Raw genomic sequence first — 225,208 nt, 5'->3', positions numbered from 1 at the left:
GCAGCCGCGCCGCCTCCTCGTCCCGCCACGCCCCCGACGCCAGCAGCCACGCCAGCTCCCGGTAGGAGCGGGAGACGTGTCCGGGTGCCTCCTCGGTGATGTCGAAGTACGTGCCGCGGGCCGCCGCGTACGGGCCCCAGTCCTCGGCGTGGATCACGATCGGGCGGTCCAGGAGGGCGTAGTCGAACATCAGGGCGGAGTAGTCGGTGATCAGCAGGTCCGAGGCGAGCATCAGGTCCTCCACGTGCGGTTCGTCCGTCGCGTCGACCACCACGCCCCGCCGGTGCAGCTCCGCGAGGCCCAGGCCGCGCGCCGGACCGGTGGCGAGGGACGGGTGCAGGCGGACGAGCAGGGTGTGGCCCTCACCCAGGTCGGCGGCGAGCCGGGCCACGTCGAGGCACTCGACGAGCCCCCCGCGCCGGTACTCGCGGCGGGTCGGCGCGTACAGCACGACGGTGTGGCCGTCGGGGACACCGAGCCGCTCGCGGACCCGACGCCCGTCCTCGGGACCGGCGTTGACCAGGGCGTCGTTGCGCGGGCTGCCGGTACGCGCGGACGCGAAGTGGCAGGGGTAGGCCCGCTCCCAGACCCGCTCCGCGTACCGGCTCGCCACCAGGCTGTGGTCCCAGCGGTCCGCCCGGCGCAGCATCTGCGGCACGTCCAGACCGTGCCGGGCGCCGGGCCGGTCGAGCAGGTCGACGCCCATGTGCTTGAGCGGCGTCCCCTGGTGGGTGTGGAGGTGGACGCTGCCCGCCCGCTTGGCGACCGTGCCGGGCCAGTTGACGTTGTTGACGAGGAACGCCGCCCGCTCGGTCACCCGGCGGTAGGCGGCACTGCCCAGGACCACGTGCTCGGTGCCCGGCGGCAGCAGCGCGGGGTCCGCCGCGCACTCCTCGTCCCGCACCACCCACACCCCGCGCAGGTGCGGGGCGAGTTCGCGGGCCGCGCGGTGGATCGCGGCGGGGTCGCCGAGCACGCCCCGGTGGGAGAACGCCGAGTACACGACGAGGTCCGGGTCGAGGGGGCGGCGCACGTGCACGGCGCTCGCCGTCCGGCGCAGCCGCCCGGCGGCCGTGCCACGCGCCTGCCCTGCCCGGCGCTCCAGCTCCCGCGCCGCCCGCCCGGCCTGCCGGCGCACCCGGTAGGCGGTGTACGACCCCTCCAGCACCCGGAGTTCGGCCGGGACCGCCGTGCCCTCGGGCCGGTGGGCGCGGAACATCTCGGCGGTGCGGTGGAAGAACTCGGCCCGGTCGGAGGGCGGCAGCCGGTCCGGCTTGGACAGGATGTCCAGACAGTGCTCGCCCATCTTGGCGTGCAGGAACGGCCGCCACCTGGCCCCCAGTTCCGGACGGCCGTCGAGGAAGGCGAAGACCCGCTCGTACTGCGCGTGGACGTCGAAGTGCTTGCGGCTGGTGGTGGACAGGATGTTGCCCTGGCGGCGCTGGCGGTAGTTCAGGCAGATGCGGTCCAGCGCGGCGATCCGCTCCGCGCTGAACATGACCGGGAAGGTCCAGGGCGTGTCCTCGTAGTAGCCGGGCGGGAAGGTGAAGCCCTCCCGCTCGACGAAGTCGCGCCGGTAGACCTTGTTCCACACCACCATCAGCAGGTCGAGGATCTCCGGGTGCCCGGCCGCCGTGAACGTGCCGTCGCCCGCCTGAGCGAGCACCCGGGCCAGGACGTTGCGCCGGGTGCCGCCCCACCAGTAGGTGCGCGCGTAGTCGAAGACCAGCACGTCCGGATCGTCCGTCTCCGCGAGCCGGTCGGCCATGGCACGCAGGGCGCCCGGGGTGAGGGTGTCGTCGCTGTCGAGGAAGAACAGGTAGTCGCCGCTGGCGTGCGGCAGCCCGGCGTTGCGGGCCCGGCCGAGGCCGGCGTTCTCCTCCAGGTGCAGCACGCGCACCCGGTCGTCGCGGGCCGCGTACTCGTCCAGGATCGCCCCCGAGCCGTCCGGGGAGCAGTCGTCGACGGCGATCACCTCGATGTCCCGGAAGGACTGGTCCAGGACCGAGTCGAGGCACTCGCGCAGGAAGCCCTGCACCTTGAAGCAGGGAACGATGACGCTGAAGCGGGGCACGGCGGGTCAGCTCCTCACGAGGGTGGCGGCGGCGGGGGCCGGGACGCGCTCCGCGAGCGGGATCACCGGCGGCAGCGCCTCGGGCGGCTCGCCGAGCAGCACCCGGCGCACGACGCGCTCGGCGGCCCGGCCGTCGTCGAACTCGCAGAACCGCTCCCGGAAGGCCGCCCGCAGCGCCGTCGACTCCGGGCCCGCCCAGGTGCCGTCGGCGAAGACGCGGGCCAGCTCCTCCGGCGTGCGCGCCACCGGTCCCGGGGGCGCCGCCATCAGGTCGAAGTAGACGCCGCGGGTCTCCCGGTACACGTCCCAGTCGTCGGCGTACACGACGATCGGGCGGTCCAGGTTGGCGTAGTCGAACATGATGGAGGAGTAGTCGGTGACCAGCGCGTCGGCGGCCAGGCACACGTCCTCCGAGGAACGGTGCCCGGTCACGTCGACGACCCGGCCGGTGCGTGCCCGGCTCCCGCCCCGGTCGTAGAAGTAGTGGGCGCGCAGCAGCACCACCACGTCCTCGCCGGCCGCCTCGCAGAACGCCTCCAGGTCCAGGCCGCCCGCGCCGTACCCGCTCTCCCAGTCCCGGTGCGTGGGCGCGTACAGCACCGCCGTCTTCCCCTCCGGAACGCCCAGTTCGCGCCGCACCCGGGCGACGTCCTCGGCGGTGGCCGTGCAGTAGACGTCGTTGCGCGGGTAGCCGTACTCCAGGTGCTCGTACGAGCCCGGGAAGGCGCGCTCCCACATCTGGGTGGAGTGCCGGTTGGCGGAGAGGTTGTAGTCCCAGCGGTCGACGCGGCCGAGGAGCTTGGTGAAGCTGCCGGTGGCCGCCGCCACCACCGGGTACGTCGACTGGTCCACGCCCATCGTCTTCAGCGGCGTGCCGTGCTGGGTCTGCACGTGCACGCTGCCGGGGCGCTTGACCACGCCCTCGGCGAAGTTGGCGTTGTTCACCAGGTAGGTGGCGCGGGCCAGCACCTCCCAGTACCGGTGGCTGCCGATGACGGCGTGGTCGACGCCCTCCGGCAGGGTGTGCGCCTGGTCCGGCTCGACCAGGAACACCGACCTGAGGTGCGGGGCGAGTTCGCGGGCCTTGGCGTGGATCGCGGCCGGGTTGCAGGCGTAGCCGCGGCCCCAGTAGGCGCAGTACACGACGAGGTTCGGGTCCAGCGGGCGGCGCAGGTGGCGGCGGTAGCGCAGGCGGGTGCGCAGCCCGCGCGGCCACGGCAGGCGGCGCAGGACGCCGGTCGCGGTCCGGTTGGCGGCGCGCAGCGCGCGGAAGCCGGTGTACGACCCCGACGCCAGCAGCCGGTGCTGGACGCCGAGCCGTCCGCCCGGCGGCCGGAAGCCCGCGGGGCGGTGGCGCCGGTACAGGCGGCCGGCCCGGCGGTAGAAGGCGCGGCGTCCCCGCCGGGTCAGGCGCCGGGGGTGGGTGGCCGTCTTCAGGATCGCCGCGAAGAGCTGCTCGAAGAGCGGGCCGCGCCGCTCGGGCGACAGGCCCCGCTCGACGGCGTGCGTGAGGGCGAGTTCGGCCTGGTCGAGCAGGTCCGCGTGATGCTCGCCCGGCAGGTTCAGCCGGTTGCCCTGGCGCCGCACCCGGTGCCGTACGACCACCTCGCGCAGCACGGCCACGCGCTCGGCGCGCGCCGCGACCCGGGCGCCGAAGCCGACGTCCGTGAAGTGCCCCTCGGGGAAGTCCAGCCGGCGCTCGGTGAGGAAGGTGCGGCGGTGGGCCGCGCTCCACGCGGGCAGGTGCACGCCGGTCAGGTGCGGGGCGCGGTCGGGGGCGAAGGCGCCGTCCGGGGTCTTCGCCAGCAGCGGCGCGGCCGGGTTGGTGGTCTCGCCCTCCCACCAGGGCACCCGCTCGTGCTCGAAGTACAGGACGTCGACGCCGCCGGTGTCCGCAAGGCGTGCGTCCAGGGCCGCCAGCGCCCCCGGCACGAGGGCGTCGTCGCCGTCGAGGAACAGCAGGTACGCGCCGGTCGCCGCCCGCATCCCGGCATTGCGCGCCCCGGCCAGACCGGCCGACGGCGGCGAGTGCACGGGCGTCACCCGGGAGTCCCGCTCGGCGTGCTCCCCGGCGACGTCCGCCGCGGCGCAGTCCGGGCCGTCGCAGACCGGGATCAGCTCGAAGTCGCCGAAGGACTGGCCGAGGACCGAGTCCAGTGCCTGGGAGAGCCGCCCCGCGACCCCATGGGACGGGACGATGATGCTGAAGCGGGGCATACTGCTCTTTCTCTCGGGTTCAGAGGCTGTCGGTGACGGTGCGCGGACCCGCCGGTTGCGGCACCGTGGTCAGCGGTGCCCGCGCGAGAGACGCGGCAACTGAGGGCGCCGGGCTGCGCCCGGCGAGCGGGACGACCGGCGGCAGGTCCGTCTCGCCCAGGACCACCCGGCGCACGACGCGTTCGGCGGCGCGGCCGTCGTCGTAGGGGCAGAACCGTTCGCGGAAGGCGGCCCGCAGCCGTGTCGACCGGGTGCCGTGCCAGTCGCCGCTCGCGAACACGCCGATCAGCTCGTCCTCGTCCCGCGCGACCGCGCCCGGCGGGAAGGAACGCAGGTCGACGTAGGTGCCGCGGGCCGCCTCGTACGCCTCCGGCTCGGCGGCGTGGATCACGATCGGGCGGTCGAGGCCCGCGTAGTCGAACATCAGCGACGAGTAGTCGGTGACCAGGGCGTCCGAGGCCAGGCACAGCGCCTCCACGTGCGGGTGGTCGCTGACGTCCAGCACCCGGCCCGCGGACGCGGCGAGCGGGCCGCCGTGCCGGGGGTGGGCGCGGGCCAGCACCACGAAGCGCGGGCCGAGGCGGCGCACGACGCGCTCCAGGTCCAGGGCGGAGCGCTGGGTGCGCCGGTAGTCGCGGTGGGTGGGCGCGTACAGGATCGCGACCGTGCCCTCGGGGATGCCGAGGGTCTCGCGCAGCCGGGCCACGTCCGCGGCCGTCGCCCGCTGGAGGACGTCGGTGCGCGGCTGGCCGTACTCCAGGGCGGTCCAGTCGCCGGGGTGGACGCGTTCCCAGGTCAGGGTGGAGTGGCGGTTGGCGGAGACCACGTAGTCCCAGGAGTCGACCTCGCGCAGCAGCCCGGCGAAGTCGGTGTCCCGGGCGGCGGCCGGGCGCTCCTGGAGGTCCAGGCCCATGTGCTTGAGGGGAGTCCCGGCCTGCGTCTGCACCAGGACCTGGCCCCGGCGCCTGGACAGGCCCGGGTCGAAGGCCGCGTCGCACACCAGGTAGCGGGATCGGGCCAGGGCCGTCCGGTGGGCGGCCGTGCCCGGGGCCAGACGGCGGGTGCCGGGCGGCACGGTGTGGTGGTGCACCCGGTCGGCCACCCACGCCGTGCGCACGTGCGGCGCGAGACGGCGGAACGCCTCCTCCAACGCGCCCGGGTCGCGGCCGTACCCCCGGTGGCCCTCCACGGCGAAGACGGCGCGGTCGGCGCGGAGCGGGAGGCAGCGCTGGACGCGGTAGTGCAGGCGCAGGGCGCCGGCCCGGGCGGCGCGCAGCAGCCCCCGGGTGAGCTTCGCCGTACGGCGGCGCAGCGCGGACGCGAGGCGCAGGGCGCCGTAGGTGCGGCGCAGGCCCAGGCGGAGCAGGGCGTGGCGGAGACGGACGGGCAGCGGGGCGGGGGCGCCGGGGACCCGGTAGCGGCGGCAGTGGACACGGGCCCGGCGCAGGAACTCGGCGCGCAGGGAGCGCGGGAGGCGGCCGGGGCGGGTGTACACGGTCGTGAGGTGGTCGGCCATGCGGCGGTACAGGACCGGCCGCCAGCGGGCCAGTTCCCGGGCCGACTCGGGATGCGTCCGCATGCGCGTCTCCAGGAAGGCGAAGACGCGGTCGTACTGCGTGAAGACGTCCAGGTGCCGCTCGCTCGGCGTGCCCAGGATGCTGCCCCGCCGGCGCTGCCGGTAGTGCACGCAGACCCGGTCCAGGGTGGCGACGGATCCCGCCGTCATCAGGACCGGGTACGTCCACGGCGTGTCCTCGTAGTAGCCCGGCGGGAAGGCGAAGCCCTCGCGCACGGCGAACTCCCGCCGCACCGCCTTGTTCCAGGCCACCATCAGCAGCTTCAGCAGCCCCGGCCGGTCGGCGAGCCGGAACGGCGCCGGGCCCTGCTCGGTGAGGTGCGCGGCGGCCTGGTTGCGGACCGTCTCGCCGGTCCAGTACGTGCGCGCGTAGTCGTAGACCAGGACGTCCGGCTCGCCGGTCTCCTTGATCCGGTCGGCGATGCCCCGCAGCGCGTGCGGGGTGAGGGTGTCGTCGCCGTCGAGGAAGACCAGGTAGTCGCCGCCCGCCCGTTCCATGCCGGCGTTGCGCGCGGGACCCAGCCCCTCGTTGCGCGGCAGGGCGAGGACGCGGACGCGCGGGTCGAGGGCCGCGAACTCGTCCGCGATCGCGCCGCAGGCGTCCGGCGAGCAGTCGTCGACCACGATCACCTCGAAGTCCGGGTACGACTGGGCCAGCACCGACTCCAGGCACGCGTGCAGATACGCCTGCACCTGGTACGCGGGAACGATGACACTGAACCTGGGCACGGGGACATCCATCGGTCGGCGGGATCGGTGCGGGCGTTCTGCCCGGCAACGGCCGGTGGAGCCGCTTGGTTACGGTCCCCGGGGCATTCGGGGGACGTTGTGCCCGTACGGATGAGGGGGCGGGCCGGTGAACGGCCCGCCCCCTCAAGGGTGTTGTCGCGGCGGTTACTTGACGGCGCCCGCCATCACGCCGGAGACGAACTGCCGCTGGAACGCGAAGAACACGGCCAGCGGGATCACCATGGAGATGAACGCGCCCGGCGCCAGCACGTCGATGTTGTTGCCGAACTGCCGCACCTGTGTCTGCAGGGCGACCGTGATCGGCTGGCTCCCGGAGTCCGAGAAGATCAGCGCGACCAGCATGTCGTTCCACACCCACAGGAACTGGAAGATGCCGAGACTCGCGATCGCGGGACCGCCGAGCGGCATCACCACCCGCACGAACAGCCGCAGTTCACCCGCGCCGTCCAGGCGGGCCGCCTCCAGCAGCTCCCGCGGGATCTCCGCGAAGAAGTTCCGCAGCAGGAACACCGCGAACGGCAGGCCGAAGCCGACGTGGAAGAGGATCACGCCGAGCATCGACCCGAACAGCCCGATCTTCCCGAAGAGTTCGGCGATCGGGATCAGGGCCACCTGCACGGGCACGACGAGCAGCCCGACCACGGCCAGGAACCACCAGTCGCGGCCCGGGAAGTCCATCCACGCGAAGGCGTATCCGGCCAGCGCCCCGATGACCACCACCAGGACGGTCGCGGGGACGGTGATCAGCGCGGTGTTGAGGAGCGAGGAGGTGATGTCGCCGTTCTTCAGCAGCTCCTCGTAGCTCTGGAAGGTCAGCTGGGACGGCTCGGTGAAGACCTTCCACCAGCCGCTCGCCGCCATGTCCTCGGGCGTGCGCAGCGAGGACAGCAGCAGGCCGATCGTCGGGACCAGCCAGAACAGGCCCACCACGATCAGGAACACCCGCAGCACGCCACCGCTGACGGCTTCGGCGAGACGGGAGCCGAGGGACTGCTTCGCCCTGACGACCGTCCCGGGCGGCGGTGCGGCCGCCGTGGTGAGGGAACCCGCGTCCGCGGTCATCGCCGCACCTCCCGCCGAAGTCGCCGTACGTTGAACCACATCACCGGGATGACCAGGAGCAGCAGGAACACCGCGATGGCGCTGGCGACGCCCGGCTGGTCCGAGGCGAAGCCCTTGCGGTACAGCTCCAGGGCGAGCACGTTCGCGTCGTCCTGGGAGGAGCCGGGGGCGATGATGAAGACCAGGTCGAAGACCTTCAGCACGTTGATCATCAGGGTGACGACCACGACCGCCAGGACCGGTGCCAGGAGCGGGACCGTGACCCGTCTGAAGACCTGCCACTCGTTGGCGCCGTCGACCCGGGCGGCCTCCAGGAGTTCCCTGGGCATGCCCGCGAGGCCCGCCGCGATCAGCACCATCGCGAAGCCCGCCCACATCCATACGTACGATCCGATGATCGCCGGGGTGACGAGGGAGGGACCGAGCCAGTTCAGGCCGTTGTACGGCTCCTTGAAGTTGTCGGCGGGCAGTCTGAGCAGTGCCCCGTCGGCCGCCGCGGGCAGCGTGAAGGTGCCGTCCCCGGACGCCGTGGTCGACGCCACGACCTCGCCGTCCTTGACCGCCTCGATCTTCATCCCGGCGTAGCCGAGCTCGGCCGCGTCGACGCCGCCGAGCTTGCCGACGCCCTTGCCGCGGGTGAAGTCCTGCCAGGTGGTGCCAGTGACCTTGCCGTCCTCGGGCTCGGCGGACACGGCCTTCTTCGCGCCGTCGGGCATCAGGTCGGGGGCCACGCCCACCAGGGGCAGGGCGACCGGGGTGCCCGCGCCGACCGGCTGCTTCGTGATGAACGCGCCGCCGCCGGCGGGCTTCAGCGGCGAGTCGCGGCCCGGGTGCGCCTTCGGGAACGCGGAGGACTCGGCGAACGTGTCGTGCACCCCGACCCACACCGCGTTGGCGACGCCCTTGTCCGGGTCCTGGTCGTACACCAGGCGGAAGATGATGCCGGCCGCCAGCATCGAGATCGCCATCGGCATGAAGACGACCAGCTTGAACGCCGTGCCCCAGCGGATGCGTTCGGTCAGCACCGCGAAGATCAGGCCCAGCGCGGTGGCGACCGTCGGCGCGAACACCACCCAGATGACGTTGTTCTTCAGGGCGGTGCGGATGCCGTCGTCGGTGAAGAGCGTCTCGTAGTTGTCGAACCCGGCGAAGGAGTCGCCGGACTGGTCGTAGAAGCTGCGGACCAGCGAGTACCCGATCGGGTAGACCACGAGCGCGCCGAGCAGCACCAGGGCGGGCAGCAGGAACAGTGCCGCCACGGACCTGCGGGTGCCGGTCACGCTCCCGCGCGACTTGGGTGCCTTGGGAGCGGCGGAGACCGGCGGGCCCTCGGGGGCCTGGCCGGTTCCCGCCGCTGTGGCCGACGTCATCGCCTCAGCCGCCGTAGGCGGCGGCCGCGTCCGCCTCCAGCTTCGCCTGGGCACCCGCGACGTCCTTCGGGTTCTTCAGGAAGTCCTGGAGCGCCTTCCACTCGCCCTTGCCGGGGGTGCCGCCGAAGGCCTGCGGGGCCTGGTCCGACATGTCGAAGCGGAAGTCGTCACCGGCCGCGACCAGCGCCTCGGCGATCTTCTTCTGCACCTCGTTCGGATACACCGAGGAGTCGATGCTCTTGTTGGGCGAGAGGAACCCGCCGAGCTTCGCCTGGATCCCCGCCGCGTCCGGCGAGGCCAGCCAGGTGGCCAGCGCCTGCGCCGCTCTGGAGTCCTTGAAGACCACGGCCGCGTCGCCGCCGGACACCACCGGTGCGGTGTCGCCCACGGCCGGGAACGGGAACACCTTCGCGTCCGTGCCGACCTTCGCCTTCGTCTCACCGATGTTGACCTGGACGAAGTCGCCCTCGTAGACCATGCCCGCCTTGGGCTGGTCGCCACCGGTGAAGGTCTGCGTCACCGAGGCCGGGAACTCCGTCTGGAGCGCGCCGGACGCGCCGCCCGCGACGAAGTCCTTCTTGCCCCAGATCTCCGCGAGCGTGGTGAGGGCCTCCTTCACGGACGGATCCGTCCACTTGATCTCGTGCTTGGCGAGCTGGTCGTACTTCTCCGGACCCGCCTGCGAGAGGTAGACGTTCTCGAACCAGTCGGTGAGCGTCCAGCCGTCCGCGCCGCCCACCGAGAACGGGGTGACGCCCGAGTCGTAGACCATCTGGGCCGTGTTGAGCAGCTCGTCCCAGGTCTTGGGCTCGGCGGCGCCCGCGTTCTCGAAGACCTGCGCGTTGTACCAGATCAGCGACTTGTTGGCGGCCTTGTAGTACACGCCGTACTGCTTGCCGCCGACCTTGCCGATGTCCTGCCAGCCCTGCGAGTAGTTCTCGCCCAGCTCCTTGGTCGCCTCGGCGCCCAGCGGCTTGGCCCAGCCCTTGTCCACGGCCTGCTTGATGGCGCCGGGCTGCGGAAGCAGCGCCACGTCTGGCGGGGCGCCGCCCGCGATCTTCGAGCCGAGGAAGTTGATGATCGGGTCCTGGGCCGGCACGAAGGTCACCTTGGCGCCGGTGCGCTTCTCGAACTCGGCGAGGACCTTCTTGAAGTTCTCCTGCTCGGTGCCGGTCCAGACGGCGGCGACCTCCAGGCTCTCGCCGTCCAGCTTCGGCAGGACGACGGAGGCGCCCGGCTGCTTGTTGCCGCCGCCCTTGTCGTCGTTGTCACCGCTGCCGTCGTCCTCGTCGGCGCCGCATGCGGTGAGCGAGAGCGCGAGCGCTCCCGCGGCCAGGGCGGCTGCGGCCCGGGTGGTCCTCTTGACGGTTCCGCGTGTCCGGATGGTGCTGCTCGTGCGCATCACTGCCCCGTTCTTCGTTCCTCGTCGAACGCTCGGCGCTGTTCCGTGCGCTCTGGTGTACGCCAGGGGGGTGAGGGCGGCAAGGGCGCCTCCGCTGTCAACAGGGGGATCGTGACCGCGTCGTGACCGTGATCAGCAACCGGGCGCGGGTACGGGCGTCGTCGGCCGGGCTCCACCGCCGCGCCGCGCCCCGTACTCAGCCGGTGCCTTCGGGCGGGGCACCGCCGAGACGCTCCAGGTACGCGCGGCAGCGGGACTTCCAGTCGGACGGAGCCGAACCGGACAGGCAGGCGCGCAACAACTCGGCCACGGGGTCCCCGAGGCCCAGCTCGGCGACGGCGTCCTCGTGTGCCTCCAAGCAGGCGGCGAGCCTGCGCTTGCAGCCCGCGTCGTCCAGGTCGAGCAGAGCCAGCGCCGCCACGGCACCGGCCAGGTCGATGGCCATGACGATGGGGATCATCCGGCGGGGGACTCCCACGTCGTCGGACGCGTTGGCGATGACGACGAGGTGCTCCAGGAACGCGGGGTCGGCGGGCCGCGGCGTGTACAGCTGCTCCAACAACTCGAAGGAGAGCCGCTGGATCCCCTGCTCGGGGCTGCTCAGCAGCGCGTACAGGGGCTCCTCGTCCAGGGCTTTGCGCGCCGCGAGTGCGCGGAGGGCCTGTTTGCGCTTGTGCTTCTCCTCGAACTCGTCCAGCGCGATCCGCCTCGCGATCGCCAGATCGGTCATGGACAACCTGGCGGGCTGGGCGAAGAGGGGCACGGCGGACCCGCGGCGGTTGCGCTCGCTCAGGTGACCGACGGCGATTCTGAAGAGCTGGGAAAGCTCACGCCGCAGGACGTCCCTGAACGAATCGTCGGTGAAGGGGGCGACCGTGATCTGGCGTTCGTGGTAAAGCTCGCGCAGCGTCATCACGAGATTTCTGTCCTGCTCCGTCGGAATGACCGACAGCTCTATGGGGGGAGGGAAGGTCGAATGCAGGAAAAGGTACCTCTGATGTGTTTTGTCGAGGCAGAGGACCAGGAACGGTTTACCGGACATCAGTGCCTCGCTCACCTCGGTCTCCCAGGTGATCCGGCCGATTTCCTCGACTATGACGAACACGCAGATGTCTGCGTCCTGGACGGATTCACGAGAATTCTCGGTCCAGCTGGAAGTGGCGGAATTGATGTAGTTCACCGTACCCGACAGGAAGTGCCGGGGGATTCCGCCGAAATCTTCCACGACCTTGACGAAGGTGTCCCGCACCCTCTCCGTGTCGGCGGCGCCGCACAGCATGATTCTCAGCATGAGGCAGTGTGGCATGCGGCCGGGCACCCGGGACCCGCTTGTGGAGGGCCCACATCCCCCTGTCATTGCTTTGCAGTACCACCGACTCGACGGAGGCGTATGGCTTCTCACCCCCGACCGTCGGGAAAACACGTGCCACGGGGTCGATCGCATCGCACAATGAAACAATGCCCGACGGCGGGAGGGGGAGTGCGGTGGGATCGAATGAGGAAGGGTACGAGAAGTCGGTACTGGACGTCCCGAAACTGCAACGGTACGCGCGTAGGGTGGCGAAGGCGGCGCACTCGAAAGTGCCCATGGCCACCCATCAGGAATACGTGGTGAGGCAGCGCCGGGAAGTGCGGCGCAAAGGATGGTTCTCCAAGGAGTCCGTGACGGTGTCGGAACGCTGTGCGCAAGGTCCCGCTCTCCGCTACTGGGAGCTGGGGAGAGTCGCCGACGAGACCTTCCGCAGGAAGGACGGCACGGACCTCTACGGGCACGTGCACATCAACTGGACCGGCGTGGACGACGGCAGCATGATCATCCTCCTGGAGGACGGGGAGCTGCGCCATGTCGCGTACTCGGTCCGGGACGGGGGACCGCACTATCCGGTCCTGGAGATGGAGACGTCCCACACCGAGTGGAAGGTCGCCGCCATGCGGCCGCACGACTACCTGCTGCTGGACCGGCCCAACCTCGGGCGCATGCGGGAGAAGACGTACTCCCGCAAGTCCGGCCTCCTGTACATGGAGGAGCTGCGGCGGAACTACCGCGTGACCGTGCGCCAGAAGGGCCTCGGTCTGTCCTTGGCCCTCAACCGCCTCATGAAGCGCGCCGAATGACCGCCGGCTCGCAGCCGCTGACCGGCCGCGGTCGCTAGAGCAGTGAGGGGACCTCCGCCGCCGAGACCTCGCGTGCCGCCCTTTCCAGCGCGCTGGCGAGCAGTGCCAAGTCGGTGGGGCCGTTGCCCAGTTCGCGGACGGGGCGGCGGGTGGGCGGGTCGCCCATGCGGTGCCACTCCAGGGGGACCACCGTGGGGCGCAGCGTCGCCGTGCGGGGGATGCGGCCCGTGACGCGGCCGCCCTGGAAGGCGGTGGTGCGTCCGTCGGGGCGGGCCAACCACCCGCGTCCGGGAGCCGGTTCGTCCGGGCCCGGCACCGGCGTGTCCAGGGTGACGCGCAGGGTCGCGCGCAGGGCGGGCTCCGTCCGGTCCGTACGGCCGTCGGGCGCGGTGGCGGCCACCAGGTGGACGCCGAGCCGCTCGCCCTCCCGCGCGACGGCCTCCAGCGCCCGCATCACCGACCCCGCCGCGGGCCGCCCGGGGGAACCGAGCGGGGGAGTGACCAGGGCGTCGAGGTCGTCGACGACCACGACCAGGCGGGGCAGGGGCGGGACGGGGCCGGTGCGGCGCCTGGCGGCGGCCGGGCGCAGCCGCAGGGTGGAGCTGGGCGGGGACTCGACGTCCCCGGAGTCGGAGAGCGGCGCGGGCCCCGCGGGCGCCGGGCCGCGCTGGGCGACGAGCCGGCCCGACACCTCGCGCCCGGTGTGCCACTCGGCGAAGTCCGACCGCCCGAGCAGCTCGGCGCGCCGCTTCAGCTCGGCGCTCAGGGACTGGGCGAACTCCCGCATCCGCACGGGGTCGTTGGCGGTGAGGTGCGTGGTGACGTGCGGTACGTCCGTGCACACGTGCAGGCCCTCGCCGCGGGCGCCCCCCGAACTCACGCTGTCGCGGCCGTCGATGAGGACGACACCGAGCCGGTCGGGGCGTTCGGCCGAGGCGAGCGAGGCGACGAACGCCCGCAGCAGCTCGGTGCGGCCGCTCCCGGAGGGCCCCTCGATCAGCAGGTGCGGGCCCTCGGCGGCCAGGTCGGCCAGGACGGGGCCGCGCGGACCGGCGCCCAGCACGGCCTGCGCGCGTCCCCCGAGGGACTCCGTGTCATCGGCCGCGGCGGCCCAGCGGGCCATCAGGGAGGCGGGGGTGGCGCGGGCCAGGCCCAGCTCGTCGAGGAGCCGGGCCGTCCGGGGGAGCGGTGCGGACACGCGCGCGTGGTGCTCGCCGCCACCCGCGGCGCCGTCCGTGCGCAGCGGGGCCAGGGCACGCGCGAACCGCTCGGCCCAGGGCAGGGACACGGCGTCCACCGTGCCGAGGGTGCCGTGACCGACCGGACCGGCGGGAGCGGCCGGGGCGCCCGTGCCGGGGTTCGTGCCCGTACGGGCGACGCGCAGCAGACGCAGGGTCGTCGCCACGTCGCCGCTGAGCAGCGCCACGGCGCCGCACTCCCGGAACACCGGCGACACCGCGCAGGCCGCCTCGTACGTCCGCGTCACCGGGGAGGTGGGGGAGGCGGCGGCGGTCTCGGCGAGGCACACGACGTGGACACCGGCCCGCGGTCCCTCCAGCGCCAGCCGCGCCACCGCGTCGCGCACGTCCGCACCGCCGGGATCCCCGTCCACGACGACCACGGTGTACGGCCCGGCGAAGCCGCCTGCCGGGCCGGTGCCGTCGTCGGGGCGCGCCCAGGTGGGCTGCGGCCGGACGGCCGCCGTGGCCGCGGTGTCCTCGGGCGTGATGGCGTCCTTGACCGTGCCCTGGGGGCGGCCGCCGGACCGGGCTTCGTCCCCGAGGTGGTCGTCCAGGCGGCGGAGCAGCTCGGCGGCGCGGGCCGTGGCCTGTTCGCGGTCGTGGGCCAGCAGCAGGCGGCAGTCCTGTCCGTGCCCCGGGCGCACCTGGGGCAGCCAGCCCAGCCAGGACCACTCGGCCGTCCGCTCGGCGAGCGGGCGGGAGCGGTCCGCGCTGATCAGGACGATCTCCAGGGTGTCGGCGGAGTGCAGCGCGGCGAGCTGGGCCAGCACCGAGCGGGCCAGCCCGGTGAGCCGCTCGCGCGGACCCGCGAGGCCGAGCGCGCCGACCTCGCGCAGGCCGGCGGTCACCGGCACCGCGGGCAGCGGGGCGGCACCGCCCGGCGCCACCCGGTCGGCCGTACCGAGCCGCACGGTGAGCGCCTCCGGGTGGCCCGGGCCGCGCTCCCACAGCCGTGGCCCCGGTCCCAGCGCGGTCAGCAGCAGCGACGCGGGGTCCGGCCAGGTCTCCGGAGCGCCCGAGGTGCCGGGCGGGGACGCCGGGGCCGGCCCGGTCGCCGCCCCGTCGGACGCGTACGCGCCGGGTGCGGGGGCCTCCGGGGCGCCTCCGCGCCCGCCGGTCAGCCGCCGTGCCCACGCCCCTATCCCCCCGCGCCTGCGCACCTCCTGCGGCACGTCGGTACCCCGCAGGGGAGTCCCCTTGCGTCCGGTGCGGGTGTCCGCAGCGCCGTCATGCCCGGCGCGGGGGTCCGGGCCGACGCCGTCCGCACCACCGGGGGCGGCGGCGGGGCGGTGAGCCGCCGCACCCGTCGCGCCCGTGCGGGAAGCCCCGGCGCCGGCCGTGTCCGCGCGGGGAGCACCCGCGTCGGCCGGGTCCAGCCCAGTCCAGTCCGGCCCGGAGGGGCTCTGGCCGTACGCGTCCCTGCCGTGCGTGTCCCCGCCGTACGGGTCCCGGCCGGGCGCGCCCCGGCCGGGCGTCCGCGGGGCCGGAGCGCCGTGTCCGCCCGCGCCGGAGCCGCCGGTCGCGTACGCCCCCGCGCCCCGCGCGCCGCCGTGCGTCTCGCCCCCGGTGGGGGACTGGCGGGGCAGGCCCGCCGAGGGGCCGGTGCCGTGACTCTCGATGCGGGGTGCGCCGCCCTGACCGGGGACCTGCGGCGGCTCGACGGGCGCCCCGCCCCTGTCGTACCCCGACGTGCCGTACGCGTGGTGGGTGCGCCCGCGGGGCCGGACCGTCCCGTCCGGGCCGGTGCCGCGCGGTGCGGGGTCCGGCGCGGCGCCGTCCGCCGCCACGAACCCGCGACCGTCTGCACGCCCGCCCGGATCCGCCATCCGGCTGAATCCGTCCGGTACATCTGATACATCTGATACGTCCGGTACATCCGGTCCGGCCTGGCCGCCCGGGCCGTTCGCGGGGCCGTGGGCCGGGCCCGTCGCGCGGGAGCGGCCGCCCGCGTCGCGTACCTGTCCCTCCGCCCCGTCGGCCACGCGCGCGTGGACCACCGCGTCGCCGTCCCCGGCGCCCGACGAGGGTGTCCTCGGCCCGGACAGCCGTACGTGTCCCTCCCCGTCCGGCGTCGTCGCCACCCGCACCTCCGCCGCCGGCGGCACCGGCACGAGCCGCAGGGCGGACTCGCCGATCCGCAGCAGCGCGCCCGGCGGGAAGCGCACCGGGCGGTCGCCCACGCGGGTGCCGTCCAGGGTGGTGCCGTTGGTGGAGCCGAGGTCGGCCACGAAGACGCGGGCGTCGGGACCGACGGTCACGGCGCAGTGCATGCGGGAGACGTCCGGGTCGTCGAGCGCGACGTCGGCGTCGGCGGAGCGGCCGAGCCGGATCTGGCCGCCGTGCAGAAGGTGGACGCCGCCCGCGTCGGGGCCCGCGACCACGTGGAGCTGGGCGGGGACGTCCGCCGGCTCGGTGTGCGGGTCGGGCTCGCCCGGGGCGCCCAGGCGGAGCACGGCGCCGTCGATCAGCGGGGGCTCGCCCAGGGTGCTGCGCTGGGCGTCGAGCCGCTGCGCACCGGCGTACAGCACCACCTGGCCGGAGCCCGGTCCCTCGCCGGGGAGCGCCGCGGCCAGCGCGGAGGCGACCGCGGCCAGGGCCGTGCCGGCCGGGGCGGTCACGAGTACGTCACACCGCGCGGTGCGGTCCCCCGCCGGGACAGCCGAGGCAGCCGAAGCATGCGGGCCCAGCGGGTCTACGACGGTCAGCCGGATCTGCATCGCCGTAAGCGGTCCCTTCGCGCGGGCGCCCGCACGCCGGGACAGAAGCCGTCACCACGGTCCCCCCACCGCGGACTTCCCCCACCGTCACACGAGCACGTCGGCCAGTACTGCACGCATCCTCGCACCTGCCACTGACAACGCGCCCGCCGCCCGCCGTCAAATGATCTTGATTGGTCGGCTCTGCCCCCAAAAATGCCTGACAGGTGCCCTGCGGATGATCGAACGCCGTCCGCTTGAGATCGGTCACGTGCGGGCAGCGGCAACCATGGGACCGGGTCGAGCGTCTTTCCTTCGAACCTGGCCCGGAGGCGGCACTACAGTTGGGTCCGACTGGGACCCACCGTCGACCGACCGCTTCTGCGACAGTGGGTCCGAACAGCCAGCAAGCAACTAGGAGCGCATGACGTGCGGCCCGTCGGCAGCAAGTACCTCCTCGAGGAGCCCCTCGGCCGCGGCGCCACGGGCACCGTCTGGCGTGCCCGCCAGCGCGAGACCGCGGGCGCCGAGGCGGCCGTGGCCGGACAGCCCGGCGAGACCGTCGCGATCAAGGTCCTCAAGGAAGAGCTCGCGAGCGACGCCGACATCGTGATGCGCTTCCTGCGTGAGCGCTCCGTGCTGCTCCGGCTCACCCACCCCAACATCGTCCGGGTCCGCGACCTGGTCGTCGAGGGCGAGCTGCTCGCCCTGGTCATGGACCTCGTCGACGGACCGGACCTGCACCGGTACCTGCGCGAAAACGGGCCGCTCACCCCGGTTGCCGCGGCCCTGCTCACCGCGCAGATCGCCGACGCCCTCGCCGCCAGCCACGCCGACGGCGTGGTCCACCGCGACCTGAAGCCGGCCAACGTCCTGCTGAAGCAGACCGGCGGCGAGATGCACCCGATGCTGACCGACTTCGGCATCGCCCGCCTCGCCGACTCGCCCGGCCTCACCCGCACCCACGAGTTCGTGGGCACGCCCGCGTACGTGGCGCCGGAGTCCGCCGAGGGCCGCCCGCAGACCTCCGCCGTCGACGTCTACGGCGCCGGCATCCTGCTCTACGAGCTGGTCACCGGCCGCCCCCCGTTCGGCGGCGGCTCCGCCCTGGAGGTGCTGCACCAGCACCTGAGCGCCGAACCGCGCCGCCCCTCCACCGTCCCCGACCCGCTGTGGACGGTCATCGAGCGCTGCCTGCGCAAGAACCCCGACGACCGTCCCAGCGCCGAGAACCTCGCCCGCGGCCTGCGCGTCGTCGCCGAGGGCATCGGCGTGCACGCGAACAGCGCGCAGATCGGCGCCGCCGAGAACGTGGGCGCGCTCCTCGCCCCCGACCCGGCGCCCGCGCAGGTCCCGGGCGCCCCCGACGCCGCCTACGACCCGAACGGCGCGACCAGCGTCCTGCCGCACACCTCGGGCCCGGCGGGCGCCGCCGACCCGACCGCCGTACTCCCGAGCACCGGGGCCCCCGACCCGACCGCCGTCATGCCGCCGGTGCCGCCGGGACAGCCCGGCGCCCCGGGACAGGGCGGACCCGAGGACCCGCACCCCTGGCAGAACCAGCTGCGCGCCGCCCGCGACCGCAACGAGCAGACGCAGGTCCAGTACCTCGACCCGAACCAGGACCCGCTGCGCCGCCGCCCCCAGCGGCAGGTCTCCCGCCCGCCGCAGCAGCCGCGCCAGGCCCCGCAGGGCCCGCCGCCCCAGCAGCCCGGCTACGGCTACCCGCAGCAGCAACAGCCGCAGCGGTACGCCACCCCCCAGCCCCAGCCCCAGCCCCAGCAGCCGCAGCGCCCCCAGCCGCAGCGGTACGCCCCGCCGCCCACGCCCGAGCCGCAGCAGCCGCGGCGCGAGCCCAGGCCGCCGCGGCAGCGCAGCGCCAACCCCATGCGCATCCCGGGCCTGGGCTGCCTCAAGGGGTGCCTGGTCACCGTCGTCATCCTGTTCGTGGCCGGCTGGCTCGTCTGGGAGCTGAGCCCGCTGCAGGACTGGATCGGCACCGGCAAGGGCTACTGGGACCAGCTCACCGACTGGTTCACCACCGTGACCGACTGGATCGGGGACCTGGGCGGCTCCGGCGGAGGCTGAGTCCGGCGACTTGTCGACAATCGGAGGGTGATTTCCGCCTCCGCGGTGAAGGCCGGCTCCTCGGACGCGTACTTTTAGGCGCAACACGCGTCGGTAGGAGCAGTCTTGGCACGGAAGATCGGCAGCCGGTACACCGCCCACCAGATCCTCGGGCGGGGCAGCGCCGGCACGGTGTGGCTGGGCGAGGGACCCGACGGGCCCGTCGCGATCAAGCTGCTGCGCGAGGACCTGGCGTCCGACCAGGAACTCGTCTCGCGCTTCGTGCAGGAGCGCACCGCCCTGCTCGGCCTGGACCACCCGCACGTCGTCTCCGTGCGCGACCTGGTGGTCGACGGCAACGACCTCGCGCTGGTCATGGACCTGGTCCGCGGCACGGACCTGCGCACCCGCCTCGACCGGGAGCGGCGCCTGGCGCCCGAGGCCGCGGTGGCCGTCGTCGCCGACGTCGCCGACGGGCTGGCCGCCGCGCACGCCGCCGGGGTCGTGCACCGCGACGTCAAGCCGGAGAACGTGCTGCTCGACATGCAGGGCCCGCTCGGCCCCGGCGGCTCGCACCCGGCGCTGCTGACGGACTTCGGGGTGGCCAAGCTCATCGACACCCCGCGCCGCACCCGCGCCACGAAGATCATCGGCACGCCCGACTACCTGGCCCCGGAGATCGTCGAGGGCCTGCCCCCGCGCGCGGCGGTCGACATCTACGCCCTCGCCACGGTCCTGTACGAGCTGCTGGCCGGCTTCACGCCGTTCGGCGGCGGCCACCCCGGCGCGGTGCTGCGCCGCCACGTGACCGAGACCGTCGTCCCGCTCCCGGGCATCCCGGACGAGCTGTGGCAGCTCCTCGTCCAGTGCCTCGCCAAGGGCCCGGCCTCCCGGCTGCGCGCCTCCGAGCTGAGCGCCCGGCTGCGTGAGCTGCTGCCGATGCTCGCCGGAATGGCCCCGCTGGACGTGGACGAGCCCGACGCCGAGCAGCCGGAGGACGACCCCGACGCGTCCGGGGAGTCCCCGGCCGACCCCGCGTCCACCGCCGAACCCGTACGGCGGCGGGGAGCGGTGCCCCTGGTGCCGGGGGCCAAGCCGGCCGACTCCAACCGCGACACCCACACGTCGATGCGCGTACCCGCCCCCGACGAGCTGGCCGGCGGCGCCCGCGGCACCGCCCGCGCCCCGCGCGCGTCGGGCGCCCCGCGCCCCGGCTCGGCCCGCAACCGCGCCGCCACGCGGCGCCGCCGGATCGCGGTGGGCGCGGGCGCCGTCGCCCTGGTGGCGGCGATCGGCGTCGGTACGTGGGTGGCCACGGGCGGTGACGAGGACGGCGGCGGACCCCAGGACACGCGGAACTCGGCACCGGCCGCTCCCTGAGACCCGGCCCCCCGCCGGAGTCCGCGCCCGCACCCGCCGGGCGTGGACCGGTGGCCGGAGCCGTTACGCTGGATGCGTGGCAGTCGTCGATGTATCCGAAGAGCTGAAGTCCCTCTCCTCGACCATGGAGTCGATCGAGGCCGTCCTGGACCTCGACAGGCTGAGGGCAGACATCGCCGTGCTCGAGGAGCAGGCGGCCGCACCCTCCCTGTGGGACGACCCGGAGGCGGCGCAGAAGATCACCAGCAAGCTCTCGCACCTCCAGGCCGAGGTGCGGAAGGCCGAGGCCCTGCGCGGCCGGATCGACGATCTCGGCGTGCTCTTCGAGATGGCCGAGGAGGAGGACGACCCGGACACCCGCGCCGAGGCCGAGTCCGAGCTCGCGGCCGTCCGCAAGGCGCTGGACGAGATGGAGGTCCGCACCCTGCTCTCCGGCGAGTACGACGCGCGCGAGGCGCTCGTCAACATCCGCGCCGAGGCGGGTGGCGTGGACGCCGCCGACTTCGCCGAGAAGCTCCAGCGCATGTACCTGCGCTGGGCCGAGCAGCACGGCTACAAGACCGAGGTCTACGAGACGTCGTACGCGGAAGAGGCCGGCATCAAGTCGACCACCTTCGCCGTGCAGTCGCCGTACGCCTACGGCACCCTCTCCGTCGAGCAGGGCACGCACCGGCTGGTGCGCATCTCGCCCTTCGACAACCAGGGGCGCCGCCAGACCTCCTTCGCGGGCGTCGAGATCCTCCCCGTGGTCGAGCAGACCGACCACATCGAGATCGACGAGTCCGAGCTGCGGGTGGACGTCTACCGCTCCTCCGGCCCCGGCGGCCAGGGCGTGAACACCACCGACTCGGCGGTGCGCCTGACCCACATCCCCACCGGCATCGTCGTCTCCTGCCAGAACGAGCGCTCCCAGATCCAGAACAAGGCCACCGCCATGAACGTCCTCCAGGCCAAGCTCCTGGAGCGGCGCCGCCAGGAGGAGCAGGCCAAGATGGACGCCCTCAAGGGCGACGGGGGCAACTCCTGGGGCAACCAGATGCGTTCGTACGTGCTGCACCCGTACCAGATGGTCAAGGACCTGCGCACGGAGCACGAAGTGGGCAACCCGGAGGCCGTGTTCAACGGCGAGATCGACGGTTTCCTCGAAGCCGGCATTCGCTGGCGCAAGCAGCGGGAGAAGTAACGCGAGGCGGAACCACCGCTTTGTCGACAAGGCAACTGCCGCCCCTCCGGCGGCGGTTGCCTTTTCTCTGCCCCCCGTTCGCCGGTGATGTCTGGGTTTTGCGTCACAGTCACACCCATTGTGTCCGGCATACGTCCCGTACCCGGACATCGCGTACGCAATGGCCTTGACGTTGCTTTGAACATTCGGAATGGTGAGGCGCGGCATGCGTATTTCTGGGGCGCATGTGAACCGGGGGGCTTGAGCACACATGCAGCCACCCCCGTCGATCACGGCCCCCGAGTGCGGCCTCGACGACTGAAACGGCTACTGGGGGTAGCAACTACATGACGAAGAAGACGCGCATCCGTGTCGCGCGCATAGCGGCCGGCGCCGTGATCGCGGCCGGCGCCTCCCTGACCGCGGCGGGTGCCGCCTCGGCGCTCGACATCGGCGTGAGCGCCAGCGCCGACGACCAGGGTCTCGGCCTCGGCGTAAGCGTCCAGGGCGGCGAGGAGGACGGCGGCCTGACCGAGGGCTCCAGTGTCGGCGTGACCGAGGGCACCTCGCAGGGCACCTCCGAGGGGACGTCGGAAGGCACCTCCGAAGGCACTTCGGTCGGCACCTCCGAGGGCACCTCGGAAGGGACGTCCGAGGGCACCTCCGAGGGGACGTCGGAAGGCACCTCCGAGGGCACTTCGGTGGGCACTTCTGAGGGCACCTCCGAGGGCACTTCGGTGGGTACGTCCGAGGGCACCTCCGAGGGCACCTCCACCGGCACGTCCGAGGGCGGTGACAACGGCGGCAACGGCAACAACGGTGGCAACGGCAACAACGGTGGCGCCGGCGACAACGGCGGCAACGGTGACAACGGCGGTTCCGGCGACAACGGCGGGAACGGCAACGGCAACGGTGGCAACGGTGGCAACGGCGGCAACGGCGGCAACGCCGGCGGCACCGGTGGCGGCGACAACACCACCCCCGACGGCGGCGGCAACGACAACGTCGCTCAGGAGGAGGGTTCCTCCGCGCTGACCGACACCGGCGAGGAGGCCCCGGCCTCCTCCGACACCGCCGCCCAGGGCAACGGTGAGGAGCTCGCCGAGACCGGCGCCGCGGAGACCACGTTCCTGCTGGTCGGCGCCGCGACGATGATCGCCGGCGGCATCGGCTTCCGCTTCCTGCCGCGCCTGATGAACGGCCGCGGGGCGGCTGCCTGACGGTAGTCGTCCGCGTACGCACCGCGCACGTGGAACAGGCAGAAGGAGGGGCCCGGAGCGACATCGCTCCGGGCCCCTCCCGTGTCTTCCGCCACTTTCCGTGCCCGCGTCCACGCCCGTACGTGCCCTGGCGGCCCTCAGGGCCGCTCCAGGGCCGTCAGACGGTCTGGTGGGCCAGCAGGGCCACCGCGGCGATCAGCACCGCCAGCAGCGCGATCAGCGTCGTCGGATTCAGCCCCGCGAAGAAGTTGTTCTCCTGCTGCAGCCGCTCGCGGTTGGCCCGGCAGACCGGGCACCTGCCCTCACTCACGGGCGCCGCGCAGTTCGCGCACACCAACCGGTCGTACGTCATGCGCTCACCCTCCTTGCCGCCGGCTCCGTCTGGACAACGCCCGCGACGACACGAACGTTCCCCTTCCACTGTGCCAGGTTCCGAGGGGCCCCGCGCGCCCTCCCGTGGGGACAAAACGCGCAACTGATACGCAACCCCGACCGGTGACTGCGGTCCGCTCCCCGGTTCGCGTATGGTCACGCACATCTACCCCCGGCGACCCGTGGTGCATCCGTGATCCGATTCGACAACGTCTCCAAGGTCTACCCCAAACAGAGCCACCCAGCCCTCAGGGACGTCTCCCTGGAGGTCGAGAAGGGCGAGTTCGTCTTCCTCGTCGGGTCCTCCGGCTCCGGAAAGTCCACCTTCCTGCGACTGATCCTCCGCGAGGAGCGGTGCAGCCACGGACAGGTGCACGTCCTCGGGAAGGACCTCGCCCGCCTGTCCAACTGGAAGGTGCCGCAGATGCGGCGCCAGCTGGGGACGGTGTTCCAGGACTTCCGCCTGCTGCCGAACAAGACGGTCGGCGAGAACGTCGCCTTCGCCCAGGAGGTCATCGGCAAGTCCCGCGGCGAGATCCGCAAGTCCGTGCCGCAGGTCCTCGACCTCGTCGGACTCGGCGGCAAGGAGGACCGCAGGCCCGGCGAGCTGTCCGGCGGTGAGCAGCAGCGCGTCGCCATTGCGCGCGCCTTCGTCAACCGGCCCAAGCTGCTGATCGCCGACGAGCCCACGGGCAACCTCGACCCGCAGACCTCGGTCGGCATCATGAAGCTGCTCGACCGGATCAACCGGACGGGCACCACCGTGGTGATGGCCACGCACGACCAGAACATCGTGGACCAGATGCGCAAGCGCGTCATCGAGCTGGAGAAGGGCCGCCTCGTCCGGGACCAGGCACGCGGTGTCTACGGCTACCAGCACTGACGAGCCACAGACGACGAGGAACGGAAAGGCTTAACGAGACGCCATGCGCGCCCAGTTCGTAGTCTCGGAGATCGGAGTCGGTCTTCGCCGCAATCTGACGATGACCTTCGCGGTCATCGTCTCGGTCGCCCTGTCCCTGGCCCTGTTCGGCGGTTCGCTGCTGATGAGCGACCAGGTCAACAACATGAAGGGCTACTGGTACGACAAGGTCAACGTCTCGGTCTTCCTCTGCAACAAGAGCGACGCCGAGTCCGACCCCAACTGCGCCAAGGGCGCGGTGACCGAGGACCAGAAGAAGCAGATCATGTCCGACCTCGACGAGATGGCCGTCGTCGAGAAGGTGACGTACGAGTCGCAGGACGAGGCGTACAAGCACTACAAGGAGCAGTTCGGCGACTCTCCGCTGGCCAGCTCCCTCACGCCGGACCAGATGCAGGAGTCGTACCGGATCAAGCTGAAGGATCCGGAGAAGTACCAGGTCATCGCGACCGCCTTCGACGGCCGGGACGGCGTGCAGTCCGTGCAGGACCAGAAGGGCATCCTGGACAACCTCTTCGGCCTGCTCAACGGCATGAACTGGGCCGCCCGCGCGGTGATGGCCCTGATGCTCGTGGTCGCCCTGATGCTGATCGTCAACACCGTGCGCGTCTCGGCGTTCAGCCGGCGCCGCGAGACCGGCATCATGCGCCTCGTGGGCGCGTCGGGCTTCTACATCCAGGCGCCGTTCATCATGGAGGCGGCGGTCGCCGGTCTGATCGGCGGTGGTGTCGCCTGCGGATTCCTGGTGATCGCCAGGTACTTCATCATCGATCACGGACTCGCGCTGTCCGAGAAGTTGAACCTGATCAACTTCATCGGCTGGGACGCCGTCCTGACGAAGCTGCCGCTCATCCTGGCCACGAGCCTGCTGATGCCCGCGTTGGCCGCGTTCTTCGCGTTGCGCAAGTACCTGAAGGTGTGACACATACCAAGGGGGCCGCGCGGTCAAGGGACCGTGCGGCCCTTACTCGTTGTCCTAGACTCACCGGCATGTCAGGTCGTGACCTGTTCTGTCAGCCCCGCCGCGTACGCCACGGGGCCGCCCTGACCTTGGTGTTCGCGAGCGTGCTCGTCGCGGGCGCGGCCTCGGGCTCGCTGCCCGGGACGGACCGGAAGTCCGAGCCCGGCACCGCCCGTTCGGCCGCTCCGGCCGGTCAACAGGCCCGCCACGACGACGTCGCCCGCGCGGCGGCCGAGGCCATGGCAGACGGCAAGTCCCCCGTGGAGGCCGCCGAACGCGCGGTCAGCCGCAGCGGGGACCGCTGGGGCGCCGTCTACTCCCAGGGCGAGTACGAGGAGTTGGAGGACGCCCTCGACGGCCGGTACACCGGCGTCGGGCTCTCCGCGCGCCGTGAGCGCGACGGCCGCATCGAGGTGACCCGGGTGCGCTCCGGATCGCCCGCCGCCGACGCCGGGATCCGGGAGGGCGACCGGCTGCGCAGTGTCGACGGCGAGCGGGTCGACGGACGGCCCGTCACCGAGGTCGTCTCCATACTGCGCGGCGACGGCGAGCAGGAACCGGCCGGAACCGCCGTCCGGCTCGGCCTGGAGCGCGGCACGCGCGCGTGGACCGAGACCGTACGCCGCGCCCGGCTGTCCACGGACCCCGTGACCGTCCGCACGCTCGCCGACGGCCTCACCGTCGTCAAGGTCGCCTCCTTCACCAAGGGCGTGGGCGAGCAGGTGCGCGAGTCCGTGGCGCGGCTGCCGTCCGGGGGCGGGGTCGTCCTCGACCTGCGGGGCAACTCCGGCGGCCTGGTCACCGAGGCCGTCACCGCCGCCTCCGCCTTCCTCGACGGCGGCCTGGTCGCCACGTACGACGTCGACGGCGACCAGCGGGCCCTGCACGCCGAAGCCGGCGGCGACACCACCAGACCCCTGGTCGCGCTCGTCGACGGCGGCACGATGAGCGCGGCCGAACTTCTCACCGGGGCCCTCCAGGACCGCGGCCGGGCGGTCGTCCTGGGCTCCCGCACCTTCGGCAAGGGCTCGGTGCAGATGCCGAGCCGGCTGCCCGGCGGCTCGGTGGCCGAGCTGACCGTCGGGCACTACCGCACCCCCTCCGGGCGCGGCGTCGACGGCACGGGCATCACGCCCGACCTGGAGGTCGACCCGGCGGACCCGGCCGCCCTCGCGCGGGCCCGGACGGTGCTGAGCGGGCTCGGGCCGACCGCGTAAACGGCTTTCCGCCAGGCCCCTCCGTAGTGCCAAAATGGACCGCACTATGGCTAAGGAAAAAGGGCGCAAGCTGATCGCGCAGAACAAGAAGGCGCGGCACGACTACCAGATCCTCGACACCTACGAGGCCGGCCTCGTGCTGTCCGGTACCGAGGTGAAGTCGCTGCGCCAGGGGCGGGCCTCGCTGGCCGACGGCTTCGTGCAGCTGGACGGTCACGAAGCGTGGCTGCACAACGTGCACGTGCCGGAGTACAGCCAGGGCACCTGGACCAACCACAGTGCGCGGCGCAAGCGGAAGCTGCTGCTGCACCGGGTGGAGATCGACAAGCTGGAGTCGAAGTCCCAGGAGACCGGTCACACGATCGTGCCCCTGGCGCTCTACTTCAAGGACGGGCGGGCCAAGGTCGAGATCGCGCTGGCGCGCGGCAAGAAGGAGTACGACAAGCGCCAGACCCTCCGGGAGAAGCAGGACCGGCGCGAGGCGGAGCGGACGATCTCCGCGATCCGGCGCAAGCAGCGGGCCTGAGGCCCGCCGGAATAGGCTGGCACGCGTGCGTGTTGTTCACGTACGATGGCACCTGCACCTCAGAGCGGGTGCGCGCCCTCTCCGGAGGGGTTTGAAAAATCAACATGGGGATGATCGGTTTCGACAGCGGCTGTCGAAGCAGGGGAAGCGTGTCGAGGAAGCGGCCATGATCTCGTAAACCACAGGCCGAAAAAATAATCGCCAACACCAAGCGCGATTCCTCCCAGCAGGCCTTCGCCCTCGCTGCCTGATCTCAGGTAGCGAAGCGAGCCTCCTACTAAGGGAGTGTCAGCCCGGGGCTGTTCCCGACCCGGATCCTGGCATCAGCTAGGGGACTAAACCTTGATCCCGGTCACGGGGTGAAGAGGGAAACCAAACAGTGACTGAGCCCGTCGGAGACTTGTCCGCGTGATCTCCGGGGCTGAGAAAATCGAAGCGGACTGCACACGGAGAAGCCCTGATTCCGCACCGTTGGACGCGGGTTCGATTCCCGCCATCTCCACATTCCCAGGGGACCCCCTGGGTCACCGGCCACGTGTCGGAGACCCAGGGGGTTTCTGCGTTCACAGCGACCGTCTGGTCGGCAGCAGGGTCAGGAGGAGGGCCGTCGCGGCCGCCGTGACCGGGATGCCGTAGGCGGCGGTCGGGGAGACGTGTTCCACCGTCCAGCCGCCCGCCGCGCTGCCGCAGGCGATGCCGCCGAGGAGGCCGGTCACCGCGAGGGTCATGCCCTCGTTCAGGCGGCCCTCGGGGGTGCGGTGCTGGACCAGCGTCATCGTGGTGACCATCGTCGGAGCCGTCGCCATCCCGCCGATCAGCAGGGTGAGCGCCAGCAGGGGCAGAGAGCCGCTGAGGGAGGCCGCGAGCAGCGGCAGGGTCAGCAGGGCCGTCATCGCGGCCACGCACCACGGCAGCCGGTGCTCCGGCGGCCCGGCGGGCTTGACCGCGCCGTAGAGCAGACCCGCCGCGCAGGAGCCGGCCGCCTGCAACGCGAGGACCAGGCCGGCCGCCGCACGGTGTCCCTGTGCGTCCGCGAACGCGATGGTGACGACCTCCATGGCGCCGAACACCCCGCCCATCGCCAGGCACACCACCAGCAGGGACGGGATGCCCGGGGCCCGGAAGGGAGCCTTCGCCGTCGGGCGCGGGCGGGCCGGCGGCTCGGTCGCGCGCTGGGCGGTGAACAGCAGCATGCCGGTCACCAGCAGCACCACGCCCACCAGCGTGCCCGCCTCCGGGAACAGCGCGGTGCACAGGAACGCCGCGAGGACCGGCCCGAACATGTAGCACAGTTCGTCCGTGGCCTGTTCGAAGGAGTTGGCGGTGTGCAGCGCGTCGGCGTCCCCGTCGAGCAGGTGGGCCCAGCGGGCGCGGGCCATGCCGCCGGTGTTGGGCGTCGTCGCGGTGGCGGCGTACGCGACGAACAGGGTCCAGGCGGGTGCCCCGTACCGCACGCACAGCAGCAGGGCGACCGAGCCCAGCGCGGCGAACAGGGTGGCGGGCACGGCGACCCGGGCCTGGCCGTACCGGTCCACGAGCCGCGCGGTCCACGGGGCGACCAGTGCCGTCGCCGCCAGCCCGGTCGCGGTGACGGCGCCGGCGAGGGCGTACGAGCCACGGGTGCCGGCGATCATCACGACGGCGCTGACGCTGAACATGCCCATGGGCAGCCGGGCGGTGAGATTCCCGACCGTGAACGCCCGGGCGCCGGGAGTGGACAGGAGCCGCCGGTACGGGCCGGGTGGCCGGCGTCGGGTGCGGGGGCGGAAGTCGGCCGCGACCAGGGTGTCGGCGGTGACGGCCAGGACGGGGGAGGCCGGAGTGGGGCGGGAGGGGTGCGCTGGGGTCGGCTGCGGCATGGGTCCACCGTCGCCCCGCGACGATCAGAGGGTCCAACACCTTCTCCGTGGCCATTCACGCACCGGCGTTGTAAGTTCGCCGGATGCCCGCACCCGCCCACCTCGACCCGCGACTCCTGCGCGCCTTCGTCGCCGTCGCCGAGGAACTGCACTTCACCCGCGCCGCCGCCCGCCTCTACGTCGCCCAGCAGGCGCTCAGCCGGGACGTGCGGCGCCTGGAGCGGGAGTTGGGCGCCGAACTGTTCGTCCGCACCACCCGGCAGGTGACGCCGACGGCCGACGGCGAGCGGCTGCTGCCGTACGCCCGCCGGGTCCTCCAGGCGCAGGACGACCTGCTGGCCGCCTTCGGGCAGGCCCGCCCGCTGCTGGTCGACCTCAACTCCCCGGGCCTGGTCACCGGCCGCCTGGTCCTGGAGCGGGCCCGGTCGCTCGCGCCCGAGCAGGAACTGATGGCGCGTTACGAGAGCGGACTGACCCACGCCGCCGGTGAACTGGTCGCCGGCCGCCTCGACGCCTCTTTCGGCCGGTTCGCGGGGCTGCCCGCGGCGCTGCGGGCGGGGCTCGGCCACCAGCCGGTGCGCTACGAGCCCATGGCGGTCGTCCTGCCCGAGGACCACCCGCTGGCCCGGCTGGAGCGGGTGCCGCTGGCCGCCCTCGCCGGAGAGACCGTGTACGCCGGGGCGGGCAACCCGCGCACGCCGGAGTGGACCGACCTCGCGCACCGCCTGTTCGAGGGACGCGGCATCCACGTGGCGTCCCCTGTGCCGCTGGCGGTCGGCGAGGAGGAGTTCCGGCGCATCATGGACAAGACGCGCAATCCCATCCTCGCCGTGGAGAGCTTTCCGGCCATGCCCTCGACCGTGGTGCGCCCGCTCGTCGACCCCGTGCCGCTGTCGCCCGTGTCGCTCGTCTGGCGAAAGGGACTGGTGCATCCCGCGCTCGACGCGCTGCGCCGGGCAACTGCGCAGGTCGCGACCGAAAACGGTTGGCTGGAGGCTCCCGGTGAGGGATGGATTCCGGCCGCCGACGCCGCTGTGATGTCCGTCCACAAGTGACACGCGGCAACCACACATCCTCCGCGTGCGCTACATTCTTTGCCTGAGCACGGTGTGATACAGGGGGCGCTCGAACCTGGTGGGGGCCGGTTCGGCCGACGAGTGCTCGGAGTCGTATGCGCACCCGGAAGTGTTCCGTGGGGGGAAGTGCGCACGCGTGAAGAATTGGCAAAAAGACGCCCAACCGGAGTGGCCCGAGGTCGAGTCCGGGGCTCGTGATCTCTCGGAGGCTGGACGAGATGCTGACGCCACCGAGGTGCTGCCCCCTACCCGGGCCGTCCCGCCGGCCGGGGGACCCCCGATGACCGCGTCGGGTCCGGGATGGTTCGGCGATTCCGGTGAGAGCCCGCGTGGCCGCGGGAGTTCCGACGCCGACCGGACGCAGATCCTGGGTTCCCGAATAGGCGGCCGCGCTCCGCGCGAGCAGCGCCCGGACCCGATGGCCCAGGGGCGGATAACCTGGGGCAGAACCGATCAGGCCGGGGCGAACCACGACAACGCCGCCCCGGCGCCCGGAACCGGCCACCCTCGCGGCACCGGCACCGGCACCGGCACCGGCACCGGCCCGGACCCCGACCGGACGGATGTCCTCCCGTCGGCGGCCGGTCCCGCCGCCCCGGTCACGCCGACCCGCGCCTTCCCCGCACCGGCACCCGCACCCGCACCTCTTCCCGTGCCCCCGCCTCCCCCCGGCCCCGCCACCGCCGCACTCCGCGACCCCTGGCAGGAGACGCCGGAGACGGACGGCGACGCGGGTACCGGCGCCGCCGGGCACACCCACGATCCGCACGAGGTCACCGTCCAGCTCGACGCCGTCCGCCTCGGCGACGGCGTGCTCCTGCGGGCCGACAGCGGGCACCGCAAGCGGGGCCCGGAGGCCTCCGACGGGCCCGTCTTCGTCGACGCGTCCGGCCGCCGCAGCCGTCTCTACCGCCGCCTCGGCATCCTGGTCGGCATCGCCTGCGCGGTCTACGCCGTCGTCATCGTCTCCACACTGCTCTCCGGCAACTCCGACGCGCCCTGGATGCCCGTACCGGGTCAGGAGGAGGGCGCACCGGCCGGCCAGGTCGACACCACCCCGGCGCCCTCGCAGCCGGCGCAGCCCTCCGGCACCGGCAACGCCACCACCCCGCAGGCCACCCCCTCGGCCGACGCCGGCGTGACGACCGGACCGGGCGTCGAGGCACCCGCGTCCGGTACGTCCCGCGTGCCGGGCGGCGGCACGGGGCAGCCCGGTACGAGCGCCGACCCCGAGTCCCCGGCGACCGGCAGCGGCCAGAACCCGGGCGGATCCGGCGCGACCGTCCCCGACCCGACGCAGTCCACCGAGGTGCCGCCGTCCACCGGCACGGACCCGTCGGCGCCGACCGGCGGCGGCGACCCCTCCGGCGCCCCGACCCAGCCCACCGGCGGCTCCACCACGGACACCGACCCGGGCGCGGGTGGCACCAACGCCAACGGCGCGGGCGACCCGGACCCCGTCGCGGGTCCGGCCGGCTCCTCCGTCGTGGTCGCCGAGTCGGCCGCCGGCACCTCCACGTCCCCCTCCCTTTCCCTGTCCCCGGAGAACACCCTCTGATGGCATCCAGCACCCGCCGTCACGGGGCCGCGCGCAGCGCCCGTGAGGGCTCCCGCCGTCGCCTGCCCTTGCGCCTGCTGCTTCCGCTGCTCGTCCTGGTCGCCCTGGTGGCGATGCTCATGCTGCGCGGATACGTGCACAGCGAGATCCTCGCCGACCACCGCGTCCAGCCGCCCGCCGCCACCGACAAGGTGCCGCAGAAGATCCTCGAGGGCGGCCCGGTCATCGACGTGCGCGGCGGCCGCACCGAGAGCCTGAGCGTGCCCGACCACCGGCTCGTCCTCACCTTCGACGACGGCCCGGACCCGACCTGGACGCCGCGCGTGCTCGACGTGCTCAAGAAGCACGACGCGCACGCGGTCTTCTTCGTCACCGGCACCATGGCCTCCCGCTACCCGGACCTCGTCGAGCGGATGGTCGACGAGGGCCACGAGGTGGGCCTGCACACCTTCAACCACCCCGACCTCTCCTTCCAGTCGAAGAAGCGCATCGACTGGGAGCTGTCGCAGAACCAGCTGGCGATCACCGGCGCGGCCGGGGTGCGCACCTCGCTGTTCCGGCCGCCGTACTCCTCCTTCGCCGACGCCATGGACGACAAGTCCTGGCCGGTCACCGAGTACATCGGCAGCCGCGGCTACATCACCGTCGTCAACAACACCGACAGCGAGGACTGGAAGAAGCCCGGCGTCGGCGAGATCATCCGCCGGGCCACCCCGCACGGCGGCAAGGGTGCCATCGTCCTGATGCACGACTCCGGCGGCGACCGCCACCAGACCGTGCAGGCCCTGGACAGGTTCCTTCCCGACCTGAAGAAGAAGGGCTACGAGTTCGACAACCTCACCGAGGCCCTGGACGTGCCCAGCGCCATGAGCCCGGTGACCGGCGCCGAACTCTGGAAGGGCCGGGCGTGGGTCTTCCTGGTCCAGGCCTCGGAGAAGCTCACCGACGTCCTGGTGGTCGGCCTGGCGGTCATCGGCACGCTGGTGATCGGACGCTTCGTGCTGATGCTGCTCCTGTCCGGCGTCCACGCCCGCCGGGTGCGCCGCCGGCGCTTCCGCTGGGGACCGGCGGTCACCGAACCCGTCACGGTGCTGGTCCCGGCGTACAACGAGGCCAAGTGCATCGAGAACACGGTGCGTTCCCTGGTGGCCAGCGACCACCCGGTCGAGGTCATCGTCATCGACGACGGTTCCAGCGACGGCACCGCCCGGATCGTGGAGGGGCTCGGCCTGCCGGGCGTCCGGGTGATCCGGCAGCTCAACGCGGGCAAGCCCGCCGCGCTCAACCGGGGCCTGGCCAACGCCCGTCACGACATCGTCGTGATGATGGACGGCGACACCGTCTTCGAGCCCTCCACCGTCCGCGAACTCGTCCAGCCCTTCGGCGACCCCCGGGTGGGCGCCGTGGCGGGCAACGCGAAGGTCGGCAACAAGGACAGCCTCATCGGCGCCTGGCAGCACATCGAGTACGTGATGGGCTTCAACCTGGACCGCCGGATGTACGACGTCCTCGGCTGCATGCCGACCATCCCCGGTGCGGTCGGCGCCTTCCGCCGTTCCGCCCTGGAGCCCATCGGCGGCATGAGCGACGACACGCTCGCCGAGGACACCGACGTCACCATGGCGCTGCACCGCGCCGGCTGGCGGGTCGTCTACGCCGAGAACGCCCGCGCCTGGACCGAGGCCCCGGAGTCCGTCGGCCAGCTGTGGTCCCAGCGCTACCGCTGGTCGTACGGCACCATGCAGGCCATCTGGAAGCACCGCCGCGCGGTGATCGAGAAGGGCCCCTCGGGCCGCTTCGGCCGGGTCGGCCTGCCCTTCGTCTCCCTGTTCATGGTCCTGGCCCCGCTGCTCGCCCCGCTGATCGACGTCTTCCTTCTCTACGGCCTGGTCTTCGGCCCGACCGAGAAGACGATCGTGGCGTGGCTGGGCGTCCTGGCCATCCAGGCGGTGTGTGCGGCGTACGCCTTCCGGCTCGACCGGGAGAAGCTGACCCCGCTCATCTCCCTGCCTCTCCAGCAGATCCTGTACCGCCAGATCATGTACGTGGTGCTGCTCCAGTCCTGGATCACGGCGCTCACCGGCGGCCGGCTGCGCTGGCAGAAGCTGCGGCGCAGCGGCGGTGTGTCCGCGCCGCCGCCCGGCGCCGACGGTGTGCCGCCCCAGCGGCGGTCCGGCGCCATGGACGGGAGGCCGGTCGGATGACCACCCCGCCGTACGACCCGACGCGACCGACCCCCGCACCCGGCCCGACCGGCCCCTTCCCGTCCAACACCTTCCCGACCACGCCCTTCCCGGCCACCACGCCTGCCCCGCCCCGGAGCGCCCCGCACATGACCGCACCACCCCTCCAGCCGCCCGTGGGCACGGACACCGACGTGCCGCAGGCGCCCCGGCAGAAGCAGGCCCGGCGCGCTCCCGTGCGCGACCGGTACTTCGACCTGCTGCGGGCGGTGGCGCTCTTCCGGGTGGTCCTCTACCACCTGATGGGCTGGGCCTGGCTGCCGGTGGTGTTCCCGTCCATGGGCGTCATGTTCGCCCTGGCGGGCAACCTGATGGCCCGCAGCCTCAAGCGGCCGGCCGTCCAGGTCGTCCGCAGCCGCATGCGCCGACTGCTGCCGCCGCTGTGGCTGCTGGGCGCCGTGGGCGTGACCGGCATGGTGCTGCAGGGCTGGGGGCCGAACGAGGACGGGCACCCGGGCTGGTGGTGGTTCCACCTGCTCTACTGGATCCTGCCGCTGAGCGACCCGCCCTTCGCCGAGAGCGTGCCGGGCCTCCACGGCATCCTGGGCGAGGACTGGGCCGCGGAACTCGGCGGGCCGCTGTGGTACATCCGCGCCTACCTCTGGTACGTCCTGCTCTCCCCGGTCCTGCTGCGCGCGCTGCGCGCCCTGCCGTGGCTGACGATCCTCGCGCCCCTCGCCCTGTCGGCCGCCTTCCAGTTCGGCTACCTGAACCTGCCGGGCGAGCGCTTCCCGTCCGCGCTCACGGACTTCAGCACCTTCGGGGCCTGCTGGATCCTCGGCATGGCCCACCAGGAAGGCGTCCTGAAACGGCTGCCGCGCTACGTCGTGCCCTCGGTGGCCCCGGTGATCGCCGCACTGGGCCTGTGGTACGCCTTCCGGGAGGGCTTCAAGACCGGGTACGACCTGGACTCCATCCCCTTCGCGCAGGCGGTCTGGTCCTTCGCCACGGTGCTGCTGCTCCTGCACGTCAGCCCGTCGTGGACCGAGTGGCCGCGCCGGCTGCGCCGCTGGGACCGGCTGATCACCCTGCTCAACTCCCGCGCGGTGACGATCTACCTGTGGCACAACGTCTGCATCCTGATCGCGGCCACGCTGTGGGACCAGCTGTGGGGCTTCGAGGTCATGTACGAGAACGTCCCGTGGCTGCTGGAGAGCCCCTGGCCGGTCCTGGCCATCGCCTGGCTGCTCATCGGGAGCTGCATCGTCTGGTTCGGCTGGATGGAGGACGTGGCCGCCAAGCGCAGTCCCCAGCTGTGGCCGGACGGGGGGAAGCGCACGGCGCCGAAGCGGCCCAGGGCCCGCGCCGCGCACCGGGGCTGACGCACACCGGGCTGACGCGTGTCGGCCTCCCGTGCGAGACTGCCCCGGTTGCGCGAGTGAACAGGGTGGCGTGAGCCGGTCAGGGGGAGCAGCGGGATGAGCAAGCGGCAGACGCAGAAGATGCTGGAGTTGATGGCGAGCGGGGAGCCGGTCCAGCTCACCAGCCGGATGTCCTCGGTGAAGAAACTCGCCAAGCTCGCCTTCGTCGCCCAGCAGTTCGGGTACGAATACGCCGACGTGCGCCAGAGCGGGGGGAACAACGCCGCGCTCACCATGCTGCTCGTCCCCGACCCGAGCCCGCAGGCCCGCACCAGGGCCGCGCAGAACTGGGCGCAGTACCCGAACGCCGGTGACGGCGTGTCGCTGCCGCCGCTCGTGCCGGACGCCTTCGAACTCCTCAAGGCGCGGATCAACTTCGACCTCACCGGCAAGAACGCCCAGAAGAACATGGGCTACGGCGCGCTCGGCGGCACCGTCGCCTGTGTGGTCATCGCCTTCCGCGAGGGCGGTTCGTCCGACGACTTCGTCCTCTCCGGGATCATCTGGCTGGTCCTCATGGCGGCCCTCGGCATCGGCTTCCTCGTCACCCGCAAACGCAACGCCAAGTTCGCGGCCCGGCTGCAGGCCGCCGGGTTCGTGCCGATGGCCGACGAGACGGGACGGGTGCGGTACCTGCCGCCCGGCGGGCAGCTGCCGGGGCACGGGAACCCGTTCGGTGGCGTGCCCGGGGGCTACGGACAGCCGGCCCCCGGCCAGTACGCCGCCCAGCCGCCGCAGCAGCAGCCGTACGGCGGGCCGCAGCAGGTCCAGCAGCCCTACGCCCCGCAGCCGGTTCCGCAGGCTCAGCAGCCCTACGCGGCTCCGCAGGCCCAGCAGCCGTACCCGCCGCAGCAGCCCCCGCAGCCGTACGCCCAGCCTCAGCAGCAGCCGTACGCGCAGCCTCAGCAGCAGCCGTACGCCCAGCCGCAGCCGCAGCAGCCGTACCCGCCGCAGGACCACCCGCAGCAGAATCCGCACTGGCAGCCCCGGCCCCCGCAGGGCTGACCGCGATCTCTCACCCCGCGCCCGTGCCGGGTGAGAGCGACGTTCCCTCCCGGTCATCCACAGCCCCACCGGCCCGAAACGCGTCCTGCCTAGCGTCGGTGCCACCGAGCTGTGGAGCACCGTGGAGGCGCGATGAAAGCCCGTGGCGGACGCTGGATCGAGTACTGGGATCCCGAGAACGAGACCTTCTGGAAGGAGACGGGACGGCGTACGGCCCGACGGAACCTGTTCTTCTCCGTGCTCTCCGAGCACATCGGGTTCTCCGTCTGGACCCTGTGGTCCGTGCTGGTGCTCTTCATGGGCCCGGAGTACGGGCTGAGCCCGGCCGACAAGTTCCTGCTCACGTCCGTGGTGACGCTCGTCGGGGCCGTGGTGCGGGTGCCGTACACCTTCGCCGTGGCCGTCTTCGGCGGACGGAACTGGACGGTCGTCTCGGCGAGCATGCTGCTCGTCCCGACGCTCGCGGCCTTCGTCGTGATGGAGCCCGGGACGTCCTTCTCGACGTTCCTGCTGGTCGGGCTGCTGGCCGGGATCGGAGGCGGCAACTTCGCCTCCTCCATGACCAACATCAACGCCTTCTTCCCGCTCAGGGAGAAGGGCTGGGCGCTGGGCCTCAACGCCGGCGGCGGGAATGTCGGTGTGCCCGTCATCCAGCTCGTCGCGCTCGCGATCATCGGGGCGAGCGGCGGGCCCCGGCTGCTGCTCGGCATCTACATCCCGCTGATCCTCGTGGCCGCCGTCCTCGCCGCGCGCTTCATGGACAACCTGACCACGGTGAAGAACGACACCGGAGCGGCCAAGGACGCGGCCAGGGAAGCCCACACCTGGATCATGTCGGTGCTGTACGTCGGCACCTTCGGTTCCTTCATCGGCTACAGCTTCGCCTTCGGGCAGGTGCTGACGACCCAGTTCGGGCGGACACCGCTCCAGGCGGCCTCTCTCACGTTCATCGGACCGCTGCTCGGTTCGCTCGTCCGCCCGCTGGGCGGCAGGCTCGCCGACCGGTACGGCGGTTCGAGGATCACCCTGTGGAACTTCGTCGCCATGGCCGCGGCCACCGCGGTCCTCGTCGTGGCCGGCATGGAGAAGTCGCTGGCACTGTTCGTGACCGTGTTCGTGGCGCTGTTCGTGCTCAGTGGGCTCGGCAACGGCTCGACGTTCAAGATGATCCCGCACATCTTCCACTCCAAGGCGCTGGCCCGGGGACTGACGGGAGAGGAGGCGGTGCTGCACGGGCGGCGGCTGTCGGGTGCGTCGATGGGGCTGATCGGCGCGGTGGGCGGCCTGGGAGGCGTCGGGATCAACCTCGCCTTCCGTCAGTCCTTCCTCTCCTCGGGCTCGGGCACCGGTGCCTTCGTCGCCTTCCTGGCCTTCTACGCCGTGTGCATCCTGGTGACCTGGTCGGTATACCTCCGACGTCCCACCGTGCGCGGCGGGACGAGGGTCGGACCGGCGGAGGCGGAGACGCGGCGCAGCTACGCCGAGGTGTGACGTAACACTGGTGACATGAGGCGGAACCGAGCCCGTCACGCACGGTTGACAGGCTCGGTCGCCACGTGACTGTGCACGTGGGTGTGAACGGATCGGAGCGCGGCGAGGATGGACGACGTAAGCGACGTGAGTGGCGCGGGTGGCGTGGGCGACGGACCGCGGCGGCCCGGCCACGGCCCGCTGGCCGGGTTCACCGTGGGCGTGACCGCCGCCCGCCGGGCCGACGAACTGGGCGCGCTGCTCGGGCGGCGCGGGGCCACCGTCCTGCACGCACCGGCGCTGCGGATCGTGCCGCTGGCCGACGACGGCGAGCTGATGGCCGCGACCAAGCGGATCGTCGACCGGGCGCCGGACGTCGTCGTCGCCACCACCGCCATCGGGTTCCGGGGCTGGGTCGAGGCCGCCGACGGCTGGGGGCTCGGCGACGCCCTGCTGGAGCGGCTGCGCACGGTGGAACTGCTGGCCCGCGGGCCCAAGGTCAAGGGCGCGGTACGGGCCGCGGGACTGACCGAGGAGTGGTCGCCCGCCTCGGAGTCCATGGCCGAGGTCCTGGACCGGCTCCTGGAGCAGGGCGTGGCGGGCCGCCGGATCGCCGTACAACTGCACGGCGAGCCGCTGCCGGGGTTCGTGGAGGCGCTGCGGGAGGGCGGCGCCGAGGTGGTGGGCGTGCCCGTGTACCGGTGGCTGCCCCCGGAGGACCTCGGTCCGGTGGACCGGCTGCTGGACGCCGCGGTGTCGCGGGGCGTGGACGCCGTGACCTTCACCAGCGCGCCCGCCGCGGTGTCCCTGCTGGGCCGGGCCGAGGAACGGGGCCTGCTGCCGGAGCTGCTCGCCGCGTTCGGCCACGGCGTGCTGCCCGCCTGCGTCGGGCCGGTCACCGCGGTGCCGCTCCAGGCGCACGGCGTGGACACGGTCCAGCCCGAGCGCTTCCGGCTCGGGCCCCTCGTCCAGCTGCTGTGCCAGGAACTCCCGGCCCGCGCCCGTGCCCTGCCCGTCGCCGGGCACCGGCTGGAGATCCGCGGACACGCGGCGCTCGTCGACGGGGAGCTGCGGACCGTGCCGCCCGCCGGCATGTCCCTGCTGCGCGCCCTCGCCCGGCGGCCCGGCTGGGTCGTGCCCCGCGCGGAGCTGCTGCGGGCCCTGCCGGGCACCGGCCGCGACGAACACGCCGTCGAGACGGCCATGGCCCGCCTGCGCACGTCCCTCGGCACCCCGAAGCTCATCCAGACGGTGGTCAAACGCGGCTACCGCCTCGCCCTGGACCCGGCCACGGACGCCAAGTACACGACCGACTGAGCCCCGAGCGGCACGGTCGTCCCAGGCCGGATGCGGTGCGGCGGCACGTGCGCCGGTCCCGGTGGCGTGGACGTGGGCGCGGGCGGCGACGCACGGCGCCGGGCCACGGCCGACGCGGCCGACCGTCCGCGGACCGGCCGCCCAACGGCGAGGCACCCGTGGTGCCCGGTGCTCAGTGGCCGGTCGCGTGGGGTGTCCCCTGGGTCGCCGTGGGCTGCCGCGGCGTCCGGGGCGCGGACCGCGCCGGTCGGCGTCCGCGTGTCGCCAGGCCCGTGGCCAGGCAGGCCGTCGCCAGCGTCGAGAGCACGGCGCGTACGACGTTCCAGATCACCCACGGGTCCTCGAACCGCTCGCGCAGTGCCGCCGGGTCGCCCGGGCGGGCCAGGGCGTCGTTGAGGGGGACGTTGCCGACCACGGTGACCAGGAACGCGAGCGCGTACGCCGCGGCGCCCGCCCGGATCCACCAGTTGCCCGGCGTCCCGCGCGACTGCCACCCCGCGAGGCCCGCGAGGGCGAGTGCGCCCATGAAGACCAGCAGGAACACCGGGTTCTGGATCACGTCGTTGATGTCGCGCATCACGTCGACGTACACCCGGTCCTCGCTGCGCGCCAGCGCCGGCATCACGGCGCAGGCGAAGACGTAGAAGGTCCCGGCCATCAGTCCCGCGGCGACCGTGGCCGCGACCAGTACCCCACCGGCGGCACGGGTCCGCCGTTCCCCGTTGATGTCTGTCATGCGTCCAGTCAACGGGCACCGCGGCGCGCCGGACATGGCCCGGGCGCGCGGGCGCATACGCGAGCGTCCACGAGGGGGCGGTACGAGGGGTTCCGGGCGCGGGTGCGGGCAGGCACTGTAGAGGGGAGCGCTCCGCATGCGGTCCGCGCGCGGTCTCCCTGCTCCCCTTTCCGGGCCCGTGCCTTGGCGGGCAAGCCCTAGGCGGTGACAGGAACATGGCACTGGGTACGGCCACCGACCCGTACGAGCTGCGGTTCGACACCGGGCGGATCAGTCTGGACCTCATCGCCACCACCCACCCCGCGGAACGCCTCGACTCCGTCGACGCCCTGCGCGCCTGGATCACCGGCTCCGGACTCGTCCCGCCCGGCACCCCGCTGGCCCACGCCGATCCCTCCTGGCTGACCGGCTTCCGCGAACTGCGCGGCGAGACCGCCCGCTTGGTGCGAGGCCGCCCGGTACCCCGCGACCGCCGCTACGAACTCGCCCTCGCCCGCGTCAACGAACTCGCCCTCGCCGCACCCCCCGCACCCCGTGCGGTGCCCGGCGAGGACGGCACACTGGTGCGGGAGCTGACCGGGCCGCCGCGGTGCGCCGCGCTGCTCGGGGCCCTGGCCCGGGACGTCGTGGAGCTGCTCACCGACCCCGTCGCGCGGGCGAGCCTCAGGCAGTGCGCGGGAGACAACTGCCCCATCGTGTACGTGGACACCTCCCGCGGCCGCCGCCGGCGCTGGTGCTCCAGTGAGATCTGCGGCAACCGCGAGCGCGTCGCCCGGCACCGCCGCCGCGTCGCGCTGTCCCGGTAAGTCCGCCCGCGTCCCCTTCGTACGGCGCCTTCGAGAAATCCCTCATCTCGTTTTGAACACGCCGCACTTGGCGTCCGTACCGAATGGGCGAGCGACCGACTGGGGGAACCCCCGGACATCGGAGGTGGGCGTGCGCAAGGATTCCGTCGTGGCCAATGAACGTGGTGCGAGGGCCCGACATCGCATGTCGCAGTCGTCCTCGGAACCCGACGAGGAGCTGATGCGCGCGCTGTACCGCGAGCACGCCGGCCCCTTGCTGGCCTACGTGCTGCGGCTGGTCGCGGGGGACCGCCAGCGCGCCGAGGACGTCGTCCAGGAGACGCTCATCCGTGCCTGGAAGAACGCCGGTCAGCTCAACCGTGCGACCGGATCGGTACGCCCCTGGCTGGTGACGGTCGCACGTCGCATCGTCATCGACGGCCACCGCAGCCGGCAGGCCCGGCCGCAGGAGGTCGATCCGTCGCCGCTGGAGGTCATCCCCGCGGAGGACGAGATCGACAAGGCGCTGTGGCTGATGACGCTGTCGGACGCGCTCGACGACCTGACCCCGGCCCACCGGGAGGTCCTCGTCGAGACGTACTTCAAGGGGCGTACCGTCAATGAGGCGGCGCAGACACTGGGCATACCCAGCGGCACCGTTCGCTCCCGGGTGTTCTACGCCCTGCGTTCGATGAAGCTGGCTCTGGAGGAGCGGGGGGTGACGGCGTGATGAGCGGGTACGGGGGCGTTCAGGGATTCGGCCCGGGGGACACGGGTAACTCTGTCCCCATGCAGGGAACACCGGCGCCGAACGAGCACGAGACCGTCGGCGCCTATGCCCTCGGGATCCTCGACGACGCCGAGGCGACGGCCTTTGAGGCCCACCTCGCCACCTGCGAGTGGTGCGCCCAGCAGCTCGACGAGCTGGCCGGCATGGAGCCGATGATGGCGGCGCTCGCGGACCTGCCGGGCACGGGCACGCCCGCGGTCGCCGAGTCGCTCACCGTCAAGCCCAGCGCGCGGCTCTCGGAGAGGCTCGTCGACGAGGTCGCCGAACGCCGCGCGAGCAAACGCCGCCGCAACTTCTACCTGGTGGGCACCGCCGCCGCGCTGATCATCGGCGGTCCGTTCGCCGCCGTGGCGACCACGGGCGGCGCAGGAGGGGGCGGTGACGACGGCGGCGGCCGCAGGGCCGAGGCGACGCAGCAGGCCGCGAGCCCCGCCGAGTCCGCCTTCGCCGCCATGCCGGACCGGGTCACCGCCACCGACCCGGGCACGCAGGTCAGCGCGACCGTCGCCCTGGAGAAGAAGGCCTGGGGCACCGAGACGGTCCTGGAGCTGAAGAACCTCAAGGGCCCCCAGAAGTGCTCCCTGATCGCCGTCGGCAAGAACGGCGAGCGGGAGACGCTCACCTCCTGGACGGTCCCCGACTGGGGCTACGGCATCCCGGGCGCCACCACCGAGAAGGGCAAGAAGCCGCTCTACGTGCACGGCGGCGCCGCCTTCGAACCCAACCAGATCTCCCACTTCGAGGTCATGACCTTCGACGGGAAGCGGCTCGTGGAGGTCGACGCGTAGCGCGGGCCGCAGGCGCGCCGTAGCTTCCCGGGCCCCCTTCGCGTATTTTTGACGGCTGCCCAGCACGTCAGAAGGGGGCCCGGTGGCCGCACAGGCTCAACAGGATTCAGCGGTCGACTCGGAGCACGAGCCCGTACGACCTGTACGAGGGGACTCCGCGCGGGAGGATTCCGTGCGGGACCGAGAGATCGACGTGGAACAGGCGCACCTCGACCGGGTGTACCGGCGCCTCGAGGAGAAGATCCACGAGGCGGAGTTCCTCATGCACGACGCCGCGCAGCGCGGCCACGTCGGCACGCCCGGCGCCCTCGCCGAGCGGGACGCGCAGGTCTTCCGGGCCGGCATCCACCTCAACCGCCTGAACAACGAGTTCGAGGACTTCCTGTTCGGCCGCATCGACCTGCTCCTCGGCAAGGACGGCAAGAAGGGCCCGGACGGCGCGTACACGGCCGTGGAGCCCGCCGAGGGCGCCCTCGGTCCCGACGGCACCGCCGACATCGCCGAGACCCTGCACATCGGCCGCATCGGCGTCCTGGACGAGGACTACGCGCCGCTGGTCATCGACTGGCGGGCGCCCGCCGCCGCCCCCTTCTACCGGTCCACGCCGGTCGACCCGGGCCGGGTCGTGCGCCGCCGGGTGATCCGCTCCAAGGGACGGCGCGTCCTCGGCGTCGAGGACGACCTGATGCGGCCCGAGATCACCGCCCGGCTGGACGGCGAGGAGCTGGCCGTCGTCGGCGACGGCGCCCTGATGGCCGCCCTCGGCCAGGCCCGCACCCACTCCATGCGGGACATCGTGGCCTCCATCCAGGCCGAGCAGGACCGGGTGATCCGCGCCCCCGCCGCCTCCGTGACCTACGTCGAGGGCGGCCCCGGCACCGGCAAGACCGCCGTCGCCCTGCACCGGGCCGCCTACCTGCTCTACCAGGACCGGCGCCGGTACGCGGGCGGCATCCTCATCGTCTCGCCGACGCCGCTGCTCGTGGCGTACACCGAGGGCGTGCTGCCCTCCCTGGGCGAGGAGGGGCAGGTCGCCATCCGTGCGATCGGTTCACTGGCCGACGACGCGGCGGGCGGCGCGGAGGCCACCCTCTACGACTCCCCGGCCACCGCCCGCGCCAAGGGCTCCGCCCGCATGCTCAGGGTGCTGCGCAGGGCCGCGCGCGGAGCGCTGGAGCCGGCCGACTCGCCGACGCTGCTCAGGGTCGTCGCCTTCGGCCGCCGCCTCGAGCTGGAGGGCGAGGAGCTGGCCGGCATCCGCCGCACCGTCCTCGGCGGCACCGCGCCCGTCAACCTGCTGCGTCCGCGCGCCCGCCGGCTGCTCCTGGACGCCCTGTGGCAGAAGTCGGGCGCCGGGGCCCGGCACACCGACCCCGAGCTGGCCGCCGAGCTGCGCTCCTCCTTCGACGAGGACGTCAGCTCCGAGGACTCCTTCACCGGCTTCCTGGACGCCTGGTGGCCGGAGCTGACCCCGGGCGCCGTGCTGGCCGCCATGGCGGACGAGCGCCGCCTGGGCCGCTGGGCCCGGCGCGTGCTGAACCCGGGCGAGGTCCGCAAGGTGGCCCGTTCGCTGCGGCGCGAGGGCTACTCCGTGCACGACATCGCCCTGCTCGACGAGCTCCAGGCGATCGTCGGCACCCCGGCCCGCCCCCGCAAGCGGCGCGAGCAGGACCCGCTGGACCAGCTCACCGGGCTGGAGGAGCTGATGCCCCAGCGCGAGGAGACCCAGTGGGAGCGCGCCGAGCGCCTCGCGCAGGAGCGCACCGAGTACGCGCACGTCATCGTCGACGAGGCGCAGGACCTGACCCCCATGCAGTGGCGGATGGTCGGCCGCCGCGGCCGGCACGCCACCTGGACGGTCGTCGGCGACCCGGCCCAGTCCTCCTGGTCCGACCCCGACGAGGCGGCCGCCGCCCGTGACGAGGCTCTCGGCTCCCGTCCGCGCCGCCGCTTCGAGCTGACCGTGAACTACCGCAACCCGGCCGAGATCGCCGAGCTGGCGGCGAAGGTCCTGGCGCTGGCCATGCCCGGCTCGGCGTCCCCGTCGGCCGTGCGCTCGACCGGCGTGCAGCCGCGCTTCGCGGTGGTCCGGGACTCCCCGGCCCAGACGGTCCGTGCCGAGGCGGCCCGGCTGCTCGGCCTCGTCGACGGCACCGTCGGCGTCGTCGTCGCCATGAACCGGCGCGAGGAGGCCCGGCGCTGGCTGGACGGACTCGGCGACCGCGTGGTGGCGCTGGGCAGCCTGGAGGCCAAGGGACTGGAGTACGACGCCACGGTCGTGGTCTCCCCGGCCGAGATCGCCGACGAGTCGCCCGCCGGACTGCGCGTGCTGTACGTCGCCCTGACCCGGGCCACCCAGCAGCTGACGGTCGTCTCGGGCGAACGGGACGAGCCGGACGCCTCGGGGGTGCCGGACCTGCTGCGCGACTGAGCGCCGGGCCGGGGGACCGGTGCGCAGACGTGCGAAAGGCCCGCGCCGTCGTCGGCGCGGGCCTTCCGCTCTCGTTCAAGTGGCACCGACCCGCCATGCTCGCCTCGCGGCAAGTGGTCGCTCGTAGCGACGAAGGTTGGGCCCGGGGGCTTGGATCGAGCCGGTGCCACGTCCAAGGTAACAAACGATCCCCGCAAGACAATTCCCGTCCCGCGGGTTCCTTCGGCCATCGCGCCGCGATCGTGCCGCGTCCCCGTCCGAGTCTGCCGGCGGGCCTTCCCCCGACGGGCTACTTCTCGTATGGTGGAAGTCGTTTTCCGAAATCGGAGCGAACAAAAAGTTCGCAATCCGGGGCGGCTACCGCGTACCCAGTGGTAGGTGCGACGATCGGACGGCACAACCCAGTTACACGGTGAAAGCAGAGGAAGTCGGCCATGGCAACGGCGCCCAGCGTCTCCTACTCGATGACGGTCCGGCTGGAGGTGCCCGCCGGCGGAACCGCCGTCTCGCAGCTCACCACGGCGGTGGAGTCCGCCGGCGGCTCGGTCACCGGCCTCGACGTCACGGCCTCCGGCCACGACAAGCTCCGCATCGACGTCACCATCGCGGCCGGCTCGACCGCCCACGCCGACGAGATCGTGGAGCAGCTGCGGGGCATCGAGGGCGTCAGCCTGGGCAAGGTCTCCGACCGTACCTTCCTCATGCACCTCGGCGGCAAGATCGAGATGCAGTCCAAGCACCCCATCCGCAACCGTGACGACCTGTCCATGGTCTACACGCCCGGCGTGGCGCGGGTCTGCATGGCGATCGCCGAGAACCCCGAGGACGCCCGGCGGCTGACCATCAAGCGCAATTCCGTCGCGGTCGTGACGGACGGCTCCGCCGTGCTGGGCCTGGGCAACATCGGCCCGAAGGCCGCGCTGCCGGTGATGGAGGGCAAGGCGGCCCTGTTCAAGCGGTTCGCCGGCATCGACGCCTGGCCGCTCTGCCTGGACACCCAGGACACCGACGCGATCGTCGAGATCGTCAAGGCCATCGCCCCGGGCTTCGCCGGCATCAACCTGGAGGACATCTCCGCGCCCCGCTGCTTCGAGATCGAGGCTCGGCTGCGCGAGGCCCTCGACATCCCCGTCTTCCACGACGACCAGCACGGCACCGCCATCGTCGTGCTCGCCGCGCTAACCAACGCCCTGCGCGTGGTGGGCAAGCCCATCGAGAACGTACGGGTCGTCATGTCCGGCGCCGGCGCGGCCGGTACGGCCATCCTCAAGCTGCTGCTCGCCGCCGGGGTCAAGAACGCCGTCGTCGCCGACATCCACGGCGTCGTGCACACGGGCCGCGCCGACCTGGTGGACGCCGCGCCCGAGTCCGCCCTGCGCTGGATCGCCGACAACACCAACCCCGAGGGCCTCACCGGCACCCTCAAGGAGGCCGTGCACGGCGCGGACGTCTTCATCGGCGTCTCCGCCCCCAACGTCCTGGACGGCGAGGACGTGGCCGCCATGGCCGACGGTGCGATCGTGTTCGCGCTCGCGAACCCCGACCCCGAGGTCGACCCGGCGATCGCCCGCGAGACGGCCGCGGTCGTCGCCACCGGCCGCAGCGACTTCCCGAACCAGATCAACAACGTGCTGGTCTTCCCGGGCGTCTTCCGCGGCCTGCTGGACGCCCAGTCCCGCACCGTCAACACCGAGATGATGCTTGCGGCCGCACACGCCCTCGCGGACGTGGTGACCGAGGACGAGATCAACCCGAACTACATCATCCCCAGCGTCTTCAACGACAAGGTCGCCGGTGCCGTCGCGGGCGCCGTGCGGGACGCGGCGAAGGCCGCCGGAGTGGTGGCGTAGTTTCCCCCGGCGGGGGAAGGCGGCCCGTGGCGTGGTGGTGAGGATCACCACGGCGGGCCGCCGCTCCGGCGCGTCGCGGGATGTCGGGCCTCGGATCGCCCTCTAGGGTTGCGCAAGGCTCAGGCCCTCTCGGCGTGTGACTCCCAAGGGTGTTCTCACGACTCCTGGGGGTGCCGGATTGGCTTTACCGCCGCAGGTGGAGGCAGGATGCCTCCCTGGGCGCGAGGGTCTGACGACCGACCCGGGTCCGGGGAATGTCAGAGGGCCCTGGCAGCATCGGCATCGCTGTGCCCAACATGCGGCTCCGCCGCGTGGCACGCCTCAACGGCAAGAAGAACACGGGAGTAACAACATGAACCGCAGTGAGCTGGTGGCCGCGCTGGCCGACCGCGCCGAGGTGACCCGCAAGGACGCCGACGCCGTGCTGGCCGCCTTCGCCGAGGTTGTCGGCGACATCGTCTCCAAGGGCGACGAGAAGGTCACCATCCCCGGCTTCCTGACCTTCGAGCGCACCCACCGTGCCGCTCGCACCGCCCGCAACCCGCAGACCGGCGAGCCGATCCAGATTCCGGCCGGCTACAGCGTCAAGGTCTCGGCGGGCTCCAAGCTCAAGGAAGCCGCCAAGGGCAAGTAGGCGCGTAGGCGCTCCGCTTTCGAGCGCAGGGGACTGCGCGGATCGTTCGTTCGGGATGCGGTCGTTTCGCGGCTGCGGGTCGTTCGTGGCTGGTCGCGCAGTTCCCCGCGCCCCTTTCGGGGCGCACCTCGCAATGCCGATGGGGCGGTCACCCGAGTCCGGGTGACCGCCCCATCGGCTTGTCTGCGGGGCGTCAGCCCAAAGCCTTGCCCGGGAGTTCCACCTTCGCGCCCAGCTCGACGAGCTTGTCCATGAAGTTCTCGTAGCCGCGGTTGATCAGGTCGATGCCGTGGACCCGGGACGTGCCCTGGGCCGCGAGGGCGGCGATCAGGTACGAGAAGCCGCCGCGCAGGTCGGGGATGACCAGGTCGGCGCCCTCCAGCTTGGTCGGCCCGGAGACGACGGCCGAGTGCAGGAAGTTGCGCTGGCCGAAACGGCAGTGCGAACCGCCCAGGCACTCGCGGTAGAGCTGGATGTGGGCGCCCATCTGGTTGAGCGCCGAGGTGAAGCCCAGCCGGGACTCGTAGACCGTCTCGTGGACGATGGACAGCCCCGTGGCCTGCGTCAGCGCCACCACCAGGGGCTGCTGCCAGTCGGTCTGGAAGCCGGGGTGCACGTCCGTCTCCAGGGCGATGGACTTCAGCCGGCCGCCCGGATGCCAGAAGCGGATGCCCTCGTCGTCGATCTCGAAGGCGCCGCCCACCTTCCGGAAGGTGTTCAGGAACGTCATCATCGAGCGCTGCTGGGCCCCGCGGACGTAGACGTTGCCCTCGGTGGCCAGGGCCGCGGAGGCCCAGGAGGCCGCCTCCAGGCGGTCCGAGAGGGCACGGTGGGTGTAGCCGCCCAGCTCGTCCACGCCGGTGACGCGGATGGTGCGGTCGGTGTCCATGGCGATGATCGCGCCCATTTTCTGCAGGACGCAGATCAGGTCCTCGATCTCCGGCTCCACGGCCGCGTTGGACAGTTCCGTGACGCCCTCGGCGAGCACGGCGGTCAGCAGCACCTGCTCGGTCGCGCCGACGGACGGGTACGGCAGGTTGATCTTCGTACCGCGCAGCCGCTGCGGAGCCTCCAGGTACTGGCCGTCCGCCCGCTTCTCGATCGTCGCGCCGAACTGCCGCAGCACGTCGAAGTGGAAGTCGATGGGCCGCCCGCCGATGTCGCAGCCGCCCAGGCCCGGGATGAAGGCGTGCCCGAGACGGTGCAGCAGCGGGCCGCAGAACAGGATCGGGATGCGCGACGAGCCCGCGTGGGCATCGATGTCGGCGACGTTCGCGCTCTCCACGTGCGTCGGGTCCATCACCAGCTCGCCGGGCTCCTCGCCCGGACGGACGGTCACCCCGTGCAGTTGCAGCAGTCCGCGTACGACCCGCACGTCGCGGATGTCCGGCACGTTGCGCAGCCGGCTCGGCGCACTGCCCAGCAGGGCCGCCACCATGGCCTTCGGCACGAGGTTCTTCGCACCGCGGACCCGGATCTCGCCCTCCAGCGGGGTTCCGCCGTGGACAAGCAGTACGTCATCAGCGCCGTTGACGGTCATGAATCTCGCGTTCCGTGGGGTTGGGCAGGGGCCAGAAGGGAAAGGGTAATCGTCTTGTACCCCCCATCCATGCGCCTGCGCACCGTCCGGCAACGTCATGGATTTGTCACAACACGCGGTGTTCACCGGCGCGTACGGGGGGTCACGATCGAGGGACGTGCGCGGGTGCGTGTTCACTCCCGTGCCTCCGATTGCCTCCCCACCGGAGGGGAACATGCGGGATCATGTCTGGCATGACCGAGGTGTCCTCGCTCACGGGGCGACTGCTCGTGGCAACGCCCGCCCTGGCGGACCCGAACTTCGAGCGTGCGGTGGTGCTCCTCCTCGACCACGACGAGGAGGGCTCCCTCGGTGTCGTCCTCAACCGCCCCACGCCCGTCGACGTGGGCGACATCCTGGAGGACTGGGCGGACCTGGCCGGCGAGCCGGGCGTCGTCTTCCAGGGCGGCCCGGTGTCCCTGGACTCGGCCCTCGGCGTCGCCGTCGTCCCCGGCGGGGCGTCGGGCGAGCGGGCGCCGCTGGGCTGGCGCCGGGTGCACGGCGCGATCGGCCTGGTGGACCTGGAGGCCCCGCCGGAGCTGCTGGCGTCCGCCGTGGGCGCGCTGCGGATCTTCGCCGGGTACGCGGGCTGGGGACCCGGCCAGCTGGAGGACGAGCTGACCGAGGGCGCCTGGTACGTGGTCGAGTCCGAGCCCGGTGACGTCTCCTCGCCGTTCCCGGAGAGACTGTGGCGCGAGGTGCTGCGCCGCCAGCGGGGCGACCTGGCGATGGTGGCGACGTATCCGGACGACCCTTCGCTCAACTGAAGCGTGTGAGCTTCAGTACCCTTGGCCGTTATGAGCACTCTCGAGCCCGAGCGCGGGACAGGTACGGGGACCCTCGTCGAGCCGACGCCGCAGACGTCCCACGGCGACGGCGATCACGAGCGCTTCGCGCATTACGTCCAGAAGGACAAGATCATGGCGAGCGCCCTCGACGGCACCCCCGTCGTGGCGCTGTGCGGCAAGGTCTGGGTACCGGGCCGCGACCCGAAGAAGTACCCCGTCTGCCCCATGTGCAAGGAGATCTACGAGTCCATGAGCGGTGGCGGGGACGAGGGCAAGGGCGGCGACAAGAAGTAGGCGCCGGGCGCCGGGAAGCGGCGCCACTGCCCGTACAGACCTCTCAGATCTTCCCGAAGGCCCCCGGAGTGTGCCCGCGCGCACTCCGGGGGCCTTCGTGCGTCGGGCTGATTAACAAAGAGGTTTACGAATTGGTTCAGACCTCTTGTGGACAGGTTCATGTCTCCCTACGCTCCTGGGTGTTGTGCAGAGCGAAACCGTCATTGCATATGTTGCAACGCACGCCCGGAGGAAAGACTCCATGAAGCTCGCCCCCCGCCTCGCCGTACTGCTGGCCGCGGCCGTCGTCGCCGCGACGGCCTGCGCACCCCAGGCGTCCGACAACTCCTCCTCCGGCAAGGACGAGAAGAGCGGCACCCTGCGCGTCTGGCTGTTCCAGGAGGTCAACAACAAGCCGAAGGAGAAGGTCGTCGACGCGGCCCTCGCCGACTTCGAGAAGGCGCACGCGGACACGAAGGTCACCGTGGAGTACATCCCGGTCGAGACCCGCGCCCAGCGCATCAAGGCCGCCTTCAACGACCCGAAGAGCGCCCCCGACGTCGTCGAGTTCGGCAACACCGACACCGCCGGCTACGTGAAGGACGGCGGACTCGCCGACATATCCGAGGAGTTCGCGGCCTGGGACGAGGCCAAGGACGCCGACCCCACCGCCCGCCAGTCGGTCACCGTGGACGGAAAGATCTACGGCGCCCCCTACTTCGTCGGCGTCCGCGCCCTCTACTACCGCACGGACGTCTTCGACGAACTCGGTCTCGAACCTCCCAAGTCGCTGGCGGAGCTGGCGTCCACCGCCAAGAAGGTGCACGCCGCGAAGCCCGACCTCTACGGCATCGCCGTCGGCGGCGCCTACACCTACGGCGCGATGCCGTTCATCTGGGCCAACGGCGGCGAACTCGCCACCGGCAAGGGCGGCTCGTACGCCTCCGCGATCGACAGCGCCGCCGCCCGGAAGGGCATCAAGGCGTACACGTCCCTGTTCGGGGACGGCAACTGCCCCGCCGCCAAGTGCGCCGGCATGGGCGGCAACGACACCGTCACCGCCTTCGCCTCCGGCAAGGCGGCCATGGCCATCGGCGGCGACTTCAGCCACCAGGCCGTGGAGGCCGGCGCGGCGAAGGGCAAGTACGCGGTGGTGCCGCTGCCCGGCGTCGAGCCCGGTTCCATCGCCCCCGCCTTCGCGGGCGGCAACAACATCGGCGTCCTGAAGAGCACCTCGCACCGCACCCTCGCCGTCGACCTGATGAAGCGGCTCGCCTCGAAGAAGGCGCAGGGCGAACTGTTCGACGCGATGGGCTTCCTGCCGACCTTCACGGACGTACGGCAGCAGGTGGCGGCCAGGGAGCCGTTCGTGAAGCCGTTCGTCGACACGCTCGCCGCGGGCACGAAGTTCGTCCCGGCGTCTCCCGCGTGGGCGACGATCGACTCCTCGCTGGTGCTGCCGACGATGTTCCAGGAGGTGGTCAGCGGCAAGAAGGACGTGGGCGCTGCCGCTGGGGATGCCGCGAAGAAGATGGACGACGCGTTTGGCTCCGCCGGATGACGGGTTCGCCTATGAGCTCGGGGGGTGTGGTGCGTGGGCGGGTGCGGCGCCGTCGTGGCTTGTCGCGCAGTTCCCCGCGCCCCTTCCGGGGCTCCTCCAGTACCCCTTGGTTGTATCTCGCCCCCGCTCTTGTCGTCCTCGGTGGGCTGCTGGTCTACCCCGTCTACCAGCTCGGGCTGATCTCCTTTCTGGAGTACACGCAGGCCCAGGTCAGTGGTGGGGAGCCGGCCACGTTCCAGGGGTTCGGGAACTACGCCGAGCTGTTCGGGGACGGGGAGTTCTGGCGGGTGCTGCTCGCCACCGTGGTGTTCGCGGCCGCCTGTGTGGTGTCCACGCTGGCCGTCGGGTGTGCGCTCGCCGTGCTGCTGACGCGGGTGCGAGCCGTGCCGCGGCTGGCGTTGATGCTGGCGGGGCTGGGCGCGTGGGCGACCCCGGCGGTCACCGGGTCGACGGTGTGGCTGCTGCTGTTCGACCCGGACTTCGGGCCCGTCAACCGGATGCTGGGCCTCGGCGACCACTCCTGGACGTACGGGCGCTACAGCGCCTTCCTGCTCGTGCTGCTCGAAGTGGTCTGGTGCTCCTTCCCGTTCGTCATGGTGACCGTCTACGCCGGGATACGGGCCGTACCGTCGGAGGTGCTGGAGGCCGCCGCGCTCGACGGGGCCTCGCAGTGGCGGATCTGGCGCTCGGTGCTCGCGCCGATGCTCCGGCCGATCCTGGTCGTCGTCACCATCCAGTCGGTCATCTGGGACTTCAAGGTCTTCACCCAGATCTACGTCATGACGGGCGGCGGCGGCATCGCCGGCCAGAACATGGTCCTGAACGTCTACGCCTACCAGCAGGCCTTCGCGTCCTCGCAGTACAGCCTCGGCTCCGCGATCGGCGTGGTCATGCTGCTGATCCTGCTCGCGGTGACGCTGGTCTACCTGCGGCTGCTGCGCCGCCAGGGGGAGGAGCTGTGAATCTTCTGCGCGCGCGAGTGCGCCGCCCGTGGCGGCTCGCGGCCGAGGTGTCCGCACTGCTGATCGCGGTGGTCGTCGCCTTCCCGCTCTACTGGATGGTGCTGAGCGCCTTCAAACCGGCCGGGGAGATCGAGTCGAGCGAGCCCCGGCCCTGGACGCTGACCCCCTCGCTGGACTCCTTCCGGCGGGTGTTCGAACAGCAGGAATTCGGCCGCTACTTTCTCAACAGCCTGATCGTGGCGGGTTGTGTGGTGATCGCCTCGGCGTTGATCGCGTTCCTCGCGGCGACCGCGGTGACGCGTTTCCGGTTCCGTTTCCGGACCTCCCTGCTGATCATGTTCCTGGTGGCCCAGATGGTGCCCGTGGAGGCGCTCACGATCCCGCTGTTCTTCCTCATGCGGGACTTCGGCCAGCTGAACACGCTGGGCTCGCTGATCCTGCCCCACATCGCCTTCTCGCTGCCCTTCGCGATCTGGATGCTGCGGGGCTTCGTGAAAGCGGTGCCGGAGGCCCTGGAAGAGGCCGCCTACATGGACGGGGCGAGCCGGAGCCGCTTTCTCTGGCAGATCCTTTTCCCGCTGGTCTTCCCGGGTCTCGTGGCCACCAGCGTCTTCTCCTTCATCTCGACCTGGAACGACTTCCTGTTCGCCAAGTCGTTCATCATCAGCGACACCTCCCAGTCGACGCTGCCGATGGCGCTGCTGGTCTTCTACAAGCCGGACGATCCCGACTGGGGCGGCGTCATGGCCGCGTCCACGGTGATGACGATTCCGGTCCTGGTCTTCTTCGTGCTCGTACAACGACGACTCGTCTCCGGCCTCGGCGGAGCGGTAAAGGACTGACAACGTGACCGACGTGACGCACTCGACCGACGTGATCCCCCAGCCGCGTCAAGTGGCGGCCCGTGACGCCGACGCCTTCTTCGAGTTCGGTCCGGACACCGCTCTGGTGGCCGACGAGGGCGCCGAGCACACCGAGCGCTGGCTGCGCGCCACCCTGGGCGAGGCCACCGGCCTGCCGCTGGCTCCGGGCGCGGGTGGCGGCGGCGCCGTGCGGCTGTCCCTCGACGGGGAACTCGCCGACGAGGGCTACCGCCTCGACATCGCGGCCGACGGCGTACGGCTCACCGGCGGCGGTCCCGCCGGACTCTTCTGGGGCGCCCAGACCCTGCGCCAGCTGCTCGGCCCGGACGCCTTCCGGCGCGCCCCGCTGCCCGGCCGCCGGTGGCGGCTGCCGCTGGGCCGCATCGAGGACGCGCCCCGCTTCGGCTGGCGCGGACTGATGCTGGACGTCTCGCGGCACTTCATGCCGAAGGACGGCGTCCTGCGCCAACTGGACCTGATGGCCGCCCACAAACTCAACGTCCTGCACTTCCACCTGACGGACGACCAGGGCTGGCGCATCGAGATCAAACGCCACCCGAGGCTCACCGAGACCGGCTCCTGGCGCTCCCGCACGAAATTCGGTCACCGGGCCTCGCCGCTGTGGGAGGACAAACCCCACGGCGGCTACTACACGCAGGAGGACATCCGGGAGATCGTCGCCTACGCGGCCGCGCGGCACATCACCGTCGTTCCCGAAATCGACGTGCCCGGACACTCCCAGGCGGCCATCGCGGCGTATCCGGAACTCGGCAACACGGATGTGATCGACACCACCGCGCTCTCCGTCTGGGACACCTGGGGCGTGTCCCCGAACGTCCTCGCCCCCACCGAGAACACACTGCGCTTCTACGAGGGCGTGTTCGAGGAACTCCTGGAGCTTTTCCCCTCCGAGTTCGTCCACGTCGGCGGCGACGAATGCCCCAAGGACCAGTGGCGGGCCTCGGCCACCGCGCAGGCGCGGATCGCGGAACTCGGCCTCGCCGACGAGGACGAACTCCAGTCCTGGTTCATCCAGCACTTCGACACCTGGCTCGCCGGACGCGGACGCCGGCTCATCGGCTGGGACGAGATCCTGGAGGGCGGACTCGCCAAGGGCGCGGCCGTGTCCTCCTGGCGCGGTTACGCGGGCGGGATCGCCGCCGCGCGCGCGGGACACGACGTCGTGATGTGCCCCGAGCAGCAGGTGTACCTGAACTTCCGGGAGGACGGCGGCGAGGACGAACCGGTGCCGATCGCGTTCGTACGCACCCTGGAGGACGTCTACCGGTTCGAGCCGGTTCCGGCGGAACTGACCCCGCAGGAGTCCGGACATGTGATCGGCACCCAGGCGAACCTGTGGACCGAGGTGACGGAGAACCAGGAGCGGGTGGACTACCAGCTCTTCCCGCGGCTCGCCGCCTTCGCCGAGGTCGCCTGGAGCGACCTGCCCGCCCCGGCCGACCGGGACTACGCCGCCTTCGAGCGGCGGATGGCCACCCACTACCGGCGGCTCGACGCCCTGGGCGTCGCCTACCGCCCGCCGGCCGGCCCGCGGCCCTGGCAGCGGCGGCCCGGTGTGCTCGGCCGCCCGATGGACGGGCCGCCGCCGAACAAGTAAGAGAAACACCCCTAAACGTCACCGAAGAGTGGCAACTCGCGCGCATCGCGCGTAACTCCGATCATCGCAGATCCCGTGCGAAACCGGACCATCTGGCCGACGAGGCGGGCGAATGCCTCCTAGCGGACCCCTGCGTCCGGGCCCTGCGAAGATGTGCCAGAGTTGCCACGTCCACCCTGTCAGGTCGTACCGTACGGCCACATGGGCGGGACCAGGTGGGACAGCGGGAAGGGGCAGTCGGTTTGACCACGCACGCACCGCAGGCGGCGCAGGCCGTCACGCTGCCCACGACACTGGACGAGGCCGTGGCGGCGCTCACCGCGACGCCCGCGGCCGTTCCGGTCGCGGGCGGCACCGACCTGATGGCGGCCGTCAACTCCGGGCAGCTCAGGCCCGCCGCGCTGGTGGGTCTCGGCCGGATCAGCGAGATCCGCGGCTGGCAGTACCAGGACGGGCACGCACTGCTCGGCGCGGGCCTCACCCATGCCCGCATGGGCCGCCCCGACTTCGCCGCGCTCATCCCGGCGCTGGCCGCCGCCGCGCGCGCCGCCGGACCGCCGCAGATCCGCAACGCGGGCACCCTCGGCGGCAACATCGCCTCGGCCGCCCCCACCGGGGACGCGCTGCCGGTGCTGGCCGCCCTGGAGGCGACGCTGATCATCGCGGGCCCGGACGGGGCCCGCCGGGAGATGCCGGTCTCGCACCTGCTGGCGGGCATGGAGATGCTCCGCGCGGGAGAACTCATCGGCTACGTGCGTGTGCCGCTGCTGCACGCGCCGCAGGTCTTCCTGAAGGCGACCGGCCGCACCGGACCCGGCCGTGCCACGGCCTCCGTGGCGCTGGTCCTGGACCCGGCCAGGCGCGGTGTGCGGTGCGCGGTGGGCGCCATCGCGCCGATGCCGCTGCGGCCCCTGGAGGCCGAGCAGTGGGTGGCCTCACTCATCGACTGGGACAACGGCCGGGCCGTCGTCCCCGAGGCGCTGCACGGCTTCGGCGAGTACGTCGCCGCGGCCTGCATCCCCGACGCGGCCCCGGACGAGGACGGCACCGTGCCGCAACTCCCGCCCGCCGTACTGCACCTGCGGCGCACCGTCGCCGCGCTGGCCCGACGAGCACTGGGGAGGGCCCTGTCGTGACCGACGACCAGCACGGCGACCCGCACGGCGATCAGCACGGCCAGGGCACCCCGCCGGGCGGCAGCCGCTGGGACCCGCTGCCCCAGGGCGACTACGACGACGGCGCCACCGCCTTCGTGAAGCTCCCCGAGGGCGGCGTGGACGCGCTCCTCGCCTCGTCCGACAGCCCGCTCGCCGCGCCCGGACACGGCTACGTGCCGCCCCAGATCACGGTCGCGCCCGCCACCACCGCCGGTACCGACCCCTCCGCCACCGGCTCGTGGGCGGTGCCGTCGGCACCGTCCGCGCCCGTGGACGGCACCCAGTGGCAGGTTCCGGACGCCGGTCAGGACCCCGCCGCCCACCAGGGTTACGGCGCGTACCCGGCCCAGCAGGACCCGTACGGCGGGGCCGCGCCCTACGACGTGAACGCCGGGCAGGGCGTCCCCGGGCACGACGACCGGTTCGCCTACCAGCCGGGCCCCACCGGGCAGTGGGACTTCTCCCAGGCCGCGCAGGCCGCCCAGGCGTCCCAGGCCGAGGCGGACGCCGCGGCGGCCCGGCAGGCGTCCGGCCAGGACGTGACCGGGCAGTGGTCCATCCCGGTCGCCGACGGCGACCTGCCGGACGAGTCGGGCGAGTTCACCACGTCGTCCCTGGCCGAGCAGTGGGGCACCGGTGCCCCGGCCACCCTCCCCGGCGGCGCTCCGGCGCCCTGGGCGACGCAGCCGGCCGGGCAGCCGTGGGGCGAGGACGCGCCGCGGACCGGACCGGCCGGACCGGCGGGACCGGCCGACGAGGAGCGACCCGCCGCGAGCGGACACGAATACGGCTCCGCCGCGCGCGGACACGGAGAAGGACACGGGGAAGGACACGGCGCCGACGCGGGCCGTGGCCCCGACGCCGCCGTCGGCCCGCACGGGCCGGGCTCGCCCGCGCCCGGGGCCGACCCCGTTCCGAACGCGCACGGACACGGCTCCGCCGCGAGCGGGCACGGGGAAGGGCACGGGCCCGCCTCGGCCGCATCCGTGCACCGGTACGACCCCGCCGTGAGCCCGGACGGGCCCAGCCCCGCCGATCGTTCGTACGCCCAGGCACCCGGTGACGACGCCGAGCCCGTGGCCGAAGCCGCCGGGGCCGGTCCAGACGTACGGGCGGCCGACGGGACCCCCGCTGAGAGCGGGACGGTCACCGACGGGCCCCGTGGGGCCGAGGAGGCCCCAGAAGGCCCGGCAGGGCGTTCCGCGGGCCCCCGCGAGGAGCCGGGGGCGGGATCCCGTCCGGAGGCCGCTGAAGGCCCCGTGACGGGCCGGACGCCGACCGCCGACCGGGAGCGCATGCCCGAGCCCGCCCGGGAGCACGGACAGGTGCCCGGGGAAGGGCCGCGGCCCGAGTCCGCGGCCGGTCCCCGGGGCGTCCCGGCCGACGCGTCCGAGACGACCGACCAGATCGACCAGATCGACCAGATCGATCAGAGCGACCAGGCCGACCGGACCGGCCATGGGACCGACGCGGCGGACGCCGGGAGCGGCGCGGACGGCCCCGAGGCCGCCACCGACGAGGTCCCCGACGGTGCCCGGGAGCCGTCGGGGCCCGCCGGCCCGCAGGACGAGCACCCCCTCGCCTCCTACGTGCTGCGCGTCAACGGCGCCGACCGCCCCGTCACCGACGCCTGGATCGGCGAGTCGCTGCTGTACGTGCTGCGCGAGCGGCTCGGCCTCGCGGGTGCCAAGGACGGCTGCTCGCAGGGCGAGTGCGGCGCCTGCAACGTGCAGGTCGACGGGCGGCTCGTCGCCTCCTGCCTGGTCCCCTCCGTGACCGCGGCCGGCAGCGAGGTGCGCACCGTCGAGGGCCTGGCCACCGACGGACAGCCCTCGGACGTGCAGCGGGCGCTCGCCCGGCGCGGCGCCGTCCAGTGCGGCTTCTGCGTGCCCGGCATGGCGATGACCGTGCACAACCTCCTGGAGGGCAATCCGGCCCCGACCGAGCTGGAGGCCCGCCAGGCCCTGTGCGGCAACCTGTGCCGCTGCTCCGGCTACCGGGGCGTCCTGGAGGCGGTCCAGGAGGTCGTCGCCGAACGCGAGGCGCACGCCGACGCCGACGCGCAGGCCGGACCGGACCCCGAGGAGCCCCGCATCCCGCACCAGGCAGGTCCCGGTGCGGGCGGCGTCAACCCGGCGGCGTTCGAGGCACAGCCACCACCGGGAGCGCAGGACGCGACCGGACCGCACGAGCGGCCGCCCTTCGGCGACCACGGAGACCACGGCACCCACGGCCGGGACGGAGGCCACGCGTGAGCAACGACGCCGCGACTGTGGAGGCCGAGGGGACCGCCGAGGCGGCGACCCCCCTCCCCGACCCGATTCCGCACGGCCTCGGCGCGTCCCTGCCGCCCGCCGACGCCCGCGCCAAGACCGAGGGCACCTTCCCGTACGCCGCCGACCTGTGGGCCGAGGGCCTGCTGTGGGCCGCCGTGCTGCGCTCGCCGCACCCGCGCGCCCGCATCGTCTCCATCGACACCACCCACGCGCGCGAGATGGCCGGCGTACGGGCGGTCGTCACGCACGAGGACGTGCCCGGCACCCCGCTGCACGGCCGCGGTGGCCAGGCCGACCGTCCGGTGTTCGCCTCCGAGGCCGTACGCCACCACGGCGAGCCGCTCGCCGCCGTCGCCGCCGACCACCCGGACACCGCGCGGATGGCCGCCGCCGCCGTCATCGTCGAGTACGAACTGCTCGACCCGGTCACCGACCCGGAGCAGGCCTTCGAGGCCGAGCCGCTGCACCCAGACGGCAACCTGATCCGGCACATCCCGCTGCGTCACGGCGACCCGGACGCGGCCGGCGAGATCGTCGTCGAGGGCCTGTACCGCATCGGCCGCCAGGACCCGGCCCCCATAGGAGCCGAGGCGGGTCTGGCCGTACCGCGCCCCGACGGCGGCGTGGAGCTGTACCTGGCCTCCACCGACCCGCACGGCGACCGCGACATCGCCGCCGCCTGCTACGGCCTGTCACCCGAACAGGTGAAGATCGTCGTCACCGGGGTGCCGGGCGCCACCGCCGACCGCGAGGACCAGGGCTTCCAGCTGCCGCTCGGACTGCTGGCCCTGAAGACCGGCTGCCCGGTGAAACTGACCGCCACGCGCGAGGAGTCCTTCCTCGGGCACACCCACCGCCACCCCACCCTCCTGCGCTACCGCCACCACGCGGACGCCGAGGGCCGGATCGTGAAGGTCGAGGCGCAGATCCTGCTCGACGCGGGCGCCTACGCGGACACCTCGTCCGACGCCCTGGCCGCCGCGGTGTCCTTCGCCTGCGGCCCGTACGTCGTCCCCAACGCCTTCATCGAGGGCTGGGCGGTGCGCACCAACAACCCACCCTCCGGCCATGTGCGCGGCGAGGGCGCGATGCAGGTGTGCGCCGCGTACGAGGCGCAGATGGACAAGGTCGCCAAGAAGCTCGGCCTCGACCCGGCCGAGGTGCGGCTGCGCAACGTCCTGGCCACCGGCGACGTGCTCCCCACCGGCCAGACGGTCACGTGCCCCGCCCCGGTCGCCGAACTCCTCCAGGCGGTCCGCGACTTCCCGCTCCCCGCACTGCCCAAGGACACGCCCGAGGACGAGTGGCTGCTGCCCGGCGGTCCCGAGGGCGCGGGCGAACCGGGCGCGGTGCGCCGGGGCGTGGGCTACGGCATCGGCATGGTGCACATGCTCGGCGCCGAGGGCGCGGACGAGGTCTCCACGGCCACCGTGAAGGTCCAGGACGGCGTGGCGACCGTGCTGTGCGCGGCCGTCGAGACCGGCCAGGGCTTCACCACCCTGGCCCGGCAGATCGTGCAGGACACCCTCGGCGTCGACGAGGTGCAGGTGGCACCCGTCGACACCGACCAGCCCCCGGCGGGCCCGGGCTGCCGCGGCCGGCACACCTGGGTGTCGGGCGGCGCGGTGGAACGGGCGGCCAAGATGGTCCGCACCCAGCTCCTCCAGCCGCTGGCCCACCAGTTCGGGATGTCCACGGAGCTGCTCCAGATCGCCGACGGCAAGATCACGTCCTACGACGGCGTGCTGTCGACGACGGTCACCGAGGCGCTGGACGGCAAGGAGCTGTGGGCCACCGCCCAGTGCCGCCCGCACCCGACCGAGCCGCTCGACGAGGCCGGGCAGGGCGACGCGTTCGTGGGCATGGCCTTCTGCGCGATCCGCGCGGTGGTCGACGTCGACATCGAGATCGGTTCGGTACGCGTGGTGGAACTGGCCGTCGCCCAGGACGTCGGCCGCGTCCTGAACCCGGCCCAGCTGACCGCCCGCATCGAGGCGGGCGTCACCCAGGGCGTCGGTATCGCGCTCACGGAGAACCTCCGCACCCCCCGCGGCCTGATCCGCCACCCCGACCTGACCGGCTATGCCCTGCCGACCGCGCTGGACGCCCCGGACATCCGGATCGTGAAGCTCGTCGAGGAGCGCGACGTGGTCGCCCCCTTCGGCGCCAAGGCCGTCAGCGCGGTCCCGGTGGTGGCCTCCCCGGCGGCCGTCGCCTCCGCCGTGCGCGCGGCCACGGGACGACCGGTGAACCGGCTCCCGATCCGCCCGCAGGCCGCGGTGGCCACCGGTCACTGAACGGCGGTCGAGCCGCCCGCGCGCGTGAGGCAACGAGGGCGCGCCCCGGCGCGTCCTACGAGGTGAACGGGGTCCGTGCGCAGTCGCGTTGTCAGTGGTGGCGCGTAGTCTCCGAAGGAGCGCGAACGGCAGCCGCCGGCACGCGGACGGCCACACATTCTCGGGGGAGACGATGCACGCGGTCACCGGCGGTACGACGACCATGCGGGGCACCGCGACGGACACCCGGACGGCGGCCCCCTCGCTGCTGACCCGGGTCCGCCTCGCCACGACGGTGGAGGACCCGTCCTGGACCCGCGGCGCCGCCCGGCGGCCCCGGGCGAGCGGCGAGCGGCCGTCGCTGTGGAACACGTCCACCCTGATGAGCTGCCTGCTCCTGGCGGTGGGCCACCGCACGGAGCCGGGTACCTCCCGGGACCTGCCGCCCCGCTTCCTGGACCGCGACTTCGGCCGTCACCGGGTGACGCGCTTCGAGGACATCGACTTCCCGAGGACCCTCACCCACGAGCCCACCCGCCGCTTCCTGCGCGAGACGGGCCTGCCCGAGGACGCCCGACCCTTCCGGCTGGACGCGGACGACCTGGCGCTGCCGACACTCGCGGAGTACTGCGAGGAGCACCCGGACCACCCGGCCCCGCCCGGCGCGGACCACCTCGTACGCCTGGGACGCCTCGCGGACGGCGCCCACGTCGCCGTCGACGGCACGACGGGCGCCGTCCTGACGTGGAGGACCCCCGACGGCACCCTCCACCCCCTGGTGTCGGACGTCTCCGCCCTCGCCCTCACCCTCTGGGCGCTGCGCCGGGCCGGACGGTTGGAGGCCGTGGCGGGGGCCGACGAAGCGGGCGCCGACAGGTGGTCGGCCCGGGGCCCGAGGTGCCGCGCGGTCAGCCGTTGAGCCCGGCGGAGGGCTTGTTGCCGTTCTGAGCCTGCTGCGACCGCTTGGCGAACACCGAGGCCAGGTCTCGAATGCTGTCCTCGTCGATGGCTGTCTGGGTAGGTCGCACGCGCCAATAGGGTGGGCCGATGACGTCGATCAAGAAGTTCCAAGTCACCTTCGACTGCGCAGAACCTGAGCGCCTCGCTCGCTTCTGGTGCGAGGTGCTGGGGTACGTCGTACCGCCGCCGCCGGCGGGGTTTGCCACGTGGGACGACTTCAAGGGCTCGCAGCCGTCCGAGCAGCGGGATTCGTGGTTCGCCTGCGTTGATCCCTCGGGCGTGGGCCCGCGGCTGTACTTCCAGCGCGTCCCCGAGGGGAAGGCCGCCAAGAATCGGGTGCATCTTGATGTGCGGGTCGGCACCGGACTCGTGGGTGAAGAGCGCCTCGCCGCACTTGAGGCGGAGTGCGCACGGTTGGTCCCGCTTGGCGCGGTACACGTGCAAACGCTGTACGACGGCAACGATGCGTGTATCCCGATGCTGGACATCGAGGGCAACGAGTTCTGTATCGACTGAGGGCCGCAACGCGTCCTCGTTCTGTCCCCGCACAAGGGGACCGCCGTCCGGCGGTACCCAGGGTGGGCAGAGGCCGTGGCGGGATTCGAACCCGCGTAACTCGCTTTGCAGGCGAGCCCCTGGGCCACTCGGGCACACGGCCGGGTCTGTGACTCGGTGCCTCGACGGTAGGACGGGGCGGGGGAGGCGCTCAAGGGATCCGGGCGGGCCGCAACACGACTGCCACACGCCGTTCATGAACGCCCGTCCGGGCCGCCGGGTCGTACGACCAAGGTCCCGGTCCCGTACCGCCTCCCGACAGGGGTAAAAGCAGGCCGCGGCCCTTACTCTGGCGACCATGACCGTCCCTGAGCCCCGCGACACCGATGTCGCGGCCCCCGCCGAGCCCTCCGTCACCAGCGCCGCCGCCCCCGCCGAGACCGTGCTGAGCCGCGCCTACCGTGCGCTGAGCATCGGCATCGTCTCCGTCATCGTGCTGATCGCCTTCGAGGCGACGGCGGTCGGCACCGCGATGCCGGTGGCGGCGCGGGAGCTGGACGGGGTGTCGCTGTACGCGTTCGCGTTCTCGGGGTACTTCACGACCAGCCTGTTCGGGATGGTGCTCTCCGGTCAGTGGTCGGACCGGCGCGGGCCGCTGGCCCCGCTGACGACCGGCATCGCCGCCTTCGCGGCCGGGCTCGTGCTGTCCGGGACGGCGGGCGCGATGTGGCTGTTCATCCTCGGGCGGGCCGTGCAGGGGTTCGGCGGCGGGCTGGTGATCGTCGCGTTGTACGTCGTCGTCGGCCGGGCCTACCCGGAGCGGCTGCGGCCCGCGATCATGGCGGCGTTCGCGGCGGGCTGGGTGGTCCCGTCCGTCGTCGGACCGCTGGCCTCCGGCGCGGTGACCGAGCACCTCGGCTGGCGCTGGGTGTTCGTCGGCATCCCGGTGCTGGTCGTCGTCCCGCTCGCCCTCGCGCTGCCGCAGATACGCAGCCGCGCGTCCGGCGCCGTGCGGGGGGCCGGGGAGGAAGGCGGCGCGCCGGCCTCCTTCGACGGCCGCCGGATCCGCCTCGCCCTCGCCATCTCGCTGGGCGCGGGTCTGCTCCAGTACGCCGCCCAGGACCTGCGCCCGATCTCCCTGCTGCCCGGCGCGGCAGGCGTGGCGCTGCTCGTCCCCGCCGTCCTCGGACTGCTGCCGCGCGGCACCTACCGGGCGGTGCGCGGCCTGCCCTCCGTGGTCCTGCTGCGCGGGGTGGCCGCGGGGTCCTTCATCGCCGCCGAGTCCTTCGTCCCGCTGATGCTGGTCACGCAGCGCGGACTGAGCCCGACGCTGGCCGGACTCTCCCTGGCGGCCGGCGGGGCGACCTGGGCCGGGGGCTCCTGGCTCCAGTCCCGGCCGCGCCTGGAGCCGTACCGGGAGCGTCTGATGGCCCTCGGCATGCTCCTGGTCGCGGCGGCCGTCGCGACGGCGCCGAGCGTGCTGATCGACGCCGTGCCGGCCTGGACGGTGGCCGTCGCCTGGGCCTTCGGCTGCTTCGGCATGGGCCTGGTGATCTCCTCCACCAGCGTGCTCCTGCTCAAGCTCTCCGCCCCCGAGGAGGCCGGCACCAACTCCGCCGCGCTCCAGATCTCCGACGGCCTCTCCAACGTCGTCCTGCTGTCGGCCGGGGGCGCGGCCTTCGCGGCCCTCGGCGGGGGCACGGTCAGCCACGCGGCCACCGAGGCCTCCGGCTCCCACCCGGCGGCCTTCGCGGCGGTGTTCCTGCCGATGGCGGCGGTGGCACTGGCCGGGGCGTGGGTGGCGACACGGGTGCGGGAGCGGTGAGCGTCCCGGTTCCTCGTACGGCCGCCGGGCGCGGGTTGTGACGTCCGTCCCACCCGGGGGTGACCCGCCCCCGTGCGGGCGGTGATCGCGCCGGCCCGCCGGTAGGGTGGCCCGGTTGTCATACGTGGCCGAGCCGCTCCACCCCCTTCGGACCCCTTCGGAGACCGTGACTACCACCGCCAGCTCCAGCACCTCGCACCACCTGTCCCCGGCCTTCCCGGGCCGTGCCCCCTGGGGCACCGCCGGCAAGCTGCGGGCCTGGCAGCAGGGGGCGATGGAGAAGTACCTCCAGGACCAGCCCCGGGACTTCCTGGCCGTCGCCACCCCCGGCGCCGGAAAGACGACCTTCGCGCTGACGCTGGCGTCCTGGCTGCTGCACCACCACGTCGTGCAGCAGGTGACCGTCGTCGCGCCGACCGAGCACCTGAAGAAGCAGTGGGCCGAGGCCGCGGCGCGGATAGGGATCAAGCTGGACCCCGAGTACAGCGCGGGCCCGCTCAGCCGCGAGTACCAGGGCATCGCCATCACCTACGCGGGCGTCGGCGTGCGCCCCATGCTGCACCGCAACCGCGTCGAGCAGCGCAAGACCCTCGTCATCCTCGACGAGATCCACCACGCCGGTGACTCCAAGTCCTGGGGCGAGGCCTGCCTGGAGGCGTTCGAGCCCGCCACCCGCCGCCTCGCGCTCACCGGCACGCCGTTCCGTTCGGACACCAACCCGATCCCCTTCGTCGCGTACGAGGAGGGCAACGACGGCATCCGCCGCTCCGCCGCCGACTACACGTACGGCTACGGCTCGGCGCTCGCCGACGGCGTCGTGCGGCCCGTCATCTTCATGAGCTACAGCGGCAACATGCGCTGGCGCACCAAGGCGGGCGACGAGATCGCCGCCCGCCTGGGCGAGCCCATGACCAAGGACGCCGTCAGCCAGGCCTGGCGTACCGCGCTCGATCCGCGCGGCGAGTGGATGCCCGCCGTGCTGCGCGCCGCCGACCAGCGGCTCACCGAGGTCAGGAAGGCCATCCCGGACGCCGGGGCGCTCGTCATCGCCGCCGACCAAGACTCCGCCCGCGCCTACGCGAAGCTGATCCGGGAGATCACCGGCGACAGGGCCACCGTCGTACTGTCCGACGACGCGGGCGCCTCGAAGAACATCGACACCTTCAGCCAGGGCACCGACCGCTGGATGGTCGCCGTCCGCATGGTGTCCGAGGGCGTCGACGTCCCCCGCCTCGCGGTCGGCGTCTACGCCACGACGATCTCCACCCCCCTCTTCTTCGCCCAGGCGGTCGGCCGTTTCGTCCGGTCCCGGCGCCGCGGCGAGACCGCTTCCGTCTTCCTCCCGACCGTCCCGGACCTGCTCACGTTCGCGAACGAGATGGAGCGCGAGCGCGACCACGTCCTCGACAAGCCCAAGAAGGAGGGCGAGGAGGACCCCTACGCCGAGTCCGAGAAGGAGATGGACGAGGCGAACCGGGAGCAGGACGAGGACACCGGCGAGCAGGAGCAGTTCTCCTTCGAGGCGCTGGAGTCCGAGGCCACCTTCGACCGGGTCATGTACAACGGCGCCGAGTTCGGCATGCAGGCCCACCCGGGCAGCGAGGAGGAGCAGGACTACCTCGGCATCCCTGGCCTGCTGGAGCCCGACCAGGTGCAGATGCTCCTTCAGAAGCGGCAGGCCCGGCAGATCGCGCACAGCCGCAAGAAGCCGGACGAGGAGGCCGACCTGCTCGAACTGCCCGCCGACCGGCGCCCGGTGGTCTCCCACAAGGAACTGATGGAGCTGCGCAAGCAGCTCAACACCATGGTCGGCGCCTACGTCCACCAGAGCGGCAAACCGCACGGCGTGATCCACACCGAACTGCGCCGCGTCTGCGGCGGCCCGCCCAGCGCCGAGGCGACCGGCGGCCAGCTGCGCCAGCGCATCGCCAAGGTCCAGGAGTGGGCGACGCGGATGAAGTGACGCGCGGGGCGGCGGTGCCGGTGCCGGTGCCGGTGCCGAGGGCGTGCGCGGTACGTACTGGGACAAACACAGGCGGTTGATAACGGTTGGCGCCCGGATTCTGGACGGAGCCTTCCGCTGAGCGAACCGGGTCCTTTACTGTCCCGCTACGCACGCCCCGTGGCAGCGCCGCCGCGGAGCGCAGCCGTGAAGCGACTGGGCCCGGGACAAGGCCGGGCCGTCAGCCGATCGGCGGCCTCTGAAGCGCGTCGCTGACGGGACTCGGTGACGCACACGCCGCGAGGAGGGCCGCCGACCTCACCACTAAGGAGTGGGCGTCGTGACCGCGGAGACCTCTCAGACGCTCGACCGGGGACTGCGCGTCCTCAAACTGCTGGCCGATACGGACCACGGGCTGACCGTCACCGAGCTGTCCCACAAGCTGGGCGTCAACCGGACCGTCGTGTACCGGTTGCTCGCCACGCTGGAGCAGCACGCACTCGTACGCCGCGACCTGGGCGGCCGCGCCCGCGTCGGCCTCGGCGTACTGGGCCTGGGCCGCCAGGTGCACCCCCTCGTCCGCGAGGCCGCCATGCCGGCCCTGCGCGCCCTCGCCGAGGACATAGGGGCGACGGCCCACCTGACCCTGGTGGACGGTGCCGAGGCGCTGGCCGTCGCGGTCGTGGAACCGACCTGGACCGACTACCACGTCGCCTACCGCGCGGGCTTCCGCCACCCCCTGGAACGCGGCGCCGCCGGCAAGGCGATCCTGGCCGCCCGCCAGCCTCCCCGGCCCACCGCCGACGATGCCGTGGACGACCCCGGCTACACCCTCACCCACGGCGAACTGGAGGCCGGCGCCTGCGGAGCGGCGGCCCCCCTGCTCGGCGTCACAGGGGTGGAAGGCAGCGTCGGCGTGGTGATGCTGGCCGACGTGGTCCCCGAACGGGTCGGCGAACGCGTGAAGCACGCGGCCCGGGAGGTGGCGGAGGCACTGCGGTGAGACGGAGTCGTGCCCGGGCGTCGGAGCCACGGGGATCGCGCCACGTTAGATTGACTCCGTGCTCTCTCGTCTCACGCGTCCCCAGTTTCTCGCCGTCTGCGGTCTGCCCGTCGTGGCGCTGCTCGCGACCGCCGTGTTCGCGCCCCTGCCGTTCTCCGTGGCGCAGCCGGGGCTGACGGCCGACGTGCTGGGGAAGAACCGGGGCGCCGAGGTGATCACGATCAGCGGCGCGCCGACGCACGACACCAGCGGCCAGCTGCGGATGACGACGATCGAGGCGACCGGGCCGGACGCGAGCATCCACCTCGGGGACGTGCTCGGCAGCTGGTTCGACACCGACCGGGCCGTGATGCCGCGCGACGCCGTCTACCCGAGCGGCGACGACGTGGGCGAGATCGAGCAGTACAACCAGGAGCAGATGAAGGAGTCCCAGGACTCGGCCACCACGGCCGCGCTCCGCTACCTCCGGATGGACAAGGGCGACGTCGACGTCGAGCTCCGGCTGGAGGACGTCGGCGGGCCCAGCGCCGGGCTGCTGTTCTCGCTCGGCATCGTCGACAAGCTCGGCGCCGGGGACCTGACCGGGGGCAAGGTCGTCGCCGGGACCGGGACGATCACCGACGGCGGCAAGGTCGGCGCCGTCGGCGGGGTGCCGCTCAAGACGCAGGCCGCCCGGCGGGACGGGGCCACCGTCTTCCTGGTGCCGAAGGCCGAGTGCTCGGACGCGCGGGCCGAGCTGCCGAAAGGGCTCCGGCTGATCCCGGTCACCACCCTGGAGGGCGCGGTCGACTCGCTGAAGGCGCTGGAGAGCGGCAAGGGCGACGTCCCGGCCTGCTGAGCGGCGCGCGACGCCCCGGCGGCGCTACCCCTCCTTCACGAAGCCCTTCTCCTTCATCCAGTCCAGCGCCACCTGGTGCGGGTCCTCGCCGTCCACGTCGACCTTCGCGTTCAGGGTCTGCGCCACGTCGTTGGTCAGCGCCTTCGTGACCGGGTCCAGGACCGACGCGATCGCCGGCCACTTCTTCAGGGTGGCCGTACGGACCATGGGCGCCGCGTTGTAGTTCGGGAAGAACTTCTTGTCGTCCTCCATCACCACCAGGTTCATGGACTTGATCCGCCCGTCGGTGGTGTACACCTCGCCGTAGGTGCAGGCGCCCTTCGCGGTCTGGGTGTAGATGATGCCGGTGTCCATCTGCGTGATGTTCCCGGCGGGCAGCGACATGCCGTACGCCTTCTCCAGGCCCGGCAGGCCGTCCGCGCGGTTGGCGAACTCGCCCTCCACGCACAGCGTCACCGCGCCCGGGTCCGACTTGGACAGCGCGGTGACCTCCGAGAGGGTCTTCGTCCGGTACTTCTTGTAGTTGGCCTGGTTCATCGCCAGCGCGTACGTGTTGTTCAGGCGGGCCGGCTCCAGCCACGTCAGGCCCTTCCTCGCGTCGGCCTCCTTCACCGCCTTCCACTGCTGCTCCGGGTCGGGGATCGGCTTGCTGTTGCCCAGGTAGGTGATCCAGGCGGTGCCCGTGTACTCGTACGTGGCGTCGGCGTCGCCGTTCTCGACGGCCGCGCGGGTGCCGACCGAGCCCTGGATGCCGGTGCGGTCGAGCACCTCCGCCCCGGCCGCCTCGAAGGCGATGCCCATGATCGCGCCGAGGACCAGCTGCTCGGTGAACTCCTTCGACGTGACCGTCAGATCGGCGCCCTCCAGGGGGCGTCCCTTTCCGATCGAGCCCGGCTCCACGTCGTCGACCATCGGGGAGCCGCTGGTCAGACCGCACCCGGCGGAGGCGGAAAGGAGCGCGGCGGCCAGCGCCCAGCAGGTACGCCGTCTCATGTGCCCACCTCCAGGCCCCGCGGCCGCAGCAGCAGTTCGGCCAGCGAGGCCAGCCAGTCCACCAGCAGGGCGAGGGCGACGGTGAGGATCGAGCCCAGCACCAGCACCGGCATCCGCTGGCTGGTGATCCCGGTGGTGATCAGCACGCCCAGGCCACCGCCGCCGCCGAAGGTCGCCAGCGTCGCCGTACCGACGTTCAGGACCAGGGCCGTGCGCACACCGGCCAGGATGAGCGGGACGGCCAGGGGGAGTTCCACCCGGGTGAGCACGCCCAGCGGGGACATCCCGATGCCGCGGGCCGCCTCCAGGAGCGTCGGGTCGTTCGCCTTCAGGCCGGCGATGGTGTTGGACAGCACGGGCAGGACGGCGTAGATGATGATGCCGATGAGGGCGGCCCGGCGGCCGATGCCCAGCCAGATCACCAGCAGCGCCAGCAGACCGATCGCCGGGGTCGCCTGGCCCATGTTGGCGAACGCCATCGCGAACGGGGTCGCCTTCCGGAACGCCCCGCGGGTGAGCAGGATGCCCAGCGGGATCGCGATGATCAGCACGAAGAAGGTGGAGATCACCGTCAGCTGGACGTGCTGCCACAGCGCCTTGGTGACCTGGCCGTTGCCCAGGGCGTTTTGGCTGAGCGCGTCCAGGTCCGCCTGCCGGAACCACAGCCAGGTCGCCAGCAGTACGGCGATGAGGACGACGGGCAGGAAGGTCAGCTTGCGCCAGCCGACCCGGGAGCCCGCCGCCACCGGCGACGGCGCGGGAGCCGCGCTCTGCGCCCCGCCCGCCGCCTCGTCCCCGTTCTCGCCCCCGCCCTCGTCCCGGAAGGCGAGCCCCTTGACCTCGTGCTCGCCCTCGGGGCGGCGGCCGGGGGAGGGGCGGCCGGAGCTGCTCACGCGCGGCCTCCGACCTCGCCGAAGCCCTCCTGCTCGGTGTGTGTCTGCGTGGCCCGGGTCTCCTCCAGATCGTGCTGGTGCTCCAGCGCGTCCAGCCGGTCGGCCTCCAGCAGCTCGTGCACGGAGTTCATCAGCGTCTCCATGTCGACGACGCCCTCGTACGCGCCGTGCCGCCCGGTGACCGCGACCCGCCCCGCGTTGTCGGTGAGCACCGCCTCCAGCGCGTCCCGCAGCGTCGCGTCCCGGGTCACCGTGTCGTGGACCAGCGTCCCGGCCCGCGCCAGTGAGCCCCTGGCCCGCATCAGGTCGCCGCGCCGCAGCCACTTGTAGGGGCGCCCGCGCCGGTCCAGGAGCAGGATCTCGTTGGTGCCCGACTCCCGCAGCCGGTCGAAGATGTCCTGGAGCGGGTCCTCCACGGTCACCGTCGGGTAGTCCGTGATGCCCACGTCCCGCACCCGGGTCAGGTTCAGGCGCTTGAGGGCCGCGCCCGCGCCCACGAAGCCGGAGACGAAGTCGTCCGCCGGGTTGGTGAGGATCGCCTCCGGGGTGTCGAACTGCGCGATGTGGGAGCGTTCGCGGAGCACGGCGATCCGGTCGCCGATCTTGATCGCCTCGTCGAAGTCGTGGGTGACGAAGACGATCGTCTTGTGCAGCTCCCGCTGGAGGCGGATCAGCTCGTCCTGGAGGTGGTCCCGGGTGATCGGGTCCACCGCGCCGAACGGCTCGTCCATCAGCAGCACGGGGGGATCGGCCGCCAGGGCCCGCGCCACGCCCACCCGCTGCTGCTGGCCGCCGGACAGCTGGCGCGGATAGCGGCCGTGGAACTCCCCGGCGTCCAGGCCGACCAGGTCCAGCATCTCCTCCACCCGCTCCCCGATCCGCGCCTTCGACCAGCCGGTCATCTTCGGCACCAGCGCGATGTTCTGGGCGACGGTCATGTGCGGGAAGAGACCGGAGGACTGGATCGCGTAGCCGACCTTGCGGCGCAGCTTCACCGGGTCGATGTCGGTGACGTCCTCGCCGTTGATGCGGATGCGGCCGCCGCTGGGCTCGATCAGCCGGTTGATCATCTTCAGGGTGGTGGACTTCCCGCAGCCCGAGGGGCCCACGAAGACGACCGTCTCCCCGGCCTTGATCTCCATCGACACGTTCTCGACGGCGGGCTGCGGATTGCCCGGGTAGCGCTTGGTGAGGGCCTCCAGCTCGATGGTCGCCCCGGTGGTGCTGTCGTGACCGTTCTCAGACACGGATCCCCCTCGGAATGGTCAGCCGTCCCAGCAGCACGTACGCCGCGTCGAACAGCAGGGCCAGGACGATGATCCCGAGCGTGCCCGCGAGGACCTGGTTGAGCGCGTTCTTGCTGCCCAGCGAGGCGATCCCGCGGAAGATCTCGTTGCCGAGGCCCGGCCCGGAGGCGTAGGCGGCGATCGCCGCGATGCCCATCAGCATCTGCGTGGAGACCCGGATGCCGGTCAGGATCGGCGGCCAGGCCAGCGGCAGCTCCACCCGCAGCAGGCGCGCCGGACGCGACATCCCGATGCCCTTGGCGGCGTCCACCAGCGCCGGGTCGACCCCGCGCAGGCCCACGATCGAGTTCCGCACGATCGGCAGCAGCCCGTACAGGGTCAGCGCGGTCACCGTCGGCGGCACGCCCAGGCCCACGATCGGGATGAGCAGACCGATCATGGCCAGCGACGGGATGGTGAGGATGGCCGACGTGGACAGGGTCGCCACGTTCCCCGCCCAGTCGCTGCGGTAGGTGAGGACACCGATCAGCACCCCGATCAGGGTCGCCACGACCATGCACTGGAAGACCGCGCTGGCGTGCTGGTAGGCGTCGGCGAGCAACTGCTGGTGGCGGCTGCCCAGGAAGTCCCAGAAGTTCACTTCCGCTCACCTCCGGGATCGGGCCGGCCGCCTCAGTCGTGTCCGCCGCTGTCCTGGGCCGCCTGCTCCACCAGCGGGATGATCCGCAGCGGAACGGGGTTCTCCATGACGATCGCCGTGGCGGCCCGGACGATGCCATCAAAACCGACAACCCGGTCGATCACCCGCTGGAGATCGGCGTTCGAGCGGGCCACCAGGCGGCACAGCATGTCCCCGGTGCCGGTCGTGGTGTGCAGCTCCAGCACCTCCGGCACCGTCGTCAAGTGCGCACGTACGTCGGCCCCTTGGCCCTGCCGGATCTCCAGCGTGGCGAACGCGGTGACCGGGTAGCCGAGGGCCGCCGGGTCCACTTCGGGTCCGAAGCCGCGTATGACTCCGTTCGACTGAAGCCGGTCGAGCCGCGCCTGCGCGGTGCCGCGCGCCACCCCGAGCCGCCGGGACATCTCCAGCACCCCGATCCGCGGCTCCCGCGCCAGCAGACCGATGATCCGCCCGTCCAGCCGGTCGATCCCCGTACCCGCCATCCCGCACCCTCCCCGCTGGTCATCCTGTACAGATCGCCCGCCCGTACCGGCACGGCACTGGTCATGTTGCCCACTGAAAACGCAAACTATTGCGCACCTTGCGAACAGGGGAGAACCTGCGGCTATGACGCAGACCACACACCACACTCCCGACACCGCCCGGCAGGCCGATCCCTTCCCGGTCAAGGGAATGGACGCGGTCGTCTTCGCCGTGGGCAACGCCAAGCAGGCCGCGCACTACTACTCCACCGCCTTCGGCATGAAGCTGGTCGCGTACTCCGGACCGGAGAACGGCAGCCGGGAGACCGCGAGCTACGTCCTGGAGAGCGGCTCCGCCCGCTTCGTGTTCACCTCGGTGATCAAGCCCTCGACCGACTGGGGCACCTTCCTGGCCCAGCACGTGGCCGAGCACGGCGACGGCGTCGTCGACCTCGCCATCGAGGTCCCGGACGCGCGCGCCGCCCACGCCTACGCCGTCGAGCACGGCGCCCGCTCGCTCGCCGAGCCGCACGAGGTCAAGGACGAGCACGGCACCGTCGTCCTCGCCGCCATCGCCACCTACGGCGAGACCCGGCACACCCTCGTCGAGCGCACCGGCTACGACGGCCCATACCTGCCCGGGTACGTCGCCGCCAAGCCGATGGTCGCCCCGCCCGAGCAGCGCGTCTTCCAGGCCGTGGACCACTGCGTCGGCAACGTCGAACTCGGCCGCATGAACGAGTGGGTCGGCTTCTACAACAAGGTCATGGGCTTCACGAACATGAAGGAGTTCGTGGGCGACGACATCGCCACCGAGTACAGCGCGCTGATGTCGAAGGTCGTGGCCGACGGCACCCTCAAGGTGAAGTTCCCCATCAACGAGCCCGCCGTCGCCAAGAAGAAGTCCCAGATCGACGAGTACCTGGAGTTCTACGGCGGCGCCGGCGTCCAGCACATCGCGCTGAACACCAACGACATCGTGTCGACCGTCCGCGCGATGAAGGCGGCCGGCGTCGAGTTCCTGGACACCCCCGACTCGTACTACGACACGCTCGGCGAGTGGGCCGGCGAGACCCGGGTGCCCGTCGACATCCTGCGCGAGCTGAAGATCCTCGTCGACCGGGACGAGGACGGCTACCTGCTGCAGATCTTCACCAAGCCGGTCCAGGACCGTCCGACCGTCTTCTTCGAGATGATCGAGCGCCACGGCTCCATGGGCTTCGGCAAGGGCAACTTCAAGGCCCTGTTCGAGGCGATCGAGCGCGAGCAGGAGAAGCGCGGCAACCTCTGAGTCGCCGGGTGACGCCCAGTGACCCTGGTGACGTCTAGTCGGGCGGGCCCTCCACCGAGGGCTCGCCCAGCTCCGCCAGCGCCCGCCTCGCCTCCGGCGCCCGCAGCGGCGAGAAGTACGGGTTGATCGTCAGCGCCTCCCCGAGGTGCCGCCGCGCGGGCCCGTACCGCCCCAGCTCCTTCTCGATCACCCCCCGGTGGAACACGTACAGCGCGCTGCGCACCCCGCCGCCCTTGTCGCCGTCGGTCGCGATCGTCGCGAACTCCAGCGCCTCCTCGTCGGCACCGGCGCGGTGCAGTGCCCAGCCCAGCGCGTCGGCCACCGCGGTCCCCGGCTGCCGCCCCCACTCCACCCGCAGCCGCTCCACCGCCGCCGCCGGATCGCCGTGGTCCGCGTCGAGCAGTCCCAGCACCAGCTGCTCGTCGGCCCCGGCCGCCTCCGCGCCCCGCGCCCGCTCCCGCAGCAGGTCGTACTCCACCCGCGCCGCCTGGCCGAGGCCCAGCGACTCGTACAGCTCGCCCAGCTCCAGCGCGTACTCGGGGCTCGGCCGCTTGGCCAGCGCCGCCTGGTACGCCGCCAGCGCCTCCGTCGTCCGGCCCAGCGCCGCCAGCGCCCGGCCCTGCCCCGCCTGCGCGGCCCGCTGGTCCGGGTCGGTGCGCAGCGCCTCCTGGAAGAACCGCAGCGCCTCCTCGCGGTCCCCGCGCTCGAACGCCAGCCGCCCGGCCTGCTCCAGGTACGCCGCCCGCTCCGCCGGTGCCTCGGCGGCCGCCGCGGCGTCCGAGATCCGGGCCGCCGCGTCCTCCCGCCAGCCCCGGTCCCGGTAGACGGCCGCCGCCAGCGCTCCCACCGCCGCGGTGCCCGGGCGCAGCTCCATCACCTTGTCCAGGGCGCGGCCCACGCCCTTGTCGTCGCCGAGCCCGGTGTACGCGCCGATCAGCACCGCGTGCGCCGTCCACCGCTTCGGCGCCGCCTTCACCGCGCTCTCGCCCCACTGCTTCGCCGCCGGGAAGTCCCGGCGCGCCACCGCCAGCGCCGCGAGCCCCTCCAGGGCCTGCGGGTTGCGCTCCGGTTCCGTCTTCAGCGAGGTGCGCAGCGCCTTCTCGGCCTTCGGCCAGTTCGCTCCGTCGGCCGTCCGGCGGCCCTGCTCCACGTACGCGGCGCCGAGCACCGCCCACGACGCCCCGTCCAGCGGATGCGCCCGCAGATGGGTCTCCCGGTCGCCGATCAGCGCCGCCAGGTCCGGCAGCGCGGCGGGCACACCGGTGGTGACCGCCCCGCGCGCCAGCGCCGCGGGCCCCGGCGCGGGCGGGGGAGCGTCACCGTCCCCCCGGGAGAGCAGCACCAGGACCCCGCCGAGTACGGCGGCCCCGGCGACGGAGGCGATCAGCACCCGGCGCCCACGGCGCGACCGCCGCCCGGGTGCCGGTGCCTCGCCCTGTCCCCGCCGGGTGAGCCTCTCCATGACCTCCATGGCGCCCACTGTGCGCCCATACGACGATCACACCGGGCAGGCGACGGCAGCCGCCCGCGGGGTTCACACCGATGGCCGCGGATGCGAGCCTGTGATCATGAGCCGTATCGAAGCGCCTCGCGACGAAGACGACGCAGCCGCGGCGGTCAACCGCACCCCCGGCAGCCCCCTCGGCGACCCGAGCACCCTCGTCGACCGGCTGCTGGCCGGTCTGCCCGCCGGGTCGGTCCTCACCGACCCCGATGTCACGGCCGCCTACGCCAACGACATGGCCAGCTTCTGCCCGGCCGGCGCCCCCGCCGCGGTCGTCCTGCCGCGCACCGTGGCGGACGTCCAGCACGTCATGCGCACCGCCACCGAGCTGCGCGTCCCGGTGGTCCCGCAGGGCGCCCGCACCGGCCTGTCCGGCGCGGCCAACGCCACCGACGGCTGCGTGGTCCTCTCCCTCACGAAGATGGACCGCATCCTGGAGATCAACCCGGTCGACCGCGTCGCCGTCGTCGAACCGGGCGTCGTCAACGCCACGCTCTCCCGCGCGGTGAACGAACACGGCCTCTACTACCCGCCGGACCCCTCCAGCTGGGAGATGTGCACCATCGGCGGCAACATCGGCACCGCCTCCGGCGGCCTGTGCTGCGTCAAGTACGGGGTGACGGCCGAGTACGTCCTCGGCCTCGACGTCGTCCTCGCCGACGGCCGCCTGATGTCCACCGGGCGCCGCACCGCCAAGGGCGTCGCCGGGTACGACCTCACCCGGCTCTTCGTCGGCTCCGAGGGCTCACTCGGCATCGTCGTGAAGGCGGTCCTGGGGCTGCGTCCCCAGCCGCCCGAGCAGCTGGTGCTGGCCGCCGAGTTCGCCTCCGCGTCGGCGGCCTGCGACGCGATCTGCCGGATCATGGAAGGGGGCCACGTCCCCTCCCTCCTCGAACTGATGGACCGTACGACCGTCAAGGCGGTCAACGACCTCGCCCACATGGGCCTCCCGGAGACCACCGAGGCCCTGCTCCTCGCCGCCTTCGACACCACCGACCCGGCCGCCGACCTCGCCGCCGTCGGCGCCCTGTGCGAGGCCGCGGGCGCCACCCAGGTGGTCCCGGCCGAGGACGCCGCCGAGTCCGAACTGCTCCTCCAGGCCAGGCGCCTGGCCCTGACCGCCCTCGAAGCCGTCAAGGGCACCACGATGATCGACGACGTGTGCGTGCCCCGCTCCCGGCTCGGCGACATGCTGGAGGGCATCGAGCGCGTCGCCGCCAAGTACGGCCTCACCATCGGGGTCTGCGCCCACGCGGGCGACGGCAACACCCACCCCACCGTCTGCTTCGACGCCCAGGACCCCGACGAGTCCCGGCGGGCCCGCGAGTCCTTCGACGAGATCATGGCGCTCGGTCTGGAACTCGGCGGCACCATCACCGGCGAGCACGGCGTGGGCGTCCTGAAGAAGGAGTGGCTGGCGCGGGAGATCGGCCCGGTGGGCCTGGAGATGCAGCGGGCCGTCAAACAGGTCTTCGACCCGCTGGGCATCCTCAACCCGGGCAAGCTCTTCTGACCGCTGCCGCCCCTCACCGGGCGAGCAGCTCGGCCAGCCCGTCGTCGATCCCGAGCTGCGCGCCCTCGGTCCCCGGCGGCACCGCGCGCAGGGTCCGCTCCAGCCAGGCCGACACCTGGGGCGTGGGCGCCTCCAGCAGGGCGTCGCCGTCCGGGCTGCTCAGCGCGACGAGTACGACGCTGCGGCCCTCCGTCTTCGACGGCCACACCCGCACGTCCCCGTGCCCCGACGGCCGGAAGACGCCCTCCACCAGGAGGTCGCGGGCGAACGTCCAGTGCACCGGGTGGCCGGAGTCGATGTGGAAGGTGATGTGCACGGCGTAGGGGTCGTCCGTGTGGTAGCCGAGCCTGGCCGGCACCGGGATGCCGCTCTCCGGCGACAGGATGAGCCTCAGCTCCAGCTCGCGTTCCACGACGACGGGGCCGGTGGGGTTGGTGTGCATGGCGGGTTCCTCTCCCGATTCTCGTACGTCCTTGCCCGGAGAGAGCGGGCCGGGCCCGGAGCATTACGCGGGTTCGGGGAACTTTTTTCCGCACCCCGGACCGGGGCTCGGCCCGGATGTGAAGGTCCCGGCACGAGGTTGCCCGGAAAGGGGCGGGTACGGCGGGACCGGCGGTGCGGATTGCGCCCGTCTGATAGATGTTGAGGCCCCTCTATCAACCCCCGAGCAGATACGGGACGACGGACATGAGCGCCCCAACCCCGGCCCCCGGCGACGACAGGCCCCGCGAGGGGTATTACCCGGACCCGTCCATTCCCGGCTACGTCCGGTACTGGAACGGCGCCTCCTGGGTGGCGGGCACGAGCCGCCCCGCCCCCAAGGACGGCGAGCCGCTCGCGCCCCCGCCCGGCGCACGGCCCTCCGTCGAGGAGACTGGCCCGCACTTCTTCGACGAGGACCCGGTCGAGGACCCACCGCCCGCCGCCGCGTCCCAGCACGGCAGCCGTCCGGAGTCCGCAGCGGCCTGGGCCGACGACCGCGCCGCCCCGTCCGGTGCCGCCGACGCCCCGGCGCAGCGCGGCGCCTGGCCGGGCGCGGCCCGGGGCGCGGACCCGCGCGTCCCGCACGCCCGGCAGGCGGCACCGCCCTCCGACGGTCCCGCGGGCTCCGGCGCGGCGGGCACGGCAGCGGGCCCGGGGGGCTCGGCGGGCGGTGACAGTCCCGCGCAGGACGCGGCGGCCGCCTCGGGCCCGGCGGCCGCCTCGGGCCCGGCGCGTCCGGGCGCCCCGGAGGACGCCGCACCCGGCGGGGCGGAGGCCCAGGCCGGCAACACCTTCGTCTTCCGCCGGCCCACCGCGGGACGGCAGGACGCCCCCGCCGCCGCGCAGGACGAGGGCACCATGACCTTCCGCGCGGTCACCCCGCGCACGGGCCCGCAACCGGGCGGCCCCGGCCCCGAAGCCGGTCCCGGTCCCGCTTCCGGCCCCGGACCCGCCTCCGGGCCCGGGTTCGGGGCCGGCAAGGCGGCAGCCGCCCGGGCCGCCGCCGCGCAGGCGCCCCCGACGCCCGCCGCCCCCGCGGTGCCCCACCAGGCACCCCCGCAGCAGCAGCCCGCCGCCTCCGCACCGGTCGCGGCGGGCGGACCCGGTGGCGGGCAGACCTCCTGGGCGCAGCAGGTGCACCGGCTGGCCGGGGCGGGCGCGGAGGAGCTCCCCCGGCAAGCAGGTGCACCGTGGAAGCCGCCTGTCGAGGACGTCTTCCAGGCCGCCGCCCGCCGCCAGGCCGCCGCCCGGCCCGCCGGGCTCGGCAAACGGCTGGCCGCCCGGCTGATCGACACGGTCGTCCTCGGGGGCGTCACCGCCGTCGCCGCCGTACCTCTCGGCCTCAAGGCGGTCGACCACGTCAACGACAAGATCGACGAGGCCAAGCTCTCCGGCGAGACCGTCACGGTCTGGCTGCTGGACGGCACGACGTCCGTGTACCTGGGCATCGTGCTCGCCGTCCTGCTGCTCTTCGGCGTCGTCTACGAGGCGCTGCCCACCGCCAGGTGGGGCCGCACCCTGGGCAAGAGACTGCTGGGGCTCGAGGTCCGGGACATCGAGGCCCACGAGCCGCCGTCCTTCGGCGCGGCCCTGCGCCGCTGGCTGGTCTACAGCGTCCCCGGCCTCCTGGCCGTCGGCGTGGTCGGCGTCGCGTGGTGCCTGTTCGACCGCCCCTGGCACCAGTGCTGGCACGACAAGGCCGCCAACACGTTCGTCGCGGGCTAGCTTGGCCCGGGGGCGGGGGGAGCAGGGGTCTCGTCTTCGGGTGCGGGTGCGTGGGGGCTGGTCGCGCAGTTCCCCGCGCCCCTAAAAGAAGGGCGTGCACTGGACGCGCCCCTTCAGGGGCGCGGGGAACTGCGCGAGCAACCACATCGCACCCGCACCCGCCGACGCACCGTCATACCCCGCCCGGACGACGTCGGACCACGCACCCGCACTACTCCGGACGGCCGCTCGCCGGATGCGAGGAGGGAGACTCCGGGTTCGACTCGGGACATGAGCAGCGAACCGCCCCCCGGCTCCGGCGGGCAGCAGCCGCCGGACGACGACCCGCTGAGGAAGAACCCCTACGACAACCCGCCCCCCGGCGGAGGCGGCCCTCACGGCGGCCCCCCGCCCCCCGGCGGCGGAGGTCCCTACGGCGGGCCTCCGCCCGGCGGGGGCCCCTACGGCGGTGACCCGTACGGCGGTGGCGGCTACCCCGCCGATCCGCTGGCGGGGATGCCGCCGCTCGCCGACAGCGGGCGGCGCACGCTCGCGAGGATCATCGACATGATCCTCGTGGGCATCGTGGTCTGGTTGCTCAGCTGGGCCTTCAACGTCCAGGAGTACACGGTGGACGGCGACGACGTCTCCGTCGGCAAGTCCTTCGGGCAGTCCGTGATCGCCGCCGTGCTCTACATCGCGTACGACACCTACATGACCACGAGGACGGGCCAGACCCTCGGCAAGAAGTGGCTCGGGATGCGGGTGGCCAACCTGGACAACGGGGCGACGCCCTCGGTGCAGACGTCGCTGATCCGTGCCCTGGTGCTGTGGATCCCGTTCGCGTTCTGCTGCGCCTGCGTGTGGACGATCATCGCGGGTGGCTGGAGCTTCTTCGACAAGCCCTACAAACAGGGCCTGCACGACAAGGCGGCCAAGACGGTCGTGGTCAGCGCGCGCTGACGGGCCCGGACGCTCAGGCGGCCCGCCCGCGCGTCGCCTCGCCCGCTCCCGCGCCGGCGGAGACCCGGGCCGCCGCGGGCATCCGCACCGGTTCCCGGCCCGCACCGAGGCGGTGGGAGGGCACGGCGGTCATCGCGCGCGTCCTGGGCTGGGGGACCGTCATGGCGACCAGCAGCCCGAGGGCGAGGGCCGCGACGGCGATGAGGGCGACTCCGGGACCCGAACTCGTCCGCGACAGCAGCAGCATGGCGAGGGTCGAGAAGATCACGGTGCACGAACCGTAGGCGAACTGGGCGGCAGTCGGACGGGGCATGGCCATCGTGTCCTCGGAAGACAATCATGGGGTGAGACGGGCTGTCGGCCTGGCTTTCCGCCGGCTTCCGGGCGTTCCGCCAAGCGACTCTAACCCGCTGTGTGCCCGAGTGGAACCAGCAGTAAGCACGACCTAACCGACACGGCCGATGCACGGGGGGCGCACGGATTCATGACGTCCGGGAAGTGGACGGTCCCGCGCGCCCGTCGGGTGCCGGACGGGCCCCGACGTACCGGCCTCAGGTCACGATCCGGTGTCCGCAAAGCGAACGACGGCTCCGCATAGTGCACTTGTTCTGCTCAAGTCAAGGTCTGTCTTTTCCGGTGAACCTCTAGTCGAATGTCGTCACTTGACTACACGCGTTGAGCACGTGTGCGCGGACTTTGCCATGTCCTGGTCCCCCCATCCGCGCGCGTGGACGCGGGGGAGGAACTCAAGTGACCAGAAGATCCTGGACGTTCAGAACGGCGGCGACCACCGTCGCACTCGCCGCAGCCACCGCCACGATGTCGGCGGCCGGCGTGGCGCAGGCGGACTCGCCGTCCCGGCCGGAGGCCGTGGACCGCCACGACCCCAGCCCGGACAAGACCACTCGCTCCCACGACCTGAAGGGCCCCCTGAGCGACACTCAGGCCGCCCAGCGTGAGGAGGCCCTGAAGCAGGTCATATCCGGCAACGCGTCGGTGAAGAAGAAGGACGGCTCCAACGTCGTCCAGCTGAAGAGCAAGAAGGGCGACGCCAAGTACGTCGAGCTGGGCCGGGAGAAGACCGACAAGATCTTCACCATCCTGGTCGAGTTCGGCGACCAGGTCGACAGCCGCTACGGCGGCACCCCCGGCCCGCTGCACAACCAGATAGCCAAGCCGAACCGCAAGACCGACAACTCCACGGCCTGGCAGGAGGACTACGACCAGGAGCACTTCCAGGACCTGTACTTCGGTTCCGGCAAGGGCGTCAACTCGGTCAAGACCTACTACGAGAAGCAGTCCTCCGGCCGCTACTCGGTCGACGGCGAGGTCTCCGACTGGGTCAAGGTCCCGTACAACGAGGCCCGCTACGGCTCCAACAAGTGCGACCCCGACAACTGCGCCTGGTACGCGGTGCAGGACGGCGTCACCGCCTGGGTCGCCGACCAGAAGGCGGCCGGCCGCACCGACGCCCAGATCAAGTCCCAGCTGACCCAGTACGACCAGTGGGACCGCTACGACTTCGACGGCGACGGCGACTTCAACGAGCCCGACGGCTACATCGACCACTTCCAGATCGTGCACGCCGGCGAGGACGAGTCCGCGGGCGGCGGCGCGCAGGGCGAGGACGCCATCTGGGCCCACCGCTGGTACGCCTTCGGCACCGACGCCGGCGCCACCGGCCCCGCCGACAACAAGCTCGGCGGCACCCAGATCGGCGACACCGGCATCTGGGTCGGCGACTACACCATCCAGCCGGAGAACGGCGGACTCGGCGTCTACGCGCACGAGTACGGCCACGACCTCGGCCTGCCGGACCACTACGACACCGCCGGCGGCGACAACTCCACCGGCTTCTGGACGCTGATGTCGTCCGGCTCGTGGCTGGGCACCGGCCGCAACGAGATCGGCGACCTGCCCGGCGACATGAACGCCTGGGACAAGCTCCAGCTGGGCTGGCTGAACTACGACACCGCCAAGGCGGGCGTCAACTCCTGGCACAAGCTGGGCCTGGCCGAGTACAACACCAAGCACAAGCAGGGCCTGGTCGTCGAGCTGCCGAAGGAGAAGGTCACCACCGAGATCGTGCCCCCCGCCGAGGGTGAGACCCAGTGGTGGAGCGGCAGCGGCAACGACCTCAAGAACACCCTGAGCCGCAGCGTCGACCTCACCGGCAAGTCGTCCGCCTCCCTCACCCTGGACGGCTGGTACGACATCGAGGCCGACTACGACTTCCTCTACACCGAGGTGTCCACCGACGGCGGCGCCAACTGGACCGCGATCGACGGCACCTTCGACGGGCAGCCGATCCAGCGCGACGGCAGTGACAAGCCTGCCCTGAGCGCCACCGTGGACGCCTACGGCAAGCTGGTCTACCCGCTGGACGCCTACGCCGGCAAGAAGATCGACCTGCGCTTCCGCTACCAGACCGACGGCGGCCTGGCCATGAAGGGCTTCACCGCCGACGAGATCGCGGTGACGGCCGACGGCGAGACGCTCTTCTCGGACAACGCGGAGACCGCGGACGACGCCTGGAAGGCGGTCGGCTTCACCCGCAAGGGCGCCTCCTTCACCAAGGAGTACGCGCAGTACTACATCGCCGAGAACCGGCAGTACGTGTCGTACGACAAGACGCTGAAGACCGGCCCGTACAACTTCGGCTTCTCCGAGCGCCCGAACTGGGTCGAGCACTACGCGTACCAGAACGGCCTGCTGATCTGGAAGTGGGACACGTCCCAGGCGGACAACAACACCAGCCAGCACCCGGGCAAGGGCCTGGTCCTGCCGATCGACTCGCACCCGACCGCGCTGAAGTGGAAGGACGGGACGCTGATGCGCAACCGCTTCCAGGCGTACGACTCGCCGTTCAGCCTCTACCGCACGGACGGCATGACGCTGCACAAGGCGGACGTCGCGAAGTACGTCCCGGGCTCGAAGGGCGTCTCGGTCTTCAACGACCGCAAGAACGACTACTACGACCCGGCGAACCCGACCGGCGGTGTCAAGATCACTGACACCAACACGAAGATCAAGATCCTGAAGGAGGCCAAGAACGGCTCGACGATCGAGCTCGAGGTTGGCCCCGCGGGCAGGTAAATAGCATCTGCCCAGGTCAGAGCATGATCGGCGGTGACCCCCTGGCGGGTCGCCGCCGATCCGTGTTTAGGTGCGTCCTGTGGTTCTCTTATTGACACCGGGTCCGACAACCGGACCGGCACAGGCTGACTCGGGGGTATGACCGCATGGCCGCAGGAGGCTTCTGCAAGCTGCCGAACGGCACGGTGGTGGTGGCACTGAACCTGCCCAGCCCCGCCCCGGCGAGCGCCGGCAGCGTGCGTTTTCTCGTCCACGCCCAGAACCGGGCGCGCGCCCTGACCAGGCTGCGCAACCTGGGGCTGCGCAGCGTCTACCTGCGGGGCAACGCGGCCCCGCCCACCCCGGACGAGATCACCGCGGTCCTGCACCACCCGGACGGCCTGATATGGCGCACGGCACCGGTGGCAGGTGCCGTGGGCGGCCCGGACCTGGTCCAGGAGCTGTGGCACCCGATCCGCGCCCTGCTCAGACGCCCGACCGCGCAGACCTAGGGAGCTACTGCACGACCGGCTTGCCGGACAGCTCCACGCCCGCCTGGCGCAGCTCCTCCAGCGCCCGCTCGGTGGTCTCCGCGGCCACTCCGGCGGTCAGGTCGAGCAGCACCTGCGTGCGGAAGCCCTCGCGGGCGGCGTCCAGTGCGGTGGCCCGCACGCAGTGGTCGGTGGCGATGCCCACGACGTCGACCTCGTCGATCTCGCGGGAGCGCAGCCACTCGGCGAGGCCCGTGCCGTTCTCGTCGGCGCCCTCGAAGCCGCTGTAGGCGGCCGCGTACGCGCCCTTGTCGAAGACGGCGTCTATCGCGCCGGAGGCGACGGCCGGGGCGAAGTTCGGGTGGAAGCCGACCCCCTCGGTGCCGGCGACGCAGTGCGCCGGCCAGGAGTGGACGTAGTCCGGGTTGTCGGCGAAGTGGCCGCCCGGCGCCACGTGGTGGTCGCGGGTGGCCACGACGTGGCGGTAGCCGGCGGGCGCCTGCCCGATCAGCTCGGTGATGGCGGCGGCCACGTCGGCACCGCCGGACACCGCGAGGCTGCCTCCCTCGCAGAAGTCGTTCTGCACGTCTACGACGATCAAGGCGCGGCGCATGGTCGGTGTCCTTCGAATGGGTCGACTGTGGAAGAGGGAGATCCGGGGCTGATTCGGCCCTTGTGGGACCGCACCAGCTTCAGGGGGTGTCGTCTGGATCTTGCCGGGGTCGCGGGGTCTGGCACGCACATCTGCGGCGTTGTCGTCGGTTGCCAGGGCTCCGCCCTGTCGCCCTCCTCCGCCTTGCAGCTGCACGCACCAGACCCCGCTCGGGTTGGTTGTAGAGCACCGTCGTCCGGAGTCGGCCGGATCCAGACGACACCCCCTAGCTACCCGAGCCTCACTGTGCGTACTCCGTCGGAATGACGGGTTCCCCTCGGGAGAGCTGGGTGGCGGACAGCGGGAGGTTGGCGCGGGCCGCCGCGTGCCGGTCCCGGGCGGCGTCCAGGGGCTCGCGGGCGACGACCTCGCCGCCCTTGACCAGCTCGACCAGGAGCTGCCGGCCGGCGAGGGCGTCGGGCACCGGCCCGGTGCCGACCACCTCGGCCTCGGCGTACCCGTCCGCGTCCAGGCGCCGCGCGGCCCACTTGCGGCCGCCGACGGAGGTCTTGCCGCCGCTGGACTTCTTGGCCACCGGCACCAGCGGCGCGCCCTCCTCGCCGGACTCGGCGCGGGCGACCAGCTTGTAGACCATCGAGGCCGTCGGGTGCCCGGAGCCGGTCACCAGCTGGGTGCCGACGCCGTAGGCGTCCACGGGCGCCGCCGCCAGCGAGGCGATGGCGTACTCGTCCAGGTCCGAGGTCACGACGATCTTCGTCTCGGTGGCGCCCAGCTCGTCCAGCTGCTGGCGCACCCGGTGCGCGACCAGCAGCAGGTCGCCGGAGTCGATGCGCACGGCGCCCAGCTCGGGCCCGGCGACCTCCACGGCCGTCCGGACCGCCTCGGCGACGTCGTAGGTGTCCACCAGGAGCGTGGTGTCCCCGCCCAGCGAGTCCACCTGGGCGCGGAATGCGTCCCGCTCGTTGTCGTGCAGCAGGGTGAAGGCGTGGGCGGAGGTGCCGACGGTGGGGATGTTGTAGCGGAAGCCGGCGGCCAGGTCGGAGGTGGTCGCGAAGCCGCCGACGTAGGCCGAGCGGGCGGCGGCGACGGCGGCCAGCTCGTGGGTGCGGCGGGCGCCCATCTCGATCAGCGGGCGCTGTCCGGCCGCGGAGGACATGCGGGAGGCGGCGGCCGCTATCGCCGAGTCGTGGTTGAGGATGGACAGGATCACCGTCTCCAGCAGCACGCACTCGCCGAAGGTGCCCTCGACCCGCATGATCGGCGAGCCCGGGAAGTAGACCTCGCCCTCGGGGTAGCCCCAGATGTCGCCGCTGAACCGGTACCGGGCGAGCCAGTCCAGGGTCTCCTCGTCGACGATGTCCCTCTCGCGCAGGAAGCGCAGCACGTCCGCGTCGAAGCGGAAGTTCTCCACCGCGTCCAGCACCCGTCCGGTGCCCGCCACGACGCCGTAGCGGCGGCCGTCCGGCAGCCGCCGGGTGAAGACCTCGAACACGCTCCGCCGCCCGGCCGTACCGGCCTTCAGCGCGGCTCGGAGCATGGTCAGCTCGTACTGGTCCGTGAAGAGCGCCGTCGAGGGGACGTCCACCGGCAGCCCAAGGTCCGCTGTGTTCATACGACGGATCGTACCCCCATTTCGTCACTCTGACGATTTCAATCGTCGTCCGGTGCGCGTGGCGCCCGCCACAGGCCCGTTTGTGCGGGTGCCCCCCTGTGGTGGCAGCATGGGCTGTGTGACGGCAGCCGCACCCATGGAGATCGAGAAGACCGAGTCGGCGGAGGAGGTCTTCGCCGTACCCGAGCCCGACGTGCCCTGGGTGACGATCGTCCACAACGATCCCGTCAACCTCATGAGCTACGTGACGTACGTCTTCCAGTCGTACTTCGGCTACTCCAAGGACAAGGCCACCAAGCTCATGATGGACGTCCACCACAAGGGCCGGGCGGTCGTCTCCAGCGGTAGCCGGGAGGAGATGGAACGGGACGTACAGGCCATGCACGGCTACGGCCTGTGGGCCACCCTCCAGCAGGACCGGAAATGAGCCCGGAAACGACCCACGCCCGCCCGCAGGACGGAAGCAGCTGAATCGCCTTCATGCCCGGACAATTCGAACCGCTCCCCGGCGGCGGCGCGGCCGTCGCGCTCGACGACGTCGAGATCTCCATCATCCGCTCGCTGGCCGTGCAGCTCCTGGAGCTGATCGGCCCCGGGCCCGCCGAGGACGCCTCCGACGACCCGCTCGCCGAGCTGTTCGCCGACGGCCCGAGCGAACCGCCCTCCGACCCGGTGCTGCGCCGGCTGTTCCCGGACGCCTACGGCGACCCCGAGGGCGCCCCGCAGGCCCAGGAGGCCGAGGAGCAGCGGGCGCACTCCGCGGAGTTCCGCCGCTACACCGAGAACGACCTGCGGGCCGGCAAGCGGGACAACGCGCTTGCGGTGGTCCGCACCCTGGACGCCCTCTCCTCGGCGTCGGCGGGCGAGGAGGGCGCGGTGCTGAAACTGTCGCCCGAGGAGTCGCAGCAGTGGCTGCGCGCCCTGAACGACCTGCGCCTGGCGATCGGCTCCCGCCTGGAGATCGCCGACGAGGACGACGCCGACCTGCTCTACCGGCTCCCGGACGAGGACCCGCGCAAGCCGATGGTGATGGCCTACCTGTGGCTCGGCGGGCTCCAGGAGTCGCTCGTCGCGACCCTTATGCCCTGACCGAGACCGATTCGTCACTCTCCGTGTCCGCTCAGCGGGGCCTCAAATCCGGATAACGATCCCGTCAAAGCCGCGCCTCCTTTGTCCCGGAGGTGCGGCTTTTGTCCGCTTCTCCCTGTGTGACACGTCACAGTCCGCCCCTGTGATCAGCGCCGCCGTCGTGGTAAATCTTCACGACCGCCCGGCGAACACCACCCGAATGTTCGGCCGGGTGCGCCACCGAGCCGGCAGACCGCCGGCCAGGCACCGAGCGGGATGTGAGGCCCGCTCAGCTCCATCATCCGGGGGGATCGAGACCCGATCCGAGGCCGACAGAAGGTCCGGATCGGCATGGAGAAAGGCGCACCACACATGACCTCTGCGCAGGTCGACACGGACAAGGCCCCCGAAGAGGGCTACGAGCGCGGTCTCAACAGCCGCCAGGTCCAGATGATCGCGATCGGCGGCGCCATCGGCGTCGGTCTCTTTCTGGGCGCCGGGGCCAACATCGCCAAGGCCGGCCCCAGCATCATCCTCATGTACGCCCTCGCGGGTGTGATCATCTTCTTCATCATGCGGGCGCTCGGCGAGTTGCTCCTCTACCGACCCGTCTCCGGCTCCTTCGCCGAGTACTCGCGCGAGTTCCTCGGCCCCTTCTTCGGTTACTTCACCGGCTGGACGTACTGGCTGATGTGGGTGGTCACCGGCATGGCGGAACTCACCGCCGCCGCCATCTACATCCACTACTGGTTCCCGGACATCCCGCAATGGGTCTCGGCCCTGGTCTTCCTGGTCCTGCTGTTCGTGGCCAACCTGATCTCGGTGAAGCTGTTCGGCGAGATCGAGTTCTGGTTCTCGATGGTCAAGGTCACCGCCATCATCGGCATGATCGTGATCGGCGTCGGTGTGCTCACCCTCGGCTTCAGCCAGGCCGGTGACACCGCCGCGGTCTCCAACCTGTGGGAGTTCGACGGCTTCTTCCCCAAGGGCATCGGCTCGTCCCTGATGACCCTCCAGGGCGTCATGTTCGCCTACCTCGCCGTCGAGCTGGTCGGCGTCACCGCGGGTGAGTCCGAGAACCCCGAGAAGACCCTCCCCAAGGCGATCAACACCCTGCCCTGGCGCATCGCCCTCTTCTACGTCGGCGCCCTCACCGTCATCCTGGCGGTGGTCAAGTGGACCGAGTTCGCCGAGGGCGTCAGCCCCTTCGTGGAGGCCTTCGCCGTCATCGGCATCCCGGCCGGCGCCGGCATCGTCAACTTCGTCGTGCTCACCGCCGCCCTGTCCTCCTGCAACTCCGGCATGTACTCCACGGGCCGGATGCTGCGCACCCTCGCGGACAACGGCGAGGCGCCCAGGATCTTCAACAAGCTCTCCTCGACGAAGACCCCGGCCATCGGCATCGCCGTCTCGGTGGTCTTCATGGCCATCGGCGTGGTCCTGAACTACCTCGTCCCGGAGAAGGCCTTCGGCTACGTCACCTCCGTCGCCACCGCCGCAGGCATCTGGACCTGGCTGATGATCCTCATCAGCCACGTGCGCTACCGCCGCAAGGTCGTCGCGGGCCGCCTGCCCGCCTCCTCCTTCCCGGCGCCGGGCGGCTCGGTCTGCTCCTACATCGCCATCGCCTTCCTCCTCTTCGTCACCTGCCTGATCGCCTACGACGCCGACGCCCGCGTCTGCCTGTACGTGATGGCCGGCTGGGCAGCCGCCCTCGGCATCGGCTGGGCGGTGCTCAAGAGCCGCAACCCGCGGATCACCGAGCGGCCCGGCGAGCCGGAGTTCGAGAAGATCGGCTGACGGACCCACCGAACGCCGCCGACCAGCGCCTTCGCGCGCACCGCGGACGTCCGGCCACCGGGGACGCTCGTGGCTTCCCCTACGGCCACCGCTCAGGATGTCCGGCATGTGGGCTCCCCCGTACCACCCACCGGTACGGGGGAGCCCGTCTGCTTATCCTGGCCGCATGCTGACCATCACACAGGCCCTGTACGACCAGATCGTCGCCCACGCGCGCGAGGACCACCCCGACGAGGCGTGCGGCGTGGTGGCCGGTCCCGTCGGCGAGGGCCGCCCCGAGCGGTTCATCCCCATGCTCAACGCGGCCCGCTCGCCCACCTTCTACGAGTTCGACTCGCAGGATCTCCTCAAGCTCTACCGAGAGATGGACGACCGCGACGAGGAGCCGGTGGTCATCTACCACTCGCACACCGCCACCGAGGCCCACCCCTCCCGCACCGACATCACCTACGCCAACGAGCCCGGCGCCCACTACGTCCTCGTCTCCACCGCGGACACCGACGGGGCCGGCGAGTTCCAGTTCCGCTCGTTCCGGATCGTGGAGGGCGAGGTCACGGAAGAGGAGGTCACGGTCGTCGAGGCGTACTGATCTCATTCAACGGACGAAAATGGTCCATCAGGTGAGATCACACTCCGGATGCCGGACCGGGAATCGATACGATGAGCCCATGGTTCTTCTCGACGTGAGCGACAAGGCGCCGGGCATGCTGCTCGTGGCGCGGCTGCACGTCGACCTGTGCAGGCTGAAAAGCGCCATCTGTTGATCTTCGTTGCCGCCGTACGGCCGTGAGCCGCGGCGTGCTGACGTGTGCCGCCGCGCGCCCTACGAACCCACGACAAACTTCCGACAGGAGCACTCAGCCATGGCCATCGAGGTCCGCATCCCGACCATCCTCCGCCAGTACACCGACGGCCAGAAGGCGGTGGAGGGCACCGGGGACACCCTCGCCCAGCTCTTCGCCGACCTCGAGACCCGGCACACGGGCATCCAGGCCCGCATCGTCGAGGGTGAGCAGCTCCGCCGCTTCGTCAACGTCTACCTGAACGACGAGGACGTCCGCTTCCTGGACGGCATCGACACCAAGCTGTCCGACGGCGACAGCATCACGATCCTGCCGGCGGTCGCCGGTGGCATGGCCTGATCGCCGATGCGCTACGACTCCCCGCTGGCCGCGGTGGGCAACACTCCCCTGGTGTGCCTGCCGCGGCTGTCGCCGTCCGACGACGTCCGCATCTGGGCCAAGCTGGAGGACCGCAACCCGACCGGCTCGATCAAGGACCGTCCCGCGCTCCACATGATCGAACAGGCGGAGAAGGACGGCCGCCTCACCAAAGGCTGCACGATCCTGGAGCCGACCAGCGGCAACACCGGCATCTCCCTGGCCATGGCCGCCAGACTCAAGGGCTACCGCATCGTCTGCGTCATGCCCGAGAACACCTCCCAGGAGCGCCGCGACCTGCTCACCATGTGGGGCGCGGAGATCATCTCCTCCCCGGCCGCGGGCGGCTCCAACACCGCCGTACGCGTCGCCAAGGAACTCTCCGCCGAACACCCGGACTGGGTGATGCTCTACCAGTACGGCAACCCGGACAACGCCGGCGCCCACTACGCCGGCACCGGCCCCGAGATCCTCGCCGACCTGCCCTCGGTCACGCACTTCGTCGCGGGCCTCGGGACGACGGGCACGTTGATGGGTGTCGGCCGCTACCTGCGCGAGCACAACCCGGACGTGAAGATCGTCGCCGCCGAACCGCGCTACGACGACCTCGTGTACGGCCTGCGCAACCTCGACGAGGGCTTCGTCCCCGAGCTGTACGACGCCTCCGTCCTCACCACCCGCTTCTCGGTGGGCTCCGCCGACGCGGTCACCCGCACCCGTGAGCTGCTCCAGCAGGAGGGCATCTTCGCGGGCGTCTCCACCGGCGCCGCCCTGCACGCCGCGATCGGCGTCGGGAAGAAGGCGGTCAAGGCGGGGGAGAGCGCGGACATCGTGTTCGTCGTCGCCGACGGCGGCTGGAAGTACCTCTCCACCGGCGTCTACACCGCGGCCACCACCGAAGAGGCCATCGAAACCCTCCAGGGCCAGCTCTGGGCCTGACGGCTCCTCCCGGCGAACCGCCCCGCGACGTACGCGTCGCGGGGCGCTTCAGCTTTCGGGCCCCCGCCCGCCGCGCCCGTCCCGCCGGCCCCGGGGGCGCCGCCCCCGGCCACGAGGCCGCCGGCCCCGGCCCCAGCCGTCGACGAGCGTCGCCACGAGCGCGAGCAGCACCACCGCCGCGAAGACGAGCCACCAGGACGTGTCCATACCGACGACGGTACCGGCGCACGCCGCAGCCGCGCGCCCCTTACGTGGCCCCGCACTCCCCGCTTCCAGCCGAACCGGTGATCCCACAGGTGAGTTCGCCCACAACGGCCCCTGGCGGAGGAGCGACCGCAGGTTTTGCGCCTTACGCTCGACGGACCGCACGACCCCCGTCTCTCCACACGCGCCAGCGGAGGTTTCTGCTTCATGAAGCTCACCGTCGTCGGCTGCTCGGGGTCGTTCCCGTCCGCGGAATCGGCCTGCTCGAGCTACCTCGTCGAGGCCGACGGCTTCCGGCTGCTCCTCGACATGGGCAACGGCGCCCTCGGCGAGCTGCAGCGCCACTGCGGTCTCTACGACCTCGACGCGATCTTCCTCAGCCATCTGCACGCCGACCACTGCATCGACATGTGCGCCTACTTCGTGGCGCGCTACTACCGGCACGACGGCGGTCGCTGCGCCCCGCTCCCGGTCTACGGACCCGAGGGCACCGAGCACCGGCTGACCACCGCCTACGCCGACACCCCGTCCGCCTCCTCCATGAGCGAGGTGTTCGACTTCCACACGGTCAAGCCGTCCACCTTCGAGGTCGGCCCGTTCACCGTGCACACCGAGCGCGTCGCCCACCCCGTGGAGGCCTACGCCATCCGCGTCGAGCACGGCGGCCGCTCACTGACGTACTCCGGCGACACGGGCGCCACCCCCGTGCTGGACGAACTCGCCCGCGACACCGACCTGTTCCTGTGCGAGGCCGCCTTCACGCACGGCAAGGAGAACATCCCCGACCTGCACCTCAACGGACGCGAGGCGGGCCAGAGCGCCGCCCGGGCCGGCGCCCGGCGCCTGGTGCTCACCCACATCCCCCCGTGGACCGACCCCTCGGTCAACCTGGCCGACGCGCGCGAGGTGTACGACGGGACGGTGGAGGTCGCCGCCGCGGGCGCGGTGTACGAGATCTGAGCCCGCGACACCCGCGGCCCGCGTGACACCGGCGGCACCCGCGGCAGCGTGACACCGGCGGCACCCGCGACACCCGCGGCACGGCAGCGCGAAGGCCCCGGAACCTTCGCGGTTCCGGGGCCTTCGTCACGCCGTACGGCCGGGGCTCACGCCTTGGTGAGGTCCTCGATCTCCTCCTCGGGCTCGCGGCCCGGGGTCTTCAGGTTGAACTTGACGATCGCGAAGCGGAACGTCACGTAGTAGATCGCCGCGAACACCAGGCCGATCGGGATGATCAGCCATGGCTTGGTGGCGAGGTGCCAGTTCAGGGCGTAGTCGATGGCACCGGCCGAGAAGTTGAACCCAGCGTGCACGCCCAGCCCCCACGTCACGGCCATCGACACGGCGGTCAGCACCGCGTGCAGCACGTACAGGACCGGCGCGATGAACATGAACGAGAACTCGATCGGCTCGGTCACACCCGTGACGAACGAGGTCGCGGCCAGCGAGAGCATCATGCCGAGGACGGCCTTGCGGCGCTCCGGGCGGGCGGTGTGCGCCATGGCCAGGGCGGCGGCCGGCAGACCGAACATCATGATCGGGAAGAAGCCCGACTGGAAGATGCCGGCCGAGGGGTCACCGGCCAGGAAGCGGGTGATGTCACCGTGCACCACGTCACCGGCGGAGTTGGTGAAGTCGCCGAGCTGGAACCAGGCCACCGTGTTCACGAACTGGTGCATGCCGACCGGGATCAGCGCGCGGTTCACACCGCCGAAGAGGGCCGCGCCGCCGGAGCCGAGGCCGGTCATCCACTCGCCGAAGCTGGAGATGCCGTCGCCGATGGGCTCCCAGACCAGACCGAAGAAGACACCCACGATGATGCCGACGAAGGCCATGATGATCGGCACCAGACGCCGGCCGTTGAAGAAGCCGAGCCAGTCCACCAGCTTCTTGCGGTGGTACCGCTGCCACAGTACGGCGGCGAGCAGACCCATGATGATGCCGCCGAGCACACCCGGGTCGTTGTAGGTCGCGGCGACGTCCTCGCCGTTCTTGACCACCGCCTCGGTGACCGGGAAGGCCTCGAGCACCTTGCTGTAGACGAGGAAGCCGACCACCGCGGCCAGCGCGGTCGAGCCGTCGGCCTTCTTGGCGAAGCCGATGGCCACGCCTATGCAGAACAGGATCGGCAGCGAGCCGGTGAGGGCACCGCCCGCGTTGTTGAAGACGGCGGCGACCTTGTCCCAGCCGAGGCCGTCCGCGCCGAAGATGTCCGGCTGACCGAGGCGGACCATGATGCCCGCCGCCGGAAGAACGGCGATCGGGAGCTGGAGGCTGCGGCCTACCTTCTGCAGCCCCTGGAAAAGACCGGATCCCCGCTTCTTTGCGGGGGCCGCCGTGTCGGTGGCGGTGCTCATGCTTCCTCCATCGGGTGGTGGTCTACACCACTCAGTGGTGTAGACCTGTTGTAGCACGATGAAGGCGGCGTAAGGAACCCGTGATTCCGCGACCGGACCGCTACGCGCAGTACCCGGTCAAGTCCCCTGCTCACACGCGTGCGAGGGCGCGGCGAAGGCCCCCGGACCGACGGTCCGGGGGCCTTCGCGAGACCACCCTCAAAGGGTACGTGAGAACGAAACTGGTCTACACCTTGGTGACGTCCTCCACCTCTTCGTCGGGCTCCCGCCCCGGCGTCTTCAGATCGAACTTCGTGATCGCGAACCGGAAGACCGCGTAGTACACCACCGCGAAACACAGCCCGATCGGAATGATCAGCCACGGCTTGGTCGCCAGGTTCCAGTTGATGACGTAGTCGATCAGCCCCGCCGAGAAGCTGAACCCGTCCTTCACCCCCAGCGCCCACGTCACCGCCATCGACACACCCGTCAGCACCGCGTGCGCCGCGTACAAGAGGGGAGCGATGAACAGGAACGAGTACTCCAGCGGCTCCGTGATCCCGGTCACGAACGACGTCAGCCCCACCGACAGCATCAGACCGCCGACCTCCTTGCGCCGGCTCGGCTTCGCACAGTGCGTGATCGCCAGCGCCGCCGCGGGCAACGCGAACATCATGATCGGGAAGAAGCCGGTCGTGAACTGCCCCGCGTCCGGATCACCCGCCAGGAACATGTTGATGTCACCGTGCACCACCGTGCCGTCCGGCTTCGTGTACGAACCGAACTGGAACCACATCGGCACGTTCAGGAACTGATGCAGACCGATCACCAGCAACGCCCGGTTCGCCAGCCCGAACACACCCGCGCCCCACGCGCCGATCCCGGTCATCCAGTCACTGAAACTCTCCAGCGCGTCACCGATCGGCGGCCACACCCACAGGCACAGCGCCGCGAACACGATCGCCACGAACGCCATGACGATCGGCACCAGCCGGCGGCCGTTGAAGAAGCCCAGCCAGTCCACCAGCTTCGTCCGGTGGAAACGCCGCCAGAAGTACGCCGTCAGCAACCCCATCACGATGCCGCCGAACACCCCCGGATTCTGGAAGACGAACGCCGTCACCTCCCCCGAACCGTCGGTCACCTGGCAACCGACCTGCGGGACCGCCTTCGACCCCTCCGGACAGTCCTCCGGAAACTGCCGCAGCACGTTGTAGTAGACGAGGAACCCCGCCACCGCCGCGAGCGCCGTCGAGCCGTCGGACTTCTTCGCCATCCCGATGGCCACGCCCACGCAGAACAGCAGCGGCAGCCCCAGCGACCCGTCGAGCAGCGCACCGCCCGCGCCCGTCATCACCTTCGAGACGTTCGTCCAGCCCAGACCGTCGTCCCCGAACACGTCCGGCTGTCCCAGCCGGTTGAGAATGCCGGCGGCGGGCAGGACCGCGATGGGCAACTGAAGAGAGCGACCCATCTTCTGCAACCCCTGGAACGCCGTGTTCCAGCGGGCGCGGGCGGGGCTGACCGCGCTGTCGGCACTCATCCGGTCTCCATCCGGTCGCCGGTACACTGGTGTAGACCAGTTGACAGACGGCACCGCCGTCGTGACGCCATCATTCGGTACGCACCGCATGACCGCTCGCGAAGATGGGCCAACTGTGGGTTACTGCGACAAAGCGGCTCGGATCAGGGAGAACGAACATGGCCAGCAAGGCTGAGAAGATCGTCGCCGGCCTCGGCGGCATCGACAACATCGACGAGATCGAAGGCTGCATCACCCGACTCCGCACCGAGGTCAACGACCCCGAGCTGGTCAACGAAGCCGCCCTCAAGGCCGCCGGCGCCCACGGCGTCGTCAAGATGGGCACCGCCATCCAGGTCGTCATCGGCACCGACGCCGACCCGATCGCGGCGGAGATCGAAGACATGATGTGAGCCACCGGCTCACCGCCTCACCGGCAAGGTGCAAGGGGCCTTTCCCACTCCGGGACAGGCCCCTTCCCCATGGGCCGCTAGGCTCACCCGCATGTCACGAATCGACGGCCGCACCCCCCAGCAGCTCCGCCCCGTCACCATCGAACGCGGCTGGAGCAAGCACGCCGAAGGCTCCGTCCTCGTCTCCTTCGGCGACACCAAGGTCCTCTGCAACGCCTCCGTCACCGAAGGCGTCCCCCGCTGGCGCAAGGGCAGCGGCGAAGGCTGGGTCACCGCCGAGTACGCCATGCTTCCCCGCGCCACCAACACCCGCGGCGACCGCGAGTCCGTCAAGGGCCGCATCGGCGGCCGCACCCACGAGATCAGCCGCCTCATCGGCCGGTCCCTGCGCGCCGTCATCGACTACAAGGCACTCGGCGAGAACACCGTCGTCCTGGACTGCGACGTCCTCCAGGCCGACGGCGGCACCCGCACCGCCGCCATCACCGGCGCCTACGTCGCCCTCGCCGACGCCGTCGCCTGGGCCCAGGGCCGGAAACTGATCAAGGCCAACCGCAAGCCCCTCACCGGCACGGTCTCCGCCGTCTCCGTCGGCATCGTCGACGGCGCCCCGCTCCTCGACCTGCGCTACGAGGAAGACGTCCGCGCCGACACCGACATGAACGTCGTCTGCACCGGCGACGGCCGCTTCGTCGAGGTCCAGGGCACCGCCGAGGCCGAGCCCTTCGCCCGCGACGAACTCAACACCCTGCTCGACCTCGCCGCCGGGGGCTGCACGGAACTGGCCGAACTCCAGCGCAAGGCACTCGACACGGTCCTCGAAAGGTAAAGCGAGTAAAGGGAACGCCAACGGCAGGCAACTGGGCCGCCCGAACACGCGTCCCTAGCAGTACAGCACCACGGGCGTACGGCAGACCTTGCCGTACGCCCGACGCCGCACCGCACACGGGCCGCCCGGCCCTGTCCCAAGGGGAGGACCGAGACCCATGGCCGCGAGCAGCCACCGCCGCCTTCGCCGCACCGCCACCGCCGTCGCCACCGTGGCGACCATCGCCCTGACGGCCGGCCTCACCACCGGCTGCGACGCCGTCGACAAGGCCCTCGACTGCGTACGCACGGCCGACGCGATAGCCGACAGCGTCACCGAACTCCAGCAGGCCGTGGAGAACGCGGACGACCCCACCCAGTGGGAGGAATCCCTCAACTCCATCGACAAGAACCTCGACAAGATCGGCGACCAGACCGACAACACGGACGTCAACAAGGCCGTCGACGACCTCGGCAAGGCCGTCGACAACGTCCGCACCTCGGTCGAGAACGGCGACGAGACCCCCGACCTCAGCCCCGTCACCGACGCGGCGGGCGAACTGACGAAGGTCTGCACGCCGTAGGGAGGGCTCGGTCGGACCGGGCAGGGGGTCCGGAATACTGGCCCCCATGACCCGCCTCATCCTCGCCACCCGCAACGCCGGAAAGATCACCGAACTGAGGGCCATCCTCGCCGACGCGGGCCTGCCCCACGACCTCGTCGGCGCGGAGGCCTACCCGCACATCCCCGACGTCAAGGAAACCGGCGTCACCTTCGCCGAGAACGCCCTCCTCAAGGCCCACGCCCTCGCCCAGGCCACCGGCCTGCCCGCCGTCGCCGACGACTCGGGCCTCTGCGTCGACGTCCTGAACGGCGCCCCGGGCATCTTCTCCGCCCGCTGGGCAGGCCGCCACGGCGACGACAAGGCCAACCTCGACCTCCTCCTCGCCCAGATCGCCGACATCGCCGACGAACACCGGGGCGCCCACTTCGCCTGCGCGGCGGCCCTGGCCCTCCCCGACGGCACGGAACGCGTGGTCGAGGGCCAGTTGAAGGGCACCCTCCGCCACGCCCCGGCCGGCACGGGCGGCTTCGGCTACGACCCGATCCTCCAGCCGGCCGGCGAGACCCGCACTTGCGCGGAACTGACGGCAGAGGAAAAGAACGCGATCAGCCACCGCGGCAAGGCGTTCCGGGCGCTGGTACCGGCGGTACGGGAGCTGTTGGGCTGAGGCGCCCATGGCAACGGCCTGCGCATCCTCTTTGGATTCGCAGGCCGTTCGCGTGCGGCGGAAGGGATTCGAACCCTCAAGCCCGGTCAGGGGCCACAGATCCTAAGTCTGCTGCGTCGCCATTGCGCCACCGCCGCCAGCGTCTGCCATCGTACCGGGAGTCGCACCTTGCCCTGGGCGGTCCCCTGCACCAGGTGCTGGTCGCCGCATGGCAGTCGGGTCGGCCGCGCCAAACCGCCTGCACACCGCAGAGGTTGCACTGCTCCGGTCTGCGCATCCGCTCCCGGCCGCGTGTTCGTGGCTCCGTACGGAGTAAGGAACCGGTTGTCGGACAGTCATGCGCGGCATGCGGAAGGGCCCGTACCGGAAAGGTCCGGTACGGGCTCCGCTGAAGGAGAACTCAGATGCCCAGGTCCTTGATGATCTTGGCTACGTGGCCCGTCGCGCGGACGTTGTACAGGGCGCGTTCGACCTTGCCCTGCTCGTCCACGACGATCGTGGAGCGGATGACGCCCATGTAGGTGCGGCCGTAGTTCTTCTTCTCGCCGAAGGCGCCGTACGCGTCGAGGACCTTCTTGTCCGGGTCGGCGAGGAGGGTGACCTTCAGGGACTCGGCCTCGCGGAACTTGGCGAGCTTCTCCGGCTTGTCGGGGGAGATGCCGATGACGTCGTACCCGGCGCCGGTCAGCAGCTCCAGGTTGTCCGTGAAGTCGCAGGCCTGCTTCGTGCAGCCGGGGGTAAGCGCCGCAGGGTAGAAGTAGACGATGACCTTGCGGCCCTTGTGGTCGGACAGGGACACCTCGTTGCCGTCGGCGTCCGGGAGGGTGAAGGCCGGGGCCTGGTCCCCGGGCTGGAGTCGCTCGCTCATCCGGTCAGGGTAACGGGGGGTCCTGACAGTGCGAGCGGGCGTGGAGCTGACAGACTGTCCGGGACAGTGTCAGAGGACTTCGGAGGCGTACGGTGGCGGACACGTCGGACATCAGAACCCCGGCGCAGATCGAGGCGGACATCAAGCGCCGCCGCGAGGTGCTGGCCGAGACGCTCGACGAGCTCGGGATGCGGGTGCACCCGAAGACGATCGTCGACGACGCGAAGGCCAAGGTCGCCTCCAGTGTCGATCACACGCTGGGCCGGGCGTACGTCCAGGTCAATCGGGTGGTCAGCGATGTGAAGGCGCAGTTCGTGGACGAGACGGGCGCCCCGCGGATGGAGCGGGTCGTGCCCGTCGCGCTGGTCGTGGTCGGGGTCGTGGGGCTGCTCGCCCTGGGCGGCACCCGGCGGCGCGGGCGCTGAGCGGGGGCAGGTAGGTTCAGGGCGTGAGCGCCAAGAGAAACGAGCACGGTCCCCAGGACGACAAGCTGCCCATCCGGATGCTGCACGACCGCGTGCTCGTGCGGCAGGACACCGGTGAGGGCGAGCGGCGTTCGGGGGGCGGCATCCTGATCCCCGCGACGGCGGCCGTCGGCAAGCGGCTGGCCTGGGCCGAGGTGGTCGCGGTCGGTCAGAACGTACGGACCGTGGAGCCGGGCGACCGGGTGCTGTACGACCCGGAGGACCGTGCCGAGGTCGAGGTGCGGGGTGTGGGCTACGTGCTCATGCGCGAGCGTGATCTGCACGCCGTGGCGGCGGACCGGTTCGAGGGGTCGGAGGACTCCACCGGGCTGTATCTCTGAACCACGGGTCCAGGTCGGACTTCAGGGGCTGGTGATCAAGGTCACCAGCCCCTTTCCCCTGCCTTTGCTACCTTGGGAAGCACCCCGACGAGACGCGCCGTACCGGGCTGAAGGCAAAGACGACGCACCACCGTTCAGTTCGTTCACGGAGGTGTCTGTCGTGGCGTGGGTTCTGTTGTTCGTCGCCGGTCTGCTCGAGGTCGGCTGGTCGATCGGGATGAAGTACACCGACGGTTTCACCCGGCTGTGGCCGAGTGTGTTCACCGGGGCCGGGATCGTCGCGAGCATGATGCTGCTGTCGTACGCGGCGCGGACGCTGCCCATCGGTACCGCCTACGGCGTGTGGGTGGGCATCGGTGCGGCCGGGGCGGCGGTGCTCGGCATGGTGGTGCTGGGGGAGCCCGCGACCGCCGCCCGGATCTTCTTCATCTGTCTGTTGCTGGTCGCAGTCGTGGGCTTGAAGGCGACCTCCGGTCACTGACGCCGCGGGTTGACGGGGATGCCGGGGAAGCCGGTGTTCGAGTCCCCGCCGCCCGCGCCGTCGGTGTCCCCGCCGCCCGGTCCCGTGCCGCCGTTCGAGGAGTCGTCGCCGCCCCCGTCGCCGCCGCCCCCGTCGTCGCCGCCCGTGGGGCCGGGCTCGGTGCTGGGGCCACCGGTGGTGGGGGTGCCGCCGCCGGTCGTCGGGGGGTCGGACTCGGTGCCGCCGCTGTCGCCGGGCGGGGTGCTGCCGCCGTCGGAGTCGCCGGGGGTTTGCGAGCCGGAGCCGTCCTCGTCGGCGTCGCCCGGTCCGTCGGAGGCGTCGCTGCTGCCGCTCTCGTCGCCGTCGCCCGGTTCGTCCGAGGCGTCGCTGCTCGGGGGCGCGGTGACGTCGGCGCCGTCCTGGAGCTGGAGGTCGAAGTCGGTGACCGGTTCGCCCTTGAGGGCGTTGCGGGTGTACTGGCTCCAGATCTCGGCGGGTGCGCCGCCGCCGTTGATACGGGCGAGGCCCATGGCGCCGTACAGGGACTTGTGGGCGGCGGTCTTCGGGTCCTGGCCCATGACGGCGACGACGGTGGCCAGGTCGGGGGTGTAGCCGGCGAACCAGGCGGCGGTGTCCTCCTCGGCGGTGCCGGTCTTGGCGGCGGCGGGGCGCCCTGCGGCCTGGGCGGCGGTGGCGGTGCCGTTCTGGACGACGCTGCGCAGGACGGACGTGGTGGTGTCGGCGGACTCGCGGCTGACGGCCTGGTGTTCGCGCCGCTCGGGCAGCTCGACCTCCTGCTTGCCGTCCTTCGTGACCTTCTCGACCAGCGTGTAGGTGCTGTGCCTGCCGTGGTTGGCGAGGGTCGCGTAGGCCTCGGCCATGTCGAGGGGGCTGGCGGTGGCGACGCCGAGGGCGATGGAGGGGGAGGGGGTCAGCTCGGGGGTGTCGGGGGAGAGCCCGAGGTCGATCGCGGTCTGCTTGACCTTGTCGGAGCCGACGTCGACGGCCATCTGGGCGTACACGGCGTTGATGGACTTGTCGGTGGCCTCGCGGACGGTGACGTGGCCGTAGTCGCGGTGGTCCTCGTTCTCCGGGGCGTAGCGGCCGCCGCTCCAGCCCTGGACGGGGCGTTCGCTGGTGCCGTCGTAGCGGGTGTTGGGGTTGATCATCTGCCCGCTCTGCGTCTCGGAGTGGTTCTCGACGGCGGACGTGAACACGAAGGGCTTGAAGGTGGAGCCGACCTGGAAGTCGCGGCGGACGGCGTTGGGCGTGTACTGCTTGACGTAGTCGATGCCGTTGTACATCGCGACGACCTTGCCGGTCTTCGGGTCGACGGAGGCGCCGCCGGCGCGGACGTAGGTGTCGACCTTGCGTTCCTTCTTGTCGAGCTGGGACATCAGCTTGTCGTCGACGGCCTTGACGAAGGCGTCCTGCTTGTCCTTCTGGAGGGTGGTGGTGATGCGGTAGCCGCCGCGGCCTAGCTCCTCCTCGTCGACGATGTCGTTCTCGATCAGGTACTTCTTGACGATGTTGACGACGTAGCCGCGCTGTCCGGACATGTTGGTGGAGATGGTGGACTGCTTGGGCTTGGGGAACTTCGCGGCGGCGCGTTCGGCGGGGCTGATCCAGCCCTTGTCGGCCATGCCGTTCATGACGTACTTCCAGCGGGCCTCGGCGGCGGGCCGGTTCTCGGGGTGGGCGACGACGTCGTACTGGCTGGGGGCGTTGAGCAGGGAGGCGAGGTAGGCGCCCTGGGCGGCGGTGAGGTCCTTGGCGTCGACGCCGAAGTAGGCCTGGGCGGCGGACTGGATGCCGTAGGCGCCGCGGCCGAAGAAGCTGGTGTTGAGGTAGCCCTCGAGGATCTCGCTCTTGCTCTTCTCCCGGTCGAGCTTGATCGAGATGAAGAACTCCTTCACCTTGCGGGTGACGGTCTGGTCCTGGGCCAGGTAGTAGTTCTTGACGTACTGCTGGGTGATGGTGGAGCCGGACTGCTTGCCCTTGCCGGTGGCGGTGTTCCAGCCGGCCCGGACCATCGCCATGGGGTCGATCGCGGACTCGCTGTAGAAGTCGCGGTCCTCGGCGGCGAGGACGGCGTGCTGGGCGTCCTTGGAGATGCGGGCGAGGCCGACGCTCTCGCGGTTGACCTCACCGTCGCGGGCGAGGACGCTGCCGTCGGCGTACAGGTAGACGTTGGACTGCTTGGTGGCGAGCGCGTTGGCCGCGGGGATCTGCACGAGGTGGTAGCCGAGGAAGAAGCCGCCGACGATCAGCAGCAGGCCGACGACGACGGTGCTCAGCACGATGCGCCAGGTCGGGATCAGCCGGCGCCATCCGGTGCGCTTGGGCCGCTTGGGCTTCTTCGCCTTCCCGGGCTCTGCGGGCGCTGCGGGTGTCGCCTGTTCCCCCGTCTGCCCCTGGCCGGCCGCCTGGGGCTCTCTCGGGGCCCGGTCCTGGTTCGGCGGCTGCGGCTGCGGCTCGTCGCTCATCTCGTGCACGGACTCCTGTTTCGGCTTCTGCTTCGCTTCGTACGGTTTTCGGAACGTCTGAGTTTCTTCTGGTGAAGACTCTCGCACCGCGGGTTCCGTTCCCACTCGACGGCACACCCGTGAAATTCCGTGGCAGGGGCCCCCGTGGGCGCACTAGGCTCCTGCGCTTTGGTGCCGGTCGGAAGGGAAGGGCTGTGAGTGCGGGCTCGGGGCGGTTGTACGTCGCCGTCGCGGCGGGGGGATTCCGACGGTACGCGACGTATCGGGCGGCCACCGCCGCCGGGGTGTTCACCAACACGGTCTTCGGTTTGATCCTGGTTTACACCTATCTGGCCCTGTGGGACGAGAAACCGCAGCTCGGAGGATACGACCAGGCGCAGGCCGTGACGTTCGTGTGGCTGGGGCAGGCGCTGCTGGCGGCGCTGGCGATCGGGGGCGGCGGGTTCGAGGACGAGCTGATGGAGCGCATCCGTACGGGTGACGTCGCCGTCGATCTGTACCGTCCGGCGGATCTTCAGCTGTGGTGGCTGGCGGCGGACGTGGGGCGGGCGGTGTTCCAGCTGCTGGGCCGCGGGGTGGTGCCGTTCGTGTTCGGGTCGCTGTTCTTCCCGGTGGCGCTGCCGCGGGAGGTGTCCGTGTGGGCGGCGTTCCTGGTGACGGTGGTGCTGGCGATGGTGGTGGGTTTCGCGCTGCGCTATCTGGTGGCGCTGTCGGCGTTCTGGCTGCTCGACGGCACCGGTGTGACGCAGATGGCGTGGCTGGCGGGGCTGTTCTGCTCGGGGATGCTGCTGCCGCTGAACGTGTTCCCGGGGGTGCTCGGCGACGTGGTGCGGGCGCTGCCGTGGTCGTCGCTGCTCCAGGGCCCGGCGGACGTGCTGCTGGGGGAGGCGGATCCGCTGGGGACGTATCTGTTCCAGGCGTCCTGGGCGGTGGCGCTGCTGGCGCTGGGGCGGCTGGTGCAGTCGGCGGCGACGCGAAGGGTGGTGGTCCAGGGTGGCTGAGGTGGCCGGGGCGGCCGGGGCGGTGGTACGGCGCGGTCGCGTCGTCGAGGGGGTGCGCGCGTACGGGCTGATCGCCGGGATGTGGATCAGGTCGACGATGGCGTACCGGACGTCCTTCGTGCTGACGGCGTTCGGGAACTTCGCGATGACCGCGCTGGACTTCGTGGCGATCCTGCTGATGTTCTCCCGGGTGGACGCGCTGGGCGGCTACTCGCTGCCCGAAGTGGCGTTCCTGTACGGGCTGTCGGGGGTGTCGTTCGGGCTGGCCGACCTGGCGATCGGCTCCATGGAGCGGCTGGGCCGCCGGGTGCGCGACGGCACGCTGGACACGCTGCTGGTGCGTCCGGCGCCGGTGCTGGCGCAGGTGGCGGCGGACCGGTTCGCGCTGCGCCGTCTGGGCCGGGTGGTGCAGGGGCTGCTGGTGCTCGGGTACGCGCTGGTGGTCGTCGACATCGACTGGACGGCGGCGAAGGTGCTGCTGCTGCCGGTGGCGCTGGTCAGCGGGGCGGGGATCTTCTGCGCGGTGTTCGTGGCGGCGGGGGCGTTCCAGTTCGCGGCGCAGGACGCCTCGGAGGTGGCCAACGCCTTCACCTACGGCGGCACGACGATGCTCCAGTACCCGCCGACCGTGTTCGCGCTCGACCTGGTGCGCGGGGCGACGTTCGTGCTGCCGCTGGCGTTCGTGAACTGGCTGCCGGCGAGCTATGTGCTGGGGCGGCCGTATCCGCTGGACCTGCCCGGGTGGGTGGCGTTCACGCCGCCGCTCGCGGCCGCGGCCTGCTGTGCGCTGGCGGGCCTGGCCTGGCGGGTGGGCCTGCGTTCGTACCGGAGTACGGGGAGCTGAGGGAGATGACGGAAACGGCTGAGACGGCGGAAACGGCGGAAACGGCGGAAACGGCGAAAACGGCGGAGACGGAGACCGTGACGGGCAGGGAGGCGGACGCCGCGGCCTTCATCGAGCTGGACGGCGTCGAGAAGGTCTTCGACGTGCGCAAGAAGACGGGCTTCCTGAAGCGGGAGCGGCGTCAGGTGCGGGCGGTGGACGGGCTGTCGTTCACGGTGTCGCGCGGCGAGATGGTCGGCTACATCGGCCCGAACGGCGCGGGGAAGTCGACGACGATCAAGATGCTCACCGGCATCCTGACGCCGAGCGGCGGCCGGCTGCGGGTGGCGGGCATCGACCCGTCCCGGGAGCGGGTCCGGCTGGCGCACCGCATCGGGGTGGTGTTCGGGCAGCGGACGACGCTGTGGTGGGACCTGCCGCTGATCGACTCCTACCGGTTGATGCACCGCATGTACCGCATCCCGGACGCCCGTTACCGCGAGAACCTGGACCGCTGTGTCGAACTCCTCCAGCTCCAGGAGCTGCTCGACGTGCCGGTGCGGCAACTCTCCCTGGGGCAGCGGATGCGCGGCGACATCGCGGCTGCGCTGCTGCACGACCCGGAGGTGCTGTACCTGGACGAGCCGACGATCGGCCTGGACGTGGTGTCCAAGGCCAAGGTGCGGGGTTTCCTGCGGGACTTGAACGCCGAGCGCGGTACGACGGTGCTGCTGACCACGCACGACCTCCAGGACATCGAGCAGCTCTGCTCGCGCGTGATGGTCATCGACCACGGGCGGCTGATGTACGACGGCCCGCTGGACGGTCTGCACGAGGCGGGGGAGAGCGAACGCACCCTGGTGGTGGACCTGGAGCGGGAGTTGCCGCCGATCGAGGCGCCGGAGCCGGCCCGGGTGGTGCGGGTGGAGGGGCCGCGGCAGTGGCTGGCGTTCCCGGCGTCGGCGTCGGCGGCCGGGCTGGTGGCGGGGATCGCGGCCCGGTATCCGCTGGTGGACCTGTCGGTGCGGGAGCCGGACATCGAGTCGGTGATCGCGAAGATGTACGCGGAACGCGCGGGCGCGTAGTGTCCGGCGCGGTGACCTCGTAGGCTGCTGTACATGACCGACGACGCCCCGGAACTCCGCGCATCCGACGCCGACCGCGAACGAGTCGCCGAGGTCCTGCGCGACGCCCTCGCCGAGGGGCGCCTGGACATGGCCGAGTTCGAGGAGCGGCTGGACGCCACCTACAGCGCGCGGACGTACGGGGACCTGGCGCCGATCACCCGGGACCTGCCGGTCGGCGGGGCGGGCGCCGCGCCCCGGGTGTCGATGACCAAGGAGCCCGAGCGGGACGGGAGCTGGGCGGGCCGGATCACCGGCGGCGAGGGCTCGTCGACCTGGGCGGTCGCCGTGATGTCCGGCTTCCAGCGCAAGGGGCGCTGGACGGTGCCGAGGCGGTTCAACTGCTTCGCGTTCTGGGGCGGCGGGGAGATCGACCTGCGCGACGCGGACTTCGCGGCGGGCGAGGTCGTGATCAACTGCGTCGCGATCATGGGCGGGATGAACGTGGTCGTGCCGCCGGGCGTCGAGGTGGTCGTGCGCGGCATCGGCTTCATGGGCGGCTTCGACCACAGCGAGGAGGGCGTGCTCGGGGACCCGGGCGCCCCGCGCGTGATCGTGACGGGCTTCGCCTTCTGGGGTGGCGTCGGTGTCGAGCGCAAGGTGACGCGGGCCGAGCGGCAGCGGCTGAAGGAGGAGCGCCGCCAGGAGAAGCTGGAGCGCCGCCAGGATCGGGAGCGGGAGCGGCTGGAGCGCGGCTCGGGCCGGGCGGAGCTGGACGCCTCCCGCCACGACAGCCACGGCCTCGACGGTCTGCACGACCTGCACGGCGGCAGCCGCGAGCGGGAGCTGGAACGGGAGCGCGAGCGGCGCCGGGACACCTGAGCGCCGCCCCCGCCCCGGGCCCCGGCCGGTCCGCTACGCCTTGACCCGCGCCGCTCCCTTCAGTGCCGCCAGGTCGATGACCTGGCCCATGCGCGCGTACCCCTTGTCGCCGGGGTGCAGATGGTCGCCGCTGTCGTAGTCGGAGCGCATCCGGCGCGGGTCGTACGGGTCGCGCAGGGCCTTGTCGAAGTCGACCACGGCGTCGAAGACCCGGCCGGAGCGGATCTCCTCGTTGACCTCCTGCCGCATCGCCTCGCGGGCCTTGGTGTAGCCGCCGTAGCCGCCGAACGGCGTGATCGTGGCGCCGACGACCCGCAGTCCCCGGGCGTGCGCCCGGTCGACGAGGGTGCGCAGGCCGGTGAGGATGCCGTCGCGGTCGGCGAGTTCCGGGCTGTTCAGGATGTCGTTGACGCCGAGGACGACGACGACGGTCTTGACGTTGGTGCGTTGCAGCACGTCCCGTTCGAACCGGCTCAGCCCGCTCGGGTTGTCGGCCGGCCGCCCAGGCCTGCTGGTCAGGAGCCGGTTGCCGCTGATGCCCTCGTTGACGACGCTGTAGCGGGGCGTGTCCCGGCCGGCGCCCGCGGCCTCGTGCAGCCGGGCGGCGAGGACGTCGGTCCAGCGGTGGTTGGCGTCGGACTCGGAACGGGCGCCGTCGGTGATCGAGTCGCCGAACGCCACGACCGTGCCGTCGGCCTCGTGGCTCAGCACGTCGAGGGCGGTCAGGTAGCGCCAGTACGGCGTGGGGGTGGTGTACGCGGCGGCGGTGACGTCCGCCGTGCGGTCGCCGTCGGCCAGGTAGCTGGTCTGCCGGGCCTGCGGATGGTAGGTAACCGGCCCGGACGGGATGGGGGAGTACGTGGTGACCAGGACGTTCGCCCCGTAGGGGATGGCGAGGCGGGCGGTGTCGCTCATCACCTGGCCGCCGGCCGGGATGATCACCCGGGCGCTGCCGCCGAAGGTGAGCCGGCGCATGGTGTCGGCGATCGCGGCCGCCGTGTCGGGCCCCGCCGCCAGCGCGATCGAGGCGTGCGTGACGGTCAGCGGCGACTGCCCGTACAGGTTCGAGAGGGTGATCCGCGCGCTGGTGCCGCCGACCGAGGTGTGCACGACGTTGCGCACGGAGCGGCCCGCCATGCCGGTCGTCCCGGTGCCCGGCTCGGCCCCGGCCGGTGCGGTGGCCCAGGCGCCCACCCAGGCACCCGTGGAGGCGGGGGCGGCGTCCCCTCGCGGGAGACGGCCTCCGGCCTGCAGCGCGTGGTCCCTGGTGCCGTCGTCCGCGGACACTCCGGCGTATATGGCCGCGGAGATCGCCACTATCAGGGTGACGATCGCCGCGAGCAGGGCACGGTGCTTGGTGGGGGGCGCCCCCGCACCCCCGTCACGACCCCGGGTCATGCTGTGCTGTTCTCCTCGGGCGAGGGGAGCCCCGAGGCTCCGGTCCGATGAACCCATGATGCGTCATGGGCGGAGGAAAGGCCGCAGAAGCCGCGGGCGTTCCCCCTCCCGGACAGACGCCGGGAACTTGTGTTCCGTTCCGGGAGTCGGTCAGGAAGGGACAATGTGTGAGGGACGTATCAGCGAACGGTGGAGCGGATGGAACGCACGAAGGCGGAACTTCCCGAAGGCGCGGGGGATACGGGTGGTTCCGGAGGTGCCGGGGGTGTCGGGGAGGCCGCGGGGGCGGACACCCGGGGTGCGGGTGCGGGTGCGGTCCGCGACCGCGCGATGACCTCCTTCAGCCCCGCCGACGAGGTCAAGCGCCGCGGCGTGCGCCGGATGAAGCTCACCGCCACCGGTCTGCTGCTCTTCGTCGCCCTGGTCTACGTCCTGGCCGAGTGGGCCGCCCACCGGGGCGCGGGCGCCTGGGCGGGCTATGTGTCGGCGGCCGCCGAGGCCGGCATGGTCGGCGCGCTCGCCGACTGGTTCGCGGTCACCGCGCTCTTCCGCCACCCGCTCGGCATCCCCATCCCGCACACGGCGATCATCCCGAAGAAGAAGGACCAGCTGGGCGTCTCGCTGGGCGAGTTCGTCGGGGAGAACTTCCTCTCCGAGGCCGTCGTGCGCCAGCGGCTGCGCGCCGTCGGCATCGGCAGCCGCCTCGGCGCCTGGCTCGCCGTACCGGAGCACGCCGACCGGGTGACGGCCGAGCTGTCCGCCGCCCTGCGCGGCGCCCTGACCGTGCTGCGCGACTCCGACGTCCAGGCGGTGGTCGGCGAGGCGATCACGCGCCGGGCCGACGCGCAGGAGATCGCGCCCGGCATCGGCAAGATGCTGGACCGGGTCGTCTCCGACGGCGGTCACAAGCGCGCCGTCGACCTCATCGTCTCCCGCGCCCACGACTGGCTGATCCTGCACGGCGACTCCGTGATGGACGCCGTACAGGGCGGGGCGCCCGGATGGACCCCCCGGTTCGTCGACCGGAAGATCGGCGACCGCGTCTACAAGGAGCTGCTGCGCTTCGTCACCGAGATGCGCGACATGCCCGCCCACCCCGCGCGCGGCGCCCTCGACCGCTTCCTCACCGACTTCGCCGCCGACCTCCAGTCCGACACGGAGACCCGGGCGCGGGTGGAGCGGCTGAAGACCGAGGTGCTGGGCCGCGGCGAGGTCCAGGATCTGATCGCGTCCGCCTGGACGGCCGTACGGTCCATGATCGTCTCCGCGGCGGAGGACGAGCGCAGCGAACTGCGGCTCAGGGTGCGCGCCTCGCTGCTCTCCCTGGGTGCCCGGATGGCCTCCGACGCCAAGGTGCAGGCCAAGGTCGACGGCTGGGTGGAGGGCGCCGCGGTGTACGTGGTGACCACCTACCGCAAGGAGATCACCTCGCTGATCACCGACACGGTGGCGGGCTGGGACGCCGAGCACACCACGAAGAAGATCGAGGCGAACATCGGCCGCGACCTCCAGTTCATCCGGATCAACGGCACGGTGGTCGGCTCACTGGCCGGGCTGCTGATCTACACGGTCTCCCGCATCCTGGGGGCGTAGCCTCCCGGCGCCGCGGGCGTGTTCTCTGCGGCGTCGGGCACACGTGAGGCGTTCGCTCGACGGAGAGCCGCCGGAGGGGTGCCATGACAGCACAAGCGTCGTCGTCGGGCTCGGTGCCCGCCTCCACCGGGACGGTCACCACGGCCGTCCCCGCCCGCCTGGACCGGCTGCCGTGGTCCCGCTGGCACTGGATGATCGTGATCGGCCTGGGCACCGTCTGGATCCTCGACGGCCTGGAAGTCACGATCGTCGGCAACGTCGCCGGACGCATCGCCGAGGACGGCAGCGGCCTGGACATCAGCTCCGCCCAGATCACCGGCCTGGCCGCCGCCCTGTACGTGGCCGGGGCCTGCTCCGGCGCCCTGTTCTTCGGCTGGCTGACCGACCGGCACGGCCGCAAGAAGCTGTTCATGATCACGCTGGTGGTCTATCTGGCGGCCACCGCGCTGACCGCGGTCTCCTTCGAGTCCTGGTGGTTCTTCCTCTTCCGCTTCCTCACCGGCTTCGGCATCGGCGGCGAGTACGCGGCGATCAACTCCGCGATCGACGAGCTGATCCCGTCCCACTACCGGGGCCGGGTCGACCTCATCATCAACGGCAGCTACTGGCTCGGCGCGATCGGCGGCGCCCTGCTGTCGATCGTGATGCTGGACACCGGCATCTTCGCCAAGGACGTCGGCTGGCGGCTCAGCTTCGCCCTCGGTGTGGTCCTGGGCCTGGTGGTGCTGCTGGTGCGGCGGCACGTCCCGGAGAGCCCACGCTGGCAGTTCATCCACGGCCAGGGCGAGAAGGCCGACAGACTCGTCTCCTCCGTCGAACGGGAGATCGAGCGGGAGAAGGGCGAGAAGCTGCCGCCGCCGGCCGGTGAGATCACCATCCACCAGCGCAAGTCCATCGGCTTCGGCCTGATCGCCAAGACCGTCTTCCGCCGCTACCCGCGCCGCGCGGTCCTCGGCCTGTCCCTCTTCATCGGCCAGGCCTTCCTCTACAACGCGATCACCTTCGGCTTCGGCACCATCCTCATCACCTTCTTCGACGTGCCGACCGGCAGCACCGGCTACTACTTCGCCGTCATCGCCGCGGGCAACTTCTGCGGGCCGCTGCTGCTCGGCCACCTCTTCGACACCGTCGGCCGCCGGATCATGATCTCCAGCACCTACCTGATCTCCGGCATCCTGCTCTTCGGCACGGCCTGGCTCTTCGACCGGGGCTCGCTCACGGCGACGACCATGACGGCCTGCTGGTGCGTGGTGCTGTTCTTCGCCTCGGCCGGCGCCTCCAGTGCCTACCTGACGGTCTCCGAGATCTTCCCGATGGAGACCCGCGCCATGGCCATCGCCTTCTTCTACGCCCTCGGCACCGCCGCCGGCGGCATCAGCGGCCCGCTGCTCTTCGCCGACCTGACCGAGTCCGGCGTGGTCGGGGACACGGTCCTGGCCTTCCAGATCGGCGCCGGGCTGATGTGCGCGGCGGGCCTGGTCGCGGCGTTCCTGGCGGTGAAGGCGGAACGCCGCTCCCTGGAGGACATCGCGGAGCCGCTGTCGACGGCGGTACCGGATTCGCCGGGCCCCGGCGCGAAGACCGCGTAGCGTCACGCACGCCGGCCCGATGGGGCACCGACGTCGAGGAGATCCGATGAGCATCCGCAGAATCGTCCCCAACATCCATGTCGAGGCCGAGGGCCAGTGGAACACGAGCCGCGAGTTCTACGGCCTGCTCGGCTTCGAGGAGGTCATGGACATGGGCTGGGTGACGACCCTGGCCTCCCCGTCCAACCCCACCGCCCAGATCAGCCTCTTCACCGAGGAGCGCACGGCGCCCGTCGTCCCCGACCTGAGCGTGGAGGTCGAGGACGTCGACGCGGTCTACGCCCAGGTGGTCGCGTCGGGCGCGGAGATCGTCCGGGAGCCGCAGGACGAGGAGTGGGGCGTACGGCGCTTCTTCGTACGGGACCCGAACGGCCGGGTGATCAACGTGCTCACCCACCACGCCTGACCCGCGCCACCGCGCTCAGGAACGCCGGTCGGCGACCGCCCACGAGGCCAGCGCCACGGCACCCGCGACACCGAACACGGCGGGCCAGGCGCCCACCTTCTTGGCCAGCGGGTGCGACCCCGCGAAACCGGCGACGTACGCCGCCGTCAGCGCACCCGCGGCCTTCCCGCCGGCCCGGGCCCGCCACTGCTGCGCGGCGGCGGCCCCGGCGACGGCGAGCACGGCCCCGCCGAGCTGCCGCTTCTTCGTCCAGCGGGCCACGCCGTACCCGCCCACCAGACCGCCCGCGGCGACCACCGCGCTGGGAACCCTCGCCATCTCTGCCTCCCGATCCGACCGCGGCCGGACCTGCTCCGGCCGTACCGACTTGTCGGGACCGAGGCTAATCCCCGCCCCTTTCGGCCGAACACCGAGCCCTGATCGCGACACTTCCGGGTATCCGCTCCGTTGGGGGAGACGAGCACCCGGAGGAGACCGATGACCGCGCAGCGCCCCCGCACCTACGACCCGCCGCGCCCCCGGACGGTCGCGGTGGACGGCGCCCGCGTCGCCTGCTGGGAGTCGGGACCGTCCGGCGCCGAACCCGTGGTCCTCCTGCACGGCTACCCCGCCGACCACCACTGCTGGCGCCACCAGGTCCCGGCCCTGTCGGACCGGCACCGGGTCGTCACACCGGACCTCCTCGGCTGGGGCGCCTCCGACCGCCCCCTCCACCTGCCCTTCGACTACGACACGGAGGTCGCCCGGGTCGGCCGGCTCCTCGACGCACTGGACCTGGACTCGGTGAACCTGGTCGGCCACGACTACGGCGGCTTCCTCGCCCTCGGCTTCACCCAGAACCACCCGGGCCGGGTGCGCAGGCTGGCGCTCCTCAACAGCCGCGCGCACGCCACCTTCACCCGCCGCTGGTACACCGTGTTCAGCCTCCTCGGCCTCGCCGGACGCAGCCCCCTGCTCCGCCGCCCGGCACGGCACCTGCCGTACGCCGCCCTCCACCGCCGTTCCTTCGCGCCGCTCGTGCGCGCCGGCCACCTCGACGCCCGCGTCCTGGACGGCTACGTCGACTGGATGGACACGCCCGAGGGCCGCCGCTGGCTGCTCCACTACTTCGGCGAGTACCGCACCCCGGCCCGCCCCGAGCTGCGCCGTCGGCTGTCCGGCATCACCTGCCCGACGGCCGTCGTCTGGGGCCGCGCGGACCCGTACCTGAGCCCGGCGATCGCGACCGGGCTGGCCGGGTCGGTGCCCCGCGCCGAGCTGACGATGCTGGACGACGCGGGCCACTGGGTGATGGACGAACGCCCGGCCGCCGTGACGCGGGCGCTGGGCCGACTGCTGGAACGCACTGCTTCGAACGGGTGAGACGCAGGTCACAGGTGAGCCATGGCGCGGCCTGTCACATCGCGCCGCCGGCGTCCGTCGTAGCTGTGTACGACCAACACGGCAACGACGGAGGAATCCACCATGGAAGCGCGTCTCAACCTCTTCACCAACCCGCTCGCCGGCAAGCTGCTGCGGCACATCAACTCCGCGGGCAAGGCCGTGGGCGACTCGGCGCTGCCGGCCGCGACCCAGGAGCTGGTCAAGATCCGCGCCAGCCAGATCAACGGCTGCGGCTTCTGCCTCGACATGCACACCAAGGACGCCGCGAAGGCGGGGGAGACCTCGCTGCGCCTCAACCTGATCGCCGCCTGGCGGGAGGCCAAGGTGTTCACCGACGCGGAGCGCGCCGCCCTCGAACTGACCGAGCAGGGCACCCGACTCGCCGACGGTTCCGGCGGCGTCACCGACGAGGCCTGGGCGAACGCGGCGAAGCACTACGACGAGGAGCAGCTCACCGCCCTGGTCGGGCTGATCGCCGTCATCAACACCTACAACCGCCTGAACGTCATCACCCAGCAGCCGGCCGGCGACTACGAGCCGGGGATGTTCGGCTGAAGCCGGCACCCCTCAGCCGCAGTCCCGGCCGCCCGGTCCCGGCCGCCCGGTCCCGTCGCCCGCCGCTCAGCCGGCGTGCAGCAGGACCGGGAGCCGCTGGTGGCCGTTGCTGATCAGGGAGGGCACGGGCGGCAGCTCCTCGGCCGGGTCGGCCAGGCGGATGTCCGGGAAGCGGCCGAAGAGGCTCTCCAGCGCGAGCGTCACCTCCATGCGGGCCAGCGGTGCGCCCAGGCAGAAGTGGACGCCGTGGCCGAAGGCCAGGTGCTCCTTGACGGTGCGGGTCGCGTCGAAGGTGTCGGCGTCCTCGTGCCAGTCCGGATGGCGGTTGGCCGCGGCGTACGAGGCGAGGATCGCCTCCCCGCGGGCGATGGTCCGCCCGTCCGGCAGAGGGATGTCGGCCACCGCGAACCGCAGCGGCAGATGCTTGACCGCCGGTTCGTGGCGCAGCGTCTCCTCCACCACGTCCGCCCAGGTGACCTCGCCCTTGCGGACCAGCGCGAGCTGGTCGGGGCGGGTCAGCAGGGTGTGCACCGCCTGGTCGATGACGTTGACGGTGGTCTCGTACCCGGCACTGATCATCAGCAGCAGGGTGTCGCGCAGCTCCTCGGGGGAGAGGCGGTCGCCGTCCCCCTCGTCGTCCCGCGCGGCGATGAGCAGGGACGTCATGTCGTCGCCCGGCGTGGCGCGCTTGGCCGCGATGAGCTGGTCGAGCACCTCGTACAGCCGCGCGGTGTTGGCCTGCGCCTCGGCCTGGTCCAGGGTGGTGTCGAAGACGCCGTCCACGAGGGCGCGGAAGCCGTCGCGCCGGTCCTCGGGCACGCCCATGAGGTGACCGATCACCGCGATGGGCAGCGGGTAGGCCAGCTCCTGCCGCAGGTCCACCGGCTCACCGGCGGGCAGCTGGGCGAGCCGGTCGACGAGCCCGGTCACCATCGACTCGACGGCCGGGCGCATCGCGGCTATCCGGCGGGCGCTGAACGCGGGCGCCACCAGCCGGCGCAGCTTGCGGTGGCCCTGCCCGTACGCGGTGAACATGTTCTCCACCGCCACCCACAGGGCCAGCGGCCAGGTGGTGACGACCTCGCCGAAGGCGGGCCAGTGCGCCCGGGCGTCCTTGGAGACGTCGGGGCTGGTGAGCAGCTGCTTGAGGAGGACGGGGTCGCTGACCGACCAGGCCTCGACCCCGAGGACGTCGACCCGTGTGGCCGGGCCGCCCTCCCGCAGGGTGCGGTGTTCGGCGTGGTGGTCGGCGCCGGTGGGGTCGAGGACGAGGGCGGGCTGCTGGGTCGCCATGACCTGGCTCCTTAGTGTGCGGCGGGCTGTGCGGCGGGGAAGGTGACGGGCAGGGATTCGAGGGCGCGGTGGAACGGGCCCGGACGCCAGGCCAGTTCGGCGAGCGGGCGGGCCAGGTCCGTCTCCGGCAGCGCGTCCAGGAGGTGGGTGACCGCGGTCTCGGCGATGAGGTAGGCGTGCGAGCGGGCCGGGCAGGTGTGCGGACCGATGCTCCACGCCAGGTGGGCGCGGTTGCCGCCGTGCTGACCCTGCGGCACGCCCTCCGTGAGCGCCGGGTCGTTGTTCGCGGCCGCCATCGAGATCACCACCGGCTGGTCGGCGGGCAGCAGCACGCCCTCCACGTCGATGGGGTACGGCGGGTAGGAGATGCAGTAGTTCGCCATCGGCGGGTCGGTGTAGAGCACGGCGTCGAGCGCGTCGCGCACCGTGGAGAGCCCGGCGTGCAGGTCCGCGGAGAACTCCTCGTCGGTGAGGATCTTCAGGATCGTGTTGCTGATCAGGTTGGTCATGGGTTCGATCCCGGCGCCGTAGAGCGTGACGAGCTGATGGCTCATCTCCTCGTCGGTCAGCTCGACGGGGTGGAGGGTCAGCCGGGAGGTGATGTCGTCGCCGGGGTGGGTCCGGCGCAGGGTCACCAGGTCGGACACGGCCTGCGCGAGGATCAGGTTGCCCTGCTCGGCGTTGGTGGTGTCGAAGATCTTCGCCATGCCGTCGGCGATGCGCTGCCCGATCTCGTCCGGGCAGCCGAGCAGCGCGCTCAGCACGCGGAAGGCGATGGGGAAGGAGTACTGGGTGAGCAGGTCGGCCGAGCCGACGCCCCGGAACCCGTCGATGGCGTCGGAGGCGACCTGCTCGACGAGGGCGCGCAGCCCGTGCTGGTCGACCTGGTCGATGGCGTGGGTGTTCGCGGACCGGTAGCGGGCGTGCTCGGCGCCGCCCGAGCGCAGCGCGTTGGGCCGCCACTCCATCATCGGCCGCACCGGGCAGGTCTCCGGGATCAGCTTCTCCCACGCGCGGGGGTCGGCCGGGAAGTGCAGCGGGTCGTTCAGGATGCGGCGGGCCTGGTAGTAGCCGATCACCAGGGTCGCGGGGACGCCGGGCGCCAGGTCGACGGGGACGAGCGGACCGTGGGTGCGGCGCATGCTCCGGTAGGCGGCGTGCGGGTCGGCGGCGAACTCCGGTGCGTACAGGGCGATCCGGCCGGGACCGCTCGCCGGCGCGGTCTCGGTGGAGGGCAACGTCATCGGCGGGACTCCAGGAGGGCGGCTGAACGGTGCTCGGAGAGGTACTCCGTGAGCGTGATCAGGGCGTGCAGGGAGGAGGTGCGGTCACGGGCGTCGCAGTACGTCAGCGGCGTGGCCGGTTCCAGGGCCAGCGCCTCGCGCAGCTCGGCATCGGGATAACTCGGTGATCCGGGGAAGGTGTTGATGGCGACGGCGTACGGGATGCCCGCGCCGTCCAGCAGGCCGAGGGCGTCGTGGGAGGCGTCGAGGTCGCGGGTGTCGGCCAGGACGAGGCAGCCGAGGGCGCCCTCGGCGAGGTCCTCCCACAGCGGCTGGAAGCGGGACTGCCCCGGCAGCCCGAACAGGTACAGCGCGAGCCGTCCGCCGGCCATGTGGATGCGGCCGAAGTCCATCGCCACGGTGGTCGTCGTCTTGTGCGGGGTGCCGCGCAGATCGTCCACACCGGCGCTGGCCTGCGTGATCGGCTCCTCCATGCGCAGCGGCCGCACCTCCGAGACGCTGCCGATCAGCGTCGTCTTGCCGACGCCGAAGCCGCCCGCGACCACGATCTTGGCGGACCGGGTCACCGTGGCCGGGACGTAGGTGACGGGCCGGTCGGACCGCTCGGCCCCGTCGGCCCCGTCGGCCCCGTCGGCCCCGTCGGTCCGGTCAGACCATGGAGCGAAGTCCACGGAGTACCTCCTGCAACAGGTCGAAGTCGGGCTGGTCGTCGAGCGCGGCGACCGGGCTGGAGAGGTGGCCGGAGTCCATCAGCGAGGAGACGAGGATGCGCACCGTGGAGGGCGGCAGCTCCAGCGCGGCGGCGATGTCGGCGACGGCCAGGCCGCCGTCCGCGCCGGCGAACAGCCGCATCACCCGGCGGGCGTCCGGGCCGAGGGTGTCCGTGGGGCCGGTCGCGGCGATGACCACGCTCTCCAGGCGCACGTCCTCGCGCGCGCGGATCCGGCCCCCGGTGCGGACGTAGGGCCGGACCATGTCGGGATCGCGCCGCGGCCCGCTCATACCGGTTGGCCGCCGTCCGCGACCGGCACGCGCTCCTCCGTGGCCAGCTCGTGTCCCACCCGGGTGGCGAGCCGCACCATGTGGTGCGAGATCAGCCCGACGTCGGCGTCGGGGCCGGTCGTGCACACCGACAGCATGGTGTTCTTGGCGGCGGTCGTCGTCAGGCCGATGCAGCCGACCGACTCGATCAGCAGCTGCCGCATCCCCGCGCCGCCGGTGAACTCGTCCCAGGCCTTGCCCGCCGCGCGCAGCGCCGCCGTCAGCGCGGCGAACTTCTCCCCGTCGTCCTGGCCGATCGTCTGCGTACGGGCCTTCAGCAGTCCGTCGCTGCTCATCAGCACGGCGTACCGGACGCCCTCGACGCTGCCGAGTTCCTGGTCCAGCAGCCAGCCCAGGCCGTTGGTGTGTGTGTCTTGCACGATCAGTGTCCTTCGTCGTCAGCGGCGTCGTGGGGGGTGGTGCGGGCGGCGGTGTGGGTGGGGGTCGGCGAGGGCTGCTCCCCGTCGCGGCCGCGGCGGGTCCCGGCCGCCCAGGCGGCGGCGACGGCGGGACGCCCGGGCTCGGTGTCGTCGGGGGCGGCCGGGCGCCGCGCGGGGGCGGGCGCGGCGGAACGCCGGCGGACGGTCAGGCCGCTGGCGGTGGTGGAGGTGGGTGTGGAGGTGGGCGTGGAGGTGGCTGGGTCGGATACGGCTCCTGCGGCCGGGGCTCCGCCGGGGGAAGCCGCAGGCGCAGCGGCGGGCTCGGCGGCCGCGGCGGACGCCACGGTTGCATCGGGCGCGACGGGGGACGCGGCCACCGCTTGGGCCACCGGAGCCGCTTGGGTCACCTGGGCGGCCACAGGAGCCGCAGGGACCACCGGTGCCGCGGGCGCCACCGAAGCCGCAGGGACCGCCGGGGCTGCCTGGGCCGGTTGGGGCGCCTGGGCGGCAGGCCTCGGTACCGGCTGGGCCACCGCGGGGTCGACGATCAGGTTCTTCGGCAGGACGACCATGGCCCGGGTCCCCTGGTAGATGTTGGGCGCGGTCAGCTCGACGCGGAAGCCGTAGTTCTCCGCCAGCAGGGACGCGACGCGCAGCCCCGTCTGGGGGTGGGCGCCCAGGCGTGTGATGTCGTCGCGCTGTTCGCCGGACATCACGTCACTGGCCCACAGCAGCCGCTCGTCGTCCATGCGCAGTCCCGCGTCGTCCACGATCAGGAAGCACGCGTGGTGCCCCTGTTCCAGCGAGACGTGGACACTGGCGGCGGGCGGCGAGTAGCGCAGCGCGTTGTCCAGCAGTACGGCGAGCGCGTGCACGACCGCCTCCACGGCGCGGCCCTCGACCACCACGGACCCCATCTCGGGGTGCTTGATCCGCTCGTAGCCCTCGATCCGGCCCATGGCCGCGCGCACGATGTCGGTCAGCGTGGTGGCGGGCCAGCGCCGGGACAGCTTGTCCCCGGCGAGCACGGAGTACCCCGACGCCGTGAGCAGCATCTGCTGCGTGAGGTGGTCGATCTCCACGAGCGTCGCGTACGCCTCGTCCGAGATGTGCCGCCGTACGCCCTGGCTGACGGCCCGGCCGAGCCGTGCGGAGCGGGCCACGACGTTGTTGGCGAAGCCGCGCACGGCGGCCCGGGCCACGCCGACGGACTCGCGGCGGGCCTGGGCGATCTGCCGCTCGGTGTCCTGCCGTAGCCGCTCGGCGGCGTGGACCGCGGCCCGTTCGGCGGCCGCCCGCTCCTCGGTCCGTACGTCGCCCACCGCCGAGGCCACCGCGCCGGGCACGGCACGCAGCCGCTCGGCGAGCGGTGTCCCGTCGAGCTGCGCCGGCACGAGCAGACCGCCCTCGGGGCCCGCGCCGCCGGGCCCGCCCTTCGCCGCCGCCGGGATCACGGTGGCCGCGAGGTGTCCCACGCACTGCTCCGCCGCGACGAGTTGCAGGGTCAGCCGGTCGGCGTGCTCGCGCAGCTGCTCACCACGGCGCCGGGCCTGCTCGGCCTTGCGCCGGAAGTACCACGCGGCCCCGGCTCCGGCCACCGCCAGCACGGCGGTGGCGGTCACTATCAGTTCAGTCATCAGGTCCTCACGGATCGGAAGCCGTCGGTGTGGGCGAGGTGGCCGAGGCGGGCCGGCGCGCAGGGGCGGGGCGCCGGCCGGCCCGATGACGACCGGGCTCTCAACAGGCCGGAGCGGACCGGTGTCTCCCACGGTCGTCCCGTGCCGCGGAGTCGGCAGCGACGCGGTCGACGGCGAAGGCGCACGACATGGATCTCCCGGGAACAGGCGAGGGCCGGTACGAGGGCCGGTACGAGCAGGGGGTGCCGATGACGCGGACTCGAGACGGAGCGGGACCGTGCGTCCCGAGGCGCCTCGAACTCCCGTATCCGCGACCGGCGTTCGGCATACGGAAGGGGACCATACCGCTTGTGCTCACGTTGTGCTGATGCACGGTGCCGGACTCGTGATCACGGCCTGGAAGCGCCGGGGCTTTGGCGCGAAAAATGCGCCGATGAGGACCGAACCACTGTGGCTGAAAAGGGAGTTGGCCCGCCGGACGGAGTCCTGGTAAAGGCTCAGTCGTTGTCGGAGAGGCGCTTCAGCCACTCGCCGAGCAGCCGCTGCTCCGCCTCGCTGAGCACCGTCTGCTCGGGGAGGGAGGCGCGCAGCGCGCGGGCGGCGCCCTCGGGGCCGGCGTCCCGCACGGCAGGACGTTCGTGGGTGACGGCGGCGACCATGGACTCGCGCAGGGTGGTGAACAGAGCGGGATCGCGCCGGTCCTCGGGCAGGGACAGCCAGGTGAGCACCGCGCCGCGTGCCGTGGCGTGGATGATCTGGGCCGCCAGCTCCTGGTCCACGCGGAGCCATCCGCCGGTGGCGAGCCGCCGCATGCGGGCCATCAGGATCTCCATGCCGGCCTTGAAGGCGGCCGAACCCGTCCGCGCCGGTTCGGTGTACATCAGCGTGTACAGCGCGGGATTGGCCAGACCGAACTCGACCGCCAGGTCCCAGCCGTCCCGCAGGTCCTCGATGGGATCCGGCGGATCGGGGTCGACGTGCTTGGTGGCGAGAAAGCTCGCGAAGCCGTGCTCGGCGACCGCGTCGAGCAGCCCGTCCTTGTCGCCGAACAGCCGGTAGATGGCCGGCGGCTGAAGCCCCGCCGCCTCGGCGACCGCCCGCGTGGTGACGGCGTCGCGGCCGCCGCGCGTCAGCAGGCCGATGGCGGCCTCGATGACCCGCTGCCGGGTCTGGTCGGAACGAGAGGGCATGCGGCCAACGATACCGGTTTGGTGTTGCCATCGTGATTATCGCTGTTACCGTAGAAGTGATTCCACTGGAAACAGAATCTTGGAGCGAGTCATGATCATCGTTACCGGAGCCACCGGACAGCTGGGCAGTCGGATCGTCGAGCACCTGCTCGCCCGCGTACCGGCGCAGCAGGTCGGCGTTAGTGTCCGCGACCCGGGCCACCCGGGGGCGCGGGCCTTCGCCGACCGAGGGGTGCGGGTGCGCAGGGGCGACTTCACGGACGCCGAGAGCCTCGCCCACGCCTTCGAGGGCGCCTCCCAGGTCCTCGTCGTCTCCGTGGACAAACTGGGCGAGGAGTGCGTCAAGCGGCACCGCACCGCGATCGAGGCGGCCGTCACGGCGGGCGCCCGCCGCATCCTCTACACCAGCCAGATGGGCGCCGGCGTGGCGTCCCACTTCCAGGCCTGCCGCGACCACGCCGCCACCGAGGAGATCCTGCGCGGCTGCGGAGTCCCCTTCACCTCACTGCGCAACGGCTTCTACGCCGCCAGCGCGACGCGCTTCCTCGGCCACGCCCTGGAGACCGGCGAGATCCGGCTCCCCGCGGACGGCCCGGTCGCCTGGACCACGCACGCCGACCTCGCCGAGGCGACCGCCGCCGTCCTGGCCGACGAGGGCCGCATCGAGGGGCCGACACCGCCCCTCACCGCCTCGCGGGCACTGACCTTCGACGACATCGCGGCCCTCGCCACCGAGGTGACGGGCCGGGAGTTCACGCGGAGCACCGCACCCGAGGCCGCCTTCCGCGACCAGCTGCTGGCCCAGGGCGTCCCCGAGCAGTACGCCGACCAGTTCCTCGGCATCTTCGCCGCCGCCCGCGCCGGCGAGTTCGCCACGACCGACCCGACGCTGGCCGCGCTGCTGGGCCGGGAGCCCGTCGGAATGCGGGAGGTGCTGGGGGAGGCGCTGCGGCAGGCGCCGGACGGGCCGTCGTCCGCGGGCTGATCCGGTCAGCGGGGCGGGAGCCGGGCTGCCCTCGCCGCTCCCGCCACCCTCCGCCCTCTTCGCCCCTCCGTTCCGTTCCGTTCCGTTCCGTTCCGTCAGGATCCGGAGCTCAGCTGGTCCGTGATCTCCTTGATCCAGTCGTCCTTCTTCGCCGGATCCATCAGGCTCGCCTCCCACGTCGCCTGATCCGTCCCGTGGTCCTCGGGACCGGCCTTGAGCACTACGAGCAGGTCCATGGCGGAGCGGCGCAGTTCCGGCTGGGTGTCGGGCCGAGAGAGCATGCCGTAGAGCTTCTTCGCCGCCAGCTGGCGCTTGTACGCCGAGATCTTCTTCCACACCTTCATGGCATGCTTCAGCGATTCCCAGGTGGGCAGGGCCTCCGGTACGTCCTCGCCGTGCGGCGTGTAGCGCTCGGGGTGGTGTACCTCCTGGAAACGCCCGTAGCCCGACCGGGCTCCCTTGTAGGCGGCGACGCTGACGACGAGGCCCGCCCCCACCGCGGCGGTGATCCAACCGGCCGGGTTGGACGCCAGGCCCACGGTCGCGACGATGGCCACGGTCGCGATGCCGCCCGCGCCCTTCAGACCCTCGCCCACGCCGCCGCCCACCGACTCCTTGACGCCCTTGGAGACCTGCTTCCGCCTCGCGAACTTCTTGGTCTCGTTCACGGTCTTCGCGTCGTCCTTGGCGGCGAGGTAGGCGAGCTTGGCCTGGGCCTCGCGAAGCGCCGCCGCCTCGTAGGCGGTCGCGGCGGCGTGGAGGGCCTCGTCCCACCCCTCCCGCGGGTGGCCCTGGTCCCTCTCCGCCTGCAGTGCCAGGACCGCGTTGTGCGCCTCCACGGCGCGCGGCTCCTCGGCCTCCCACGCGGTCTTCAGACTGTTGATCGTTCCGGCGTGGACGGCTTCGGCGTTCGGGAGCTTCCCCAGGTCACGGTACTTGCGGATCGCTCCACTGGTCTTGAAGACGGCACGCACGCTCTTCGCCACACCGGCGACGGCGCTGAGAACACCGCTCGCCTCGGTCGCGGCCACGGTGCTCGCCACTCCCTGGACCTTGAGCGTCTCCTTGGCCATGGTGCCCACGTTGGCGCCCGTACTGAGGACGCTCACGCCCGCGTCGCCCCCCTTGACCTTGGCCTTCCTCCGCGCGTTGTGGAAGCCGGCCCCCGTCTTCTTCCGCAGGGCCGTCTTCAGGTTCCGGAACGAGTCCGCGACGCTTGCCCCCAGAGCGAGGAGCTCCGCGCCGGTGCTCAGCGACGCGCCGGAGACCCCCGCGGCGGCGGCGTCGTGCTTCAGGACGTCGGCGCCCGACCCGCCGCCGGTGTCCGTCTTCGGGGCGTTGGCGGCCATCTCGGTGGCCTCCTGGCCGAGGCCCGCGGCGGTGGGTGCCTGGAAGCCCTTGCCCAAGGCGTCCGCGGGGTCGAGGATCCTCTTTCCCTGGTCCGCGTTCTCGGCGACCGCCTTCAGGCGATCGGTCCTGACCTCCGCCTTGGTCTCGGCGGCGGCGCGTTCTTCGGAGCGGCGCGCTTCCTCCTCGGCGGGGGGTGCCGTCTCCTCGGCGGGGGGCGCAGCTGCCTCGGTCGGGGTGGTGCCTGTGTCGTCCCTGGTCGTGCCGGCGGGTTCCCGGGGGACGGTGGCCGCCAGCTCGGCGAGGCGAGCCTCCTCCGCGGCGGCGCGTTCGGCGGCGCGGCGTGCCGCTGCCGCGGCGGCGCGTGCTTCGGCGAGGCGTGCTTCCTCTTCGGCGGCACGGCGTGCTTCGTCCCTGGCCGTGTCGACGTGTTCCTGGAAGCGGGGGTCGACCTCCATGCCCCGGGTGCCGGAGTCGGAGCCGCGCCGGGTGAGGGCGGCGGGGTCGGGCCGGGTGTCGAGGTCGGAGCCGCGCCGGGTGCGGCCCGACGGGGTGAAGCGGGCCGCGAGGGCGGCACGGCGTGCTTCCTCGGCGGCACGCTCGGCGGCGGCGCGTGCCTCTTCCCGGGCAGCGTCGAGTTCTTCCTGGAAGTGGGCGTCGACCTCCATGCCCTGGGTGCCGGAGACCGAACCGCGCCGGGTGAGGGCGGCCGGGTCGGGCCGGGTGTCGAGGTCGGAGCCGCGCCGGGTGCGGCCCGACGGGGCGAAACGGGCCGCGAGGGCGGCGAGGCGAGCCTCTTCCGCGGCGGTGCGTTCCGCGGCAAGGCGCGCTTCCTCGGCGGCGGCGCGTGCCTCCTCCCGGGCGGCGTCGAGTTCTTCCTGGAAGCGGGTGTCGACCTCCATGCCCTGGGTGCCGGACACCGAGCCGCGCCGGGTGGGGGCGGCCGGGTCGGGCCGGGTGTCGGACTCGGAGCCGCGCCGGGTGCGGCCCGACGGGGTGAAGCGGGTCGCCGTGGTGGCCTCGGGCGGCGCGACGCGTTCCGGAGTACTGGTGGTGCCCCGGACTTCGGGGACGGCGGCGGACTGCCGGGTGCCGGAACCCGTGTCGAGCGGGGCGCGGTCGGCCAGATCGCCGGGGGCCGAGCCGCCTCGGGCGCGGCCGGCCGGGGCGCGTCGGGCGCCGGGCTCCGAGCCGGGCCGGGTGGTGTCGGCCCCCGGGGCCCGCTCCAGGGTCCTGCCCCGGGCGCGTTGCACCGTGGCGGTCGCCGCCTGGTTGCCGGCACTGGACTGGAGCCCGAGGAAGGCCTGCTCCGCCGAGGTCCCCGACCCGGGCGAACTCCCGGTCCGTCCTTCCTCCCGACGCTGCCGGGCCGCCGCCAGGGCGGTTGCGGAAGGCCGTTCGGAGGTGCGGTGGACAGGGGTGCTCATGGACATACCTCTCCTGCTGCCGGACCGGGCCACGCGAAGGTAGCCAGGCACGGCGAACAGCAGGGGTGCGGCAGGCGAACACCGTACGGACGCGTGCGGAACGTGCCAAGATCGCGCAGCGTCCGTCCCGTCGGCCCACCCGGGCACCGTGCTCAGCGGCACCCGGGCCCGAGGGACGGGCGGGCGGTCTCCTCGCGCCCGCGCCTGACGCCGTCAGCCGAGGGCGTAGGCCAGGAGGGCGGCCTCGAACACCACCAGCCCGATCAGATCGCCTCGCTTCCACAGCGGCCTGCGGGAAGCGATGACGGTCTCCACCCGGCCGGGCGCCGCCGGGTCGTAGCGGACCCTGACCGTGTCACCGGCCCGAGTCCCCCCAGGGACTTCGCTCTCGTTGGCGGAACAGGTCATCCTGCGCCCGTCCTCCGTCCGGAAGCTGAGGAGGAACGTGGGCCCGCCGCCCTGCACCCGCCACTCGCGGTCGTAGCAGCGCGCGTCCACCTCCACGCCCCGGGCCCGTACCAGCAGGCGCTTGCGGAGTGTCCAGACGAACGCGACGACACCGAGCACGGCGGGTATGAGGAGCAGGCGGTCGGAATTCACTGTCGGCCCTTCCGGAGGTCGGCGCGGATCCGAAAGATACCGGGAGTCGGTGCGGGCGTGCGGCCGCGGCCGGAACAGGACCTGAGGCCCCCTCAGCGGACCGGCACCGGTGCGGACGTCGGCCGCCACTCCCGCCTGATCAGCCCGTACACCCAGGAGTCGGACACCTCGCCGTCGACGACGCAGTCCTCGCGCAACGTCCCCTCGCGCACGAACCCGACCTTCTCCAGCACCCGGGCGGACGCCGCGTTGCGCGTGTCGGCCTCGGCCTGCACCCGGTTCAGATCCAGCGTGTCGAAGGCCCACCGCAGCAGGGCGTGCGCGGCCTCCGTCGCATAGCCGTGGCCCCACATCTCCTCGTCGAGGCAGTAACCCAGCGACGCGCTGCGGTAGACCGGGTTCCACTCGACCAGGCAGCACCAGCCGACGAAGGCGCCGTCGGAGGCCCGGTCGACGGCCACCCGCACGCCGGTGCCCTCGTCCGCCATCCTCCGGCACATCTCGACGAAGCGCCCGGCGCGGGCCCGCTCGGTCCACGGCGGCGAGTCCCAGTAGCGCATCACGTGCGCGCTGCTGTGCATGGCGTAGAGGGACTCCGCGTCGTCCTCGGCGAAGGGCCGCAGCCGCAGGCGATCGGTGTCCAGGGTGGGGGTGGCCAGAGTCATGGCCGTCATCCTGCGCCCTCACGGGGCGGGCGCGACAGCGAATATCCGACGAAGGGGCCGCTGGAACGGAATATCCGATGAAGGCGTCGCTGGAACGGAATATCCGGCGAAGGCGTCGCTGGAACGCCGGACCGGGCGCCGCGGCGTCGGCCTCCCGGGTGCCACGGCCTTGCCTCAGGCCGTCGGGTCCCAGAGCCCACCGGCCTCGCCGCGCGCGAGGTGCTCGGCGTAGACACCGACCTTCCAGGCGATGACGGACCGGCACTCCTCCAGCGCCTTGATCTGTGCGTCGACGCGCCGCTGATGGGTGTCGAGCAGCCGAAGCCGTTCCGCTTCGTTTCCGGGCCCCTGGCGCACCAGTTCGGCGAACCGCTTGAGGTCGGCCAGCGGCATGCCGGATTCGCGGAGCTTGACGCAGATCAGCAGCCAGTCGACGTCGAAGGAGCTGTACCGCCGCCTGCCGCCCGACGTGCGCCCGACCGGCCCGACGAGCAGACCCTCGCGCTCGTAGAAACGCAGGGCGTGCACGCTCAGTCCGGTCCGGTCGGCGACCTCGCCGATGCTCAGCGACTGCCCGGATACTTCGGTGCTGGTCACGCGGCTCACCCCTGGGCTTGATCTAGACCTTGCTCTAGATCGTAGCGTCGGCGGCATGACCCACACCGATCAGCAGCCGCTCAACTCGCCCTTCTCCGCCGCCAGCACCGCCGAGGACGTCATGGCCGGCCACGACCTCTCCGGCCTGACCGCCGTGGTGACCGGGGGCTACTCCGGGCTCGGCCTCGAGACCACCCGGGCCCTGACGGCCGCCGGGGCCCGGGTCCTCGTTCCCGCCCGCCGCCCCGACACCGCCCGAGACGCCCTGCGGGACGTGAAGGGCGGCGAGGTCGTCCCCATGGACCTGACCGACCTCGACAGCGTCCGTTCCGCCGCCGCGCACATCGGCGACCGTATCGACCGGATCGACCTCCTGATGGCCGTCGCCGGAGTCATGGCCACCCCGGAGCGACGCGTCGGGCCCGGATGGGAATTCCAGTTCGCCGTGAACCACTTCGGTCACTTCACCCTCGCCTGCGAGCTCTACCCGCTCCTGGCCGCCGCGGACGGCGCGCGTGTCGTGGCGTACAGCTCCGCCGGACACGCCATGACCGACATCCGCCGGCACGACCCGCACTTCCGCACCGGCTACGACAAGTGGCTGGCCTACGGCCAGGCCAAGACCGCCAACGCCCTGTTCGCCGTGCACCTCGACGCCCTCGGCAAGGACGACGGCATCCGGGCTTTCGCCCTTCATCCCGGCAAGATCATCACCGGCCTCCAGCGGGAGATGACGCTCCAGGAGCAGATCGACGCCGGCTGGGTGGACGAGCACCGCAACGTCGTCGCCGCCGACTTCAAGACCGCCTCCCAGGGTGCCGCCACCGGCCTGTGGGCCGCCACCTCCCCACTCCTCGACGGCCGGGGCGGCCTCTACCTGGCGGACTGCGACGTCGCCCGCGTCTTCGCCCCCGACATCCCCATGGACGACGACGGCGTACGCCCGCACGCCGTCGACCCCGACAGCGCGGCTCGCCTCTGGGACCTGTCCCTCACCGCGACGGGTGCGACGCCGACGACCCGGTGACCTCGCGGGGTCCAACGCGGACCCGCCGCCTTTCGTGCCGCGCCGAGCTCGCGGTCACCCTGAGGAAGACCCCCGTACTTCCTGGAGGTTGACCCGACGGCCGTCCGGGCCGGACGTCGTCCAGCCCCACCACGATCCCCGTCAGCCCCGACGGCACCGCCGCCGTCCCCGCCCGTATCGCGTATCGCCCCCGCACCGCGGGCCGGGGCGAAGGCCGCGCCGTCGTACGACGAAGCCGTGCCCAGACCCTCGCCGCGCAACGACGCGCCCGGCCTTGTCGACCGCGGTGACGTTCTCCGCGCGCTCGGCCCAACTCCGCGCCGACGACCGGGAACTGCCGGTCGAGACGGTCCGGCGCGAAGTTGACCAGGGTCGACGAGGTCCTCACCTGCTCGGTGACCGGCTCGAAGCAGCGGACCTCCCGAACGCCCGCCGTACGGGAGGCGGCGCGTGCCTGCTAGCAGAACTGCTTCGCGGTCGCCTGACCGAACCTGGCGAACGCCGCACGCGTTCCCGAGCCGGCGATACCGTCGATCTTGCCGGTGTACCCATAGTTGCCGTGCTTGAGGAAGTACTGGAGCCCCTTGATCGTGGCCGGGCCGACGATGCCGTCCGTGACGAGGTTCCGGTCCCAACTCCTGTTGAGGAACTCCTGCATCGCCTCCCAGCTCTTCGGGCCCAGGTACCCGTCCTCGGTGAGGTTGACGGTGGGCGAGGTGTTCAGGAAGCACTGGACGCCGGTGGCCTGGTACTTGGTGAGGCCGAGGTTGTTGTACGCGGCCGCCGCCGCGACCGCCGGCCTCGGGGCGGGTGAGGTGTCCGCCACGGCCGTGCCCGCGGTGGCGAGGCCGCCGGCGGCGATACCGACCGCGGCGGTGACGCCGACCAGCGTCCTGGTGAGAGCTCGCATGCTGTACTCCTCGATGTGACGTGCGCTTGAGGAAGCCGACCGTGGTGGCCGGCTCCACGACGAGACTGCGGGTTCGGCGGGATGCCCGGCCACAGGTGACGCGCAAGTGACCCCGTCCCGAGGCGTCCCACTCGATGACCTGCGCAGACGCCCAACTCCTTGTCCGTGTGGCGGGACTTCGACGACAGCGGGCACGGCGGCCTCGCGCCCGGCGCATGGGCGGCGGCAGGGCGGAGCCCCTGACGACTGGTGCAGAATGAGACCGGGAGACGGGGGCCGGGCCCGAGGTCCGGGACGCGAGTGGGGGAAGCGTGTCGCGCTGGAAGGAACTGCCCGCGGAACTGCATCCGCAGGTCCACCAGCTGATCGTGCGTCTGCGCAGGCTGAAGGACCACAGCGAACTGAGCACGCGGCGACTGGCGGTGAAGACCGGATACAGCGCGAAGTCGTGGCAGCGTTATCTGAACGGCAGGTCCCTGCCGCCCCTGGAAGCCGTCGAGGCGATGGCCCGCATCGGCGGTGACGATCCGGCCCGGCTGCTGGTGACGCACGAGATCGCCGCCCAACGCTGGGCGGAGGGGCGGACCGCCGCCACGGGCACGCCCGAGGACTCCTCCGCGACACCGCCGGAACACACCCCCACCGAGCGGCAGCCGTACGGGCGTCTTCTGCGCGTGGTGGTCGCGGCGGGTGCCGTGGTCACGGTGCTGTCCGTCTCCGCGGCCCTCCTGCTGGCCGTCCGGCTCACCGATGCCCGCGCCCAGCTCGCGCGCGACCGCGCCGACGCCGACGTGACGACTCCGGCCACCGTGTCGGCGTCCCTGGTGCCGGTGATCTACACCTGCCGACTGGAGCAGCGTGACGGCCGCTGGTACGCGGGCCTCAGCCGCACCAGGGACATCCTCCTGTCCAACACCCAGGTGGGGCTCGAAGTGGCCGAGGCCCAGTGCCTGCTGCGCCGTGCGGGCACCGCGCCGGGAGACATCGACGGCGTCTTCGGCCCGAAGACGCGGCGAGCGGTCGAACGTATGCAGAAGCAGAACGGCCTGATCGTGAACGGTGTCATCGACCCGCCCACCTGGCAGGCCCTGCGGGAGGTGGCGCCCAAGTGACCACGGAACACACACGGCTGGCAGCGGCGCTGCGGGAACTGCGGGCCCGCGCGGGCCTGAGCCTGGCGGCGCTGGCGGAGCGCACGCCGTACAGCAAGTCCTCCTGGGAGCGCTACCTCAACGGCAAGAGCCTGCCTCCCCGCCAGGCCGTACGGGAGCTGTGCGGCCTCGCGAACGAACCTGACGGGCGACTGCTCGCGCTGTGGGAGATCGCCGAATCGCACTGGAGCAGACGCGCGGTGGCCCCCGCACCCGCCCCTCCCACGGACGAGTCGCTGCGGGACCTCACCCAGGAGCCGCCACCGCCGGACGGGCCCCGGCGACCGCGACTTGGCCGAAGCAGGCTCCTGGTGGTGCTGGCGGCGGCGTACACCGTGGTCGTCGGCGGTGTCGCGGCCCTGCTGTTCCTCCTGCTGCCGGACTCGGAGACGGGGAAGGCCGAGCCGCTTCCGGCCTCCGTGCCGTTCTCCTTCGCGCCCCTGTGCCACGGAGCCGCCTGCGAGGGCCAGGACCCGATGCGCCTGATCTGCGGCGTCGGCCCCGACACCCTCGCCTCGTACCGCACGGCCACCGGCGCCCACGTCGAACTGCGCCACAGCGTGAAGTGCGGCGCGAGCTGGGCCCGGACCTGGGCGACCGAGATCGGCGACCGGGTGGACGTCACCGCGGGCGGCCCGACCCACGACGTGCGCATCGCGAACAAGGACGACGCGGCCACCTTCGTCTACACCGAGATGACCGAGGCCCACCCCGGCACCACCGTACGGGCCTGCTTCCGTCCCGCGTCGGTCGACGCCGACCCGGAGTGCTTCTCGGCCCGCGTGGGCGAGCCCACCACCACGGCCGCCCCGTCCTCACCCCGGTAGCGTCAGCCCTCTGGACGCCTCGGTCGTGGATTGGTGCACCGTACTGGCCGTCGTCCGCAGGGCCGGAGGATTCGGCGAGCCCTAGTAACTTCCCCGCCATATGGTGAGTTTGAGCGTGATGTATTCCTCCTCCGACCCACCTCTGACGTACTCGGCGAGGGCGATCAGCCCTGTTGGAGAGAGGACGCAGAACCGCGCACCGTTCTCCATGTACACCCTGTCCTGGAACCGGGTTACGGTGCTGCAGGTCTCGAAGGTGCCGCTTTCCTTGCGTTCCAGCAGGACCAGTTGTGCACCCTTGCCTACCTGTAGGTTCCCGTCGTACCAGTACAGCTCCTTGCCCTCATCCCTGGAGACCGGACGCAGGGGATCGTCGTCCAGATCGATCCCGTAGTCCGTAGCGATCTCCACCGTGGCCGCCCGGAACACCGCGGACGACTGGGTGTTGGCCGGTGTGGGCGAGGCGGAGTCGCCCGCGGCGGGCGAGGGATCGGCGGGGGCGGTCACCGTTGCTGTCGCCGTGACCGTGGCCGTGGCGGTGGTCGTGACCTGTACACCGGTCGGCGGCGTGACCAGAGCGGGCAGGCCGACGAAGCCGAGCGCGAGCCCGAGCAGACCCGTGATCGCGGAGATCCACGCCGCCAGTTCCCCGGGGCGACGCCTGCCCGGTGCCGGTCCCGGCCCCGGTGGCGGTACGGAGGGCCGGGGCGGCGTCGGTAAGGGAGCACCCGATGAACTGCTCACACGCCCCTCCACCCGGTCGTGTCGTGCCTTCTCATGGAAGCCATGGGCTCATTGTGGTGGCGACGACACGCTGAGACGAGTGTTCGTATACCCACTGTCACGACATTGCGACATGGCGGTCCGGCGAGGTCGTGGACCGTCCGGGGCCTCGGCGTCGCGGCACCGCGCGCCCCGTGTGACGGTCCTGGGTGCGCCAGCCCTGTCGGTCCGCTCTTTCATGACATCCACGAGCCTGCATACCTCAGCCCCCGAAAGCCCGCCACGACGGCGGGCCAGCCGGACGGTCGTCCGTCACGTGTGCCTCCATCGGCCATGTCCCGGCATCGACCACGTCCATTCGATGAGGACGGACACCCGCGATGGCTGGAGGTGGACGGCGGCGCCCGCTCACGAGGATGTGAGCTGAGCCAGGACGGCGGGGCGAAGTCTCCAGGGCGCAGTGCAGATCGCTCTCGAACGCCTGCCTTTCGCCCGGGAACCCGTGATCAGCGAGCAGGGCAGTTCTTATGTCACCGATGGTTTGCAGGGGCAGCGGCACGGACGCGCCGGCCTCCCTGTGTCTTCCTCCCTGTGAGTGGTGAAGTGCTGTAGCTGCTCGCGATCAGGAAGGCTCCTGTGAACCGTGGCGCACCGAGTCGACGAACTGACGCCAGGCTTGCGGCCTCACACCGAGCGTTGGCCCGCCGATGTGCTTGGAGTCGCGTATTAGGACAGCGTGTGACAGGTACGAACACTCGACGCACTCTGTCGTGTTGCCACCGCTGAACGACGACTTGAACCACGAAGGGCCAGGGACTGTCTGGAGGCGGGGGGACATTCACAGCTCCTTGCGGACGCGATGCATCAGGGCGGACGAAGCTTCCATGTCCAACGCTTGTGCGCGAAGGTACTCGAACGCAAGTCTGTACCTCTCCAGTTCTTCGTCCTTCTCGAGGAAGAGCGAGCCCGTGTGGAAGTCGACGTACACGACGTCGAGGGCGGGCTCGGTGCCGCCGATGATCACAAAGCTGCCAAGGGCCGCGGAGTGCGCGCCTTTGGAGAAGGGCAGCACCTGAAGCGTGACGTGCGGAGATTCGTTCGCTTCAAGCAGTCGGCCGAGTTGTTCCTTCATGGCCTCAGGTGACCCCACCACCCGGCGGATTACGGACTCGTCGAGGATTGCCCACAGCCGTGGTGGCTCCGGTCGGCTGAGGATCTCCTGCCGCTTCATGCGGATGTCGACCAGCCGTTCAATCTCGGACGGCTCCAGCGGTACCTCGTTCGCCTTCTGCAACGCGGTGCTGTAGGCGCGAGTCTGCAGAAGGCCGGGGACGTAGACGCAGGAGAAGTGGTTCTCGCGGACAGCGTCGTCCTCCAGCGTCAGCAGCAGGTTCATGCTCTCTGGGATGGAGTCGGCGAACGAGCTCCACCAGCCCTGCTGCTTGGCATCCTTGGCCAGCCTGACAACTGCCTCCCGCTCGGTATCGGACGCTCCGTACTCGCGGCACAGAGCGTCGACGACGATCCACTTGACAGGGCCGGCCTGCGTCTCGTACCGGCTGACCGTCGCCTTCGATACACCTACCAGCCGTCCGGCTTCCTCCAGTGTCATCCCCGCGTGAGCGCGCAACTTGCGGAGCGTTGCGCCCAGTTGACGGCGTCGGGTGGTGGTCCTTGCGGGCATGCGACTCCTTTGTGCAGAGCCCCCATGCACCTGCCCGGGGGCGTGAACAGGCTAGGCATCGCGGCAGGCGGCTCACTATGAGATTCACTCGATCGAGATTGATGAGAAGTTACACAGTGAGATTTCTCTGTGCCATCCTCTGGTTACGGGCCGCTACGCAATGCAACCGTGAGGTCACGGTGGGCGCAGCTGAGTGTGGCGGGGAAGGAGTGCTCATGCCTGGTACTGACGCCACGGGGCGCGAACGTCGCTGTGTTCTGCCTTTTGAGGCGGTGCCGTCGGAAGTGCGGCTGCTTCGGAGAGCTGCCGTTGCCCAACTCACCCAGTGGGGCGTCGCGGTAGCTTGCGATGAGGCGCAACTCGTCGTCACGGAACTGGCGACGAACGTCATCAAACACGTGGGCGAGGGTGCGTCGGCGACTCTGATCCTGGAGTGGAAGGACAGACGGCTTCGAGTGGAGATGCATGACAAGAGCGGATCGCTGCCCATCCTGCGAGCCGCCGACTGTGACGCCGAATGCGGCCGTGGTCTGCACATGCTCGTGGCCATGTCGCTGGACTGGGGAGCCATGACCACGGCCGTGGGCAAGGCGGTCTGGTGCGAGATCGGACTGGGTTCCGAGGGGATGTGCCGTCGAGTCGACCGTGCCGTGCTGGCCCTTGAGGCTTATCAAGGCTTCCGCGGCACGGTGCTGGAAGGGCGCCCCCGCGAGGCGGCTCTTGCGGAGTCGGTGATCGAGCTGATCGCCGACCTGCTGCACTGGACGTCGGGGCGCGGCCTGGCTCCGGATGACGTGCTGGACCAGGCTCAGATGCACTACGAGGCGGAAGAGGAAGCTGCCTAGTGTCCGTCGGTCTCGCTGTTCGGCTTGCGCATCAGCTCCCGGAGGGCATCAGGCGTGCGCCAGGATTCTCCGGGACGGGCCCTGTGACACATGCGGTGACAGTTCGCACACAGGCACGCGAGGTCGTCCAGCCGGGTCTCCCCTTCTCCGGAGATGTGAAGGGGGGTGAGGTGATGGACCTCGATGTAGTCCTCGCCCAGTTCCCCGTACGTGTCAGTGAAACTGAACGCACAGACTTCGCATCGGAGTGCAGCACCCTGACGCCGGATGTGCTTGATCTTCTGAGCTCGGAGGCGAGGGTTTCGCTCGCGAGCAAGGGCCCGTCGGACGAGGAGGCGCCCCTCAATGGCGGAGGCGCCCGTTTCGTCGACTTCATCGGGTTGTGCGGGAAGCAGGTGCAGCTCGCCAGAGCCGATGCCATCCTCAATGGCCTGGGCAGCCTGGAGCATCTCAGCTTCCCGGCTGATGAAGGCTTGGATCATGAGCAGCGTCGGCCTGCCGCACCGGGTCGCTTTGCCGACGTAATCCGGGTGGTTTGTCATGAAATCGGTTGTCTTGCGGCTGACGCTGTCAACGGACCTGAAGGATGGCAGCGTGCGCGCCTGAGGTTCGTGCAGTGGCAGCGATCGAAGCAGTTCCGACAGCTTCTGGACCTCGAGATCCCCCGTACGCAGTTCGCGCCAGCCGTTCCGCGCAACGAGGGCTCCGGCCAGCACGAGTTCGTCCTCACTCCAGGCAGGTATCCGCATGTGGAATATCGTATGAGTGTTCGTTGTGGTGTGAGGCACGTGCAGCGAACCGAGAGACGTACTGCAAACTTGGTCAGGTCTCGTTGTTGTCAGTGGGGTCTGTCACCCTCAGTGATGGTGGACTGCAAAGTGTGTCTGCCGCTGCACGACTGTAAGGAGGGGGCATGACCCGCACAACTGAACCGAAGCCCGCGACGGAGGAGCAAAGGGAACCGGCCTTCACGTCGATCGAAATCTGTGCAGGTGCCGGCGGTCAGGCCATCGGACTGCATCAGGCCGGGTTCGGTCACCTCGCGCTGGTGGAGATCGACGAGTACGCGGTCAAAACGCTACGCCTCAACATCGAAGAGCATGAGGTGTGGTCCTGGGAGCGGGAACACTGCGACGTCCTGTCGGCTGACGTCACGAAGTTCGAGCCCCACCAGGATCTGGACAAGGGTGCCGACCTGCTGGCGGAGAAGGGGTTGGATCTCCTGGCCGGCGGTGTGCCGTGCCCGCCCTTCTCTCACGCGGGCAAGCAACTGGGGAAGCACGACGAACGTGATCTGTTCCCTCGCATGCTGCAACTGGTCGAGAAGTTGAAGCCTCGAGCAGTGATGATCGAGAACGTCCGAGGGATCATGGACCCGAAGTTCGCGGACTACCGGGACTGGATCAGGGCTCGACTTGAGGGAGGCACGTACCGGGCGGACGACGGACAGACGGTACGTGAGGATGGACTCGGATACACCGTCTGTAAATGGGATGTTCTGGAAGCTAGCGACTTCGGCGTTCCTCAGCTTCGTCCGCGTGCCATCCTCGTCGCCTTCCGTGGTGACGTCATCGAGGACCTCAAGTATGAGTGGCCCACCCCCACTCATGAGGACCCGGTCAGTGTCGCAGAGAGCCTTGAACCATCCATGCGAGAGCGATACGGGCGGTACTTCAACGGCGTGCATGGGGAACGTGCCCGCGAGAGGTTCGACCGCTGGCTTGAAAAGGCTCGCGAACGTGACGCCGAACTCAAAGGCAAGGGCGGAGGTATCGCCCCAACGCTCGTCGGCGGCTCGAAGAAGCACGGTGGCGCAGACCTCGGGCCCAGCCGTGCCAAGGCGGCCTGGAAGCAACTCGGAATCTCGGGCATGGGCGTCGCCAACGACATCGAGGCATGCGAAGAGAAAGCCAGCGAAGAGCGGGACCTCTTCAGGCCTGATGGCCCGATGCTCACGGTTCGGCAGGCTGCTGTCATCCAGGGATTCCCGCCGGAATGGGACTTCTCGGGCGGAAAGACTGCGCAGTACCGTCAAGTGGGGAACGCGTTCCCGCCCCCCGTGGCCCGAGCTGTCGGCAAGTCGATCATCGAGGTGCTCAAGGCGGCCCGAGAGCGTGACGGGAAGGACTGACTAGCTGCTCGGCATGTCTTTTCGTCCTGCGTTGCGATGCCTTTCCACTTCTGCAGCGATATGGGCGGCACATTCCTCTGGCGCTTCGTGCTCCCAGAATCTGAGCACCGTCCAGCCCTCCGCTGTGAGGCGCTGGTCGGTGTCCCGATCACGAGCCATGTTCCGCGCGACCTTGTCCGACCAGTAGCCAGAGTTGGTTTTGGGCGCTACGTAGTGCTCAGGGCACCCGTGCCAGTAGCAGCCGTCAACGAAGACAGCGACCTTCGCCGGACGGAAGACCATGTCAGCCGTCCGGCGAAGCTTGGGAAGCGGTCGGGCAGCCACTCGATATCGCAACCCCTGCGCGTGAACCAGTTGCCTGATCAGGCGTTCGGGTGTGGTGTCCCGACTGCGGATCGCCTGCATGTTGCGCCGCCGCGCGGCCGAGGAGGCCCAGGAGCCGACGGGTGGCACCCAGGTGTCAGCGCCGGCAGGTGCGTCTGTCGGCGTGTCCCTGTCGCTGTCTGCCTGGTCAGGCTTCTTCTTCACCAGTGACCCTCGGTAGGCGTGGTGCTGGCACCGCCAGGTCATCCGGCCCGGCAAGGACCCAGTGGCGTCCTTCCAGCTCAACAGATGGGCGGTCGCCATGGTGAGGCATGGCTTCAGCTACCCGGAAGCTTACAAACTCCCCTCGTTGGGGAACTTCTGCCCCGATGCGGCGTGCAATATCCTGATGTTTGCTATAGGGCCCGGCAATTACGATGCCGTCCTTGCGGAGCACCGTTCGTGCCCGTCCGTCACCTTCCCGTAGGCGTGCCATGTAATCCAGTTGCTTTGCAGCGGTTCGGATGGCGCCGCGTCCGATACGGCGATTCTGGACCCTTCGGAACAGTTCGTTTACTCGCTGCTGCCCCTTTCGGGGCCCTTCAAGGAGGATCTGCTTGCGCGTGGCATCGTCTAGATGGAGCAGTACATTTTCGGGAAGTTCCGCCTCGTGCCAGAGCCAGTGCACCTTATCCATACGATGCTCTGCTTTCAGGGTCAGCTTCTTGTCCCGGTTTCTGCCTGTATTGAGCCACTCTTCGCGCACGCGGAAGATGCCGGCGCTCCACTTGCTCTTCAGGTCATCGGCCCATACGAGAAGACAAAGGTGCCCCATGGCCTCAGGCGGGATCATCCATTTACCAAAGTCTTGAGAGAACTTGCAGTCCACGTCCACGCCCAGAATCTGGTAATCCATGGGGTGCTCGCCGTGTGACCCTACGTCGGCACCGTCGTCGAACTTGAACTCACGCTGCAAGTTGATCTCGACCAGAGTGCCCGCGTGGGTCTTCTCGGTTTTGTAGAGTTCCTCCCAGGCGTATCGGCCAGTCGCCTCTCCGTTCAGCAACTGGTCGATCGTGTCGCGAAGGACAGCGGCGAACCTCTTACCGTCACGATCGCGTGAGAGGATATACTCGGCAACCTTCTTTACATCGGAATCCTGTGCAATCGACTCGTGCTGCGCAATCCAACCAGCCGCTTGGGGACTGATGTCTTCGTCGAAGGGAAGCAATTCCGCTCCTAGGGTGTCAGTGGACGTGGTCAGCGAATTGTGTGCAGGCCCTTGGCGCAGGATGATGACGAAGCCGCCCTCAGCTGGGCGCCTGCAACTCGGGTGGCATGCGCCCCGCACTCATGAGGACTGCGGCACCGCCACGGTGGCGTCGTTGCTGAAGCGTGAGTCCTTCGCCCGGAAGCGCACCAGACGGCGGTCTGCGTTGGTGGCCGACTTTGGTGGGACCAAGGTGAACGCCATGACGACCTTGGACGGGTCGGCAACCCCGTTACGGACGGCACCCCGGACGCTGTCGTTGCTGCCCCCCTCCACAACCGGGTAGACCAGCGCCACGCCGGTCCTGGGGCCGATCTCCCCTCCAGATCCGGCAGCAGCCTCGTTAATGAGCCGTTGTGCTGTGGTGCGATGCTCGACGCTGGCGATGCGGCCGAAGGAGCTCTTGCCGTCCTGAATACTCCGTCGGACGAGAGACAGCGGGGCCGAGCCAAGAACGCTGGCCTCGATGCGATTGTCCGAGGCGAGCCGAGGCGAGATGAGAAGCCAGTCATCGACCTTTGCGAGGGTGCCGTCGAGCTGGCGGAGGTAAGTCAGGTGAGGGTCGAAGTACTGGGGCCGCTCCCATTCCAGTTGGGACAGCACTCCGATCAGATCCCCATGCGACAGAGTGGCCGTGAGGGCGGTGAACGTCCGGGTGAGTGTGCTTGAGGAGTCCGGAGGATTGCTGAAGGACTGAGGTGTACTGCCCAGCGCATGCAAGAGCGGTCGCCAGCGCTCGGTGTTGCGCTTGTTGGTGGCGCTGTTCAGAGGGTAGGCGGCGGGCTCGATAAGCCGGCCCGGCGACCGGATCTCCACGAGTTCCGCGTTGAACATCTTGTTCCGCGCTGAGGGCTTCAGCCAGGGCAGGTGCTGGGCTACCAAGGGTGGGATCTGAACGGGCGTGACCTGAGGCTTGCCGTCCACTACTTCGGAGTACTGAGCAAGCTGCTCCCGGAAGCTCTCCTCATCGCGACAGACGGCTTCGTATGCCTCGTAGAGGTCGACATGTTTTTCACGGCCAAAGGGCTCTTCACGGCCGATGTACAGCCGAACGAGGTCTCGGTATCCAGGGCGGAAGCCAAACCACCGCCCCATCTGCATGAGGGTGTCGGCTTGCTGAGTGGTTCGGCGATAGTAGGTGACGGTGAGCCCTTCGACGGTGAAACCGCGGGACAGTTTGGTACCACCCACGAGGATCTTCCAGACGTTCGGTGTCCGGTCGAAGTCAAGGTCGAGTTGGGCGAAATAGCGGTCAGTGTCCCCGTTCACGACAACGACCGGATTGCCTCCGCTGCCGATGCGCTGGCGCGCGGCGTGGACGTACGGGCGCAGTTCGACGTACGACGAGGGTGCGGGAAGGCTGCTTGCGCGTGCTGCTGTTACGGGCGCGAAGTCGGCTTCCCAAAGTGTGGCAAGACGATCATGTCCTGCCGCGGAGCTGTAGCCCGCCTGATGCCACAGTGAATTGATACGAAGCGCGAGGTCGGCGTGATCATCCTGACGTACTGACTCGTGAGCGAGCATGGTGTGATGCCGGAACGCTGCGCCGGGCACGCTATGGTCTGCCCGATAGAGCTTCAGGGCGCCAGACAGGACGAAGGCGTCCATGGCCTCCTGAAGTCTGTCGTCCCCTGAGTCGTAGATGCCCCGTACGTGTGCCTTCTCCTGTGAGTTGGCATAAGTGCGCTCTTCCGCAGGGACAGGCGAGTTGAGGTCGTGGAAGTCCTGGACACCCATGTACCCGGCTGGACGGGGCAGCGAGATCAGGAAATCGCTGGGGAATATATCCATGTCGTCGCCGGGGTCGACGAAGACGTTGGCGAAGGGGGTCGCCGTGTACCCGACGTACTGGGCTCGCGGCAGCAGTCCCAAGAGCTTGGATATCAAGCCGTTGATGGCTGTGCGCTCAGTGCTTCCGCGTTCCCACTTCTTCGGGTCCGAAGTGTTCACTGATGCCTGATCCGACTCGTCGTCGATGATGAGGGCCGGAAGCTCTCCCAGGATGCCGTGGATCTGCTTGAGATCTTTGACAAGTTTGGTGAGGACGGACTTGTTCTTCTTCACGACAAGGATTCGTGCCGCTGCATGGTGGATGTTCGCCGGATCATGCAACGGACGTGTGGGGATGCGCTTCTCAAACTCCAGTGCCCGGATACCCTGGGCAAGGCTCTTATAGTCGTTCTCCCGTGTCGTCAGCCGCTCGATGTCGAACGCGCCCAGCGCGGACGGACGGCCGCCGTGGCGCACGAACTCAGGCCAACCTTCGTCGTCACCCACGTAGTCCACCCCGACCAGGGAGTCCACGTCGGCGATGTCAGCCCCACGCAGGATGTTCTCCTGGCCGATCAGTTCCATGTCCAGTCGCCGCTGGGTCTGGGCACGGAGGAGGTTGAGGGTTCCGCCGAGAACAATGACGAGACGGTACCCTGCATCAATGGCCTTGGCAGTCACTCCCGTGAAGTTTGCTGTCTTTCCGGACTGCACGTAGCCGACAACCAGGCCCTTCGCTTGACGGGCCGATTCCTGCTCAGGATCAGTGAGCCGTTCTACGACTGAACGGCTCGCCTGATCGAGGCTGGCGATGGCGGTTTCGGACCATCCTTTGTCACGGAGCTTCTGCTCGTAGGAGGTCCAGTAGAAGCATCTGGCCGCTGCACGTTCAGGGGTGTACCACGGAATGAATTCCCGGGTGATGACGGTCTCGCCCGGGATGTTGGGTACAGGGACTGCTTCATCCAGGGCCTTGCGGAGTTCATTTCCGAAGTGGAGGCGTTCGTATATCACGACGCGCCGTTCCTCGGTGCGGGCGCCGGTGCCTTCGCCCCAGGAAGGACTGTCCGCAAAATCCCAGGCAGTGAGGTGGCGGGACCAGAGCGCGATCAGGGTTTCGTCACCGCTGATGAGAAGCGACCGGAAGAGTTCCTCCCCCAGGTCTGCATCCGGCTGGCGGTCCTCTGCGGCGAGTGCTGCCCATCTCTGAAAGGGGCGCGGCAGGATGCTCATACCCGCCAGGGCGTCGGCGTGGATGTCAAGGAGCACGCCAGGGAGAGTGTTGGTCATCTCTTTCCTCGTTCAGGGGCCGGAGCGGGCGTGGGGTGGGAGCGGACTGGGTCAGTCTGCAGCCTCGGTCCGGCGGTCTTGTTGTGCCTGCACCGAGGTCAGAAGGATGGTGTTCCAGTAGTCCACCCGGTCTTGTCGGCCACGTTCCCAGCGGCCGAGGCCGAAGCAGTCCTCAAGCAGGAGGTAGAGCAAGGCCTTTGTGACGGGTGCGTCGTTGCTTCCCCCGCGCTTTCCGTCGTTGAAGTCACTTCGGAAGGCCTTGTTGAGAAGCACAGAGTTGTTCTCGCGGTCCAGGTCGAAGAACTTGTCCCGCGGCAGCGTGGCCCAGGTGAAAGCGATCGGTTCTTCGCCTGGCTTCTCAGGCAGCTCCTCTTTGATGACCCGCTTGATCTTCGGGTCCATGCCCTTACCTGGAGGTGTCACGGGCCGACGGACGATCTCAGTACGCTTCGCCCCGTCGCGGTACGTGGCTTCTGCTTCGCTGAGATACTCGTGGAAGGTCCCTCCAGACGCATCCAGAGCCTTCTCTACTCCGAGCGTGAAGGCGGGCGTGACAGTGACGCTCTCCTTCTTGACGTCAAGACTCAGCACACTGGTTTCGTGACTCGGTAGGTCTACTGCCACGCGAGCCAGCGCCAAGTGCCCCTCGGGGTTGCGCAGACCGTTCCATCCGCCAGCTTGGACAAGCCGGTTGTTTCGGTAGAAGTAGAAACCCTGCCGGTCCGTGAGGGGACCGATCTGCCGGAACCCGGCCTGCTTCGACTTGGCTGGCCAGATGTGTGCCGTCAGCTGCACGTCTCCCAGGCCCTCTACAGGGGCCGTAAAGGAGCGGGGATAGCGGGCCCTGCCGGGCACCTTGTAGCCGAATGGGTCCAGTGCTTCGACAGCTATGTGGTCCACTTCCTCACCGAGGAGGCCCTCACCGCTGCTCACATCCCAGACTGCGATGTCGAGCTTGAGGCCCTCCTGGAGGAAGCGGTGCAAGTAGAGACCGAGGTGTGTTTCCAGGCGAGCAATTGCCTTCGACAGGAACTGGTCGCTCTGGCCAGTCGTCACGGTCTCGAACACCCGCACCTGGTCCCAGCGCACGATCGTGCCGTGCCACTCGATGAGGCCGTCGTACCGGTCCACGAGTTCCTGGGCGTAGCGCGGGTCGACGGTGTCACAGCGAAAGCTGTCCTCAATGCCCTCTGCGGTGAGACGACGCCCTGCGGCGCGGCTGCGCTTTGTACGGCTGACCACAGTGAGGGACGCAGCGTGCGAGAGCGAAGCGGCCTTGAGGCCGGTGCCGTACATGCCGAGTGCGCCGTCGCCGTACTCACGGCGTCGGCCCACTGTCATAGCTCCGTCGAGGCCGGCATCGTCCATGCCAGTGCCGTTGTCGATGACCAGCAGAGTCAGGATTCGTTTGGCATCACGCAGGAAGTGCACGACGATCTTGTCGGCACCAGCGTCGATCGAGTTGTCGATCAGATCGGCCAGTGCAACCTCGAAGCCGTAGCCCTGGTTGGTCAACGCCTTGCCGTAGCCGGCGTCCGGGGGCAGATGGGTGCTGCCGGTCGTGGGGACCTCGTACTGCCAGACGGTCCCGGGCTCGTAGGGCATTGCGCTTCCTCTATACACAGGTCTGGGCCTGCTCAACGAGTGATGGGCCCTCCGGATCGGTTGGTTCATGTGACGGTACTGCAAAGGTCGGACATAGAGGCAGTTGAACTGTGAAGAAGGGTGGTTCGTCCATAATCCGTCCTCAGGAGATGGTTACTGCCGCCCATCTCCCCCGCAACGACGACAACACCAACTGCCCGACCCGCGTGTCCAATGCCACCGCCGTCGCCGCCACCACCAACACGGCCAAGGCGATGAGCAGGTGGGGCAGGGAGTCGTTCCCCATGACTTAGACGATGCCCAGGACCGTGCCCAGCGGTAGGCCGAGGACGGTCAGGACGCCCAGGGCGCCGCAGATCTGCTGGCTCTCCTGGGTCTGGACCAGGCGACTGTGGTCGGCAGCTCGGCGAGGATCTCGGTAAAGCGGACCGGAATCCGGTGCTGGTTCTGGAAGGCGATGAGGAGCCCGTTCGCGGGGCCGTGGGCGGTGAGGTGCTGGCGCCAGAAGCCGCTGCGGAAGTGGGCGATGTCGCGTTCCAGGGTGGCTACGCGGCGGACCGGATGGTGGGGGGGTCATGTACGTGACGCTGCTCGCGCTCGCCGACGCCACGCTCCAGGCATGATCCGGGGACTTGCAGGCGGTCCTCCCGGGCGAATCGAGGTTGATGCCACGGTTGCGGGCCGTGGAATGGCTGGTGAAGGCCGGAGCGGCGTACGATCCAGGCCTCTTCGGCGGTCTCTCGCCCTTTTACCTGGTCAACGTGCCGTCAGGGGTCTCCTGTACGGAGACCTTCTTCGCCTGTCGGCCCAGGATGTCGGACACGACGTTGCGGATGCCGTCCGGGTCGTTCTTCTGCTGGGGGGCCGGGTCGGATTTCTCGATGGCAGTTTTCAAGTACGCGGGATTCCACGAAGAGATGGCGCCGCTGACGTCGATTCTCTCCACCCTGCTCTTGCCCACCTGTGCCTTTATCGCGGGCAGGATCTGGTCCGAGTACATGCCGCCGGGGGTCTTGTACAGGCTGGCGTGACCGCCGACCTTGCCGCCGTCGCGGAGGTAGACGGTGATGGTCAGGCAGCTTGTGACCGAGGGATAGGTGATCGTGCCGCCCGGGCCGACGCTTTTGACTTCGCCCTCGGCGACGCTCTTCGCCTCCGCCGCGCCGGCTGAAGCGCCCCCGCCGGCGTCGTCGTTCTCCGCGCGCTGGACGGTCAGGTCCGCGCCGCGTGGCGTGCGACCGGAGCCGGCCGCCACCGCACGCGTCGTGGCGGCGTTGCCCGCCGCGCGCTGCAGGACGGTCACCGCCGACGGGCCCAGGGGGCCGACCGCTCCCCGCGACAGGTCACCGGCAGGGCCCGCCGGGGCAGACGACCGCGGTACCCGGGCGGGTGTCCCTCCGGTCGGTTTCCTGTCCACGTGCTCGTGCTGGTGCAAGGCGTCCCCCCTCGGGCTCGGCATGACGCCTCTCACCGTGTCGCCCCGCCGCCGGGGCGCAAGACACGCGGGGGCAGACAAGAGGGCACTCCACCGTGCTCTCCGAAGGGCCGCGACCACGGGTGGGTGATCCGTCGCAGGATCGGGATGCGCGCGCTGTGTCCGGGCCGTCCCGGCGGCACGACAGTCCGGGTTGGTAATCTGCCGCGATGGACGAGGTGTTGGACGAAGGACCGTTCTTTCACGGTACGAAGGCCGAGCTGCGGGTGGGGGAGCACCTCACCGCCGGGTTCCCTTCGAACTACCGGCCCGAGATCCTGATGAACCACATCTACTTCACCGCGTTGCGTGACGGCGCGGGGCTCGCCGCCGAGCTTGCCGCCGGGGACGGGGAACCGCGCGTGTACGCCGTCGAGCCGACCGGGGCGTTCGAGAACGACCCGAACGTGACCGACAAGAAGTTCCCCGGCAATCCCACCCGCTCCTACCGCAGCACGGAGCCGCTCCGGGTCCTCGGCGAAGTCACCGACTGGACGCGGCAGACGCCCGAAGCCCTCCAGATGTGGCGGGAGCGGCTGGCCGCGATGCGGTTGGAAGGGCGGGCCGAGATCATCAACTGACGGGGGCCTCAGCCCTGCGTTCCGCCCGCCAGGAACCCCGTCAGCCCGTCCAGCAGCATCCCGCTGCCCTGCTCCGCGCCGTCCCGTTCCTCCGCCGTGTCGCAGGTCTGGCGGAGGGTGATCACGGTGTTGCGGGGGCCCTGCTCCGCGAGTTCCACGGTCATCGTCGCCGGGTCCGGGCGGCCCGGGACGTCCATGCCGATGGTCAGGGCGCGGTGCTCGGCGACCTCGATGTAGGAGCCGGTCAGGGGGAACTCCGCGCCGTCGGGTGTGCGCATCGTGGCCTTCCAGGTGCCGCCGGGGCGGACGTCCATCTCCACGGAGCCGGGGACGGCGTAGGCCCACTGGGCGTACTGGTCGGGGGTGGTCCAGGCCTGCCAGACCTGGGCCGCGGGGGCGTCCAGGGTGCGGGTGAGGGTGTAGGAGAAGCCGTTGTCCGCCGCGGTGGGCGTCTGGTCGGTGCTCATGTCGTCGTGTCTCCTCGGTGGCGGCGCCTCGCCCGCTGTCGGCGAGGCTCTCGCACCTGTAGACGACCGGCGGCGCCGGAACTCATCGCCCCGGCGCCGGTTTCCTACTGGCCGTGGCACTCCCCGTACGCCCGTCCCGACCCGCACCAGCAAGCCGCCCCGCGCTGCGGCGGCCACGCCACCGCGAGTCCCCGGGCCGCCAGGGTCGTCGCGTACTGCGGGAGCAGGACCGGGTCGGCCGGGGAGGCGCCCTCCGACGCCGCGAAGGCCTCGTAGGAGGGGACCGTGCCCGGGACCACGCCCAGGTTCGGGGTGCCCGACGAGGCCAGTTCGCGCAGGGCCGCCTCTATCGATGCCAGGTGGGCGTCGTAGGAGGGGTATTCGGAGGCTAGGGACGGGTACGCCTCGATCAGTTCCGTCAGTTCGGCGGCCGGCCAGTGGAGCATGGCCACCGGGAAGGGGCGGGACAGGGCCTCGCGGTAGGCGCCCAGCTCGGCGCGCAGACGGGAGATCTCCGCCTCCAGGTCCGCCGGATTGTCCGAGCCCAGGGACCAGACGCGCTTCGGGTCGTGCAGCTCGTCCAGGGAGACCGGCATCGAGTGCAGGGTGTCGGCCAGGGTGTCCCAGTCGTCGTGGGCCAGGCCCAGCATGCGGCGGACGCGGTGGCGGCCGTAGAGGAGGGGGTGGGTGGCGTACGGGGGTTCCGGCACGTCCGTCAGGAGCAGGCGGGCGCCCTCCGTGAACGTCTCCTGCGCCGCCTCCAGCTCGTCGTGGGACTCCAGGGCCTCGGCAATGATCACCCAGGGGGCCGGGTCGCGCGGCGACGCAGCCCGCACGCCGTCGATGATCGCCCTGGCCTCCGCCTCGTGGTCGTACTCCCAGAGGTTGGACGCCTTCAGGGCCCGGACCAGGGACGGGTTGTCCAGCGGGACCGAGGTCCCGGAGGACAGCAGGCGGTCGTAGAGCTTCGTCGCGGCGGGGCGGTCGCCGGACAGTTCCAGGTGTGCGGCGGCGCGCAGGAGCAGGGCCTCGGCGTCCTCGGGGTAGAGGCCGGCGGTCCGTTCCAGGCGGGCCGCCTCGGCGGCGTGGTCGACGTTTTCGGCGGGCGTGTCGGGGCGCATGGGGGACACCGTACTGCCGTGAGGTGACGAGGGTCAGCCTCACCGGGGCGGGGATCCGGGGAGCTGGGGCAGGCGGGGCCGGGTGCGCGCCGCCCCGCTCAGTGCCGCTCCCGCAGCGTCCCCACCAGCACCGCCGCCACCACCGCCAGCGCCGCCGACACCCACAGCGCCACGTCCGTGCCCGCCCCCGGGCTTCCCGCCGACGTCGCGATCGCGATCGTCAGGGCGACCCCGGCGCACGAGCCGATGTAGCGGAACGTCTGCTGCGCGCCCGAGCCCATCGCCGCGCGGGCCGCCGGTACCGACTCCACCGCGAGCAGCGGCAGCGCGGCGTTCAGCAGGCCGCTGCCCACGCCCGCCACGACCAGGCCGGGCAGCAGCCGGGGCCAGGAGCCCGCGCCGACCGCGCCGAGCATGGTCAGGACGCCGATGCCGTGCAGGGTGAAACCGACGGCCAACTGGTGGCGCGGGGAGACCCGGTGGGCGATGCGGCGGGCCTGGAGCGCCACCGCGAAGGCCAGGCCGGCCCAGACCAGGGAGAGCAGGGCCGTGTCCATCGGGGACAGGCCGAGCGTCCGTTGCAGCACCGTCGGCAGGAAGCTGAAGAAGCCGATCACCGACAGGCCCGTGAACAGCCCGCCCGCCGAGGAGGCCAGGAAGAGCGGGCGGCGCAGCAGGGACAGGTCGATCATCGGGGTGGCCGCGCGGCGCTCCACGACCACGAACAGGGCGCCCAGCAGCACCGCCGCCGCCAGCAGCAGGCCCACCGGCGCCCGCAGCCAGCCGTCCCGGCCCAGCGTCAGCGCGGCCACCAGCGCGACCAGCGCCGGTCCGAACGTCAACGCCCCGGCGAGGTCCGGCCGCCCCTCCCGCGGTGAGCGCGACTCCGACAGGGCCCGCGCGCCGAGCCCCGCCACCACCAGCGCGGCGGCGCCGAGGACGCCGTACGCCAGCCGCCAGTCGGGGATCGCGCCGACGAGTACGGGGCCCACGGCTATCCCGCCGCTGACGAAGGCGCCCCACACGCCGGTGGCACGCAGTCGGCCGGCCGGGGTGGGGAAGGCGTGTACGAGCAGGCCGAGGCTGCTGGCGAGGAGCGCCGCGCTCGCCGCGCCCTGCGCGACGCGGGCCAGCGTGAACAGCCAGGTCGTGGACGCGAACGCGCCCAGGACGGTGGTGATGCCGAGGGCCAGCGTGCCGGAGACGAAGAGCCGGCGGCGCCCGTAGTCGTCGGCCAGGCTGCCGGCCACCAGGAGCAGGGCGGCCAGGCCGAGTGGGGTGCCGTTGATCAGCCAGGCCTGGGCGGACAGCGGGGTGTGCAGGGCGGCGGCCGTATCGGGGAGCGTCACGAGCGGCGCGGTGTACGTCATCAGCGCGACGGCGGTCGCGGCACTGGTCAGCGCGAGGGTGCGGCCGGGACGCGGGGGCGGCGAGGCGCGTTCAGCGGGCGGCGCCGGTGTCGCCGCTGTCGCGGTGGTGGGTGTGGCGGGGGAGTCCGTGCCGGTGTCGCTCATGGGTGGCGGTCCGCTCTCGATGGTTCGACGGAGGGTGGGTCCGAGTTGTGGGTTCGGTCAATGAACCGACGTGAGGCGGCCAACCTAACACTGTCGGTTCGGTGACTGAACCTTTTGGCGGAAAGTGGCTACAGTGGACCGCATGGCACTGGGCAAGGACTACGCGACGCAGGAGTGCTCGATCGCCCGCGCACTGGAGGTCGTCGGCGAGCGGTGGACGCTGCTGGTGATCCGCGACGCGCTCTACGGCGTCCGGCGTTACAACGACTTCCTCGTCCACCTCGGCATCCCGCGCGCCGTCCTGGCCAACCGCCTCCAGGCGCTCACCGCCGAGGGAATCCTGGAGAAGCGCAGGTACCAGGAGTCGCCGCCGCGGGACGAGTACGTCCTCACCGATCGCGGCGTCGCCCTGTGGCCCGCCCTGCGCGCGCTCGGCATCTGGGGGCGCGAGCAACTCGGCGGCGAGCCGATGCGCACCTTCTGGCACGCCGACTGCGGCACCGAACTCAGTCCCTACGGCGCCTGCGCGACCTGCGGGACCCTCGTCGCCGTGCGCGACATCGACATGCGGCCGGGCCCCGGACTCGACCCCGACCCGGCGGACCACGTCAGCCGGGCGCTGCTCGGTCCCCGGCGGCTGCTCCAGCCGATCGAGACCGAACAGCAGGGCCCCGCACCACGTCGTCCCGCGTAAGCCGCCCCGGATGAGCCGTCCTGTATAACTGGGACAAACGCGTGTACGAGAGGGGGGAGCAGCCGATGACCCGCGAACGGGCCGTCCCACGCCCTCTCCTCGTCCTGCTGCTCGTCCTCCTCCCGGTCGCGCTCGTCGACGTCGGCAGCCTCTCCGCCACCGTCGCGCTCGCCGCGACCGCCGCGGTCGGTTCCGCGCTCGCCGTCTGCGCCGTCATCGCCGCGCGCTGCGCGCCCGCCGTGCCGCGCACCCGGGTGCGTACGGCCATCAGGGACCGGGACCTGCGTACGGCCTTCCTGCCCCAGCGCGATCCCGACGCCCCCGGCCGCCGCCGGCCCCGAGCGCCCGGACACGCCCTCCCGGCGACCACCGCGTAGGGCACAGCACCTTCCACACCTGGCCCCGCGCCGGTCGTGTCGTCATGCCGCCCCGCCTCAACCCGGCACGACGAGACCCCCGGAGGGCTCACCCACCCATGTCCGTTTTCGCCAGTCTGGTCGAGCACCTCGCCGACCTGCTCCAGCCCCTGTTCGGCGCCTCCGCCGCGGCCGCCGCCATCGTCCTGTTCACCGCCCTCGTACGGCTCCTCGTGCACCCGCTCTCCCGGGCCGCCGCCCGCGGGCAGCAGGCGCGCACCCGACTCCAGCCGAGGATCGCCGAACTGCGCCGCAAGCACGCGAAGAACCCCGAGAAGCTCCAGCGGGCCGTGCTCGAACTGCACGCCGAGGAGAAGGTGTCCCCGCTGTCGGGGTGCCTGCCCAGCCTGTGCCAGATCCCCGCGTTCTTCCTGCTCTACCACCTCTTCTCCAGCTCCTCGATCGGCGGCGAGGCCAACGCCCTCCTCTCCCACCGGCTCCTGGCCGCCCCGCTCGGCGGGCGGTGGGCCGACGCGTTCGGGGACGGCGGGCTCCTCGGCGGGGCCGGACTGGTGTACGTGGCGCTGTTCGCGGTGGTCGCCGGGGTCGCCACCTTCAGCTACCGCCTCACCAGGCGGACGACGGCCGACCGGCCGGTGCTGCCCGCCGGTGACGCCGGGGCCGTGCCGGGCGTCGGCGCGATCACCCGGGTCATGCCGTTCATGTCCTTCTTCACGCTGGTCACCGTGGCCGTGGTGCCGCTGGCCGCCGCGCTCTACGTCGTCACCAGCACCACGTGGAGCGCCGTCGAACGGGCCGTGCTCTACCGCTGAACGCGGTCCGGTCCGGCGCGTGGCCACGGCCCGGTGGCTACGGTCCAGTACGTGAACGGGGTATTGCGGAGTGGATCCCGGCCTTGGAGGATCGACCAGTCCTCCGACGGCCGTCGCGTCGCTGCCGCACCCAGGTCGCGTCATCGTCGGGCGGGCTGCCCGCGATCGAGGAGTTGGGGATCATGAAGCTGTTGCGAGTCGGTACGGCGGGGTCGGAGCGGCCCGCGCTGCTCGACGCCGACGGGACCCTGCGAGACCTGTCGGGCGTCGTGACGGACATCGACGGCGAACTGCTCGCCGACGAGGGCGCGCTCGGCCGGATACGGTCCGCCGCCGAGGCCGGTGAGCTGCCCGCCCTGGACGGCACCGGGCTGCGGGTCGGGCCGCCGGTGGGACGCATCGGCAAGATCGTGTGCATCGGGCTGAACTACCACGACCACGCCCGTGAGACCGGGGCCGAGCCGCCCGCCGAGCCGGTCGTCTTCTTCAAGGCGCCGGACACCGTGGTCGGGCCGCACGACACGGTGCTCGTGCCGCGCGGGTCCGTGAAGACCGACTGGGAGGTGGAGCTGGCGGTCGTCATCGGGCGCACCGCCCGCTACCTGGAGTCGGCGGAGGAAGGCCTCGCCTGTGTCGCCGGGTACGCGGTCGCGCACGACGTGTCCGAGCGGGAGTTCCAGATCGAGCGCGGCGGAACCTGGGACAAGGGCAAGAACTGCGAGACGTTCAACCCGCTGGGCCCGTGGCTGGTGACCGCCGACGAGGTGCCCGACCCGCAGCGGCTGTCGCTGCGGCTGTGGGTGAACGGCGAACTGAAGCAGGACGGGACGACCGCCGAACAGATCTTCCCCGTGGGGGAGGTCGTGCGGTACCTCAGCCGGTTCATGGTGCTGCGCCCCGGTGACGTCATCAACACCGGGACGCCGGCGGGCGTGGCGATGGGGCAGCCCGAGCCGAAGCCGTATCTGCGGGCCGGGGACGTGGTCGAGCTGGAGGTCGAGGGACTGGGGCGGCAGCGGCAGGAGCTCAAGGGGGCGTAGGCGCTCCGCCGGGGCGCCGGGGGAACCACGGGCGGCGCAGCCGCACGTGTCACCGCCCCGCGCCCCAGGTGCCCCGCCCTCAGTCCAGGAGCGCGGCGAGCCTGCGCCAGCCCTCCCTCGGGAGGCGGGCCATGTCGTCCTCCACCAGCTGGAGGGCCACGTGATCGGCGCCCGCGGCGTGGAAGGCGTCGATGCGGGCGCGGATCGTGGCCTCGTCGCCCCAGGCGAACACGGCGTCGATGAGGCGGTCGCTGCCGCCGCCGGTGACGTCGTCGTCCGTGAAGCCGAGGTTCAGGAAGTTCCTCGTGTAGTTCGGCAGCTTCAGGTACATGGCGAGGTAGGCGCGGGCCGTCGCCCGGGCGCGGGACGGGTCGGAATCGAGGACGACCTTGAACTCCGGGGCCAGCAGCGGGCCCTCGCCGAGCCGCTCGCGGGCCTGCGCGGTGTGCTCCGGGGTGACCAGGTACGGGATCGCGCCCGCCGCCCGGTCCCGGGACAGGTCCAGCATCTTCGGGCCGAGCGCGGCCAGCACCCGGTGGCCGGAGCGCATCCCCGCCCGGTCCAGCTCGTCCAGGTAGCCGACCATCGTCGAGTACGGGCGGCGGTACCCCTTGGCGAGCGGGGCATGGCTCACCCCGAGGCCGAGCACGAACCGGCCCGGGTGGGACACCTCCAGCTCGGCGAAGCCCGCCGCCGCCTCGGACGCCTTGTGCTCCCAGATGCTCTGGATGCTGGTGCCGACCACGATCCGCTCGGTCGCCCCGATCAGCGGCGCGGCGAGCCGGGCGGCCGTGTTGCCGCCGAGCCACAGGGCGCCGTAGCCGAGCCGCTCCAGCTCGGCGGCGGCCTCGGCGCGTTCCGCCGCGCCCTCCGGGTCCTCCGAGCGCAGTTGGCCGCTCCAGACGCCGTACCGTCCGACCGATTCCTTCAGGGAAGCCGTCGCCTCGTTCATCGCTTGCGATCCCTCCGGTGGGCACCATGATCAACCTGCGTGTCTGCCTGCCAACCACGGGTACCCACCGCTGATTCCCCGACCACCCCCTGCGGGGCCGGCCGGGCTACTCGCCCAGGAACCGCTCCAGCGCCTCGACGACCAGCCGGTGGTCCTCGACCTGCGGCAGCCCGGAGACCGTCACCGCGCCGACCACGCCGACGTCGGCGACGGTGACCGGGAAAGAGCCGCCGTGTGCCGCGTACGTGTCGGGGTCGAGCCGCGAGGACTCCTCGAAGGTCGTGCCCTTGGCCCGGAAACGCGAGCCGACCAGGTACGAGGCCGAGCCGTACCGCTCCACGACGCGGCGCTTGCGGGCGATCCAGGCGTCGTTGTCGGGGGCCGAGCCGGGCAGCGCGGCGTGGAAGAGCTGCTGTCCGGCGCGGTGGATGTCGATGGCGACCGGGGCCTCGCGCTCCCGGGCCAGCTCGACGAGCAGGGAGCCCAGCGCCCACGCGTCGTCGTGCGTGAACCGGCGGAAGACCAGGCGGCGTTCCTGCTCCTCCAGCTCGGCCACGGTGGGTGCCGTCGGTGCCGTGCTCACAGGGACACCACCACTCCGTCGCGGGCGGACCGGCGGGCCGCCTCCAGTACGTCAAGGGCGGCGGCCGCCTCCAGCGCGTCCACCGGGTTCGGGCCGCCCTCGCGCAGGGCCCTCGCCACCGCCGCGTAGTACGCGGGGTAGTCGCCCGGGACGGTCGCCGTGACCTGCCCGCCGCCGGTCAGCGGGGAGTCCCCGGCGCCGACGCGGCCCCACAGCGACTCGTCCTCCTCGCCCCAGCCGGGACCCGGCCGCTTGCCCTCGCGCAGCGCCGCCTCCTGCGGGTCGAGGCCGTGCTTGACGTAGCCCGCCTTCGAGCCGAGCACCCGGAAGCGGGGGCCGAGCTGGGCGGCGGTGGAGGAGACGTAGAGGTGGGAGCGGACGCCGTTCGCGTGCGTGAGCGCGAGGAACGTGTCGTCGTCCGCCGCCGCGCCCGCCCGCCGGACCACGGACTCGGCGTACACCTGCGTGACCGGGCCGAAGAGGACGAGGGCCTGGTCGACGACGTGGCTGCCGAGGTCGTACAGGAGACCGCCGATCTCCGCCGGGTCGCCGGACTCGCGCCAGCCGCCCTTCGGCTTCGGCCGCCAGCGCTCGAAGCGGGACTCGAAACGCCACACCTCGCCCAGCGCGTCCTCGGCGAGCAGTGCGCGCAGGGTGAGGAAGTCGTTGTCCCAGCGGCGGTTCTGGAAGACGGAGAGCAGCAGACCGCGCTCCTCGGCCAGCGTCGCCAGCGCGCGCGCCTCGGCGGCGGTGCCCGCGACCGGCTTGTCCACCACGACCGGCAGACCGGTCTCCAGGGCCCGCGTGGCGAGCGCTACGTGCGTCTTGTTCGGGGAGGCGACGACGACCAGGTCCAGCTCGCCGGCCCGGTCGAACAGCTCGTCGGGCGTGGCGGCGGTGCGCACGTCCGGGAACTCGGCGCGGGCCTGCTGCTGCCGCTCCGCGTTCGAGGTGACGACCGTGTCCAGGGCCAGGCCCTCGGTGGCGGCGATCAGCGGGGCGTGGAAGACGGAGCCCGCGAGGCCGTAGCCGACGAGGCCGACGCGCAGCGGCGGAGTGCCGGGAGGGATAGCAGTCATGCGTCCTACTTTCGCAACGGTGTTGCCAAAGTGCAAGCGCCGGAGACAATGGGGGTGTGAACAGGACGATCGGCGGAGGCACCGGGACCCGGACCGGCGAGGGCAGTGGCGGGCGGGGCTCGGCGGGCGGCGCCAACCTGCTCGCGCTGCGCAGCCACAACACCGCCCTGGTGCTCGACCTGCTGCGCGGCGCCGGCGCCGGGGGGATCAGCCGGCTGGAGCTCGCCGAGCGCACGGGGCTCACCCCGCAGGCGGTCAGCAAGATCACCGCCCGGCTCCGGGGCGAGGGCCTGGCCGCCGAGGCCGGACGCCGCGCGTCCACCGGCGGCAAACCGCGCACGGTCCTGCGCCTGGTGCCCGGGGCGGGCCACGCCCTCGGCGTCCACCTGGACCGCGACGAGCTGCGTGCGGTGCTGGCCGACCTCGACGGCACCGTGGTGGCGGAGCGGCGCGCCCCGCTGGACCTGGGCGCGGGCGCGGAGACCGTGCTGGAGGGGGTGGCGCGGGCGGCGGAGGAGCTCGCGGCGCAGGGGCTGGGGCGTCCCGTCCCGCAGGGCGCCGCTGACCGGCCGCGGGGCGGTGCTCTCGCCGCCGCTCCCACCCTCCTCGGGCTCGGGGTCGCCCTCCCGGGGCCGCTCGACCACGTCCGCGGTGTGCTGCACCGCGTCACCGGCTTCCCGGAGTGGGACGGCTACCCGCTGCGGGACGCGCTGGAACGGCGGCTGGGCGTACCGGTCGTCGTCGACAAGGACACCAACGCGGCGGCGCTCGGCCTCGCGGTCGGCGGCGCGGGAAGCGAGGAGGGCGGCCCAGGCGCCGGGCCCGGCTCCTTCGCGTATCTGCACCTCGGCACGGGACTCGGCGCGGGGCTCGTCTTCGGCGGCGGCGTGCACCGGGGTGCCCGGACCGGCGCCGGGGAGTTCGGACACCAGGTCGTCCAGCTCGACGGGCCGCCCTGCACCTGCGGCGCCCGGGGCTGCATAGAGGCCCTGTGCCTCGCCGCCGTCGCCCGCGGGGACCTCGCGGAGGCGGCCAGGGTGCTCGGCGCGGGCGCCGCGAACCTCGCCGGGCTGCTGGACATCGACCAGGTGCTGCTGGGCGGCCGTACCGTCGCCGCCGCGCCCGAGGCCTTCGTCCACGGCGTCGGCGCGGTCCTCGACGCCCGCGCCCGGCGCGAGGGCGGTCACGACGGCGCCGTACCGGTGCGGCTCGCGCCGGGGGGGCCGCGCGGCGTCGCGGAGGGCGCGGCCCAACTGCTGCTCGCCCCACTCTTCGGCCGGGGGGACGGCGGCTGACGCCACCGGAACGGACCGCTCCGTCAGGCGGGGTCCACTCCCTCAGACGAGGTCCACCAGGTCCGCGATGGAGTCCACGACCTTGGTCGGCCGGTACGGGTAACGGTCGATGTCGTTGAGCGTGGTCAGCCCCGTGAGGACGAGGAAGGTCTCCATCCCGGCCTCGAGACCGGCCAGGACGTCGGTGTCCATGCGGTCGCCGATCATGGCGCTGGTCTCGGAGTGCGCGCCGATGACGTTGAGGCCGGTCCGCATCATCAGCGGGTTCGGCTTGCCGACGAAGTACGGCTCCTTGCCCGTGGCCTTCGTGATCAGCGCGGCCACGGAGCCCGTCGCCGGCAGGGCGCCCTCGGGCGAGGGCCCGGTGTTGTCCGGGTTGGTGGCGATGAAACGGGCGCCGTTGTTGATCAGACGGATGGCCTTCGTCAGTGCCTCGAACGAGTAGGTCCGGGTCTCGCCCAGGATCACGAAGTCGGGGTCGGCGTCCGTCATCACGTAGCCCGCGTCGTGCAGCGCCGTCGTCAGACCGGCCTCACCGATGACGTAGGCGGTGCCGCCAGGATGCTGGTTGTCCAGGAAGGAGGCGGTGGCCAGCGCGGAGGTCCAGATGTTCTCGACCGGCACCTGGAGACCGATCCGGTTCAGGCGGGCGTGCAGGTCCCGGGCCGTGTACATCGAGTTGTTGGTGAGGACCAGGAACGGCCGCCCGGAGTCGCGTAGCTTCTTGATGAAGGCGTCCGCACCGGGGACGGGGACGCCCTCGTGCATCAGCACCCCGTCCATGTCGGTGAGCCACGATTCGATGGGCTTGCGCTCTGTCATGGGGGCGGGCTCCTGCCGTGCGTGGACCTTGGGAGGCCCATGCTATGCAGTCATACGTTCGCATGGATCACCCCCGCTGCGGCCGAAACCTCGGCCTTCCTGCCATAACCCGATCGGCGTAGCCCCACCCCCGCGCAGGATGCGGGTACGGGGGGCGCGGGGGAGCCTCCAGGTAACTGGAGGTACACGATGGGCTCACTGAAAGTCACACTCTGTGCGGGTGCCGCGCTGGCCACCGCGCTGTGCGCACCGGCCGCCCACGCCTACGCGGCTGACGGCGGCGGTGTCTCCGTGACGCCGTCCTCGCCCGCCCCGGGCACCGACGTCACGCTCCGCGTACCCGACTGCACCGAGAAGACGGCCGTCGCCGTGTCCGCCGCCTTCGAGTCGGACGTACGGCTCAGCCTGGCCGCGGGAGACGGCGTCCTCGTCGGCTCCAGCACGGTCCGCACCAGCGTCCGGGCCGGTGCGTACGCCGTACAGGTCAAGTGCGGCGAGCAGGCGCGCAAGGGCACCATCACCGTCCACGACGAGGGGCGCCCGACCGCACCCGCCTCGCCCGTCGCCCCCGTCGACGCGGGCGGCGGCGGCACCGCGGAGCTGGCCGCGTCCGAGACCGGGGACGGCGCGCGCGTCGATCCCCCCGGCACGGCGCACACCGTGACCGGCCTGGTGCTCGCGGGCATCGCCGCCGTCGCCGTGGCACTGCGCAGCGTCCGCAGCCGGAGCCGCGGGACGGACTGACCATGTCCGAACAGGACGAACAGAATAAACGGGGCGAACAGGACGCCGCACGAAAGGCCGCGCCGAGGACCGCTGCCCCCGGCGGGCGCCTGGTCACCGGCATCGCCTGGGCGGTGCTGCTCCTCGGACTGTGGCTCTGGGGCCGTGAGGCCACCGACGTGCGCGAGGGCATATCGCGGCCGGCCACCGGCGACATGGCGGCCGCCGGGCGGCCCCCCGACGTCCCCCTGCCCCCGGCCCACGCACCCCTCGACGATGCCCGGCCGCAGCGGCTCGACGTCCCCGGCCTCGACATCGACGCCCCCGTCGTGGCCCGCGGCCTCGACGCCAAGGGCGCCATCGAACCACCGCCCTTCGACCAGCCCGGCACTGTCGGCTGGTACGCGGCCGGGGTCACCCCCGGAGCCGCCGGGACCGCCCTGATGGTCGGCCACGTCGACACCGAGACCCGGCCGGCCGTGTTCTACCGGCTCAGCACCCTCGAACCCGGCCAGACGATCCGGGTGGCCCGCGACGACGCCGAGGTCGCCGAGTTCACCGTCGACGACGTCCAGGTCCTCACCCGCGACGGCTTCGACGCCCAGCAGGCCTACGGACCCCGCGACACGGACCGCTCCGAGCTCCGCCTCATCACCTGCGGCGGCACCTTCGACCACACCACCGACAGCTACACGGCCAACGTCGTCGTCTCCGCCTACCTGACCGGAACCGGCTCAGCCCGCCACGTCACCCGGTGAGCGGTCCCGTGTCCCGCGCCGCCTTCGCGAGGGCGCGGACCAGTGCCGTCTCTCCCGCCGTCGGCCAGATCAGGGCCCAGCTCGCCGTCGGAGCGTCGTACGGGCGGAGATAACGCAGGCCGCGCCACTGGTAATAGCGTGCGGCATCGCCGTGGACGAGGCTGATCGCCCCGCCCGCCGCGACCACGGCGGCGAGTTCCTGGAACGAGGAGACCTTCGGGCCGCGCCGGGTGGGCCGGCCGCCGGGGGTGTGGGTGGGCACGAGCGTCTGCTGCCAGTACTCGGGGATGGCGGTGGCGGAGTGCGGCAGGGGCCAGTCGGCCAGGTCCTCCATGCTGACGGCGTCACGGCGGGTGAGGGGGTGGTCGGTGGCGACCATGAGAAGCAGGGGTTCGGTCACGACGACGGGGCCGACGGTGAGATCCGGTTCACGGACGGGCAGCCAGGCGGTCGCCACGTCCACCGAGCCGTTCCGGAGCGGGCCGAAGGGGTCCGTGAAGATGACCTCCTGAATGCGCAGGGCGACCTCGGGGTGCCGGCTGCGGAACAGGTCGAGCAGGTGCATGTGGTCGTGTGCCTGGGAACCGTGCAGCCCGAGAGTCAGCGTGCCCGTCGAGCCGCGGGCGGCAGCGGTGGCCGCGCGGGTGCCGTCGAGTATCTGCTGGTAGCCCGCGCCGAGATCGCGCCGCAGTTGTGCGCCGATGGCGGTCAGCTCGACCTTGCGGCTGCTCCGGGCGAAGAGGGGCGCCCCGATCCTGCGCTCCTGCTTGGCGATCGACTGGCTCACCCGCGCCTGCGACACGTGCAGCCGGTCCGCGGTCCGGCCGAAGTGCAGCTCCTCGGCCAGCGTCAGGAAGATCTCGATGTCCCGTAGTTCCACCACGTGCCCCCGGTCCGTCAGCGATAACTCCTGGGTTATCAGACCATGTGCAGCGGGAGATTGTTCGCGCCCCTCCCGCCCCGCATCCTGGGTCGGACGCAGGGCGGCAAGGAGAAGAGATGCGGACGCGGAGCGTGGTCACGGTGGTTGCGGCAGTCCTGGCGCTGACGACGGTCGGCGGCTGCGGCGACGACGAGGACGGCGGCGGGAGCACGGGGGCCGGCGGCGGGGGCTACGGGCAGTCCGCAGGCAGCGGGGGACGGCTCATGGACACCGGGACGGAAGGCCGTCCGAGCGCACCCACCATGGCGGACATCGAGGCGTTCGTCAGCGCACGCACCACGTGCACCGACCTGCACATGGAGGACGTCGACTCCGACCACGAGGACGACCCGGAGGCGGAGGCGACCGGCAAGCTGTGGGGCATCAAGGAGCGTGCCGTCTGCTGGGACGCGAAGCGCATGGGGGTCACGCTCATGTCCGTCGACGACATGAAGAGCTTCCAGACCCAGGCGCGGCGGCAGGAGTCCGACTGGTACCTCCTCGGTGAGGACTTCGCCGTCACGGGTGGCCCCACGACGACGGCCGACCTCAGGGGGTCCGGGCTCCTCACCCTCCTCTGCGACCCGGAGACCCGGATCCCGAGCGGCTACACCAAGGAGAAGGGCCTCGTGGACGGTTGCACACTGACCGATTTCGTCTCCTGACGTCCGTCGGCCGATGACCGCGTGGGCGCACGAGGCGTATGTCAGGATTGAGCCTCGGAACAGTGCACCCAGGGGGGTTGGATGTACGGCAGCAAGGCGGCCGGAAACATGTCCAGGAGGGGGGCTGCGTCGGCGGCGGCACTCGGAGCGGCGGCCCTGCTGCTCGCGGGCTGCTCCTCGTCCGGCGACGGGGACGACAAGGCCGCGGGCGCCGGGATCACCCAGCAGCCCAAGGAGACCGACCCGTTCTGGGTCAACCCGGACGGCAACGCGGCCCGGCAGGTCGCCTCCCTGGCAGACGCGGGCAAGAAGGACCAGGCCGAGGAGATCCGCAAGATCGCCCAGCAGCCGACCGGCGAGTGGATCAGCCCGGAGAACCCCGAGGAGCAGGCCCGCGGCTTCACCGAGGCCGCCGACGAGGCCGGCCGCACCGCGCTGCTCGTCCTCTACAACATCCCGCACCGCGACTGCGGCCAGTACTCCGAGGGCGGCGCCGCCGACGGCGACGCCTACCGCTCCTTCGTCGACGGAGTGGCCAAGGGCATCGGCGACCGTGCCGCCACCGTCGTCCTGGAACCGGACGCGGTGCTCCACCTCGTCGACGGCTGCACCCCGCAGGAGTTCCACGAGGAGCGCTACGACCTCCTCAAGGGCGCGATCACCAAGCTCGGCGCCCTCAAGAACACCAAGGTGTACCTGGACGCGGGCAACGCCGGCTGGGGCCACCCCGACCAGATCTTCGACCCCCTGAAGCGGGCCGGCATCGACCAGGCCGACGGCTTCGCGGTCAACGTGTCGAACTTCTACACCACCGAGGACTCCATCGCCTACGGCAAGCAGCTCTCCGCCAAGGTCGGCGGCAAGCCCTTCGTCGTCGACACCAGCCGCAACGGCAACGGCCCCTACACCGAGGGCGCCCCGGACGAACGCTGGTGCAACCCCCCGGGCCGGGCCCTCGGCGAGACTCCGACGACGAAGACGGCCGACCCGCTGGTCGACGCCTACCTGTGGGTCAAGCGCCCGGGAGAGTCGGACGGCGAGTGCAAGGGCGGCCCGAAGGCGGGGGAGTGGTACCCCGAGTACGCCTTGAAACTGGCGCAAGGGTAAACGCCCTCAGGGGCGCGGGGCTGTGACATGTGCGGCTACCGCCACGTGGGCGCGATCAACCACAACGCTCCCCGCACCCGAAAACACAACCCGCGGGAGCGCTACGGAACCCGCACCCACTCCGCCTTGCTCGGCGTCCCCTCCCCGTCCGTCACGAACATCATGTACCACCCCGACTGCACCAGATTCCTGCCCTCCGGCACCGTCACCGTCAGCTTGTCCCCGTCCGCCTTGAAGTCCAGCGCGATGGACCGCTGATCGACGTCCGTGACGTGGGTCGACGCGCTCGGCCGGATCAGCCGCACCTTCTTGACCGTCGACGCCGCACGCGAGGTGAACGTCCCCGACTCGCCGCGCGCGATGGTCTGCGGGCCGCCGGACAGGTCCGGCCGCGAGTCGCGGTACAGGTACGGCGGCGTGTAGATCTCGATCCGCTGCTCGAACTTGCCCGGCTTGGTGTTGGCCTTGTCGGCGTAGAGCGAGTCCGAGCCGAAGAACATCAGGCGCCCGTCGGGCAACAGGATGGAACCGGAGTGGTAGTTGCGCCCCACCAGCGGGTCGGCGACCCGCTCGAACTCGTTCGTGTCCGGGTGGTAGAGCCGCGCCTGGAGGATGTTGGAGTCGCCGCGGCCCCGGTAGTCCTGGGAGCCGCCGGAGACCAGCACGCTGTCGTCGGGCAGGATCGAGGCCTGCGGATAGCGTGTGCCCTTCTCCAGTGACGGTCCGTCGACGAACTTCGGGTCGTCCGCCTTGAGGTCGGCGATCCGGGTCTTCTCGCTGGACAGCTTGGACTCGCCGACCCCGCCGCCGCCGATCACCATGTACTTCTCGTCCTGCGCCGGCGGCAGCAGCACCGTGTTCGCCGTCTCCAGCATGTTCGCGTCGCTCATGCCGGGGACCTTGGTGAACTTGTTGGTCTCCACGTCCCAGATGCCCGGGGTGCGACCCACGTCGTCGGGTCCGTACCCCGCGTTCGCGCCCGAGTAGAAGATCTCGCCGTTCTGCATCAGGAACAGCGCCGGGTACGTCGGGAACTGGCGGACCTTGTCGGTGTAGGTCCACTCCTTGGTCTTCGGGTCGTAGACCTCGTTCTTGCCGGGGACCAGCTGGCCGATGTCGTCGAGGCCGGAGACGCTGAGGATCTTGCCGTCGCCCAGGGTGGTGAGCGTCGGGTACCAGCGGGCCTCGTGCATCGGGTCGACCTTGATGTACTTCTCGGCGACCGGGTCGAACTCGAAGGCGTCCCGGATGCCCTGGAAGTCCTTCTTGTCGAGGGCGAGCTTCTGCGCGATGCCGTACGTGTTGCGGGCGTCGGCACCCGACAGGCCCTGGACGCGGTAGTTGTCCTCCGTACCCGTCTCGTACTTGCTGCCGCTCTTCTGCGCCTCGACGTAGATCCGGCCGAGGCCCGGGTCGTTGCGCAGGAACTCGCCGGTCGCCGGGTCGAAGACCTTCTTGGCGCGGGGCACCAGGACCGGGTCCTTGGACACGAAGGTCTTGCGGTTCTCCTTGCCGGTGAACTTGGTTCCCGCCGGGAGGGTGATCGGCTTGTCCGGGTTCTCGTTGTGGACGACCATCAGGCCGCCGGCCTTGGTGACGTCGCCCTTGAGCTTCTCGTACCGCTTGGTGCCGCCCGCGATCAGCAGGTTGCCGTTGGCGAGCTGCGTGTGTCCGGTGCAGAACAGGTCCGTGGGCGTCGGCACCTTCTTGATGGTGCCCTTGACGGGGTCCCAGATCCGGGTGTCGTACTGCTTGTCGTCGGAGTTGTCCTGGTTGTTGCCGGACCCGGCGACCATCAGCACCTTGCCGGTGCGCAGCAGTGCCGCGTGGATGGTGTTCTGCCGGTACTTCTCGGGAAACTCGATGATCTCCCACTTGCCGTTGGCGGCCTTGTACTCCGGCTGGTTGATCTTGTACTGGTGGTATTTCTCGGTGCTGAAGCGGTAGAGCCACGGCCCGTTCATCCCGGCCAGCGCGACTACCACCGCCGTACCTATCGCGAAGCGACGGGCGCGGCGGCGGCCGGCACGGTCTTTCATTCCTTACGTCCCCCAAGTCCACCAAGGGCGATCTGCATGGTCTGGTCGTCTCCCCCGTCGGCGGGGGCGGCCCAGTTGGGCCTCTGCTGCGGCGAGTGCGCCGAGTGTCGTCCGTGCGGCTGCTGCGACGGGACCCGCGGTGCGGGCTCCGCCGCGGCGACCGGGGGTTGCTTCTTCGCCTTCCTCAGCTCGTGGCGCCAGGCGAACATCGGCGACGCGGTGATCAGCAGCGCGAAGGTCGCCCAGATGATCATCGCGGGGTGCGAGTGGCCGTAGACGAAGCCCGCCGTGATCGAGCCGGCGAAGATCACGATGAAGTACCAGTGGTACCTGAACGTCCCGAACAGGGTGTCCGGGCTGGCCGAGTCGCCCTTCGGGGTCACCACGAACTTGCTCTTGCGGCGCAGCACGGAGTCGATGAGCGCCTTCGCGTACAGCGGCGCCGACAGCGCGGACATGATCATGCCGGCCACGCCGCCGGAGCCCTCGGGCTCGTGCGGGGAGACGTTGTGGCGGCGGTTCCAGACGTACAGGCCGATCTGGAGCGCGGAGGCGTTGCCGTAGAGCATCAGCCAGACCGCCGGGTCGATGTTGACGCCGGAGGCGCCGAGGCCCAGGAACAGGCAGCAGCTCAGCGCCGCCAGGATCCAGTTCAGGGCCGACATCGGGTAGAAGATGATCATCATCGTGTAGTTGAAGAGCTTGCTCGGCGGCAGCGAGTACCAGCCCTTCCAGTACTGCTTGAGGATCGTCTCGTACGTTCCGCGCGACCAGCGCATCTGCTGGGTGAAGAAGTCCGTCCAGGCGTTGGGGCCCTCGCCGACCGCCAGCACGTCAGGCGTGTAGACCGAGCGCCACTTGCGGCCGGTGGCCGGGTTCTTGTGGCGGTGCATCTCGAAGCCGGTCGCCATGTCCTCGGTGATCGAGTCGTACAGGCCGCCGATCTGCTTGAGCGCCCTGATGCGCACCGCGTTGGAGGTGCCCACGAACATCGGTCCGCCGTAGCGGTTGCCGGCGCGCTGGATCAGCGCGTGGAAGAGGAACTGCTGCGACTCGGCGGCCTTGGTGATCGGGTTGTCGTAGTTGCCGTAGACCTGCGGGCCGATGACGAAGCCGACGTCCGGGTCGCGGAAGAAGCCGAGCATCCGCTCCAGGTAGTTGGGCAGCGGCACGTGGTCGGTGTCGACGGAGGCGAAGAAGTCGTAGTCGTCGCCGTGCGCGTCCAGCCAGGCGTTGTAGTTGCCGTGCTTGGTCTTGGCGCGGTGCGGGCCCTTCTTCCGGTTCCACTTGGCGACGCCCTTGCGGGAGAAGTGGTGCACGCCCAGGCGCGCGCACACCTCCTTCACCTCCGGGTCGTCGCCCTCGTCGAGGAGCCAGACGTGCAGCAGACCGCGGTGGCGGATCTTCACGGCCGCCTCCAGGGTCTTGGTCACCATCTCCAGCGGCTCCTTGCCGGGCACGAAGGAGGTGAGGAAGGCGACCCTGGTGCCGGTCTCGGGCACCACGGGGACCGGGTCGCGGGCGACCAGGGTGGCGTGCGCGTTCGACAGCACGTTCAGGCAGCGGAACAGCTCGATCAGGCCGATCGCCACGAGCATCACGATGTCGAGCGCGGGCAGCCAGGAGAAGGCCACGTAGTCGCGCTCGGTCCAGTGCTCCGGCTGGAGCAGCCAGACCAGCAGCACCACCGACAGCAGCGGGGCGGCGGCCAGCATCAGGGCGACCCGGATGCGGTGCGGCTCCTGCGAGATCAGCGAGCGGTACTGCACCCGGTACGGCTTGTTCGGGTCGGGCTGGGTGAGGGGGCCCGCGAGGCGGCTGTAGTGCTCGTAGTCGTACTTCGGGAGCGTCTTCTTTATCCGGCGGAACGAACCGGTGTTCCAGTTCCGGTGCCCGGGCACCCTGAGCTGGGTGGTCTGGGACGGGTCGTGGTCTGGCCCGGCGCCCGTCGGCGTCGACGTCATGAGTCATTCCCCCCACACGCGGGTCATGCGTGTTTCGTCGCTTCCTTCGCCTGCACCGGTCCCCCTCGACCGTCACGGACGTATCAGTGGTGGGTCACAGTCACCACGGCATGCACACCTTATATAGACATGGAATGGTGACCCCCGGTTGCATGATGCCCCCCTCGGCATCCCCTCGGCATCCGGCCCCCAACCGGACCAGGGTTCTACGGCGTTCGTCATGATCGCAAGACGTCCCGGCGCCGGATACGCCGAAGGCCCCCCGTGTGATACGGAGGGCCTTCGACCGTCGGTGCGCCGCCAGGGACTCGAACCCCGGACCCGCTGATTAAGAGTCAGCTGCTCTAACCAACTGAGCTAGCGGCGCCTGCTGACCTGCACAACTCTACCCGATGCCGACCGGTGCTCCGGACCACCGCCCCGGCCCCCGCGGGGCCGCCCTCCCGGCCGGGTACATCATTCGGACCGTCAACATGCGCGTGGTGCGGACAGTTGCGAAACTGACCGACATGTACCGAAGTACACCGCCGCGGACCCGGCCACCGGGAGTGTGAGGGGAATCGCATGGAGACTCCCGTATTCGAGGAGATCGAGCCCGCGAGCGACTGCGACTGCGCCGGCTGCCGCCACTGGCGGCGCGTTCTGCCGCACGCCCCGGCGGGCCGCGCGCTCGCCCATCCGGCGGCGTACCGCACGCTGGTCGTGGCCACCGCCGCCGCTTCCGCCACCGCCGTGTCCGTCCTCGGCGCGGGCGGGGCGGCGGCGCTTCCGGCGGCCGCGCACGCCCCCCATCGGTCGGGCGTTCCCGCGGGTGACGAGCCCGGCACTCCCCAGGGCCCGAGAGCCCCGCTGCACGGCCCCGTCGGCCGGCCCGCGGCGCCCCCGGCCGGTGCGGAACTGGCCGGCATCACCCGTACGGAGATCATCGACCGGGCCAAGAGCTGGGTGGCCGCGAAGGTCCCGTACAGCATGACCGCCTACTGGTCCGACGGATACCGGCAGGACTGCTCGGGCTTCGTGTCGATGGCCTGGAAGCTGCCGGCCAACGAGTGGACCGGAAGCCTCGGCACCGTCGCCGACCGCATCACCAAGGCGGAGCTGCGGCCCGGTGACATCCTGCTCTTCCACAACGCGTCCGACCCCCAGAAGGGCTCCCACGTGGTGATCTTCGGCGGCTGGACGGACGGCACGCGCACCGCCTACACGGCGTACGAACAGACCCCGCCGCACACCCGGAAGCTCGACACGCCCTACGCCTACTGGAGCAACTCCGGCCAGTACCTGCCGTACCGCTACAAGGGGATCGCGGCGAGCGACGCGGGCAAGGCGGGCGCGGCGGGCACCGAGGAGGCGCCGCCCGGGGCCGCGGGCCCCGCCTCGCACGGGGTGGCCGGATACCCCGGCCGGGCGATGTTCCGGCCGGGCGCGGACAACCCGTACGTCACCCGGCTCGGCAGGCAGCTGGTGAGGAAGGGATTCGGCACGTACTACACGAGGGGGCCGGGTCCGCGCTGGGGCGAGGCGGACCGACGGGGCGTCCAGGCCTTCCAGCGTGCCCAGGGCTGGCGCGGCGGAGCGGCGGACGGCTACCCGGGCCCGGAGACCTGGCGGCGGCTCTTCTCCTGAGCGCACCGGGGTGATCATCCGTTCATGACGCGTCTGGCGCGGAGGCTGGAGCACGCATGAGTACGACATCGTCAACGAACCCGGAGACCGTGCCGGCTGCGCCGGAGGAGTCCGCGGCGGAGGAGTCCGCGGCGGCCGCCGCCGCTCAGCGGCCCGGCCGGCTCATCCACAACGAGGCCACCACCGAGATCCCCGTCCACCTGCTGTTCCGCGACGACCCGGATCCGGCGCCGGTGCCGCTGCGGCCCGCGGTCGTCGCGCGCCGGCAGGGGCCGGGGGAGCGTACCGGAGCACGGCCGGGCGCCCGGCGCCCCGTCGCGGCGCGACCGCGCCCGGCACCCCGGATCGACCCGGAGCTGACGGAGCGTCCGGCCCGGGTGCTGCCCGGCGCCGCGGGCGTGGCCGCCGGTCTGTGCGGGGCGGCCGGGTGCGCGGCCACCTCCTGGTGGGCGGGGCTCGTACCGCCGCTCGCGGCCCAGGCGCTGGGGCTGCCGGCGTACGCGGGTGCCGGGCTCGGCCCCGCGCAGTGGGCGGCGTACGCGGCGGCGGGGGCGCTGGGGATGTTCGGGTTCGGGGGACTGGCCCGGGGCCGGACCGGTCGGGCCTGGGTGCTCGGCCTGTTCGGCCGCTACCGGGGAACGGTGCGGCGCACCGGCCTGATGTGGGTGAACCCGCTGCTGCTGCGCCGCCGGGTGGACGTGCGGCTGCGGCACTGGCGCAGCGAGCCGATGCCCGCGGCCGACGGCAACGGGGTGGCGCTCAGGGCGGTGACGCTGGTGGTGTGGCGGGTGCGGGACACCGCGAAGGCCACGCTGGGCGTCGAGGACCACGAGACGTATCTGCGCGAGTGCGTCGAGGCGGCGCTGGCCCGGGTCCCGGTGGAGCCGCTCGGCACGGTGCGCAGCTCGGCGGACGTGGCCGGGGACACGCTGACCCGGCTGGTGGCGGCGGACGCGGCGCCGGTCGGCTTGGAGGTGTTCTCGGTGCGGCCGGTCCGGGTGGAGTACGCCCCCGAGGTCGCCGCCGCGATGCACCGGCGCCGGATCGCGGCGCTGGACGCGGCGCAGCGGGCGAGCGTGCTCACCTCGGTCGTGGACTCGGTGGAGGACACGGTGACCCGGCTGACCATGCGCGGGCTGGTGGAGCTGGACGACTACGAGCGCAAGGTGCTCGTGAAGGACCTGACGGTGGCGTTCTGCGCGGGGCGGGGGGACACGGGGCACTGACACGGGGCACTGACACGGGGACTGACACGGGGCACTGACCCGTTCCGCGTTTGGTATGGACATGTTCAATTGTCAGCAATAATCTGAGACTTGGTCTAGACCTGCACGGCTCACTGAACTTCCCCTGAACTTCCCCACACGTCACAGGGAGCAGCAGTATGCGCACAAGGACCAAGTTGTACGCGGCCGCGCTGGGCATGGCGACCACCGGAGCCCTCGTGCTCTCGTCCGGCGGCGCCAGCGGTCACGGCTACACCGACCTGCCCGTCAGCCGGCAGAAGGTGTGCCAGAACGGCACGGTCGGCGGATGCGGTGCCATCCAGTGGGAGCCGCAGAGCGTGGAGGGGCCCAAGGGCTTCCCGGCCTCCGGGCCGGCCGACGGCAAGATCTGTTCCGCGGGACACGGGTCGTTCGCCGCGCTCGACAGCCCCAAGCAGCCGAACGGCCAGGCGTGGCCGACCACCAGGGTGAACGGCGGGCAGAGCTACACCTTCCGCTGGCAGTTCACCGCCCGGCACGCCACGACCGACTTCAAGTACTACGTCACCAAGCCGGGCTGGAACCAGAACCACAACCTGACCCGGTCCGACCTCAACCTCACCCCGTTCTTCACGGTGCCCTACGGCGGCAAGCAGCCCCCGGCCACGCTCTCCCACAGCGGCACGCTGCCGTCCGGGCTGAGCGGACACCACGTGATCCTCGCGGTGTGGACGGTCCACGACACGGGCAACGCGTTCTACGCCTGCTCGGACGTCACCTTCTGAACAGCGGAAGGGCCCCCTCGCTCGGCGAGGGGGCCCTTCCTTCTGTGCGCCGCCAGGGACTCGAACCCCGGACCCGCTGATTAAGAGTCAGCTGCTCTAACCAACTGAGCTAGCGGCGCATGACTCCCGCCGTCCGCTTCCCGCGGTCGGCGACGACGAAAATACTACCCGGTCCCGGGCAGTGCTCGTGACCAGTGCCGGGACCGGTTCTAGATCGCCAGCGACAGCAGCACCGGAGCCGCGCTCCGGTTCAGCTCGTCCGCGGCCCGGCGCAGCCGGTGCGCGTGCTCGACCGGGAGCGACAGCGCCAGGCAGCCCACGGAGGAACCGGCGGTGATCGGGACGGCCGCGCAGACCGTGCCCACCGCGTACTCCTGGAGGTCCAGGACGGGCACGGTGGCCGGCTGCGACTCCAGCCGGGACAGCAGCAGCTTGTCGCTGGTGATGGTGCGCGAGGTCAGACGGGCCATCCGGTGCCGGGCCAGGTGGTCGCGGCGGCCCGCGTGGTCCAGCTGGGTCAGCAGGGACTTGCCCACCGCGGTGGCGTGCGCCGAGACGCGGAAGTCCACCCACTCGTTCACCCTGGGCGCGGCCGGGCTGTCGGCGTACTGGGTGACGCTGACCTCGCCGTCGACGTACCGGCTGATGTAGACGGCGGCGCCCACCGAGTCGCGCAGCCCCTCCAGGGTGCGCTGGAGCTTCTCGCGCAGCGCCTGCTCGCGGCCCTGGGCCGAGCCGAGGCGGGCCAGGGCCTCCCCGGTGACGTACACGCCGTCGGCGGTCTGCTCGACGTATGCCTCGCGGCGCAGCATGCGCAGGAGCGTGGTCAGGCGCTCCGGGTCGATGCCGCTCTCGCGGGCGATCTCGGTGTCGGTGACACCGGAGGTGTGCCGCGCCACCGTCTCCAGGACGCGCAGGGCGGCCTCGGTCGAGTGGTGCGGCGCGGTCGGCTTGTGCTGCAGCGCCACGGTGGTCTCCCCCTGCGCTCGCTGGTGCATCCCTGCGTTCACGATAGCCGCCAAGAGGCTTCTCGTGAGGGGGTGTTGACCGGATTTCGGGGCCCTCATCTGCGACGCAGACCCACTGGCATATGCCGTTGGCCTGCCCCAACGTCCCGACCTCGGACGTTGGGGCAGCGCCGCCGCGCAATTACAGGACGGCGCTGAGAAACTCCCGCGTCCGGTCGTGCTCCGGCTCGCTGAAGATCTTCTCCGGCGCTCCGGCCTCGATGACCCGGCCCGAGTCGAACATCAGGACCTGGTCCGAGATGTCCCGGGCGAAGTTCATCTCGTGGGTCACACAGAGCATGGTGATGTCCGTGCTGCGGGCGATGTCCCGCAGCAGGTCCAGGACGCCCGCGACCAGCTCCGGGTCGAGCGCCGAGGTCACCTCGTCGAGCAGCAGCACCTTGGGGCGCATCGCCAGCGCCCGGGCTATCGCCACCCGCTGCTGCTGGCCGCCGGAGAGCTGGGCCGGCCGGGCGTCGCACTTGTCGGCCAGGCCCACCATGTCGAGCAGGCCCTTGGCCCGCTCCACGGCCTCGTCCTTGGACATCCCGAGCACCGTGACCGGCGCCTCGGTGATGTTGCGCAGGACGCTCATGTTCGGGAACAGGTTGAACTGCTGGAACACCATCCCGATCTGCTTGCGGACCTCGCGCCGCTCCTTCTCGGTCGCCGGGAAGAGCTTCTGCCCGTCCACGGTGATCGTGCCCTCGTCGGGCTTGAGGAGCGTCATCAGCAGCCGCAGGATCGTCGTCTTGCCCGAACCGGACGGGCCGATCAGAGTGACGTGCTTGCCGGCGTCGACGGAGAAGTCCAGGTGGTCGAGGACGGTGTTGTCCCCGAACCGCTTGGTGACCTGCTCCAGGCGGATCAGCTCGCCGGAGCTGCGCTCGGGGCTTTTCTCGGGGTTGGGAAGAGTGTCAGTGGGCAAGGCGTCGCTCCAGGGCTCGCAGGGCAAGGGAGGCCAGGTAGGAGATGATGATGAAGGCCACACCGATCACCGTCAGGGGCTCGGTGAACTGGAAGTTCTGCTGCGAGAACAGCCGCGCCTCGCCGAGCATCTCCAGCACCGTGATCGCCATCAGCAGCGGCGTGTCCTTCAGCATGGAGATCACGTAGTTGCCGAGGGCGGGGGTCACACGCCGGATCGCCTGCGGCAGGATCACGGCGGTCCAGGTCCGGCCCATCGGCAGGTTCAGCGCCGTCGCGGCCTCCCACTGGCCGACCGGCACCGCCTCGATGCCGGCCCGGTAGACCTGCATCGTGTACGTCGAGTAGTGCAGGCCGATGGCCACCACACCGGTGGTGAGCGCCGAGAAGGTGATGTTCCACTCGGGCAGCACGTAGAACAGGAAGAACAGCTGCACCAGCAGCGGTGTGTTGCGGACGAACTCGGTGACCACACCGACCGGCCAGGTCACCCAGCGGCTCGGCACCCGCATCAGCAGCGCCCAGACCAGGCCGAGGCCGAAGGAGACCAGCGAACCGAGGACCAGGATCTGCAGGGTGACCAGCAGCCCGTCCCAGAAGTGCGGCATGAAGTCGGAGACCGCGCTCCAGTCCCATTTCACGACACACCACTTCCCTCAGGCACGCGCACGGCCGCCGTCTTCTTCTGCGGCGCCTTGCCGACGCCCGCCTTCAGCTTCTTCTCCAGGCCGCGCATCACCCGCGTGAGCAGGAACGCGATCACGAAGTAGATCAGCAGGACGTACGTGTAGATCTCCGCGCTCTCCTGCAGCGCCAGGCGCACCAGGTTGGCGCTGAAGGCCAGGTCGCCCATGCCCATGATCGACACCAGGGCGGTGCCCTTGAGCAGCTCGATCAGCAGGTTGGAGAAGGGCGGGATCATCTCCGGCACCGCCTGCGGCAGCAGGATCAGCTTCATCCGCTGCCAGGGCGTGAAGCTGAGCGCGATGCCGCCCTCCTTCTGCGCCGGGTCGACCGCGGCCAGCGCGCCGCGCACGATCTCGGAACCGTACGCCCCGTAGGTCAGACCGAGCGCCAGCGTGCCCGCCCACATCGGCACCAGCTGCCAGCCGAAGGCGGGCGGCAGCACGAAGAAGACCCAGAAGATCATCACCAGCGCGGAGGTCCCGCGGAACACCTCGGTGTAGAAGCCCGCGAGGAAGCGGACGATCCACAGCCGGTGGGTGCGCGCGATGCCGACCACGAAGGAGACGGCCGTCGCCAGCAACGAGCTGAAGAAGAGCAGCTGGATGGTGACCCAGACGCCCTGGAGTACGAGTTCCCACAGTCCCGAGGTCATCCGCCGCAGAGCTCCTTCGCGGTCAGATCCGTCATCTCTTCCTCGGTGAAACCGAAGGGCTTGAGGATCCGCAGCAGTTCGCCGCTCTTCTTCAGCTTCTGCAGCTCGACGTTGAAGGCGTCCCGCAGGTTGGTCTCGTCCGGGCGGAAGGCGAAGGCGCCGCCGTCGACGTGGGGTTTGCCGCCGACCAGCGGTGCGAAGGGCTCGGTCGCCTCCGCCTTGCCCGACTTCTTCACCACCTCGCGGACGGTCAGGGCCGTGCCCGCGAAGACGTCCACACGCCCGGACTCGACGGCGTTGAGTCCGGCCACCTGGTCGGGGACGATCAGGATGTCGTCCTCCTTGTACCCGTGCTCCACCGCGTAGGCGATCTCGGCGTAGCCGGTGCCGGTCGCGAACTTGGCCTTCTTCTTGACGACGTCCCGGTAGTTGTGCAGCCCGAGCGGGTTGCCCTTGCGCACGATGTACGCGTCGAGCATCTGGTAGTCGGGGTCGGAGAAGATGACCTGCTCGCAGCGGTCGGCGTTGATGTACATCCCGGCCGCCACGACGTCGAACTGCTGGGACGCCAGGCCCGGGATGAGGGAGCCGAACTCCGTCGGCACGGGCTGCACCCGGTCCACTCCGAGCCGCTTGAAGATGACCTTCGCCAGCTCCGGGGCCTCGCCGGTCAACTCGCCGTTCTTGTCGATGTACCCGAAGGGGATCTCACCCGCGATGCCGAGCCGGGCCACGCCCTGGGCCCTCAGCCGGTCGAGCAGGTCACCCCCCTTGACGTCGGAAGCGGTGGCCACCCGCGAGCAGCCGGCCGCCCCCAGTGCGCCGAGCGCCGCGACCCCCGCGAGCAGCGATCGGCGGGTGGGCCCGGCTGTCCTGGACCTTTGGTCGGATATACCCCTTGGTGGGGTTCTGTGTGGTGGAGCCATGGGCGCGCAGCTACCCGAAGGTGGGCAGGTTATGCCGATCTTTTTCAGTCCGATACATCGGCCCGGCACCCTTGACCGCGGGGCCGCGGGGCACTGCCATGGAGGGCATGGCTGATCGCTACATCGAAGTCTCGCTGGTCAAGCGCGGAATCACCTGCACGGCCCAACTGCTCGACGACCGGGCCCCGATCACCTGCGCGGCCGTCTGGGACGCGCTCCCCCTCGGCGGCGACGTGTACCACGCCAAATACGCCCGCAACGAGATCTACGCCCTTTTCCCGCCCTTCGCGGCATCCGAACCCCCGCTGGAGAATCCGACGGTAACGCCCATTCCGGGCGACCTGTGCTATTTCGCCTTCGCGGGTGCCGAGCTGGGCACGAAGGCGTACGGCTACGACCGTGAGGTCCGCCCCGGCACCACCCTCGTCGACCTCGCCCTCTTCTACGAGCGCAACAACCTCCTCCTCAACGGCGACGTCGGCTGGGTCCCCGGCACCGTCTGGGGCCGCATCACGGAGGGCCTGGAAGCCATGGCGGAGGCCTGCAACGACCTGTGGCGCACGGGCGCGGCGGGGGAGACGCTCAGCTTCCGCCGGGCGTAGCCGACGACACGCAGAACCCTTCGCCGCCGTACAGCGACTCGTACTCGACCTCGATGACGAGCCGCCGGTCGATCAGGTGCCAGAACTCCTGGAGCCGGTCGGGGCCGGTGCTCCCGGACCGGTCCAGGAGCACCAGGAACGTCTCCTGTCCGGCGAGCACGACGGAGCCCGCCCGCAGGGAGTACGTCTTCGGCCGCAGTCCGGGGGCGAAGATCGCCCCCTTGACCTCCCGGTTCCACTCACCGGCCGCCGCGCCGTCCAGGCGCACCACGGTGCGCGTCACGACGGCCGGGCCCAGGCCGGCGTTGACGAGTTTCAGCCCGACCCCGTCGTCCTGGCGTATCCGCCGGATCTGCAGCAGGGGTCTGACCGACTGCCGGTTGTGCAGCCGGGTCGCTCTGGTCTGGGCCCAGCTGACCCACAGCGATCCGAGCGCGATGACCGTGGCGGCCACGGCGATGACCGTCTCCGCGCTCAACCGGCGCTCCGCGCGGTCATGAGGGCGGTGTCCGCCCCGTACAGCGCGTGCGCGGTCCGCAGGACCAGGTCGTCGCGGTGCCGGGCCGCGACGATCTGGAGGCCGACGGGCAGCCCGTCCCCGTCGGTCCCCACCGGCACCGTCGCCGCCGGCTGCTGCGTCAGGTTGAACGGATACGTGAACGGCGTCCACCCCGTCCACCGCCGATACCCCGAACCCTTCGGCACCTCCACCCCCGCCTCGAACGCCGTGATCGGCAACGTCGGCGTCACCAGCAGGTCGTACTCCCGGTGGAAGACCCCCATCCGCCGCCCCAGCTCCATCCGGACGTCCACCGCCGCGAGATAGTCCAGCGCCGAGTACCGCGCCCCCGCCCCCACGATCTCCCGCAGCCCCGGGTCCAGCAGCTCCCGCTGCCCCGCCCGCAGATGCTGCACCACCCGCGCCGCCCCGCTGAACCACAGGGTGTGGAAGGCGTCCACGGGGTCCGTGAAGTCGGGGTCGGCCTCCGTCACGTACGCGCCCAGCTCCGCCAGCCGCTCCACCGCCCGCCGCACCGCCCCGGCCACCGCCGGACGCACCGCCACCTGCCCGCCGAGCGAGGGCGAGTACGCCACCCGCAGCCCCCGCACCCCGCCCGACAGGGCTTCGGTGTACGACCCGGGCGCCGGGCCCAGCGCCGACCAGTCCCGGGCGTCGGGGGTGCCGACCACGTCCAGCATCAGCGCCGCGTCCGCCGCGTCCCGGGTCATCGGACCGACGTGCGCGAGGGTCCCGAACGCGCTCGCCGGATACAGCGGCACCCGGCCGTACGTCGGTTTCAGGCCGAAGATGCCGCAGAAGGACGCCGGAATGCGCACACTGCCACCGCCGTCGGTGCCCAGCGCCAGCGGCCCCGCCCCGAGCGCCACGGCCGCCGCGGCGCCTCCGCTGGAACCGCCCGCGGTACGGGAGGGATCGTGCGGGTTGCGCGTCACGCCGGACAGGGGCGAGTCCGTCACGCCCTTCCAGCCGTACTCGGGCGTCGTGGTCTTGCCGACGAAGACCGCGCCGTGCTCGCGCAGCCGGGCCACGGACGGCGCGTCCTCCTCCCAGGGCCCGTCCGGAGAGACGGCCCGGGAGCCGCGCAGGGTCGGCTGACCGCGCGTCAGCAGGATGTCCTTCACCGTGACCGGCACCCCGTCCAGCCGCCCGCACGGCTCCCCGCGGCGCCACCGCTCCTCGGCCCGCCGGGCCCGGTCCAGCGCCTCCTCGCCGGTCAGCCGGACGAACGCGTTCACCTCCGGCTGGATCCGCTCGGCCCGCTCCAGTACGGCCCGGGTCGCCTCCACGGGGCTGAAAGAACCCTTGCGGTAGCCGTCGACGAGCTGTACGGCGGTCAGCTCGGTGAGGTCGGTCATGCGGCACCCTCCCGCGGGTCGGAGACGTCGGCGACGTCAGTGTCCGGGCACGTATCCACGCTTCTTGTCGACCACGTTGGCCAGCGGTCCGCCCGCCGCCCAGCTCTCGAACAACTCCACGAACTGCGCGCCCAGTTCGTCCCGCCAGCCGATCGTGTCCCCGCTCATGTGCGGCGAGACGATCAGCCCCGGGACCTCCCACAGGGCACTGTCCGGCGTCAGGGGCTCGTGGCTCAGCACGTCCAGCGCGGCGCCCGCGATCCGGCGTGCGGTCAGCGCCTCGACCAGGTCGTCCTCGACGACCAGCGGACCGCGCCCCACGTTCACGAACCGGGCGGAGGGCCGCATCAGAGCGAACCGCCGGGCGTCGAACATGCCGCGCGTGTCGTCGGTGAGCGGCGCCGCCGCCACCACCCAGTCGGCCCCGGCCAGCAGCCGGTCCAGGTCCTGAGGGCCGTGCACACCCGGGCGTGCGGTGCGGCCGACCAGCGCGGTGGTGATGCCGAGCGCCCCCAGCGTGCTCACGATCGCCCGGCCGATCGGGCCGGAGCCCACCACGCAGGCACGCGTTCCGGCCACCCGCATCGACTCGCGGTGCCGCCAGGTCCGCTCGCCCTGGAGGCGCAGCGTGGTGGGCAGGTCCTTGGCCATCGCCAGGACGAGCGCGGCGACGTACTCGGCGATCGGCCGGTCGAAGACCCCGCGCGCGTTGGTCACCACCGTGTCCGACTCGGCCAGCTCCGGGCACATCAGATGGTCCACTCCGGCGCTCGCCGTGTGCACCCAGCGCGGACGCGGACCGCCGCCCGGCCACGCCTCGCGCACCGCGTGCGAGGCGAAGTCCCACACCAGCAGGACGTCGGCGTGCGGCAGCCGCTCCGCCAGCGTCGCCGCGTCGGTGTGCTCGATCCGGGCCCGGCCGGTCAGCCGGCCGAGCCGGGGCAGCGGCTCGGCGTCCAGGACGAGGAGGGTGGGAGCGGGAGTCGGCGCGGGCGTGCGCGGGGACGTGGTCATCGGCGGCCTGTCTCCGGTCGGTGGAAGCGGGGGCGGTTCGGGTGTTGACGCGGAAGTTAACCGGCTGTTGACCTGGGAGTGATGCGGGCGGATTGACCACGCTCGCACCGGAACCTACCTTCGTCAACACGGCCGTGCGTAACGGTGCGTTGCCCTCCCCTTTCTCAGTGTGAGGCCGGTGCGTGCCATGGACATCTCCTTTCTCGGCGGACCAGCTCCGCAACGCGGGGTCGGCGTGGTCGCCCCGTTCGACTTCGCACTCGATCGCGAGCTGTGGCGATGGGTGCCCGACGACGTGTCACTGCACATGACACGGACCCCCTTCGTGCCCGTCGAGGTCAGTCTGGACCTCGCCCGGATGGTCAGCGAGCACGAGACCCTCGGCGAGGCGGTGCGCACCCTCAACGCCATCGCCCCCGAGGTCGTCGCCTACGCCTGCACCTCGGGCAGCTTCGTCGGCGGCATCGCCGGGGAACGCGCCATGTGCGAGGCGATGACCTGGGCGGGCGCCGTCCCGTCCGTCACCACCTCCGGCGCCCTGCTCGACGCGCTGGCCGAGCTGGGCGTACGCCGGGTCGCGCTGGTGACGCCGTACACCGTGTCCGTGACCCGGGCACTGGAGGCGTACGTCGCCGAGGCGGGCGTCACCATCACGGGCTGCGCCTTCATGGGGCTCACCCGGCACATCTGGAAGGTGCCGTACCGCGACGTGGCCGACATGGCCCGCCAGGCCGTACCCGCACCGGGAGCGGCGGACGCCCTGTTCATCTCCTGCACCAACCTCCCCACCTACGACGTCATCCCCCAGCTGGAGGCCGAGCTGCGGATCCCGGTGATCTCGGCCAACCAAGTGACGATGTGGGCGGCGCTGCGCCGACTGGGTACCCCTGCGGTGGGGCCGTACCAGGCGCTGACCGATCCGGCCGCGCGCCTCGGCCCCGCGGCGACGGGCGCGGCGGGTCCCGCGGTGGTGGGGCCCGTGGGCCCCGTCGACCCCGCGGTGGCGGGCCCGGTCGGACCCGCCGCGGTGGACATGCCGGGCGTCGGTGACGTCCCGGACACGGAACAGCAGCAGGAAGGGTGGACATGACAGCACTGGGATTCCTGTACCCGGGCCACTCCGGCGAGGACGACTACCCACGCATCGAGCAGCTCCTGGGCAGCGACATCCGGGTGGACCTGGTGCACACGGACATCGGCGAGGACGCCCACCGGGTGGACGCGCTCCTCGAGATGGGTTCGCCCGCCCGGCTCGAGGCGGGCGTGGCCGAACTGCGGCTGGCCGGTGCCGACGCCGTGGTGTGGGCCTGCACCAGCGGCAGCTTCGTGCACGGCTGGGACGGCGCCCACGCACAGGTGCGCGCCCTCGCCCAGGCGGCGGGCCTGCCGGCCTCGTCCACCTCCTTCGCCTTCGTGCACGCGGCGAAGGAGCTCGGGGTGCGGCGGGTCTCGATCGGCGCGACCTATCCGGACGACGTGGCCCGGCTCTTCGCGGACTTCCTCGGCGCCGCCGGCATCGAGGTGGCCGACGTCGTCAGCTCGGGCATCGTCACGGCGGCGGAGGTCGGCACCTGGACCGAGGCGGAGGTGCTGGCGCTGGCCCGCGCCGCCGACCGGCCGGACGCCGAGGCGGTGCTCCTGCCGGACACGGCCCTGCACACGGCGGCCCACATCCCGGCCCTGGAGAAGGAGCTGGGCAAGCCGGTCCTCACCGCCAACCAGGTCACCGTCTGGGAGGGCCTGCGCCTGGCCGACCGCCGGGTCAACGCGCCGGAACTGGGCGCGCTGTTCACGCGGGAGCCGGTGGTGCAGGCCTGAGCAGGGCCTGACACGGAAGAACCCCGGTCCGCAGGTGCGGACCGGGGTTCTCGTCGAGCGCTGGGCAGGCCTTGCACCTGCATTTCCCCACGGGAAGTGGGGCGTCTTTCCTTGGACCACCAACGCAGTGCCCGTTGCGGGGAGTTGGCCCCCGTGATCAGGCAAGATGATCGTACCGCAGCTCCGGCCGGGGTGCACATCGAGCGCCGTCCGTTCAGGTAGATAGACGTTGATCGTAAATCTGAACCATCGACAACTCACCTGAACCCTTGTCAGCACTCGAACCTCCCCCTATTCTCACGCCGAGAAAGCGCTTTCCGCCATCGTGTGATTGACATGATCACGCCATGGCTTACGTTCCGGCATGTGAAGGCGAATGGGGAGACCGAGGATGAGACGACCAGTCGCGCTGCGACTCCAAGCGGCACTGGGCACGCTGGCCCTCGCGGCCGCGGCCGGTGTGGTGCTGACGATGCCCGAGGCGGCGGCAGCGGCCGGCGGCGCCACCGGCTACGCGACCCAGAACGGCGGCACGACCGGCGGCGCGGGCGGACAGACCGTCCGGGCCACCACCGGCACCGCGATCCACCAGGCCCTGTGCGGCCGGGCCAGCAGCAGCACCCCGATCACCATCGAGGTCGAGGGCACCATCAACCACGGCAACACCAGCAAGGTGTCGGGCGACAGCTGCAACACCGCGGCCGACAGGATCGAGCTGAAGCAGGTCAGCAACATCACGATCGTCGGGGTCGGAAACGGTGCCGTCTTCGACCAGTTGGGCATCCACATCCGGGAGTCCAGCAACATCGTCATCCAGAACGTGACCGTCCGGAACGTCAAGAAGTCCGGCTCGCCCACCTCCAACGGCGGCGACGCCATCGGCATGGAGAGCGACGTCCGCAACGTCTGGGTCGACCACTCCACCCTGGAGGCCTCCGGCGGGGAGTCGGAGGGCTACGACGGCCTCTTCGACATGAAGGACAACACCCAGTACGTCACCCTGTCCTACAGCGTCCTGCGCAACTCCGGCCGGGGCGGGCTGATCGGGTCCAGCGAGAGCGACACCTCGAACGGGTACGTCACCTTCCACCACAACCTGTACGAGAACATCGACTCCCGCGCACCCCTGCTGCGCGGCGGCACGGCCCACATGTACAACAACCACTACGTGAGCCTGAACAAGTCGGGGATCAACTCCCGCGCCGGCGCCAAGGCCAAGGTCGACAACAACTACTTCGAGGACTCCAAGGACGTCCTCGGCACCTTCTACACCGACGCGGCCGGTTCCTGGCAGGTCAGCGGCAACATCTTCGACAACGTGACCTGGTCCGAGCCCGGCGAGGACAACAACCCGGCCGGTCCCGACCCGCAGTCCAACACCACGGTGTCCATCCCGTACTCCTACAGCCTCGACGACGCCTCCTGCGTGCCGTCCGTCGTGAGCGGCACGGCGGGCGCGAACAAGGGCCTGAAGGTCTCGGACGGCAACTGCACCCCGCAGAGCCCGGACCCGACCGACCCGGACCCGACCGACCCGGACCCGACGGATCCGACCGACCCGGACCCGACCGATCCGCCGAGCGGGACCAACCTGAGCGTCGGGGCGGGCGCCGACGGCTCGTCCAAGGCGAGCGGCACCAGCTACGGCAACGTGCGCGACGGTGACCTCGGCACGTACTGGTCCCCGGCCGGCTCGACCGGCTCCATCTCCGTGAAGTGGTCCTCCGCCACCACCGTCGGAAAGATCAACATCCGTGAGGCGGCCGGCTCCGAGGGCACCGTCGGCTCGTACCGCGTGGTCAACCACGACACCGGCGCCGTCCTGGCCTCGGGCAGCGGAGCGGGCGTGATCGGCTTCTCCCCGGTCTCGCTGGAAAAGATCACCTTCGAGATCACCGGCGCCTCCGGCACCCCGAAGATCGCCGAGTTCGAGACGTACGCGGGCTGACACGGGCAGGCGGGCGGGGTGTGTCCGGATCGCGGCTCCGGGCACGCCCCGCCCTCTTGCGCGGGCGCGGGACAATGGACGGTGGCCCACTCCACCGGAGTGCCCCCGCACCCGGGGACGGGCCGTCGTCACGCACGAGGAGGAGAAGACATGGCGGAGCCCACGCCGCGTCGGCACGAACCGCGGCTACGCCCCGCGCCCCTGCTCTTCGAGCCGGCGGAGGCGGCCGCCGATCCCGAGCACTTCTTCGACCTCGAGTCGATCGACGACCCCCGGGCCCTGCTCGAACGGGCCACCGAGCTGACCCACGCGTTCCGCGCGGCGGCGGACCGGGCGATGGAGTTCCAGGCGCTCGCGGCGGCGCAGCTGGCCGATCCGAGGCGGTTCGACCGGCTGACGGCCGCGGACATCGCCGAACGCGCGGAGTGGACCGAGGACTATGCCAAGAAGATGGTGGAGTTCGGCCGGGACCTGATGCGCGGCGAGTCGGCCGAGTGAGCCGGGTTCGCCGGGGCGGCGGGCGGGTGGCCGCAGCGCATATGCCAGCGGGCTGGGCAAGATACTCCCCTCCCGGCCGCTGTGTCCCGGTTTCCCGCAACCCAGCGGAGCGGGATCCTCACGCCCGGTAGATATTTGCGGTATGAGCAGCACACGCAACGCCACGCCCCATGCCTCGGACGTCACCTCGGACGGCGCCGCCTGGCTGGCCTCGGCGGGCGCGTACCCGCGCAGCACGCTCGCGCTCTGGGAGGAGCGGCCCGAGGCTCCGGTCGTCCTGCCCTGCGGCTCCGCCTTCGACGTGGTGAGCGCTCCCGCGATCTTCGGCCGCCGGATGCTGGACCGGCTCTGGGACGACGGCCCCGGTTCGGGCCCGGTGGCGGAGTTCCGCGGCCGGATGCTCCTGTTCGCCGCCCCCGGCACCGCCCAGCGGCTGCCGTCGCTGCTCGACTGGGAGGAGTGGAGCGCCCGCGGCCGGGAGGGCGGCCGTACGGGAGCGGTGCCGCCGCTGCTGTGCCACGGCGCCGGGGACGCGGTGACCGTACCGGCCCCCGCGGGCCCCGCCGCCCCCGCGGACGCGCCGCCGCGCTCCGGATCCCGCTGGCTCGTGGCCCCGGACACCCGCCAGCCGTGGCTGCCCGGCCCGGAGATCATGCTCTGGGCGGCCGTGCGGGCGGCCCGTGCGGCGGTGCGGATTTCGATTTTTCCTCCCGCCGACCAGGGTGCTAAGGTCTACGACGTCAGCAGGCGCCGCTAGCTCAGTTGGTTAGAGCAGCTGACTCTTAATCAGCGGGTCCGGGGTTCGAGTCCCTGGCGGCGCACGATGGCGATGGCGAGGCGTGTTCGCGGAAAGCGCGAACCTCCTCGCCATCGTTGTTTTTGCGCGGCTTCGCCGCGCGGGGTGGGGGCTTCGCCACCCACCCCCCCCGCTCGGTGGTCCGGGGGGTGGGGCTCGGGGCGGGTGTTTGTGTGGTCCGGGGATGTGTGGCTCGCCCCAGGTGTCCGTGTGGTCCAGGGGTGCTCGTGGTGCCGTTGTCCGGGGGCGGGGGGCTCGGGGCGTGCGTGCGGTCGGGGGCGGTCGGGTCGGCGTCAGCCGGGGGTGATCTGTACGGTCCAGGTGCCTGATTCAGTGCGGTCCTCTACCTCTACCCGTACGCCGTCGCCCGGCACCGTGAAGCTCTCGCCGAGGGCCACCGGGGCGTCGGCCAGCGGGGGGTAGACCGAGTCGGCCCAGCAGGCCTCGGTGTCCGGGTGGGCGTCGACCACCTCGATCGGCCCGCCGCCCGACTCCGCCCCGCTGTGCACCCGGTACACCAGCACCCCCGCGCGGCAGGACGCCGCGTCGTTGCCGACCGGCGTACGTACCTCGAAGGCGAGCGCGCTGCCCGCCCCCGTGCGCACCACCGCCAGCTTCGTGCCCCGCCCGAGGCCGAAGGCCGGCGCGCCCGCGGCGCCGGTCACCACCACCCCGGGACCGGCGCCCAGCGGCTCCAGCGTCAGCCGGGTCGGTTCGCCGCCCCGCACGCAGGCCACCTGCCGGGGCCGCAGCCAGCCCAGCTTCCACTTGTGCCAGCCGAACAGGTCCGGGGAGAGTCCGAACTGGCTGCCCATCAGGTCCCAGTCGCCGACGTGCGTGTCCCAGTCGCCCTCGCCGTCCGCCGGCCGGTGGTACAGGTCCGGCAGGTCGAAGACGTGCCCCGTCTCGTGGGCCAGGACCAGCCGGTCCGGCGGATGGTTCTCGAAGACCGTGACGACCCGGCGGATGTCCGTGCCGTCCGCCCGCAGCGGGGTGTCCAGGTTGACGACCTTCGTGGCGTCGGAGTCCACCCCGGGCGCGTCCGGGTCCGCGACGAAGTAGACGACGTCGTACCGGGAGAAGTCGACGTACCGGTCGGCCGCGGTCAGCGCGTCGCGCAGGTAGGCGGCCCGGTGCTCCGGGCTCCAGTCCCGCCGTATGGCGTACGACGTCGACGGGCTCGGCATCCGGATCCAGTCCCGCAGCGGGTGCGGGCGGAGCGTGAAGGCGCCGTAGGAGGCGCGCCGGAAGAAGTCCCCGGTGGCGGGGAAGTGGTCGGCGGCGAGTTCGGCCGGTGCCGTCAGCGGCTGGGAGTCGGGGAAGGACAGGAACACCATCACCGCGTCCAGGGCGCGGGCGGGCCGCGGGTAGGTGGCGTTCCAGGTGTCCAGGCCCTCCGAGTGGTGCACGGCGGTGCGCTCGAGCGCGCAGGGCTCCGGGGAGAAGGGCTCGGCGACCGAGGGGGCGGTGATCAGGGAGGTCGCGGCGAGGGCCGACATCGTGGTGCACACCGCGGCGGTGCTGCGCAGCCTGGTCCGGGGGAGCTGGCGCGGCACATGGACCTCCGGACGCGGTTGACGGGACACCGCACCCAGCTTGTGCATGATTGTCGTATTGCGCCCTGTTCGCGTGCACCGGATGGGTGAGCCGTCCGGGATTTCGCAGGAGTTCTCCTGGTCGATACCTCGAAGACACTCACGGAACGTCACAACTGGTCGGAGGGGTGACGGACCCGTCCAGGTGTGAGCAGAAACGATCTGCCGGAAGGGTCGCTCGGTCCCGAACGCGGAACGGCGGCTGGAAGGGCCCGGTGTCAGCCTCTATGATCGGCACACTTTCCTGCACGAACAGAGCACGAACAGAGATCGAGGCACTGCGGGAGCGAGCGGTGAACGGAACCTCCGAAGGGCCGGCGCCCGCAGCGGATCTCGGCCCGGCCATTACAGAGAGTGATGAAGGTCTGGCTCCTCGTGCCGTGCGTGCGGAGCCCCCGGCCTACCGGTCGGTGTTCGCCACGGCCCCGCTCGCCATGGCCGTCGTCGACGCCGAGGGCCTGGTCGTCAGCGCCAACGACACCCTGGGCGCCCTGCTCGGCACCGACCCGGAAGCGCTGGCCGGGTCCGTGGCGGCCGACCTCGTCGACCTCGCCTCCGACGCCGGTACCTGGCACGCGTACCGCGAGGTGCTGCGCGGCCACCGGGCCCGGCTGCGCTGCACCAGACGGCTGAAGCGGGCCGACGGGCACTCCCTGTGGGCGCAGGTGACGGTCGAGCCACTGGCCGGTTCCGGGGACTCCGGGGGCGGGGACGCCCCCGGTCTGCTGCTCTCCGTCGCCGACGTGAGCGCCCGGCGCGAGCTCCAGGCCCGGCTGCGCCACCTCCAGATGCACGACCCGGTCACCCGGCTGCCCAACCGCGCCCTGTTCTTCGAACGCCTGACCGCCGCTCTGGAGGCGGAGTCGTACGAGCACGGCGGCACCGGCCGGATCGGCGTGTGCTACCTGGACCTGGACGGCTTCAAGGCCGTCAACGACACCCACGGCCACCGCGTCGGCGACCGGCTGCTGGCCGCCGTGGCCGAACGGCTGACCAGGTGCGCGGAGGAGGCGGCCCACGCCCGGTCCGGCGCCCCGCTGGTGGCCCGGCTCGGCGGTGACGAGTTCGCCCTCCTGGTGGAGGACTCCACCGGAACCGACCAGCTCGCCGACCTGGCCGGGGCGGTCCTGGCGGCGCTCCAGCCGCCGTTCGAACTCTCCGACCGCCGCCTGTCGGTCACCGCCTCGGTCGGCGTCGTCGAACGCCACACCGCCGGCACCACGCCCACCGCCCTGATGCAGGCCGCCGACACCACCCTGTACTGGGCCAAGGCGGACGGCAGGGCCCGCTGGACCCTGTTCGACCCCGAGCGCAACGCCAACCGCATGACCCGTCAGGCGCTGGCCGCCACGCTCCGCCCCGCCATCGAACGCGGCGAGTTCGCGTTGGAGTACCAGCCGCTGGTCGGCATGGAGGACGGGCGGGTGAGGGGCGTCGAGGCGCTCATCCGCTGGAATCATCCTCAGTTCGGCGTACTGGCGCCGAATCGGTTCATCGCACTGGCGGAGGAGGATGGCTCGATCGTTCCCCTCGGCCGCTGGATCCTGCGCACCGCCTGCCACCAGGCCCGCCGCTGGCAGCTGGCCCACCCGGACGAGCCGCCGATCTTCGTCAGCGTCAACGTGGCGGTCCGCCAGGTCTGGGACTCCGACCTGGTGGCGGACGTGGCCCGCACCCTGGAGGAGACGGGCCTGGCCCCCCACCTCCTCCAGCTGGAGCTGACGGAGTCGGCGGTGATGGGCTCGGCGGGGCGCCCGCTCCAGGTCCTCAAGGCGCTCAGCGACATGGGCGTCCACATCGCCATCGACGACTTCGGCACCGGCTACTCGAACCTGGCCTACCTCAGCCGGCTGCCGGTCTCGGTGCTGAAGCTGGACGGTGCCTTCGTCCGGGGCTTCCAGTACGACGCCGTGCCCGGCGCCACGGCCTCCGGTGCCGGGGCCGCCAATCCGGCCGACGAGGTCATCGTCGAGGCGATGGTCCAGCTCGCCCACCGCCTCGGCCTGACCGTCACCGCCGAGTGCGTGGAGACCTCGGACCAGGCGACCCGCCTGCGCCGCATCGGCTGCGACACCGGCCAGGGCTGGCTGTACTCCCGGCCGGTGGCACCGGACCGCATCTCCGCGCTGCTGGGCCACGCGGAACCCGGCGGCCCGGCCGGGGTTCAGGCCGGCGTCGGCAACCCGTAGGCGTCGGCGATCAGCTCGTAGGAGCGCAGGCGTACGTCGCCGCCGTGGGCGTTGGCGGTGAGCATCAGCTCGTCGGCGCCGGTGCGCTTCTGCAGGTCGTCGAGGCCGGCTCGTACCTCGTCGGCGGTGCCGTGGATGACGTTGGCGTTCCAGGACTGGATGAAGTCCTGCTCCATCGGGCTGAAGTCGTACGCCTCGGCCTCCTCCGGCGTCGGCACCAGCCCCGGGCGCCCGGTGCGCAGCCGGACCATGTTCAGCGCGGCCGCGAGCACCTGCCTGCGCGCCTCCTTCTCCTCGTCGGTCGCGAGCGCGGAGACGCCGATGAGGGCGTACGGGGCGTCCAGCACGGCCGACGGCCGGAAGGACTCCCGGTACAGGTCGAGGGCGGGGACCGTGTTCTGCGCCGAGAAGTGGTGCGCGAAGGCGAACGGCAGCCCGAGGGTGCCGGCCAGCCGCGCGCTGAACCCGGAGGAGCCGAGCAGCCACACCGGCGGGCGGTGCGCCGACTGCACGCCCCCGGGCGAGGTGGCCTGCACGGGGCCCGGCACGGCGTGGATACGCCCGTACGGGTGCCCGTCCGGGAAGTCGTCGTCGAGGAACCGGATCAGCTCGGCGAGCTGCTGCGGGAAGTCGTCGGCGCCCTCGTTCAGCCGGTCGGTGCGGCGCAGCGCGGCGGCGGTGGCCCCGTCCGTGCCGGGGGCGCGGCCGAGGCCCAGGTCGACGCGCCCCGGCGCCATGGCCTCCAGCGTCCCGAACTGCTCCGCGATGACGAGCGGCGCGTGGTTGGGCAGCATGACGCCGCCCGACCCGAGACGGATGCGGTCCGTGTGGGCCGCCAGGTGGGCGAGGATCACCGCGGGGGAGGAGGAGGCGACGCCGGGCATGGAGTGGTGCTCGGCGACCCAGTACCGCTCGAACCCGCGCGCCTCGGCGAGCCGCACGATGTCCACGCTGGTCCGCAGGGCGTCGGAGGCGGTCCGACCGGCCCCCACGGTCACCAGGTCCAGTACGGAGAGGGGGACGGGAGCGGTGCCGTGGGCGGTGCCCCGGATCTCCTCTGCGGCGGCTGCGGGCATGGTGGGGTGCCTCCTGTGCTTGACGTGGTCGTACGGGTCGCTTCGCGTCGTAACAGGAGGGGGTCTCCGGTTATTCCCGGCGGATCGCGGGTGAGCGGTCGGCGCCCGCACGTCGCGCTCCGCGCGAGCGGCTCACGAGGTCGGGGCGTTCACCAGCGTCGTGATCAGGCGGGTCACCAGCGGGCGCGGGTCGGGCGCGCCCGGCCGGCCGGTCATCAGGAGATGGTGGGCGGTGCCGACGACGGCGAGGGCCACCGAGGGCGGGTCGACGGTCCGCGCCACGCGGCCGAGCTCCCGCTCGGCCTCCAGGTAGTCGGCAATCGCCTCCTCGATCGCGGTGAAGCCCGGCGCGCCCCTCTCCAGCGCCGCGCGGATGCCCAGCGTGGCGGCCGGGCGGGTCATGGCGAGGCCGGACAGGGCGAGGCCGCCGGAGTCGAACAGGGCGAGAGCGACGGTGTTCAGGTTCCGCTCCACCGTGCCGTGCCCGGCTGTCCCGGACAGGGCCCGCGCCTTCGTCGCCGTCTTCGCGAACCGGTCCAGGCACAGCTCGGCCACGAATCCGTCGAAACCGGCGAAGTGCGCGTGCAGCAGCCCCTTGGCACAGCCCGCTTCGGTGGTGACCGCCCGGCTGGTGAGCGCGCCGGGGCCGTCCCGCTCCACGATGCGCTCGGCCGCCGCGAAGAGCCGCTCGCGTACGTCCGGTGTCGCCACTCCGCGCGGTGCCATGGGCCTCTCATTCGTCCCGGATCGGTCGCCCCGGCTGGGCTCGACCCCGTGAAGCGTAACGGGGATTGCGGGGTTTGGGCACTTGCCCATACTGTTTGGGCACACGCCCATTCTCCGTCGTTCGCCCGGGAGGCACCTGTGCCGGACATCGTCAACACCGAGCAGGCTCAAGCGTGGAACGGTCCGGAGGGAACCCACTGGGCGCGCAACCAGGACCGCTGGAACGCCGTGAACGAGGGCTTCGACGAGCCCCTCCTCGACGCCGCCGGCATCACCGGAGAAGACCGGGTTCTCGACCTCGGTTGCGGCTCGGGCCAGACCACGCGGCGCGCCGCGCTGCGGGCACCCCGAGGACACGCGCTGGGTCTCGACCTGTCCGGCCCGATGCTCGCCGAGGCCAGGAGCCGCGCCGAGCGGGAAGGCGTCGCGAACGTCTCCTTCGCGCAGGGCGACGCACAGGTGCACCCCTTCGAGGCGGGCGCGTTCGACGCGGCGGTCAGCCGCTACGGGGTGATGTTCTTCGCCGACCCCGTGGCCGCCTTCGGCAACGTCGGCCGGGCGCTGCGACCCGGCGGGCGCCTGGCGTTCGTCTGCCCGGCCGACGCGATGCTGAACGGCTGGGTCACGGCGATGGCGTCACTGCGCGAGGTCCTGCCGGTCGGCGGCTTCGGACAGCCCGGGCTGCCCGGCATGTTCTCCCTGGCCGCCCCGGACCGCATCGGCGACGTCCTCACCGCGGCGGGCTTCGTCGACATCGACGTCGACCGGGTCCGGGCCCACGGGACGTGGGGGCGGGACGCCGAGGACGCGGCGGAGTTCCTCCTGGGCACGGGCCCCGGTCGCCACCTCGTGGACCGGGCCGGTCCGACCGCGCGGGCCCGCGCCCGCGGCATCCTGACCGACCATCTGCGCACGCACGAGGCGGCTGACGGTACGGTCCGGCTCCTCAGTACGTCGTGGCTGGCCACGGCGGTCCGCCCGGCCGCCGCCTGACCGGGTCGCCGCGCCGAAGTGCCTCAGCTCCCCGGTGAGTTCCGGCGGGTCACACGGTGGCGGAGGTAGGCGACTTGGGAGCCGAAAGTACGGCTCTCGACGAGTTCGAGGGTCACCCGGCGCCCGTGGTGGGGGAAGAAGGGGGTGCCGCCGCCGACCAGAACCGGGTGGACCATGGTCCGGTACTCGTCGATCAGGTCCGAGGCGGCCGCCTCGGCGGCGAGGGTCGCGCCGCCGATCGCGATGTCTCCCTCGCCGGGCTCGGCCCGCAGGCGCTCGATCTCCTCCGCCAGGGTGCCGGAGGCCAGGCGCGTGTTGGTGCCTTGCACCGTCGTCAGCGCCCTGGAGAACACCACCTTCGGGAGCGCCTTCCACAGCGCGGCCCACTCCAGCTCCGCGGCGTCGAGCGACCCGTCCCGGTCGGCGGTCTCCCAGTACAGCATCGTCTCGTACAGGCGCCGCCCCAGCAGGTGGGCGCCGGTCTCGCGGATCTCGTCGGTCCAGTACCGGAAGACCTCTTCGCTCGGGTCGCTCCAGTTGATGTCGCCGCCCGCGTCGACGATGTAGCCGTCGAGGGACACGTTCATCGAATAGGTCACTCTGCGCATCGCGGGCCTCCCCGGTAGCCGGTCGACTTCGACGGTACGGCCGCCGACGGCGGCGCGGGGTCACCTCCGACGGACCGCGTGTCAGTCGCGCGACCGCCTCGGGGTCGTCGAAGGTCCGGCCAGTGTCCACGAGGCCAGCAGGCCCAGCGCCTCGGCGGACGCGGACCGGGGTTCGGCGGTGTAGAGGAACAGCGTGGTGTCGCTGTCGCCGGGGAGCGAAAGGGTTTCGTACTCCACGGTGAGTTCGCCGACCAAGGGGTGCGGCAGCCGCTTGGAGCCGTGGGTGCGCTGGTGCACGCGGTGCTGCCGCCACCAGCGGTCGAAGTCGTCGCTGCGCTCCCTCAGCTCTGTGACGAGCGTCTCGGTGGCCTGCCGGTCCGACGCGCGGACCGCGTCCAGGCGCAGGTTCTCCACCGCGGCGCGGGCCTGGACGTCCCAGTCGACGAACAGGTCGCGCGCGTCCTCGTCGAGGAAGAGCCAGCGGGTGTAGTTGCGCTCGACGGCCGGCATGGCGTCGAAGTCCGCGAACAGGGCTCTGGCCATCCGGTTCGACCCCAGGACGGCGGACTGCCGCCCCAGGACGAGCGCGGGGACGGCGGTGTCCAGGGAATCCAGCAGCCGATGCAGCCCGGGGCGCAGACGCTGCACGCTCGGAGTGCGCGACGGGGGGCTGGTGGCGGCGATGCCGACGAGGTCCTTGAGATGGGCGAGGCTCGCCGCGTCCAGTCCCAGGGCGTGCCCGATGGCCTCGACCACGGCGGGCGACGGGTTGACGGAGCGGCCCTGTTCGAGGCGCGCGTAGTAGTCGGCGGACACGCCGGCCAGGCGGGCGACCTCCTCCCGCCGAAGGCCGGGCACGCGCCGGACGCGGTCGTCCGGCGGCAGTCCGGCCTGCTCGGGATCGCACTGGGCGCGACAGCGCCTGAGGAAGTCCGCGAGCTCTCGGTTGATGCGGGTCATGGGAGCAGTCTGTCCCGCGTGGAACGACGACGGACCCGCAAAAGGGGGACTGTCGGTCCTACCTCCGCGCGGCCTAGGGCGCGCAGGGCCCGCCATGGCCCTCGGCGCCCCTCCCGCGCGGTCCACGATCGAGTCAGCGCCGGATCGGCAGCCCGGTCCGGCATCCCGTCGCGCACCCCATGGAAGAGGACACCCATGCCTGCCCCCACCACCCCCACGGCTCCCACCACCTGGTTCGTCACCGGCGCCTCCCGCGGACTGGGCCTCGAACTGGTCCGGCAGCTGCTCGCCCGGGGCGGCAACGTGACCGCCACCACCCGCTCCGCCGAGCGCCTGCGGGCCGCGCTGGGGAGCGCGGCCGACACCAGCCGGCTCCTCGCGCTGACCGTGGACCTGACGGACGAGAACCAGGTCCGGAGCGCCGTGGAGCGGACCACCGAGCGATTCGGCCGACTGGACGTCGTCGTCAACAACGCGGGCTACGGCTACCTCGCGGCCGTCGAGGAGACCACCGACGACGCCGTACGGGACATGCTGGACGTCCAGGTCGTCGGGGTGTGGAACGTGCTGCGCGCGGCGCTGCCCGTCCTGCGTGAGCAGCGGGCGGGCCGGGTCGTCAACGTGTCCTCGATCCTGGGTCTGACCACGATGCCCGGCTGGGCCCTGTACTGCGCGGGCAAGTTCGCGCTCGAAGGGCTGAGCGAGGCGCTCGCCGCCGAGGTCGCGGACTTCGGCATCGAGGTCACCGTCGTCGAGCCCGGCTACTTCCGCACGTCCTTCCTCGGCTCGGACTCCCTGAGCCTGCCCGGCGAGACCACGGAGCACTACCCGGCCGTGCGGGCCATGGTCGAGGACCACCTCGAGCTGCACGGCCGCCAGCTCGGGGACCCGGTCAAGGGGGCCGCCGCCATCATCGAGCGCGCCGGTCTGGAAGGCGGTCCCCTGCGTCAGCTGCTGGGCTCGGACGCGCACGCCTTCGCCACCGCGAAGGTCGACGCCCTGCGGGCCAACCTCGACGCCACCGCCGCCTCCGCACCCGGCACCGACTTCCCCGCGGCCTGAACAGGGCGGGCTTCAGGCGGCGAGGCCGGCCGCGAGCCGGTCCGCGACGGTGCGGGGCTCGCGGCCGAGGAGGTCGGCCAGCAGCGGGCCGGCGTCGGCGAAGCGGCCCGCGCGGGCCGCCTGGTACCAGGTGAGCATGAGCCGGGCCAGCTGCTCCGGCACACCGGCCGCGGCCTGGTCGGCGACCCACCGTTCGTCGTCCAGGACGATGCGCTCGATGCGGCGACCGGTGAGGCCGGAGGCGATCCCGGCGACGTCGTCGAAGGTGACGGCGGCCGGCGCCGTGAGGTCGACCGGTCCGTCGAGGGTCCGGTCACCGGCGAGGACGGCCGCGGTGGCCTCGGCGATGTCGTCACGGTCGGTGTAGGGAACGGGGCCGTCCTGCGGCTGGGCGATCGCGCCGGTCCGCTGCCACGGGCCGAGCACCTGGTCGAGCGGGCCGTAGGCGCCGTTGCGCAGGGCGGTCCAGGCGACTCCGGAGCCGCCGAGGATCGCCTCCGTGGCGATGTGGAAGTCCGACGGCGGGTACGGGTTGCCGGGGACGGCGCCCTGCTGGCTCGTGTAGACGATGCGCCGGACGCCGGCCGCGACCGCGGCTTCGACGGCGTTGCGGTGCAGGCCGACGATGTCGGCGGCCGGGTCGTTGCCGGACACCAGGAGGACCTGTTCGGCACCGGCGAAGGAGTCGCGCAGCGCGGCCGGGTCCTCGTAGGAGCCCTGCCGCACGCGCACGCCGCGGTCGGCGAGGTGCCGCGCCTTGGCGGTGTCGCGGACGCTGACGCCGATCCCGTCGGCGGGCACGCGCTTGAGGAGGTGCTCGACGGTGGCGCCGCCCAGCCCGCCGGTCGCGCCGGTGACAACGATCATGTTCTTGGCCTTCCCGCACAAGTTGACCAGGTAGGTCACTTTCTCTTCCGCGGCCGACCGTAGGTAAGCTGACTCGACGAGTCAAGTTGTGCTGGTGGGTGACAGGAAGAGACGGTGAGGGCCATGGCCGGTGCGGTGCCTTCGGAACCCCGGCTGCGCGCCGACGCGCGGCGCAATTCCGAGCAGATCCGCGCCGCCGCGATCGGCGCCTTCCAGGGGCAGGGCCTGACCGTGCCGCTGGAGGAGGTCGCCAAGGCGGCAGGGGTGAGCAAGGCGACGATCTTCAACCGGTTCGGCGGGCGGGTCGGGCTCATCGAGGCCGTCATCGAGGAGGTCGTCGCGAGTGAGCTGTTCGCCGTCGTCGACCGCACGCGGACCATCGACGACGGCGGCGAGCGGATCGCGTACTACCTCACCGCGATCCGCGACCTCCAGTACCGCCAGCCCGCCTTCAACGACGTCCTGTTGCAGACGTATCCGCACTCGGAGCAGCTCATGGAGATCTGCCGGGTCGGAAGCGGGGCCAACGAGGAGGTCGTCGCGGCGGCGCGGGCCCGCGGTGCGCTGCGGCCGGAGTTCACGGCGGGCGACCTCCACGCACTCGTCCGCGACAACGCCCTCGCCCTCAAGCACGGCGAGCGGCCTGCCCGGGAGGACTACGACCGCCGCACCAGGTACCTCCTGGACGGAATCAGACCAGCGTCTGGGTGAGTTCGCTCCGCGTCGACGTGTGGGTCAGGCGGCCGTGCGCGCCGTTGACGATCGGCAGGTAGGGCGGGACGTGGCCGCACTCCACGTCGGCGACGATCGGCACCCGCAGCGGGCCGAGCGCGTCCAGCACGGCCCGGTGCTGGGAGAGCGAGGGGACACCCGGGGCCGAGGTCCGGCCCACCAGTACCGCGTTCGCGGCGTCGAAGAAGCCGGCCAGCCGCATGCCGTGCAGGTTGCGGCAGATGGTCAGGGCGTCGTCGCCGCAGGCCTCCACGTACACCAGGAGACCCTCCGGGGCCGCGGTCCGGGCGAAGGCGGACGTGTCCAGGTACCCGGACCCCGTGAGGTTGCAGAGCGTCTCGATGCAGCCGCCGATCAGACGGCCCTCGACCTCGACGTCTTTGCCGCCGTCCAGCCGGGTCCAGCCGCCGGGGGTGTCGAGCGTGAACTCCCGGGCGTCCGGGTGGAGCGCGTAGTCGTCCCAGCCGGTGGTCCGGTGGCGGCCCGGCGGCGTCTGGGTGAACCGGTGGCCCCGGGGCGCGCCGACGACGTCGAACCAGGAGACCAGCCCGTCGGGGGTCCGGTACGGGGTGTCCATGAGGTTGTTGCCGTGCACGGTCGCCGTGCCGGTGAGGAGCGTCAGCGGGGTCATGAGGGTCGACATGTCCGAGTAGCCCACGAGCCAGGTCGGTTCGGCCTCGCGCAGCCGGTCCCAGTCGAGCAGCGGCAGGAGGTCGATGGCCAGGTCCCCGCCCCACGGCGGCACCACCGCCCTGATGCCGGGGTCGGTCAGCATCCGCGTCAGTTCCGCGGCGCGCTCGGGGGCGGGAGCGCTGACGTGTCCCGAGCCGTCCATGCACGCCCCGACGACCACCTCGTATCCGCGTGCCTCCACGTCGCGGATCGCCACGTTCAGACGTTCGCGGAGCTTTTCGGGGACTCCGCTGGACGGCGAGGTGACGGCGACACGGTCTCCTGGGCGCAAGGGGCGCGGGTATCGAACGGGCATGCGGAGGATTCTGGCACGTCAGCGGACCGGCGGGCAGGGGGATTTCCGCGCCCCGGCGGCGACGGTGGTGCCGGGCCGGTTCACCAACCCGGTCGGGGTGACCCGGTGCCGTCGGACGTCTCCCGCGTCCGTTCGCCGGTTACCGGTGCCCCTCCGTCAGGGTCGCCAGGCCACCCGGTGCTCCGCGAGATGCGCCAGCACCGCGTGGTTCGCCTCCCAGCCGTCCGGGAACTTCACCAGCGTGCCCAGCTGGACCGGTTCCGTGGACGGGTAGTCGTCCAGCAGGTCGCCGACGCCCTCGCGGCAGACCACGATGCACGCGTGCCGGTGCCGGGAGGTCAGGACGCACAGACGGCCGGTCTCCAGGTGGAAGGCGGTGGCGTCGGGGCGGCCGGAGAGCGGGTGCAGGACGACCGTGACGTCGTACTCGCGGCCCTGGAGGCGGTTGGCGGTGTCCACGGTCACGTCGTGCACTCCCAGGTCGGCCAGCGCCGCACGGACCGCCGCCGCCTGGTCCCGGTGCGCGGTGCCGACGGCGACGCGGGCGGCGGTCAGGGGCGCGGGGTCCGGGGAGCGCTCGGAGGTCGCCCGGCCCTCGCGGTCGAGGAGGCGCCGGACCACCGCCGCCACCGCCCGCACCGCCTCCGGGTCGGTGCGCGGGGTGTGCCGGGCCGGAAGCTCCAGCAGGCCCCAGCCCGAGGCGGCGGCCTCGTCGATCACCCGGTCGGGGCCCGAGCCGTCCGACGGCACCGCGAAGGCCAGGCTCCGGTCGCCGTGGTCCGTGCCGCTGCGGAACGGCGTGTACGGGTAGAAGGCGTCCGAGACCAGACGGGCCGCCGACGCCGGGAGCCGCCAGGAGACCGGCAGGCGGTGCTGGGGGAGGCCCGGGTTGTGGGCGAGGAGGGTCGTCACGGCGGAGGACGACGGGTCGTAGGCCAGGCCCGCCCACTGCTCGCTGCCCACCGTCGCGAACGGGTCCAGCTGACCGGGGTCGCCCACGAACAGCGCCCGCTCGAAGAGTCCGGCGACCGCGAGCAGGGAGTCCGAGCGCATCTGGTACGCCTCGTCGACGATCGCGTGCCGCCACGGCTCGTCCACCTTCACGTGCGCCCACTTCGCCGCCGTGGACAGCACAACGGCCTGCCCGGCGAGATCGGCGGCCTTCGCCGACTTGCGTACGTTGACCAGCGCGTCGAGCGCCTTGTCGTACGGGTCGGCGTCACTGCTGTGCAGGCGGCCCACCGGGAGGTCCGGGTTCTTCTCGGCCAGACGCAGCACCAGGTCGTCCACCTGGGCGTTGGTCTGCGCCACCACCATCAGGGGGCGGCCCGCCTCGGCCAGCTCCAGCGCCGCCCGCACCACGAGCGTGGACTTCCCGGCGCCGGGCGGGGAGTCGACGACGACACCGCGCTCCGTGCCGTGCAGGGTGTCGTGGAGGATCGCCGCGGTGGCACGGCCGGCCTCCGCGCCCGGGTCGAAGGACGCGGGGGCGGACGTGGAGAGGGCCTCGGCGGTCACAGCACGTCCTCCTCGGTCTGGGCGTCGGCGGCCTCCGGCACCGCGGCCGCCTCACCGGGCGGGCCGCCGTGCGTCCACGGGGTCTGCTCCGGGTCGGGGAGCTTCGCGCCGCCCCGCTGCTCGTGCTCGAAGAGCGTGAAGCAGACCGGGTCGCCCTTCTCCGGCACCGACCCGGCCTCGGGCTCCTTGCCGCGGCCCATCTTGTCCATGATCCGCAGGACCAGCGTCCCGTCCTCGGGGCCGCCGTCCGACGGCGCCGGGCCGACGTACTCGGCCGTCTGCGGCTTGCCGCCCAGCGAGCGGTAGACCTTCACCCGCTCGCCCAGGTACGGGCGGTCGTCCGTACGGACCGTGACCAGCGGGCGCGGACTGGGCCGCTTGCTCTCGCTGTACGCCATCACCACGTCCACGACCTCGCCCGCGAACGCCTCCCCGGACAGCCGCCGCCCGGCCATCACCAGCGGATCGTCCAGCGCCTCCTGGGCTTCGAGACGGGCCTGCTCGCGCTCGCGCGTGGCCAGCTTGTTCGCCGCCGTCACGGCGTCGTCGCGGCGCGGCTGCGGGGGCTCGCCGGACAGGATCCGGTCGCGGTGGGAGGTGAACGACCAGCGGTCGCGGGTCCAGCGCTCCTCGGCGTGCGCCCCTTCGGGCAGCGCCCGCAGCAGGTCCAGGCCCCGCCACACCGCGTCCCAGGTGGGCCGGGTACGGCTCTCGACCAGGGCGCGGATCTCCCGCTCCGCGGCCGTGAGGGCACCGAGCCGGTCGTCGGCCTCCAGACCGTCCTCGGCGGCCGCCAGCGCCGTGCGGGCGCGGTCGTAGCGTTCGATGGCGGGGGCGAGGAGCTTGTTGTCGAAGGCCGGGTCGGTCGCCGGGCCCGCGGGCGGGCACAGCAGCTGGCCGTCGGCGTCGCGGGCCAGCTCGGCGCGGCGGGCGGCCTCCGCACCGGTCGGGGGCGGGTCCTGCGGGTCCTGCGGGTCCCGCGGCGCGATCCACGCCAGCAGGGCGCCCAGGTGCTGGTCCTCCAGCGTGGACTGCCCGGTCGCCCAGTGCCGGCCCAGCAGGTCGGTCATGGCGAGCAGGAGGGAGGAGCCGGGCACGCGGGCCCGCTCGCCGTAGTGGGTCAGCCACCGGCCCAGCAGCGGCACCCGCGGCGGCGCGGGGTGCGGGGTCTCCGGGTCCTGCTCCGCCGTACGCCGAAAACGCATGGACCGGCCCAGCAGCCGTACGAAGTCGACGCCCGCGCGGCTCGGCACGACCAGCTGCGCGGCGTCCGCGCACAGGTCGACCTCGACCTTGACCCGCTTGCCCGTCTCCGGGTCGGTCTCGGTGCGCTCGGCGGCCTCGACGCTCTCCGCGTACGCCTCGACGTGGGGCAGCACGATGCCGGCCAGCTCGGCCAGGAACGCGAAGCGCAGGTCGCGGTCGCGGGGCTGCGGCACGACCAGCAGGTGCGGCGCGTCCCGGTCGGTGCCGACCAGCGCGCCGAGCGGGGCCCCGGCCTCACCGGCGGTGATCAGCGGTACGAAGACGAGCGGACGGTCGGACAGGTGCCGGTGCCGGACGGTGGCGGCGGGCTGGGCCCGGCCGCTGCGCACGGCCTCCAGCCGGGCGAGGGTGGTGATCAGCGACACGCGGACACCTCGCCGATGCCGATGCCTGTGCCGCTTTCGATGCCCGTGCCGCTTCCGTCGCCCGTCGCTCCACCGGGCCCCGCACCGGCCGCCGCGAGCGCCTCCGCACGCAGCCGGGCCGCCCTGCGCAGCGCGGCCACCGCCGGGTCGTCCGGGTCACCGGCCTCCCCGTGGGCCGCGGCCAGCACGTCCTCGACCGTGGCAAGACCGCCCAGCTCGGCCCGCACCGGACGGCCCAGGCAGGTGACCGCACCGGCCTCGCGGGACCGGGCGCGACAGTGGAAGGCCAGCTCGCACGCGGACAGGCACTCGGGCGCGTACGTCGCCGGGACCGCCTCGACCGCCGCCGTCAGCTCCTCGGCCGGCAGCTCGGGGGAGAAGCAGACGCCCTCCGGGAGCGCGTCGGCGATCTCCTCGATGCGGGTCAGCCGGGCCAGCTGCCGTTCGGTGACGGCGCGCTGCTTGCGCACGTCGACGGCGGACGCGGTGGGCAGGTTGGAGAAGTCCCTGGGGCAGACGAGCAGGACGCGCAGGCGCACGCGCGGGGGCGGGTCGAGACGGGCGGCGACCCGCTCCAGGGCCAGCACGTACACCGCGGCCTGCCGCGCGGCGGCGCCGACCTTCGCCGGGTCGGCGGAGCCGTCCAGCATGGGGAAGGACTTGATCTCGACGACCGTCCAACTGCCGTCCGGATGCACCACCACGGCGTCCGGCTCCAGGAAGGCGGGAGACCCGGCGACCTCCAGGGCGAGCATCGGATGGTCGAGCAGGGTCCACGCGCCGGGCGTGCCGGTGGCCTCGCGCAGCGCCAGCGACGTCCGCGCCGCGCGCCCCTCCGGGCCGGTCGCGGACAGGTCGGGCACCCGCACCGGAGCCTCGGCGGGGGGCTCGGCACCCCGGTCCAGCCTCTCGTGCACGAGCCGCAGCAACTCGGCGCCGCCGTCCGCCTTCACCCTCGCCTCGAACGCGTTGCCCCGCGTGAAGGCGAACTGGGACTGCCCGAAGACCGACGGCGAGCCCAGCGCACTGGCCAGGGACGCCTTGTCCACGCCCGCGCCGTCGAGGATCGCGCGCCGACGGCACCCCGGGTTGGCGGCGAGGGCGGCCAGGGCCCGGGCGTCCAGCGCCTTGGCGGGTACGTCGGGCCCGCGCAGCTCAGCGAGCCGGTGCCGGAGTCTCGTCCCCCGCGTCCGAGGGGGCGGGGTCCGGCTCGGTTCCAGCTCCGAACCGCTGCTCGCGCTGCCGTGGAAATCGCTCACCCGCGGAAGTCTGGCATCCACCACTGACAATCACGGAACCCGCGCCGTCCCGGGGGGAGGCGGGGGCGGGCACGGCGGCGTTCGTCGCACCGGCCGCGGCCGGTGCGAAACGGGCCGGGAGCCGGGTCCGCATCCGTGCCGCGGCGCGCAGCACGAACGGCGTCAGCAACAGTCCGGCGCCCATCACGGCCGCCCCGGCGACGGCGTCGAGGAAGTAGTGGTTCGCGGTGCCCATCACCACGATCGTGGTCCCCAGGGGGTAGACGACGGCGGCCACCTTCGCCGCGCGCGTGCCGCCGTGGCGCCACAGCATCACCCCGCACCACAGCGCCCAGCCCACGTGCAGGCTGGGCATCGCCGCGTACTGGTTGGTCATCCCGCCCATGCCGCGCGGCGCGCTCGCCGCCCCGCCCCACCAGCCGTACGAGCTGTACTGGGCCATCGTGTCGACGAACCCGTGACCGGCGTCCAGCAGCCGGGGCGGGCAGGTCGGCAGCAGCGTGAAGCCGATGAGACCGATGAACGTCGACGTCATCAGCCAGGTACGGGCGGCCCGGTAGCGCACCGCGCGGGAGCGGAAGAGCCAGACCAGGATCGCCGGCGTGACCACGTAGTGCAGCGACGCGTACCAGAAGTCCGCCGGTACGCCGATCCAGGGCTCGCGCGTGAAGAGCCGGTTGAGGGGGTGCTCCGCGTTGAGGTGGAGCGCCTTCTCGATGTCCAGGATGGCCAGGCCGTGGTCGACGGCGTCGGAGACGTCGCCCCGCACGAGCAGGCGTCCCGCGCTGTAGCAGGCGTACACGAGGACGATGAGCGGCAGCTCGGTCCACCAGCGCAGCCGAGGGTTCGGGGCCGCCTCGCTGCCCGGTGTCTCGGTGTGCGGCAATCCGATCGCCCTCCCCCTTCTCGTCTCTTCTGCTTCTCGCTCACTCGTGCGCCTGGACGGACACGGGCGAGCCACTCTACGGCCTCACCGCGGCCGCTCCGCCAAGCGCCCTCGGACCGGATAGACGCCGGCATTGCCCCTCGGGTTGCCCGCACGGACGGTACGGGATGATGGAGGGGTCCCCTCAGACATTTCTCCCGGAAAGGCCTCTTCATGGCACCGCGCATTCTGCTGGCCCGGCACGGACAGACGGAGTGGTCGCTGTCCGGCAGACACACCGGCAGGACCGACGTGCCGCTCCTGGAGGAGGGCCGGCGCGGCGCGAAGCTGCTCGGCGAGCGGCTGCACCGGGCGCCGTGGGACGGGCTGGACGGCGTGGAGGTGCGGACCAGTCCGCTGGTGCGGGCGAGCGAGACCTGCGAGCTGGCGGGGTTCGGGGAGCGCGCCCGTGCGTGGGACGCGCTGATGGAGTGGGACTACGGGGCGTACGAGGGCATGACGCCGGAGCAGATCCAGGCCGTGCGGCCCGGCTGGCTGATCTGGCGGGACGGGGTCCCGGAAGGGGAGGGAGTGGCGGAAGTCACGGCGCGTGCGGACGAGGTGGTGGCGTGGGCGCGGGAGGCGGAGCGGGACGTGCTCGTCTTCGCCCACGGGCACATTCTGCGGGCGATCGGGGCGCGGTGGCTGGGGCTGCCGGTGTCCTTCGGTGCGCGGATACGGCTGAACCCGACGTCGCTGTCGGTGCTGGGGTGGGCATACGGGGAGGCGGCGGTGGAGAGCTGGAACGACTCGGGGCATCTGGTCGGCTGACGGTTGGTGCCGGTGCCGGTGCCGGTGCCGGTGCCCGTGCCCGTGCCGGTGCCCGTGCTGGTTTGCGGTGCCCGGTGTGGGGCTGGGCGGGGGTGGGGACGCGGCCCGGCGTTGCGGGGTGCCGCTGCGCCCACCCGTGCCGCCCCAGCGGCACGACTGCCCGCAGCTACCGGAGCGCGACTGCCCCGCAGCTACCGGGGCGCGATTGCCCGCAGCTACCGGGGCGCGACTGCCCGCAGTTTGGGTTAGGCAGGTCGCGGCAGGGCTCCGTGGCGGTCCAGGAAGGTGGAGACTCCTGAGGCGCGGCGGTGGGGGAGGAGGACGCGGGCCGTGCCCGCCAGCATCGTGTGGATGCGGGAGGACTGGACCTCGCCCAGCAGGTCCAGGCACCGCATGCCCGCGCCCGCGGCCTCGTCGGGGCGGCCGCCCCGGGCCAGGTCGTCCGCCAGCTCCGCCGAGTACAGCGCGAGGTTCCGGGTGAAGTGCGGGTCCTGGAGATCCGCGGCCCGCCGCGCGTGCCGGGCCGCCCGCGGCCAGTCGCCCAGCGTGGACCAGCACTGCGCCTCGAGCCCCTCCAGCTCGGCCTCGCCGTAGAAGCTCATCCACTCGGGGTCGGTGTCCGAGGGGCCCCGTTCGAAGAAGGTCTGCGCGCGGACCAGCGCCTGCTCGCAGCCGACGCGGTCCGCGAGCCCCGCCCAGCCGCCCGCCTCGCGCAGCGCCAGCAGGGACATCAGCCGGGCCGAGCCCAGCGGGCGGGCGGCGCGCTGCGCGGCCTGGGCCGCCCGCACCGCCTCGCGGGGGCGGCCGGCGTCGCGGGCCAGGAACGCCATGTTGCAGAAGGCGTGCGCCTCCAGTCCGCCGTCGCCGTTCATCCGGGCGGTGGCGAGGGCCTCGGCGTAGTGGGAGCGCGCGTCGTCGAAGCGCCCCGAGTCGTGCGCCAGCCAGCCCACGGAGATCGCCAGTTCACCGGCGCCCGTGTAGAGCCGGTCCGCGGTCGCCTGCCGGGACGCGCCGGCGTCCAGGAGCGCGTACGCGGTGCGCAGCGGTGCCGCCGCGCGCCGGTAGAGACCGTCCGCGCCGTGCCGGTCGTCGAGCAGCCGGATCCGGCGGACCGCTTCTTCGAGGGCGCCGGCCTCGCCCGTCCCGGCCCGGCGCGCGGGGCGCCCGGCCGCCGCGGCGTCGAGGGCGAGCCCCAGGGGGCCGAGCGAGGCGGCGGCCACCGTGGCGCCGCTCGTCATGAATGCGCGACGCAGCACGTCGCTCTCCTCGTTGTTGTCGTGCGTTTCGTACAGGTCTTGCGCGTCCCGGACGTCGTGCGTGTCCCGGACGTCTTGCGTGTCATGCGTCTCATACGGCTCACCCGCCCCTCGCGACTCACCCGGGGTGCGGGCCTGCCGTCCGCGGACCGACGAGCGGGGCGCGAACCCCAGGTCGGTGAGCGTGCGGCCGGGGAACATGTGCAGGAACACCCGCTCGTACGCGTAGTTGGGGCAGCGGATCTCGCCCGCCTCGACCCGGCCGACGTAGCGCGCGTCACAGCTGACCCGCTCGCCGATCTCGCGCGCGGCCCGGCGGACCGCCGCCGCGAACTCCGCCGGGGAGCGCTTGCCGCGCAACCGCCTGAAGGCGAGGTTCGGCCGCGGGGGCCGTTCGGGCTGGGCGGAGGTCACCGTTGACGACGCCATGGCCGGGTCCTCTCGTGCGAACCGTCGAACCATGCCGGGAGAAGGGCGAGTAAGGCTTGCGGCCCTGTTTCCGGCGAGCAAGAACGTACCGGCTGTGACGGAGCGGCCACGCGCTGTTTGGCTACAAACCGGATATCTCATCCACGATCTGCCATGAAGTGCCATCCTTTGCGGCGGCACCCGGCCGTAGCCGTTGACGGCCCCCCGCGTTGAACCGGGTGGACCGGGAGGCCCCCGACTCCCGAACCGCTCGTCCGAGGAGGAGTTCCGTGGTGGAGGCCGGGATGGACACCAGCGTCAGCGTTCCCCCCTGCGACGCCTGTGACGTCGTCACCGTGCCGACCCGGCAGGGTCTGGAGGCGGTCGACATCCTCAGGCGGGGAGCCGGTGAGGGGGTGGGCCCGGTGCTCCACGACGACGGCTGCGACACCCTGGGATTCCTGGTGCCGCCGGGCACCGCCGCCGCCTGGGACGTGCCGGGCAGCACCTGCACGGAGACGGACGGCCGCGGGCTGAGCATCGTCCCGGCGCCCGAGCCGCCCGTGGAGGGCTCCGACTGGCTGCTGCCGCCCGGCGAGGCGGACCTGGCGACCGACCCCGCTGTACTGCGGGCCGCGCTGGGCGAGGCGGCCCGGCTGATCAGGGCCGCCGACAGCTGCCGCTGAGCACCCCGTCCGGTCTTCGAGGGCCGACCGCGGTCCGATAATGGACGGATGGGAAAGTCCAGGAACGCCCGCCGCGGGCGCGCTGCCGCCGAAACCGTCGTCGAGGACGTCGACGGAGGACGCGCCGAGCTGGTGCCCGACCGCGACCGGCCGCGGGCCTGGACGCTGCTGGTCGACGGAGCCCCGCAGTCGCACGTCGACCTCGACGACCCGGCGTACCTCTCCTTCGAGTACCAGCGCCGCATCGGGCACGTCATCGACCTGACCGCGCCGCCCGGCAGACCCCTGCGGGCCGTCCACCTCGGCGGCGGCGCCCTCACCCTCGCCCGCTACGTCGCCGCCACCCGTCCTCGCTCCACCCAGCAGGTCGTCGAGCGGGACGCCGCCCTCGTCCAACTGGTCCGGCGGGAACTGCCCCTGGACCCCGGCGCGCGGATCCGGGTGCGCTCCGCCGACGCCCGCGCGGGGCTCGCCAAGGTGCCCGACGGCTGGGCGGACCTCGTCGTCGCGGACGTCTTCGGCGGGGCCCGCACCCCGGCCCACCTGACCTCCACCGAGTTCCTCGACGAGGTGCGGCGCGCGCTCGCGCCCGGCGGGGTCTACGCCGCCAACCTCGCCGACGGCCCGCCGCTGGCCCACCTGCGCGGCCAGATCGCCACCGCCGCCGCCCGGTTCGCCGAACTCGCCCTCGTCGCCGACCCGGCCGTACTGCGCGGCAAACGCTTCGGCAACGCGATCCTGGTCGCCTCCGACCACCCGCTGCCGGTCGCCGAACTCACCCGCCGGGCCGCCTCCGACCCGCACCCCGCGCGCGTGGAACACGGCCGTGCGCTCACCGACTTCACCGGCGGCGCCCACCCCGTGACGGACGCGGCGGCGGTGGACTCGCCCGCGCCGCCGGAGTCCGTCTTCAAGTGAGCCCTCCTCCAGCCACCGGTCGCGCCGGTTCAGTAGCCGGCGGTCTCGACCCTCAGTAGCTGCCGATCTCCACCCGCGGCGGTCCGTCGTGCCAGGTGCAGAACACCGACACCCGGTCCGCGCCCGAGGTGAACTCCACCCGGATCCACGACTCCGTCTTCCACACCTGCATCGACCAGCCCGTCCCCGGTGTCGCCGACACCAGCGACGCGGACGACGTCCCGAGGTCGAAGACCGCACGGCCCCCGTCGGTGTCGTAGCTCTTGACCTCGCCGGACGTGTCGGGCGCGGGGCTCGCCGGGTCCTGGGGCGGCGCGGTGGACGGCGTGGTGCGCGACGGGGCGGGGTCCGGCTCGCGGGGCGTCCCGCCCGGCGTCGGCGATGCGCCGTCCGACGGCGACGGCGACGGTGAGGCCGAGGGCGACGGGCGGCTGGTGGACGACGCCAGGGACTCCCCCTCGTCGCCCTCCCCGTCCCGTACGCCCGCGTCGGCCGCCGTGATGGGCAGCGCGCGGGGGGCGTCGTAGGCCGTGCCCGCCATCACCGTGTGGACGCCCCACCACGACAGGGTGACCGCGGCGCCGGTGGCGAGCAGCCAGGCGATCACGTGGACGAGTCCTCTGCGCATCGCGGCCATACTGCCTCACCCGCCCCACGCGTGTCGCGCGAACGGGGGTGTGACGCGGGCCCGGGCGGAGTTGTCCACAGGCCCGGACCGGGTTGGTCCGCATGGCGTACGGTGCCGCCCATGGCAAGTGTGCTCGTGGTCGAGGACGACCAGTTCGTACGCTCGGCGCTGATCCGGCAGCTGACCGACGCCTCGCACACCGTGCGCAGCGTGGGCACGGCACTGGAGGCGCTCCGCGAGGTCGCCCATTTCCGGTTCGACGTGGTGATCCTGGACCTCGGACTGCCCGACCTGGACGGCTCCGAGGCGCTGAAGATGCTGCGCGGCATCACCGACGTACCGGTGATCGTCGCCACCGCCCGGGACGACGAGACGGAGGTCGTACGGCTGTTGAACGCGGGCGCGGACGACTACCTCACCAAACCCTTCTCCGTCGAGCACCTGTCGGCCCGGATGGCGGCCGTACTGCGCCGCGCGCGCGGCGGCCCCGCGGAGGCGGCGCCGCCGGCCGTCCTCAGGGTCGGCGGTCTCACCGTCGACCCGCTGCGCCGCCAGGCCGAACTGGACGGCACCCCCCTCGACCTGACCCGTCGCGAGTTCGACCTGCTCGCCTTCCTGGCCGGCCGCCCCGGGGTCGTCGTCCCCCGCAAGGAGCTGCTCGCCGAGGTCTGGCAGCAGTCCTACGGCGACGACCAGACCATCGACGTCCACCTGTCCTGGCTGCGGCGCAAACTGGGCGAGACCGCGGCCCGGCCGCGCTATCTGCACACCCTGCGCGGCGTCGGCGTGAAGCTGGAGCCACCACGACTGGAGCCGCCGCGATGAGATGGGCCCTGGTCAAGGTCTCGCTGGCGGTCACCGCGATGGTCGTGGTCGCCTTCGCCGTCCCGCTCGGACTCGTCATCCGGGAGATGGCCCGCGACCGCGCCTTCGCGGGCGCCGAACGGGAGGCCGCCGCCGTCGCCCCGGCCCTGTCCATCACCACCGACCGCGAGCAGCTGGAACGCGTCGTCGCCTCCGCCGGTTCGGACGCCGGGATGGCCGTGCACATACCGGCACCGGGGGACGGGAGCGGGGGCGCCACCGACATCGGGCGGCAGCGGGCCACCGACGAGGACATCGCCGCCGTACGGCGGATGGGGCGGGCCTCCACCACCGAGGTGGGCGGCGGTTCCACCCTGCTCCAGCCGGTCGCGCTCAGCTCCGGCGAGATCGCCGTCGTCGAGGTGTACGTGCCCGAGTCCGAGGTGACCAACGGCGTGGGCACGGCCTGGGCGGTGCTCGCCGCGGTCGGCGCCGCCCTGATCGTCGGCTCGGTCGCGGTCGCCGACCGGCTGGGCGTGCGGATGGTGCAGCCCGCCCGGCGCCTGGTCGAGGGCGCGCACGAGCTGGGGGAGGGCAGGCTCGGTGCGCGGGTGCCCGTGGAGGGGCCGGACGAACTGCGCCGCGCGGCGGTCGCGTTCAACTCCATGGCCGACCAGGTCGTCCAGCTCCTCGCCAACGAACGGGAGCTGGCCGCCGACCTGTCCCACCGCCTGCGCACCCCGCTGACCGTGCTGCGCCTCAACGCGGCCTCGCTCGGCGACGGCCCAGCCGCCGAGCAGACCCGGGCCGCCGTCGAGCAGTTGGAGCGCGAGGTCGACACGATCATCCGCACCGCCCGGGACGCCAAGCCGCAGACGGCCGTCGCCGGACCCGGCGCCGGGTGCGACGCGGCCGAGGTGGTCCGGGAGCGGATGGGGTTCTGGTCGGCACTGGCCGAGGACGAGGGCCGCAAGTGGCGGGTGGCCGGCGCCGACCGGCCGGTGCGCATACCCGTGGCCCGCACCGACCTGGCCGCCTCCCTCGACGCGCTGCTCGGCAACGTCTTCCGGCACACCGCCGAGGGCACCGCCTTCGCCGTCGACCTGCACAACGGCGAGGACGCGGTGATCGTGCTCGTCTCCGACGCCGGCACCGGCATCCCCGACCCCGAGGCGGCGATGGCCCGCGGCCGGGGATCGGGCACCGACGGGTCGACCGGGCTCGGCCTGGACATCGTGCGCCGGATGGCGGAGTCGACCGGCGGCGACGTCCGCATCGGCGCATCCGTGCTGGGCGGTACCGAGGTGCGGATCTGGATCCAGCTCGACGGGCGGACGGCGCCGGCCCGGCGCGGCCACCGGGGCTCCGTACGCCGACGCAGGCAGAGCCGCGGACCGGCCCCGGCACCGGCACCGGCGTCGGCGGCCTCGGCCGGCCGCGACCATTAATCGGTCCCGATCCCTTCCTTAAGCCCACCCTAAGATCGCCAACCCCCGCCCGGATCAGGCTCTTTGCCCGATTCCGGCTCGCTAGCGTGCTGCCGCACCCCCACCCCGCCCCCGCCGGCCCTCCGCCGGGGGCACCGTGAACAGCGAAGGCAGGCACGTGATGCGCACGCACCGACGCAAGGTCAGTGGCAGGAACAAGGCGATCGGCGCCCTCGTCGCGGCGGCCGTGGCCGGTGGCGGGGCGCTGCTGTTCACCAGCACCGCCCAGGCGGCCCCGGTCGGCGCCGCGTACACGAAGACCAGCGAGTGGTCGACGGGCTACACCGCGCAGTACGTCGTCACCAACAACAGCGGGCAGGCGAAGGCCGACTGGACCCTGGAGTTCGACCTGCCCTCCGGCGCGAAGCTCGGCTCGCTGTGGAACGCCGAGTCGAAGGCCGACGGGCAGCACGTCACCGTGACGCCGCCCAAGTGGGACACGGACGGGCTGAAGGCCGGCGAGTCCGTCACGGTCGGTTTCGTCGTCAACGGCACCGCCGACCCGACCGGTTGCCTCGTCGACGACGCCGCGTGCTCGGCGGACGACGGCGCCACCCCCGAGCCCAGCGGCCGCCCCACCGACCCCCCGGCCCCGACCCCCACGGCAACCGACGGCACGGAACCGGCGCCGACCCCGACCGGCACCCCCACCACCCCGGCCCCCACCGGCACCCCCGGCAACGGCACCGACGCGGGCGCCGGCTTCGCGCCGTACGTCGACACCTCCCTCTACCCGGCCTTCGACCTGCTCGGGCATGCCGCGGCGACCGGCGTCAAGGAGTACAACCTGGCCTTCGTCACCGACGGCGGCGGCTGCACCCCCAAGTGGGGCGGCGTCACCGACCTCGGCAGCGACGCGGTGGCGAACCAGATAGGCGCCCTGCGCGCCAAGGGCGGCGACGTCCGGGTCTCCTTCGGCGGCGCCTCCGGCTCCGAACTGGGCACGACCTGCGCGTCGCCCGACGCGCTGGCGGCGGCGTACGGCAAGGTCGTCGACGCGTACAAGCTCACCAAGGTCGACTTCGACGTCGAGGGCGGGGCGCTGCCCGACACGGCCGCCAACACCCGCCGCGCCCGGGCGATCGCCGCGCTCCAGGAGCAGCACCCCGGGCTGGACGTCTCCTTCACCCTCCCGGTGATGCCCGAGGGCCTCACCCAGGCGGGGGTCGACCTCCTCGCCGACGCGAAGAAGAACGGCGTGGACATCGACGCCGTCAACATCATGGCGATGGACTACGGCCCCGCGTACAGCGGCGACATGGGCACCTACGCCGAGCAGGCCGCCACCGCCACCCAGGCGCAGATCAAGGGCGTCCTCGGCCTGTCCGACGCGGACGCCTGGAAGACGGTCGCCGTCACGCCGATGATCGGCGTCAACGACGTCGCCTCCGAGGTCTTCAAGGTGGAGGACGCCACCCAGCTCGTGGAGTTCGCGAAGTCCAAGGGCCTGGGCGCCCTGTCCATGTGGTCCGCCACCCGCGACAAGGCCTGCCCCGGCGGCCCGAAGCCCTCCGCCGACGCCACCTGCAGCTCCGTGGACCAGGAGCCGAACGCCTTCGCCAAGGCCCTCGCCGCCCACAAGTAGGGCAGGGCTCCTTCCCGTGGGGCCGGGCCCCACACCGGCCCTACGAGCGGGGCGCGGCATCCCCCCGTGGAATGCCGCGCCCCGCCACCGTCTGTGTGCCGTCTCCCCGCAGGGGCTACTCGGCGGCGTCCACCGGCGGCAGCGTCCCCGTGCGGGCCGCCCGCCCGTACCACAGGGCACTCGACTTCGGGGTGCGCTGCTGGGAGGCGTAGTCGACGTACACCGCGCCGAAGCGCTTCTCGTAGCCGTAGGCCCACTCGAAGTTGTCCAGCAGGGACCACAGGTAGTAGCCGCGGACGTCCGCGCCGTCGGCGATGGCCTGCCGGACCGCGGTGAGGTGACCGTTCAGGTAGGCGACCCGCTCGGGGTCGTGCACCGTGCCGTCCGCGCCGGGCTTGTCGTCGTAGGCGGCGCCGTTCTCGCTGATGTACAGCGGCATGCCGGGGGACTCGCGGTTGTACCGCATGATCAGCTCGTGCAGGCCGGTCGGGTCGACGCTCCAGCCCATCTCGGTGCGCTCGCCCGGCGGCTGGTGGAAGGCCACGTCGTCCGCGGCGGGCCAGGGCGAGTGGTCGCTCGAGCCGTGGCCGTCGGCGCGCGGGGCACGCGAGTCGGCGTCGGCCGCCGACACCACCGTCGGCGTGTAGTAGTTGAGGCAGATCGCGTCGATCGGCTGGCGGATCTGGCCCAGGTCGCCGTCCTGGACGAACGACCAGTCGGTGACCGGCGCCGTCGCCTCCAGCAGGGTCTGCGGGTAGGCGCCGTGCAGGATCGGACCGTGGAAGATCCCGCCGGACAGGTCGTCGATCCGCTGCGCCGCCGCCAGGTCCGCCGGGCTCTGCGACAGCGGGCGTACCACGGAGGTGTTGAGGCTGATCGCCACCGAGTTGCGGGCCGGCATCACCGAACGCAGCGCGACCGTGCCCAGGCCGTGCGCCAGGTTCAGGTGGTGCGCGGCGCGCAGCGCGGCCGCCGGGTCGGTCCGGCCGGGGGCGTGCACACCGGAGGCGTAGCCCAGGAAGGCGGCGCACCACGGCTCGTTGAGCGTGATCCACTGCTCCACCCGGTCGCCGAGCGCCTCGCCGACGATCTGCGCGTACTCGGCGAACCGGTACGCCGTGTCCCGCTCGGGCCAGCCGCCCGCGTCCTCCAGCTCCTGCGGCAGGTCCCAGTGGTAGAGGGTGACGGCCGGCTTGATCCCGGCGGCCAGCAGCTCGTCCACCAGGCGGCGGTAGAAGTCCAGGCCGCGTTGGACGGCGGGGCCGCGGCCGGTCGGCTGCACCCGGGGCCAGGAGATGGAGAAGCGGTAGGCACCGAGGCCCAGGTCCTTCATCAGCGCCACGTCGTCGCGGTAGCGGTGGTAGTGGTCGACGGCGACGTCACCGGTGTCCCCGCCGGCCGTCTTTCCGGGGGTGTGGCTGAAGGTGTCCCAGATCGACGGGGTGCGGCCGTCCTCCCGTACCGCGCCCTCGATCTGGTACGCCGAGGTGGCGGCGCCCCACAGGAAGGCGGGGGGAAAGGTCACCGGGGTCACCGGCGTTGCGGACTCAAGCATGGAAGCGCTCCCATAGCAGGTCGTGGCGGGTCCGGGCGGGTCCCGGGGGGACCGGCCCGAGGACCGACGCGCTGGACCGACGAGTAAGAAGGACGAGGGGGGAAGGGGGCCGGGGCGGCGGCCCCGCCCCAGCGGTGAGGAATCAGCCCTTGACGGCGCCCTGCATGATGCCGCCCACGATCTGCTTGCCGAAGATCGCGAACACCAGCAGCAGCGGCAGCGTGCCCAGCAGCGCACCGGCCATGATCAGGGACTGGTCCGGGGTGTACCCGCGGCCCAGTCCGGCGAGCGCGACCTGCACGGTCGGACTGCCGTTCTGCGTCAGCACCAGGAACGGCCACAGGAAGTCGTTCCAGGACTGCACGAACATCAGCATGCCGAGCACGGCCATCGCGGGCCGGGCCGCCGGGAACACCACGTGCCACATCACACGCCAGCTGCTGGCGCCGTCCACGCGCGCCGCCTCGATGATCTCGTCCGGCAACGCCTGGAGCAGGTACTGCCGCATGAAGAACACGCCGAACGCGTTCACCAGGGACGGCAGGATCACCGCCTGCAACTGGTCGGACCAGTCCAGCTTCGCGACCATCATGTACAGCGGGATGATGCTGAGCTGCGGCGGCACCATCATCGTGCCGATGACGATCAGCATCAGCGCGTTGCGTCCGCGGAAGCGGAGCTTGGCGAAGGCGAACCCGGCGACCGTCGACAGGAAGACGATGGTGAACGCCGAGATCCCGGCCACGATGGTGGTGTTGAGGAACGCCTCGCCGAGGTTGGCGTCGTTCCAGGCGATCTCGAGCTTGTCGAACAGGTTGCCGCCGAACCAGAACGGCGGCGGCGTCTGGGCGAGCCGCTGGTTGTCTCGCGAGGCGGCGATCGCCGTCCACACCAGCGGGAACAGCGAGCCGATGGTGAACAGGGCGAGGATGATGTAGGCGATCGGCCCGGCGTGCAGCGTGCCGCCGGCCCGGGACGCCTTGGAACGTCGTCGGCCCCGCCGGGGCGGCTCGGGTGCCGCGTCGGCCGGGGGTTTCGTCATGGTCGTCGTCACGGCCGGTTCTCCTTAACTACTGGCGCGCAGCCGGCGCGAGATGACGGCGTTGAGGACCCCGATCACGATCAGGATCAGGAACATCGCCCAGGCGATCGCGGAGGCCCGGCCCAGGTGCTGGTTGACCCAGCCCTGCTCGTACAGGTACAGGCCGAGCGTCTGGAACTGGTGCTGGGAGCCGCCCGAGGCACCCTTGTTGGCGTCGAAGAGCAGCGGCTCGCCGAAGACCTGCGAGGCGCCGATGGTCGACACGACGACCGTGAACAGGATCGTCGGACGCAGCGAGGGCAGCGTGACGTGGATGAACTGCCGCCAGCGGTTGGCGCCGTCCAGTGCCGCCGACTCGTACAGGTCCTGCGGGATCGCCTGCATCGCGGCCAGGTAGATCAGCGCGTTGTAGCCGGTCCAGCGCCAGATGACGATCGTGGACACGGCGAACTTGGACGACCACGAGCCGTTCTGCCAGTCGATCTTGTCCAGGCCCACCATGTCGAGGACCCAGTTGATCATGCCGTAGTCACGGCCGAAGAGCAGCACGAAGACCAGGGAGGCCGCGGCGATCGACGTCGCGTACGGCGCCAGCATCACGACCCGGTAGAAGGTCGAGGCACGCAGCTTGTAGTTGAGGATGTGCGCGAGGCCCATCGCCATCAGCAGCTGCGGCACCGTCGAGATGATGCCTATCCACAGCGTGTTCTTCGCGGCGTTCCAGAAGAACTCGTCGTCGAAGATCCGGGTGTAGTTGTCCAGGCCCGTCCACTGCATGTCGGTGGGCGCGGTCAGCTCCACCGTGTGCAGCGAGGCCCAGCCGGTGTAGATCAGCGGGAACAGGCCGAAGGCGAGGAAGAGCAGGAAGAACGGCGAGACGAACGCGTACGGGCTCCAGCGCATGTCCCGCTGCCAGCGGCGGGAGAGCTTGGCCCGCTTCCTGCGGTCCGCCTCCGCGGACGCCCTGCCGCCGGGCGGGCGGCCCGGGGCCGCGCCCCCCTTGACGGGGGACGCGGCGGTGTCGTGCCGGGTGGTCATTCCGGTCACTTCTCCAGGTTGTTGTCGATGGTCTTCACGGCGTTGTCCCACGCGTCCTCGGCCGACTTGCCCTGGGTGACGAGGATGACGCCGTTGTCGGTCAGACCCTGCTGGACGATCTGGTCCTTCGGGCCGATCACCTGGGTCGGGATCTGCTCCGCGGCCTTGGCGAACAGCTCGCCGATCGGCGCGTCACCGGTCATGTCGTTCTTGCCGCCGGTCACCTGCGGGAGCTTGTACGCTGCGGGCGCGCTCGGGAAGCTGCCCATCTTGGAGAAGAGCTTGGCCTGCTGCTCGGGCGCGGTCAGCCAGGTGACCAGCTTCTGCGCCTCCTTCACGTGCTTGCCGCTCTTGGGCACGCCCAGGAAGGTGCCGCCCCAGTTGCCGGCCTTCGGGGCCTGGGCCACGTCCCACTTGCCGGCGGAGTCCGGCTGCGACTTGGCCTTGATGGTGCCGAGCATCCACGGCGGGCAGGCGACGGTGGCGAACAGGCTGTTGGAGATGGTCTGGTCCCAGGCCGGCTGGAACTGGGTCTGCGACTGGACCAGTCCCTTCTCGGCCGCCTCGGCGGTCAGGTCGAAGGCGTCCTTGACGGCCGGGTTGGTCTTGTAGATGACCTTGCCGGAGGCGTCGTAGAACTTCTCGTCCTCACTGCTGAGGATGGCGTTGATCAGACCGCCGGGGGAGTCCATGAAGTAGGTGTCCTTGCCGGCACCCTTCTTGTACTTCTCGCCGGCCGCGATGAACTTGTTCCAGTCACCGGCCCACAGCTTGGAGACCTCTTCGCGGTCGGTCGGCAGGCCGGCCTTCTCGAACAGGTCCTTGCGGTAGCAGATGGCCATCGGGCCGATGTCGGTGCCGAGGCCGATCGTGGCGCCGTCCTTGGTGGTGGCCTGCTGCCACTTCCAGTCGAGCCAGTTGGTCTTCTGGACGCCCGCCGCCTTGGACATGTCCTCGAACTTGTCCGCCTGGGTGGCGACGACCTCGGCGATGTTGCCGACCTCTATCGCCTGCACGTCCTGGAGGCCGCTGTTGGTGGTGAGGTGGTTCACCAGGGCGGGGTAGTAGTTCTCGTTCCGCTCGGTGACGTTCTCCTCGATGTTGATGTCCGGGTTGAGCTTCTCGTACTCGTCGTAGAGACCGGCTTCCTTGAAGCCCATCGTCCCGAACAGACCGAGGGTGATGGTGGTCTTGCCGCTGCTGTCGCCCGACGACGAGCTGTCCTCGTCGTTCCCGTCGTCGGCACAGCCGGCCAGCAGCCCGGCGCCCAGCGACGCGATGGCCGCCATGACCACCACCCTGCGGGCCGATCCTCTGCGTGCTGCTCGCATTGCGTCCTCCTGTTGCCCTGACGTGCCGACCCCCCGGCCAACTACATGGTTGGACCCGCTGCTTCATGTGTTTCGTTCGTCGCTGCGGCTCGGGCGGGGAACGTGCGGGATGTGTATGTGCCAGGTAGTGTGGGAGCGCTCCCACAAGTGATGTGTTGAAGAGTCGTCGGTCCGGGCGGGGGTGTCAAGGGAACGGACGCGACGAATTGCGTTCAGTTATCGGCCTGTTAACTGGACGTTGCGAGCGGCGCGGAGACACCCCCGTACAGCGCGGGAGGGGCCGGAGTCGGTCATTACACCCGACCGGCCTGTTAAATTCCAGGCCAGCCGCAGAGTGCGGGGGTGACGACGGGAGGCGGAGCCGATGGCAAGCCACGGAGTGCGTGGTCGGAGCGGTGGCCGGCCCACCCTCGAAGAAGTGGCGGCACGCGCGGGCGTCGGCCGCGGCACGGTCTCCCGCGTGATCAACGGCTCGCCCCGGGTCAGCGACGCGACCCGGGCGGCCGTCGAGGCGGCGGTCGCGGAGCTCGGCTACGTCCCGAACACGGCGGCCCGTGCGCTCGCGGCCAACCGCACGGACGCGATCGCCCTGGTGGTGCCGGAGCCGGAGACCCGGTTCTTCGCGGAGCCGTACTTCTCGGACATGCTGAAGGGTGTCGGCTCCGAGCTGTCCGACACCGAGATGCAGCTGCTGCTGATATTCGCGGGCAGCGACCGGGAGCGGGAGCGGCTCGCCCAGTACCTGGCGGCGCACCGGGTGGACGGCGTCCTCCTGGTCTCGGTGCACGCCGACGACCCGCTGCCGGACCTGCTGACCCAGCTGGAGATCCCCGCGGTGATCAGCGGGCCCCGCTCGGCCGCGGAGCCGCTGGCGTCCGTGGACTCGGACAACTACGGCGGCGCCCGCTCGGCCGTCGAGCACCTGCTGTCCCGGGGGCGCGGCCGCGTCGCCCACATCACCGGCCACCTCGCCGTCTACGGCGCCCAGCGACGCGTCGACGGCTACCGCGACGCCCTGCGCGAGGCGGGCCACGAGGTGGACGAGGGACTGATCGAGCCCGGCGACTTCACCGAGGAGGGCGGGCGCCGCGCGATGGCCGAGCTGCTGCGCCGCCGGCCCGACGTGGACGCGGTCTTCGCCGCCTCCGACGTCACCGCGGCGGGTGCCGGCCAGGTCCTGCGCGAGGCGGGCCGGCGCATCCCGGACGACGTGGCGCTGGTCGGCTACGACGACTCGGCCATCGCCCGCCACATGGAGCCGCCGCTGACCAGCGTGCGCCAGCCCATCGAGGAGATGGGCCGCGCGATGATCGACCTGCTGCTGACCGAGATCGCCGACCGCCGCCCGGCCGCCTCGCGCGGCCTGGAACGGCACCAGGTGGTCCTGGCGACGGAGCTGGTGGAGCGCAGGTCGTCGTAAGAGTAAGTCGTACACGGGGCCACGTGCCGGGGTGCGCGGCCCCGTTCGGCGTCCCGGCGTGCGCGGTGAGTGCTCTCACGGCGTACACGGGGCCACGTGCCGGGGTGCGCGGCCCCGTTCGGCGTCCCGGCGTGCGCGGTGAGTGCTCTCACGCACATCAGCCGGTGGCTCTCACGAGAGCCACCGGCTGATTACTCAGGGTGAGTGACGGGACTTGAACCCGCGGCATCCTGGACCACAACCAGGTGCTCTACCAGCTGAGCTACACCCACCAAGGCCGGTGCTCGAATCCCGCGTGGCGGGTTTCCCGACCGGCTGAGAAAAAGTGTACAGGGTCCGAAGGGGTGCTCGCGCCCGGCTTTCCGGACGCCGCCGTCCGGCGGGCCCGCGCCCCTAACCGGCCGCTACGACGTGCTTCGCGGCGATCGCCTTGGCCGTGTCGGAGTCGGGGCCGGGCTGCGGGACGAAGACCGCCTCCCGGTAGTAGCGCAGTTCGGCGATGGACTCGCGGATGTCGGCGAGCGCGCGGTGGTTGCCGTTCTTCTCGGGGCTGTTGAAGTACGCCCGCGGGTACCAGCGGCGGGCCAGCTCCTTGATCGAGGAGACGTCCACGATCCGGTAGTGGAGGTAGCCCTCGAGCGTCGCCATGTCCCGCAGCAGGAAGCCGCGGTCGGTGCCGACGGAGTTGCCGCACAGGGGGGCCTTGCCGGGCTCCTTCACGTGCTCCCGCACATAGGCCAGGACCTGGGCCTCGGCGTCCGCCAGCGTCGTGCCGCCGTCCAGCTCCGCGAGCAGCCCGGACGCGGTGTGCATCTCCCGCACCACCTCCGGCATCGTCTCCAGGGCCCGCTCCGGCGGGCGGATCACGATGTCGACGCCTTCGCCGAGGATGTTCAGCTCGGAGTCGGTGACGAGGGCGGCAACCTCGATGAGCGCGTCGTCGGACAGCGAGAGGCCGGTCATCTCGCAGTCGATCCACACCATGCGATCGTTCATGCGGGCCACTTTACGGTGGGCGCCTGTCCATCGGGCCCCCGGCGTCGGTGCTGGGCTCGCTGGGGGCTGCCGCCCCCGGGCCCCCGCTTCGGCCCTGAACGGGCCTCGTCCTCAAACGCCGGACGGGCTGGGATGTCCTGCCCGGCATCGGACGTGAACGCCGGACGGGCTGGAACAGCCCGTCCGGCGTTCTGAGTGCCGCGTCACCTCACCTCACGGTGCGCTGCGCTGCCCCGGCACGCTCGCCGCGCCCGCCGGCATCGGGGACGCCGTGCGGCGGGTCTGGAACGGGACCGCGTTCTCCGGGGCGAGGGCGGCCGGCGGGTCGGACGGGGGCAGCGGACGGGAGGCGCCCGCGGCCGCGGTGTCCGGGTCCGGCTGGCGGTCGCCCTGGGGGCGGCGCGCCCGGTAGGCCGCCCGGTAGGCGGCCGGGGACGAGCCCAGCTGGCGGCGGAAGTGGCCGCGCAGAGCCACCGGGGAGCGGAAGCCGCAACGGCCGGCGACCTCGTCCACCGAGTAGTCCGACGTCTCCAGCAGGCGCTGCGCCTGGAGTACCCGCTGCGTGATCAGCCACTGCAGCGGGGCGCTGCCCGTCAGCGAGCGGAACCGGCGGTCGAAGGTACGGCGGCTCATGTAGGCGCGCGCGGCCAGCGTCTCCACGTCGAACTGCTCGTGGAGGTGCTCCAGCGCCCAGGCGACGACCTCGGCGAGCGGGTCGGCGCCGATCTCCTCCGGTAAAGACCTGTCGAGGTAGCGCTCCTGGCCGCCGCTGCGGCGCGGCGGGACCACCAGGCGGCGGGCCAGCGCACCGGCGGCCTCGTTGCCGTGGTCCGTGCGCACGATGTGCAGGCACAGGTCGATCCCGGCCGCGGTGCCCGCGGACGTCAGCACGTCGCCGTCGTCCACGAACAGCTCGCGCGGATCGACGTGCACCGACGGATAGCGCTTGGCCAGCGTCGGCGCGTACATCCAGTGCGTGGTGGCGGGGCGGCCGTCCAGCAGGCCCGCCGCGGCGAGGACGAAGGCGCCCGTGCACAGTCCGACTATGCGCGCCCCCTCCTCGTGCGCCCGGCGCAGTGCGTCGAGTGCCTCCTCCGGAGGCGGCGAGGTGATCGACCGCCAGGCCGGCACGACGACCGTGCCCGCGCGCGAGATCGCCTCCAGCCCCTGTGGTGCGGTGAGTTCCAGGCCCCCCGTGGTCCGCAGCGGGCCCTCCTCGCCGGCGCACACCAGCAGCCGGTAGCGCGGTACTCCGGCGTCCTGGCGGTCGATCCCGAACACCGACAGCGGTATGGAACTCTCGAAGATGGGGCCGCCGCTGAACAGCAGCACCGCGACGATCTCCTTGCGGCGGCGCCCGGACAGCTTCCGGGCCGCGGCTTCCGGCGCGGCGGCGGAGTCGTGGCTCATACTGCTAAGCCCCCCTCGGTGGTCGCGGCGCCCTTCACCCTTCGGGTCTGTCGCTCCAACACGTTTCCCCTCGGTCCTGCACGAGTCCCCCGCCGTAGACGGTCAAGATCGAATCTACTGTGTCCCGCCGCGCCGAGGTGGCCGGTTCGGCACTTGGGACATTGTCGACATGGCAACTTGGCGTGAAGCAGTCGATCACGAAGCGTTGCACTCCAGGGCGCCCCTGGGAAGTGCGCCTTGTGTCAGTGGCCAATCCCCGTAGGGTGCGAGGGGGGCCCGAGACCCTTTCCGTGCAGGTGGAACGGGGGTTTGGGGGTGGTGAGGGGTGCGGATGCGCCACCTGCGGAAGTTGGCTGAAAAGAAGCGGAACTGTGCGCGGAAACCGGTCAGTCGACCGGTGCTTTTTCCCCAGCGTGCCGCCCGCCTTCGCGAGCCCGCCGCCCGCGCCCGCGCGCCCGCGACCGGGCCGCGACCCGCTCGGAACGCCGCAGCAGCAGACGGCAGGCGGCGGTGACGGCGGCCAGGCCGAAGGCCGTGCCGGCGGCGCCCGCGAAGGAGGTGCCGTACCAGAGGAGCGCCACCGGGACGAGCAAGCAGCTGAACGCCGCCCAGCGGACGAGATCGCTGACGCCGTCCCGGTCGGGTGTGCCGGACGTCGGGTCGGCGGGACGGTGCGATCCTGGCACGGGTGCTCCCTGGGGTGGCGGCATGGGGATCAACGCCCGCGCGGCACGTCGGTCACGACGGGACACGACCGGTCACGGACAGTTGAATCCTGTGCAAACCGCCTGTACAGAGCAGCAACCATTGCGTTACGGGCGCCCTCTCGGGCATGCTCCGGTGAATCCCGCGGGGGACCCCCTGCGAGATCTGGGCGAAGGAGGCGTGCCGCCGTACCCTTGGGGGTATGGGCTTGGGAAGACCATTCCCGGACACAGCTCCGCCGCACACTGTTGTCCCCCATAGAGGATAAAAACGCCGAGACAGCCATGGCCGGTCACGAATTCTTCGAACCCGCGGACCGCAAGCGGCCCGTCGCCGAACCTACGGCGGCCGAGCCCCTGGCGGCCGAAGAGCCACGCCAGTCGTGCGACCCAGCCTTCAAGCACGGTGTCGTCGTCGGCTTCGACGGCTCCACGTCCAGCGAGCGCGCCCTCGCCTACGCCATCGGCATGGCCTCCCGGCTGGGTTCCGGCCTGGTCATCGTGCATGTCGCCAACCGGCTGCCCACCACCGTGTGGGCCGGCTGCGAACCGCCGGTCTTCGTCGACGTGCCCGACCACCGCACCGAGGTGCTCGGTCTGGAGCTGGCGTGCGCGGACTACCTCGCCGAGGTGTCCTGGATCCTGGTCGAGCGCGGCGGCGACATCTGCCACGAACTCGAAGAGGTGGGGCGGGAGTACGAGGCGGACGCCATCGTCGTCGGCTCCAGTCACGGACTGGTCGGCCGCCTCTTCGGCTCCGTCGCGGGCCGCCTCGCCAAGCGGGCGAAGCGGCCCGTGGTCGTCATCCCCTGACCCGGCGGGACGTGGCTACTCCACCGTCACCGACTTGGCGAGGTTGCGGGGCTTGTCGATGTCCCGGCCCAGGGCCAGCGCCGTGTGGTAGGCGAGGAGCTGGAGCGGGATGCCCATGAGGATCGGGTCCAGCTCGTCCTCGTTCTTCGGGACGACGATCGTGTGGTCGGCCTTCTCCTGCTCCTGGTGGGCGACGGCGAGGATCTGGCCGCTGCGGGCCTTGATCTCCTCCAGGGCCGCGCGGTTCTTCTCCAGCAGGTCGTCGTCCGGCACGATCGCGACCGTCGGCAGGGCCGGCTCGATCAGGGCGAGCGGGCCGTGCTTCAGCTCGGAGGCCGGGTAGGCCTCGGCGTGGATGTAGGAGACCTCCTTGAGCTTCAGGGAGGCCTCGCGGGCGACCGGGTAACCCCGGACGCGGCCGATGAAGAGCATCGAGCGGGCCTCGGCGTACTGCGCGGCCAGCTTCTTGACGCCCTCCTCCTGCTTCAGCATCTCCTCGATCTGCGCGGGCAGCTTGCGCAGCCCCTCGATGATCCGCTTGCCGTCGCGGACCGACAGGTCGCGGGTGCGGCCCAGGTGCAGGGCGAGCAGCGCGAAGGCGACGCAGGTGTTGGTGAAGCACTTGGTGGACACCACGCACACCTCGGGACCGGCGTGCACGTACATGCCGCCGTCGGCCTCGCGGGCGATCGCCGAACCGACGACGTTGACGATGCCGAGGACCCGGGCGCCCTTGCGCTTCAGCTCCTGCACGGCGGCCAGCACGTCGTAGGTCTCACCGGACTGCGAGACGGCGATGTACAGGGTGTCGGGGTCGACGACCGCGTTGCGGTAGCGGAACTCGGAGGCCGGCTCGGCGTCCGCGGGGATGCGGGCCAGCTCCTCGATCATCTGGGCGCCGATCTGGCCCGCGTGGTACGAGGTGCCGCAGCCCAGGATCTTCACGCGGCGCACGGCGCGCGCGTCGCGGGCGTCCAGGTTGAGGCCGCCGAGGTGCACGGTGGAGAAGCGGTCGTCGATCCGGCCGCGCAGCACCCGGTCCACGGCCTCGGCCTGCTCGTGGATCTCCTTGTGCATGTACGTGTCGTGGCCGCCCATGTCGTAGGAGGCGGCCTCCCACTCCACGGTGGTGGGCTCGGAGGTGGTGCGGGTGCCCTCGGTGGTGTAGGTGCGGAAGTCGTCGGCCTTGAGGGTGGCCATCTCGCCGTCGTCGAGCGTGACTATCTGCCGGGTGTGGGTGACCAGCGCGGCGATGTCCGAGGCGACGAACATCTCCTTCTCGCCGATGCCGAGGACGACCGGCGAGCCGTTGCGGGCGACGACGATGCGCTCGGGGAAGTCGGCGTGCATCACGGCGATGCCGTACGTGCCCTCGATCACCCGCAGGGTCTCGCGGACCTTGTCCTCCAGCTTCTCGGCCTCGGAGCGGGCGATGAGGTGGACGAGGACCTCGGTGTCGGTCTCGGAGAGGAACTCGACGCCGTCCGCCTCCAGCTTGCGGCGCAGGTCGGCGGCGTTGTCGATGATGCCGTTGTGGACGACGGCGACCTTGTTGTCGGCCGACATGTGCGGGTGGGCGTTCACGTCGGAGGGGGCGCCGTGGGTGGCCCAGCGGGTGTGGGCGATGCCGGTGGTGCCCTTGAAGCGCGCGGGGACCTTGGCCTCCAGGTCGCGCACCCGGCCCTTGGCCTTGACCATCCTGAGGCCGGTCGCCTTCGGGGAGGTGATGACCACGCCCGCCGAGTCGTACCCGCGGTACTCCAGGCGCTGGAGGCCCTCGAGGAGCAGGGGAGCGACGTCACGCTTGCCGATGTATCCGACGATTCCGCACATGTATACGTAAACCTCTTGTCTCTCTTCGGCCTCTCGGCCGCAGGCGGCCGCTCAGCCGTGGACGGCCGGTCAGCCGTAGACGATGCGGCGCAGCTGACGGAGCGACAGCTCCGGCGGCGCGACCGCCCGGTATTTCAGTTCCGCCTCGATCCGCTCGAAGATCGTCGCGTTCACCAGCCCCTGGGCCTGGAGCTCGCGGTGGCGGCGACGGACGTACTCCTCGGTCGTCTCGTCGAAGTAGGCGAGCACGTCCTGGACCACGCGCAGCGCCTCGCCCCGGCTCAGCGGGGTGGACCGCGTCAGATGATCAACGAGTTCGTCGTGCACCCGGTAGATCCTGGGGTAAGGGAGACGCTTGCGCAAGAATCCTGCCCGATATCGGGCAGGTGCGGGGATACCTGTGTGTCGCTGTGCCTACATTCGCTTCAGTACCGCCTGCTTCGCCAGGGTGAACTCCTCGTCCGTCAGCACCCCCGAGCGGTGCAGCTCGCCCAGCTCCCGCAGCCGGCGCAGCAGCGCGTCGTGGTCGTCCTCGGCGGCCGGTGCCGGTGCGGGGGCCGCCTCCTCGGCCGGATGGTCCTCCTCCTGGGCGGCGCGGGCCGTGCGGGCGGCCGGGTGCGGGAGACGCGCCTGGACGGCCGCCGCCACCAGGGCCATCAGCGGGTCCTTCTTGAAGCCCCACAGCTCCACGGCGTTGGGGTCGTACTTCGGCGGCACCTTGCTCGGCGCCGCCCGCACGGTGAAGCGGAGGTGGCCGTTCTCCAGGCCCACCGTCGGCTGCCACTCCACGGCGACGATGTCGGCCAGGGGGAGGGTGCGCGGCCCGGCGGCCGACTTGGCGTCCTCCGCCTGCCACTTCCACTCCAGCCGCACCCGCTCGCCGTCGAAGCTCGCGACGCCGTCCCCGGCCGACACCGACAGCGGCACCGACGGCCCCGGCAGCAGGTAGGCGTCCACCGGGCCGGACGGAACCTGGTCGAGGAGCAGCGCGTTGCGCACCTCGTCGACGAAGTACTCGGCCACGCCGTACCGGTCGGGCTCCACCAGGAGCTGGTACGGGTCGTGCGGCTCGGTCAGCCGGCCGCCCGCCGCGTGCAGCAAGGGGTCGGCGCCGTCGCGCAGCCGCAGCCTGAGCCGCCCCGACTTCTTTCCCTGTTCGAACGATATGCCCGCCAACGCCGCGAGCGGCACGAGCAGTTCACCCAGTTCCCTGCGGAGCAGACTGACGTTCTTGTCCCGTCCGGGTGTCAACCGCAGGGCGTCGCCGTCGAAGACCCACGTTCCGTCCTTCTGGATGATTTCCGCCATGCGGGGATTGTTTCATCGCTGCCGCGGGCGGTGATGGTGCGGGAGAGTGGTCCAACCCATCGCGAAGGGAGCGCACGTGAGACCTCATCGACGGCACCACAGAACGACTCCCCGCATCCCCCGGCTGCTGGGAGCGCTGCTGCTGGTGGCGGCGGTCGGCGCCATGACCACCGGCGCCGCCCCGAACCGGAAGACGGCCGACCGGCCGACCCCCCTGGACCGGGTGATCCCGGCACCCGCCTCGGTCGAACCGGGCGGGGCGCCGTACCGCATCACCCGCGGCACCCACATCCGCGTCGACGACTCGCGCGAGGCCCGCCTGGTCGGCGACTACCTCGCGGACCTCCTGCGACCCTCCACCGGATACCGACTCCCCGTCACCTCCCACGGCCACGGCGGCATACGACTGCGCCTGGCGGGCGGCCCGTACGGCGACGAGGGCTACCGCCTCGACAGCGGCCCCTCCGGCATCACCATCACCGCCCGCAAGGCCGCCGGGCTCTTCCACGGCGTCCAGACCCTTCGTCAGCTGCTGCCCGCCGCCGTCGAGAAGGACACCGTGCAGAGCGGCCCCTGGCCGGTCGCGGGCGGCACCATCGAGGACACGCCCCGCTACGCCTGGCGCGGCGCCATGCTCGACGTCTCCCGGCACTTCTTCAGCGTCGACGAGGTCAAGCGCTACATCGACCGCGTCGCCCTCTACAAGTACAACAAGCTCCACCTGCACCTCAGCGACGACCAGGGCTGGCGCATCGCCGTCGACTCCTGGCCGCGCCTGGCGACCTACGGCGGCTCCACCGAGGTCGGCGGCGGACCCGGCGGCCACTACACCAAGGCGGACTACGAGGAGATCGTCCGCTACGCATCCTCCCGGCACCTCGAGGTCGTGCCCGAGATCGACATGCCGGGCCACACCAACGCCGCCCTCGCCTCCTACGCGGAGCTGAACTGCGACGGCGTCGCGCCCCCGCTGTACACCGGCACCAAGGTCGGCTTCAGCTCGCTGTGCGTGGGCAAGGACGTCACCTACGACTTCGTGGACGACGTCCTCGGCGAACTCGCCGCTCTCACCCCGGGCCGCTACCTCCACATCGGCGGCGACGAAGCACACTCCACCCCGCACGCCGACTTCGTCACGTTCATGAAGCGGGTGCAGCCGGTCGTCGCCAAGTACGGCAAGACGGTCGTCGGCTGGCACCAACTGGCCGGCGCCGAACCGGTCGAGGGCGCGCTCGTCCAGTACTGGGGCCTGGACCGCACCGGCGACGCGGAGAAGGCCGAGGTCGCCGAGGCCGCCAGGAACGGCACCGGACTGATCCTCTCCCCGGCCGACCGGACGTACCTGGACATGAAGTACACCAAGGACACCCCGCTGGGCCTGTCCTGGGCGGGCTACGTCGAGGTGCAGCGGTCCTACGACTGGGACCCGGCCGCCTATCTGCCGGGCGCCCCGGCCGAAGCGGTCCGCGGCGTCGAGGCCCCGCTGTGGACGGAGACCCTGTCCGACCCCGACCAGCTGGACTTCATGGCCTTCCCGAGGCTCCCGGGCGTCGCCGAGCTGGGCTGGTCCCCGGCGTCGACGCACGACTGGGACACCTACAAGGTGCGGCTCGCCGAGCAGGCTCCGCGCTGGGAGGCGATGGGGATCGACTACTACCGCTCGCCGCAGGTGCCCTGGACCTGACCCGGACGGCCGGGCGGGCACCCCGGAGGACCGTCTCCGGGGTGCCCGTCCGTCCGTGGAGGGCGCGGACCGCCTACCGGCCCGCTATCGGATTCCTCAGGCTCCCGATCAGCTGGAGCGCGCCGGACGGGTCCGCGAGGTCCACCATCTGCCGGTTGTCGCGCAGCTGGAGCCGGTTGAGGCAGGACAGCGCGAACTCCGGCGCGAACATGTCGTACCGCTCGAACTTGTCGGCCAGCTCCGGCACCGAGTCCTGGTACTCCCGGGTGACCTCGGCGACGGTGCGCCAGAAGGCGTCCTCCTCCATGATCCCCTCGTCCGACAGGTTCGCGGCGAGGAAGCGGAAGAAGCAGTCGAAGACGTCCGTGAAGATCGACAGGAGCTTCTTGTCGTCCGGCACGTCCACCGCGATGCGGGAGACCTCCGGCGGCAGCACGGCGTCCGGGTCCATCACCGCGATCTCCTCGGCGATGTCCTTGTAGACCGCGCGCCGCACCACCCCGTCCGCCAGGACCAGGATCACGTTCTCGCCGTGCGGCATGTACACCAGGTCGTAGGCGTAGAAGCTGTGCAGCAGCGGGACGTAGTAGGCCCGCAGGTAGTGCCGCAGCCACTCGGCGGGCGCGAGCCCCGACCGCTCGATCAGCGCGCCCGCGAAGGAGGCGCCCTCGTGGTCCACGTGGACCAGGGAGGCCATGGTGGCGAGGGACTCGCCGTCCTGGAGGGACGGCACGGGGCTCTCCCGCCACAGTGCCGCCAGCATCTTGCGGTACGGCGAGTAGCGGTCGGTGGCCCGCTCGTACTCCAGGTGCCGGTAGCCGACGGCCGCCCGCTCCCGGATGATGCTCAGCCCCGTCGCCTTCAGCACCGGGTCGCCCTCGATCAGCCGGGCGAGCCAGTCGTTGATGGCCGGGGTGGCCTCCATGTACGCCGCCGACAGACCGCGCATGAAGCCCATGTTCAGGACGGACAGGGCCGTCTTCACATAGTGCTTCTCGGGGTGCGAGGCGTTGAAGAAGGTGCGGATGGACTGCTGGGCCAGGTACTCGTCGTCGCCCTCGCCGAGGCAGACCAGGTGCCCGCGGGCGACCTCGGCGGCGAAGGTGACGGTGAGCTTGTTCCACCACTGCCAGGGGTGGACCGGGATGAGCAGGTAGTCGGCCGGGTCCAGGCCGCGCTCGCGCAGCACGCCGTGGAAGCGGTCGACGGTGGCCGCGCCCAGCTCGTCGCGGACGAAGGACTCGTACTCGATGCCCACGCCCGCCGTGAACGCCGCCCGCGAGCGGTGCGCGGCCAGCCACACCAGCCGGACCGGGCTCGCGGTCTCAGGAGCGTACGACAGGTACTCGTGGACGCCGAAGCCCAGCCGGCCGTTGTTCGCGACGAAGCAGGGGTGGCCCTCGGTCATGCCCGTCTCGACGGCCTGGAAGTCACCACTCCGGGCCAGCTCGGCGGAGGTCACCTGCGGCTTGCTCAGCTTGTAGCAGGTGCCGGAGAGGGTGGAGGAGATCTCCTCCAGGTACACGGGCAGGATCTCGTCGCTCAGGCCCAGGGTCTGCTTCAGCTCGACGAAGAAGTCCAGTGCGGCGAGCGGGAGCTCGGCGCCGTCGCGGTGGCGGGTGAGGGAGGCGGCGTCCACCTGCCAGTGGTCCAGGGCGCGGACGGTGGCGGTGAAGCGGTAGACGGTCTGGCCGTCGTCGCTTCGGACGGCGTACGTCCGACCGGCCTGGTCGTCCGGCTCCCGCTCGGGGGTCAGCAGGCGCTCGTGGGTGAACTCGGCCAGTGCCTTGCGGATCAGGAGGCGGTTGGCCCGCTCCCAGCGTTCGGGGGTCAGGTGGGAGACGGCGTCGGCGAGGCTCATGCGGACACCGCCTGCTCGAACTGCTCGCGGGTGCAGAAGCTCAGCAAGGCCTTCTTCTCCGGCTTCTGGATCTCGCGCTCGGGCACGAATCCGACGGCTGCGTTCAGGGCGTGGACGGCGGTGTTGGCGACGTCCGGTTCGACGACCACCCGCCGGGTCGCCGGGTCGGCGAAGAGTGCGGTCATGACGGTGGTGATCACGGCCCGGGTGAAGCCGTGCACGGGCCGGTCGGTCGGCGCGACCAGGAAGTGCATGCCGACGTCGCCCGGCTCGGCCTCGTACAGCCCGACCAGTTCGCGGTGGGCGGGGTCGTAGCGCTCCATCAGGAAGGCCGGGACCCCGTCGTGCAGGCCGAGGTGGGCCTGCTGGTGTTCGTCGGCGGCCACTTCCATGTAGGCCCGCTCGACGTCCACCAGCCTGGCGTCCCGCATCATCCAGAACGCGGACTTGGGGTGGGTGAGCCAGCCGTGCAGCAGTACGGCGTCCTTCAGGGGGTCGAGTGGGCGCAGGGTCAGCGACCCGACGGCGGTGGTGGTGCTCGGACGGCTCATGCGGCTCATACGGCGAACTCCTGGAACGCGATCGTCTTCTCGACCGGGTAGTACTCGCGGCCGAGCAGCTCCCGGACGATGCAACTGTTGCGGTAGGCGCCCATGCCCAGGTCGGGGCTGGTGACGCTGTGCGCGTGGACCCCGGCGTTCTGGAGGAACACGCCGCTTCCCGTGACGTCGACGGCGTAGTTGCGGCCGATGTCGAAGTTGCCGCGGGAGTCGTGGCGCAGGCGGTCCCGGACGGGCTTGAGGAACTCCGGCTCGGTGTAGCGGTAGCCGGTGGCGAGGACCAGGCCCTCGGTCTCGATCTCGAAGTCCGTGCCCTGCTCCTCCTGGCGGAAGCCGAGCGTGTACGTGCCGTCCGTGTACCGGGCGCTGGTCAGTGCCGAGTTGGTGAGCAGGCGGGTGGGGACGGGACCGCCGAGCCGTTTCTGGTAGAGCAGGTCGAAGATCTCGTTGACCAGGTCGCCGTCGATGCCCTTGAACAGGCCCTTCTGCTCGGCCGTGAGGCGGTAGCGGGTGTCCTCGGGCAGCGCGTGGTAGTAGTCCACGTACTCCGGGGAGGTCATCTCCAGCGTCAGCTTGGTGTATTCGAGGGGGAAGAAGCGCGGGGAGCGGGTCACCCAGTTCAGCCGGTAGCCGTGGACGTCGATCTCGCCCAGCAGGTCCTGGTAGATCTCGGCGGCGGACTGGCCGCTGCCGACCAGCGTGATCGACTTCTTCTTCACCAGCTCGGCCCGCTGCTGCACGTAGCGGGAGTTGTGCAGGAAGTCGCCCGCCAGGCCCCGGCAGGCGTCCGGGATGTGCGGCGGGGTGCCGGTGCCGAGGACGAGGCGACGGGCGCGGTAGGTGTCGCCGGAGGTGGTGGCGACGGCGTACAGCTCCTCGCGCTCGTCGTACGTCACCTCGGTGACCGTGGTGGAGAAGCGGACGCTGCTCAGCTTGTGCGCGGCCCAGCGGCAGTAGTCGTCGTACTCGACGCGCAGCGGGTAGAAGTTCTCCCGGATGTAGAAGGAGTAGAGTCGGCCCTGCTCCTTCAGGTAGTTGAGGAAGGAGTACGGCGAGGTCGGGTCGGCGAGCGTCACCAGGTCCGACATGAACGGGGTCTGGAGGTGGGCGCCGTCCAGGAACATGCCGGCGTGCCACTCGAAGTCCGGCTTGGACTCCAGGAAGACACCGTTCAGCTCGGCGATGGGCTCGGTGAGGCAGGCCAGGCCGAGGTTGAAGGGGCCGAGGCCGATGCCCACGAAGTCGTAGGGGGCGCTGGCTTCAGGAAGCGCGGTCAAGGGAGTCTCCCAGGTACTGCTCGGCGTGGCCGGCGATCAGGTCGAGGACGGCGGCGATGTCGACCGCGGTCGTCTCGGGGTTGAGCAGGGTGAACTTCAGGTAGTGGCGCCCGGCCACCTTGGTGCCCGCGACCACGGCGTCACCGGACGCGAACAGGGCCTTGCGGGCGTAGAGGTTGGCGCGGTCGATCTCGGCGGGGTCGGTGACCGCCGCCGGGATGCAGCGGAAGACCAGGGTGGAGAGCGACGGCTGGACGACCACGTCGAAGCGAGGGTCGGCGGCCAGCAGTTTCCAGCCCTCGGCGGCCAGGTCGCAGACCTCGTCGAAGAGTTCGCCGATGCCGTCGGCGCCCATCACGCGCAGCGTCATCCACAGTTTGAGCGCGTCGAAGCGGCGGGTGGTCTGGAGGGACTTGTCCACCTGGTTGGGGATACGTTCCTGCACCATGCGGCGCGGGTTGAGGTACTCCGCGTGGTAGGTGGCGTGGCGCAGAGTGGCCGCGTCGCGGACCAGCACGGCGGACGAACTCACCGGCTGGAAGAAGGACTTGTGGTAGTCCACGGTGACCGAGTCGGCCCGCTCGATGCCGTCGATGCGGTGCCGGTACTTCAGGGAGGCGAGCAGTCCGCAGCCGTAGGCCGCGTCGACGTGCATCCACACGCCGTACTGCTCGCACAGCCCGGCGATCTCCGGCAGCGGGTCGATCGAGCCGAAGTCTGTGGTGCCGCCGGTGGCGACGACGGCCATGGGGACGAGGCCGTCCTTCACGCAGCGCTCCAGCTCACGGGCGAGGGCGACGGTCTGCATGCGCTTGTCGCGGTCGACGGGGACCGACACGACGGCGTCGGGGCCGAGGCCGAGCAGTTTCGCCGACTTCTTCACGCTGAAGTGGCTGACCTCGGATGCGAAGATCCGCAGGTCGGCAAAGAACTCGGCCTTCGCCTCCTCGCGGGCAAGCAGCAGCGCCTGCAGGTTGGACTGGGTGCCGCCCGAGGTGAACACACCGTCGGCCGCCGGGCCGAGGCCGATGCGGGCGCAGGTCCAGTCGATCAGCTTCCGCTCGATGAGCGTGCCGCCGGCCGACTGGTCCCAGGTGTCCAGGGAGGAGTTGACGGCGGACAGGACCGCCTCGCCGAGCACCGCCGGTATGACGACCGGGCAGTTGAGGTGGGCGAGGTAGCGGGGGTGGTGGAAGTAGACGGCGTCGCGCAGGTAGACGTCCTCCAGCTCGTCGAGGACCGCGGCCGTGTCGTGCAGGGGCCGGTCGAGGTCGATCCCGTCGATGCGGGGGGAGAGGGCGTCGACCGTGACACCGGTGAACGGCCGGTCGGTGGTGGCGATTCTGGCGGCCACCCGCTCGACTCCTTCGGTCACGGAGCGGCGGTACTGCTCCGCGGTGGCGTCGTTGAGCAGGTGCGAGCGCATGTGGGGGTCCTCCGGTGGGGACGGTCCGAGAGGGGCGGAAGAGGGCGGAACCCTCGCTTCGACTTAGGTTAGCCTAACCTAAGTCGAGTCGATCAAACGCGTGCCCGTGGGTGACCGCTGTCACGGTGGCCTCATGGGGCCGGACGTCAGCCCTGCTCGCGGAGTTGTTCCTCCGTCAGGCCGCGGCGCCAGTAGCCGACGAAGGTGACGCGCCGTCGGTCGACGCCGCGCTCGCCCACGAAGTGCCGCCGCAGCTGCTTGACGCAGCCGGACTCGCCCGCGATCCAGACGTAGGGGTGTTCGGCGGGCGGCAGTTGGGCGGCCCGGAGGGTGGCGAGGGTCGCCTCGGACCCGACGGCGTCGTCCCCGACCAGCCAGGTGATCTCGGCGTCCGCGGCCGTCCGCAGGTCCTGCACGTCCTCGGCGTGCGGCACCTGAAGCCAGACCCGCGCGCGGGTGCCGGCCGGCAGTGCCTCCACGATGGCGCAGGCGGCGGGTACGGCGGTCTCGTCGCCCCAGATCACCACCAGGTCGGTGTCCTCGGGCGGCCGGAAGCGGATCGCCCGGTTGTCGGCGACTGCCGGACCGAGCAGCAGCACGCGGTCGCCGGGGGCGGCGTCGGCGGCCCAGCGGGCGGCGGGGCCTGCCTCGATCCCCGAGTCCGGTTCGAGGCCGTGCAGGACGAAGTCGACGTCGACCTCGGCGGTGTGCCCGTCGTCGTCCCGGCGCAGCGACCGCAGCGTGTACGAGCGCATCACCGCCCGCACGTCCTCCGGCAGTTCCCGCCAGCCCTGCCACCAGCCCTCGCCCAGCTCGACCGGCACCGCGGGCTCCGCCTGCCCCGGGTGCGGCAGGAACAGCGACAGCGACTGGTCGAGGCCGTCGGAGTGGAAGTCGCGCAGGTCGGGCCCCGCGAAGGTGACCCGGGCCAGGGACGGTCCGAGCCGCCGCGTCCCTACGACCTGGAGGGAGAAGAAACGGAACGGGGCGGCCACGGCCGTCGTCATGGAGGGCTCCGGGGGAAAGGGGGCGGGTCAGCCGACCTTCTTGGCGTTCTCGATCGCCTCGGCCAGGTTGTCGAGGAGCGGCGTGCACTTGTCGTACGACAGGATCGGCTCGGGGGAGCGGGCGATGACCTGGCCGGCCTTGACGGCGGGGAGCTGCTTCCAGGTGCCCTCCGTGATGTCCGCGGGCTGGATGGTCGAGGCGCGGTCGTCCATGATGATCACGTCGGCCGGGTACTTGTCGACGTTCTCCCAGCTCAGGGACTCGAACCAGCCGCCGGTCGCCTTCTTGGCGTCCTCGGAGGGCTCGACGAAGTTCACGCCGAGGGCCTTGAAGTACTCCAGGTCCACCGAGAGGTTGGTGCCGGAGACGTAGAACAGGTCGGGGCTCGCGGAGCCGGCCAGTACCCGGATCTCGGGCCTGGCCTTGGCGGCGGCGCGCAGCCGGGCGGCGGCCTTGTCGAAGGCGGCCTTGGCGTCGGTGGCCTTCTTGGCCTTCATGTCCGCGCCGAGCGACTCGGCCAGCTCCCACATGCGCTGGAGCGGCTGGGTCAGCTGGCGGTCGAAGACCGAGATCGCGACGCTCGGGGCGAGCTTGGCGATCTTGTCCTTCGACTCCTCCGGGACGGACCACAAGGTGCCCGCGGTGTCGAACGTCGTGGTGATGAGCACCTGGGGGGCGAGGGAGGCGTACTTCTCGACGTTGAGCTTGCCCCACTCGTTGCCGAGGACGGTGACCTTGTCCACGTCCAGGTCGCCGGCCTGCACGTCGGGCTTGCCGTCCTTGGTGGTGGTCGGGCCGAAGACGCCCTTGACCTGGACGCCGTAGTCGAAGAGGGCGGCGGCGACGCCGGTGAAGGCCACGATGCTCGTCGGCACCGCGTCCAGCTTCACGGTCGTGCCGCGGTCGTCCTTGAAGGACCAGGGGCCGGACTTGGCGGCGCCGCCCGACCCGTCGCCCGCCCCACCGCTCTTGCCGTCGTCGTCGCCGCAGGCCGCGAGCACGGCGCCGAGGCCGAGGGCGCCGCCGGCGGCGAGGATTCCGCGGCGGGTCGGGTGGGTAGCGCTGGCGTTGGACATGGTGGTGGCTGCCTTCGAACGGTGCGGAGCGTCGCGCCCTGCGGGACAATTCGAAGGTAGGTTAGCCTAACCTCAGATCTTGTCCAGGGGCGGGGCCGGTGCGGCGCCCGCCCCCGTCGCGTCCGGGCCTCAGCCCACCAGCCCCAACTCCCGTGCGATCAGCATCCGCTGGACCTCGCTGGTGCCCTCGCCGATCTCCAGGATCTTCGCGTCCCGCCACATGCGGGCCACCGGGTACTCGTTCATGAAGCCGTAGCCGCCGTGGATCTGGGTGGCGTCCCGGGCGTTGTCCACCGCTACCGTCGACGAGTACAGCTTCGCCAGCGCGGCCTCCTTCTTGAACGGCTCGCCCGCCACCAGCCGCGAGGCCGCGTCCCGCCAGGCGAGCCGGGCCGTGTGGGCCTTCATCTCCATGTCGGCGATCTTGAACTGGATGGCCTGGTTGGCGCCGATGGGCCTGCCGAAGGCGTGACGTTCCTTCGCGTAGGCGACCGACTCGTCCACACAGCCCTGCGCGAGCCCCGTGCCCAGCGCGGCGATGGCGACCCGGCCCTCGTCCAGGATGCGCAGGAACTGGGCGTAGCCGCGCCCCAGCTCGCCCAGCAGGTTGGCCGCCGGGACCCGGACGTCGGCGAAGGACAGCTCACGGGTGTCCGAGGCGTTCCAGCCGACCTTCGAGTACGGGGCGGCCACCGTGAAGCCCGGGGTGCCCGACGGGACGATGATCGATGAGATCAGCGGACGTCCGTCGGGCTTGCGGCCGGTGACCGCCGTGACCGTGACCAGGCCCGTGATGTCCGTGCCGGAGTTGGTGATGAAGCACTTGGTGCCGTTGATGACCCATTCGTTCGTGGCCTCGTCCAGGCGGGCCGTCGTACGGGTCGCGCCCGCGTCGCTGCCGCCGTCCGGCTCGGTGAGGCCGAAG

At 71.7% G+C, this 225,208-nt stretch carries 204 protein-coding genes, 6 tRNA genes, 1 other RNA gene and 1 riboswitch (2 of these 212 running past the window's edge); of the genes, 108 read left to right on the top strand and 103 right to left on the bottom strand.

Annotation, left to right across the window (positions count from 1 at the left end; translation table 11 throughout):
* The 7 genes from ACFYZ3_RS16910 to ACFYZ3_RS16880 form a co-directional block, all read right to left on the bottom strand.
* A protein-coding gene (locus ACFYZ3_RS16910) for a CDP-glycerol glycerophosphotransferase family protein (RefSeq protein ID WP_388517763.1) crosses the window boundary here: on the bottom strand, positions 1–2,074 show its 5' portion. Its footprint begins 164 nt before the window's first position; the window shows 2,074 of its 2,238 coding nt (coding positions 1–2,074); the start codon lies at positions 2,072–2,074; its stop codon lies off the left edge, out of view.
* Between the two features lie 6 nt (positions 2,075–2,080).
* Positions 2,081–4,291 carry a CDP-glycerol glycerophosphotransferase family protein gene (locus tag ACFYZ3_RS16905; RefSeq protein ID WP_388517760.1) on the bottom strand — a complete coding sequence of 737 codons (2,211 nt, stop codon included), beginning with the start codon at positions 4,289–4,291 and terminating at the stop codon, positions 2,081–2,083.
* Positions 4,292–4,310: 19 nt separating this feature from the next.
* Positions 4,311–6,596, bottom strand: coding sequence for a CDP-glycerol glycerophosphotransferase family protein (locus tag ACFYZ3_RS16900; RefSeq protein WP_388517758.1), 2,286 nt, complete (start codon positions 6,594–6,596; stop codon positions 4,311–4,313).
* 165 nt (positions 6,597–6,761) lie between these two features.
* Entirely contained in the window at positions 6,762–7,679 is a 918-nt protein-coding gene (locus ACFYZ3_RS16895; protein WP_388517756.1) for a carbohydrate ABC transporter permease, read from the bottom strand.
* Positions 7,676–8,959: a carbohydrate ABC transporter permease gene (locus tag ACFYZ3_RS16890; RefSeq protein ID WP_388517897.1), complete on the bottom strand. Its 1,284-nt coding sequence runs from the start codon at positions 8,957–8,959 to the stop codon at positions 7,676–7,678. The genes ACFYZ3_RS16895 and ACFYZ3_RS16890 overlap by 4 nt, the downstream gene beginning before the upstream one ends.
* Before the next feature lie 94 nt (positions 8,960–9,053).
* Positions 9,054–10,451, bottom strand: a complete 1,398-nt coding sequence (locus ACFYZ3_RS16885; RefSeq protein ID WP_388517753.1) for an ABC transporter substrate-binding protein — start codon at positions 10,449–10,451, stop codon at positions 9,054–9,056.
* A 196-nt stretch (positions 10,452–10,647) separates the two neighbouring features.
* On the bottom strand, positions 10,648–11,742 hold the full coding sequence (locus ACFYZ3_RS16880) for a hypothetical protein (protein ID WP_388517750.1): 1,095 nt from the start codon (positions 11,740–11,742) through the stop codon (positions 10,648–10,650).
* A 377-nt stretch (positions 11,743–12,119) separates the two neighbouring features.
* Here ACFYZ3_RS16880 and ACFYZ3_RS16875 point away from each other — a divergent pair, with 377 nt between their 5' ends.
* Entirely contained in the window at positions 12,120–12,566 is a 447-nt protein-coding gene (locus ACFYZ3_RS16875) for a hypothetical protein (RefSeq protein ID WP_388517747.1), read from the top strand.
* A 34-nt stretch (positions 12,567–12,600) separates the two neighbouring features.
* Here ACFYZ3_RS16875 and ACFYZ3_RS16870 read toward each other — a convergent pair whose 3' ends face one another.
* Positions 12,601–16,524 (bottom strand): FHA domain-containing protein, encoded by a 3,924-nt coding sequence (locus ACFYZ3_RS16870; RefSeq protein WP_388517744.1) that lies wholly within the window; start codon positions 16,522–16,524, stop codon positions 12,601–12,603.
* Positions 16,525–16,932: 408 nt separating this feature from the next.
* On the opposite strand from ACFYZ3_RS16870, the gene ACFYZ3_RS16865 reads away from it, so the two are divergent.
* The 4 genes from ACFYZ3_RS16865 to ACFYZ3_RS16850 all read left to right on the top strand — a co-directional run bounded on the left by ACFYZ3_RS16865 (position 16,933) and on the right by ACFYZ3_RS16850 (position 22,332).
* Positions 16,933–18,591, top strand: coding sequence for a serine/threonine-protein kinase (locus ACFYZ3_RS16865; RefSeq protein WP_388517742.1), 1,659 nt, complete (start codon positions 16,933–16,935; stop codon positions 18,589–18,591).
* 105 nt (positions 18,592–18,696) lie between these two features.
* Entirely contained in the window at positions 18,697–19,950 is a 1,254-nt protein-coding gene (locus tag ACFYZ3_RS16860) for a serine/threonine-protein kinase (protein ID WP_388517739.1), read from the top strand.
* Positions 19,951–20,026: 76 nt separating this feature from the next.
* Positions 20,027–21,133: a peptide chain release factor 2 gene (gene prfB, locus ACFYZ3_RS16855; RefSeq protein ID WP_003975840.1), complete on the top strand. Its 1,107-nt coding sequence runs from the start codon at positions 20,027–20,029 to the stop codon at positions 21,131–21,133.
* A 326-nt stretch (positions 21,134–21,459) separates the two neighbouring features.
* Positions 21,460–22,332, top strand: a complete 873-nt coding sequence (locus tag ACFYZ3_RS16850; RefSeq protein WP_388517736.1) for a hypothetical protein — start codon at positions 21,460–21,462, stop codon at positions 22,330–22,332.
* A gap of 157 nt (positions 22,333–22,489) precedes the next feature.
* Here the strand turns inward: ACFYZ3_RS16850 and ACFYZ3_RS16845 are convergent, their stop codons facing one another.
* Positions 22,490–22,684, bottom strand: coding sequence for a hypothetical protein (locus ACFYZ3_RS16845; protein ID WP_388517733.1), 195 nt, complete (start codon positions 22,682–22,684; stop codon positions 22,490–22,492).
* Between the two features lie 213 nt (positions 22,685–22,897).
* On the opposite strand from ACFYZ3_RS16845, the gene ftsE reads away from it, so the two are divergent.
* The 5 genes from ftsE (at position 22,898) to ssrA (ending at position 26,835) form a co-directional block, all read left to right on the top strand.
* Positions 22,898–23,587, top strand: coding sequence for a cell division ATP-binding protein FtsE (ftsE, locus tag ACFYZ3_RS16840; protein WP_003975843.1), 690 nt, complete (start codon positions 22,898–22,900; stop codon positions 23,585–23,587).
* A gap of 43 nt (positions 23,588–23,630) precedes the next feature.
* Entirely contained in the window at positions 23,631–24,548 is a 918-nt protein-coding gene (gene ftsX / locus ACFYZ3_RS16835; RefSeq protein ID WP_052841736.1) for a permease-like cell division protein FtsX, read from the top strand.
* 68 nt (positions 24,549–24,616) lie between these two features.
* Positions 24,617–25,804, top strand: coding sequence for a S41 family peptidase (locus ACFYZ3_RS16830; RefSeq protein ID WP_388517729.1), 1,188 nt, complete (start codon positions 24,617–24,619; stop codon positions 25,802–25,804).
* A 46-nt stretch (positions 25,805–25,850) separates the two neighbouring features.
* On the top strand, positions 25,851–26,330 hold the full coding sequence (gene smpB, locus ACFYZ3_RS16825; RefSeq protein WP_052841735.1) for an SsrA-binding protein SmpB: 480 nt from the start codon (positions 25,851–25,853) through the stop codon (positions 26,328–26,330).
* A 106-nt stretch (positions 26,331–26,436) separates the two neighbouring features.
* Positions 26,437–26,835: a transfer-messenger RNA gene (gene ssrA / locus ACFYZ3_RS16820) on the top strand.
* A gap of 58 nt (positions 26,836–26,893) precedes the next feature.
* Here the strand turns inward: ssrA and ACFYZ3_RS16815 are convergent.
* Entirely contained in the window at positions 26,894–28,189 is a 1,296-nt protein-coding gene (locus tag ACFYZ3_RS16815; protein ID WP_388517726.1) for an MFS transporter, read from the bottom strand.
* Positions 28,190–28,272: 83 nt separating this feature from the next.
* Here ACFYZ3_RS16815 and stgR point away from each other — a divergent pair, with 83 nt between their 5' ends.
* From stgR to ACFYZ3_RS16780, 7 genes are all read left to right on the top strand, one after another.
* Positions 28,273–29,244 (top strand): LysR family transcriptional regulator StgR, encoded by a 972-nt coding sequence (gene stgR, locus ACFYZ3_RS16810; protein WP_360999584.1) that lies wholly within the window; start codon positions 28,273–28,275, stop codon positions 29,242–29,244.
* A 301-nt stretch (positions 29,245–29,545) separates the two neighbouring features.
* Positions 29,546–30,823 carry a hypothetical protein gene (locus ACFYZ3_RS16805; protein WP_388517723.1) on the top strand — a complete coding sequence of 426 codons (1,278 nt, stop codon included), beginning with the start codon at positions 29,546–29,548 and terminating at the stop codon, positions 30,821–30,823.
* Positions 30,823–33,027 carry a glycosyltransferase gene (locus ACFYZ3_RS16800; RefSeq protein WP_388517720.1) on the top strand — a complete coding sequence of 735 codons (2,205 nt, stop codon included), beginning with the start codon at positions 30,823–30,825 and terminating at the stop codon, positions 33,025–33,027. Before ACFYZ3_RS16805 ends, ACFYZ3_RS16800 begins: the two co-directional genes overlap by 1 nt.
* Before the next feature lie 128 nt (positions 33,028–33,155).
* Entirely contained in the window at positions 33,156–34,388 is a 1,233-nt protein-coding gene (locus tag ACFYZ3_RS16795; RefSeq protein WP_388517894.1) for an acyltransferase, read from the top strand.
* Positions 34,389–34,484: 96 nt separating this feature from the next.
* On the top strand, positions 34,485–35,432 hold the full coding sequence (locus ACFYZ3_RS16790) for a hypothetical protein (RefSeq protein ID WP_388517717.1): 948 nt from the start codon (positions 34,485–34,487) through the stop codon (positions 35,430–35,432).
* A gap of 132 nt (positions 35,433–35,564) precedes the next feature.
* Complete coding sequence (locus tag ACFYZ3_RS16785; RefSeq protein ID WP_388517714.1) at positions 35,565–36,923, top strand: MFS transporter; 1,359 nt, start codon at positions 35,565–35,567, stop codon at positions 36,921–36,923.
* Positions 36,924–37,031: 108 nt separating this feature from the next.
* Positions 37,032–38,219, top strand: coding sequence for a uroporphyrinogen-III synthase (locus ACFYZ3_RS16780; protein WP_388517710.1), 1,188 nt, complete (start codon positions 37,032–37,034; stop codon positions 38,217–38,219).
* A 172-nt stretch (positions 38,220–38,391) separates the two neighbouring features.
* Here ACFYZ3_RS16780 and ACFYZ3_RS16775 read toward each other — a convergent pair whose 3' ends face one another.
* Positions 38,392–38,955: a DUF1772 domain-containing protein gene (locus tag ACFYZ3_RS16775; protein WP_388517708.1), complete on the bottom strand. Its 564-nt coding sequence runs from the start codon at positions 38,953–38,955 to the stop codon at positions 38,392–38,394.
* A gap of 215 nt (positions 38,956–39,170) precedes the next feature.
* Here ACFYZ3_RS16775 and ACFYZ3_RS16770 point away from each other — a divergent pair, with 215 nt between their 5' ends.
* The 6 genes from ACFYZ3_RS16770 (at position 39,171) to ACFYZ3_RS16745 (ending at position 46,233) form a co-directional block, all read left to right on the top strand.
* Positions 39,171–39,761: a CGNR zinc finger domain-containing protein gene (locus ACFYZ3_RS16770; RefSeq protein WP_388517705.1), complete on the top strand. Its 591-nt coding sequence runs from the start codon at positions 39,171–39,173 to the stop codon at positions 39,759–39,761.
* Between the two features lie 184 nt (positions 39,762–39,945).
* On the top strand, positions 39,946–40,470 hold the full coding sequence (locus tag ACFYZ3_RS16765; RefSeq protein ID WP_007450155.1) for a sigma-70 family RNA polymerase sigma factor: 525 nt from the start codon (positions 39,946–39,948) through the stop codon (positions 40,468–40,470).
* 59 nt (positions 40,471–40,529) lie between these two features.
* Positions 40,530–41,318, top strand: coding sequence for an anti-sigma U factor RsuA (gene rsuA / locus ACFYZ3_RS16760; protein WP_388517702.1), 789 nt, complete (start codon positions 40,530–40,532; stop codon positions 41,316–41,318).
* A gap of 82 nt (positions 41,319–41,400) precedes the next feature.
* The gene (locus tag ACFYZ3_RS16755; protein WP_388517700.1) at positions 41,401–43,749 is read left to right on the top strand and encodes a HelD family protein; all 2,349 of its coding nucleotides are present in this window, start codon (positions 41,401–41,403) and stop codon (positions 43,747–43,749) included.
* 434 nt (positions 43,750–44,183) lie between these two features.
* Complete coding sequence (locus ACFYZ3_RS16750) at positions 44,184–45,599, top strand: NAD-dependent malic enzyme (protein ID WP_115742389.1); 1,416 nt, start codon at positions 44,184–44,186, stop codon at positions 45,597–45,599.
* Between the two features lie 352 nt (positions 45,600–45,951).
* The gene (locus ACFYZ3_RS16745; RefSeq protein WP_003950507.1) at positions 45,952–46,233 is read left to right on the top strand and encodes an HU family DNA-binding protein; all 282 of its coding nucleotides are present in this window, start codon (positions 45,952–45,954) and stop codon (positions 46,231–46,233) included.
* A 193-nt stretch (positions 46,234–46,426) separates the two neighbouring features.
* Here the strand turns inward: ACFYZ3_RS16745 and murA are convergent, their stop codons facing one another.
* Positions 46,427–47,773, bottom strand: a complete 1,347-nt coding sequence (gene murA / locus ACFYZ3_RS16740) for a UDP-N-acetylglucosamine 1-carboxyvinyltransferase (RefSeq protein WP_360999615.1) — start codon at positions 47,771–47,773, stop codon at positions 46,427–46,429.
* A 233-nt stretch (positions 47,774–48,006) separates the two neighbouring features.
* Here murA and ACFYZ3_RS16735 point away from each other — a divergent pair, with 233 nt between their 5' ends.
* From ACFYZ3_RS16735 to ACFYZ3_RS16685, 11 genes are all read left to right on the top strand, one after another.
* Complete coding sequence (locus tag ACFYZ3_RS16735) at positions 48,007–48,579, top strand: YqgE/AlgH family protein (protein ID WP_042826249.1); 573 nt, start codon at positions 48,007–48,009, stop codon at positions 48,577–48,579.
* A gap of 30 nt (positions 48,580–48,609) precedes the next feature.
* A complete protein-coding gene (locus ACFYZ3_RS16730) occupies positions 48,610–48,894 on the top strand; it encodes a DUF3039 domain-containing protein (RefSeq protein ID WP_030402030.1) in 285 nt (94 codons plus the stop codon).
* 241 nt (positions 48,895–49,135) lie between these two features.
* The gene (locus ACFYZ3_RS16725) at positions 49,136–50,434 is read left to right on the top strand and encodes an extracellular solute-binding protein (protein WP_388517694.1); all 1,299 of its coding nucleotides are present in this window, start codon (positions 49,136–49,138) and stop codon (positions 50,432–50,434) included.
* Positions 50,435–50,445: 11 nt separating this feature from the next.
* Positions 50,446–51,396, top strand: coding sequence for a carbohydrate ABC transporter permease (locus tag ACFYZ3_RS16720; RefSeq protein ID WP_388517691.1), 951 nt, complete (start codon positions 50,446–50,448; stop codon positions 51,394–51,396).
* Complete coding sequence (locus tag ACFYZ3_RS16715) at positions 51,393–52,238, top strand: carbohydrate ABC transporter permease (protein WP_388517688.1); 846 nt, start codon at positions 51,393–51,395, stop codon at positions 52,236–52,238. Before ACFYZ3_RS16720 ends, ACFYZ3_RS16715 begins: the two co-directional genes overlap by 4 nt.
* Before the next feature lie 4 nt (positions 52,239–52,242).
* Positions 52,243–53,877: a beta-N-acetylhexosaminidase gene (locus ACFYZ3_RS16710; protein WP_388517685.1), complete on the top strand. Its 1,635-nt coding sequence runs from the start codon at positions 52,243–52,245 to the stop codon at positions 53,875–53,877.
* A 242-nt stretch (positions 53,878–54,119) separates the two neighbouring features.
* On the top strand, positions 54,120–55,013 hold the full coding sequence (locus ACFYZ3_RS16705; RefSeq protein ID WP_388517682.1) for an FAD binding domain-containing protein: 894 nt from the start codon (positions 54,120–54,122) through the stop codon (positions 55,011–55,013).
* Complete coding sequence (locus tag ACFYZ3_RS16700) at positions 55,010–57,289, top strand: 2Fe-2S iron-sulfur cluster-binding protein (protein ID WP_388517679.1); 2,280 nt, start codon at positions 55,010–55,012, stop codon at positions 57,287–57,289. The genes ACFYZ3_RS16705 and ACFYZ3_RS16700 overlap by 4 nt, the downstream gene beginning before the upstream one ends.
* Positions 57,286–59,607: a xanthine dehydrogenase family protein molybdopterin-binding subunit gene (locus tag ACFYZ3_RS16695; RefSeq protein ID WP_388517676.1), complete on the top strand. Its 2,322-nt coding sequence runs from the start codon at positions 57,286–57,288 to the stop codon at positions 59,605–59,607. Before ACFYZ3_RS16700 ends, ACFYZ3_RS16695 begins: the two co-directional genes overlap by 4 nt.
* A 172-nt stretch (positions 59,608–59,779) precedes the next feature.
* A complete protein-coding gene (locus ACFYZ3_RS16690) occupies positions 59,780–60,505 on the top strand; it encodes an SUKH-4 family immunity protein (RefSeq protein WP_388517673.1) in 726 nt (241 codons plus the stop codon).
* A 128-nt stretch (positions 60,506–60,633) separates the two neighbouring features.
* Positions 60,634–61,062 carry a VOC family protein gene (locus ACFYZ3_RS16685; protein ID WP_388517671.1) on the top strand — a complete coding sequence of 143 codons (429 nt, stop codon included), beginning with the start codon at positions 60,634–60,636 and terminating at the stop codon, positions 61,060–61,062.
* Positions 61,063–61,132: 70 nt separating this feature from the next.
* Here the strand turns inward: ACFYZ3_RS16685 and ACFYZ3_RS16680 are convergent.
* Positions 61,133–61,204, bottom strand: a tRNA-Cys gene (locus tag ACFYZ3_RS16680).
* A gap of 195 nt (positions 61,205–61,399) precedes the next feature.
* Between ACFYZ3_RS16680 and ACFYZ3_RS16675 the strand changes: the two genes are divergently transcribed.
* The 4 genes from ACFYZ3_RS16675 to ACFYZ3_RS16660 all read left to right on the top strand — a co-directional run bounded on the left by ACFYZ3_RS16675 (position 61,400) and on the right by ACFYZ3_RS16660 (position 66,649).
* Positions 61,400–62,866, top strand: a complete 1,467-nt coding sequence (locus tag ACFYZ3_RS16675; RefSeq protein WP_388517668.1) for an MFS transporter — start codon at positions 61,400–61,402, stop codon at positions 62,864–62,866.
* A gap of 166 nt (positions 62,867–63,032) precedes the next feature.
* Positions 63,033–64,829 carry a DEAD/DEAH box helicase gene (locus tag ACFYZ3_RS16670; protein ID WP_388517666.1) on the top strand — a complete coding sequence of 599 codons (1,797 nt, stop codon included), beginning with the start codon at positions 63,033–63,035 and terminating at the stop codon, positions 64,827–64,829.
* A gap of 319 nt (positions 64,830–65,148) precedes the next feature.
* A complete protein-coding gene (locus ACFYZ3_RS16665; RefSeq protein ID WP_109032667.1) occupies positions 65,149–65,811 on the top strand; it encodes an IclR family transcriptional regulator in 663 nt (220 codons plus the stop codon).
* A gap of 58 nt (positions 65,812–65,869) precedes the next feature.
* On the top strand, positions 65,870–66,649 hold the full coding sequence (locus ACFYZ3_RS16660) for a S16 family serine protease (RefSeq protein ID WP_388517663.1): 780 nt from the start codon (positions 65,870–65,872) through the stop codon (positions 66,647–66,649).
* 24 nt (positions 66,650–66,673) lie between these two features.
* Here the strand turns inward: ACFYZ3_RS16660 and ACFYZ3_RS16655 are convergent, their stop codons facing one another.
* The 5 genes from ACFYZ3_RS16655 to ACFYZ3_RS16635 are packed head-to-tail and all read right to left on the bottom strand — an operon-like array spanning position 66,674 to position 70,946.
* Positions 66,674–67,642, bottom strand: coding sequence for a glycine betaine ABC transporter substrate-binding protein (locus ACFYZ3_RS16655; RefSeq protein WP_388517660.1), 969 nt, complete (start codon positions 67,640–67,642; stop codon positions 66,674–66,676).
* On the bottom strand, positions 67,639–68,535 hold the full coding sequence (locus ACFYZ3_RS16650) for an ABC transporter permease (RefSeq protein WP_388517657.1): 897 nt from the start codon (positions 68,533–68,535) through the stop codon (positions 67,639–67,641). Before ACFYZ3_RS16650 ends, ACFYZ3_RS16655 begins: the two co-directional genes overlap by 4 nt.
* Positions 68,532–69,782 (bottom strand): betaine/proline/choline family ABC transporter ATP-binding protein, encoded by a 1,251-nt coding sequence (locus ACFYZ3_RS16645; protein WP_388517654.1) that lies wholly within the window; start codon positions 69,780–69,782, stop codon positions 68,532–68,534. The genes ACFYZ3_RS16650 and ACFYZ3_RS16645 overlap by 4 nt, the downstream gene beginning before the upstream one ends.
* Positions 69,775–70,422 carry an ABC transporter permease gene (locus tag ACFYZ3_RS16640; RefSeq protein ID WP_356722305.1) on the bottom strand — a complete coding sequence of 216 codons (648 nt, stop codon included), beginning with the start codon at positions 70,420–70,422 and terminating at the stop codon, positions 69,775–69,777. The genes ACFYZ3_RS16645 and ACFYZ3_RS16640 overlap by 8 nt, the downstream gene beginning before the upstream one ends.
* A gap of 32 nt (positions 70,423–70,454) precedes the next feature.
* A complete protein-coding gene (locus tag ACFYZ3_RS16635; RefSeq protein ID WP_360999656.1) occupies positions 70,455–70,946 on the bottom strand; it encodes an Lrp/AsnC family transcriptional regulator in 492 nt (163 codons plus the stop codon).
* A 124-nt stretch (positions 70,947–71,070) separates the two neighbouring features.
* Between ACFYZ3_RS16635 and hppD the strand changes: the two genes are divergently transcribed.
* Entirely contained in the window at positions 71,071–72,216 is a 1,146-nt protein-coding gene (gene hppD / locus ACFYZ3_RS16630) for a 4-hydroxyphenylpyruvate dioxygenase (protein ID WP_115742373.1), read from the top strand.
* Between the two features lie 34 nt (positions 72,217–72,250).
* On the opposite strand, the gene ACFYZ3_RS16625 is transcribed toward hppD, so the two are convergent.
* On the bottom strand, positions 72,251–73,687 hold the full coding sequence (locus ACFYZ3_RS16625; protein ID WP_388517650.1) for a tetratricopeptide repeat protein: 1,437 nt from the start codon (positions 73,685–73,687) through the stop codon (positions 72,251–72,253).
* A 91-nt stretch (positions 73,688–73,778) separates the two neighbouring features.
* Here ACFYZ3_RS16625 and ACFYZ3_RS16620 point away from each other — a divergent pair, with 91 nt between their 5' ends.
* Positions 73,779–75,233 carry an FAD-binding oxidoreductase gene (locus ACFYZ3_RS16620; protein WP_388517647.1) on the top strand — a complete coding sequence of 485 codons (1,455 nt, stop codon included), beginning with the start codon at positions 73,779–73,781 and terminating at the stop codon, positions 75,231–75,233.
* 13 nt (positions 75,234–75,246) lie between these two features.
* Here ACFYZ3_RS16620 and ACFYZ3_RS16615 read toward each other — a convergent pair whose 3' ends face one another.
* A complete protein-coding gene (locus ACFYZ3_RS16615; RefSeq protein WP_360999663.1) occupies positions 75,247–75,675 on the bottom strand; it encodes an SsgA family sporulation/cell division regulator in 429 nt (142 codons plus the stop codon).
* Between the two features lie 245 nt (positions 75,676–75,920).
* On the opposite strand from ACFYZ3_RS16615, the gene ACFYZ3_RS16610 reads away from it, so the two are divergent.
* Both ACFYZ3_RS16610 and ACFYZ3_RS16605 read left to right on the top strand, forming a co-directional pair.
* The gene (locus ACFYZ3_RS16610; RefSeq protein WP_388517644.1) at positions 75,921–77,441 is read left to right on the top strand and encodes an RDD family protein; all 1,521 of its coding nucleotides are present in this window, start codon (positions 75,921–75,923) and stop codon (positions 77,439–77,441) included.
* A gap of 270 nt (positions 77,442–77,711) precedes the next feature.
* On the top strand, positions 77,712–78,383 hold the full coding sequence (locus ACFYZ3_RS16605) for an RDD family protein (RefSeq protein ID WP_388517641.1): 672 nt from the start codon (positions 77,712–77,714) through the stop codon (positions 78,381–78,383).
* A gap of 13 nt (positions 78,384–78,396) precedes the next feature.
* Here ACFYZ3_RS16605 and ACFYZ3_RS16600 read toward each other — a convergent pair whose 3' ends face one another.
* Positions 78,397–78,696, bottom strand: a complete 300-nt coding sequence (locus ACFYZ3_RS16600; protein WP_388517638.1) for a hypothetical protein — start codon at positions 78,694–78,696, stop codon at positions 78,397–78,399.
* A gap of 437 nt (positions 78,697–79,133) precedes the next feature.
* Between ACFYZ3_RS16600 and ACFYZ3_RS16595 the strand changes: the two genes are divergently transcribed.
* Positions 79,134–81,479: an immune inhibitor A domain-containing protein gene (locus tag ACFYZ3_RS16595; RefSeq protein ID WP_388517635.1), complete on the top strand. Its 2,346-nt coding sequence runs from the start codon at positions 79,134–79,136 to the stop codon at positions 81,477–81,479.
* A gap of 146 nt (positions 81,480–81,625) precedes the next feature.
* Positions 81,626–81,970: a hypothetical protein gene (locus tag ACFYZ3_RS16590; RefSeq protein WP_003975892.1), complete on the top strand. Its 345-nt coding sequence runs from the start codon at positions 81,626–81,628 to the stop codon at positions 81,968–81,970.
* A 4-nt stretch (positions 81,971–81,974) separates the two neighbouring features.
* Here ACFYZ3_RS16590 and ACFYZ3_RS16585 read toward each other — a convergent pair whose 3' ends face one another.
* Both ACFYZ3_RS16585 and ACFYZ3_RS16580 read right to left on the bottom strand, forming a co-directional pair.
* Positions 81,975–82,562 carry a nicotinamidase gene (locus tag ACFYZ3_RS16585; RefSeq protein WP_388517632.1) on the bottom strand — a complete coding sequence of 196 codons (588 nt, stop codon included), beginning with the start codon at positions 82,560–82,562 and terminating at the stop codon, positions 81,975–81,977.
* A gap of 280 nt (positions 82,563–82,842) precedes the next feature.
* Complete coding sequence (locus ACFYZ3_RS16580) at positions 82,843–84,174, bottom strand: nicotinate phosphoribosyltransferase (protein WP_388517629.1); 1,332 nt, start codon at positions 84,172–84,174, stop codon at positions 82,843–82,845.
* Between the two features lie 109 nt (positions 84,175–84,283).
* On the opposite strand from ACFYZ3_RS16580, the gene clpS reads away from it, so the two are divergent.
* The 7 genes from clpS to ACFYZ3_RS16545 all read left to right on the top strand — a co-directional run bounded on the left by clpS (position 84,284) and on the right by ACFYZ3_RS16545 (position 89,141).
* The gene (clpS, locus tag ACFYZ3_RS16575; RefSeq protein ID WP_003975895.1) at positions 84,284–84,601 is read left to right on the top strand and encodes an ATP-dependent Clp protease adapter ClpS; all 318 of its coding nucleotides are present in this window, start codon (positions 84,284–84,286) and stop codon (positions 84,599–84,601) included.
* A 53-nt stretch (positions 84,602–84,654) separates the two neighbouring features.
* Positions 84,655–85,263, top strand: a complete 609-nt coding sequence (locus ACFYZ3_RS16570) for a DUF2017 domain-containing protein (protein WP_388517625.1) — start codon at positions 84,655–84,657, stop codon at positions 85,261–85,263.
* A gap of 351 nt (positions 85,264–85,614) precedes the next feature.
* Positions 85,615–87,042 (top strand): amino acid permease, encoded by a 1,428-nt coding sequence (locus ACFYZ3_RS16565; protein WP_388517622.1) that lies wholly within the window; start codon positions 85,615–85,617, stop codon positions 87,040–87,042.
* A 166-nt stretch (positions 87,043–87,208) separates the two neighbouring features.
* Complete coding sequence (locus tag ACFYZ3_RS16560) at positions 87,209–87,631, top strand: Mov34/MPN/PAD-1 family protein (RefSeq protein WP_388517619.1); 423 nt, start codon at positions 87,209–87,211, stop codon at positions 87,629–87,631.
* Positions 87,632–87,710: 79 nt separating this feature from the next.
* The gene (locus ACFYZ3_RS16555) at positions 87,711–87,806 is read left to right on the top strand and encodes a putative leader peptide (protein WP_356858523.1); all 96 of its coding nucleotides are present in this window, start codon (positions 87,711–87,713) and stop codon (positions 87,804–87,806) included.
* Positions 87,807–87,905: 99 nt separating this feature from the next.
* Positions 87,906–88,184, top strand: coding sequence for a MoaD/ThiS family protein (locus ACFYZ3_RS16550; protein WP_388517616.1), 279 nt, complete (start codon positions 87,906–87,908; stop codon positions 88,182–88,184).
* A gap of 6 nt (positions 88,185–88,190) precedes the next feature.
* Positions 88,191–89,141: a PLP-dependent cysteine synthase family protein gene (locus ACFYZ3_RS16545; RefSeq protein WP_388517613.1), complete on the top strand. Its 951-nt coding sequence runs from the start codon at positions 88,191–88,193 to the stop codon at positions 89,139–89,141.
* Positions 89,142–89,189: 48 nt separating this feature from the next.
* Here ACFYZ3_RS16545 and ACFYZ3_RS16540 read toward each other — a convergent pair whose 3' ends face one another.
* A complete protein-coding gene (locus ACFYZ3_RS16540) occupies positions 89,190–89,348 on the bottom strand; it encodes a hypothetical protein (RefSeq protein WP_388517902.1) in 159 nt (52 codons plus the stop codon).
* Between the two features lie 204 nt (positions 89,349–89,552).
* On the opposite strand from ACFYZ3_RS16540, the gene ACFYZ3_RS16535 reads away from it, so the two are divergent.
* On the top strand, positions 89,553–90,305 hold the full coding sequence (locus tag ACFYZ3_RS16535; protein WP_388517610.1) for an MBL fold metallo-hydrolase: 753 nt from the start codon (positions 89,553–89,555) through the stop codon (positions 90,303–90,305).
* Positions 90,306–90,451: 146 nt separating this feature from the next.
* Here the strand turns inward: ACFYZ3_RS16535 and ACFYZ3_RS16530 are convergent, their stop codons facing one another.
* Positions 90,452–91,702 (bottom strand): PTS transporter subunit EIIC, encoded by a 1,251-nt coding sequence (locus ACFYZ3_RS16530; RefSeq protein ID WP_388517607.1) that lies wholly within the window; start codon positions 91,700–91,702, stop codon positions 90,452–90,454.
* A 226-nt stretch (positions 91,703–91,928) separates the two neighbouring features.
* Positions 91,929–93,224, bottom strand: coding sequence for a PTS transporter subunit EIIC (locus tag ACFYZ3_RS16525; RefSeq protein ID WP_388517891.1), 1,296 nt, complete (start codon positions 93,222–93,224; stop codon positions 91,929–91,931).
* Positions 93,225–93,382: 158 nt separating this feature from the next.
* On the opposite strand from ACFYZ3_RS16525, the gene ACFYZ3_RS16520 reads away from it, so the two are divergent.
* The 4 genes from ACFYZ3_RS16520 (at position 93,383) to rdgB (ending at position 95,656) form a co-directional block, all read left to right on the top strand.
* A complete protein-coding gene (locus ACFYZ3_RS16520; protein WP_030975226.1) occupies positions 93,383–93,616 on the top strand; it encodes a glucose PTS transporter subunit EIIB in 234 nt (77 codons plus the stop codon).
* Positions 93,617–93,707: 91 nt separating this feature from the next.
* Positions 93,708–94,445, top strand: coding sequence for a ribonuclease PH (gene rph / locus ACFYZ3_RS16515; protein WP_388517603.1), 738 nt, complete (start codon positions 93,708–93,710; stop codon positions 94,443–94,445).
* Between the two features lie 157 nt (positions 94,446–94,602).
* Entirely contained in the window at positions 94,603–95,007 is a 405-nt protein-coding gene (locus tag ACFYZ3_RS16510; protein ID WP_356858511.1) for a hypothetical protein, read from the top strand.
* A 46-nt stretch (positions 95,008–95,053) separates the two neighbouring features.
* Positions 95,054–95,656 carry an RdgB/HAM1 family non-canonical purine NTP pyrophosphatase gene (rdgB, locus tag ACFYZ3_RS16505; RefSeq protein WP_388517599.1) on the top strand — a complete coding sequence of 201 codons (603 nt, stop codon included), beginning with the start codon at positions 95,054–95,056 and terminating at the stop codon, positions 95,654–95,656.
* Between the two features lie 53 nt (positions 95,657–95,709).
* Here rdgB and ACFYZ3_RS16500 read toward each other — a convergent pair.
* Positions 95,710–95,793, bottom strand: a tRNA-Leu gene (locus ACFYZ3_RS16500).
* A 263-nt stretch (positions 95,794–96,056) separates the two neighbouring features.
* Positions 96,057–96,524 (bottom strand): thioredoxin-dependent thiol peroxidase, encoded by a 468-nt coding sequence (gene bcp, locus ACFYZ3_RS16495; RefSeq protein WP_388517596.1) that lies wholly within the window; start codon positions 96,522–96,524, stop codon positions 96,057–96,059.
* Between the two features lie 92 nt (positions 96,525–96,616).
* Between bcp and ACFYZ3_RS16490 the strand changes: the two genes are divergently transcribed.
* The 3 genes from ACFYZ3_RS16490 to ACFYZ3_RS16480 all read left to right on the top strand — a co-directional run bounded on the left by ACFYZ3_RS16490 (position 96,617) and on the right by ACFYZ3_RS16480 (position 97,810).
* Positions 96,617–96,949 carry a DUF3618 domain-containing protein gene (locus tag ACFYZ3_RS16490; protein ID WP_388517593.1) on the top strand — a complete coding sequence of 111 codons (333 nt, stop codon included), beginning with the start codon at positions 96,617–96,619 and terminating at the stop codon, positions 96,947–96,949.
* Between the two features lie 23 nt (positions 96,950–96,972).
* On the top strand, positions 96,973–97,329 hold the full coding sequence (locus tag ACFYZ3_RS16485; protein WP_003975911.1) for a co-chaperone GroES: 357 nt from the start codon (positions 96,973–96,975) through the stop codon (positions 97,327–97,329).
* 61 nt (positions 97,330–97,390) lie between these two features.
* A riboswitch (guanidine-III (ykkC-III) riboswitch) is annotated at positions 97,391–97,458 on the top strand.
* A gap of 31 nt (positions 97,459–97,489) precedes the next feature.
* Entirely contained in the window at positions 97,490–97,810 is a 321-nt protein-coding gene (locus ACFYZ3_RS16480) for a multidrug efflux SMR transporter (RefSeq protein WP_003975912.1), read from the top strand.
* Here ACFYZ3_RS16480 and ACFYZ3_RS16475 read toward each other — a convergent pair.
* On the bottom strand, positions 97,804–100,275 hold the full coding sequence (locus ACFYZ3_RS16475; RefSeq protein WP_388517589.1) for a transglycosylase domain-containing protein: 2,472 nt from the start codon (positions 100,273–100,275) through the stop codon (positions 97,804–97,806). The two genes, ACFYZ3_RS16480 and ACFYZ3_RS16475, sit on opposite strands and share 7 nt — an antisense overlap.
* Before the next feature lie 194 nt (positions 100,276–100,469).
* Between ACFYZ3_RS16475 and ACFYZ3_RS16470 the strand changes: the two genes are divergently transcribed.
* From ACFYZ3_RS16470 to ACFYZ3_RS16455, 4 genes are read left to right on the top strand one after another with little or no spacing between them, the layout of a single operon-like run.
* Entirely contained in the window at positions 100,470–101,276 is an 807-nt protein-coding gene (locus ACFYZ3_RS16470; protein ID WP_388517586.1) for an ABC transporter permease, read from the top strand.
* Positions 101,269–102,120 (top strand): ABC transporter permease, encoded by an 852-nt coding sequence (locus tag ACFYZ3_RS16465; RefSeq protein WP_388517583.1) that lies wholly within the window; start codon positions 101,269–101,271, stop codon positions 102,118–102,120. The genes ACFYZ3_RS16470 and ACFYZ3_RS16465 overlap by 8 nt, the downstream gene beginning before the upstream one ends.
* Before the next feature lie 5 nt (positions 102,121–102,125).
* Positions 102,126–103,184 carry an ATP-binding cassette domain-containing protein gene (locus ACFYZ3_RS16460; protein WP_388517580.1) on the top strand — a complete coding sequence of 353 codons (1,059 nt, stop codon included), beginning with the start codon at positions 102,126–102,128 and terminating at the stop codon, positions 103,182–103,184.
* Between the two features lie 33 nt (positions 103,185–103,217).
* Positions 103,218–104,045, top strand: a complete 828-nt coding sequence (locus ACFYZ3_RS16455; protein WP_388517577.1) for a DUF1707 domain-containing protein — start codon at positions 103,218–103,220, stop codon at positions 104,043–104,045.
* A 33-nt stretch (positions 104,046–104,078) separates the two neighbouring features.
* On the opposite strand, the gene ACFYZ3_RS16450 is transcribed toward ACFYZ3_RS16455, so the two are convergent.
* Positions 104,079–105,443, bottom strand: coding sequence for an SGNH/GDSL hydrolase family protein (locus ACFYZ3_RS16450; RefSeq protein ID WP_388517574.1), 1,365 nt, complete (start codon positions 105,441–105,443; stop codon positions 104,079–104,081).
* A 198-nt stretch (positions 105,444–105,641) separates the two neighbouring features.
* On the opposite strand from ACFYZ3_RS16450, the gene ACFYZ3_RS16445 reads away from it, so the two are divergent.
* The 3 genes from ACFYZ3_RS16445 to ACFYZ3_RS16435 all read left to right on the top strand — a co-directional run bounded on the left by ACFYZ3_RS16445 (position 105,642) and on the right by ACFYZ3_RS16435 (position 109,031).
* On the top strand, positions 105,642–107,036 hold the full coding sequence (locus tag ACFYZ3_RS16445) for a DUF445 domain-containing protein (RefSeq protein ID WP_388517571.1): 1,395 nt from the start codon (positions 105,642–105,644) through the stop codon (positions 107,034–107,036).
* Between the two features lie 83 nt (positions 107,037–107,119).
* The gene (locus tag ACFYZ3_RS16440) at positions 107,120–108,625 is read left to right on the top strand and encodes an MFS transporter (protein ID WP_388517568.1); all 1,506 of its coding nucleotides are present in this window, start codon (positions 107,120–107,122) and stop codon (positions 108,623–108,625) included.
* A gap of 46 nt (positions 108,626–108,671) precedes the next feature.
* Complete coding sequence (locus ACFYZ3_RS16435; protein ID WP_003975921.1) at positions 108,672–109,031, top strand: VOC family protein; 360 nt, start codon at positions 108,672–108,674, stop codon at positions 109,029–109,031.
* 15 nt (positions 109,032–109,046) lie between these two features.
* Here ACFYZ3_RS16435 and ACFYZ3_RS16430 read toward each other — a convergent pair whose 3' ends face one another.
* A complete protein-coding gene (locus ACFYZ3_RS16430) occupies positions 109,047–109,349 on the bottom strand; it encodes a hypothetical protein (protein WP_356858487.1) in 303 nt (100 codons plus the stop codon).
* A 159-nt stretch (positions 109,350–109,508) separates the two neighbouring features.
* Between ACFYZ3_RS16430 and ACFYZ3_RS16425 the strand changes: the two genes are divergently transcribed.
* Positions 109,509–110,393, top strand: coding sequence for an alpha/beta fold hydrolase (locus tag ACFYZ3_RS16425; protein WP_388517565.1), 885 nt, complete (start codon positions 109,509–109,511; stop codon positions 110,391–110,393).
* Positions 110,394–110,495: 102 nt separating this feature from the next.
* On the top strand, positions 110,496–110,969 hold the full coding sequence (locus tag ACFYZ3_RS16420; RefSeq protein ID WP_360999748.1) for a carboxymuconolactone decarboxylase family protein: 474 nt from the start codon (positions 110,496–110,498) through the stop codon (positions 110,967–110,969).
* Positions 110,970–111,035: 66 nt separating this feature from the next.
* On the opposite strand, the gene ACFYZ3_RS16415 is transcribed toward ACFYZ3_RS16420, so the two are convergent.
* The 7 genes from ACFYZ3_RS16415 to ACFYZ3_RS16385 all read right to left on the bottom strand — a co-directional run bounded on the left by ACFYZ3_RS16415 (position 111,036) and on the right by ACFYZ3_RS16385 (position 117,754).
* Positions 111,036–112,262 carry a cytochrome P450 gene (locus ACFYZ3_RS16415; RefSeq protein ID WP_388517562.1) on the bottom strand — a complete coding sequence of 409 codons (1,227 nt, stop codon included), beginning with the start codon at positions 112,260–112,262 and terminating at the stop codon, positions 111,036–111,038.
* 11 nt (positions 112,263–112,273) lie between these two features.
* Positions 112,274–113,506 (bottom strand): cytochrome P450, encoded by a 1,233-nt coding sequence (locus ACFYZ3_RS16410; RefSeq protein ID WP_388517559.1) that lies wholly within the window; start codon positions 113,504–113,506, stop codon positions 112,274–112,276.
* Complete coding sequence (locus tag ACFYZ3_RS16405) at positions 113,503–114,072, bottom strand: ATP/GTP-binding protein (RefSeq protein ID WP_388517888.1); 570 nt, start codon at positions 114,070–114,072, stop codon at positions 113,503–113,505. The genes ACFYZ3_RS16410 and ACFYZ3_RS16405 overlap by 4 nt, the downstream gene beginning before the upstream one ends.
* A gap of 82 nt (positions 114,073–114,154) precedes the next feature.
* Positions 114,155–114,508 carry a DUF742 domain-containing protein gene (locus ACFYZ3_RS16400; protein ID WP_388517556.1) on the bottom strand — a complete coding sequence of 118 codons (354 nt, stop codon included), beginning with the start codon at positions 114,506–114,508 and terminating at the stop codon, positions 114,155–114,157.
* Positions 114,505–114,927: a roadblock/LC7 domain-containing protein gene (locus tag ACFYZ3_RS16395; protein ID WP_388517553.1), complete on the bottom strand. Its 423-nt coding sequence runs from the start codon at positions 114,925–114,927 to the stop codon at positions 114,505–114,507. Before ACFYZ3_RS16395 ends, ACFYZ3_RS16400 begins: the two co-directional genes overlap by 4 nt.
* Before the next feature lie 2 nt (positions 114,928–114,929).
* Entirely contained in the window at positions 114,930–116,564 is a 1,635-nt protein-coding gene (locus tag ACFYZ3_RS16390) for an ATP-binding protein (protein ID WP_388517550.1), read from the bottom strand.
* 497 nt (positions 116,565–117,061) lie between these two features.
* Positions 117,062–117,754, bottom strand: coding sequence for a TetR/AcrR family transcriptional regulator (locus tag ACFYZ3_RS16385; RefSeq protein WP_388517547.1), 693 nt, complete (start codon positions 117,752–117,754; stop codon positions 117,062–117,064).
* 91 nt (positions 117,755–117,845) lie between these two features.
* Between ACFYZ3_RS16385 and ACFYZ3_RS16380 the strand changes: the two genes are divergently transcribed.
* Positions 117,846–118,739, top strand: coding sequence for an SDR family oxidoreductase (locus ACFYZ3_RS16380; RefSeq protein WP_388517544.1), 894 nt, complete (start codon positions 117,846–117,848; stop codon positions 118,737–118,739).
* Between the two features lie 95 nt (positions 118,740–118,834).
* Here the strand turns inward: ACFYZ3_RS16380 and ACFYZ3_RS16375 are convergent, their stop codons facing one another.
* From ACFYZ3_RS16375 to ACFYZ3_RS16360, 4 genes are all read right to left on the bottom strand, one after another.
* Complete coding sequence (locus tag ACFYZ3_RS16375) at positions 118,835–121,513, bottom strand: hypothetical protein (RefSeq protein WP_388517541.1); 2,679 nt, start codon at positions 121,511–121,513, stop codon at positions 118,835–118,837.
* A 213-nt stretch (positions 121,514–121,726) separates the two neighbouring features.
* Entirely contained in the window at positions 121,727–122,113 is a 387-nt protein-coding gene (locus ACFYZ3_RS16370) for a DUF3592 domain-containing protein (protein ID WP_388517538.1), read from the bottom strand.
* Between the two features lie 92 nt (positions 122,114–122,205).
* Positions 122,206–122,778, bottom strand: a complete 573-nt coding sequence (locus ACFYZ3_RS16365) for a GNAT family N-acetyltransferase (RefSeq protein WP_388517535.1) — start codon at positions 122,776–122,778, stop codon at positions 122,206–122,208.
* A gap of 174 nt (positions 122,779–122,952) precedes the next feature.
* Positions 122,953–123,375: a MerR family transcriptional regulator gene (locus ACFYZ3_RS16360; protein ID WP_388517532.1), complete on the bottom strand. Its 423-nt coding sequence runs from the start codon at positions 123,373–123,375 to the stop codon at positions 122,953–122,955.
* Between the two features lie 55 nt (positions 123,376–123,430).
* Between ACFYZ3_RS16360 and ACFYZ3_RS16355 the strand changes: the two genes are divergently transcribed.
* Positions 123,431–124,402, top strand: a complete 972-nt coding sequence (locus tag ACFYZ3_RS16355; protein WP_388517529.1) for an SDR family NAD(P)-dependent oxidoreductase — start codon at positions 123,431–123,433, stop codon at positions 124,400–124,402.
* A gap of 457 nt (positions 124,403–124,859) precedes the next feature.
* Here the strand turns inward: ACFYZ3_RS16355 and ACFYZ3_RS16350 are convergent, their stop codons facing one another.
* Complete coding sequence (locus ACFYZ3_RS16350; protein ID WP_388517526.1) at positions 124,860–125,312, bottom strand: peptidoglycan-binding protein; 453 nt, start codon at positions 125,310–125,312, stop codon at positions 124,860–124,862.
* A 311-nt stretch (positions 125,313–125,623) separates the two neighbouring features.
* On the opposite strand from ACFYZ3_RS16350, the gene ACFYZ3_RS16345 reads away from it, so the two are divergent.
* Together ACFYZ3_RS16345 and ACFYZ3_RS16340 are read left to right on the top strand one after the other, a co-directional pair.
* Positions 125,624–126,424 (top strand): peptidoglycan-binding protein, encoded by an 801-nt coding sequence (locus ACFYZ3_RS16345; RefSeq protein ID WP_388517524.1) that lies wholly within the window; start codon positions 125,624–125,626, stop codon positions 126,422–126,424.
* Positions 126,421–127,290: a helix-turn-helix domain-containing protein gene (locus ACFYZ3_RS16340; protein ID WP_388517521.1), complete on the top strand. Its 870-nt coding sequence runs from the start codon at positions 126,421–126,423 to the stop codon at positions 127,288–127,290. Before ACFYZ3_RS16345 ends, ACFYZ3_RS16340 begins: the two co-directional genes overlap by 4 nt.
* A gap of 81 nt (positions 127,291–127,371) precedes the next feature.
* Here the strand turns inward: ACFYZ3_RS16340 and ACFYZ3_RS16335 are convergent, their stop codons facing one another.
* The 3 genes from ACFYZ3_RS16335 to ACFYZ3_RS16325 all read right to left on the bottom strand — a co-directional run bounded on the left by ACFYZ3_RS16335 (position 127,372) and on the right by ACFYZ3_RS16325 (position 129,697).
* Positions 127,372–128,034, bottom strand: a complete 663-nt coding sequence (locus tag ACFYZ3_RS16335; RefSeq protein WP_388517518.1) for a hypothetical protein — start codon at positions 128,032–128,034, stop codon at positions 127,372–127,374.
* 601 nt (positions 128,035–128,635) lie between these two features.
* Positions 128,636–128,851 (bottom strand): DUF397 domain-containing protein, encoded by a 216-nt coding sequence (locus ACFYZ3_RS16330; protein WP_388517515.1) that lies wholly within the window; start codon positions 128,849–128,851, stop codon positions 128,636–128,638.
* Positions 128,852–129,697 (bottom strand): helix-turn-helix domain-containing protein, encoded by an 846-nt coding sequence (locus ACFYZ3_RS16325; protein ID WP_388517513.1) that lies wholly within the window; start codon positions 129,695–129,697, stop codon positions 128,852–128,854. It lies immediately after the preceding gene.
* A gap of 215 nt (positions 129,698–129,912) precedes the next feature.
* Here ACFYZ3_RS16325 and ACFYZ3_RS16320 point away from each other — a divergent pair, with 215 nt between their 5' ends.
* The gene (locus tag ACFYZ3_RS16320; RefSeq protein WP_388517510.1) at positions 129,913–130,542 is read left to right on the top strand and encodes an ATP-binding protein; all 630 of its coding nucleotides are present in this window, start codon (positions 129,913–129,915) and stop codon (positions 130,540–130,542) included.
* On the opposite strand, the gene ACFYZ3_RS16315 is transcribed toward ACFYZ3_RS16320, so the two are convergent.
* Positions 130,539–131,291, bottom strand: a complete 753-nt coding sequence (locus ACFYZ3_RS16315; RefSeq protein ID WP_388517507.1) for an HNH endonuclease — start codon at positions 131,289–131,291, stop codon at positions 130,539–130,541. The two genes, ACFYZ3_RS16320 and ACFYZ3_RS16315, sit on opposite strands and share 4 nt — an antisense overlap.
* A 164-nt stretch (positions 131,292–131,455) precedes the next feature.
* Between ACFYZ3_RS16315 and ACFYZ3_RS16310 the strand changes: the two genes are divergently transcribed.
* On the top strand, positions 131,456–132,673 hold the full coding sequence (locus tag ACFYZ3_RS16310) for a DNA cytosine methyltransferase (RefSeq protein ID WP_388517504.1): 1,218 nt from the start codon (positions 131,456–131,458) through the stop codon (positions 132,671–132,673).
* Here the strand turns inward: ACFYZ3_RS16310 and ACFYZ3_RS16305 are convergent, their stop codons facing one another.
* The 4 genes from ACFYZ3_RS16305 to ACFYZ3_RS16290 all read right to left on the bottom strand — a co-directional run bounded on the left by ACFYZ3_RS16305 (position 132,674) and on the right by ACFYZ3_RS16290 (position 138,911).
* A complete protein-coding gene (locus ACFYZ3_RS16305) occupies positions 132,674–133,078 on the bottom strand; it encodes a very short patch repair endonuclease (RefSeq protein WP_388517885.1) in 405 nt (134 codons plus the stop codon).
* 106 nt (positions 133,079–133,184) lie between these two features.
* The gene (locus tag ACFYZ3_RS16300) at positions 133,185–134,207 is read right to left on the bottom strand and encodes a NaeI family type II restriction endonuclease (RefSeq protein WP_388517501.1); all 1,023 of its coding nucleotides are present in this window, start codon (positions 134,205–134,207) and stop codon (positions 133,185–133,187) included.
* Positions 134,208–134,327: 120 nt separating this feature from the next.
* Positions 134,328–137,306: a Z1 domain-containing protein gene (locus tag ACFYZ3_RS16295; protein WP_388517498.1), complete on the bottom strand. Its 2,979-nt coding sequence runs from the start codon at positions 137,304–137,306 to the stop codon at positions 134,328–134,330.
* A gap of 51 nt (positions 137,307–137,357) precedes the next feature.
* Positions 137,358–138,911 carry an ATP-binding protein gene (locus ACFYZ3_RS16290; protein WP_388517495.1) on the bottom strand — a complete coding sequence of 518 codons (1,554 nt, stop codon included), beginning with the start codon at positions 138,909–138,911 and terminating at the stop codon, positions 137,358–137,360.
* 149 nt (positions 138,912–139,060) lie between these two features.
* Between ACFYZ3_RS16290 and ACFYZ3_RS16285 the strand changes: the two genes are divergently transcribed.
* Positions 139,061–139,204 carry a hypothetical protein gene (locus ACFYZ3_RS16285; protein ID WP_388517493.1) on the top strand — a complete coding sequence of 48 codons (144 nt, stop codon included), beginning with the start codon at positions 139,061–139,063 and terminating at the stop codon, positions 139,202–139,204.
* Positions 139,205–139,659: 455 nt separating this feature from the next.
* On the opposite strand, the gene ACFYZ3_RS16280 is transcribed toward ACFYZ3_RS16285, so the two are convergent.
* On the bottom strand, positions 139,660–140,214 hold the full coding sequence (locus tag ACFYZ3_RS16280; RefSeq protein WP_388517490.1) for a hypothetical protein: 555 nt from the start codon (positions 140,212–140,214) through the stop codon (positions 139,660–139,662).
* Between the two features lie 341 nt (positions 140,215–140,555).
* Between ACFYZ3_RS16280 and arr the strand changes: the two genes are divergently transcribed.
* Positions 140,556–140,966, top strand: coding sequence for an NAD(+)--rifampin ADP-ribosyltransferase (arr, locus tag ACFYZ3_RS16275; RefSeq protein WP_388517487.1), 411 nt, complete (start codon positions 140,556–140,558; stop codon positions 140,964–140,966).
* Between the two features lie 8 nt (positions 140,967–140,974).
* Here arr and ACFYZ3_RS16270 read toward each other — a convergent pair whose 3' ends face one another.
* From ACFYZ3_RS16270 to ACFYZ3_RS16260, 3 genes are all read right to left on the bottom strand, one after another.
* Entirely contained in the window at positions 140,975–141,433 is a 459-nt protein-coding gene (locus tag ACFYZ3_RS16270; protein WP_388517484.1) for an SRPBCC domain-containing protein, read from the bottom strand.
* 104 nt (positions 141,434–141,537) lie between these two features.
* On the bottom strand, positions 141,538–142,554 hold the full coding sequence (locus ACFYZ3_RS16265) for an SEC-C domain-containing protein (RefSeq protein ID WP_388517481.1): 1,017 nt from the start codon (positions 142,552–142,554) through the stop codon (positions 141,538–141,540).
* Between the two features lie 98 nt (positions 142,555–142,652).
* Positions 142,653–144,068 carry an MFS transporter gene (locus tag ACFYZ3_RS16260; protein WP_388517479.1) on the bottom strand — a complete coding sequence of 472 codons (1,416 nt, stop codon included), beginning with the start codon at positions 144,066–144,068 and terminating at the stop codon, positions 142,653–142,655.
* A gap of 142 nt (positions 144,069–144,210) precedes the next feature.
* Between ACFYZ3_RS16260 and ACFYZ3_RS16255 the strand changes: the two genes are divergently transcribed.
* The 4 genes from ACFYZ3_RS16255 to ACFYZ3_RS16240 all read left to right on the top strand — a co-directional run bounded on the left by ACFYZ3_RS16255 (position 144,211) and on the right by ACFYZ3_RS16240 (position 146,991).
* Positions 144,211–144,762, top strand: a complete 552-nt coding sequence (locus tag ACFYZ3_RS16255) for a winged helix-turn-helix transcriptional regulator (protein WP_388517476.1) — start codon at positions 144,211–144,213, stop codon at positions 144,760–144,762.
* Positions 144,763–144,827: 65 nt separating this feature from the next.
* Positions 144,828–145,139: a DUF6412 domain-containing protein gene (locus ACFYZ3_RS16250; protein WP_360999842.1), complete on the top strand. Its 312-nt coding sequence runs from the start codon at positions 144,828–144,830 to the stop codon at positions 145,137–145,139.
* 98 nt (positions 145,140–145,237) lie between these two features.
* Entirely contained in the window at positions 145,238–145,951 is a 714-nt protein-coding gene (locus ACFYZ3_RS16245; RefSeq protein ID WP_388517473.1) for a YidC/Oxa1 family membrane protein insertase, read from the top strand.
* Between the two features lie 182 nt (positions 145,952–146,133).
* Entirely contained in the window at positions 146,134–146,991 is an 858-nt protein-coding gene (locus ACFYZ3_RS16240; protein ID WP_388517471.1) for a fumarylacetoacetate hydrolase family protein, read from the top strand.
* A gap of 79 nt (positions 146,992–147,070) precedes the next feature.
* Here ACFYZ3_RS16240 and ACFYZ3_RS16235 read toward each other — a convergent pair whose 3' ends face one another.
* The 3 genes from ACFYZ3_RS16235 to ACFYZ3_RS16225 form a co-directional block, all read right to left on the bottom strand.
* Positions 147,071–147,943 carry an LLM class F420-dependent oxidoreductase gene (locus ACFYZ3_RS16235; RefSeq protein WP_388517468.1) on the bottom strand — a complete coding sequence of 291 codons (873 nt, stop codon included), beginning with the start codon at positions 147,941–147,943 and terminating at the stop codon, positions 147,071–147,073.
* A gap of 106 nt (positions 147,944–148,049) precedes the next feature.
* Entirely contained in the window at positions 148,050–148,526 is a 477-nt protein-coding gene (locus tag ACFYZ3_RS16230; RefSeq protein ID WP_388517466.1) for a heme-degrading domain-containing protein, read from the bottom strand.
* A complete protein-coding gene (locus ACFYZ3_RS16225; protein WP_388517463.1) occupies positions 148,523–149,605 on the bottom strand; it encodes a Gfo/Idh/MocA family oxidoreductase in 1,083 nt (360 codons plus the stop codon). The genes ACFYZ3_RS16230 and ACFYZ3_RS16225 overlap by 4 nt, the downstream gene beginning before the upstream one ends.
* 56 nt (positions 149,606–149,661) lie before the next feature.
* On the opposite strand from ACFYZ3_RS16225, the gene ACFYZ3_RS16220 reads away from it, so the two are divergent.
* Complete coding sequence (locus ACFYZ3_RS16220) at positions 149,662–150,900, top strand: ROK family protein (RefSeq protein WP_388517460.1); 1,239 nt, start codon at positions 149,662–149,664, stop codon at positions 150,898–150,900.
* A 42-nt stretch (positions 150,901–150,942) separates the two neighbouring features.
* On the opposite strand, the gene ACFYZ3_RS16215 is transcribed toward ACFYZ3_RS16220, so the two are convergent.
* Positions 150,943–151,722, bottom strand: coding sequence for an HAD-IIA family hydrolase (locus tag ACFYZ3_RS16215; RefSeq protein WP_388517457.1), 780 nt, complete (start codon positions 151,720–151,722; stop codon positions 150,943–150,945).
* Between the two features lie 189 nt (positions 151,723–151,911).
* Here ACFYZ3_RS16215 and ACFYZ3_RS16210 point away from each other — a divergent pair, with 189 nt between their 5' ends.
* Positions 151,912–152,466 (top strand): hypothetical protein, encoded by a 555-nt coding sequence (locus ACFYZ3_RS16210; RefSeq protein WP_388517454.1) that lies wholly within the window; start codon positions 151,912–151,914, stop codon positions 152,464–152,466.
* Positions 152,467–152,468: 2 nt separating this feature from the next.
* Positions 152,469–153,203 (top strand): class F sortase, encoded by a 735-nt coding sequence (locus ACFYZ3_RS16205; RefSeq protein WP_388517451.1) that lies wholly within the window; start codon positions 152,469–152,471, stop codon positions 153,201–153,203.
* Here the strand turns inward: ACFYZ3_RS16205 and ACFYZ3_RS16200 are convergent.
* Entirely contained in the window at positions 153,193–154,086 is an 894-nt protein-coding gene (locus tag ACFYZ3_RS16200; protein WP_362020296.1) for a LysR family transcriptional regulator, read from the bottom strand. The two genes, ACFYZ3_RS16205 and ACFYZ3_RS16200, sit on opposite strands and share 11 nt — an antisense overlap.
* Positions 154,087–154,202: 116 nt before the next feature.
* Between ACFYZ3_RS16200 and ACFYZ3_RS16195 the strand changes: the two genes are divergently transcribed.
* Positions 154,203–154,790, top strand: coding sequence for a hypothetical protein (locus ACFYZ3_RS16195; protein WP_388517448.1), 588 nt, complete (start codon positions 154,203–154,205; stop codon positions 154,788–154,790).
* Between the two features lie 81 nt (positions 154,791–154,871).
* Positions 154,872–155,897, top strand: a complete 1,026-nt coding sequence (locus ACFYZ3_RS16190; RefSeq protein ID WP_388517446.1) for a glycoside hydrolase family 6 protein — start codon at positions 154,872–154,874, stop codon at positions 155,895–155,897.
* Between the two features lie 101 nt (positions 155,898–155,998).
* Here ACFYZ3_RS16190 and ACFYZ3_RS16185 read toward each other — a convergent pair whose 3' ends face one another.
* The 3 genes from ACFYZ3_RS16185 to ACFYZ3_RS16175 all read right to left on the bottom strand — a co-directional run bounded on the left by ACFYZ3_RS16185 (position 155,999) and on the right by ACFYZ3_RS16175 (position 160,267).
* Positions 155,999–157,936 carry a galactose oxidase-like domain-containing protein gene (locus ACFYZ3_RS16185; RefSeq protein WP_388517444.1) on the bottom strand — a complete coding sequence of 646 codons (1,938 nt, stop codon included), beginning with the start codon at positions 157,934–157,936 and terminating at the stop codon, positions 155,999–156,001.
* Entirely contained in the window at positions 157,933–159,900 is a 1,968-nt protein-coding gene (locus tag ACFYZ3_RS16180; RefSeq protein WP_388517441.1) for a glycosyltransferase family 2 protein, read from the bottom strand. The genes ACFYZ3_RS16185 and ACFYZ3_RS16180 overlap by 4 nt, the downstream gene beginning before the upstream one ends.
* Before the next feature lie 293 nt (positions 159,901–160,193).
* A tRNA-Lys gene (locus ACFYZ3_RS16175) sits at positions 160,194–160,267 on the bottom strand.
* 197 nt (positions 160,268–160,464) lie between these two features.
* Between ACFYZ3_RS16175 and ACFYZ3_RS16170 the strand changes: the two genes are divergently transcribed.
* The 3 genes from ACFYZ3_RS16170 to ACFYZ3_RS16160 all read left to right on the top strand — a co-directional run bounded on the left by ACFYZ3_RS16170 (position 160,465) and on the right by ACFYZ3_RS16160 (position 163,516).
* Positions 160,465–161,526 (top strand): peptidoglycan-binding protein, encoded by a 1,062-nt coding sequence (locus ACFYZ3_RS16170; protein ID WP_388517438.1) that lies wholly within the window; start codon positions 160,465–160,467, stop codon positions 161,524–161,526.
* Positions 161,527–161,582: 56 nt separating this feature from the next.
* Complete coding sequence (locus tag ACFYZ3_RS16165; RefSeq protein WP_388517435.1) at positions 161,583–162,752, top strand: SPFH domain-containing protein; 1,170 nt, start codon at positions 161,583–161,585, stop codon at positions 162,750–162,752.
* Between the two features lie 158 nt (positions 162,753–162,910).
* Positions 162,911–163,516 (top strand): lytic polysaccharide monooxygenase, encoded by a 606-nt coding sequence (locus tag ACFYZ3_RS16160; RefSeq protein WP_388517432.1) that lies wholly within the window; start codon positions 162,911–162,913, stop codon positions 163,514–163,516.
* 45 nt (positions 163,517–163,561) lie between these two features.
* Here the strand turns inward: ACFYZ3_RS16160 and ACFYZ3_RS16155 are convergent.
* The 6 genes from ACFYZ3_RS16155 to ehuB form a co-directional block, all read right to left on the bottom strand.
* Positions 163,562–163,635, bottom strand: a tRNA-Lys gene (locus ACFYZ3_RS16155).
* A gap of 90 nt (positions 163,636–163,725) precedes the next feature.
* Positions 163,726–164,484, bottom strand: coding sequence for an IclR family transcriptional regulator (locus ACFYZ3_RS16150; protein WP_388517882.1), 759 nt, complete (start codon positions 164,482–164,484; stop codon positions 163,726–163,728).
* Between the two features lie 181 nt (positions 164,485–164,665).
* The gene (gene ehuA, locus ACFYZ3_RS16145; protein ID WP_059300561.1) at positions 164,666–165,451 is read right to left on the bottom strand and encodes an ectoine/hydroxyectoine ABC transporter ATP-binding protein EhuA; all 786 of its coding nucleotides are present in this window, start codon (positions 165,449–165,451) and stop codon (positions 164,666–164,668) included.
* Positions 165,441–166,091 (bottom strand): ectoine/hydroxyectoine ABC transporter permease subunit EhuD, encoded by a 651-nt coding sequence (gene ehuD, locus ACFYZ3_RS16140; RefSeq protein WP_388517428.1) that lies wholly within the window; start codon positions 166,089–166,091, stop codon positions 165,441–165,443. Before ehuD ends, ehuA begins: the two co-directional genes overlap by 11 nt.
* On the bottom strand, positions 166,088–166,789 hold the full coding sequence (gene ehuC, locus ACFYZ3_RS16135; protein ID WP_388517425.1) for an ectoine/hydroxyectoine ABC transporter permease subunit EhuC: 702 nt from the start codon (positions 166,787–166,789) through the stop codon (positions 166,088–166,090). Before ehuC ends, ehuD begins: the two co-directional genes overlap by 4 nt.
* A complete protein-coding gene (gene ehuB / locus ACFYZ3_RS16130) occupies positions 166,786–167,715 on the bottom strand; it encodes an ectoine/hydroxyectoine ABC transporter substrate-binding protein EhuB (protein WP_388517422.1) in 930 nt (309 codons plus the stop codon). The genes ehuC and ehuB overlap by 4 nt, the downstream gene beginning before the upstream one ends.
* Positions 167,716–167,822: 107 nt before the next feature.
* On the opposite strand from ehuB, the gene ACFYZ3_RS16125 reads away from it, so the two are divergent.
* The gene (locus ACFYZ3_RS16125; protein WP_388517419.1) at positions 167,823–168,317 is read left to right on the top strand and encodes a DUF3830 family protein; all 495 of its coding nucleotides are present in this window, start codon (positions 167,823–167,825) and stop codon (positions 168,315–168,317) included.
* Here ACFYZ3_RS16125 and ACFYZ3_RS16120 read toward each other — a convergent pair.
* Genes ACFYZ3_RS16120 through ACFYZ3_RS16110 form a run of 3 tightly spaced genes read right to left on the bottom strand, consistent with a single transcriptional unit; the run spans position 168,298 to position 171,209 of the window.
* Positions 168,298–168,795 carry a hypothetical protein gene (locus tag ACFYZ3_RS16120; protein ID WP_388517417.1) on the bottom strand — a complete coding sequence of 166 codons (498 nt, stop codon included), beginning with the start codon at positions 168,793–168,795 and terminating at the stop codon, positions 168,298–168,300. The two genes, ACFYZ3_RS16125 and ACFYZ3_RS16120, sit on opposite strands and share 20 nt — an antisense overlap.
* Positions 168,792–170,195, bottom strand: a complete 1,404-nt coding sequence (locus tag ACFYZ3_RS16115) for an amidase (RefSeq protein ID WP_388517414.1) — start codon at positions 170,193–170,195, stop codon at positions 168,792–168,794. The genes ACFYZ3_RS16120 and ACFYZ3_RS16115 overlap by 4 nt, the downstream gene beginning before the upstream one ends.
* A gap of 36 nt (positions 170,196–170,231) precedes the next feature.
* Positions 170,232–171,209, bottom strand: a complete 978-nt coding sequence (locus ACFYZ3_RS16110) for a D-2-hydroxyacid dehydrogenase (protein WP_388517412.1) — start codon at positions 171,207–171,209, stop codon at positions 170,232–170,234.
* Between the two features lie 187 nt (positions 171,210–171,396).
* On the opposite strand from ACFYZ3_RS16110, the gene ACFYZ3_RS16105 reads away from it, so the two are divergent.
* The 6 genes from ACFYZ3_RS16105 (at position 171,397) to ACFYZ3_RS16080 (ending at position 176,294) form a co-directional block, all read left to right on the top strand.
* Positions 171,397–172,299 (top strand): decarboxylase, encoded by a 903-nt coding sequence (locus ACFYZ3_RS16105; protein WP_388517409.1) that lies wholly within the window; start codon positions 171,397–171,399, stop codon positions 172,297–172,299.
* The gene (locus ACFYZ3_RS16100) at positions 172,296–173,027 is read left to right on the top strand and encodes an aspartate/glutamate racemase family protein (protein ID WP_388517406.1); all 732 of its coding nucleotides are present in this window, start codon (positions 172,296–172,298) and stop codon (positions 173,025–173,027) included. Before ACFYZ3_RS16105 ends, ACFYZ3_RS16100 begins: the two co-directional genes overlap by 4 nt.
* 391 nt (positions 173,028–173,418) lie before the next feature.
* The gene (locus tag ACFYZ3_RS16095) at positions 173,419–174,975 is read left to right on the top strand and encodes a polysaccharide lyase family 1 protein (protein ID WP_388517403.1); all 1,557 of its coding nucleotides are present in this window, start codon (positions 173,419–173,421) and stop codon (positions 174,973–174,975) included.
* Positions 174,976–175,125: 150 nt separating this feature from the next.
* Positions 175,126–175,473: a hypothetical protein gene (locus tag ACFYZ3_RS16090; protein WP_360999940.1), complete on the top strand. Its 348-nt coding sequence runs from the start codon at positions 175,126–175,128 to the stop codon at positions 175,471–175,473.
* A 142-nt stretch (positions 175,474–175,615) separates the two neighbouring features.
* The gene (locus ACFYZ3_RS16085; RefSeq protein WP_360999943.1) at positions 175,616–176,230 is read left to right on the top strand and encodes a bifunctional DNA primase/polymerase; all 615 of its coding nucleotides are present in this window, start codon (positions 175,616–175,618) and stop codon (positions 176,228–176,230) included.
* Positions 176,221–176,294 (top strand) — tRNA-Lys (locus tag ACFYZ3_RS16080). Before ACFYZ3_RS16085 ends, ACFYZ3_RS16080 begins: the two co-directional genes overlap by 10 nt.
* A 268-nt stretch (positions 176,295–176,562) precedes the next feature.
* Here the strand turns inward: ACFYZ3_RS16080 and ACFYZ3_RS16075 are convergent.
* Positions 176,563–177,873: a M6 family metalloprotease domain-containing protein gene (locus ACFYZ3_RS16075; RefSeq protein ID WP_388517400.1), complete on the bottom strand. Its 1,311-nt coding sequence runs from the start codon at positions 177,871–177,873 to the stop codon at positions 176,563–176,565.
* 284 nt (positions 177,874–178,157) lie between these two features.
* Between ACFYZ3_RS16075 and ACFYZ3_RS16070 the strand changes: the two genes are divergently transcribed.
* On the top strand, positions 178,158–180,053 hold the full coding sequence (locus tag ACFYZ3_RS16070) for a putative bifunctional diguanylate cyclase/phosphodiesterase (RefSeq protein ID WP_388517397.1): 1,896 nt from the start codon (positions 178,158–178,160) through the stop codon (positions 180,051–180,053).
* Here the strand turns inward: ACFYZ3_RS16070 and ACFYZ3_RS16065 are convergent.
* Together ACFYZ3_RS16065 and ACFYZ3_RS16060 are read right to left on the bottom strand one after the other, a co-directional pair.
* Positions 180,029–181,129, bottom strand: a complete 1,101-nt coding sequence (locus tag ACFYZ3_RS16065) for an LLM class flavin-dependent oxidoreductase (protein ID WP_388517394.1) — start codon at positions 181,127–181,129, stop codon at positions 180,029–180,031. The two genes, ACFYZ3_RS16070 and ACFYZ3_RS16065, sit on opposite strands and share 25 nt — an antisense overlap.
* A 132-nt stretch (positions 181,130–181,261) precedes the next feature.
* Complete coding sequence (locus ACFYZ3_RS16060; RefSeq protein WP_388517392.1) at positions 181,262–181,855, bottom strand: TetR/AcrR family transcriptional regulator; 594 nt, start codon at positions 181,853–181,855, stop codon at positions 181,262–181,264.
* A gap of 138 nt (positions 181,856–181,993) precedes the next feature.
* Between ACFYZ3_RS16060 and ACFYZ3_RS16055 the strand changes: the two genes are divergently transcribed.
* Positions 181,994–182,848, top strand: a complete 855-nt coding sequence (locus tag ACFYZ3_RS16055) for a class I SAM-dependent methyltransferase (RefSeq protein WP_388517389.1) — start codon at positions 181,994–181,996, stop codon at positions 182,846–182,848.
* A gap of 23 nt (positions 182,849–182,871) precedes the next feature.
* Here the strand turns inward: ACFYZ3_RS16055 and ACFYZ3_RS16050 are convergent, their stop codons facing one another.
* The gene (locus tag ACFYZ3_RS16050; RefSeq protein WP_388517386.1) at positions 182,872–183,456 is read right to left on the bottom strand and encodes a dihydrofolate reductase family protein; all 585 of its coding nucleotides are present in this window, start codon (positions 183,454–183,456) and stop codon (positions 182,872–182,874) included.
* An 81-nt stretch (positions 183,457–183,537) separates the two neighbouring features.
* A complete protein-coding gene (locus ACFYZ3_RS16045) occupies positions 183,538–184,416 on the bottom strand; it encodes a helix-turn-helix transcriptional regulator (protein ID WP_388517384.1) in 879 nt (292 codons plus the stop codon).
* A gap of 195 nt (positions 184,417–184,611) precedes the next feature.
* On the opposite strand from ACFYZ3_RS16045, the gene ACFYZ3_RS16040 reads away from it, so the two are divergent.
* Positions 184,612–185,478, top strand: coding sequence for an SDR family NAD(P)-dependent oxidoreductase (locus ACFYZ3_RS16040; protein WP_388517381.1), 867 nt, complete (start codon positions 184,612–184,614; stop codon positions 185,476–185,478).
* Positions 185,479–185,490: 12 nt separating this feature from the next.
* On the opposite strand, the gene ACFYZ3_RS16035 is transcribed toward ACFYZ3_RS16040, so the two are convergent.
* Positions 185,491–186,345, bottom strand: coding sequence for an NAD(P)H-binding protein (locus ACFYZ3_RS16035; RefSeq protein WP_388517880.1), 855 nt, complete (start codon positions 186,343–186,345; stop codon positions 185,491–185,493).
* A 123-nt stretch (positions 186,346–186,468) separates the two neighbouring features.
* Here ACFYZ3_RS16035 and ACFYZ3_RS16030 point away from each other — a divergent pair, with 123 nt between their 5' ends.
* Positions 186,469–187,056: a TetR/AcrR family transcriptional regulator gene (locus ACFYZ3_RS16030; protein WP_388517379.1), complete on the top strand. Its 588-nt coding sequence runs from the start codon at positions 186,469–186,471 to the stop codon at positions 187,054–187,056.
* Here ACFYZ3_RS16030 and ACFYZ3_RS16025 read toward each other — a convergent pair.
* The 5 genes from ACFYZ3_RS16025 to ACFYZ3_RS16005 form a co-directional block, all read right to left on the bottom strand.
* The gene (locus tag ACFYZ3_RS16025) at positions 187,037–188,065 is read right to left on the bottom strand and encodes a S66 peptidase family protein (protein WP_388517376.1); all 1,029 of its coding nucleotides are present in this window, start codon (positions 188,063–188,065) and stop codon (positions 187,037–187,039) included. The genes ACFYZ3_RS16030 and ACFYZ3_RS16025 overlap by 20 nt on opposite strands.
* A gap of 156 nt (positions 188,066–188,221) precedes the next feature.
* Positions 188,222–189,583 (bottom strand): AAA family ATPase, encoded by a 1,362-nt coding sequence (locus ACFYZ3_RS16020; RefSeq protein WP_388517373.1) that lies wholly within the window; start codon positions 189,581–189,583, stop codon positions 188,222–188,224.
* A complete protein-coding gene (locus ACFYZ3_RS16015; protein WP_388517370.1) occupies positions 189,580–191,214 on the bottom strand; it encodes a hypothetical protein in 1,635 nt (544 codons plus the stop codon). Before ACFYZ3_RS16015 ends, ACFYZ3_RS16020 begins: the two co-directional genes overlap by 4 nt.
* Positions 191,205–192,473 (bottom strand): hypothetical protein, encoded by a 1,269-nt coding sequence (locus ACFYZ3_RS16010; RefSeq protein WP_388517367.1) that lies wholly within the window; start codon positions 192,471–192,473, stop codon positions 191,205–191,207. Before ACFYZ3_RS16010 ends, ACFYZ3_RS16015 begins: the two co-directional genes overlap by 10 nt.
* A complete protein-coding gene (locus tag ACFYZ3_RS16005; protein WP_388517364.1) occupies positions 192,370–193,359 on the bottom strand; it encodes a phosphatase PAP2 family protein in 990 nt (329 codons plus the stop codon). Before ACFYZ3_RS16005 ends, ACFYZ3_RS16010 begins: the two co-directional genes overlap by 104 nt.
* Positions 193,360–193,572: 213 nt before the next feature.
* Between ACFYZ3_RS16005 and ACFYZ3_RS16000 the strand changes: the two genes are divergently transcribed.
* Positions 193,573–194,169, top strand: a complete 597-nt coding sequence (locus tag ACFYZ3_RS16000) for a histidine phosphatase family protein (protein ID WP_388517362.1) — start codon at positions 193,573–193,575, stop codon at positions 194,167–194,169.
* A gap of 245 nt (positions 194,170–194,414) precedes the next feature.
* Here the strand turns inward: ACFYZ3_RS16000 and ACFYZ3_RS15995 are convergent, their stop codons facing one another.
* The gene (locus ACFYZ3_RS15995; RefSeq protein WP_388517359.1) at positions 194,415–195,854 is read right to left on the bottom strand and encodes a hypothetical protein; all 1,440 of its coding nucleotides are present in this window, start codon (positions 195,852–195,854) and stop codon (positions 194,415–194,417) included.
* A 284-nt stretch (positions 195,855–196,138) separates the two neighbouring features.
* On the opposite strand from ACFYZ3_RS15995, the gene ACFYZ3_RS15990 reads away from it, so the two are divergent.
* Both ACFYZ3_RS15990 and ACFYZ3_RS15985 read left to right on the top strand, forming a co-directional pair.
* On the top strand, positions 196,139–196,519 hold the full coding sequence (locus ACFYZ3_RS15990; RefSeq protein WP_162833132.1) for a hypothetical protein: 381 nt from the start codon (positions 196,139–196,141) through the stop codon (positions 196,517–196,519).
* Positions 196,520–196,567: 48 nt separating this feature from the next.
* Positions 196,568–197,437, top strand: coding sequence for a spermidine synthase (locus ACFYZ3_RS15985; protein WP_388517356.1), 870 nt, complete (start codon positions 196,568–196,570; stop codon positions 197,435–197,437).
* A 52-nt stretch (positions 197,438–197,489) separates the two neighbouring features.
* On the opposite strand, the gene ACFYZ3_RS15980 is transcribed toward ACFYZ3_RS15985, so the two are convergent.
* Positions 197,490–198,065 (bottom strand): hypothetical protein, encoded by a 576-nt coding sequence (locus ACFYZ3_RS15980; protein WP_388517354.1) that lies wholly within the window; start codon positions 198,063–198,065, stop codon positions 197,490–197,492.
* Positions 198,066–198,185: 120 nt separating this feature from the next.
* Here ACFYZ3_RS15980 and ACFYZ3_RS15975 point away from each other — a divergent pair, with 120 nt between their 5' ends.
* The 3 genes from ACFYZ3_RS15975 to ACFYZ3_RS15965 all read left to right on the top strand — a co-directional run bounded on the left by ACFYZ3_RS15975 (position 198,186) and on the right by ACFYZ3_RS15965 (position 201,941).
* Positions 198,186–198,890 carry a response regulator transcription factor gene (locus ACFYZ3_RS15975; protein WP_388517351.1) on the top strand — a complete coding sequence of 235 codons (705 nt, stop codon included), beginning with the start codon at positions 198,186–198,188 and terminating at the stop codon, positions 198,888–198,890.
* The gene (locus ACFYZ3_RS15970; protein WP_388517349.1) at positions 198,887–200,317 is read left to right on the top strand and encodes a sensor histidine kinase; all 1,431 of its coding nucleotides are present in this window, start codon (positions 198,887–198,889) and stop codon (positions 200,315–200,317) included. The genes ACFYZ3_RS15975 and ACFYZ3_RS15970 overlap by 4 nt, the downstream gene beginning before the upstream one ends.
* 160 nt (positions 200,318–200,477) lie before the next feature.
* Positions 200,478–201,941, top strand: coding sequence for a cellulose binding domain-containing protein (locus tag ACFYZ3_RS15965; RefSeq protein WP_388517346.1), 1,464 nt, complete (start codon positions 200,478–200,480; stop codon positions 201,939–201,941).
* A 115-nt stretch (positions 201,942–202,056) separates the two neighbouring features.
* Here ACFYZ3_RS15965 and ACFYZ3_RS15960 read toward each other — a convergent pair whose 3' ends face one another.
* From ACFYZ3_RS15960 to ACFYZ3_RS15945, 4 genes are all read right to left on the bottom strand, one after another.
* Entirely contained in the window at positions 202,057–203,496 is a 1,440-nt protein-coding gene (locus tag ACFYZ3_RS15960; RefSeq protein WP_388517343.1) for a GH1 family beta-glucosidase, read from the bottom strand.
* Positions 203,497–203,638: 142 nt separating this feature from the next.
* Complete coding sequence (locus tag ACFYZ3_RS15955) at positions 203,639–204,550, bottom strand: carbohydrate ABC transporter permease (protein WP_361000050.1); 912 nt, start codon at positions 204,548–204,550, stop codon at positions 203,639–203,641.
* Positions 204,551–204,562: 12 nt separating this feature from the next.
* A complete protein-coding gene (locus ACFYZ3_RS15950; protein WP_388517877.1) occupies positions 204,563–205,576 on the bottom strand; it encodes a carbohydrate ABC transporter permease in 1,014 nt (337 codons plus the stop codon).
* A gap of 5 nt (positions 205,577–205,581) precedes the next feature.
* Positions 205,582–206,907: an ABC transporter substrate-binding protein gene (locus tag ACFYZ3_RS15945; RefSeq protein ID WP_388517340.1), complete on the bottom strand. Its 1,326-nt coding sequence runs from the start codon at positions 206,905–206,907 to the stop codon at positions 205,582–205,584.
* A 364-nt stretch (positions 206,908–207,271) separates the two neighbouring features.
* Between ACFYZ3_RS15945 and ACFYZ3_RS15940 the strand changes: the two genes are divergently transcribed.
* Positions 207,272–208,327 carry a LacI family DNA-binding transcriptional regulator gene (locus ACFYZ3_RS15940; RefSeq protein ID WP_361000056.1) on the top strand — a complete coding sequence of 352 codons (1,056 nt, stop codon included), beginning with the start codon at positions 207,272–207,274 and terminating at the stop codon, positions 208,325–208,327.
* 199 nt (positions 208,328–208,526) lie between these two features.
* On the opposite strand, the gene ACFYZ3_RS15935 is transcribed toward ACFYZ3_RS15940, so the two are convergent.
* The 4 genes from ACFYZ3_RS15935 to ACFYZ3_RS15920 form a co-directional block, all read right to left on the bottom strand.
* A tRNA-His gene (locus tag ACFYZ3_RS15935) sits at positions 208,527–208,599 on the bottom strand.
* Between the two features lie 121 nt (positions 208,600–208,720).
* The gene (orn, locus tag ACFYZ3_RS15930) at positions 208,721–209,323 is read right to left on the bottom strand and encodes an oligoribonuclease (protein WP_356858304.1); all 603 of its coding nucleotides are present in this window, start codon (positions 209,321–209,323) and stop codon (positions 208,721–208,723) included.
* A gap of 213 nt (positions 209,324–209,536) precedes the next feature.
* On the bottom strand, positions 209,537–210,733 hold the full coding sequence (locus ACFYZ3_RS15925; protein ID WP_361000074.1) for a helix-turn-helix domain-containing protein: 1,197 nt from the start codon (positions 210,731–210,733) through the stop codon (positions 209,537–209,539).
* Positions 210,734–211,119: 386 nt separating this feature from the next.
* Positions 211,120–211,419 carry a hypothetical protein gene (locus tag ACFYZ3_RS15920; protein ID WP_388517335.1) on the bottom strand — a complete coding sequence of 100 codons (300 nt, stop codon included), beginning with the start codon at positions 211,417–211,419 and terminating at the stop codon, positions 211,120–211,122.
* Positions 211,420–211,722: 303 nt separating this feature from the next.
* Between ACFYZ3_RS15920 and ACFYZ3_RS15915 the strand changes: the two genes are divergently transcribed.
* The gene (locus ACFYZ3_RS15915) at positions 211,723–212,250 is read left to right on the top strand and encodes a universal stress protein (protein ID WP_003976010.1); all 528 of its coding nucleotides are present in this window, start codon (positions 211,723–211,725) and stop codon (positions 212,248–212,250) included.
* 15 nt (positions 212,251–212,265) lie between these two features.
* Here ACFYZ3_RS15915 and glmS read toward each other — a convergent pair whose 3' ends face one another.
* The 3 genes from glmS to ACFYZ3_RS15900 all read right to left on the bottom strand — a co-directional run bounded on the left by glmS (position 212,266) and on the right by ACFYZ3_RS15900 (position 215,391).
* Positions 212,266–214,083 carry a glutamine--fructose-6-phosphate transaminase (isomerizing) gene (gene glmS / locus ACFYZ3_RS15910; RefSeq protein WP_388517332.1) on the bottom strand — a complete coding sequence of 606 codons (1,818 nt, stop codon included), beginning with the start codon at positions 214,081–214,083 and terminating at the stop codon, positions 212,266–212,268.
* Between the two features lie 69 nt (positions 214,084–214,152).
* Complete coding sequence (locus tag ACFYZ3_RS15905; protein ID WP_003976012.1) at positions 214,153–214,410, bottom strand: hypothetical protein; 258 nt, start codon at positions 214,408–214,410, stop codon at positions 214,153–214,155.
* An 87-nt stretch (positions 214,411–214,497) separates the two neighbouring features.
* Complete coding sequence (locus tag ACFYZ3_RS15900; protein ID WP_388517328.1) at positions 214,498–215,391, bottom strand: DUF4429 domain-containing protein; 894 nt, start codon at positions 215,389–215,391, stop codon at positions 214,498–214,500.
* Between the two features lie 76 nt (positions 215,392–215,467).
* Here ACFYZ3_RS15900 and ACFYZ3_RS15895 point away from each other — a divergent pair, with 76 nt between their 5' ends.
* Positions 215,468–217,075, top strand: a complete 1,608-nt coding sequence (locus ACFYZ3_RS15895; protein WP_388517325.1) for a beta-N-acetylhexosaminidase — start codon at positions 215,468–215,470, stop codon at positions 217,073–217,075.
* A gap of 73 nt (positions 217,076–217,148) precedes the next feature.
* On the opposite strand, the gene desD is transcribed toward ACFYZ3_RS15895, so the two are convergent.
* From desD to ACFYZ3_RS15860, 7 genes are all read right to left on the bottom strand, one after another.
* On the bottom strand, positions 217,149–218,936 hold the full coding sequence (gene desD, locus ACFYZ3_RS15890) for a desferrioxamine E synthetase DesD (RefSeq protein WP_388517323.1): 1,788 nt from the start codon (positions 218,934–218,936) through the stop codon (positions 217,149–217,151).
* Entirely contained in the window at positions 218,933–219,487 is a 555-nt protein-coding gene (locus ACFYZ3_RS15885) for a GNAT family N-acetyltransferase (RefSeq protein WP_388517874.1), read from the bottom strand. The genes desD and ACFYZ3_RS15885 overlap by 4 nt, the downstream gene beginning before the upstream one ends.
* A 5-nt stretch (positions 219,488–219,492) precedes the next feature.
* Positions 219,493–220,773, bottom strand: a complete 1,281-nt coding sequence (locus ACFYZ3_RS15880) for a lysine N(6)-hydroxylase/L-ornithine N(5)-oxygenase family protein (RefSeq protein WP_388517321.1) — start codon at positions 220,771–220,773, stop codon at positions 219,493–219,495.
* On the bottom strand, positions 220,757–222,199 hold the full coding sequence (gene desA, locus ACFYZ3_RS15875) for a lysine decarboxylase DesA (protein WP_388517319.1): 1,443 nt from the start codon (positions 222,197–222,199) through the stop codon (positions 220,757–220,759). The genes ACFYZ3_RS15880 and desA overlap by 17 nt, the downstream gene beginning before the upstream one ends.
* Positions 222,200–222,345: 146 nt before the next feature.
* Positions 222,346–223,206, bottom strand: a complete 861-nt coding sequence (locus ACFYZ3_RS15870) for a siderophore-interacting protein (RefSeq protein WP_388517316.1) — start codon at positions 223,204–223,206, stop codon at positions 222,346–222,348.
* Positions 223,207–223,233: 27 nt separating this feature from the next.
* On the bottom strand, positions 223,234–224,283 hold the full coding sequence (desE, locus tag ACFYZ3_RS15865; RefSeq protein ID WP_388517313.1) for a siderophore-binding protein DesE: 1,050 nt from the start codon (positions 224,281–224,283) through the stop codon (positions 223,234–223,236).
* A gap of 129 nt (positions 224,284–224,412) precedes the next feature.
* A protein-coding gene (locus ACFYZ3_RS15860) for an acyl-CoA dehydrogenase family protein (protein ID WP_388517871.1) crosses the window boundary here: on the bottom strand, positions 224,413–225,208 show its 3' portion. 365 nt of this gene lie beyond the right edge of the window; the window shows 796 of its 1,161 coding nt (coding positions 366–1,161); the start codon falls outside the window, past its right edge; the stop codon is at positions 224,413–224,415.

The sequence above is a fragment of the Streptomyces sp. NPDC001599 genome, from assembly GCF_042893535.1.
Classification (GTDB): Bacteria; Actinomycetota; Actinomycetes; order Streptomycetales; family Streptomycetaceae; genus Streptomyces.
This window is presented reverse-complemented; position numbering and strand designations above follow the sequence as displayed.

Coding starts and splice junctions, on each gene's coding strand:
- ACFYZ3_RS16905 (WP_388517760.1), bottom strand. CDS start 4,291: ATGCCCCGCTTCAGCATCATCGTCCCGTCCCATGGGGTCGCGGGGCGG.
- ACFYZ3_RS16895 (WP_388517756.1), bottom strand. CDS start 7,679: ATGACCGCGGACGCGGGTTCCCTCACCACGGCGGCCGCACCGCCGCCC.
- ACFYZ3_RS16885 (WP_388517753.1), bottom strand. CDS start 10,451: ATGCGCACGAGCAGCACCATCCGGACACGCGGAACCGTCAAGAGGACC.
- ACFYZ3_RS16880 (WP_388517750.1), bottom strand. CDS start 11,742: ATGCTGAGAATCATGCTGTGCGGCGCCGCCGACACGGAGAGGGTGCGG.
- ACFYZ3_RS16870 (WP_388517744.1), bottom strand. CDS start 16,524: ATGCAGATCCGGCTGACCGTCGTAGACCCGCTGGGCCCGCATGCTTCG.
- ACFYZ3_RS16850 (WP_388517736.1), top strand. CDS start 21,460: ATGACGAAGAAGACGCGCATCCGTGTCGCGCGCATAGCGGCCGGCGCC.
- ACFYZ3_RS16845 (WP_388517733.1), bottom strand. CDS start 22,684: ATGACGTACGACCGGTTGGTGTGCGCGAACTGCGCGGCGCCCGTGAGT.
- ftsX (WP_052841736.1), top strand. CDS start 23,631: ATGCGCGCCCAGTTCGTAGTCTCGGAGATCGGAGTCGGTCTTCGCCGC.
- ACFYZ3_RS16830 (WP_388517729.1), top strand. CDS start 24,617: ATGTCAGGTCGTGACCTGTTCTGTCAGCCCCGCCGCGTACGCCACGGG.
- smpB (WP_052841735.1), top strand. CDS start 25,851: ATGGCTAAGGAAAAAGGGCGCAAGCTGATCGCGCAGAACAAGAAGGCG.
- ACFYZ3_RS16815 (WP_388517726.1), bottom strand. CDS start 28,189: ATGCCGCAGCCGACCCCAGCGCACCCCTCCCGCCCCACTCCGGCCTCC.
- stgR (WP_360999584.1), top strand. CDS start 28,273: ATGCCCGCACCCGCCCACCTCGACCCGCGACTCCTGCGCGCCTTCGTC.
- ACFYZ3_RS16805 (WP_388517723.1), top strand. CDS start 29,546: ATGACCGCGTCGGGTCCGGGATGGTTCGGCGATTCCGGTGAGAGCCCG.
- ACFYZ3_RS16800 (WP_388517720.1), top strand. CDS start 30,823: ATGGCATCCAGCACCCGCCGTCACGGGGCCGCGCGCAGCGCCCGTGAG.
- ACFYZ3_RS16795 (WP_388517894.1), top strand. CDS start 33,156: ATGACCGCACCACCCCTCCAGCCGCCCGTGGGCACGGACACCGACGTG.
- ACFYZ3_RS16790 (WP_388517717.1), top strand. CDS start 34,485: ATGAGCAAGCGGCAGACGCAGAAGATGCTGGAGTTGATGGCGAGCGGG.
- ACFYZ3_RS16785 (WP_388517714.1), top strand. CDS start 35,565: ATGAAAGCCCGTGGCGGACGCTGGATCGAGTACTGGGATCCCGAGAAC.
- ACFYZ3_RS16780 (WP_388517710.1), top strand. CDS start 37,032: ATGGACGACGTAAGCGACGTGAGTGGCGCGGGTGGCGTGGGCGACGGA.
- ACFYZ3_RS16775 (WP_388517708.1), bottom strand. CDS start 38,955: ATGACAGACATCAACGGGGAACGGCGGACCCGTGCCGCCGGTGGGGTA.
- ACFYZ3_RS16770 (WP_388517705.1), top strand. CDS start 39,171: ATGGCACTGGGTACGGCCACCGACCCGTACGAGCTGCGGTTCGACACC.
- ACFYZ3_RS16765 (WP_007450155.1), top strand. CDS start 39,946: ATGTCGCAGTCGTCCTCGGAACCCGACGAGGAGCTGATGCGCGCGCTG.
- rsuA (WP_388517702.1), top strand. CDS start 40,530: ATGCAGGGAACACCGGCGCCGAACGAGCACGAGACCGTCGGCGCCTAT.
- ACFYZ3_RS16750 (WP_115742389.1), top strand. CDS start 44,184: ATGGCAACGGCGCCCAGCGTCTCCTACTCGATGACGGTCCGGCTGGAG.
- ACFYZ3_RS16745 (WP_003950507.1), top strand. CDS start 45,952: ATGAACCGCAGTGAGCTGGTGGCCGCGCTGGCCGACCGCGCCGAGGTG.
- murA (WP_360999615.1), bottom strand. CDS start 47,773: ATGACCGTCAACGGCGCTGATGACGTACTGCTTGTCCACGGCGGAACC.
- ACFYZ3_RS16735 (WP_042826249.1), top strand. CDS start 48,007: ATGACCGAGGTGTCCTCGCTCACGGGGCGACTGCTCGTGGCAACGCCC.
- ACFYZ3_RS16730 (WP_030402030.1), top strand. CDS start 48,610: ATGAGCACTCTCGAGCCCGAGCGCGGGACAGGTACGGGGACCCTCGTC.
- ACFYZ3_RS16725 (WP_388517694.1), top strand. CDS start 49,136: ATGAAGCTCGCCCCCCGCCTCGCCGTACTGCTGGCCGCGGCCGTCGTC.
- ACFYZ3_RS16720 (WP_388517691.1), top strand. CDS start 50,446: ATGAGCTCGGGGGGTGTGGTGCGTGGGCGGGTGCGGCGCCGTCGTGGC.
- ACFYZ3_RS16690 (WP_388517673.1), top strand. CDS start 59,780: ATGCACGCGGTCACCGGCGGTACGACGACCATGCGGGGCACCGCGACG.
- ACFYZ3_RS16685 (WP_388517671.1), top strand. CDS start 60,634: ATGACGTCGATCAAGAAGTTCCAAGTCACCTTCGACTGCGCAGAACCT.
- ACFYZ3_RS16675 (WP_388517668.1), top strand. CDS start 61,400: ATGACCGTCCCTGAGCCCCGCGACACCGATGTCGCGGCCCCCGCCGAG.
- ACFYZ3_RS16655 (WP_388517660.1), bottom strand. CDS start 67,642: ATGAGACGGCGTACCTGCTGGGCGCTGGCCGCCGCGCTCCTTTCCGCC.
- ACFYZ3_RS16635 (WP_360999656.1), bottom strand. CDS start 70,946: ATGGCGGGTACGGGGATCGACCGGCTGGACGGGCGGATCATCGGTCTG.
- hppD (WP_115742373.1), top strand. CDS start 71,071: ATGACGCAGACCACACACCACACTCCCGACACCGCCCGGCAGGCCGAT.
- ACFYZ3_RS16625 (WP_388517650.1), bottom strand. CDS start 73,687: ATGGAGGTCATGGAGAGGCTCACCCGGCGGGGACAGGGCGAGGCACCG.
- ACFYZ3_RS16615 (WP_360999663.1), bottom strand. CDS start 75,675: ATGCACACCAACCCCACCGGCCCCGTCGTCGTGGAACGCGAGCTGGAG.
- ACFYZ3_RS16610 (WP_388517644.1), top strand. CDS start 75,921: ATGAGCGCCCCAACCCCGGCCCCCGGCGACGACAGGCCCCGCGAGGGG.
- ACFYZ3_RS16605 (WP_388517641.1), top strand. CDS start 77,712: ATGAGCAGCGAACCGCCCCCCGGCTCCGGCGGGCAGCAGCCGCCGGAC.
- ACFYZ3_RS16600 (WP_388517638.1), bottom strand. CDS start 78,696: ATGCCCCGTCCGACTGCCGCCCAGTTCGCCTACGGTTCGTGCACCGTG.
- ACFYZ3_RS16590 (WP_003975892.1), top strand. CDS start 81,626: ATGGCCGCAGGAGGCTTCTGCAAGCTGCCGAACGGCACGGTGGTGGTG.
- ACFYZ3_RS16585 (WP_388517632.1), bottom strand. CDS start 82,562: ATGCGCCGCGCCTTGATCGTCGTAGACGTGCAGAACGACTTCTGCGAG.
- ACFYZ3_RS16580 (WP_388517629.1), bottom strand. CDS start 84,174: ATGAACACAGCGGACCTTGGGCTGCCGGTGGACGTCCCCTCGACGGCG.
- clpS (WP_003975895.1), top strand. CDS start 84,284: ATGGGCTGTGTGACGGCAGCCGCACCCATGGAGATCGAGAAGACCGAG.
- ACFYZ3_RS16570 (WP_388517625.1), top strand. CDS start 84,655: ATGCCCGGACAATTCGAACCGCTCCCCGGCGGCGGCGCGGCCGTCGCG.
- ACFYZ3_RS16565 (WP_388517622.1), top strand. CDS start 85,615: ATGACCTCTGCGCAGGTCGACACGGACAAGGCCCCCGAAGAGGGCTAC.
- ACFYZ3_RS16560 (WP_388517619.1), top strand. CDS start 87,209: ATGCTGACCATCACACAGGCCCTGTACGACCAGATCGTCGCCCACGCG.
- ACFYZ3_RS16555 (WP_356858523.1), top strand. CDS start 87,711: ATGGTTCTTCTCGACGTGAGCGACAAGGCGCCGGGCATGCTGCTCGTG.
- ACFYZ3_RS16550 (WP_388517616.1), top strand. CDS start 87,906: ATGGCCATCGAGGTCCGCATCCCGACCATCCTCCGCCAGTACACCGAC.
- ACFYZ3_RS16545 (WP_388517613.1), top strand. CDS start 88,191: ATGCGCTACGACTCCCCGCTGGCCGCGGTGGGCAACACTCCCCTGGTG.
- ACFYZ3_RS16540 (WP_388517902.1), bottom strand. CDS start 89,348: ATGGACACGTCCTGGTGGCTCGTCTTCGCGGCGGTGGTGCTGCTCGCG.
- ACFYZ3_RS16535 (WP_388517610.1), top strand. CDS start 89,553: ATGAAGCTCACCGTCGTCGGCTGCTCGGGGTCGTTCCCGTCCGCGGAA.
- ACFYZ3_RS16530 (WP_388517607.1), bottom strand. CDS start 91,702: ATGAGCACCGCCACCGACACGGCGGCCCCCGCAAAGAAGCGGGGATCC.
- ACFYZ3_RS16525 (WP_388517891.1), bottom strand. CDS start 93,224: ATGAGTGCCGACAGCGCGGTCAGCCCCGCCCGCGCCCGCTGGAACACG.
- ACFYZ3_RS16520 (WP_030975226.1), top strand. CDS start 93,383: ATGGCCAGCAAGGCTGAGAAGATCGTCGCCGGCCTCGGCGGCATCGAC.
- rph (WP_388517603.1), top strand. CDS start 93,708: ATGTCACGAATCGACGGCCGCACCCCCCAGCAGCTCCGCCCCGTCACC.
- ACFYZ3_RS16510 (WP_356858511.1), top strand. CDS start 94,603: ATGGCCGCGAGCAGCCACCGCCGCCTTCGCCGCACCGCCACCGCCGTC.
- rdgB (WP_388517599.1), top strand. CDS start 95,054: ATGACCCGCCTCATCCTCGCCACCCGCAACGCCGGAAAGATCACCGAA.
- bcp (WP_388517596.1), bottom strand. CDS start 96,524: ATGAGCGAGCGACTCCAGCCCGGGGACCAGGCCCCGGCCTTCACCCTC.
- ACFYZ3_RS16475 (WP_388517589.1), bottom strand. CDS start 100,275: ATGAGCGACGAGCCGCAGCCGCAGCCGCCGAACCAGGACCGGGCCCCG.
- ACFYZ3_RS16460 (WP_388517580.1), top strand. CDS start 102,126: ATGACGGAAACGGCTGAGACGGCGGAAACGGCGGAAACGGCGGAAACG.
- ACFYZ3_RS16455 (WP_388517577.1), top strand. CDS start 103,218: ATGACCGACGACGCCCCGGAACTCCGCGCATCCGACGCCGACCGCGAA.
- ACFYZ3_RS16450 (WP_388517574.1), bottom strand. CDS start 105,443: ATGACCCGGGGTCGTGACGGGGGTGCGGGGGCGCCCCCCACCAAGCAC.
- ACFYZ3_RS16445 (WP_388517571.1), top strand. CDS start 105,642: ATGGAACGCACGAAGGCGGAACTTCCCGAAGGCGCGGGGGATACGGGT.
- ACFYZ3_RS16440 (WP_388517568.1), top strand. CDS start 107,120: ATGACAGCACAAGCGTCGTCGTCGGGCTCGGTGCCCGCCTCCACCGGG.
- ACFYZ3_RS16435 (WP_003975921.1), top strand. CDS start 108,672: ATGAGCATCCGCAGAATCGTCCCCAACATCCATGTCGAGGCCGAGGGC.
- ACFYZ3_RS16430 (WP_356858487.1), bottom strand. CDS start 109,349: ATGGCGAGGGTTCCCAGCGCGGTGGTCGCCGCGGGCGGTCTGGTGGGC.
- ACFYZ3_RS16425 (WP_388517565.1), top strand. CDS start 109,509: ATGACCGCGCAGCGCCCCCGCACCTACGACCCGCCGCGCCCCCGGACG.
- ACFYZ3_RS16420 (WP_360999748.1), top strand. CDS start 110,496: ATGGAAGCGCGTCTCAACCTCTTCACCAACCCGCTCGCCGGCAAGCTG.
- ACFYZ3_RS16415 (WP_388517562.1), bottom strand. CDS start 112,262: ATGGCGACCCAGCAGCCCGCCCTCGTCCTCGACCCCACCGGCGCCGAC.
- ACFYZ3_RS16410 (WP_388517559.1), bottom strand. CDS start 113,506: ATGACGTTGCCCTCCACCGAGACCGCGCCGGCGAGCGGTCCCGGCCGG.
- ACFYZ3_RS16400 (WP_388517556.1), bottom strand. CDS start 114,508: ATGAGCGGGCCGCGGCGCGATCCCGACATGGTCCGGCCCTACGTCCGC.
- ACFYZ3_RS16390 (WP_388517550.1), bottom strand. CDS start 116,564: ATGACTGAACTGATAGTGACCGCCACCGCCGTGCTGGCGGTGGCCGGA.
- ACFYZ3_RS16385 (WP_388517547.1), bottom strand. CDS start 117,754: ATGCCCTCTCGTTCCGACCAGACCCGGCAGCGGGTCATCGAGGCCGCC.
- ACFYZ3_RS16380 (WP_388517544.1), top strand. CDS start 117,846: ATGATCATCGTTACCGGAGCCACCGGACAGCTGGGCAGTCGGATCGTC.
- ACFYZ3_RS16375 (WP_388517541.1), bottom strand. CDS start 121,513: ATGAGCACCCCTGTCCACCGCACCTCCGAACGGCCTTCCGCAACCGCC.
- ACFYZ3_RS16365 (WP_388517535.1), bottom strand. CDS start 122,778: ATGACTCTGGCCACCCCCACCCTGGACACCGATCGCCTGCGGCTGCGG.
- ACFYZ3_RS16355 (WP_388517529.1), top strand. CDS start 123,431: ATGACCCACACCGATCAGCAGCCGCTCAACTCGCCCTTCTCCGCCGCC.
- ACFYZ3_RS16350 (WP_388517526.1), bottom strand. CDS start 125,312: ATGCGAGCTCTCACCAGGACGCTGGTCGGCGTCACCGCCGCGGTCGGT.
- ACFYZ3_RS16330 (WP_388517515.1), bottom strand. CDS start 128,851: ATGTCCCCCCGCCTCCAGACAGTCCCTGGCCCTTCGTGGTTCAAGTCG.
- ACFYZ3_RS16325 (WP_388517513.1), bottom strand. CDS start 129,697: ATGCCCGCAAGGACCACCACCCGACGCCGTCAACTGGGCGCAACGCTC.
- ACFYZ3_RS16320 (WP_388517510.1), top strand. CDS start 129,913: ATGCCTGGTACTGACGCCACGGGGCGCGAACGTCGCTGTGTTCTGCCT.
- ACFYZ3_RS16315 (WP_388517507.1), bottom strand. CDS start 131,291: ATGCGGATACCTGCCTGGAGTGAGGACGAACTCGTGCTGGCCGGAGCC.
- ACFYZ3_RS16310 (WP_388517504.1), top strand. CDS start 131,456: ATGACCCGCACAACTGAACCGAAGCCCGCGACGGAGGAGCAAAGGGAA.
- ACFYZ3_RS16305 (WP_388517885.1), bottom strand. CDS start 133,078: ATGCAGGCGATCCGCAGTCGGGACACCACACCCGAACGCCTGATCAGG.
- ACFYZ3_RS16295 (WP_388517498.1), bottom strand. CDS start 137,306: ATGACCAACACTCTCCCTGGCGTGCTCCTTGACATCCACGCCGACGCC.
- ACFYZ3_RS16290 (WP_388517495.1), bottom strand. CDS start 138,911: ATGCCCTACGAGCCCGGGACCGTCTGGCAGTACGAGGTCCCCACGACC.
- ACFYZ3_RS16285 (WP_388517493.1), top strand. CDS start 139,061: ATGGTTACTGCCGCCCATCTCCCCCGCAACGACGACAACACCAACTGC.
- arr (WP_388517487.1), top strand. CDS start 140,556: ATGGACGAGGTGTTGGACGAAGGACCGTTCTTTCACGGTACGAAGGCC.
- ACFYZ3_RS16270 (WP_388517484.1), bottom strand. CDS start 141,433: ATGAGCACCGACCAGACGCCCACCGCGGCGGACAACGGCTTCTCCTAC.
- ACFYZ3_RS16265 (WP_388517481.1), bottom strand. CDS start 142,554: ATGCGCCCCGACACGCCCGCCGAAAACGTCGACCACGCCGCCGAGGCG.
- ACFYZ3_RS16260 (WP_388517479.1), bottom strand. CDS start 144,068: ATGAGCGACACCGGCACGGACTCCCCCGCCACACCCACCACCGCGACA.
- ACFYZ3_RS16255 (WP_388517476.1), top strand. CDS start 144,211: ATGGCACTGGGCAAGGACTACGCGACGCAGGAGTGCTCGATCGCCCGC.
- ACFYZ3_RS16250 (WP_360999842.1), top strand. CDS start 144,828: ATGACCCGCGAACGGGCCGTCCCACGCCCTCTCCTCGTCCTGCTGCTC.
- ACFYZ3_RS16245 (WP_388517473.1), top strand. CDS start 145,238: ATGTCCGTTTTCGCCAGTCTGGTCGAGCACCTCGCCGACCTGCTCCAG.
- ACFYZ3_RS16240 (WP_388517471.1), top strand. CDS start 146,134: ATGAAGCTGTTGCGAGTCGGTACGGCGGGGTCGGAGCGGCCCGCGCTG.
- ACFYZ3_RS16235 (WP_388517468.1), bottom strand. CDS start 147,943: ATGAACGAGGCGACGGCTTCCCTGAAGGAATCGGTCGGACGGTACGGC.
- ACFYZ3_RS16225 (WP_388517463.1), bottom strand. CDS start 149,605: ATGACTGCTATCCCTCCCGGCACTCCGCCGCTGCGCGTCGGCCTCGTC.
- ACFYZ3_RS16215 (WP_388517457.1), bottom strand. CDS start 151,722: ATGACAGAGCGCAAGCCCATCGAATCGTGGCTCACCGACATGGACGGG.
- ACFYZ3_RS16210 (WP_388517454.1), top strand. CDS start 151,912: ATGGGCTCACTGAAAGTCACACTCTGTGCGGGTGCCGCGCTGGCCACC.
- ACFYZ3_RS16205 (WP_388517451.1), top strand. CDS start 152,469: ATGTCCGAACAGGACGAACAGAATAAACGGGGCGAACAGGACGCCGCA.
- ACFYZ3_RS16195 (WP_388517448.1), top strand. CDS start 154,203: ATGCGGACGCGGAGCGTGGTCACGGTGGTTGCGGCAGTCCTGGCGCTG.
- ACFYZ3_RS16190 (WP_388517446.1), top strand. CDS start 154,872: ATGTACGGCAGCAAGGCGGCCGGAAACATGTCCAGGAGGGGGGCTGCG.
- ACFYZ3_RS16185 (WP_388517444.1), bottom strand. CDS start 157,936: ATGAAAGACCGTGCCGGCCGCCGCCGCGCCCGTCGCTTCGCGATAGGT.
- ACFYZ3_RS16180 (WP_388517441.1), bottom strand. CDS start 159,900: ATGACGTCGACGCCGACGGGCGCCGGGCCAGACCACGACCCGTCCCAG.
- ACFYZ3_RS16170 (WP_388517438.1), top strand. CDS start 160,465: ATGGAGACTCCCGTATTCGAGGAGATCGAGCCCGCGAGCGACTGCGAC.
- ACFYZ3_RS16165 (WP_388517435.1), top strand. CDS start 161,583: ATGAGTACGACATCGTCAACGAACCCGGAGACCGTGCCGGCTGCGCCG.
- ACFYZ3_RS16160 (WP_388517432.1), top strand. CDS start 162,911: ATGCGCACAAGGACCAAGTTGTACGCGGCCGCGCTGGGCATGGCGACC.
- ehuC (WP_388517425.1), bottom strand. CDS start 166,789: ATGACCTCGGGACTGTGGGAACTCGTACTCCAGGGCGTCTGGGTCACC.
- ehuB (WP_388517422.1), bottom strand. CDS start 167,715: ATGGCTCCACCACACAGAACCCCACCAAGGGGTATATCCGACCAAAGG.
- ACFYZ3_RS16125 (WP_388517419.1), top strand. CDS start 167,823: ATGGCTGATCGCTACATCGAAGTCTCGCTGGTCAAGCGCGGAATCACC.
- ACFYZ3_RS16115 (WP_388517414.1), bottom strand. CDS start 170,195: ATGACCGACCTCACCGAGCTGACCGCCGTACAGCTCGTCGACGGCTAC.
- ACFYZ3_RS16110 (WP_388517412.1), bottom strand. CDS start 171,209: ATGACCACGTCCCCGCGCACGCCCGCGCCGACTCCCGCTCCCACCCTC.
- ACFYZ3_RS16105 (WP_388517409.1), top strand. CDS start 171,397: ATGGACATCTCCTTTCTCGGCGGACCAGCTCCGCAACGCGGGGTCGGC.
- ACFYZ3_RS16100 (WP_388517406.1), top strand. CDS start 172,296: ATGACAGCACTGGGATTCCTGTACCCGGGCCACTCCGGCGAGGACGAC.
- ACFYZ3_RS16095 (WP_388517403.1), top strand. CDS start 173,419: ATGAGACGACCAGTCGCGCTGCGACTCCAAGCGGCACTGGGCACGCTG.
- ACFYZ3_RS16090 (WP_360999940.1), top strand. CDS start 175,126: ATGGCGGAGCCCACGCCGCGTCGGCACGAACCGCGGCTACGCCCCGCG.
- ACFYZ3_RS16085 (WP_360999943.1), top strand. CDS start 175,616: ATGAGCAGCACACGCAACGCCACGCCCCATGCCTCGGACGTCACCTCG.
- ACFYZ3_RS16075 (WP_388517400.1), bottom strand. CDS start 177,873: ATGCACAAGCTGGGTGCGGTGTCCCGTCAACCGCGTCCGGAGGTCCAT.
- ACFYZ3_RS16065 (WP_388517394.1), bottom strand. CDS start 181,129: ATGCCCGCAGCCGCCGCAGAGGAGATCCGGGGCACCGCCCACGGCACC.
- ACFYZ3_RS16060 (WP_388517392.1), bottom strand. CDS start 181,855: ATGGCACCGCGCGGAGTGGCGACACCGGACGTACGCGAGCGGCTCTTC.
- ACFYZ3_RS16050 (WP_388517386.1), bottom strand. CDS start 183,456: ATGCGCAGAGTGACCTATTCGATGAACGTGTCCCTCGACGGCTACATC.
- ACFYZ3_RS16045 (WP_388517384.1), bottom strand. CDS start 184,416: ATGACCCGCATCAACCGAGAGCTCGCGGACTTCCTCAGGCGCTGTCGC.
- ACFYZ3_RS16040 (WP_388517381.1), top strand. CDS start 184,612: ATGCCTGCCCCCACCACCCCCACGGCTCCCACCACCTGGTTCGTCACC.
- ACFYZ3_RS16035 (WP_388517880.1), bottom strand. CDS start 186,345: ATGATCGTTGTCACCGGCGCGACCGGCGGGCTGGGCGGCGCCACCGTC.
- ACFYZ3_RS16030 (WP_388517379.1), top strand. CDS start 186,469: ATGGCCGGTGCGGTGCCTTCGGAACCCCGGCTGCGCGCCGACGCGCGG.
- ACFYZ3_RS16025 (WP_388517376.1), bottom strand. CDS start 188,065: ATGCCCGTTCGATACCCGCGCCCCTTGCGCCCAGGAGACCGTGTCGCC.
- ACFYZ3_RS16000 (WP_388517362.1), top strand. CDS start 193,573: ATGGCACCGCGCATTCTGCTGGCCCGGCACGGACAGACGGAGTGGTCG.
- ACFYZ3_RS15995 (WP_388517359.1), bottom strand. CDS start 195,854: ATGGCGTCGTCAACGGTGACCTCCGCCCAGCCCGAACGGCCCCCGCGG.
- ACFYZ3_RS15990 (WP_162833132.1), top strand. CDS start 196,139: ATGGACACCAGCGTCAGCGTTCCCCCCTGCGACGCCTGTGACGTCGTC.
- ACFYZ3_RS15985 (WP_388517356.1), top strand. CDS start 196,568: ATGGGAAAGTCCAGGAACGCCCGCCGCGGGCGCGCTGCCGCCGAAACC.
- ACFYZ3_RS15980 (WP_388517354.1), bottom strand. CDS start 198,065: ATGCGCAGAGGACTCGTCCACGTGATCGCCTGGCTGCTCGCCACCGGC.
- ACFYZ3_RS15975 (WP_388517351.1), top strand. CDS start 198,186: ATGGCAAGTGTGCTCGTGGTCGAGGACGACCAGTTCGTACGCTCGGCG.
- ACFYZ3_RS15970 (WP_388517349.1), top strand. CDS start 198,887: ATGAGATGGGCCCTGGTCAAGGTCTCGCTGGCGGTCACCGCGATGGTC.
- ACFYZ3_RS15965 (WP_388517346.1), top strand. CDS start 200,478: ATGCGCACGCACCGACGCAAGGTCAGTGGCAGGAACAAGGCGATCGGC.
- ACFYZ3_RS15960 (WP_388517343.1), bottom strand. CDS start 203,496: ATGCTTGAGTCCGCAACGCCGGTGACCCCGGTGACCTTTCCCCCCGCC.
- ACFYZ3_RS15950 (WP_388517877.1), bottom strand. CDS start 205,576: ATGACCACCCGGCACGACACCGCCGCGTCCCCCGTCAAGGGGGGCGCG.
- ACFYZ3_RS15945 (WP_388517340.1), bottom strand. CDS start 206,907: ATGCGAGCAGCACGCAGAGGATCGGCCCGCAGGGTGGTGGTCATGGCG.
- ACFYZ3_RS15940 (WP_361000056.1), top strand. CDS start 207,272: ATGGCAAGCCACGGAGTGCGTGGTCGGAGCGGTGGCCGGCCCACCCTC.
- orn (WP_356858304.1), bottom strand. CDS start 209,323: ATGAACGATCGCATGGTGTGGATCGACTGCGAGATGACCGGCCTCTCG.
- ACFYZ3_RS15925 (WP_361000074.1), bottom strand. CDS start 210,733: ATGAGCCACGACTCCGCCGCCGCGCCGGAAGCCGCGGCCCGGAAGCTG.
- ACFYZ3_RS15915 (WP_003976010.1), top strand. CDS start 211,723: ATGGCCGGTCACGAATTCTTCGAACCCGCGGACCGCAAGCGGCCCGTC.
- glmS (WP_388517332.1), bottom strand. CDS start 214,083: ATGTGCGGAATCGTCGGATACATCGGCAAGCGTGACGTCGCTCCCCTG.
- ACFYZ3_RS15900 (WP_388517328.1), bottom strand. CDS start 215,391: ATGGCGGAAATCATCCAGAAGGACGGAACGTGGGTCTTCGACGGCGAC.
- desD (WP_388517323.1), bottom strand. CDS start 218,936: ATGAGCCTCGCCGACGCCGTCTCCCACCTGACCCCCGAACGCTGGGAG.
- ACFYZ3_RS15885 (WP_388517874.1), bottom strand. CDS start 219,487: ATGAGCCGTCCGAGCACCACCACCGCCGTCGGGTCGCTGACCCTGCGC.
- desA (WP_388517319.1), bottom strand. CDS start 222,199: ATGCGCTCGCACCTGCTCAACGACGCCACCGCGGAGCAGTACCGCCGC.
- ACFYZ3_RS15870 (WP_388517316.1), bottom strand. CDS start 223,206: ATGACGACGGCCGTGGCCGCCCCGTTCCGTTTCTTCTCCCTCCAGGTC.
- desE (WP_388517313.1), bottom strand. CDS start 224,283: ATGTCCAACGCCAGCGCTACCCACCCGACCCGCCGCGGAATCCTCGCC.